Raw genomic sequence first — 230,686 nt, 5'->3', positions numbered from 1 at the left:
TTAACCATTGAGAGTTACCAGCTTGGATCACTTGGGTGTAGACCGAAACAACGAAAAACATCGTCTTAGGGTTGAGTGCATTAGTTAAAAAACCCATTTTAAATGCGGAAAATGAAGAGGGTATTGATGCCGGATTAAGGTCATCGCTGGCGTTAATTGCTGTTTTGTTTGTTAAGGATTTAAAACCAATATACACCAAGTAAGCGACGCCAAGGAATTTGACTGCCATAAATAATGTAGGAGAACTCATAATGATTAGAGTCACGCCAAAAATGGTATACAACACATGAACTTGCACTCCAGCAGCAATACCAAGAGCACTAAGTAAACCCGTTTTGGTGCCGTAGGAGTAGCTATTTCTGGTGACCATAGCGAAGTCGGGACCAGGGCTAATAACCGCCAAAATAGTGATGGTGGCAACGGCGATAATTTCATTCATAGTGAGATCCTAATGGTAATAAAAACTGACTTAATTTCTGGATGGAAAATAGATTTGATTAACTTGAAGTGTTGATTATCAATAGATTGTAAATAGAGGAAAAGCGATTTATTCTCAATGAAACCTGTCAGTTTTCGTTACCTATTTAATTGTGAAGCTACTCATTTTATAAGCCCCTTAATTTTATGAAGACATTAATTCTATGAAACTGCCTCCATTAACATCGTTACGGTTTTTTGATGTTGCTGCACGCTATGAAAGTATTATTAAAGCCGCGCAAGAGCTGCATGTAACGCACAGTGCCATTAGCCGCCAGATAAAATTACTTGAGGAGCATCTTGGGGTTTTACTGTTTGAACGACGTAACCGAGCTATCTTTTTAACAGAAGAAGGTAAATTGTTATTTCAAACGACGACGCATTTATTCCAACAACTTTCTGATACCGTCGAAATAATTACTCAGCGTCCTCATAACCGAGTTGTTAGTTTATCGTGTGAGCCGACCATCGCTATGAAATGGTTGATCCCTCGTTTAACCAGTTTTTATCAGCAATATCCTGAAATTACCGTGCATTTAATTGCCGCTGGTGGTCCTATTGATTTTAATAAGGCGGGAGTTGATCTTGCTCTTCGCCGTAATGATTTCACGTGGGATGACAATATTTATGCGAAGAAAATATGCGCGGAATGGATGGGTATCATCAAGAAAAATGATAGCCAGCCTTATCATGAGATGAACTTGCTTGTACCGGCCTCACGGCCAAATGTTTGGCGTACATGGCAAACCCGTAGTGGCATTAATTTACAACATAATAAACAAATTAATTTCGAACATTTCTACCTGTGTTTGCAGGCTGCATTAGCAGGACAGGGTGTTGCTATCGCATCGTTCCTAATGGTTGCTGATGAAATGAACACACAACAATTAATGGCTCCAGAAGGTTTTATTGAAGATGGTTCGGCATATTACTTGCTTTCACCTAAAGAAATAAAAGCAGACACCCCAGCAGCTATTTTTATGGAATGGTTGGAAACAAACGTGAATCAAAGCCTATTGTTGACTCAGCAATCGGCATAAAATTTGTATAATTTTAAGGGTTTGGTTATTTAATCACCGAACCTACTTGCGTAGTGAAGTTTTTATGCCCTAACTATTTCGCTGCGTGCTATATTTCCCAGAATCGTTTTTGATGTCTTTATGTTGGAGTAAATAATGAGCAAAATTCGGGTTGGTGTCATTTTTGGTGGTAAATCCACTGAGCATGAAGTTTCGTTGCAATCAGCTAAAAATATTATTAATGGATTAGATCGTAGTAAGTTTGATGTTTGTCTCATCGGTATCAATAAAGAAGGGCAATGGCATGAGTATGATGAAGCGAACTTCCTGTTACATGGCGATGATCCCGCTCATATCGCGTTAAATACTCCAAAGCGCAGCATTGCCGTTGTTCCGGGCAAACAAAGTGAACAATTCATTTCTCTAGAAGATGCTAAACCTCTCCCGCAAATTGATGTTATTTTCCCAATTGTCCACGGTAATTTAGGTGAAGATGGCTCTTTACAAGGTTTACTGCGTATGGTGAATCTGCCGTTTGTTGGACCGGGTGTTCTAGGCTCATCAGCTTGCATGGATAAAGATGTCACCAAACGCCTTTTAAGGGATGCAGGGCTGCACATTGCACCATTTATTACGCTGCTGAAAAGCGGTCGTGGTGAAATAAGCTATGCTGCAACGGTTGAGAAACTGGGCTTACCATTATTTATTAAACCAGCTAACCAAGGTTCATCGGTTGGGATCAGTAAAGTTAATAATGAAAGCGAGTTTAACGCGGCATTAGATTTTGCATTCTTATTCGACGTAAAAGTGCTGATTGAAAGCGCAGTAAAAGGGCGTGAAATCGAGTGTGCTGTTCTTGGAAATGAACATCCATTAGCTAGCCCATGCGGTGAAATCGTACTGCATGACAGCTTCTATGCATATCACACTAAATACATTGATGAAAATGGCGCGTCTGTTGTTGCTCCAGCGGATTTAGAGCAAGATGTGAGTGAAAAGATCCGTACAATTGCGCTTGAAGCTTATCAAGCTTTAAACTGCAGCGGTATGTCTCGTGTTGATGTATTTTTAACTGAAAAAAATGATGTTGTGATTAATGAAATCAACACATTACCGGGGTTCACTAATATCAGTATGTACCCGAAACTGTGGCAACAAGGCGGTATGACTTATCAAGAATTGATCAGTCGTTTAATTGAACTTGGGATTGAAAAATTCCAGCAAACAGCCGCATTAAAAACAGCCTGTGATGACATTTAATCTCTGATATTTCTCGAAAACTTTGCCGATAGCAGGCTGCTATCGGCAATATCACGCTAAAGCTAACGCATTAATTCACAACGTTTTTATTACACCAAACATAATTGATGTAACGGAATAACGGCTCAAATCCAAATTTTTTATATAAATCAAAGCCTGCTTCTGAAGCATCTAAGAAGCAATGTTCGACTCGTTGTTGACGACAAAATGCGAGAGCATAATCAATAAGCTGAGAAGCATAACCTTTACCCTGAAACTTAGGTTCAGTACCGATATCGTCGAAACGCGCCAATTCGCCTTCAATGGTGACCGTCATGGATGTTGCGGGCTCTCCATTGACCAATAAGACGAAATGGAACTGTGGTGCGCCTTGCTGCAGGGCATCTTCATGGTAGCGAACATACTCTTGGATCACCGTATCGTGTTCTTCTGAAAGATAGAACGCAGAAACTAATGGTTTAGCCCAAAGGGATAAATCATGGTTTGCGAGCACGATATCTACCTGATTATCAGGCAAATCAACTTCTTTTTGCTGCGACAAAGTTAGCGCCATGGCTGTCGTGACGCTGTCACGTTTATAGTTAAGTGCTTCAATATCTTTGACGACTTTTGGCAGCATCTCTTCGGGGATCACCAAAGTGTGGTTCTTTTTCTGCGATACGAACAGGTTGTATGCTTGCATAAAAGCATGATGAGTAGAGTCGGGTTGCAGATAGATAAAATTGAACGCCGGGGAATTTAATGGCGTTAAATAACAAATTGTATGTTGTGCAATCTGGATACTGTGCTCACAAATCGAAGTCCAAAACGTCTTTTCGATCGATTGGTAATGTCGTAAATAGTAGAGCGGTATATTCATTAGTCAGTTACCTGATACAAAATGTGTTAGTCAAAATGGAGCAAATAACAAATCTAACCCCATGTAAAATTTTGTTAATTTATTGGCAGTAAAGCCTTTGTGATCTATCTATTGATAATAACTAAACCTTTAAAATCAGCAACCGTTGCGGCAGTTGTCATCTTATCTTTGGCCTTAGCTCTCACTCTTATGCAACGTTTTCAGTGTCATTAATCAATATCTATAAAGTAAATTTAAAGATGAATTAAGGCGTTTCGTGCGATATGCAGATAGATTGTCATTTAATGCTATCTTACATTGCACATTTACTCTATAAAATGTCATGTAAATTTATAAAAAGCTTTGTAACTCAATGAGATTATCTTATGAAATTCTCCATTATGATAGTAGAAATAAAGAGATCGTACCTGCATAAATATGCTAAATAGAGTGACGTAAATAAGATAAATAGAGTTGTAAACGTTATATTTTTCAATGTATTGTTTTTGAAAAATAAAAGATGACTGAGGTTATGTTTAGGTAATGCAAAAATTTATATTAGCCGCCCTGTGTTTAGTGAGTTATTCAGTGTTTGCCGAATCAGCTGAAAATCCTTTTGATAGACAAATACTGAAACACGATGGCAAAGAGACTCATTATTACCTGCTTAAAAGTGACTCTAACCCCTCTAAAGAATTATTGGTATTAATCCAAGGCTCCGACTGCAAAAGTGTCGTTAATAACCAAAATATGATTAAGAATTTTAGGGGAGTATTACCTAATAGTGATGTGCTTTTAGTAGAAAAAACAGGCTTAACACCTGATGTGGGGCTAGATGATCCAAATGCCTTAGAAGAGGATTGCCCTGTAGAATATATGAAGAGCGACTCTTATTTTGAAAGAGTGGATAACTATATTGCTGTGCTGAACCAGTTGAAAAATCAGTATCAGCATATTGTTATATTGGGTGGTAGTGAAGGGGCGATAGTGACGAATATTATTGCGTCTAAAGTTGATTTTATTGATGCTGCTATTTCGCTAAATGGTGGCGGACAATTTTTTATTAATGATGTGATTTACAGCATTAATAAAAGTTTACCTGCTGAAGAAGCGCAAGGTGCAATAGAAGGGTTTAACCAGTTTGCAGATGCGGTTTTGCATGATCATTTAGACGATGACCAGTTTCCCAGTAATCACGGACAAAATTGGTGGTATGAAGCCTTAACGATAGATAATAAAAAATTACTTCAAGGTGTTCGTAAACCCCATTTAGTGATCCAAACGCTCACCGATATTAATGTGGACGTGGAAGGTTCACAAAAAATGATGAGTGAGGTTAATAACCCAAATATTACGTATAAAACATATTCCACATTAGACCATTATTTTAAAGATGGTCAGGACAATAATCAGACAGCCGTGGTTATTGCTGATATTCAGGATTGGTATACAAACTTAAATATTAAAAGATAGGTTGGGTAGATACCCAGCTAAAGAATTCTTAGTTGGGTATTTAGGGATTCTATTCTGAAATGTAGCTGTGATATTTAAAAATCGGTTTAAAGCCTAGTTTTTGATAAACCGACAAACCATCGCTAGACGCTTCCAAATAACACTGCTTGATTTTATGTTGAAGACAAACCTCTAAGGCATGTTTAATCAATGCCGTGGCAAATCCTAGTCTCTGGAATTCAATATCTGTACCAATATCATCTAAGCGCGCAACGTCATTGTGTAGCGTGAGTGTTAGTGATGATACAGGGGTCTGCTGATTAAATAAGACAAAATGCATGATATTAGTTTGCTTGTCTAACGCACGCTGGTGATAGCGAATATATTCATCAATGATGGATTCATCATTATCACAATCAAGTTCATTGACTACAGGAAACGCAGTAATAAGCGGTTTCGACCAGTCAGAGAGATTATGATTGCTAAGCTTTATGTGATAGCCATCTGGTAACTGATTTCCCGTTTTGAGTTCATTTCCCGTAAGGTCAAAGACCATCGCTGTTGATTCACCATCATCAATAAGATCATGTTGTTGTATACAATTTGAAAACTTGGGTAATTCATCGGTGTGAACAACTAAAATATAGGGTTTTGATTGTTGTTGAAACAATGTATTTGCCGCTTCAAAGCCAGCAATAGTTGCTCCTGAATGCAAGTAAATATAATTAAATGCGGGAGTTTTTAGCTCAGTAAAATAGGCAAACGTATTTGGCTCTACATGATGAGTCCTTAGGCAAATAGCAGACCAAAAAATATCTTCTAATGAGTAAAAACATGCTTCGTTGTGAGTCATTTCATGGTGTCCTAATAAATTAACTGAACGTTTCTAGTCTATTGAGGAAATTGAGATTGCTGCCACCATGGTACATGGGATAGCATTTATTTAATTAAGAGAAGATTAAGGAATATCTGTGAATAATATCCCCGAAACCATCACGTTCTTTGAGCGTTTATTACCGCTAGTTGTTTCCGGTGAAAAAGTGATCACCATTCGTGATGAAAGCGAGAGTCACTACGTACCAGGCTCGGTTGTCAAAGTACATGCTTTAGAAACAGGCAAGTACTATACCGACATTGAAATACTTTCTGTTGAACCACTAAACTACGATGATATTTCCGAATATCACGCAACTCAAGAAGCGATGACATTAGAGACGTTGAAAGCCTTAATTCGTGAAATTTACCCCACTGAAAACTGCCTGTATGTTATTCATTATCGATTAACAACCGCAAGCGCTTAAATCACGATAATTGTTTTTTCACTAGTTTGATAAATGCTTTTGTGGCTGGAGACGCATCACTGTAATTATTAACAGCGAAGGCAATATCTCGAGTTACGCGGGGAATTAATGGTTTTACGACGATATTGTTAATATTTTCGGGGATTGCGAGTTGAGCCACAATCGATACGGCTTCATTTCGTGCAACCAATGAAAAAGTGCTAAGAAGCTGGCGAGTTCTAAATTGAATTTTAGGTGTCAGCTTTTGTGCAGAAAATAGTCCCATCACAATTTTACCTGAGCCGGCTTGAGTTAAGTTGAAAGGGTACTCACACAATTGTTTTAGTGTAACCCCGTTGTACTGAGTCAATGGATGGTTTAGCGGCAAAATAGCCACATATTGGTCGTGCTTTATGGGATAAGTATCAAATCGTTCGTCTGGCAAGACCACAACACCAATATCTATGCGCTTTTCTTGTAACCATTGAGCCACGCTCTCATCGTCGCCCTCATCAACAATAATTTCAATGCTCGGGTATTGCTGACGAAAGACCTTTAATAATGGGGGCAGAATACCTGTTGAAGAGCCGGGGCCGAAAGATCCTATCCGTAAAACACCTTTCTTTAATCCATTGGATGCTAGCGCTTCTTGCCGCATTGCTTCTTGAAGGCTCAGTATATGTTGGGCGCGATTTAACAGCGTATTACCAATTTCGGTCATAGTGACTTGATTTTGTTCCCGCGTAAATAGACTGACATTGAAATCTTTTTCGAGAGATTTAATGGCATGTGAAACCGCAGATTGGGAAATACTCAACGACATTGCCGCTAAGGTAAAACTTTTTAGCTCAGCAACACGGGTAAATATTTCCAGTTGGCTTAGTGTCATGAGTAAATACTCATTTGATTATGATCTTGGATAACAAATACCTTATCCGTATCGAATGATTGAGTCAATAAAGCGCACAATATCTGATCTGGATGGGGAATATCGCGATGGAATTAAAAATAACAAAAAGGCAAATTCAACAAAAGTCAGTCAATATTGTTGTTCTGAAAATGATTTGTGTCTCGATTTTATGGGGGGGAACGTTCATTGCTGGTAGGGTGTTACAAACCGATATATCACCATTATTTTCAGCGACGGTTCGCTTTATTTTTGCGAGTGTTTCATTGGTTATTTTGCTGAGCTGCACTCGTATTGGTTGGGTTAGAGTGAATTCGCGTCAGTTTTTTCAAATTCTAATATTGGGATGTAGTGGCGTATTTGTCTATCAGGTATTTTTCTTCTATGGATTACAACTTATTCCGGCATCACGAGCAGCATTATTAGTTGCAATAAACCCCGCAATGATTGCGTTAATTTCCTACCTATTATGGCGCGAAAAAATCACGAAAATTAAAGGAGTGGGGATTAGTTGCTGTGTATTAGGCGCCATCATATTACTCTCAGGGAAGAATTCAGATGCGAGTGACTTTTTAATAAACCAAGGGGATCTTGCCATATTGGGCTGCGTGGTGAGTTGGGGTATTTATACTGTGTCGGGTAAAAATGTGATCCGTGAAATTGGCGCTATACATACGGTTGCTTATGCTGTGCTATTAGGAACCGCATTATTGGTTATCGCGTCAAGTATCACGGGGCAATTAACACTTAGCGCGATTACATATTTAACAAATATCGATGTTATGAGCCTGTTATACCTTGGTGTATTAGGCTCTGCATTAGCTTATATTTGGTATTACCAAGGTGTTGACCTGTTAGGTGCAGCTGGGGCTGGTTCATTTATTGCACTTAATCCGTTGACGGCGGTAATAATAGGAACGTTGTTTTTAAATGAAGAAATTACATTCTCTGCGCTATTAGGTGGAGTGGTGATTATCTTCGGGTTATGGCTAACCAATAAACCTCGAGTATAAAATAGGCGCTCTATGGAAATAATTGACTCCATAGAGCGATATTCATTATTTAATGGTTTTGTTGATTTCTGAATAAGCGAACAGGGCTTGAGCTCCGCCAGTATGGACAAATAATACCGGTGTTTTTTCAGTGGAGTTGTCTAAATAATCAATTAAACCTGCCATCGCTTTTCCCGTATAAACTGGGTCAAGAAGGATCCCTTCTTTTTGAGCTAATAGCGCTATTGCATCTAAACCACCGCGGTTTGGCATGCCATACATTGGTGCGAAAAAATCATCCCAAAGTGTAATGTCAGGCGTTTTTTTAATTTGCAGTAATTCTGCTAATTCATTTTGCAGTTTTTCAACTTTTGGTGCCTGATCTTGCTGTTTACGAGAAACGGTGACCCCAATGAGTTGTGAAGTAGGGAGTAATTCTTGTAAGCCAATTGCTAAACCTGCGTGAGTCCCAGCACTACCGGAAGCTACAATCACTTTATCGAACTCAATATTGGCCGGTTTTTGTTGGGCAATTTCAATCGCACATTGAACATAACCTAATGCGCCCAGACCGTTGGAACCGCCGACAGGGACGATATAAGCATCTTGCAAGTCTAACGATTTAATTAACTCAGCCATTTGTGCTTGTGGATCGGTTAATTCGTCACACATGACGCATTGAGTACCAAATAAATCGGTGAGGAGTTTATTGCCATTATGCAGGAAATTGCTGTCTTCACTTTGAATAGGATTTTCTAATAGAGCGACACATTTTAGTCCGTACATTGCCGCTACCGCAGCAGTTTGACGAACATGGTTTGATTGAATCGCGCCCGCTGTCACGATAATCTTTGCATTTTGGGCTAAGGCATCCGCCATTAAAAATTCAAGTTTACGTAGCTTATTTCCGCCCATTGCTAACGGCGTCATATCATCGCGTTTAATGTAGATTTCTCGACCATATAAACGCGATAAATTATCGAGTCGATTCAATGGGGTCGATGCTTTAAGCAAGTCAACTTTTGCGAATTGAGTTAATTTTTGTTGAAGAGACATCTAAATTCCCCTGTATTAATTGGTAAAGCCTAAATAGAGATAAATGGCAAGTACGAAGCTTGCTGTTACTAATGCATAAGGCATTTGAGTACGGATATGTTCAATATGATCACAATCAGTGGCCATAGAGGCAACAATGGCATCTGCAGAAATAGGTGAGGTCATGTCACCGAAAATAGATCCTGAAATGGCTGCGCCAATCATATATTCAATTGGCATACCGACGGATAACCCTAATTGGACACCAATCGGGATCATAATGGCAAAGGTTCCCCATGAAGTCCCCGTAGCCAGCGACATAATGGCGCTAATGATAAAGATAAAGCCGATGGAGAATCCAGGCGCCATAATGCCTTGGGTAACCTCAGCAATATAGGCACCAGTATTCAGTTCAGAAGATACATTTCCCATTAGGAAAGCTAAAATCATAATTGAGCTGATTTTTAACATGCTGGCATAGCCAATAAATAGCTCTTTAAAGAAGCTATCAATATTTAATAGCCTTCTTCCGATGAACCAACAAAAAGAAACTGCGGTACCGAACATAACGCCCCAATAAACGGACGTTGAGCCGCTCCCTTTGCTGAAATCACCATCACCTGTGATATATAAGGCCACAGGAACCATTAATACAGTCGAAAGAATTGGGATGAAAAAGTTCAAGGCTGAATGGGCATTTGGATGCTCAATAATTTCTTCTTCTTCATTTTTACGTGAAGATTCAGCTAATTTTCCTGCCATGAAATTTTCTTGATACTTCATTTCGGCTTTTTTCATTGGTCCCCACGAAATATTGGTGAACACATAGAATAAAATGGTGGCCAATGATAGCCATGCCATTAAGTTGTAGCCGATAGATTTAATTAAAATATCGAAGGGTTCACCCGAAATAAGACCTTGGGAAATTTGCACACCAATGAGACCCATAATCACCGCACCCCAACCATTTATAATGGCGGATGAACAAACGGAAACACAGGCTGTTTGAATAAGATAGGACATCTTTTCTGGGGCAACGCCATATTGTCTGGCTAAATTCTTAGTGGATGCTCCCGCAACTAGTTGGTTAATGGAACTTTCAATAAAAATTAAGGCCGTGATGACAATGGCGAGTAATTGCGTCGCGGTTCTGTTCTTAATTAATTTTGTTTTATTTGTCAGTAACTGAACTAATGCACGAACGCCACCTGTGACGACCACTAGGCGCATGATCCCACCAATCATGACCATAAAGACGATGGTGCGAGTATTGCCAGCAGAAGAAAATGTATCGATGATGCCATCCACCGTTCCGCGAATACCGAGTAATACATTGTGATCATTAATGACGGTAAAACCGACTAAAATACCGAGCATTAATGAAAGCATCACCTGTCGAGTGAGAATAGCCAAAAGGATAGTGACAATCGGCGTAATAATTGTCCAAATACCATAGTCGTGCATGTGTTTACCTTGGATATTTTTATTGTATGACGTGTAGTTTGTAAGTATCAGGAAATCATAGCATTGATGGGAGTGGGCTGTCGGATATTTTCATTGTATTGCAGTAGATTGTTACAAAATCCATGCTGAAAGTCAGATAAACTGCAAGATTATGGTATTGAAGGGTACGCTATCTTTTGGAGATAGCGTAATAAGGGAAATTAAATTTGAGATTGCCACTGCTGATAAGTGATACGACTAATTTCTTCTGTCTTTGTCTCGCCAATAAGCTCAATAAATTGTGGGCCTAATGTCGCATAATATTGAAAGCCACATTTTTCTTGAGCAATTTTAGATTGTTGATTGCCTTGGAAATAACCGCACCATAAATTATCCAGTTTGAGATTTTTAAATCCATGTCGCATGATTTCTCGGATAGCTTCAGGAATAAACCCTTTTCCCCAAAATGGTACGCCTATCCAATAACTCACTTCAGCATCGTTATCCCCAATTGGAAAATTACTCTCTTTTCCGATAGATAAACCAATCAAGCCAATGGCTTTATTGTCCTCTTTTAATGCAACGGCAAATACACCATCACGCATGAAAATGGATTGAATAATTTTCGCACTTTCTTCGACGCTTTGGTGAGGTGGCCAGCCTGCAATAGGGCCGATGCGTTCGTCTTTTGCATAATGATAAAGGTCTGCCGCATCAGCAATATTCCAAGGGCGTAAAATCAGCCTTTGTGTATATAAAATCATGTTATTTTCTCTTAATTGCCTTGATAGTCATGCTACTTATTTTAGGTATTTATTTGCTTCAGGTAAGGGTAAAATCTAGGGAGTTTAGGTACTTTTGAAAACTAATATTTTGAAAATAGATATTATTGAAAATAACTGTGTAGAACCGGTCAATAAAACGAGTGATGTGGGTGAAGCGAAGGTGGATTAAGTCATGAAAGAGCTGCAGCAGCATCAATTTGTATGGGAAGGGGTAGTCAGCATTGGTTCGACGACACTGGAAGGATTGCAAAATACAGTATTGTCTCCAGACTATGTGACGCTATGTATTTGTAGGCAAGGGGTTGGGATTTTCAATATTAATTTTAAGCGCTATGCCTTACGCAAAAATGAACTCTTTGTTTTGTATGATGACACTTTTGTTATGTTACAGAAGCGTTCTCGGAATTTTATTGTAGATTACATCCATATTGATAAGACGTTTGCCACAGATATTGCATTTGTTTTACCTAATTCATTGTTTGCCTATTTTAATTTTCAACCACGTTTATCGATGTCACTGGTACAATCCATACTATTTTCACATTGGTATCAGCTATTTTTATATTACCAACAAGAACGTGCGGAGTATGGGAAATTGCAATTACGCCAACATTTACAAAATCTATTTTTAGAAATTGCTAATCAAGTCAATCATGCACAATCCCATTTTTCAGATGAACGTAGCCGTAAATCACAATTATGTTGGCAATTTTGGGCATTAATAACCCAACATTGTAAACAGCAAAGAGAGGTTAAGTTCTATGCGAATCAACTTGCGATTACACCGTTTTATTTATCGCAAATTGTGAAAGACTTCTTCAACGATCCGCCCAAGGCACTGATTGATAGACAAGTGGTTTTAGAAATTAAAGCCCTGCTAGAGAGAGGAACGTTCACCATTCAAGGTATTGCTGATGAATTAAATTTTGAAGACACCTCGTATTTATGCCGCTATTTTAAGCGGCATACTGGTGCGACATTAAGTGAGTTTAGAAAAAGAGTGAATAAGCATTAACTCGGGTCGATTTTTGTCGAATGTTTTTTAATAAAATCAATAAAGCAGCGTAGTCTTGGCGAAATAGCTTGATTGCGATAATAGACAGCATTAATCGGCTGTTTCATTGTTATCGTTTTTTGTTCGAGCACCTTCACGAGTCCGCCATTGGCAAAAGCATCTAAGCTTACAAAATCGGAAGAAGAGAGAATGCCAGTTCCTTGCAGTGCTAAATGATGGAGTACTTCACCACTGGCGCAGGCGATATGAGGGGTAATTTTGAGTAAGCTGCCATCGGCGTTTTCGAGTGGCCAATAATTTAATGACTCTGGCGTTGTGAAACCGAGCAAACAATGCTTATGGAGATCTTCTATCGTTTCCGGTATTCCATATTTTTCTAAGTAAGCGGGGCTAGCAACTAGCCTTTTCTGGGTATAACCCAATAGGGTTGCACTGAGTGAAGAATCCTTTAACGTGCCAATTCTAAACGCGACATCCGTTTTTTTCTCTAACAGGTTTGTCACACCTTCATAGTTATTTATTTCTAACTCAACTTGGGGATATCGCTCATAAAATAGAGGGATCAGCGGAGCGATGACATGGGTTAAAAATGGGGTTGAAGCATCAATGCGTAGCTTGCCTGATGGAATCGATTGGCGAGCAGATAGCAAATCTTCGGCTTCTTGCGCTAGTCGGACTATTTCTCGCGCTTTTTGCAAAAATGCGGCACCTTCATCACTGAGTTTGATGGCGCGAGTGGTTCGGTAAAGTAGCGTGGTTTTGACTTTCTCTTCTAAACGCAATAATGCGCGGCTAACGGTGGATATCGTCATACATTGCTGATCGGCTGCTGCTGTAATAGAGCCGTAATCGACTACGCTGATAAATGTTTGGAGCTCTTCTAATGTGATTTTCATTATTGCATTTCCCGCAAAAGTTATTCTCACCATAATGGGTTTTTCAACCGCTTTCAATATGGAAGAATTGCCGCCGGTCAATTGAGATTGGTTTATAAGGCATAAAAATGAGAATAAACACAGCATTGCTCGCGTTATCCGTTGGAGCATTCGCCATTGGTATTACCGAATTTTCTCCGATGGGAATGCTTCCCTATATCGCTGAAAATCTTCATGAAAGCATTCCTTCTGTCGGTGCGATTGTGGTGATTTATGCGCTGGGAGTAATGATTGGAGCACCGATCATGACGCTATTATTAGTGAGCAAGCGCCCAAAGGTTGCGTTGGTTTTTTTAATGGCGATTTTCACGGTGGGGAATTTATTATCGGGTTTAGCTCCCAACTTGGTGACACTGTCACTTTCAAGGTTGATTACTAGCCTAAATCATGGAGCATTTTTTGGTTTAGGTGCCATTGTGGCGGCTAGTGTGGTACCTGCTGGTAAACAAGCGAGTGCGATTGCGGCAATGTTTATGGGGCTGACCATTGCGGGTATTGGTGGCGTTCCATTAGTCACTAAAATAACGCAATTAATCGGCTGGCGTGAGGCATTCTATTTAATTTCGGGTATTGGATTGCTCACGATCGCCAGTTTAATTTTTGCTATTCCTGCGCGTTTACAAGGTAGCCAAGTTAACGTTAAAAATGAATTGCGTATTTTAAGACGCCCATTAGTGATGTTAGGTATGCTATCGACGGTACTCGGAGCAAGTGCAATGTTTACCTTGTATACGTTTATAACACCAATGTTGATGAATTTCATTCAGGCATCGGACCAGACAATTGCAATGATGTTAATGGTCATTGGTGTTGGTTTTAGTATCGGTAATTATCTTGGTGGTTATTTTGCGGATAAGAACTTATATCCAACGTTATTAACTTTGTTTGTATTATCGGCAATAAGCATGGTGATATTCCCAATAATTGCGACAAATATCGCTGGGGCTACCGTGGGTTTATTATTCTGGAGTATTGTTAGTTTTGCACTTGTTCCACCCATTCAAATTTTAGTGATGAATGCGGCTGTTGGCGCACAAGCGCTAGCATCTTCCGTGAATATTGGCGCATTTAATTTGGGAAATGCCATTGGGGCGGCTGTTGGTGCGGCGATTTTATCCCATGGTTACAGCTACACGACGATGAGTTTTATGGGAGCATTATTGGCGATAGTCGGGTTTATAGTGATTTTGCTGATCGTACGTCGGAAAAATAGCGAAACACAAACGCAGGACGTAATGTGTAGTGCGAATTAAAAAGCAAGGTTTGGAGTGTTCGACATATAATAACCAGAGATACTGATCACGGTGAAATCAGTAAAGGGTTAAATATATGTCGACGAAAAATCAATGGGTCACAGATGAGCAGCGCTGGAATGCGCTGAAACTACGAGATAAAACCGCAGATGGTTATTTTGTGTATGGTGTGAAAACATCGAAACTTTATAACCATCCATCCGCTGCGGGACGATTACCGAAGAGAGATAATGTGCTGTTTTTTGATAATGAACAGCAAGCGATAGCGCAGGGATTTCATTCGGGAAAACGTCGTCGTCATGAAATGTCACAGCAAGCTCAGTTTTATCAAGAAAAAATTGAACTTGCTTGTCGGTATATTGAGCAAAATACCCAGAAATATACATTGGCTGAGTTAGCTGATTATGTCGGAATAAGCCCGTTTCATTTTCATCGATTATTTAAATTACAAACTGGGTTAACGCCTAAAGCCTATCGCGATGCTTATCTTCATCAAAAAGTACAAACGCAATTGCAGGAAAATGAGCGGATCACTGATGCCATTTATGATGCGGGTTTTCATTCGAACAGTCGTTTTTATGAAATAGCTAATTCGCGATTGGGGATGACGCCGACAGCATGGAAATCAGGTGGTGAAGGGAGCCAAATCTATTTTGCTCTGGCTGTTTGCTCGCTAGGAAATGTACTGGTTGCACAAAGTCCGATAGGCATTTGTGCGATTTTATTCGGCGATGACCCTGAGCAATTGCTAAATAACTTACAAGATAAATTTCCCCATGCTCAGTTGATTGGTGGAAATAAAGCATTCGACCAAGTGGTTTCTAAAGTTATTGGGTTTATTGAAGCTCCAGAAATAGGTTTTGATCTTCCTTTGGATATTCGAGGAACTGCATTTCAGCAACGAGTGTGGCAAATATTAAGAAACATTCCTGTTGGGGAAACGGTGAGCTATCGTGAAATTGCAGAAAAGATGGGTGCACCTAAATCGTTTAGAGCAGTGGCGAATGCATGTGGTGCGAACATGCTAGCGGTGGCGATCCCATGCCATCGAGTGGTGAGAACGGATGGTGGGTTATCGGGATATCGCTGGGGGATCGATCGCAAGCGCGCATTATTGCTAAAAGAATTGGTGAAAAAATAATAAAGCCTGTGTTGAAAAAGAATAAAGCTGCGCCAAGATTGCTATTGTCGCAGCAATTTTTAATATAAAAAGCATATATATTCTCTAATTAGATAGTTTGTTTTGAAATTAAATTATATTTTGCTATTTATTATAGTATGCAGTTTCTGTTTTATACCCTTCAAAAATTAATTTAATTAAAATCGTTTTGGTTTTTTTAAATAAACCCTTAGATTTTTTGGTTTTTATATTTTTCATGTTTTTTCCTTATAAATAATGACGTTACCCACCGAAAGATGAAAGTGATTGGTTGGGCTAATATAAATTTTGGGTATGGTTTGCCCTTTATGTTTTTTTCATATTCCATAAATGAAATCCTATTGCTGTATTTTGTTTATTTAGCTTCGCATGAGAAATTGACTTAAAAAAGTGACAGATTGGTTTTTTTGTAAAATACAGATCATCTCGGAGAAATCTGTATTACATTACAGATACGGGATTCGATTTTAAGGAAATGAGTGCGATGCTCTATAAACAAATAGCTCAAATGCTGCAGAGCAAAATCCATCGAGGGGAGTTTCTTGGTGGGGAGAAAATGCCGTCGGTACGTGATATTAGTCGCTGCCATGATGTGAGCATCACCACGGTTCAACTGGCTTATCGTGAACTGGAACGGTGTCAGCTCATTTATGCAGTACCGAAATCGGGTTATTTTGTGATCCCTGAAAAGGCCACAGCACCATTGCCTAAAGTGGCTAACTATATTCAAAAGCCTGTTCATATTGATAAATGGAACCCGACGATGGACTTCCTGCGTGTTGAAGAGCGTGCAGGAGTCACATCATTATCGTGTGCGGTACCTAATATTGCAGATAAAACCTTAGAACCGCTATGGCAAGAAATGAATATGGTGGCGCGACGTCGTAATCCGCTAACACTTGAGTATGATAGCTTACAAGGGTTAGCAGCACTCAGGGAGCAAATCTATCATGTGTCCGATTATCGTCAGTCATTTACCCCCGATGATATCGTGACAACTACCAGTGCCCATCAATCACTTTCTATTGCAATTCAAGCATGTACACAAGCTAATGATGTGGTTGCTGTTGAATCACCGACGTTTCCCGGATTATTGCAAACGCTTTATGGGCTGGGCCGTAAAATCATCGAAATTCCAGTTGATCCCCAAACAGGGATTAACTTGGATAGGTTAGAAGAAGCTTTCCAATGTTGGCAGGTCAAAGCGGTGGTGGTCACGCCGACGTGCAATAACCCGATGGGCAGTATTATGCCGGAAAAGAATAAGCAAAGGTTGCTCGAGATGACTAATCGATATCAAGGTACCGTTATCGAGAATGATTGCCTAGCACCTCTTGCTTATGCCTATCCGCGACCGTCAACGATCCAATCTCTGGATACCGAAGGTCATGTGATTCTGTGCAGTTCATTTTCTAAAACCGTTGCACCGGGCACACGGACGGGGTGGATCATCCCCGGTAAATACAAAGAGAAAGTTATGCACTTAAAATACTTATCGCATTGTTCTGGCGAAGTTTTTATGCAGCAAGTGATGAGTAATTTCTTAAAAGAAGGGCACTATTTTTTGCATTTACGCCGAATGCGTCAGCAATATCGTGAATTACAGTGCCAATATCGAGAATTAGTTGAAACACATTTTCCTGCTAATACTCGAATTTCTCGCCCTCAAGGTGGATTTTCATTATGGGTCGAGCATCCTGCCACAGATACGTCGAAATTGATGGAGATTTTGCATCGCAATAAAGTGACGGTATTGACGGGGGCCCACTTTGCTACAGGCGATTGTTACCCAAACCATCTGCGTATTAACTATGCTTTAGAACTGATCCCAAGACGGCGCAACGCGATAAAAATTCTCGGGGAAACTTTAAAAATGAGCATGCTGAAATAGGGCGGAAATAGAAAAAAGAAACCCGCTAATAATAGCTATTAGCGGGTAATTAAACATAAGGAATATTATTTATACAGCAAACTACGTTTACCGCAGTTTATATTGCCAATGCGAGAGTTTGTTTATTTTTAATTCGCATGCCGTTGAGCATACTTAACCATGCCAGCACTGTCACCACCATTAAGATAATAAAGATAAAATACGGAGGAAGTTCAGTCAGAACGAAACCCGTCATCATAGGGTTAAATGCCCCGCCAAGTAATCCTAGCGCCTGAGCAGAAAAATAGCTGGATTTCATGCCTTCAGGGGCAATGCTATCAATTAGCATATACTCCCCCGGTGCGTAAATGAGTTCGCCCAAAGTGAAGATAAATGAGCCTAGCGCCCATAAATAGAGGTTATCTCCAGATCCCATAAAGACAGCTAATCCCCCTAAAAAGAATATGCTACCAATGGTCATTAAGCGTCTTAAGTTATCCGGCGTAATACGTTTGCCTACCGTATATTGCAAAGTGACAACGACGACGGCGTTGACGGGTAAAATCACACCAATTACCGCTTGTGCAAAATCACTGTTGGCTACAGTGATCACATATTGGGAGATCCACGTGGTAAAAGAGCCAAATACGAGTGAACCAAGAAAAGTGGAGAGAATAAACCAAGCCAATGCACGGTCGTGGAGCATTGCTTTGGGGTTCCACACTCGAGGTTGACCATCAACATGGTTTGCAGGTTTGGTGCTTTGAACAAACCGCTGAATAAAAAAGATTGGAGCGGCTGCGGAGACCGCCGCCAGCCAAAATGGCAAATTAATGCTGTACATTAATAACCATGTGCCCATTGGTGGCCCGACCGTCCAACCGATATTAATAAAGGTGTAGTTGAGCGAAAATACTTTAGTCTTTAAGGAAAATGACAAAGTATCTGCAAAATAGCCTTTTAAAACAGTTGAAAAAACAGAATAAGAGCAGTTAATTAGTGAGAAAAATATAATCACCAATAGTGCATTGTTCATGAGCGGAATGGCGATAAATCCACAAATAAACGCTATCACCGCAATAAGCATGCAGCGTTTTTTGTCGACTTTATCCGCCAGCATGCCAAATCCCATACTGAACAACACGCCGACCGTTAAGGCGATAGTCATAGCAACACCGACGATATCGATCGCCATATGGTATTGGCGTGTCAGATAGATCGCCATAAATGGTAATGTGGCGCCGCGCCCGATGGTTAATAGCAGCGAAGACGCGAGCAGGGCAGTATTCGAGATATTGGATTTAGAAAACATGGCTCACGACCTAGGAGTACATTGTTGTTATAAAAATGATTGTTATAAAAACGATTGTTATAAAAATGTTTTATGTGATTTTGTTATATAAAATACATAAAATTACGGCACCAAGAAACGGGTTATTAGGGCGGGAAATCAAAACAATATTTTGATCATGCTATTGTGCCATTGCCAACCAATTATCTGGCTAAAGATAGCGACGGCACAGATAGTAGAGTTATCTGCTATCAGCTTAACTGCATAAAAAATCAATTAATTATTGACTCATCATCCGATTTAATCGGCATATAAACCAAGAGTCGGTTGCCTTTCTCAATATCAAAAGTTAGCGAGGTATAATCATATTGCTGAGCGCGACCTTGATAAATAATATCTCGGACTCCAGTACACGGTTGGTAAATCTCATGGCGATGCCATAAATCATAGAATGTCGATGATTCCGTACTTAACGTTTCAATGAGTTTTTTAATATTAGGATCGTGTTTGGTGCGTGCATAATCTCGGCGGAAACTGGCTAATAGTTGCTGTGCGACCTGTGACCAGTTTGCAAATCGCTCTTGATAACGCGGATCCATAAACAATAAATACAAAAAATTACGGTAGTAAGGTTCGGCTTGTGAGAAATGGAAATGTTCGTCTGCTTGTGAGTTATAGGCCAATACATCCCAGTGCAGATTGAGCACATAGCATAAATAGTGACTCGGAAAATCTGCAATTAATCGTGAAATTGCAGGAGGAACCGTATGCTCAGTATTCGCTGAAACGCTAGGTTCACGGTTTTGAGTAAGCAGATATAAATGTTGGCGTTCTGCGCTATTCAAACGTAATGCCTGAGAAAGACTGTCTAAAAATTGATTAGAAACGCCAATTTCACGTCCTTGTTCTAGCCACGTATACCAAGTTAGCCCAACTCCCGCTAATGCAGCGACTTCTTCTCGACGTAATCCTGGAGTACGGCGGCGCGTCGAGCAGGGTAAACCTACCTGTTCTGGCGATACGCTTTCACGTTTGTTTTTTAAAAAATTGGCGAGTTCAGGACGAGTTCGTTGTCTATTTTTCATAGCCTAATACTTTTAGTAATAGTATAAGTGGTTAAATTGTAACAGGATAATAGGTTGATTATAGTCCTCATTTATTCATCTGTCTTGGTTAATGAGTGTACTATGAATCAACAACAAAGAGCGGCATTAGGTGTTTTATTATTGGCCGGGTTTGTCACCATATTTGACCTGTTTGTGGTGAATGTCGCCATCGTGAGTATCGAGAAATCGTTAAATGCTAATTTGACAGAATTAACGCTAATTATTGTCGGCTATGAGCTGGCTTTTGGTTTATTGCTGATTACGGGGGGACGACTGGGGGATATTTTTGGTAAGCGAACGCTATATCGGGTTGGAATGTTTTGGTTTGTATTTTCATCATTATTATGTGCGATTGCGCCGACTGCTTTATTACTCGTTGCAGCACGTCTCATTCAAGGATTATCTGCCGCGCTACTTTTCCCGCAGGTGTATTCCAGCATTCGGATTAACTTTACAGAATACCAAGCTAAAAAAGCGTTTGGTTATTTAGGCATGACATTAGGTTTAGCTGCAATTGCTGGGCAGGCATTAGGTGGCTGGTTAATTACGCTTGATCTTTTTGGGTTAGGATGGCGAACCATTTTTCTGGTTAACTTACCGATTGGTATTATTGCATTAGGGTTTTCCCGCTATTTACTCGAAGGGGACAAACTGCAAGTTAATCTTGATTGGCTAGGTGTGTTGTTATCCAGTGTTGGCATTGGTTGTGGATTGTTGCCGTTTTTAATGCTGCCAGTATGGGGCTGGAATATGATGAGTAGCGGGTTATTCGCAGTGGGTTGTTTGGTTTTAGGCGGTTTTGCTTATTACGAGATTGAGCGAGAAAAACGCCAATTAACACCTTTATTCAGTATGCGAATTTTGCTCAATTTACCTTTTGTTATTGGGCTAATGGTGGTCATGAGCGTGTACGCAACATCATCGGCATTTCCTCTGTTACTCTCTATTCTGCTACAAAATGGGTTTGGATTAACGCCGTTTGTTGCAGGGTTGGTGTTTGTTCCTTCCAGCATTGGATTCGTTGTATCGTCTTTTTTGACACCCAAATGGGTTTATCGTTGGGGAGATAAGACCCTGTTATGGGGAGCTATTCTGTATGGGGCAAGCTATCTTTTGTTAATCGTCGCGTTAAGTGGTGGCCAATTTGGTGCCGGAATTTGGGCGTTATCACCCATTTTATGTGCGATTGGTTTTACTCAAGGCATGATTATGACGCCAATGCTTAATTTAGTCCTTTCCAAAGTGTCTCACAGAGAAACGGGAATGGCTTCAGGTTTGACGGCGACACTCCAGCAAATAGGTGCAGCGGTTGGTGCTACGGTCGCTTCGGTGATCTTGCAGTATGGATTGATTCATTTCGAAGATGGAAATTCTCTGGAAACTTTACGTCAAGCAACATGTTTAAGCTTGAGTTTCAATGTATTAATGGCGATATGCGCGGCGTTGTTGCTGAAGTGGTTGGTTGCGAAAGTGAACTTCAAACCCTGTTCGAATCATTAAAAAGAGCGCAAGGGAATGCGCTCTTTTGATAATACACGGGCGTTATAATGAAGCGAGATAAATTCGGCGGCTCACTTCAGGGGTAATATCACGATGTTCTCCGAGTGTCACCATGCTATGTGCCACAAGGCTTTCGACTAAAGGCTCTACGATTTCTTGGTTGAGCTGATAATCTTTAAAGCGTGTTTTCACTTGCATTGATTCGAAAAAGTCTCTTGTTAATTCAATGGCTTTGAGTGCTTTTTCTTTTTCGCTGCCTTCACGGATATCCCAGACACGTTCCGCATACTGCGCCATTTTCGCTTGTTTCTGAGGCAGTTTTTCTTCCATTAAGGAAGGCAGGATGATAGCTAAGGTTTGGGCATGATCTAAACCGTAGAGAACGGTGATTTCATGACCTAACATGTGGGTTGCCCAGTCTTGCGGTACGCCAACACCAATTAAACCATTTAACGCTAATGTTGCTGTCCACATTAAATTGGCGCGAACATCGTAATTGGTTGGATTTGCTAAGGCTTTCGGACCAATATCGATCAAAGTTCTCAATAGACCTTCAGCAAATGCGTCTTGAACATTGGCATTCACAGGGTAGGTGAGGTATTGCTCGATAACGTGTACAAACGCATCCACAACCCCATTACTGATTTGGCGAGGTGGTAATGAGTAGGTTTTAACGGGGTCTAAAATAGAAAATTGTGGGAAAACTTTGTCACTCATAAAGGCTAATTTAGCGTGTAATTCCTCACGGGTGATCACAGAGCCTTTGTTCATTTCAGAGCCAGTAGCAGGGAGGGTTAATACCGTACCAAAAGGTAATGCGTGTTCAATAGTGGCGCCACCGCTGGTCACTACTTCCCATTTATCGCCAGCGTAATTGACTGCTGCAGCGATAAATTTAGTGCCATCAATGACGGATCCACCGCCAACGGCCAGTAAAAAATCATAACCTTCGCGTTCAATCTGCGCGACAGCTTTGATTAAGGTTTCATAGCGAGGGTTGGCTTCAATCCCACCAAAATAGCCAATTTGGCGATTTTTCAATGCGCTAGCAACTTCATTGAGGGTGCCATTCTTGCGAGCACTTTCACCGCCAAATAGCACAAGGACTTTTGCATTCGCGGGAACCAATCGGTCCAATTCACTTATTTTACCTTCACCAAAAACAATGCGCGTTGGGTTGTAAAACTCAAAATTATTCATATACAAACCTTTGGTTGGGAATGGTAGGGGATGTCTTTTGGCATCGGTTAGGGTTCAAAACGTTGAGATCACACTAGTATACACTCGAAACTATTCAAAGGATGATCAAAAAGTTTGATTGGGACTTGGTTTATTTATCGCTGTATTTTCAATTTACTATCTTAGGCGGTACCGTGATTGTGGGGAAAGACAAAAGGATAGAATTAAATAATAATTCGACGCATTTAATGCGTGCCGACGTATAATATGACTCATTTAGTGTAATTAGGGTTTCAGCTGCATATGACAGAAATAAATAAGAACACACTCTCTTCGGAGTTGACGAAAGAAAAATTAATCAATGAAGGCATCAAACAGTTTGCTCTTTATGGTATTAATGGCGTAAGAACTCGTCAACTGGCTGAAAGTGCGGGAGTAAATCAATCTGCCATCCCTTATCATATGGGAGGTAAGATGGGTGTCTATGCAGCTGTTATCCATAAAATCGCGGCAGATCTTGCCCAAATGAGCAATGTGAGCGTATTTGATGTGCAGTTTGAGCAGTTAAAATCACGGGCAAACCATGAGGTAGCCGAGGTTGAATCATTACTCCGGTTATTAATAAAAGGGCTGGGATTAGCGTTGTTGTCGCCGGGGCATGAATATTATTCCATATTAATCCTAAGAGAGCAGTTGGAGCCTACCGAAAACGCCGAGATTATTTTTAAAGAGTTTATTGAGCCTTTTCATTCTCGATTAACGTCACTTGTTCAATTTATTACGAATGAAGATCGGGCGACGGCGATTATTTCTGCACATGCTTTAATTGGGCAAGTTTTGGGATTCGTGATTGCGAAAAAATCACTATTAAAACGATTGAATCAAGAAAATATTGATAAAGATTTATTGGATAAAATCCTAGAGCAAGTGAGTGTATTTGCGTGTAATGCCATCATATCTCGTTAATTTTTAATTTATGTCATGTTAATTTTAAACCGTTGCATTAAGATGATAGAAAGCGATTAAGCTTAATCATCAAAGGTAAACGAATAGATTATGCGGCGGTTCATTCAATTAGATCTTCCTCCAGAACCTGTTATTAATGAAAAGTGTGTCCATAAGCGCTTGAAAAATAGTGTTTGTGACAACTGTGCGAGCAGTTGTCCAGTGGGTGCGATTTCTTTTGGTTTTATGGATGCGAAAATTGATAATGAACTGTGTTATCAATGCGGTAACTGCCTGTTTACCTGTCCAGTCGATGCCATTGAGAATATTCAGCCTCATGAACGAACCTACCAAAATGGTTTTTTGGTTATCAGCCATGATGAACCTCTCGCCAGCTCTGAAGAACTGATTGTTTGGCATCGCCAATATGCTATTCGAGGTATGCAAATTCCTGAACCGCTGGTGGACAAATGGTTGCCAGCCTTAGCCGCATTAAATTTAAAATTGGAAGCATTACAAGAGCCTATTTGGAGTTTGACCATCACCAAACCTGCGGAAGTGGACAATGGGCGTCGTAGAATGCTTTTTCGTCAAAAATTAGATAGTCAGCCATTAGACAGTGACAAGGTCAAAACGGGATTGAATGCCAGAAAACAGTTTTATCCTGAAGATAGCTGGTTCCATATTGCATTAGATACGGCGAGCTGTATTTTATGTGGTGCGTGCGCAAAAGTGTGCGATGAGCAGGCGATAGAGCTTGAAGACCATCAATTTAGTTTAGACGATAAGCGTTGTACCGGCTGTATGAGTTGCCAAGTGGTCTGTTTCCCAAAATCAATTCAAGTTCATCCTCATGTTGCAAAAAATAGCGAACCACAGAATTTCCATTATTTCGATGGAACATGCCAAAAATGCCAATTACCTTTTTCGGCATGGACTGCGGAAGAAACTCTGTGTCCAATTTGCGCACAACATAAACAGCAAGGCTGGTTATAAATGAGTGTGCCGCAAACAAAAGCTGAACTGCTTTTAACTATTGATAAAAACTTTAGTAAATTAATTAGTTACCTCAACTCAATCCCGCCAAAAATGACCTCAGATAACTCAATGGATGGACATGCCAAAGGAACGGAAATGAGTGTTCGTGACCTCGTTTCGTATCTGATCGGATGGAATGCACTTGTTGTAAAGTGGATCACTTCTGATGCTAAAGGCCAGCCTGTCGATTTTCCAGAAACTGGCTATAAGTGGAATCAGCTTGGTCTTCTTGCTCAAAAGTTTTACTCAGATTACCGTGAGTTAAGTTATGAATTGTTAGTGGTTGAACTTCAAGCTGTAAAAAATGAAGTTGTGAAGCTTATTGATGAGCGTACCGATGATGTTTTATATGGAAGATCATGGTACACAAAATGGACGATGGGGCGAATGATCTCATTCAACACATCTTCGCCGTATGCCAACGCTAATGGAAGATTAAGAAAGTGGGCAAAAAATAATAATATCAGTTTAAAGTAAGAATCAGAGTGAAATTATATGGACGAAAAATCGCTCTATGCCTAAATTGTTAACCTGACTACTTTTAATGTATAAAATAAGCGCCTTTATTCAGGCGCGTATTTACAAACTTAACGTTATTAATTCACTTCACTCTCTCGCATATTCTCAATAATCATTTCAGCAATTTGAGGGTTTAATGCGGCTGGCGTATCGTGCCCCATACCTTCAATCACTTCTAATTTTGCTGTTTCAATATTATCAAAAATATCCTGACCTGAAGTGACGGGGAATAATGGGTCAATAGAACCGTGGATCACCAGCGTTGGGGCAGTGATGGCACCGAGGAGAGGTCTTAGATCACCCGTTACTGCAACGGCAGCTAACTGACGTTTAGTACCTTCAGGGGAGTAATTACGCTGGAATGCTTGTGTAATATAGTCACGGCAATTTTCTTCATCGAACGGCACGCACGTTGAACCAATACGACGGTAAAATGCGAGTTGCCCAGCAACGTATCCGTCAAAATCTTGTTTAGGATCTACGCTAGGAGACATTAGCATTTTCATGACATCCGGCTCGCTTTGCGGCAATTGAGGATTGCCAGTTGATGACATAATTGGGCAAAGCGAAAGAGTGCGGTTCGGAACTTTTGATGCAACCACTTGCGCTATCATTCCTCCCATCGAACGCCCTACAATATGGGCTTTCTCAATGGATAAGCTATCTAGCAAGGCGATAATATCATCGGCCATTTCAAATAAGGTGTAGGGAACATCGACATGCTCGCCGTTTTGTAAGCGCTCAGCCATTTCTCCGATATTTAGTGGCGGGTAATTATCTAAATGTGGCGATAAACCCGCATCACGGTTATCGGGACGAATAATATAAAAACCTGCATCGGCAATTTGTTGGCAAAATTCTGATGTCCAACTAATGTTATGTCCACCTAACCCTGCAATAAGTACGACTGCAGGGTGTTCTGGCTGACCAAAGGTATCGTAATACAGTGTTAATGGTGCTGTTTTTGTCATTTTATTTCCCTATTTTTGGCGATAGCTATTTATGCAATAACTCAGCAAGAAAGGCTAGCGCTAAAAAAAACAATCGTTACCAATTTAAACGCCATTTACTTTAGTTATTAATAATAAATCGACTTTGTTAGAGAACTTAGAGAGCTTTTTTCTGGTAATAATTGATCCCTAACAGCGCAAGCGCAGCCACAAATGACAATACCGCGACATGTAAATTGCCCATTAATCCATACAGAGAGACGAAAACACCACCAAGCGCAGAGCCTAAGGCGATTCCGCTATTAAAAAAGGCAATATACAAGGAGCTTGTGGCTTCAATATTGTGGGCGCTGTAACGCATCATCCAAGTCATTAAAGCGACAGATACGCCACCATAAGCAATTCCCCAAAGTACCATAGTGGACAATACCATCCATACACTCATTGGAAAGAATATAAATTATTACCCGTCTCTGGGCGCATGACATTGAATGACACACAGGCAATTTTAGATGCCAGTATTGAAGACGAGGGAATTTGCCAATTAGGGGCTTTCTTAGTGGGAAATGCTATTCAGCAAGGGCGACTGATACCGATATTGAGTGAATTTTCTCGTCAAGAATCCTCGATTTGTGCGTTATATCCGACAAAACGTTATTTGCCGCTCAAAGTGAGCTACTTCTTAACGTTGATCGAGGAATGCTGGCAAGGAAAAGCGATTTGGGACATTTAACTGTCTTTCTTGGCATATAAATAGACCGAAGCCCGAGAAACCCCAAGGTGTTGCGCGATGGTATCCATGGATTTTTTAATATCAAGAAGGCCTTCTTTACGTAAAATTTCGATTAAAGCAACGCGGTCATCCGCCTTCAAGGTACGCGGAGTGGCGGCGATAGAAGCGGCGTATTGATCGATGCGAGTACGGATTGCTTCGCTGCCATTAGGTTCCAGATGCTCTTTAATGGGGCTGCATCCCACTTCTGTAAATTGTGACAGCATGCTTTGCATACTGCGAAACTGGGTCATATCTAAATTGAGGCACAATGCGGCAACATATTGCCCAGTTTCATCTTTGATACCGATGGATGTACTTTTGGCTGGGCGTCCATCTGGAAATTGATTGGCATAATTGGAGATGATATTGGGGAAATCGGCAGATTCAATACGGGCGAGACCCAATTCGGTTGTTGGTTGACCTTCTTTGCGCCCAGAGAGGTTGTTATGAATCGAAATAATCGAATGCTCAGGGTTTTTCAGATCATGGACCACCACTTCACAGAAAGGGGCAAATGTTTCACTTAGCCCTTGTGCTATGGCTTCAATTTGTGCCAATAAACTGTTTTCTTGTGGTTTTGCCATAACTCTACCCCTTCATCTATTTTGGATATCTCTTTAAATATTAAACTATTTTTTTCAATTCTAATAGAGAAGGGGCATAAATTGCTTAAGCTAACATTAATTCTGCGAAGCGCTTAATGTCCACATTTCCGCCACTGATAATAATCCCAACGAGTTTGCCGCGCAGCTGTTCTTTCATTTTCAAGGCGGCAGCGAAAGAGAGGCAACCGGTCGGCTCCACAATCATTTTCATGCGTTCAGCATAGAACTTCATGCGATCGACTAATTGCGCATCGGTCACGGTTAAAATGTCATCCACATTCTGTTTGATCAGCTCAAATGTGTAGTTCCCAACATGTTGAGTTTGAGCGCCATCCGCGATAGTTTTCGGAGTTTCAATATGCACGATTTTCCCACTACGGAAAGATTGTTGCGCATCATTGCCCGCTTCAGGTTCCACACCGTAGATTTTGCAGTTTGGTGATAAAGCTCGTGCTGCCAACGCACAACCAGACAGTAATCCACCACCGCCGAGACAAACAAATAGGGCATCAAGCTCGCCAACTTCCTCGAACAGCTCTTTCGCGGCAGTACCTTGACCCGCAATAATGTCCACATGGTCGTAAGGTGGGATGATGGTCAATCCCTCTTTTTCAGCCAACTCGCGACAAAGTTGCTCTCTATCTTGGGTATAGCGGTCAAATCTAATCACTTTAGCGCCGTAGCCTTCAGTTGCGGCAACTTTAACTTCTGGAGAGTCAATTGGCATCAAAATAGTGGCAGGAATATTCAAGATTTGCGCCGCCAGCGCGATACCTTGCGCATGGTTTCCTGAAGAAAATGCGATAACGCCCGCTTTCTTTTGCGCAGGAGTGAGCTGAGAAAGGGCGTTTAAAGCACCGCGAAATTTAAATGCGCCCATACGTTGGAAATTTTCACATTTAAAGAATAACTCAGCGCCAAACTCATTGTTGACCGTCGTAGAGGTCATCACTGGGGTTTTGTGAGCAATACCTGCAATGCGCTGTGCTGCGGCTTCGACATCTTGATAAGTCGGTAACGTTAATTCAGACATGATATACCCCATTATTAAATGGCTTGTTGGTAATAAATTGATTTTTATTGAATTTTTATAACGACGCGTTTGCCGCTACAGCGGTCGCTTCAATTTCTATCCCCGCACCAAAGTGCAGTTCACTGACACCCGCAACGGCACGAGCTGGGCGAAACTCACCAATCCAGTTTGCATAAATTTGATTAAAAAACGGCCAGTTGTCCATATCCGCGATATACACTCGAACTTGAACCAACTGCTGCCGACCGACACCACTGGCAGATAAGCAAGCCTCTAAATTGGCTAATACAAGTTCAGCTTGCTCAGCAAAGGGGGAGTCCGCATGGACATTTCCTTGGCTATCTGTAGGTAATTGCCCCGATACAAACACGAAACCATTCGCCGTGACGGTGTGGGAATAGTGCCCTCTTGGTGGAACCAATTGGGGAGCATTAGTGTAAATGATATTGGTAGAAACGGTATTTTGGCTCATTGATTTTCCTCATTCGGAAATTTAACTTATACAATTAGTCTAATGTTGGACTATGTGTTTAGTCAATGGCTTTTTTGCTGTTTAAATGAACTAAAAATTTTCGTCAAATTGCCGATGATATCTGTGCAGATCAGTCTAAAAATGAGAAAAATTGTTATAGACGGCATTTTGCTCACGACTTTATACATTGCTGGTCAATCTTCCATAATTAGGGGGATTTGGCGCAAGAATTGGGAAAATAGCGGGGGAATATTTAAATTATTGGTATTTAATTCCAGATGAATAATTAAGCAGTAAAGTTAAATAATCAGGAATAAGAATAATCAAATTGAGATGAATAACTAAAAATGATAAGAAGTTGTTATATAACTACATTTAGGAAATTAACATGGCTAAAATTACCTTTGACCTTCTGGCTATTTATGGCGAAAAAGGGGACACCGCAGGATTACAATATTTACAAGAATCCCTGCTTCCTTTCGCTGCATTTGAAGAAAGCTTACCCAAATCGCTCTTTGATTATGTGATGGAGAGTAAATCCCCTGAAATTCTTATGAAACTGGGGCAGTTGGACAAAGAAAAAGCCACAATTTTGTTAGACAAACCGGGAACGGTGGATTGGTGGTGGGGAAGCCACAGTTTTGATGCCGGCTCGTATAGCAAAGTGATCCGCCAAGGTAAAAATGCTCGCCATAAACTGTATTCCAAAGTGGGTGATGATATTACGCCAGCGCAGATCGCGCGTTTTGCAAAAGTGGTCGCGGCGGCTTGCCAAGAGGTGAATATCAAAATTCTGACGCCAGAATTGCCGTCTTGGATGCTGTATTTACTGTGTGATGCGTTTGTAACCACCTTTGAAAATTCACGCCATGCTAAATATGAACACCGTAAACACTGGAACTACGATCTGCTCAGTCAGTTAGTGGAAAATGAAGCCGAACAACCGGGTAACACCGTGCTATACGGTATTTTTGATAGACAAAACCTGTCTGATTATCACTACGAAAATATGGCGTTATTATTCGCTATCCCAGGTTTAAAAGAATACTTAATTGCTGAGCAAGATTTTATTCGCCAAAGCCTGCTGAGCAATTTATCCGCCAGTGGTCAGATCCAATTGATCGATATCCTGAGAAAAGACGAGGCGCTGTATAGCGTGTTTGCCGATATTTTAGTGCTATTGGCAACCAGTTCACTGAAAACCGTGCGCTCAGCGGCTGAGCCAGTAATGTCTATTCTGCCGGAAGAGGCGGTTAAAACCCACTTAACCAAAGTACTGCTTGAAGGAACGCCAAAACAGCGTACGCAAGCGGCGGATCTGTTTGCCCGTATTGGTAAAGATAGAGATATTCTTGAAGCAGCATTGAAAGTGGAAACCAACAAAACTGTCCTCAAGAGTATTGAAAGTGCGATTTCTCGTTTTGATGTGATGGATTGTGCGAGCGAAGTGGAAGCGGTAGAAATTCCAGACGTTATCCCAATGGAAGATACGCCATTGCCAGCAAGCGCCGTCGATATTTTGGTCTCTAACTTCCGTGAAATGCTGCAAAAAGCCAAAGAAAATGCTGAGCGTGAACTGGAAGAAAATAAACAAGAAAAGCATAAATACACGTGGTCACAACGCCATTACAAAGAGTTCAGTCAACACAGTGAAGACGAGTGTGCTGGCTTATTAGCTAAATTAAACTCGGGCGTTGGGGTGATCACCGATCATGAATACAATGTCATCAAGCACAAAGAGCGCATTAATAATTTACCGGAATTCACGCTATTCCACGCGTTGCGTTTGCTGAGTCATAACCGTTCTGATGTTGAGCATTTTTCTCACTATCAACTCACTCGTGAAGTTCCCGTTCGCATCCTGTCGCAGCTCGATTTACGTCAATTAGAAAAAGGGCTTGAGCAGTGCCATTTTAAAAATGCGAGCCGCTTAATTGCTGACTTATGCCTGCGTTCATACAGTGATGGATTAGGGCTATTTAGAGCGCCGGAACAAATTTGGCCGTTCTTTATGCAGTACCCTGATTTCTTAAGTGAAGCGCTGGGTCTTATCCCACAGCACCAAGGGCATCGTTATTATCAAGAGTATGATGCGTCTAACGCGGTAACCATTTTAGGTAAATACCCGACCATTCCAGCACGATTCATTCCTCGCATTATGGAGTTGGCGCTGGGTGAAAACAAAACCCACCGTTTAAGCGCTCAAAAATTGCTGGAAACCTTACCAAGCATTCACGTCAATGCGGCAGAAGGATTGGACTCTGGTAAACAAGAGATCCGCGTGACTGCCATCGAATGGTTAGCTCGCTTAAAACATCCAGATTCCCTAAAACCGCTGTACGCGTTGCTGAAAAAAGAGAAACGTGAAGTGGTAAGAGCCGCATTATTAACGGCATTAGAGCAATTTGGCGAAGATATTTCCGGTTACTTAGCTCCGAAAGTTCTGCTGGCAGAAGCGCAAAAAGGCTTAAAAGCCAAAGCACCGGCGAGTATGGCATGGTTTGATCTGGACGCTATTCCAGCCATGACCTGGCAAGATAATAAAAAGGTGGACGCGGACATCATCCGCTGGTGGATCATTCTGGCGGTGAAGTTAAAAATGCCAGCGGGTAATGGGCTATTACAGCGATATATCAGCTTATTATCATTAGACAGCCAGCGTAAGTTAGGTAGCTTTATTCTGAACAGTTTTATTAGCCAAGATGTGGCGGGACCGTCACTGGAAGCGGCGATGGCGGAAGCGGAAAGAGACGCTCCATCACGCTTGAAAAACTACCAAGATTGGGTAAAACGCTGGCCTGAATACTATGCCAAGTATGAAAACTTCACCCTTGAGCAGACCATCAACGAGATCAAAAACGAAGTATTAGGTCGTTATTTAGGCTCGGCTATCAGTGAAAAAGGGATGCTTGCGCTGATTTGTGGTGTGGAGGGACATGTTGCCGTAACCATGCTGCGTAACTATATGCGAGACCATTACCAGCGTCGCGCTCAAATTGAAGCGATGATTGACGCGATTGCCGTCAGTAACGACCCGCTGATCATCCAGCTTTTATTATCACTATCGCGTCGTTATCGTACCGCATCGGTCCAAGAAAAAGCTCGCGGATTAGTCTCTGACATTGCGCAGCGTAACGGTTGGAGCGCGGATGAACTGGCAGACAGAACCATCCCAACTGCAGGTATGGACGAAACTGGCACCTTAGTACTGGAATATGGCGATCGCACATTTACGGCTAAACTCGATGCCCAACAAAAACTGGTGTTATTTAACCCAGAAGGCAAAGAGATCAAAGCACTGCCAGCGGCACGCAAAACTGATAATGAAGAGCTGATTAAAGAGTCGAAAAAACTCCTGACATCCAGCAAAAAAGAGCTTAAGCAAGTTATTGAATTACAGACTGCGCGTCTGTATGAAGCGATGTGTGCAGAGCGTCTGTGGAGTACGGCAGATTGGCAGGAATACATTCAAAATCACCCAGTGATGCGTGGTTTAATTGAGCGACTGGTTTGGTTAGAAGTGAAAGATGGCCAAGTGATCAACCAATTCCGCCCATCCGATGATGGTTGCTTATTGAACCTCGATGATGATGAAGTCGAATTAAGCGCAGACTCCAGCATCAAGTTGGGTCATGCGGCGTTACTGTCTGATGCAGAGCGTAAAGCGTGGATTGCCCACTTTAAAGATTACAAAGTTAAATTCCTATTCTCGCAGATGGATCACACCATTCCAGATCTGGCGTTAACGCTCACGGAAATCGAAGATAGAAAAGGCTGGCTAACGGATACCTTCACCTTACGCGGCGTGTTAACCAAAATGGGGTATCAGCGCGGTCAAGCGGAAGATGGCGGAAGCTTCTGCCACTACTTCAAATATTTCTCCAGCCTAGATTGCTACGTATACATGGAATTCAGTGGTAGTTATGTCCCAGAAGAAAATATCCCTGCGGTACTGTATTCCTTGAGTTTCGACCAAGCACAAAAAAGTTCGTGGGATAGAGGCTATGTGGAACTGAAAAACGTGCCGCCGATCCTGTTAGCCGAAAGCTATGCTGACTACCTGAAAGTCGCGGATGCCTGTAGCGGTTTTGACCCTGAATGGGAAAAGAAAACCCCGTGGTAATCATTGATTAATCGACGCATAAATTTAGGAAACCAACATGGCTAAGGCGAAAAAAGTAACAGAAGGCGTTCTGCGTGAAAGCGCAGAAGTGCGCTTTGCGGATGAATTAGAGCGATTAACCCAAGCGGATAAAGCCAACCCAAAACCACAAGGTTGGCTACGTTCCCCGCGGGCGGTTCGTCAATTTATTCTTGGGGATGAAGCACTGCAAATTACCCCCAAGTTTTTTGGTGACGATGCGCTAGTAGATCGCGCCATTGTGACCTTACTGGGTAAACAAGGGTTAATGCTGGTAGGGGAGCCGGGTACGGCAAAATCCATGCTGTCCGAGTTATTAGCGGCGGCGATCAGCGGTGACTCCGGTTTAACCATTCAAGGCACGGCGGGTACCACGGAAGATCATATTAAATATTCGTGGAACTACGCGCTGTTACTGGCGGAAGGTCCAACTGAGAAAGCATTAGTGAGTTCACCGCTCTACCAAGGAATGCAACAAGGCAAAATTGTGCGTTTTGAAGAGATCACTCGCTGCCCACCTGAAATTCAGGACGTGCTGGTCAGTATGATGTCTGAGAAGCAAATGATGATCCCTGAAATGAAAGATAATGCGCGGATCAGCGCCAAATCAGGCTTTAACTTGATTGGTACTGCCAACTTACGTGACCGCGGTGTGCATGAAATGTCATCGGCACTTAAGCGTCGATTTAATTTCGAAACCGTCAAACCTATCCAAGATCCGGCATTTGAAATTGAACTGATCAACAAACAATTGACCGTTGAACTTGGCGAGCTGGATGGCAAAGTGACAGTCCCAACAGATGTGATCGAATTATTAGTCACGACGTTCCAAGAATTACGTTCAGGCAATACCAAAGATGGTGGGAGTATTAAAACCCCAGATGCGGTGATGTCTACGGCGGAAGCGGTTAACATCGCTTATGCCTGTGCATTGGAAGCGCATTATTTAGGGGATGGCACGCTGAGCGCAGGCGCGGTCGCGCGCCAGTTGATTGGTGTGGTACTCAAAGATAATGCGGATGATATCAAACGGATGCGTTATTACATTGATAACGTTGCCCGCGAACGTGCGAAACAGAGCGAAGCATGGAAAGCCTTTTTCGATGCATCCCGTGAATTCTGGCAATAATATCCGTCGTCGCAGTGTGGTGGTAAATACATCACCACACTGTCCCTATGAGAGACATCATCGGTGAGTTTATCAAACATCACATTGCCAGAACGGCTACAGCAGGCACTTGAACAATGGAAAACACTGGGGGAGCAACAGCTCTATTTTGCCCCCGTTCGTCACCACAGTCCCGCCTGTGCTTATAGCGTATTGAGCTTAATTGAGCAGGTTAAGCCTGATTACGTGCTGATAGAAGGTCCCGACAGTTTTAACCCATTAATCGCGGGTTTATTGGATAAAGAGACTCGGCCACCAGTGGCGATTATGGGGCAAACTACCCTGAAAAGTGCGCCCACTGAACAAGATGAAAGTGACGCTGTCACGAGGTCGGCTTATTTCCCATTTTGTGAATATTCCCCTGAGTGGCAAGCGTTACACGTAGGGCAGCAGCATCAAGCTCAACTGCGTTTTATTGACTTGCCATGGACAGCGCAGGTGGAACTTGACTTAGAAGGCGAGAATCAGCATCAAAGCTTGCAACGGGAACGTTATCTTGCCCATAGCTTATTTATTGCTCAGTTGGCGAAAAAGTGTGGGTGCCGTGATCACGATGAGCTGTGGGAACATCTGTTTGAGTTGCGCCCATTAACCTCGGTTGCCAATTGGGTTGATTTCTTCCGTGATACCTTTATTTGGTGTGCCTTAGCACGATTGGATTATGAGCCGGAAGTGCTTGCTTCTGAAGGATCAATTCAGCGTGAAGCCCATATGCAGGCGCATATTCAAGCGATTAAATCCGCAGAGCCAAACGCGAAAATTGTGGTCGTGACGGGCGGTTTTCATACCTTGGCACTGCTTGAAGGGCTTGGGGATGCGGCGGCGCAGCAATTTAAACTCTCTTCCGAGCAACAAAAGCAATTTACGGCTCAGCAAAAGTTGGCAGAACGCGACAGCGCTTGGCTTATCCGTTATAGCTTTGACCGGCTCGATGCATTAAATGGTTACGCCTCCGGCATGCCTTCTCCCGCATTTTATCAAAAAGTGTGGGAAGGGTTGTTGGCGCAGCGAGCGGATCAGGCAGCGCAAAAAGTGGCAGCGACGGCTGCATATCGAAATCAGCTCGGTATTCAGTTTTTGGCTTACGTGGCTGAAGTATTACGAGCAAAGCAATTTGATGCAGCGCCGGGATTCTTATCCGTCAAACTCGCCGCAGAACAGAGCTTGAGACTTGCCGCATTTCGTGGGCACACGGGGGCGGGTCGCTATGATTTATTAGATGGGCTGCAAAGTGCGTTTATCAAAGGCAGCTTAGATGAAAGCCAAGATGAGCTGTGGCAGCAAATCAAAACCTGTTTTTCTGGCTTTACCTTGGGGCAGATCCCCAAAGGCACCATCACACCGCCATTGGTGTCTGAAACCTATTCATTGGCGAAAGGCTTTCGCTTTAAATTGGATGATACGTTAGCCAAAGTTAGCCGCTTAGATGTGTACCGTAATAAGCAACATCGCTTACGTAGCCGTTTTCTGCATCTTTTGAGTTTCTTAGAGATCCACTTCGCCAAACCGCTTTCTGGACCTAATTTTCTTTCAGGCAACCAGATGGATTTACTGTTTGAAGAGTGGCAATACGCGTGGACGCCGAATGTGGAAGGGGAGCTAATCGCACTTTCTGAAAAAGGCACCCAATTAAAAGCCATTGCGCTGAATAAAATTTTGGCAATGGAAAAACAGCTTGAAGAGCAAGGTATCAGCCGTTCAAGCCAAAGCGCGGTGACGTTGCTGATGCAGGCAGCGTTGATTGGACTTCACCAACGCATTCCAACGCTGTTTACCTTGTTAGACCGTTATATTCAGCACGATAGCCAGTTTGAATCATTAGTGGCCTGTGGCCATAAGCTGGTGCATCTATGGCGCGGGCGTAGCTTTTTTGATCTTGAAGAAGAAACGGGCATCAAACAGCGGATTGATAAAGTACTCTCTCAGGCTTTTTTCTGCTTAGATCAGGTGGCTCAAGGGGATGAACAGCAGCAAGAACACTATTTTAATGCGCTGCTGTCTTGCCGTGAATTAATCACCTTTATGCCGGAAATTAGCCGCGATACGGATTATTCCGCAGAATTTTATGCACAATTGAGTCGGTTGGATGGGCGCCTTAATCACGCGCCGCTGATTAAAGGGGCGGTTGATGCTATTCGTTATCTTGGTGGCAAAATTGATGAATCGGTACTGACCCAGGAAATTCAGCGAACCTTCAGTTTAGGTAGTGACCCGGAACTGGCTATCGGCTACTTCATTGGCATTATGCGTACTGCACCGGAATTGGTTGTGCGTTTACCCCTATTAATAGAGTTACTCAATGAACTGTTGGGTGAGTGGGATGATGGACGTTTCTTGCAAGTATTGCCGGATCTGCGCTTTGCGTTTAGCCAATTAACCCCGAAACAGAATGCGCAAATGGCGCGGGTGGTCGCGCAAAAATTATCGATGGATACCCAAGATTTAACCCTCCATCAGACACAATTCAATCAGCAACAATTACTCCAAGCCATGGAACTCGAACAAAAAATTCAGCATCAGATTGAAAATCAAGGGTTAACGGAGTGGTTTTCACTGCAAAATGAGGGGCTATCTCATGGATAAGCAGCCAGAAGACGCGCAACTAACCGAAGAGCAGCTTCAATTAGCGAAACGCTGGCGTCTTATTTTAGGTCAATATGCAGATGGCGCACTGGGACAAGCGGTACTAAATGGCGATGAGCTCAGAATCGAGCGGTCATTGGATTTTTTATATCGTCGTGAATATCAACGTCGCGGTTTACGCCAAGAAGGCGGGCGTCATGGATCGCTAGATGCGTCCCAACTGACAGCGGTTAACTGGCTGAACCAAGCCCGTAAATTGTTCCCAAACAGCACCTTTGAGCGAATGCAGTCGCAGGCATTAGAGCGTTATGAAATTAGTAGCTTATTAAAAAGCCCGCAAGCCTTGAATGCAATGGAGCCCACCAAAGCCTTAGCCAAATCGTTATTAAGTTTGCGCGGTAAAATGAGTGAGGAGACGCGGGATGCGGTGAAGAATATTATTCGCAAAGTGGTGGATGATATTTTAAGCCAGATGCGTAATCAGTTTCGCCAAGCGCTAACGGGACGTCGTAACCGTTTTAAGCGATCGCTACTCCCCAATAGTCGTAATTTTGATTGGCGAGCTACCATTGCTGCTAATTTAAAGAATTATGATCAACAAAATCAGCGCTTAGTGATTAAAACTCCGTATTTTAACTCCCGCCAGCAACAGCACTTGCCGTGGGATGTGATTTTGTGCGTCGACCAAAGTGGCTCGATGGCGAGTTCGATTATGTATGCGGCGGTGTGCGCCAGTATTTTAGCGGCATTACCGACGGTGCGTGTCTCTTTGGTGGTGTTTGATACTCAGGTGGTCGATCTCAGCCATTTAGCCCACGATCCGGTAGAAGTACTAATGACCGTGCAGCTCGGCGGGGGAACTGATATTGCGAAAGCGATGCATTATTGTGAGAGCTTGATCCGTAACCCGAAACGCACGGTGATTTCCTTGATCAGCGACTTTGAAGAAGGCGGGGCGTTGAATAATTTGCTCAATTGCACGGAGCGCTTGAATAGCCAGCAAGTGAAATTGTTGGGATTAGCTGCTTTAGATGATGATGCATTGCCAGTTTATGATACGGAGATTGCCCAGAAGCTGGCGGATCGCGGTATGAGTGTGGCGGCGTTAACCCCAGAGCATTTTGCTCACTGGCTGGCTGAGGTGATGCAATGAGTTGGAAAACCGTTTATTTACATTATGATGACGACGCATTAGCTGTATTTGCCAACGTCGGATTGGTGCGCCGAGCTCGTAAGGATCTGGAAAGTGGTAAAGTTTCTCCGGTTTGTTTAGCGGATGGAACTTTTACCAGCGATGGCCAGAACGTCACATTAGATCCTCAAGGGGTTCAAAAAGCCAGCTGCGACTGTTCGGCTTCGGTTTGCTGCAAACATATTCTGGCGGCGGTACTTTGGGTACAAACAAACAGCGATGAACAATCGATTGATTCTACAGAAGATAGTTCGGAGTCTGTCGATATTGAACCACTATTACCTGAGCTGTTGGTATTCGATGTTCCCACATTAATCAAGCAAAACAGTAAGCCCGATTGCCGCTTGGCGGTGAAGATCTTACAGGATTGGCAAGATCACACCGTGATCTTAGACGACCAAGCTAACCAACTGAAAATCACGATCCCTCAGTACGACGAGCCAATTATCTATATTCGGGGTAATGGTTTTCAAGGGATGCTGTCGTCACTACCTGAGAAGCAGCAAAAAGCCCTACATTTGGCCGCGATCGCTAAGGTCTTTCTTCAGCATAATCAGCCGTGGAATTGGCCTGACGATCTGATGCCTAACCGCGAGGCCACGCTAGCATTGAGCGACGATGAGCAAGCGGTGATTGCGACTATCCAGCGTTTTATTCACGATATGCTGCGTCAGGGGCTTTCTCATATAAGCCAAAGCAGCGCCGCGCAGTTGCATTTATTGAATATGTCAGCGCGTGCGGAAGGTTTGCCTCGCTTAGCCAATTATTTAAAGCGTTTAAGCTATCAAGTGAAATTATTAGCCCAGCGCCATTTCACGATGGATGAAGGGCAGGTTTTGCGGTTTATCGCACAGATCAGTGGCTATCTTTACCAATTAACGCACTCCAGCGACGATAAAATTGCACAATTGCGCGCCTTTGGTCGTCGCCAATATGACAGTAAAACGGACATTCTTTCTTTGATCCCTATTCATGCCGAGTGGTGGCAAACTCAAAGTGGCGCCATCGGGGGAACATTTAGTTTTTGGGATAACCAAGAGAAAAAAGTGGTGCAGTGTAGTCAAGCGCGGGCCAATACCCTCGACCCGAATTTCACCCGTCACACTGTCTGGCAAACGCTAGCGATTTGGAAACAAACGGCAGATAGCCTGATGCGCAGTGGTTTTGAATTGCACAATCCACGCTTATCCGATGAGGGTAAACTTGCGGCTAGCGGCGATAGTTATGCCGTCAGTAGCAGTGCAGTTAGCCAAGCACCGCACATTTCATTCGATGATTACCAAGCATTGAAAAGTGAGCTGGGGTTTGATGATTGGAAATCGGCAACGGCCTATTTCAATGCGCTCACCGATGATACTCAGTTTGAACCGGTTGTTCTGCATATCGACAGCTACGAACCGCTGCATTGGAATGAAATCGAGCAGTGTGTCAGTTGGGCTGTGCTGGATGGAAACCAAAATCGGGCATTTTTGCGATTAGACTGGCAAGGTACGGAAAATCACAAAATTGAAGAGTTGCGTTTTATCACTCAGAAAGGTTGGGAAATTAGTGTGGTATCCGTTCAAGTCAGCGTGTCTCAGCAGCAATTACAGCTAACTCCGAAAACCCTCTGGTTGAAAAAAGAGCAGGGTATTGAGCTGTTCTACCTTGATTTTGAATCGGTACCTCGTAAAAAACAGTCATCCAAGTTTATGACGACGATTGCTGAATATATGGCGAAAAAGCAGCAAGACCGCACAGCATTTGCGCCAGTGCCAACACTGGCACAGCAGATTACCCGTCCAATCTTGGCGGTATTGGAAACACAAAGCTGCACAGGGCGCGCACAGTTATCAGCGAGTCAAATTGACGAGTTAAACTTTGTGGTCAGGACATTGCAGGATTTGGGGATGTTATGGTTTGCTAAGCAACTGGCGCACTATTTAAAACGGGAAAATCAAACCGCCGAAAATTTATTGCGCTTGGTATACCTTTGCGACCAATTTGAGCGTTCGCAAAAATTGATGCCTTTTGAGTTGAATAGCTAATTTAGCTCGTAAAAATAGAACGGGGAAAAGGAGTTCCCCTCTAAAAGTTTCATGATTCTAAATGAGTTAGAAACGTCCGTAGTAGCTGATTCAGCGCTTGTTGCTCTTCATTCGACAATGACGCCACCAAACGGGATTGGTTTTCAGTATGGGCGGCGACCACTTGGTTAATTAAATCCAACCCTTCCGTTGTTAAACTCACCAAAAAACCACGGCCATCATCAGGATTGACATGACGCGCGACATAACCGGCTTTCTCGAGCTGATCGATGCGGTTGGTCATCGTGCCAGATGTCACCATCAAGGTCGCTAGCATATCGCTGGGTGATAGTGTGTAAGGGGAACCTGCACGGCGCAAAGTGGCGAGCACGTCAAAACTTGATCGGTTTAGACCAAATTGGGCAAATACCTTCTCCATTTCACGGGTCAGGTGATGGGCAACGTTGCCTAAGCGACCAATCAGCCCCATGGCGCTGATATCAAGGTCGGGGCGTTCACGTTCCCACTGTTGAGTGATTTTATCGATTCTATCCATAGGCAAATCATACAATAATCTATCTTGACGTCAAGGTAGTTTGAATTTATCTTGACCTCAAGATAAATCAACGTGAGCGTATTCATGAATAGATATTGGGTTCTGTTTTTAACGGCATTAGCACCGATAGTTTGGGGAAGCACCTACTTGGTGACAACGGAAATGCTGCCTGCGGGTATGCCTCTGACGTTAGCGATGCTCCGCGCCTTGCCGGCGGGTTTGCTGTTGTTGCTATTTTTACGCAAATTGCCTCAGGGGATTTGGTGGGGACGAGTACTGATTCTTGGCATTTTAAATTTTTCGCTATTTTGGTGGTTGTTGTTTATCTCCGCATACCGTTTACCGGGTGGCGTGGCGGCAACGGTGGGAGCGATTCAACCGCTGATTGTGTTATTTCTTAGCCGTTGGCTATTAAGCAGCCCGCTATCGAGTATTTCGATATTTGCCGCACTGAGCGGTATTTTCGGGGTGGCTATTTTATTATTGACGCCAAGTGCTGCGTTAGATTTAACGGGGATTATTGCGGGCTTAGCTGGGGCATTTTCTATGGCTGCAGGAACGGTACTGAGCCGTCGTTGGCAGCCTCCAGTCTCAGCATTGACCTTTACCTCGTGGCAATTAACCGCAGGTGGGTTAGTCTTACTGCCTTTCGCCCTATTACTTGAACCTACGTTACCTTCCTTGAGTTTGTTAAATATCGCGGGTCTGAGTTATTTAACTTTGATCGGTGGCGCACTGACTTATGCATTATGGTTTCGTGGTCTCGCTATCTTAGGACCCAGCTCAGTAGCATCGCTGGGATTCTTAAGCCCGATGAGCGCTGTTATCCTCGGGTGGCTGTGGCTAGACCAGCAACTCAGTCCATTACAGTTACTCGGTATGTTGGTGATTTTACTCAGTGTTTGGGGTAGCCAAAAAGCAGAGCGTCAATTGGCCTTGAAAAGGCAGCAACAAGCCGTTTAAATATCAAGGGCACTTCTAGGTGCCCATTTTTAATGCGTGGTGACTATATGTGTGGTGACAATGTTATTTCCTGATGAAGAGAATACGATTGAGATTGCGCCTGATGCTTATCTCCTTAAAGGCTTTTTGCTTGGGCAAGGAGAGCCGTTATTAGCTGCATTATTTGAGGTGATTGCTCAAGCGCCTTTGCGTCATATGGAAACCCCAGGCGGGTACGCCATGTCTGTGGCAATGACCAATTGCGGTGATTGGGGCTGGGTTACGGATAATAAAGGTTATCGCTATTCTGCCGTCGACCCGATGACTCAGCGGCCATGGCCCATGATGCCCGCTCTATTTAAACAGCTGTCGGAGAATGCCGCTGAAAAAGTGGGTTTCTCTCATTTCGATCCCGATGCTTGCCTTGTTAACCGCTATGGTGTCGGGGCTAAAATGTCGTTACATCAAGATAAAGATGAAGCAGATTTCTCCCAACCGATTGTTTCTTTTTCATTAGGATTGCCCACTATCTTTGATTTTGGAGGAAAGACGCGAGAGTCTCCACGTCAAGCTGTTCCATTGGAGCATGGCGATGTTCTGGTATGGGGCGGGCGTTCGCGGCTCAATTATCACGGTGTACGACAAATCAAATCAGGCGTTCATCCTCAACTTGGGGCTTACCGCTTCAATCTGACCTTTCGTCGCTCGCAACCTAAGAAGTGACTCGTTTCTGCAAGCTAAAAAATATCATTGAACATTGAATGATATGCGAATATAACTGTTGGCTTGTTTTTAACTTAACGGTAGGTTGCCAATGTACAGCTTTATTAATGATTATAATGAAATAGCGCACCCAGCAGTGATGGAAGAACTCAATAGCTTAGTGGGTAAGCGTTTTGAAGGGTATGGTACCGACACGTTATGTGCCAGTGTGGCTGAGCAAGTGAAACAGCGCATTGGACGCCCAGATGCAGATATTCATTTCTTTAATGGTGGAACGATCACCAATTTAACCACCATCTCCCATGTTTTAAGACCTCATCAGGCGGCTATCGCGGTAGATTCAGGGCATATTGCGGTACATGAGACGGGGGCAATTGAAGCCACTGGGCATAAAGTTTTTACCGTTCCTTCAGCGTCGGGTAAATTAACGCCAGCACTGATTGAGCAAGTTTTGGCGCATCATACCGATGAACACTGTGTACAGCCAAAATTGGTGTATATCAGTAACTCGACAGAGATTGGTACGGTATACCGTAAAGATGAGCTGGTTGCGCTGCGTAAAGTGTGTGATGAGCATGGTTTATGGCTGTTTATGGATGGCGCGCGTTTAGCCTCCGGTTTAATGTCCCATGCGAGCGACGTAACGATTGAAGATATCGCTCAGTTGACGGATATTTTTTATATCGGTGGCACTAAGATTGGCGCATTGACCGGTGAAATCCTGGTGATTTTAAACCCAAGCTTGAAGTCTGATTTCCGCTTTAGCATCAAGCAAAAAGGGGGGTTACAGGCGAAAGGTTGGTTATTAGCGGCTCAATTTAAAGCGCTGTTTAAAGATGACCTTTATTTCAAATTGGGTAAGCATCTCAATGAGATGGCGATGCACTTAGCGGCATTCTTTACTCAGCAAGGTTTTGAGTTCTTAGCGCCTGTTGAATCAAACCAAGTGTTTGTGGTGCTACCTGATGATTTAGCGAAGAAATTGCTGGAGCATTATGTTTTAAGCAGTATGCCAGCGCCGGAAGTGGGTAAAACCTGTGTGCGTCTGTGTACTTCATGGTCCACAAGCGAACAAGATGTCGAGAAATTTATTCGCGTATTTAAATCACTGCGTTAATCTCAAGTCAATAACGGTAAGCCCATATAGCGGGCTTACTTTTGTTATTATTCTGCTGGTTTTTTTAATCCGTTCAGAAGTATATCGATACTGGCAATACTCTGTTTTAGCCGCGTTTCACTCTTATCTTGTGCTATCCAATACGCTGCTTCGGACAAGCCGCCATTGAGTAATGCTGCGAGGGCGCGAGGCTCTACGTTGGCAATGGTTTTATCCTCCACCAGTTTGGTGATGATCTTTTCAATGGCATCCGCACACTGTAAGTTAGATTTCGCGATAGCTTCCCCTAACACCGCTTTAGCATCCCGTAAAATTACTTGCTGATATTCAGGCTCGAGCGCCATTTCTAAATAGGCATGACAGCGGCGTTGAAAGCTTGACCACAGGTCATCGCTGTTGTCCGTGATTGTCTGTAAACGTTGGTTCATTTCAGCATCTATTTGTTCGACAACCGCCAAGAATAATCCCTGTTTGTCTCCAAAATGGTGATATAGCGCGCCGCGAGTCAGTTCAACACTGGCCGTTAAATCATCCATTGATGTTTCTGCATAGCCTAAACGGCAGAAGAAATCTCGTGCCGTCGTCAGTAATAGGGCGCGAGTTTGTTCCATTTGGGCTTGTGTTCGTCTTGCCATAAAACCTCTTACATACATCGCGTATGATTATTTACATTCATCTCGTATCAATATATCATTTTTATACATACATACCGTATATATATTGAATTTTTATTATGGAGATACTGCATGCTGAGCCGTTACCAACAACTTTTCCACGCTTCAGGAAGCTTCCAATTTGCTTTGGCAGGGCTTTTGGCTCGCTTAGCGTTACCCATGATGGGGATTGGGATTATTACCATGCTGTCAATGTTGCAAGGAAGCTATGCACTGGCAGGTGGCGTTTCAGCTACTTTTGTGCTGACTTACGCCTTATTATCGCCGCAAATTTCTCGCCAAGTGGATAGCCATGGTCAGTTTCGCGTATTGCCGTTAGTGACTTTTATTAGTGTTCTGGGTATGGGGCTAATAGTGGCGTCTACGTGGTTAGGGCTTTCTTATATTTGGCTATTTTTAGGGGCATTTCTGTCGGGCTTTATGCCGAGCATGTCCGCTATGATCCGTGCAAGATGGACGCAGATCTACAAAGGGGATCCGCTGCTGCAAACGGCTTATTCATTGGAAACTGTCTTCGATGATTTGACGTTTATTGCGGGGCCTCCGCTATCCGTCGGGCTGACTGTGACACTGTTCCCACAAGCGGGAATCATGATTGCGGGTATTTTATTATTATTGGGCGTTTTACTGTTAGTTTCTCAACGTAAAACGGAACCTACCTTAATCGATAATCACCAGATGATGAGCAAAAAGACGTCTATTTTGTGTCTACCTAGCTTGCAGTTGCTGATTATTCTCATGATTTCGTTGGGCGTAATTGTGGGAACGGTGGATATTTTGAGTGTGACGTTGGCGCAGATGCAAGGGCAACCTGCGATGGCGAGTTTAGTGTTATCTCTGTATGCCATTGGTTCTTGTGTGATGGGGGTGGTATTTGGAGGAATGCGTATATCAATGCCTTTGCCGCGTATGTTGCTAATCAGCGGGGTTCTGACATTGCTATCGATTATTCCTTTGCTTTGGGTGACGGGCATTTGGTCGCTGGCGATTGTGATGTTTATTTCAGGATTATTTTTTGCGCCAACGATGATTATCGGTATGTCGCTGGTGGAGAATATTGTTCCCGATCACCGTTTAACGGAAGGGATGACATGGCTGCTGGCGGGACTGAATATTGGAGTGGCATTTGGTGCGATGCTTTCAGGTAAAATGGTGGATGAACTCGGAATATATGCAGGATATTGGGTTGCTATTGTTGGCGGTATTTTGGTGGTGCTGTGTTCGCTACTGAGCTATGGAATATTGATGCGCCAAGAAACGTCAGTTTGTTCCTCCTAAGGGATTGATGACATGCTATGATGTGCAGCAATTCATTCCTAGAAATAAAATCGATAGGTTAACGTCAATATGGTGATTTGGGTGGATGCGGATGCGTGTCCGAAAGTGATTAAAGAAGTGTTATATCGCGCGGCCGATAGAGAAAAAGTGCAAATTACATTTGTGGCGAACCAGCGTTTGTCGGTTCCTCCTTCTTTATTTTTAAAGACACTGCAAGTTCCTGCAGGGTTTGATGTCGCAGATAATGAAATTGTTTTACGTGCACAGGCCGGTGATTTAGTGATTACAGCTGATATACCATTGGCGGCGGAAGTGATGGAAAAGGGCGCGGTGGCATTGAACCCTCGAGGTGAACGTTACAGTGAAGCTACGATCCGTGAACGTCTGACCATTAGAGACTTTATGGATACGATGCGAGCTAGTGGCGTGCAAACCGGTGGGCCCGCTAGCTTAAATCAACGAGATCGCCAGCAATTTGCTAATGAGTTAGATAAGTGGTTGCTGCAACGTCGAAAATCATTGGGATAGTTTTTTAGTTCGTTCACATACGGTGGATTTTCAATAACCTGACGTAGGTTGCATCCCGAAGGGTTATCCCTGTCTATAATAAAAAAATCCTCCGATAATGTGAGACACCATGATGGATCCACTACACAGTATTCTGATCACCTTGTTTTTGTTTGTTTTGACCTTTTTTAACCCCGGTGCCAACCTATTTACGGTAGTTCAAACGACATTAAGTTCAGGTAAAAAAGCCGGATTAACTTGTGGTTATGGGGTTGTTCTGGGGGATGCGATTTATTCAGGGTTAGGGCTATTTGGGCTGGTGGCATTAATGACGCAGTTTGAATCGCTATTTTCCCTGATTAAGATTCTAGGTGGATTATATTTATTGTATTACGCGATCAGTGTCTTTCGAAATAAAACGCAACTGTCTCTTGCTACCGAAAAAAATACAGAAAATTTCCCAACAGGTGTTTATTTTCGTCGAGGGTTAATTGCTGACTTATCTAACCCTCAAACTGTTCTATTTTTCATGAGTATTTTCTCTACTACTATTTCACCTTCGACACCATTGTGGACTAAGCTTTTGATTTGGTTAGGAATTGTGGTGGCTTCTTTAGTTTGGCGTATTATCTTATGCCAGACATTTTCACTCTCTTCTGTAAGACGAACGTATTCCCGTATCCATAAAGTGATAGGCAAAGTGGTCGGATTGATTTTAGGCGGGTTAGCTTCTAAATTAATTTACCAAGGTATTACTGAGATTGCCTTTAAAAAATAAGCTTCACTGAAAGGATCATAAATGGGAATAACTGCATTGTATTTAGCTGCTGTGTTGACATGGATTGTTGCGCTATTGCATTTTGCGTGTCTGGTTTGGGGCGCTGCTGGATTTAAGTGGCTCGGAGCAGGGGAACGGATCGTTAAACAATCTCAAGAAGGGCACTGGTACCCACCATTTACGGCGATTTTTGTCGGAACGGTATTAACCATTTGGGGGTTGTACGCATTCAGTGCAGCTCAAGGTTCTTTTTCTTTACCCTTGACTCAACCCATTCTAATTGCCATTGCTGCTGTATTTTTAATTAGAGCAGCAATATTTCCACTGATCAAAAGCCGCTTTAAAGGTAATAGCGACCTATTTTGGTATGTCAGTTCTGGGTGTTGTTTGATATTAGGTTCACTGTTTTTAGTGGGCGCACTGTTACGCTAAACAGGAAGTACGTTAAACAGGCTTGGAAATGGTTAATAAGGTGACAGTGTCACCTTATTAATATTGAAGAACACGCGTAGCATTATTGAGCGGTGGATTTTACCCACTCAGTGACTTCTTCAAATGTCCCTTTGAAAACAATTCGATCCTGTTTTTTGCTCAACTGATAGCGGTACATCGGATCATAATATTCATGAAGTAGTGGTGTAAGCCATGAGAAATGAACGTCTGTTTTTTCCGTTTTACGTTGAGCAATCAGCGCATCATCAAGTAGTTTAGTTAGCTCAATCGCTCGCTGGGAACCTAAACGTTTACGGATGGCATGTAGACCATGGTGCAGGTATTCGCTGTAGGCATTCCAACCTTGTTCTTCACCAAATACGGTAAGAAAATCGTGGGTCATTCGGTCAAAATATTCCTCTTTTAACCTTTCCATTCGGCGCTCAATGGGGTCTTCAACCACTGCAATTGTTGCTGCTTCCATTGCTTGGCGTAGTGAATCAGGAAGGCTGTTCACCCCAATGGCACGTCCTTCATCCTCAAGTACCCACCGGTTGTGATTGGGGGCTTTTTTTAACATAGAAACCGCTAAATGGTTTTCAAATGTAGCCTGTGAAAATTGGGCTTCTAAAGTACGACCAAAGGAAGAGCCTCGATGATGAGCAATACCTTCTAGGTCAATACTATCTTCAAGCCTTTGAACTAATAGCGTTTTGCCATTCCCGGTGCAACCACCAATTAATATGACTGGACGCTGAGCTAATTCGTCAATTGCATCAATAGTCGTTTGGCGTAAGTTTTTATAGCCACCATTGATAAGTGGGTACTCAATGCCCGCTTCTTTTAACCATTGTTGGGCTATATGGGAGCGCATTCCGCCGCGAGCGCAGCAAAGATAACCTTCTGGATGTTGTTGACACGCTGTTTTCCACGCATTAATTCGATTTTCACGTAATTCACCAGAGACTAATTGATGACCCAACTCAACTGCTTTATCGGAACCTTTTTGTTTATAACAGGTTCCAACGGCGGTGCGTTCATCGTCATTCATTAAGGGTAAATTGAGTGCCGATGGCATGGCACCTTGTTGAAATTCAACGGGGGCACGAACATCAATGATTGGGGTGTCAGAAGCAAGGATCTGGCGAATTTCGGGTGTGGAGAGCGCTAATTCCATAATAAATAAAATGATTCATATCAATTCGGATTTCGATAAAGGCTACTATACTCCTAAATAGGGATGATGGCACCTTATCTGGGACGAAAAGAGAACGGAGTGCTATATTGGAAGTCGTCTTTCAACTTTCGAAGGAGTAATGACATGAAAACCCTAACACTGCAAGAGATGACTGAAACGCAAAGAATGCGGGTGAGGCAACGACTGGCTCAAGAGCGTAAAAGTTTAGGGCGCGAGTTGACCAATTCAGAAGAAAGCAAAGTCAAAAAATTGATCATTACCGAAATCTCGGCTGAAGTTGAAAAAGAAGCCAAAGCCTTAAGAACCCAGAAGAAAAAAGAGCGCGTAACTGGAAGCAATGTGACTTACAACTGGTCATCTAATAACCATACTCGCGGTTATCGCTAGCAAGTTTTTTGTCGTAAATTCAACATCAACACCGCAAAGCACCTATTAAGTAGGTGCTTTTTTTATGTCATGAAAAAACACAGTGTTTTGATTATTACAAGCGTATACTGATTATTAGCATTCTTATAATTGCAATTTAAATAATATCAGTGAGCTGTAATAGGAGTCTGGTCATGACAGAAGAACACGAACCGTTTGGCACTTTACTTGGCTACGCCCCCGGTGGTGTTGCAATTTACTCTTCCAATTACAGTTCCATTCCCGATTTAGGTGAACGGGACGATATCTCGTTTCGCAGTTATATCAATAATGAATATATGGGATATAAATGGCAATGCGTTGAATTCGCTCGCCGTTTTCTCTATCTCAATTATGGCGTGGTATTCACCGATGTTGGCATGGCATATGAGATTTTTTCATTACGTTTCTTACGTCATGTAGTGGATGACGGTATCTTGCCATTGCGCGCGTATCAAAATGGCAGCCAAATGAAACCCACTGCAGGAAGTTTACTGATTTGGGCGGAAGGTGGTGAATTTGAGCATACTGGGCATGTTGCTGTGATCACTCATGTGCTTGAGAATAAAGTGCGAATTGTGGAACAAAATGTTTTACACCATAAACTTCCTGCCGGACAGCAGTGGACCCGAGAACTCCCACTAAGCGTCGATAATGGAAGTTATACATTGTCTGATACATTCACCGATACGACGATCCTCGGTTGGATGATACAAACGGATAATAACCAGTATGCTTATAAAGAACCTGAAATTAATCCACAATTAATGGAGCTGCACGCGGCTCAGTTGGGTAGCCAAATCAACTTCAATCAAAGCTGGTTAGATGAATCTAACCCGATTGAATTAGCTTATATAAAGGCTAACCATGGGCATAAATTGAATGCCAATCCCCATGAATATTTCACGATTTCCAGTACTGCCGAAAATCAACTAATGCAGGCAACAAATGAAGTTCATCTGATGTATTTGCATGCGACTGAAAAAGTCCTCAAAGATGACAACTTACTGAAACTTTTCAATATCCCCGAAATTCTCTGGCCACGTTTGCGTTTATCATGGCAAAACCGCCGTCATGATATGGTGACGGGTCGCCTTGATTTTTGTATGGACCATCGTGGATTGAAAGTTTATGAATACAATGCGGATTCAGCTTCTTGCCATAGTGAAACCGGGTTAATTATTGATAAATGGTCAAAAGTAGGCGATATCACCGCGGGCTGGAATCCTGGTGAACGACTGCAAGAGTTACTTACGGATACATGGAAACACACTACTGCAAAACCGTTTATTCACATCATGCAAGATAAAGATAGTGAAGAGGATTATCACGCGCTATTTATGGCTCAATCCATCACGGCCGCAGGTTTTGAATGCAAAATCATCCATGGTTTGGATGAGTTGGTTTGGAATGAAACGGGCCAAGTGGTGGATGGTGAAGGGCGAGTGCTTCAATGTGTATGGAAAACATGGGCATGGGAAACCGCTCTGGAGCAGTTACGCCAAGAGAGCGAAAGTGACCTTTCTGGTCTACCTATCTTAACCGGTCACCCTCATCATAATGATGTCCGGCTGATTGATGTGCTGTTGCGTCCAGAAATTCGTGTTTTTGAACCGTTATGGACGGTGATCCCTGGAAATAAATCAATCCTGCCGATTCTATGGTCACTGTTCCCGCATCATCCATATTTATTGGATACGGATTTTGAAATTAACGATGAGCTACGCCAAACAGGGTATGCCGTGAAGCCTATCGCAGGGCGTTGTGGTAATAATATTGGGCTGGTTGATCATCAAGACGATATTCTGGATGAAACTTGTGGGCAATTTGCCCATCAAGAGAATGTTTATCAGCAATTATGGTGTTTACCGAAAGTGGCAGAACGTTATATTCAGGTCTGCACATTCACTGTAGGAGGGCATTATGGTGGTGCATGTTTACGTTCTGATCCTTCTTTAGTTATTAAGAAGGACAGCGACATAGAACCGCTTTGGGTGCTTGAAGACGATGACTATCTGAAGCAAAACTAATAAGAATAAAAGCAAAAAAATGGCGCTATCTTTAATACTGAAGATAGCGCCACTTTCGAGATATAGATTAGAACTGGTACACTAAACCCAGACCTAAGACATTATCAGTATTGATGTTGTGATCACGAGTGAACTCATTTTTATTCAATAAGTTAATTTTGTAATCAACGACAGCGGACATGTTGTTGTTGAACTCATAAGCTGCGCCAACAGCCAGGTATTTTACTAAATCTTTGCTGCCATATTCGCCAAGATCTTTCCCTTTAGATTGGTTATAACCAATTGAAGGGGTTAAACCGAAATCTAAGGTATAAGTCGCAACAACTTCTAAGTTTTCTGTTTTATTAGCAACGGCTTCAGCATCATCTTCTCCGTAGCGAGTTGCATTCAGTGCTTGACCATACATAGCTGCGATGTAAAGGTCTTCCCACTCAAATTTACCCCCGACGTTCCACACTTGCGCGCGTTCGCCTTTTGCTCCAATAGCACCATCACGCTGGCTTGGTGTACGACTTGAGTTTGCATAGCTTCCCCCTAAGGTGACGCCGTAACCTAATTCATAAGCGGTTGATAAACCATAACCATCACCGTTATTTTTTAGTGCATCTTCACCAGAGGATTTATTCTGATCGCCATTTTTGCCTTGGTATTGCAAGGCAAAGCTTAAGCCATCAACATAGCCGAACATGTTATTGTTACGATAAGTCAACAAGTTACGGTTGCGTCCCATCATGAAATTATCTTCTTGATCCATGGTATCCGCGCCCCAAAGTGGGAGAACATCAGTCCATGCATTGACATCGTAGTTCACACCATAATTGCGACCGTAATCCAAAGAACCAAAATCAGCGAATTTTAAACCAGCATAAGCTAAACGGTTTTGGTTTTCATGGTCACTTTCTGATTTGTTGGTTGGAGTTTCCCATTCAAAACGGCCATAACCTGTGAGTTGGTCGTTGATTTGAGTATCACCACGGAATCCTAAACGAACGCGTGAATCATCACCATCTTCACCACTTTTTGAGTCGGCGATATAGTGGCGAACATCAACTTGTCCATAGACATCAAACTTGTTGCCGTCTTTGTTATAAACTTCTGCCGCGTTAGCTACGCCTGCGACTGCCAGAGTTGTGATAAGTGTTGCTAATTTACTGTATTTCATATAAAAACCCTTTAAACCACGTATAAAACAGTTGATTTTGTGTATGCATAGGAAATCAACCGCGCTTATTATCAACGGAAGGTATCAATTCAGGCAATATATAATTAAATGAGAATCATTCAATAAGTCGATTCTACTGAACTAAATATAACTACTCGCAAATTATTTCGTAAAACCGCTATTTGGGGAGTGCGGATGGAGGAAGGGGATTTCAGGATTATCGTATAGTGAACTGGAACGGCAACATTTAGAATGTGATGCATACCAGATGGTCATAGAAGGATAATAATTGATGCCATGGACGTTTTCTCATCCTGCTGTTGTTTTTCCTATTAAGCATTCTTTCTTGGGAAAATGGCTAAGTTTACCTGCGATGATCCTTGGGAGTTTGAGCCCAGATTTATTATATTCGTTTGGATTGTATCGATTAGCTTCAGAAGCTCATCATATTGTGGGATGGCTATCTATTGGGTTACCTCTTTGCTTTATTATTTATGTCATTATTCTGAAGCTGGCTTCGCCATTATCAACCGTTATACCTTTTGTGATTAAAAAAACACAGGCCTGGTCTATCCTCAGTATTTGTATTCTCGCTATATCTTTCTTTATTGGCGCATTAACGCACATTGTTTGGGACTCTTTTACGCACGATACAGGCACAATGGTGCGAGAATGGTCATTCTTACAATTAAATTTATCCATGACCGATAAACAAGAAATTGCGATTTATAAAGTGTTGCAACACGCGGGATCATTATTAGGTTTGCTGTATTTAAGTTATCAATATTGGCGATATTATCGAAAGCAGACAAAAGTACAGCAAAACATTGATAACCAAAAACTCAAAAAGATAATAGGGATTGGGACTGCTTCCTTACTATTCGCACTGCCGATTGCCTATTACCTCACACCCAAATTACCCAATTTTCACTTTAACCGCTTCGTTTATTTAGAACTTACCATGACGGTGCCATTTTTCTTTGGTGGTTTAGTTATTTATGGGATATGGGTAAATTTCCATCAGTACGGTAAACAGTCTTAAATATCACCATTAATTCACACTTATCTGAAATTAATTATTGATTTGTTCCATAATAGAAGCCAATGAAAACTCAACTAAAGGAATACAAGGGTGAAGATTAAAAATATCATATTTACGGTTTTTTTAGTGATTGGGATCCTATTTCTGCTTGGTACCGCATTCTCGCTCTATTCCAGCATGAATATGACAAAAAATGGGGTAGAAACAACAGGGATTGTGACTGATCTGGATGTCAGTGTTTCAGAGGATAAATCAAAAAGCTATTTCCCGATTATTGAATTTACGACGCAAGATAATCAAAAAATTGAATTTCGCTCTTCCATGGGTAGCAGTAGCTATCGTGGCAGCATAGGGCAATCTATTGATGTGTTGTATGATCCAACTAACCCCCATGATGCGGTGATTAATTCTTTCTTTGGAATTTACGCGTTAAGTATTTTTTGTGGTATTTTCGGCGTTGTATTTACATTAATTGGCGGTGTTCCGTTTGCTTTTGGTATGGTAGGTAAAAAGAAAAATACGCGCTTATTACGTGAAGGTACACCAATCCAAGTAAAAATTACTGGGGTTGAAGAAAATACGATGATCCAGATAAACAAGCAGTCGCCATACCAAATTTTGGCGGATGTGCATGATAAAAGCACGAATACAATCAAGCGTTATAAGAGTGAAAATATTTATTTTGACCCATCGCCATATATTGATAGAGAAACAGTCACAATTTACCTCGATAAGAATAATGCCAATAAATATTATATGGATATAAGCTTCCTACCAAAAATGAAATAGTGAAGGTTAGCCGCCTCGATGAATTTAGGTTCGAGGCGGTTATTTTTACACTAAGATTTAGCCAATTCGGGTGTTTCACTCATACTACGACGAAGCAATAGCATCACGGAAAAAATAGCCAGGCCCACAATAAATCCAATCATATTGGTCACTTGCCAGCCGACAAAATAAAAGGCGACTCCCGCTAATAAGCTGCCAATAGCACCAAAACCAAAAATAAGAAAATCGGTCATTCCCTGTATTTTACCTCGTTCATGATCGCGGTATGTTCGCGGTAATAAGTGTGTGGTGCCAATTAAAATACAATTCCAGGCAAGTCCTACTAGTGTCATTGATATTAAAAAGTGCGTATAACTGGCCCCCGTTAAATTTAATAAATTCGCCACCATCAGGCAGGCTATTCCCAACCACAAGAAAGGTTTTACGCCAAAGCGACTGATCAAATGTCCTGTAAAAAAGGAAGGGGCAAACATACCTAAAATATGGCATTGGAAAACAAAGGCGATGGAAGTGAATGTAAAGTCTTGAGCTTTCATTGCCAATGGAAATGCGCCGACCATGTAAACGACCAAGGCATAACTTATTGCGCTAACGAAAGCGATTAAAATAAGTAATGGTTGAGAGTAGAGTTTTGAATATGAACGCGCTTGTGGAACATCTGCAGAAAATGTCGTTTTACGCTGAGTTGTTAACGGGATCATTAATAAAAGTATAAATGCCAAAATATAAATGATCGTCAGTGCCGCGAAGGTGCCCATAAATGGATATTGGGCAATAAGTGTGCGTGTTGACATCGCTAATGTAGGCCCTACTAATACCGCGACAATACCACCACTCATGACTAATCCGATGGCTTTTGCACGCAGAGCAATTGGCGCTTCTTCTAAAGCGGCGAAGCGATATTGTTGAGCTGTACCAATCGCGATACCTGTAAAAAAAGTTCCCAGAGAAAATAGCCAAAAACTTTGAGTGTAAATACCTGAAATAGCGAAAATTGCGCCCATTAATCCACCAATATTTCCCAACATAAAGCCAGCTCGACGGCCAAATCGCATCATGAAATGCGCCATGGGAATGGAGGCTAAAATCAAGCCAATATATTGTGACAATAGAGGGATGGTTGCATAGGCTGAGTCATCCGCTAATTGCGAACCAATCAGCACAGCAACAGAAAGAACGAGGGCATTACCCGTTGTAAATAATGCGAGAGCGGCGGCGAGCCAAAAAACTGAGCGAGGCATAATCATTCCTTATTGTTCATAAAAATCAACAATAGTAGAGGGAGAAAACGAATATGCCGGATGATACAACTTCAAGTTAACTTTAAGTCAAGCGAGGTTTTTGGCCAATTTTGCGATATTTTGTTTTAAGCTGGTAGAGAGAATTTTTTGGAACTTAGGGCACTGTAAATGGTTATCTGCTGAGCACTGTTCGATATGCTGTAACCCTTGTTTAAGCTTTTGGAGTTCTTGGATTTTCTGATCAATTTCATCTATTTTTTCTCGCAAAATAGGGCGTTCAATTCCATTTTCTGGCAGGCGATTTAGCATGTTTGCTATTTCATCCAGTGAAAATTGAGCCTGTTTAGCAAGAATAATAAGGGAAAGATGAGTAAGAACTTCAGGGGCATACAACCGAGTTAAACCTTTTCGGCCAATCGGTTGAATCAAACCTTTGCTTTCATAGAAGCGAATAGTTGCAGAGGTAAGGCCGGTTAATTCAGCAACGCGAGTAATAGTGAGCGTTTTCATGATGATTGACCTTGAAATGAGTATCCTATAGCTAATGGAGATAAATTCGGACTTGGAATTACTTTGATAAATGTACACCAAAATAGTCAATGACGAGACAGATGATTGCGTTGTCTGTGCTTCTTCCTTTAAAAATATCGATTCAGTGGTTATTATCGTTTCATAAAAATGAATTATTATTAAATAATAATACTGATTATCAGGATGATTAAATGCCGAAAAGACCGCTCACCTTTGATTCTGACGCTTTACGTTCCTTTGTTACAGGGATTGAATTAGGCAGCTTTGCATTAGCGGCTGCGCGGTTAGGGCGTTCTACATCTTCCATTAGCGCTCAATTGAAAAAACTTGAACAACAAGCTGGCACTGATTTAGTTCAAAAATCAGGTCGAAATTTAGTGCTAACACCGCGCGGGGAAATCATGTTTAGCTATGCACGCCGGTTGTTAGAGTTAAATGATGAAGCGAGTTCTGCTTTAGCTGCATGTGGCCTTCAAGGGGAAGTGCGGGTCGGTTTTCAAGAGGATTTTGGTGAAGTACTTTTGCCGCCGGTGCTGAGCCAATTTTCTCGCGCGCATCCTGATGTGCAAATATCAGCAACAGTCACGCAAAACCCACCGCTTATTCGGTCAATATTAGAGAATAAACTGGATCTCGTGCTTTGTTGGCATGGTAATGATGAAACGGCATTTTGTGAGTCTTTAGGTCAATTATCCCTACGTTGGATTGGCTCCCCGAAGTTCGATCTTTCGTATTATCTGAACAATAATATACCGTTACCGCTATTGGTCTTTGATGCGCCATGCCTTATGCGCATGAAAGCCATTATGGCTTTAGATAAAGCAGGTATTCCATGGAGAATTGCCTTCACTAGCGGAAGTTTAAGTGGAATATGGGCGGCTGCCGCGGCGGGTTTAGGTATTACATTAAGAACTGAAATTGGCGTACCTTCATCGTTACAACTCTATGATTTATTTGAGTTACCAGACGTTGGGTATATGGGCGTTAACTTGCATCGAGCTGAAGAAAAAATGTCTGAAGCGGTAGCATCGTTGTATCACACGATTACCGAATTTGTTGCGGATAAAATCATCGCGTGATGAAGATTAGCTTCTGTATGAAGATAGTTTTTATATAAAGACAGATTTCCATCACGCGAAAGGATTGGCACATTAAATTTGTATAAAACTGAATTCACCACCACGAATAAATTGCACATTGAATAAGCCATTTTCAATGCATGCTTTCATTAACGGAACATATTTTTTGACATGTTCTTGTGCTAAATGAATATCCAGAACGTCTTGGTTTTCCCAGCGCTCAATCGTGATAAATGTTTCTCCATCAATAAAGGATTCATATTGAAGGCAGCCAGTTTCTTTATGTGAATATTCATACTGTAAAATGTCTGCAATACGCCTAAGTTCATCTTTTTTATCAGCTAAAATAGTCGCTTTTACGATAGCGGTAATCATATCTAAACCTTAATTATTTTGTTTATCTTGGGATAGACGACAATATAAATAATCAAGCTCATTTTAAAAATCAGATAATTTTTGATACAGGATCCTGAATATCAGGATGATTGATAGAGCAAAAGTTAGAGATCTCAGAAAGATGACAATACTGAAAATAGCTGCTAAATTATCTATTCATTCATCTATTCATTTATTTATTCATTAAGCGGCTAATACCATGACCAATCGCTCTGAGATGATACGTCAGTTACTCCGTAACGGACCAACAACAGCAAGGCAAATAACTGATATAATGAATATTAGTCAGCCAACTTTGTCTCGAGCGCTAAAAGTATTAGGTGACGATATTGTCCGAATTGGTGCTGCATCCTCTATTCAATATGCATTGCGTGATACGTTTCGAGGGTTTAATTCTGCTCCTATTTATCGCATCACAGAAGAAGGAACATTACGACCTCTAGGTCAGTTGATTCCTGTTTATCCAGATGGATTTGTTATGGAGCAGGTTGATGGAGTATGCCTTCATAGTGATGGCTTACCATGGTGGCTATTTGATATGCGCCCACAAGGATACCTTGGTCGAGCTTATGCATCCGCCTATTCAACGCAACTTGGAATATCGCCAAACCCAGATCGCTGGTCAGACTCCGATATTATAAGAGCCTTGCTCGCTCATGGGCATGATGCAGTAGGAAACTTATTAATTGGGGAACAGGCAAGAAACCAATTTCTGGAAATGCAGGCACCAACTCCTGTTGATCGAGCCGCGGTGTATCCAACATTAGCGCGAGCGGTTAGCTCGGGTGAGGCTCCTGGTTCATCCGCAGGCGGTGAGCAACCAAAATTTTGTACTTACACTGAACGAGGTCATGTCATCGTAAAATTTACGGCTCTTGATGATAACCCTGTAAGTGAACGTTGGCGTGATCTGCTACAAGCTGAACATCTAGCATTAAAAGTGCTGGGAGTAGAAACAGAGGTGTTTGATTTTGAAGGTCAACGCTTCCTTGAAATTCCTCGATTCGATCGCATTGGTTTACTCGGCCGTCGAGGGCTTTTTTCTTTACAAGCTCTGGATGCAGAATTTGTAGGGCGGGCAAGGGAGCCTTGGCCTGTGTTGGTTAATGAATTAGTTAAGCAAAAACATGTACATCCCGATGCTATCACCAGTACAGCACGGCTTTGGGCATTTGGTATGCTTATCGGTAATACCGATATGCATCATGGTAATCTATCGTTTATTAGTAGCCATGGCCGTCCATACCATCTTGCACCAGCTTACGATATCCTACCTATGGGGTTTGCGCCTAAGTCGGGTGGTGAAATCGTCAATACTCTTAGGTCAGTAACACTACTTGAGGGGATCAGTAGAAAAACTTGGCGGGAAGCGTTGGAATTAGCTGAGACGTTTTTTACTTTAGCCAATGATTGCGACTGTTTTTCTGAAAACTTTGCTTTATGCTTACAAACGTTACGCGGTCACATCGATGAGGCCAGTTCGCGGATATCAAGACTTGCTGATGAGCTATGATGCTAAAACTTAGCCTAAGTATGGGTTATAAACATTTTCGGAGCGATTATGCGTTTTGATATGGTTGATTTACGGTTATTTGTAAATACCCACAAAGCTGGGAGTATTACAGCAGGGGCCAATTTATCTAATTTAAGTTTGCAATCAGCCAGTGAACGTATTCGAGGTATGGAAAATGAGCTTGGTGTTTTATTATTGACGCGCTCTTCGTCGGGGATCAAACTGACAAATGCAGGGTTGGCATTATTAAATCATGCGAATCAGGTGCTATTGCAAATCGACCATATGCGCAGTGAATTGCGACAATACAGCCAAGGTCTACGAGGGTATATTGATTTATTATGCAATTCTTCAGCACAAGCTGGTTTTCTTCCAAAAAAATTAGCGGACTATCTGCAAAAATACGCGAATATTAGCGTTGGGATCCGTGAAATGCCGAGTGAAAAAATCATCAGTAGCCTCAATAATCAAATGGCAAACTTAGGGATTGTTGCAAATCCGTCGTCATTATATGACTTGGAATTTAAGTTCTTGTGTGATGACCACTTGGTTGTTTTCGCGCCATTATCTAAATCTAACGATTTAAATGATCAAAACATCTTTTCACTCAGCCAAATTGACCATCATGATTTTATTGGGCTTTCTCAAGGCAATGCTTTGCAGGATTATATTGACCATCATGCACAAAACTTGGGGACTACATTAAATTATCGTATGCGTTTAGCAACAATGGATGCGGTGATGCAATTAGTGAGTGAAGGGCTTGGCTATGCCATTTTACCGAGACAAGTAATATCTCGGTTTATCGGAATATATCCAGGAAATATCGTCCCTTTATCTGATGAATGGGCAAAGCGCAAATTGTATATTTGCGCCCGAAGATTTGATGAATTACCGAGTTATATGGATGAGTTTGTTAAGTTTTTACTTGAATAACATATAAACGCCCAATGCGATTAATCCAAAGAAAAAACAGCGTCTAAATATTTTTTCACTAATCAAATTTCTACAATATTGACCTGCGTACATACCAATAATTGCTGGAATAAGTGCAATTGAAGAGGTGTAATAATCTATAGTCTCACTACTATTTTCCCTTATTAATAAGATGGCTAACGCAATTGTTGACGCGGTAAACGCGAGACCTAATGTTTGTATTAATTCATTTTTATTAAGATTTAATGATTGTAAATAAGGAACGGCAGGGATAACAAAAACCCCCGTGGCTGCGGTAATAACCCCAGTGATATAACCAATTAGTGGGGATAGCCATCGTTCATTTTTACTCGATATTGACGATTTAGGGAGGAACATGGCCACCAGTCCATAAATGATTAATATCAGACCCAGTGCAGGAAATACCCATTCTGATGCTGAGCTCAATTTTGGTAATGGGCTATAAACAGTGCCAATAAAAATCGCGATAATAAATAAGTAAAATCGTCGAGCTAAGTTTAAAAACTTACCACCAATCATAAGCTGCCATATATTGGTGACGAAAGATGGAATAATCAGAATACTTGCTGCAACAGCAGGTTCCATGACCGTTGTTAACAAACCCATAGATAGTGTTGGTAAGCCTAGTCCAATAACGCCTTTAACAAATCCCGCAAAAAAAAAGATCACTAAAATTAATGCCATATAGGGTTCACTTTTGAATTGATGAGTATTGCTTAAAGGGTAATAAATTAAATAACAATAACCTATACGGATTATTTTTAGGGGAGCTAAGGAAAATACAGAGCAAGGCTTTCAGCAAATTATGGCTATTATTGCGCTCAATGTTTGTCATTTCGATGGTTATCGAAGTGATATTAATACGAGATTGATAACCTATTTAACGGTTAACAAGGAGACATAAAATGATCGCAGTGATATTTGAAGCACGTATTGCACCGAATAAACAGGGACGTTATTTATCTTTAGCAGAAAAATTAAAGCCGTTACTGAGCGATATTGAAGGGTTTATTTCAATCGAGCGTTTTCAAAGCTTATCGAACGAGGGCAAGATATTGTCACTGTCATGGTGGGAAAGCGAATCGGCAGTTTTGCAATGGAAACAAAATATTTTGCACATGGATGCTCAACAAGAAGGCCGCGAAACGATTTTTGATTTCTACAAAATCAGTATTGTTAATATGGTTCGAGAATATGCGTTTGAAAAGGATAAATAATAATGTTTGATATTCATGTGGTTTTAGACGGCAAACCAGGGCAATTGGCGCTGTTAGGAAAAACATTAGGTAATAACCATGTCGGTTTGGAAGGTGGCGGAGTATTTACCGTCGATGGGAAAAGCCATGCACATTTTCTTGTTAAGGATGGGATAAAAGCGAAAACTGTTTTAGAATCGATGGGATTATCTGTCGAAATTAACAAACCGATTATTCGTAAATTAAGACAGGAAAAGCCGGGGGAGCTAGGGGAAATAGCACAAATATTAGCGGATCATGATGTGAATATTTTAGTGCAATATAGCGACCATGCTAATCAGTTAATACTGATTACCGATAAAGTGGATATTGCTGAGTTAATCACGCGTCCTTGGGTGGTAGAGAATTTTTTGAATGACCATAAAAACACCAACAATGACTGATACCTCCACATTAGAATTATCTATAGCCGCGATTGGAGCGGCTATTTCTGATAGTTCTAGGGTAAAAATACTGTGCGCTTTAATGGATGGAAGGGCGTGGACAGCAACGGAGCTAGGCGTAGTTGCGGAAATTTCAGCATCAACAGCGAGCAGTCACTTAACAAAGTTATTGGACAACCAACTGATCACGGTTATTTCCCAAGGAAAATATCGCTATTTTCGAATTGCGAATGAAAGCGTTGCCAATATGATTGAAAGTATCATGGGATTATCTGCAAGCAATGCCTCTCAAGCCAAAATAATGACACCGCCGAACTTAAGAAAATCTCGAACTTGTTATAACCACTTGGCCGGTGAAGTGGCTGTTCATATTTATGATGCACTTAGGCAGCAAAACTGGCTCATTGAGAATGGAACCGAGATTACGTTATTAGGTATTGAGAGCTTTAGAAAAATGGGGCTCGATTTTAATTTCAAGCATTCAACAAAGGTTTGTTGCCCATGTTTAGATTGGAGTGAGCGACGTTTTCATTTAGGCGGGCAAGTTGGTGCGGCTTTTCTTGTGCATGCCGAAAAGCAAGGCTGGCTGTTCAGGCATGCGGGTTATAGAGAAGTGACTATCAGTGAAAAAGGGCGTAGGGCGTTTGCGAAATACTTTGGTATTAATCATTAAGATATATTTCGACCCGTTCTTTTCCTTTGCCGATATTCACTCTTTTTAACCAAATGGTACCAATTTCAGCTGTGGATCTGACGTGTGTGCCGCCACAGGGAACTTTAGAAAACCCTTCAATTTTCCAGTACCTACGCTCATTAATTTCATCATCAAACCCAGTCTGAATTTGATGATCCTCAAGATATAAGTTTTTCTATCAGCTACTAAAAAATATCATCATTTGTGAACTATACGAAAGGAAATATAATTTTTAATAAAAATAAGGCCCTACATAAATTAAATTTCAACTTATGCTGAAATAAACTCATTATATAAATATCGACTATCAAAGGTTTACTATGACTTTACGATTTAAAATATTCGCCGCATTGGTTTTAAGCATGCCTATTGTGTCCTCTGCATTTGCTTTGACTTTACAGGAACAAGTTAAACAATACGAAAAAGAGGGTTGGAAGGTTGGTTTGTCAATTCTATTTTCAAATGATAAAGCGATTTCAATCAATGGGGAACAACGTTTCCCGTTAGATAGTACTGTAAAATCAATTGCTTGTGCTAACGCCCTGGCAAAGGTTGATGCAAAGAAACTTTTATTAAGTCATTCGATGATAGTGACGGAAGAAAATATTGTGACATATTCACCCGTTGCTAAAGATTATATGAATAAGTCATTTACGCTTGAACAAGCTTGTAAAGCTGCCAATGAATACAGTGATAATACGGCCGCTAATTTTGCTATTTTCTCGGGCGGGGGGCCAGAAGCTCTGACGGCATTTATGAGAGCAATAGGAGATACGGTGACTCGTTCTGACCGATATGAGCCAGAATTGACTGTCAATCCCGAAGGTGATCTGCGAGATACAACGACTCCTGATGCAATGAGCAAGAGTATCAAGAAAATTTTGACTGGCGAAGTTCTCAGCAATTCATCTAAAGAGCAATTAAAAGAATGGATGGTCAATAATAAAGTTGCTGACAATATGCTTAGAGCGTCTCTTCCTAAAGGATGGAAAATTGCCGATAGGTCAGGTGCAAGTGAGTATGGCGTTAGAGGAATAACATCGATGGTCTGGTCAGATAATCATGAGCCTGTATTTATCAGCATTTATGTAAGAAAAGCGGATACTTCTTTGGATGAACGCTCAGAAGTGATTCGTGTTCTAGGTTCTCATATATTTGACGAATACCTTACTCACTAATAAGCAATAAAAGGCAGGGGTTCTATGAAAGAACCCCGATATTATTTACTTCGCGGCTTTAAGCAGCGCATCCCAGTCATCCGGTGGATGACCTTTTTTCAGCATTTTACCGAATACTTTATAGGCGTCCGTTTTACTGCCGTAAGTGCGCAGTGTGCTGTCATCATTAACCCATGCCAGAACAATGATTTTTTGGCTGAAATTATATCGGAAGAATAATCGGTACCGGCCATTACCAAATTTGGCTCTGGACCAGTTCGTGTATTTCTCACTGATGGCATTACCAGGCCTGAATTCCGGGGTGCGGGGATCACTTGTGATGTTCGCTATTGATCTCAGCAGATGAGCTAAAATCTTTGTGTCAGCTTTTTTCTGATAAGTATCCGGAAGCTTTACTTTTAGGTCTTTAACGCTTTGTACTAATTCATCATATTGTTCTTTGAAACACGGGTGGGCGTAGATTGCCCACCCGTTCAGGCATTCAGGAAAATCCATATTATTTATTCTTCGTCGATGATGTCATCGTCAAGGTTGACGTCCATATCAGCAACCAGTTCGAAACCACGGGACATATCGAGGTGTTGAACAGTCTGAGGATTATTTGTCATATCCTGCGCCAGAAAGTTGAGGAATGATGCCATAACCGGATCTTCCTTTTCATTCTGATGGCGTGATATCAGCACATCACCGGTGCTGAGCAATTTGTAATGGATACGGTCGCCGCCATGCAGGTGAAGTGCATCCCTGATGGGAGCGGGAATAGTGGTCTGATGGCGCTCTGTTAATTTAGAGTCTGCTTCAAGCGCAATATCTTCAGTACAGACGTAAGCAAGCATAAATTGCCTCCCTTTTTATGTACAACTTACAGTCTGATTATACGATTTTTTCAAAACAATGCAAATGCATTGCAATGCAACTGCATTGTGAAATGACATATCCAGTAAAATCACAGTTCTTTACATTGCTACGGCGGCGCCCAGAGATATTAGTATTCAGCGTTATGTAAGAACACTCAACGAAAAAATTTATGACACTTTCTATTCACTATCATTGAAAGGGTCCATCTCATGAAGTTATTGGTTATTGTGTCCCATTAATTCAATTTAACATAATATGCATTATGCGAACCTAAGTGTGAAATGAAGGAATCCAGCGTTTTGGCTGGTTAATCGTGTTGGTTCGTTTATCGCTTAAACTGCCTTTTATCTATGACCAATTAAGCTTTTAGCTGTCGCTTCATGTTCGCCAGTTAAAGTTCCATGAGATTTAAAATGTGAGCTTGGGGATCATACTGGCGTTGTTAACTTTGACGATTGAACTTCCTTACCCATTTTGTCATCGGTACTTTTAAATGACAGATCACCTCAATGCATTATGAATAAGTTAAGATTTTATTTAATAGCAAATGAAGCATCCAAAATACTAAAGCACAGACTACTCTCAAAAGTTATCACCCTACGTTTGACGCCAAACAAAAATATAGCGGTACATTACTTCTATAATGACTGGCTTATTTACTCATATAGATGTGGTCACATGGCTAACAAACTGAATCTTAACTGGCCTGAATTTTTAGAAAAATACTGGCAGAAAAAACCCGTTGTATTGAAAAATGCATTTCCTGATTTTGTCGATCCTATCACTCCAGATGAACTGGCCGGTTTGGCGATGGAACCGGAAGTCGACAGCCGCCTAGTCAGTTTTATTGATAACAAATGGGAAGCGAGCCATGGCCCGTTTGAGGACTACAGCGAATTAGGCGAAAAAGGATGGTCGCTGCTAGTGCAAGCCGTCAACCATTGGCATATGCCTGCCGCTGAACTGGTGAAACCGTTCCGCGTACTGCCTGAATGGCGTCTTGATGACTTGATGATCTCCTATTCGGTGCCTGGCGGTGGTGTTGGGCCACACATTGATAACTATGATGTTTTCATCATCCAAGGAATGGGACGCCGCCGCTGGCGAGTCGGTGACGCCCTTCCCATGCGTCAGTTTTGCGCACATCCAGCATTATTGCATGTCGACCCGTTTGAGCCGATTATTGATGTAGAAATGGCGCCGGGCGATATTCTGTATATTCCGCCGGGATTCCCTCACGATGGTTTCACCTTCGAAGATACCATGAACTATTCTGTCGGATTTCGTGGCCCGACTGGGCGCGATTTGCTGAGTAGTTTTGCAGACTATGCGCTGGAACAGGATTTGGGCGGAATAAATTATGGCGATCCTGACCTGAAAGTCAGTAAAAATGCAGGAACCATGGAACCTCATGAGGTTGAACGCCTACGAGCAATGATGATTGAAATGGTCAACAAGCCCGGTGATTTTGAACAGTGGTTAGGCCGTTTTGCAACCACCCCTCGCCATGAGCTGGATATTGCCCCTGCAGAACCGCCGTATCAGCCGGAAGAAGTACTGAGCACTTTGAATGCCGGTGAAAAATTGATACGACTAAGTGGGTTGCGTGTTATGCGCATCGGAGATTATTTTTTGTGAATTCAGATGGTTGGGATACCTCAGAAATAAAGGGTGCCGACGCATTATGCCAGCTTACGGAAGTCGGAATGAATGAGCTCGGTGAAGCATTGGAGAACCCAATTTTTGTCGCTGAGTTGACCGAATTTATCAATCAGGGATATTGGTATTTCAAAGAGTAAATAACATCAGCCTAGCAAGATAAAACACCTGCAAACGGGTGTTTTATCTCAGCGTTCCTTGCTTTCAAACTATCTTCGACTTATCGCCAATTTTGCGGCAAACAATAGAAACAACAATCCGGTCATGCGATCCATACATTTAACCACCGCTGGCTTTTTCAAAATTCCAGAAGCATATCGAGTAGCAGCAATGAGTGTTAATGACCACAGCGTGCCAATCACTACGTGGATCGTAACCAGAAGAAATGTCCAGCCTATGGGAGAATGCCCGGTTGGGATAAATTGCGGTAAAAATGAAACATAGAAGATGCCCATTTTGGGGTTAAGCACATTACCCAACATCCCTCTTAGGAACCAATTGCTTGCAGGATTTTTTACTTCTTGACTCAAGCTAAATTGTTGTCGTGGTCGTAGTAACAATTGAATGCCTAACCAGAAAAGATAGGCAGCCCCGCACCATTTCAGCAATGTATAAGCAAGTTCAGAAACCGCTAATAAAGCCCCCAAACCAAAGGCCACTAATGCGCCCCAGATAAAACAGCCAACATCAATGCCTAACGCTGCATGGAAGGCTTTTCGGCCACCTTCAACGGCCGCGGTACGGAGAATGAGTGCGGTATCAAGACCCGGAGTTAAGGTGAGAAGTGTTGCTGCGAGAGTGTAAGCAAGTAGAGAATCTGTAACGGACATGCGCTATCTCCGAAAGAGCTAAGACTACTGAAATATTTACACAGTTGCAACAGTCATGGCGATCAGTGATGAAATCTTATCTTTCATTACGATTCATTACTCGTCATAAACTCAATAAACTTTCTTGTTTTCAACGGAATATAACGGGCATAGGGATAAATTAAAATAAACGGACGCGTTGTTCCTGCGTACTCTTGAAGAACTTCTACTAACTCACCGCGTTGCAATTCTTGCTCGACAGTAAATCGATATACCTGCATAAGGCCAGCCCCATTTTTCACTAATGTCAGGGTGGCCAAAAAATCCTGCTGGCATAACAAACGCCCTGTCGTCTCTACTTTTACAACATTCCCTTGTGAACGAAATGTCCACGGTATTTTTCTACCGCTACTGGGTAAGGAATACTGAATACATTCATGATGCATGAGGTCAGAAAGAGCATGGGGTGTGGAATGCTGCTGCAAATATGAAGGTGCCGCCACAATGATGAGTTCAGCATCCTCAAGGCGACGGGCAATTAATCCTGAATCATGTAACTCACTTCCTCTGATAGCAACATCATAGTTATCCTCTGAAAAATCAATATTTTCATTACTGACCTCCAGATTTATTTTCAACTGAGGATACAGAGAACAGAACTGATTTAATCGAGGGAGTAATCGATAATGCGCATAGAGTGTTGGAACACTAATCCGAAGTATCCCTACTGGAACCTGATGTTCCCCAGAGATTTTGTTTTCGGCCTCAATGAGCTGATTCAGCGCATTTCTGCAATCCAAATAATATTGTTGCCCCGTGTCGGTTGTTCGCATACTGCGTGTCGTTCTAACAAATAATCGGGTTTGCAATCTTTTTTCAAGTCGGCCAACAGAACGACTGACAGCCGCTGGTGTAACGCCAGCTGCATTAGCCGCCGCTGTAAAACTACCGGTTTCTACGGTAAGGCAGAACAATTCGATACTGCCCATTTGCATATCATCAAAATAGCGTTGCATAGCCACCTGAAAGATTAGTTACATAATGTATAAACTATAATAACACTGCGGTTATTTTTCAATTTTAAGTAATGAATTATTGTTATGGGCAACATCAATACAACAACGCCAACTTCTGTAATCAGTCGATGGCACGACAGAGAACAATAAAATGCCCTATATCAATATCAAAGTGACAGATGAAGGTGTCACCGACGATCAAAAAAAACGCCTCATTGAAGGTGCAACCACCCTGCTCAATCAGGTTCTTGGCAAGCCGAGATCGTCTGTTTTTGTCGTAATTGATGAAATCAAAACCGATAACTGGGGAGTTGGCGGGGAGACCGTAACCGATCTTAGAAAAACGAAAATTCACGATAAGTTGGAGATAAAAGTATGAAAGCTGCAGTCATTCATCAATTTGGTGGCCCTGAAGAAATAAAATATGAAGAGTTAAAAATGCCTCAACCGGGTCCAGGCGAAGTACTCGTTAAAACACTGGCAATTGGCACTAACCGACTTGACCACTATGTACGTTTAGGTGAAATTTCACCCGATATTACCTTTCCCCATGTTTTAGGTTCTGATGCAGTTGGCCAAGTTATAAATTGGGGTAAGGACGTCACTGGATTTAATGTCGGTGACCGCGTTATCTCAATGCCTGGTTATCCATTGGATCCGTCAGAAGTACATGTTCGCCCAGTGACAGTCGCCAGTAGTTACGCTATTCCTGGGGTTCACACTCAAGGGACCTATGCGGAATATATTGTCGTACCTGCGCAGTGGCTACTGATTGATAATACGGATTTACCCGTTGAGCAAATTGCTGCACTTCCGGTGCCACTACTTATTGCTATTCGTTCTGTTGAAATTGTTGGTGAAGTTAAAGCCGGTGATACCGTTCTGGTGCAGGCGGGTGCGTCAAGTACAGGGATGATGAGTATTCAAGTGGCGAAAGCACTCGGTGCTCGCGTGGTCACAACGGTACAGAATTCAAACTCTGTTGAAACAGTTAAAGAATTTGGCGCCGATTTTATTATTAACACCTCTGAACAGGACTTTGTTTCCGCCATCCATGAATGGACCGAAGGGAAAGGCGTTGACGTTGCAATTGATAACTTAGGTGGCGACATTCTTCAAAAAACAATCAATGTAGTGCAGCCAGAAGGCATTATTGTCTCAATGGGCTTTATGGCAGGTACGCAAGCGACAATCGATGTGCGTAACTTTTTCTTCACTCAAAAACAGCTGCGAGGAACATTGGTTGGCGATATAGAAGATTTTTCAAGATGGCTTCCTGCTATTAAAAAAGGGTTAATCAGACCATTGATTGACAGTACGATGCCGTTATCTCAGGCTGCTAATGCTCATGAGCGAATTGCAAACAACCAGGCACGTGGCGCGATTATACTTATCCCTTGATATTATTCCGCCTCAGCCACCGACCTCTATAATAGCCGGTGGCTTGTGTGCATTGAAATTCTTCTCTATCCTCAGAAATCAAAACATCTTTTTTTAAAAGTTAATTAAAAAATCAGCCAACCATTCTGATTATTCTTTATGAATAGAATCTTACTTTAAGCTTATTCTGTTATCTCAACTGATTAAATTCCAATATGATTAAAAACTATCAAGAAAACTAATTTATCCAGCTAATGGAGTATCAATATGTTTGTCACTCGCAAATTCACCAAAGGAATTTTATTTGTATCGGCGTTAGCGTCATGGCAAGCATTTGCTGAATCAGCACCGCTTTTGCACCCTCTTAAGCTCAATCAAGCCACGATCTTTTTACGCGGTGCTGAGTTAACGAATAGCGCCACTGTTAATTTACCGCAAGGCGAAAGTAAACTGGTTTTTACCAATGTTGCTGACCACCTTGATCAAAAAAGCCTTTCTATTAGCTTAGATAATGAAGATGTTTTGATCCGCTCAATTGACGTGCAAACCGTCACGGTGGAACCTGTCTACACGGGTGAAGTGGCAAATTTAAAAACACAAATAGATGCGATAACCAAACAAATTTCAGAGCTTAATATCAAGATAAAAGTGGGTGATGACCAACTCGCTTTACTGAAAGATCAGCGTTTTTTTGGTGAAACAACAACATTATCCCTTGAGCAGTCCGCATCTAAATTGGAGTTTATTCGCAAGCAAATGTCTGCGATATTGAGTGAAAACTTAGCGTATCAGCAGCAGATTGATGAATTGACAGAGAAACAAGCATTATTGCAGGCAAAATTTGAAGGAATTCTTCCCGATAATATTGGTGAGCAGACGCAAATTGTGTTGACGGTTGATACACCCAAAAATTTGAGCACTAACATGCAAATCTCGTATGTCACCCCCGATGCCGGTTGGTCTCCAAGTTATGATATTCGAGCTAAAGATATTGATAAACCAGTCAATATTACCTATAAAGCTGACGTCATTCAAAATACAGGCTTGGACTGGGATAAAGTTAAACTCACCCTTTCCTCTGCCAATCCAACACGCAATATCACCCCGCCATTTTTAGCACCATGGCTATTGTCAGTTTACGATCAATATAATCAAGGCTATATGAGCGAAAAAATGTCCGCGACCATGGATATGGAAGTAGCAGCACCTGCGCCAGTAGCGGAACTCTCTACAGTAAAAAAACGCAGCCCGGGTATGGCAAACTATGTGTCAACCAATACCAATGGCGTGAATCTCAGCTACAACATCGAATTACCTTTTAGCTTAGCCTCTACCCCTAAAGCAAAATCTATTACCATTAAGCAAGCGGATATTGACGCAAAATATCGTTATACATCAACACCAAAAATGGCTGAAGAAGTCTATTTGCAAGCACAAATTGATGACTGGGATACACTGAATTTACTGAATGGCCCTGCAAATATTTACTTTATGAACAGTTATGTCGGTGATTTTTACGTAAATTCAGGGCAATTAACTGAGACTCTCGATATTCCATTCGGTGTGGATGATAACATTCAAATTTCTCGTGTGAATAATGCGGCTATGCGTAAAAAACCGTCTTTTATGGGCTCCACAGTTGAGCAAAAAGAAAGCTTCTTAATTAAGGTACGTAATACGCGTAAAAATGACATTAAACTATCTGTTTACGACCAACTCCCGACGAGCAGAGATACCGATATTAAAGTGCTCAACCCTGAATATAAGGGCGGAAAATTGGATGAAACAGAGAATAAGATTGAATGGGATTTAACGCTTAAACCTCAAGAAATGGTCGAGTTGCCGTTAAGTTATACGCTGAAATACCCTAAAAATAAGCAGATTAATGGATTATAACTCGCTAAATAAGTTAATTATTTTATCGGTGTAAAAGAACTAAATAGGGGCTTGGAAGCCCCTTAATAATAAGGTTAGAATGATTCAAAACAAACAACGATAACAACCTGAGGTACCTAATGATTATTCTAGTAACCGGCGCAACATCAGGATTTGGTGAAGCTATTGCTCGCAAATTTATTCAACATAATTTCACTGTGATTGGGACAGGACGCAGAACTGAAAGATTAAATGCATTACATCAAGAATTGGGTGATAAATTTTATCCACTAACTCTGGATGTACAAGACCGAAAAGCCATTCAACACGCTGTCGCCAATTTGCCTTCCCACTTAAAAAACATCGATCTTTTAGTCAATAATGCGGGGCTTGCTTTAGGATTAGAGCCCGCATTTGATGCAAATCCGGATGACTGGGAAACCATGATCAACACAAATACCAAAGGCTTAGTCAATATGACTTATGAAGTGCTGCAAGGTATGGTGGAGAAAAATCACGGGCACATTATCAATATTGGTTCAACAGCTGCATCTTGGCCATATAAAGGCGGCAACGTTTACGGCGCAACCAAGGCGTTTGTGAAACAATTTTCCTTAGGATTACGTGCAGATTTAGTGGGCAAAAAAATCCGTGTGACCGATATTGAGCCTGGGTTAGTCGGTGGAACTGAGTTTTCAAATGTCCGTTTCAAAGGTGATGATGAAAAAGTCACAAATACCTATAAAGGCGCGGATGCCCTTACTGCTGAAGATATTGCGGAAACAGTTTATTGGGTGGCAACACTTCCGGCTCATATGAACGTTAATACACTGGAATTAATGCCAGTGTGCCAAACATTTGCTGGATTAACCGTACATAAACAATAATAAATTTTCGTACTATTCTATAAAGACGGCATTATTGTTTATTAGTTATACTCTGGCTATAGATCGAGTATTGAAACGAAAGGAAATTACATGAGCACGTCACAAAAATTTATCAAAAATGGTCTGGCTGCAATCTGCTTCTGCCTCCCTTTGATGTGGGTTAATGCGGCGCAAGCAGCTAATACATCATGCGCTGCGGGTAGCACTTGTGTTTCTGTCGGTAATGGTAGTAATGACCCGTTGAATAAAGAACAGGCGCGACAAGATAAAGAACAGTGGGATGAGACTAAAATGCTGCGTTCTAAAGTTAACCGCCGCACCGAAAAAGAGTTTGATAAGATTGATGCCGCATTTGATGCGAAAGATAAATGTGAGAAAAGTTTGAATCTTAATGCGTATTGGGAGCCAAATACTCAACGTTGCCTTGATGTTAACTCAGGCCGTCCAATTATCAATCCATAGTTGAAAATAGAATATCTCGGTAAAATAAAGGGCGCTATTTGCGCCCTTTTGCTTAGATATTAATTTAAAATTTATATAAAGATTAAAATGCAGGAACCGAAACAAACTCTTGCAGTTTTTCACCATTTAAATAATGTCCCAATTCTTTTTCTTCAGGACGCAATAAATAAGGAATTTCACCCAGTAATGGCGCATTAATATGTTGTTGCATACGCTGAATAATTTGAGCGTAATGTGCCAAGCCTGGGTTGATTCTATTGGCTAACCAACCGACTAACGGTAAACCATCCGCTCGAATAGCTTCAGCTGTCAATAATGCATGATTGACACACCCATGCTGAATGCCGACAACTAAGATCACGCCAACAGATTGTTTTTTCAGCCAATCGGCATAAAAAGTATTATCATCAAGAAGATAACGCCATCCGCCATTACCTTCGATAACGACTATGTCGCTTTGCTCATGAAGGTGGTCTAACCCTTTGTTGATTTTATTAAAATCGATACTGTTTTCATGGCTGTAATTATCGCCAAGTCTGACAGGGTTAACTTCATCATACGAGACAAGGTCTTGCGAAACACGGTGAATAAGAAGTGCATCCTTATTGCGCTTCCCTTCAGGTGTATCGATACATTGATCTGCAATAGGTTTGTACCCTACTGCTTTAATGCCTTGATTATTAAGTGCTTGTAATATTGCTAGTGTCGATACCGTCTTCCCGACATCTGTATCTGTCCCGGTAATAAATAGATTGTTCATGGTTGTTCTATCCTGAAGTGACAGACTAAGGTCAGCAAAATGCTATAAAAATGATATGAATTCAGTTTATGGGAATGGGGAAATGATAAGTTTGCGTTAGCTCAATTTTGTGTAAGATAGTGTGAAGTTTATCAAATTGTATTAGCCTTGCAGTAATTGCAACAACAGTGAGCCATCATAAAGTGCATTCTGAATTAATGCCGTTTCACTTTCTCTAATTGAAATTATTGATTTATCAAGCATTAATTTATTACTGTAAAGAGGGTTCCCATATAAAGAGATAAAATATTGTAGACGAGTAAGCCAGTAATTTTGCCCATCCGTTAAAGCCGAATTAACTAAAATCAATTCAGTTCCAAATAAATTAATCATCATTGCTAATGGATAAGCAAGGCGCTTGGCTGTTATATCGAGTAACAAAATACATAATGGATCATTTTCTATTGCGCCTCGACTAATTGTATTAATATCGACGCTCTCTTTATGCAAGATGGATGCGGGATAATCTGCAAGTAATTCCCTTGCTTGCTGAATAATTGCAGGAATAGCTATCTTAGTTTCTAAGCAGCCCTTTCCTCCACAATAGCAAGATTGTGGTCTTTCTGAATCAGTTTGAGTATGCGCAAATAATATAGGCTGATGTGTTATTGAATCCAAAGAATAACCGTGATTCAGCACCGCGACATTAACCACATCTTGAATTTGTAGATAAATAATATTTTTTTGTGGACGAGACTCTGAATATTTGAGGTGGTCGCCGATAGCCAGGGCATTAACAGTTGGGTGAAGATAGACGGGCAGACCTGTTTTTTCTGTTAGCAATTCACCAATATCCAGTTGGTGAACATGGTAGTCAGGCAACCTATGAATAACCCCGGAATAAGAGTCTAAGAGACCATCTAATAAGATACTGATCGCCGTGACTCTTTCTAAGTGAGATGCGTTTTCTTCGAAAAACAGACCAATCAGTTCCGACAACCGATCACTAAATTGTTGATTGCCTTTTACATCAAAAGGATAGCTTTTTTCTGTGAGGGTTTTAGCATTAATTTCTTTTAACGAAATGATGGCGTGTTGTTGTTCAATTCGAATGGCTAAAAATTGCCAACCTTCACTTTCAATGACTAACCCAACAGCTGGACGCCCTCTTAACCCTAATACTGGAAATTCACGTTCTTGTATCAAGTGAGCATCCATCAGTTCACGGGTAATTTTGGTGATACTCGCTGGGGCCAATTGAGACTGTTTTGATAACGCAATACGGGAAATAGGACCATGCTGTGCAATAATTCGGTACACAAGCCCAGTATTTAATTGCTTTATTTGGTCGGTATTCCCCGTTTGGTTTATCATCTTAACACTCAGAAATCGTTATAAATTATGATTGATTATGCCTGATACAAATGAAAATGCGGCTACATTTACATATAAAACGTGATACAAATCTCGTTAATCATTTCAAATTCTACGCCTTATATACCCACAATATTGTGCAGCAGTAACTCAGTCAGTTTTTTGGCTGCAGCAGGTGGCGTTCGTCGCGTATTGTAGACTAACCAAACCTCTGAAGTAGCTTGAATATTCGCGAGTTTTAGATATCTCACGCCGTCAATCTTCATTCGTGTAAAGGATTCAGTGATGATAGAAATTCCCATTCCAGCAGACACTAAGCCTAGAATGGTCATAGCTTCCCCCGCTTCTTGGGAAATAGTAGGAACCACCCCTTCAGAGGCTAATAATTGGTTAATCTCATCATACAGCGCCGTACCCACTTCCCGCTCAAAGAAAACTAACGGGTAAGCCGCAAGCTGCTTAATATCGACCCCACTTTCTTCGAAAGCCAGTAAAGGATGCCCTTCATAAACAGCAACCATGAAAGGCTCTCTGAATAATAATTGATAGTCCAATTGTTCAGGCAATATTGTATTGCGCATGATGCCAATGTCTATGCGTCCAGTCACTAAAGGCGGGATTTGCTGCTTCGTATTCATTTGATGCATATGAATGGAAACATCAGGGTATGCTTCTCGGTATTGGCGCAGGCTCATAGTGACTTTATGCATAAATGGCGTTGTGGACGTAAAGCCAATAGACAGTTCGCCAAGCTCCCCTTTTTCCATCCGAGCCGCTTTGGTCGCTGCCGCATCGACCTGTCCTAAAATTTGGTAGGCTTCTTTGAGAAACATGGCACCGGCTGGCGTTAAGGCGACATTGCGGTTATTGCGCTCTAATAATTTGGCATTTACCATCTCTTCAAGAGCTTGGATCTGCTGGCTTAATGGTGGCTGAGACATGTGCAAGCGCTCAGCCGCACGTCCAAAATGTAGCTCTTCGGCAACAGCAATAAAATAACGTAGGTGGCGTAATTCGATGTTCATCTGATTGATATTTTAAATGTATCATTATGTATTATTAATATATTAGACAAAAAAATAGAAAGTTTCTATTCTTTGATCGAAATCAAGTCCGTCTAGTCGTCAAGGAATTTACATGGAACAGCAGTCAAATAGCCTCTCAACGAGCCAATCTCTCCAAGGAAAACAAACCAAAACCTTGACCAATGCAGCCCCGAAAAAACACTATATTCAACGGGATGATGCGCTGTATCTGCGTGTAACGCTGTCATTTTTTACTGTGGGTTTTGCAACATTTGCGTTGCTGTACTTTGTACAACCTATTCTGCCAATGTTGTCCGCGGACTTTAATATTTCCCCGGCGACTGCCAGTTTATCACTCTCCTTAAGTACGGGATTAATGGCATTAGGGTTATTGATCACCGGCCCTATTTCCGATGCAATTGGTCGTAAAAATGTGATGGTCATTTCCCTGACGTGTGCTGCACTCTTTACGTTAATGAGTTCAATAATGGAAAGCTGGCAAGGGATTTTGATCGCTCGCGCATTAGTGGGGTTATCGCTTAGTGGTGTAGCGGCCGTCGCCATGACCTATTTGAGCGAAGAAATACATCCGAGCTATGTTGCACTGTCGATGGGTTTATATATCAGTGGTAACTCTATCGGAGGAATGAGTGGACGCTTAATGACTGGGGTAATTGCCGACTTTTATTCATGGCGAGTCGCGGTTGTTATTTTAGGCTCATTGGCGTTGTTGGCGGCGATTGGATTCTGGCGTTTATTACCACCATCCCAACACTTTCGTGCAAGCTCTCTGAAACCTAAAAACCTTTGGGTTAACTTACATTTACATCTACGTGATACGGGTTTGCCCTGGTTATTTGTTGAGGGCTTTATCTTGATGGGCGGTTTCGTCACCATGTATAACTACATTGGATATCGCTTACTTGAATCACCTTATAATTTTAGTCAGTCTGTCGTGGGATTCTTATCTGTTATTTATTTAACAGGAACTTACAGTGCGACGAAAACAGGGAGCTTGACCCAGAAACATGGTTTTGGGCGAATTTTAATTGCAGCCATTGCGATGATGTTAATCGGCGTAATTTTGACGTTACACAGTAATATTTGGGTCATTTTATTAGGCATGACAGTATTGACCACCGGATTCTTCGCCGGGCATTCCGTTGCAAGTAGCTGGGTGGGACGTCGCGCTAAACGGGCAAGAGGACAAGCATCGTCCCTCTATTTGTTTAGCTATTATGCGGGTTCCAGTATAGCCGGTACATTGGGCGGTTTTTTCTGGTCGGCATATGGCTGGAATGGCGTCGCGTTATTTATTGCGGCGCTTCTACTGGCCGGCGTAGGTATCGCATATAAGTTAAAAACCAAATGTTAGTGACTTATAAATTACCGAATAATCCAATAAGTTAACTGCTGCTAAAGGTTAGAATTCACATCCTCATCATGGTTAATAGAAAATATATAAATTAATCAATGATGAGGATCTTCAATGAAAAAATTATTATTATTTCCTTTATTACTCTGCTATAGCTACTTTGCCCTGCCTCATGGCTATATCGAATATCCCGCAAGCCGAGCCTACCTGTGTAAATTACAAACCAATAAAAACTGTGGCGCTGTCCAGTATGAACCTCAATCGGTTGAAGGATTGAAAGGTTTTCCTCGAAAAGGGCCGATTGACGGCAAAATTGCCAGTGCAGGTATTGCGGCTTTTTCGCCTCTCGATGTTCAGCAACCTTTTCGTTGGACTCGCATGTTTATAGAAGCTCCCGATTTTGATTTTTTCTGGCGCTTAACGGCTATTCATAAAACAACGAAATGGGAATATTTTATTACGCGGAAAGATTGGAACCCAAGTGAGCCATTAACTCGAGCGCAATTTGAATTAACACCATTTTGCAAATACGAAAAAGTAGAGACACCGGCGAGTTTAGTGCAACACAATTGCAGGCTCCCTCAAAATTATCAAGGTTATCATGTTGTTTTAAGTGTTTGGACCATAGATGACACGGCCAATGCATTTTATCAAGTTATTGATATAGAAGTAGATTATAAGAAATAACAGCAAGAAAATTCCATGATGGGATAGTATAATACCCTACTTCGCTATCCCTTAATTTCCTGATTAAGCTAGTTGATAAACACGGATGTTAATGCTACTTTTGTTTTATAAAGCAGAGAATGTTGTAACTAAATATAGAGTTGAATACATCAAATGTCCAAACAACAGTTAATTAGCTCATTTAATCGATTAGAGTCGAATATTAGTCTGTTATGCCAATTGCTTCAGGCGCAAAAAGATATCCATGCGGCTGTATTTAGTTTACCGGAAACCCTTAAAGGGGATGAAAACAATGAAGTCAATTCTATCTTTGTAGATAAACATACGGGACACGATGCAATCACCCAAACAGTAGAGCTATTTAAGCTTTTGTTTATTCATAAAAAATCGGAATTAGTTAGCAATAAAACCGCGATACGTTTGCCTGGCGCGATTTGTTTAGCTCCCTCTTATACCGAATATAAACAATTTCAGCAGTTAATTTCTGATATCAACCAATTAAAAATAGACATAAAGCAGATAGTGACCCATGTTGATGAGGCTCATCGTTTTGAATTTATAAGAGAAAGCTTGCATGGGCTACTTACGCTGAATACCTATAGAACCTTCACCTCTGTTGTCGACCCCGATACCATTCGTTTTGGGTGGGCAAATAAGAAAGTGATCAATAAAGTGACTCAAGAAGAGATGCTCAACCGTTTACAAGCCAGTTTAGAAAGCGGAAGAACACCGGCTCATTTACAGCGCGAACATTGGCAGTTACAGTTAGAAACTGAGATCCAGTTAGTTCGCTCCCTTCCCCATGATTGCATTCTAAAAACACAGCGTCCGGTAAAAGTTCAACCTATCGCCCGAGTTTGGGACAAAGAAACGCAGAAACAGACTCAATATCCTTGTGCCACGCCGATATTGGTTTTTGCTGTTGATAAAGCATTGAGTGACATAAAACTGGGGGAGCTGGCGGATTATCATCAAGACAGTATCGCACTGCGTAATCGCCCAAAAGCTAAGCCAGTTGAATTACTGATACCACGCTTAAATCTGTATATAGAGCGATAAAAAAGCCCCTGCTCTATTTCTAGTTTAGGGGCCGAAAACCTTATCTTAGATAAAGATAATTACGATTTCATGCTGCCAACCATATCTTCTGGACGAACCCATTCATCAAATTGAGCTTCAGTTAAGTAGTTCAATTTCAGAGCAGATTCTTTCAGGGTCAGGCCTTCTTTATGCGCTTTTTTCGCGATTTCAGCTGCTTTGTCGTAGCCGATATGGGTATTTAGCGCAGTCACCAGCATCAGAGATTCGTGCAGTAATTTCTCGATACGCTCACGGTTTGGTTCGATACCTTCCGCACAGTGTTCGTTGAAGCTACGCATACCATCAGCTAATAAACGGATAGATTGTAAGAAATTATCGATAACCATTGGACGGAATACGTTCAATTCAAAGTTACCAGAAGCACCACCAATGTTAACTGCAACATCGTTACCCATAACTTGAGCACACAGCATGGTTAATGCTTCGCACTGTGTTGGGTTAACTTTGCCTGGCATGATTGAGCTGCCTGGTTCGTTTTCAGGAATCGAAATTTCGCCGATACCACAACGAGGGCCCGATGCTAACCATCTAACATCGTTAGCAATTTTCATTAAAGAAGCTGCTAAGCCTTTTAATGCACCGTGTGCGTGAACTAATGCATCACAAGTTGCTAATGCTTCAAATTTGTTCGGTGACGTCACAAACGGTTGGCCAGTTAATTCGGCGATTTTTTTCGCAACACGAACCGCATATTCAGGGTGAGTATTCAGCCCTGTACCAACAGCCGTACCACCTAATGCAAGCTCACAAACATGTGGCACTGCATTTTCAATATGTTTTTCATTATGGGCTAACATCGCCGCCCAGCCTGAAATTTCCTGACCCAATGTTAATGGCGTTGCATCTTGTAAATGCGTACGACCGATCTTAACAATGTCTTTGAATTCTTTTGCTTTCGCATCGAGGGTTTTATGCAGAACTTTCAGTTCTGGCAGCAAATGCTCACGCATCGCGACAACGGCCGCTACGTGCATTGCTGTTGGGAAGACGTCGTTAGAGCTTTGGCTCTTGTTAACATCGTCATTTGGGTGGATCAGACGGTCGTTACCGCGCTGTCCGCCGAGGATTTCGCTACCACGGTTAGCAAGTACCTCATTCATGTTCATGTTACTTTGAGTACCAGAACCAGTTTGCCAGATAGCGAGAGGGAATTCTGTTGGATGCTTGCCAGCAAGGACTTCGTCTGCCGCAGCGATAATCGCATCACCGCGATCTTTTGGCAGTAAACCTAAATCCATGTTCACGCTTGCGGCCGCTTTTTTAGTAACGGCTAATGCGTGGATCAGAGCAACAGGCATTTTCTCTACAGAGATACGGAAATGTTCTAAAGAACGCTGCGTTTGCGCGCCCCACAAGTGGTCAGCAGGTACTTCAATTGGTCCCATTGAGTCTTTTTCAATGCGAGTGGCTGCCATTACTAGCTCCTTAGGTACATATTCAGAATAATTAATTTTAGAATCATCTGCTTGCAGGTAAGCAAATAACCGAGCAGTATAATGCCACAAATTGAATTTCAATTATGAGACTTGGTCGAGCTTATTGTGCTGTAGTAAAAAGGAAATTAGTTGATTTTTGCAAAAAGAGAGATTTGATATGCTAAAAATGATTAACCAAATCCAACACTATGATTGGGGAAGTAAAACGGCCCTCAATGAACTGTATGGTTATCCTAATCCGGATAATTTACCTATGGCTGAACTTTGGATGGGCGCTCACCCCAAAGCCAGTTCTGAGGTCATATCCCCCTTAACACATCAGAAAATCTCGTTAAACGCATTCATTAACGAAAACCCAGAGAAAATACTGAGTAAACATATTGCCGAGCACTTTGGCCGCCTGCCTTATTTATTTAAAGTACTGTGTGCTGCGCAACCGCTATCTGTTCAGGTTCATCCTAATAAACATGATGCAGAAATAGGATTCGCTAAAGAAAATGCACAAGGGATCCCGTTAGATTCCCCTATCCGTAATTATAAAGATGATAATCATAAACCAGAGCTGATTTATGCTTTAACGTCTTTTAAAGCAATGAATGCATTTCGTCCTATAGATGAAATTGTCGAATTATTCAGCTTTATTGCAGCCGCTCACCCTGAAATTCAACTATTTGTCCAAACACCAAGTGAAGAACGACTTAAAAAACTATTTGCACAGATTCTTAATCTGACAGGCGAGCAAAAAGATCTTGCTATAGGGGTATTAAAAGCCGCACTGAATAGCAAACAAGGAGAGCCTTGGAATTCAATTAAACAAATGGTGAACTTATATCCAGACGATAATGGTTTATTTACACCTTTAATGCTAAATATCGTTGAATTACAACCAGGTGACGCCATGTTTTTAGCCGCTAGAACCCCTCACGCCTATTTAGAAGGTGTTGGGTTAGAAGTAATGGCTAATTCAGATAACGTCTTACGAGCGGGATTGACCAGTAAACATATCGATGTTCAAGAATTGGTTGATAATATTGATTTTAAATCAATTAAAGCTGAGGATTTGTTCAATATCCCCGAAAAATCTGGAAATGTCTGGAAATATAAGATCCCAGTAGAAGATTTTTCATTTAATATATATTCTATTGACTGCTCGGGGGTATCCATAACTAACCATGTTGCTTCAATTTTGTTCTGTATTGAAGGTAAGTTAGTATTGCGATCAGGTAATCAAGAAATAAACATGAATTCTGGTGAATCTGTTTTCTTACCTGCTTATGAAGATAACATTTCTATTAAAGGAAATGGTCAATTAGCCCGAGTATTTAATTTTTAGGTCGTATTCTGTATTTAGCCGTTGGTACACACAGCCAAACGGGTAATAAAAACTTATATTATTTTTACATAAGTACGTTTTGTACGTACTGAAAGGATGGATGTTGATAATGAAAAAGTCATTAGTTGCGGTAGGTGTTATCGTTGCTCTGGGCGCAGTATGGACTGGCGCATCATGGTACACAGGTTCAAAAGTTGAAGCTGAACTGAATAAAGTGATTACGAATTCCAATGCGTTTATCACCGCTAACGATCCAAGTGCTGATGTTGTCTTTAAATTAGAGAACTACAAACGTGGTGTGTTCTCTTCTCAAGCTGACATCGTCATTACTTCAACCACTTCTGCTGACGAAAACATCGTCTTTAAAGCGGATATCTCACACGGTCCGCTGCCATTATCTCAAGTGGCTAAATTCAACCTGATGCCAAAATTGGGTGCAGTAAATGTTGAATTAGCGAACACTAAAGTGACTAAAGAGCTGTTTGAAGCGACTAAAGGCAAGCCATTCATGCATGGTTCTGCAGTTATCGGCTACAGCAAAAACGTGGATTCTAGCATTGAGCTGATCCCTCTCGAATACACAAAAGATGACGGTAAGTTCTCTTTCAGTGGTGCTAAATTTGATATCGCAACCGGTTCTGACTTAAGCACCGTTGATGCATCTTTAGTGACTGATAGCTTAGTCATTAGCAGCACCAAGGAAGAAGGCTCTATCACTATGAAAGGCCTGAAGCTGGTTTCTAACGTAACGAAATCTCAGCACGGCTTCTATACTGGTACTCAATCTTTCGTGATCGCAGATACTGATGTTAGCATCCCTGAAACTAAGTTCTCGTTCAAAAACCTAGACGTTTCAAGTGATACTTCTATCAACGGTGATGATGTTAAAGGTAACATTTCTTACAAAATCAGCGATGTGAAAGCGTTAGAGCAAAACTTAGGTTCTGGTGAGCTGACTGTTGCTATCGAAAAATTAGATGCGAAAGCATTAGGCAAGTTTGTTGAACAATACAACCAAGCACTGGCTGATGGCTTAGCAACAGGCAACCCAGGTGAAGTTAGCGAAAAAATCGCAATGCAGATGATGACCACCACTCTGCCAGAGCTGATGAAGAGCAAGCCTGTATTCACTATGAGCCCGTTCTACTGGAAAAACGATGCTGGTCAAAGTTCTATCGACCTGAGCATCACATTCAACAAGTGGAATCAAGACGAAATCACTGCGTTAGCGATGCAAAACAAAGTGGATGAAGCGTTCAAGCAACTGATCACTTCTTTTGACTTCAGCATGAAACTGAACAAGCCAATGATCATTGAGTCAATGACTCAAGCGATGATCTTAGATGGCGGCGTAGCAGTATCAGCAGAAGATAAGAAAGCGGTTCAAGAACAAGTTTCTGAAGAGTTCGCAGGCGTTCAACAAATGCTGACAGCAGATATGTTCTCTAACCCGTTCGAAGAAATGTTCATGACTGATGAACAACGCGCAGAAAAAGCAAAAGAGAAAAAACACCCTTGGATGATCGACAGCGAAAACGATTTAACCATGACTGTTAAATTCTCTGGTAACGACCTGACCTTCAACGACGACAAATATACCTTAGCTGAATTCTTAACTAAGATGAAAATGATGCCGGGCGCAGAAGATGAAATGGGTTACGAAGAAGAAGCTCAACCAGCTGATGGTGCAGAAGTTGCAGAACCTGCAATTGAAGCAGAACAACCAGCAGAAGCGCCAGCCGCACAGTAATTGATTCTTAAGATAATTTTTCCTTAAGATAAATCAAGTAAACGCCAGTCACACAGACTGGCGTTTTTCTTTTTATCACCCTCTTTTTCATTGATTTTTACTCAATTACAGACAAAATGGAGGCAATATATCTATAAGGATCATTTATTGTGATAAACAAACAACTCCCACTCACGGATTTACATCGCCACCTTGATGGCAATATTCGCCCTGAAACCATTCTTTCCCTTGCACAACAACATCATATTCAGCTTCCAGCCGATGAAATTGAAGCATTACGCCCTCACGTTCAAATTATGGGACAAGAAGCCGATTTAGTGGGCTTTTTGACTAAACTGGACTGGGGTGTTGCTGTCCTCGCGGATTTAGATGCTTGTAAGCGCGTCGCATTTGAAAACGTGGAAGATGCGTTCAACGCAGGCATCGATTATGCTGAATTGCGTTTCTCCCCTTACTATATGGCCATGAAGCACCAGCTTCCTGTTGAGGGTGTTGTCGGCGCAGTGATTGATGGTATTGACGCTGGTTGTCGCCAATATGATATCCAAGTCAATCTGATTGGTATTTTAAGCCGTACATTTGGACAGCAAGCTTGTGCTATTGAATTAGACGGCCTTCTCGCTCATCGAGATAAACTGTGCGCTCTCGATTTAGCGGGTGATGAGTTAGGATTCCCAGGCGCCCTATTTGAAGAGCATTTTACCAAAGCACGTAATACTGGACTCAATATTACCGTTCATGCTGGTGAAGCCGCGGGCGCAGCCAGTATTTGGCATGCGATCAAGCATTTAGGCGCTCAACGTATTGGTCATGGCGTAAAAGCCATTGAAGATCCTGAACTGATTGAGTTTTTAGCCAAGAATAATATTGGGATTGAAAGCTGTTTAACTTCAAACATTCAAACCAGCACCGTTCCTTCACTAGCTCAGCACCCATTGAAAGCATTTTTATCCCACGGTGTATTAGCATCCATTAATACCGATGACCCTGCTGTTCAAGGTATTGAGCTGCCATACGAATATAATGTGGCTGCACCGCAAGCGGGCCTAACACAGTCTGAAATTGAGCAGGCTCAACGTAATGGTTTAACCATGGCATTCCTTTCCGACAGCGAAAAAGCTGCATTAATGCGTAAAGCAGCCAGCCGATAATCCCCGTTATAACCGCCTATAACCAATCCTAGGGCAGAACGCTTCTCTGCCCTTGTTAACCTTTCGATATTTCAAGTTTTCTCTGTTGCTAACTTATTTATAGTAATAAACCCATTAGTATGTTGTAACTAAACTAATGTATTGATAAAGGCAGCTATCGCTGCCTCATCATGCTAATTATTGTTTTTCTAATCGTTTGGCATATTTCTGGGCTATCACCGCACACACCATTAATTGAATTTGATGGAAAATCATTAATGGCAGCAAAATAATCCCCACTGTTGCCGCTGGGAATAAAACGTTCGCCATCGGCACGCCGTTCGCTAAACTCTTTTTCGAGCCACAGAACAAAATGGTAATTTCATCTTCCTTGCTAAATCCAAGAAGGCGCGCAGACATCACGTTAATCACCATTACCACCACTAACACCACGCAAGAAACTAATGTAATGATAAACAATGAATAAGCATCGATAGTTTGCCAGATCCCCTCCACTACCGCTTCACTGAACGCCACGTAAACCACCAGAAGAATCGATGAGCGGTCAGTGGTATTCACCAATCGTTTATGGCGATTAATCCAGTTAGCAATTAACGGACGACACAAATGGCCAACAATAAACGGCACCATTAATTGCAACATAATAGAGCCAATTGCGTTCAGAGTGTCCATGGCTTGGCTACCATCGGTATCCATGAGTACTCCCACCAAAACAGGTGAGAGGAAAACCCCTAAAATACTGGATGCCGAAGCACTACAAATCGCAGCAGCAACGTTGCCCCCTGCTACCGAGGTAAATGCAATCGCTGACTGCACGGTTGCTGGCAACGCACATAAATAAAGGAATCCCATGTATACCGTCGGTGACATCCAATGAGGCACCATGAAACGTAACGCAATACCAATAATGGGAAAGAGAATAAAAGTACTGGCAAATACCAGTAAATGAAGCCGCCAGTGCCCCATCCCTGCAACAATAGATTCTCTGGATAATTTAGCGCCATGCATAAAAAACAGTAGCGCGATTGCCGCTGTGGTCAAGTGCTGAAAAACGGTTTTAACTTCCCCTTCACATGGGAAAATACTGGCGATAACAACCACGCCAATCATGATCAACAGAAAAGAGTCTATTTTGAGTTTTGCTAATAAATTCATTCGATTTTCCACAAATAAAAAGCCAGGTTTCACTCTGGCTTTATCTTCAACGTTGAACCTTAGAAAATATTTTCGATGGTACGTTTTTCTTTTGCTGATTGGATACCTGCCTCAATCAGTTTCATAATATCGATAGCTTCACTTGGCGTCACAGGATTTGGCTTACCGAGGCGGATAGCATCATAAATGGCTTCATAATAGCCGCCATAGTTGCCTTTTTCATTGTTCCACGGCTTCGTCACCATTTCATCGCCTTGTGACAGGGTCACAATACCATGGTTCGGATCTTCCCCCCAATGCTCTCCTTGCGGAATCGCGCCGCTTTTTAACGCATCTTCTTGAGTATCCAGACCATATTTCACGTAACTGCCCTTCATTCCATGAATGGTATAGATTGGCATTGGCGCAGCGGCAAGTGTCGTTGAGTGTAGAACCACTTTTTTATCTGCGTAATCCAGCATTGCATGGAAATAATCCACCGCTTCCGCCCCCGGACGAATAATACCGAGATCCACCGTAATCGCTTTTGGCTTGCCAAAATATTGCAGGACTTGGTCAATAACGTGCGGCCCTAAATCGTACCAAATTCCTGCCCCTGGAATATTGGCTTCGCGCCAGCGTTGTCTAACCACGGGACGAAAACGGTCAAAATGAGATTCATAATATTTAATCTCACCTAAACAACCATCTTGCAGGATTTTTTTCACGGTACGATAACCCGAGTCCCAGCGGCGATTATGGTAAACCGACAACAATTTGCCTGCTTTTTCAGCTCGTTGTTGAAGGTCTTCGGCTTCTTTGACATCGAGTGTAAAGGGTTTATCGACCACCACATGCTTACCCGCTGCTAGCGCTTTACAGGCTAATGGGTAGTGAGTGTCATTAGGGGTTGGGATCACCACCAGTTCAATTTCAGCATCTGCGAACAACTCTTCTGGTGTGCCCACTACCTTAACATTAGGATGGTCGGCATGAACTTTGCTCGCATCGCTACTGGAGATTGTGGTTAGTTCAAACTCCTCTAACATGGCTAAAAATGGGGCATGGAAAGTTTTGCTGGCATAACCGTACCCGACAATCCCAACTTTAATTGGCTTGGACATGTTGACCTCACATTAGTGGCATATTTTGCTATTTTAAAAAAGTACCATCAGAATGAATCAATTAGCAAATAAATCTATGATAGGATTATTATTTATCTGTATTATTTAGTGATAACGGAACCTTTATTTATGACTTCTGTTTATAACGCAGACCGCATTACTGGCTGGCTATTAGTCCCTGCTAGCTATTTACTGCTGACATTATTTGCTGCTTGCAGCATGACCGTGATGTACTGCATTAAGTTTTATGAGATTGTAACCACCGTTGAAAGCTGGAGTAGTTTCATTACTCCTCAGTGGTATTTGTCATTCGCTATCAGCCTAGCTATGTCACTATTTAGCGTACATGTAGCGCAATTGATGTTTAAACGCTCTCGCTACTTCCCCCGTCGTTTTACTATCTGGCTATTAGCATTAATGTTAATCGGGCTAAAAACCTTCGCCTTTTCCCCGATCGATGACCAGACAGCCTTACAAATCCTTGCGTGGCCACTCTTAGGCGCTGCTTTTTTCGTCCCATATATGAAAGTTTCTAAACGTGTGAAAATGACTTTCACACAAGATCGATAAGCATCACAAAAATAGCTTTGATATCATAGCCTCCGTTAAACTGACTGCGGTCAGTTTTTGGGCTTTTTTCTCTCTTCAGGCTATGAAATGACCGACTATCTTCTACTTTTTATTGGGACAGTGTTAGTCAACAACTTTGTCCTCGTTAAATTCTTGGGATTATGCCCATTTATGGGCGTATCAAAAAAACTAGAAACTGCCATTGGGATGGGGTTTGCGACAACGTTCGTTATGACCCTCGCCTCTATTTGTTCGTGGCTAATCGATACGTTGATCTTAATCCCACTAGATTTAGTCTATTTGCGCACACTGAGCTTTATCCTTGTGATTGCTGTCGTTGTGCAATTTACCGAAATGGTTGTGAGAAAAACCAGCCCAACGTTATACCGCTTATTGGGGATCTTTTTACCGCTGATCACCACTAACTGCGCAGTTCTTGGGGTGGCTTTATTAAACATCAATCAATCCCATAATTTCTTGCAATCTGCGGTCTATGGCTTTAGCGCCGCCGTCGGATTCTCTTTTGTGATGGTGCTTTTCGCTGCGATCCGCGAGCGTTTGGCTGTCGCAAATGTCCCAGCGCCTTTTAAAGGTTCGTCAATTGGCCTGATCACGGCAGGGTTAATGTCCCTTGCATTTATGGGCTTTAGTGGTTTGGTGAAATTCTAATGATGTCTTTGTGGATTGCGATTGGCATATTAGCCGTTTTCGGGCTGATTTTTGGTCTGATCTTAGGCTATGCCTCATTACGTTTTAAAGTTGAAGAAGACCCGATTGTTGAAAAACTGGATGCGATTTTACCGCAAAGCCAGTGTGGTCAATGCAGTTATCCGGGGTGCCGTCCCTACGCAGAAGCCGTTGCCAATAACGGTGAGATGATTAACAAATGCGCCCCTGGCGGCGAGCAAGTGATGCTCAAAATAGCCGAATTGATGAACGTGGACCCTCAACCGATTGATGGCGATGAAGAGGCGCAAAACCCCGTTCGCAAAGTAGCGGTCATCGATGAAGAAAACTGCATTGGTTGCACCAAATGTATTCAAGCTTGCCCAGTGGATGCCATTGTGGGCGCCACTCGCGCTATGCATACCGTGATTGAAGATTTGTGTACAGGCTGTGACCTGTGTGTAGCCCCTTGCCCTACGGATTGTATTGAAATGGTACCGGTTAAAACCACAACCGCTAACTGGAAATGGGATTTAAACACCATTCCTGTTAAAAACATTACGGATGCACCTCTTTCTTCAGCTAAAGAGGGTTCCCATGCTTAATTTATTTAAGTGGTTGAAAAAAGATAATGTTTGGGACTTCGATGGCGGCATTCATCCGCCAGAGATGAAATTGCAATCTAGCCAAACGCCTATGCGAGTCGCTTCCGTCCCTGATGAATTGATTATTCCGCTGCAACAGCATTTAGGGCCTGAAGGTGAACTGATTGTTAAAGTTGGTGATACTGTACTTAAAGGGCAGCCGCTCACCAAAGGTACGGGTCGCACAGTCCCCGTCCACGCCTCAACATCGGGAACCATTGTTGCCATTGAGCCGATGGTTACCGCTCACCCTTCTGGGTTGAAAGAGCTGTGCGTCAAAATTAAATCTGATGGTTTAGATACTTGGGCACCTTTGCAGCCCGAGCCTAATTTCCAACAACTTTCACGCGCCGATTTACTCAATAAGATTGAGCAATCAGGGATCGCAGGTTTAGGGGGCGCAGGTTTCCCAACGGCCTCTAAACTAGCAGGCGGTAAAGACGCCATTAAAACATTGATTATCAATGCTGCTGAGTGTGAGCCCTACATCACCGCAGATGACCGCTTAATGCAAGAGCATTCCCAAGAGGTCATTGAAGGTTGCCGCGTTTTACAACATTTACTCAATCCAGACCAAGTGCTGATTGGTATTGAAGATAATAAACCCGAAGCTATTAAGGCATTAAAACGTGCGCTGACGCCTACAGATTCGCAGATTTTTGTGCGCGTGATCCCAACCAAATATCCATCGGGTGGCGCAAAACAGCTCACAAAAATCTTAACCGGAAAAGAAGTCCCTTCTGGCGCACGTTCTTCCCAAATTGGCGTGCTAATGCAGAACGTCGGTACCGTCGTTGCTATTAAACGCGCGGTGATTGATGGTCAACCACTGATTGAGCGTGTCGTGACAGTGACGGGCGAAGCAATTAAACAACCTGGTAACTTCTGGGCGCGTTTAGGCACTCCAGTTAAGCATCTGCTTCAACAATCCGGTTTTGAACCGGAAAATGAGCAAATGGTGATTATGGGAGGCCCATTGATGGGCTTTACACTGCCGGATCTGAATGTGCCGGTGGTGAAAATCTGTAACTGTTTATTGGTTCCTACCCAAGAAGAAATGGGTGAAAAGCCCGTCGAAGAAGCCTGTATTCGTTGCGGTTTATGTGTTGATGCCTGCCCTGCGGGATTACTGCCCCAGCAATTATATTGGTTCAGTAAAGGCAACGAACACGAAAAAGCGCAAAAACATAACCTCTTCGACTGTATTGAGTGTGGCGCTTGCGCTTATGTTTGCCCAAGTAATATTCCGTTGGTGCAATATTATCGCCAAGAAAAAGCCGAGATTCGCGAGATAGACCAAGAAGAACGTCGTTCTGCGGAAGCAAAACTGCGCTTTGAAGCCAAACAGCAGCGAATGGAACGCGAAAAACTTGCCCGTGAAGAGCGCCATAAAAAAGCAGCGGTTCAAGTGGATACTGCGGATAAAGATGCGGTTAATGCGGCGCTGGCTCGTGTTAAAGCGAAGAAAGCATCAACCTCTGAACCAATAAAAATTATTTCGGGCGAATTGCCGGATAATAGTGCCGTTATTGCAGCAAGAGAAGCGCGTAAAGCCCAAGCTCGTGCTAAACAGGCGCAAAAAGTTGCAGAGCAAACCCAATCTGACACCCCAGTAATTGCAGACGGCGCAGAGGGAGATGACCCGCGCAAAGCCGCCGTGGCTGCCGCAATTGCTCGTGCAAAAGCCAAGAAAGCAGCTGAGCAACAAACTTCAGAACCTGTAGTTGAAGCTTCGGTTGAATCTGCTGAAGAAGTCGATCCGCGTAAAGCTGCCGTTGCTGCGGCGATTGCCCGTGCGAAAGCCAAGAAAGCGGCTGCGCAACAGACTTCAGAGCCTGTTGTTGAAGCTCCAGTTGAATCTGCTGAAGAAGTTGATCCGCGTAAAGCTGCCGTTGCTGCTGCCATTGCCCGTGCGAAAGCCAAGAAAGCGGCTGCGCAACAGACTTCAGAGCCTGTTGTTGAAACTCCGGTTGAATCTGCTGAAGAAGTTGATCCGCGTAAAGCTGCCGTTGCTGCTGCCATTGCCCATGCGAAAGCCAAGAAAGCGGCTGCGCAACAGACTTCAGAGCCTGTTGTTGAAACTCCGGTTGAATCCGCAGAGGAAGTCGACCCACGCAAAGCTGCCGTTGCTGCGGCGATTGCCCGTGCGAAAGCGAAGAAAGCCGCTGCACAACAAGCTTCAGAGCCTGTTGTTGAAACTCCGGTTGAATCCGCAGAGGAAGTCGACCCACGCAAAGCTGCCGTTGCTGCTGCCATTGCCCGAGTTAAGGCAAAGAAAGCCGCTGCCCAGCGATCTACAGAACTGCAATCAAATGAACAAACCACTACAGAGTAAGTGATAAACAGATGAAATTTAGACCGCTTGATAGCAAAGCACGCCGTTTAAAAATTGCTAGCGCCCCATTTACTCATGATAACCAAAGCACCAGCCAGGTCATGTTTTGGGTTCTGCTTGCCGCTATCCCCGGCATTGCAGTGCAAACCTATTTTTTTGGTGTTGGAACCTTATACCAAATCGCCATTGCGATGGCCACGGCCGCAGTAACGGAAGCTATCTCCATCCGCTTACGCCAGCAGCCAGTGTTACCTGTTTTGAAAGATAATTCCGCGATTGTTACCGCGTTATTACTGGGTGTGAGCTTACCGCCATTATCACCTTGGTGGCTGATTGTATTGGGCACTGTATTTGCCATTATTATTGCTAAGCAATGCTACGGCGGCTTGGGGCAGAACCCATTTAACCCTGCCATGGTCGGTTATGTAGTGTTGCTGATTTCATTCCCAGTGCAAATGACTAACTGGTTGCCACCTCAAGAATTGCAACAGCTGCATATTTCTGGCTTTGATAGCTTGATGGTGATCTTTAGCGGGCATACCTCGACAGGGATAACTCTGGATCAATTACGTACCGGTATTGATGGTATGAGCCAAGCGACTCCGTTAGATAGCTTTAAAACGGGCTTACTCACTCATTCAATTTCCGATGTACTACAGCAACCAATCCTGCAAGGTTCTTTAGCTGGTATCGGTTGGCAATGGGTGAACCTTGCCTATCTAGCAGGCGGATTAATTATGTTAAGTCGTCGCATTATTAGCTGGCATATTCCCGTAGCATTTATTGGTACCTTAGCCCTGCTCGCTGTGGTTAGCTGGTTAATTGACGATAGCCGCTATTCTCCACCATTAATCCAATTATTGTCAGGGGCGACTATGTTAGGTGCATTCTTTATTGCAACCGACCCAGTCACTGCATCAACAACACCAAAAGGACGAATTATTTTTGGTGTGTTAATCGGCTTCTTAGTGTGGGTGATCCGCGTTTATGGCGGGTATCCTGATGCTGTGGCCTTTGCTGTCTTACTTGCCAATATCACCGTACCGTTAATCGACCACTATACGCAACCTCGCGCGTATGGACATAAGTAAGGAGCCAGCATGTTAAATACAATGCGCCGTCATGGCACAATCTTGGCTCTGTTCGCGGCGGGTACAACTGCACTGAGCGCTGCTGTATATACGCTAACGAAAGATATCATTGCCGAGCAAGCCGCCATTGTGCAGAAAAAATTGCTCGACCAAGTGGTACCTGAATCCTTATATGACAATGAGCTCGCCAAAGAGTGCTATCTGGTCACCAATGAAGCTATACTGGGAAATAAACTCCCTAGACACCTGTATATAGCCCGTAAGGATGGTCAACCTGTTGCTGCCGCTTTAGAAAGCACGGCTCCCGATGGTTATTCCGGCGCGATCCACTTGTTAGTCGGTGCGGATTTTAAAGGCAATGTTTTGGGTGTACGAGTCACTGAACACCATGAAACACCGGGGCTTGGGGATAAAATCGAAACCCGTATTTCTGATTGGATCACCCATTTTACGGGCAAAAAGTTAGAATCTGCACAAGACCCTCATTGGGCTGTGAAAAAAGATGGTGGTGATTTTGACCAATTTACAGGCGCCACGATCACGCCTCGTGCGGTCGTCAATGCCACAAAACGTACCGCTGCATTTATCCAAACGGTACCGGAAGAATTAGCGAATTACCCAATTTGTGGGGATGAATAATGAGTAGCGAAACTAAAGAATTATTTGCACAAGGGTTATGGAAAAATAACTCTGCATTAGTACAACTACTGGGTTTATGCCCATTATTAGCGGTATCATCAACCGCGACTAACGCATTAGGTTTGGGGCTAGCAACGACCCTCGTTCTCGTCTGCACTAACGTAGCGGTATCCGCATTTCGTCGCTGGGTTCCTGCTGAAATCCGTATTCCTATTTACGTGATGATTATTGCCTCTGTTGTAAGTGCCGTACAAATGCTGATCAACGCCTATGCGTTTGGTTTGTATGAATCGCTGGGGATCTTTATTCCGCTGATTGTCACAAACTGTATCGTCATTGGACGCGCTGAAGCTTATGCTTCTCGCAACCCCGTTCCTTTATCTGCCGTCGATGGTTTGGCGATGGGATTAGGAGCAACAGCCGCACTGTTTGTACTCGGCGCTATGCGTGAAATTCTTGGTAACGGCACTTTGTTCGATGGCGCGGATCTACTGTTAGGTTCATGGGCAAAATCGTTACGTGTGGAAGTCTTACACCTTGACTCACCTTTTTTACTCGCTATGCTGCCACCGGGCGCGTTTATTGGCTTAGCCTTAATGCTAGCCGGTAAATACCTTATCGATGAAAAAATGAAAAAGCGCACAGCGCTAAAATCAGGTCAACAACCAGCTCGTGAATACCAAAAAGAACAAGGTTGTGGCACTCATATTTCTTAAATTTGAAGCTTTGTGAGCAATGAATAAAACTAAACGAATCGAAATTCTCACTCGCCTGCGCGATAACAATCCTCATCCTACAACGGAGCTAGAATTTAGCTCCCCTTTTGAATTACTAATTTCGGTGCTGCTGTCTGCACAAGCCACCGATGTCAGCGTCAACAAAGCGACGGCAAAACTTTATCCAGTCGCCAATACGCCAGAGCAGATGGTCGCCCTCGGCGTTGATGGCATCAAAGAGTATATTAAAACCATTGGGTTATTTAATACTAAAGCCGAAAGCGTCTATAAAACCTGTCAGATTCTGATTGAAAAACATCATAGCCAAGTCCCTGAAAACCGCGAGGCATTAGAAGCCTTGCCGGGTGTTGGGCGTAAAACGGCAAACGTTGTACTCAATACCGCATTTGGCTGGCCGACCATTGCCGTCGATACCCATATCTTCCGCGTGTGTAATCGCACCAAGTTTGCTCCCGGCAAAGATGTTGTAGAAGTCGAAGAAAAACTATTAAAAGTGGTTCCTGCTGAATTTAAAGTCGACTGCCACCACTGGTTTATTCTCCATGGTCGTTACACATGTATCGCCCGCAAACCACGCTGTGGATCTTGCATCATTGAAGATCTTTGCGAGTTTAAAGATAAAATTTACCCTGAAAATTAATCAACTTAGCCCAAGATGCGAATTTCCACACAGTTATAAAGTCATTCGCATTTTTTTCTTGCTCTAAGACTTTGTCTTACGCAACAATAGAGCCAAACTCAACATCAAATAAACGGTAAGTATGTTTCAAGACAACCCATTATTAGCGCAACTCAAACAAACGTTGCACGCCAAAACACCTCGCGTCGAAGGTCTGGTGAAAAGCACTGAAAAAGGCTTTGGCTTTTTAGAAGTCGATGGACAAAAAAGCTATTTCATTCCACCTCCGCAAATGAAAAAAGTGATGCACGGGGATAGAATTTCTGCTGCTGTTCATACGGATAAAGACCGTGAATTTGCTGAGCCTGAAGAGCTTATCGAGCCATTCCTTAACCGTTTTGTTGGTAAAATTCAGAAGAAAGATAACGACAATCGCCTGTTCGTTATTCCCGATCATCCACTGCTAAAAGATGCCATTTCTTGTCGCCCAATCAATGGTATCACTCATGAATTTAAGCAAGGTGACTGGGTTGTCGCAGAAATGCGTCGCCATCCATTAAAAGGCGACAAAGGTTTCTACGCAGAAATTACAGAATATATTACCTTCGGTGATGACCATTTCGCACCGTGGTGGGTAACGTTACGCCGTCACCAATTAGATCGCGCTGAACCTGCTATGGTGGAAAGTGAGCGTGATGATGAAGGCTTAGAGCGTATTGATTTAACTGACCTTCACTTTGTCACCATCGACAGTGCAAGCACTGAAGATATGGATGATGCGCTGTATATCGAAAAAACCGCCGAAGGCAACCTGAAACTGTATATCGCGATTGCCGACCCAACCAGTTATATCAAAGAAGGCAGTGAGTTAGATAAACTGGCATTAGCCCGTTCATTCACTAACTACCTTCCAGGCTTCAACATTCCAATGTTGCCTCGCCAGCTGTCTGATGATTTATGTTCACTGCGTCCAAATGCTCGTCGCCCTGCTCTGGTTTGCGTTACGCAGATCCTGCAAGACGGTGCCATTGATAGCAATATTGAGTTCTTCAGTGCGTGGGTTGAATCGAAAACTAAGTTAGTTTATGACGAAGTTTCTGATTGGTTAGAAGAAACGGGTTCTTGGAAACCACAGTCTGACGCCGACACTCAGCAAATCCTGCTATTAAAAGAGATGGCAGATAAGCGCTTACAATGGCGCCATGATAATGCCTTAGTCTTCAAAGACAGACCGGATTACCGCTTTGTTTTAGACGAAAATGGCAACGTGGTGAATATCGTCTCAGAAAGCCGTCGTACCGCAAACCGCATTGTTGAAGAAGCGATGATCACCGCTAACTTATGTGCGGCTAACGTACTGAAAAACAAATTAGGTTTCGGTGTATTTAACGTCCATATGGGCTTTGAACCGCTGCAAATCGAACAAGTGGTTCAGACCTTGAAAGATAATGGCATCGAAGCAAAAGGTGAAGAGCTATTAACCCTTGAAGGTTTCCGTCAATTACGCCGCCTCTTGGATTCACAGCCGACTCAATTCTTAGACAGTCGTATTCGTCGTTTTCAAACCTTTGCGGAAGTCAAAGCGGATCCGGGCCCTCACTTTGGTTTAGGTTTTGATGCATATGCCACATGGACATCGCCAATTCGTAAATACACCGATATCGTCAACCACCGTTTGCTGAAATCGATTATTGCGGGTGCTCCAACGCCAGAAAAACCAAGCGAAGAGTTATCCCTTAAGCTGGCAGAACGCCGCCGTGCTAACCGTATGGCTGAGCGTGATGTGGGTGATTGGCTATATTCCCGCTACCTAAAACCGTTTGAAGGTACTGACACCAAGTTCCCTGCGGAAATTATCGATATTACTCGCGGTGGTGTGCGTGTGCGTTTAGTGGATAATGGCGCCGTTGCCTTTATTCCTGCACCATTCCTGCATAGTGTTCGTGATGAAATTCAGTGCAGCCAAGAGACTGGTAGCGTGCTGATTAAAGGCGAAAAAGCCTATCAATTAAACGATATTATTGATGTTAATATCGCTGAAGTGCGTATGGAAACCCGTAATATCGTGGCTCGCCCAGCCGCGTAGTCATTCTCCATTTCGTATTAAAAAGACCATCACTCAAATGATGGTCTTTTTTATATGGTCAAAATACATTCAATATGAATGAGTTAGCATTTAATGTTAAACATCTAACGTTTCTTGACATTTCTTTCTGATTATTCCGATCCGCCTATTCTTTTTTCATGATATTTTAATTCGGCTATATGCTGATACGTAATTATCATTATAAAAAATAAGTTGGAGTAAACATCATGAAACGCATCCTCTCTTTTGTCATTATCGCAACGGTGGCACTGGGTCTCAGTGCTTGTTCAAATATGTCAAAACAGAATAAAAACACAGCGATTGGAGCGACTGTCGGTGCTGTTGGAGGCGCAATATTAACGGATGGAAGCGCACTGGGCACAGTAGGTGGCGCGGCTATCGGCGGGATTATTGGACATCAAGTGAAGAAGTAAATTTAACACACGCTTTAATGACAAATGGGGGAATAATTTCCCCCATTTTTATTAGGATGGTTATTTCTTAAATACTACTAATCAACCACCTGCCAATTTAACTTGAAAACCTTTGGCTTCCAATAATTGCTTCAGCAAGTCACGCTTATCGCCTTGGATCTCGATATCACCGTCTTTTACTGCACCGCCACAACCACATTTTTTCTTCAATTCAGCGGCTAGTTTTGCCAGTTCAGCATCATCCAGATCTAAGCCTGTCACAACACAAACACCCTTGCCTTTACGACCAGATGTTTCACGACGAATACGCACGATACCATCGCCTTTCGGGCGCTCGGCTTTCGGTTTTTCTTCCTCAATGCGGCCAATATCCGTGCTATAGACTAGACGGCTGTTAGCGTCACTCATGCGATATCCTTAATGGACTGGTTAATTTGTTGTAAGGTCAGCGCTGGGTCTTCACTACGGGTGATCGGACGCCCAATTACCATATAATCGACACCCGCTTCAATCGCTTGTTGTGGGGTCATAATACGACGCTGGTCACCCACTTCACTGCCTACAGGACGAATACCAGGAGTCACTAACTTAAACTCTTGCCCGCATACTGCTTTTAGCGCTTTTGCTTCGTGTGCTGAGCACACGACACCATCAAGACCACACTGCTTAGTTAACAGCGCTAAACGCTCGGCATGCTCTGCCGGCGTTAAGTTAATACCAACACCCGCTAAATCTGATGCATCCATACTGGTTAATACAGTGACAGCTGTTAATAAAGGAGCGTCTTTACCGTAGCTTTCAAGAGCTTGGCGTGCCGCTTCCATCATTCGTGCACCACCGCTAGCATGAACGTTGACCATCCAAACGCCCATTTCTGCCGCTGCAGAAACAGCGCGAGCAACCGTATTTGGAATATCATGGAATTTAAGATCCAGAAAAACATCAAAACCACGGTCATGGAGTGACTTAACAAATTGAGGACCATTAAATGTGAACATTTCTTTGCCCACTTTTAATCGGCAGTCGCGCGGGTCAATCCTATCAACAAATGCGAGTGCGGCATCCGCAGTTTCATAGTCTAGAGCCACAATGATAGGCGAGTCAGTGTTTACGCGAACGAGGTTCTCAGTTGAGGAGATCATTTCATAGCCTTTATTGAGTATTGTCAGAAATTAAAAGTGACACTGTCACTGACCATCCAGCCCGCGAATTGGCTTGATGGTGTCCCAAGAGCGACAAGATGGACAGTGCCAATAGAGCGAACGGGAGGTAAAACCACATTTGTGGCAACGGTAATCCGGCTTAGTACGAATTTGCTCACCCACCATTTTACGTAGCAAAATCAAGCTCTCTTTGGCTCGGCCTTCTTCTGCCTCCGCCAGATGGTAATCCATCAAACGGTAGAATAAACGCATGGTTGGATGACGCTGAATTTGGTCATTGATATAGCTAGCAGCCGCTTCGTGATTCTGCTTTTCAACGATAATATCGGCGAGATAAAGCTCAGCAATGGCGCCTGTATTTCCATCAACACATTGACGTAAATAGGTTTCCCAGCCTTCCGCCAGCCCAGTGTGTCGATAACATTCATACAGCATTGGCAGCGTTTCAGACACCAGTTCTCTATCTTGATGATAAACCTGTACTAAGGCAGAAATCGCTTTATCATAATTGCCTTGCTCGATAAAAATACGCCCTTTCATAATCGAAACGCGTGCGCAGTTTTTATCCGCTTGCTCGCCTTTGTTTAATAGGCTTAAGGCTTCGTCGATATCATCACTCGCCAATTCTTGAGTCGCTAATTCACAGTAGAAATGGGCGATTTGTTCCCGTAGCTCTTCCGCGCCTAATTTCACCAGCTTGGTTGCCGTTTCAATGGCTTTGCCCCAATCACTGGTTAACTGATAAATCGATAACAAAGATTGCAGTGCACTCTGTTTAAAATCCACTTCATCGGTTAATTGCTGGAACATGTTTTCGGCGCGGTCATACACACCCGCGGTCATATAATCACGACCAAGTTGTTGAGTGGCTAATAAACGTTGTTCAAAAGAGAGCGCCGCACTTTCCACCAGCGACTGGTGAATTCGAATCGCGCGTTCAACCTCGCCACGAGAACGGAATAAGTTACCTAGCGTTAGGTGAGCTTCAAAGGCGGAGCTGTCTTCCGTTTTGAGCATTTCGAGGAATAAATCAACGGCTTTATCTTGTTGATTAGATAATAGGAAGTTCACGCCTGTCACGTAATCACGGGACAAGCGATTTGCATGCTGCTGCTTATCTTGCTGAGCACTTCTGCGCCCCATGTACCAGCCGTAGGCAGCGGCAACAGGTAGCAACAGAAAAAGCAACTCGAACATTGAGGATTATTCCTTGTTCTGAGCTGTCACTAATTCGGTTGAGTCAGAAATAGTTTTCTCTCCAGCACCCAATTGTGATTCTAAACGTCTAATTTTACGACGTGCATTTTTAAGGCTAACAATGGTGCGCAAATAGAACACCGCACACACCAGCCACCCCAGCACAAAACCGACACCAAACAAGGTTGCAAGTAAGGAAGATAAAGAAAAATCCCCTTTTGCAATCAGGTAGTTAAATGTAATAACCTGATCATTGCTTGAACCTAGCGTAATCGACACAATAAAAACGGCGACCGCTAGTAATAAAATCAGAAAGTATTTCACATTTTTTCCCGTTATCAGTTCTTATCGTTCCAAAACATATCGCTGATAAGGTAGCATTTTCAGCGCATTCAGACAAAGCAAATTATTCGCCTGCCAAGTGTATTCGCACTAAAAACCGCCCTTTTTCATCATGATAATCCGATTAGCGTTAAATTCATTTCTCTAAGAATCGAGATTGATATATCCAGTAACCTAACAGTGCGAAAAGCCCACTAATCAGCGTGGAGGCAATAATATCAATTGGCCAATGCATCCCGAGTAGCATCCGACTTAAGCCGATCCCCTGTGCCCAACATAATATAACGAGACCCAAGGCATATTGACGTTGTTGCCAAAACAGCACCATTAACAGCAATGCCCATCCCGCCGCAAAGAACATGTGACCAGATGGAAAAGAATAGCCCGTTTCCGCCTGCCAATGTTTACGCTGCCATTTAGGGATCAGCGAGTTCGACTTCACGGTATTTTTAATTAAATCCGCTCGCTCCCCGCGTTTTAAATCATAAAACTCCTGATGGGAAATTTGATACGTTTTCTCCAGCCATACCACATAAGGACGCGGTTCTTGGAAGGTGCTTTTCATGAAGGATTTCACCCCTTGCGCACCGAGAATACATAACGTGATAACCACCAGCAACTTCAGCCATTGATTCCGCTTATGACGAAAAACGATTAACGTTAAAAGAGTTAAAAATACAAACGTCACATAGCTATAGGGCAATCCTGCGCTATCCGTCAGCCAAAGTAACCATTTCATCGAGGGCTGATGCTCAGGAGACCACTGCCAGCCTGTGGCTATCATAACTATCGGCGGTAATAACAAAAAAATGACACTTATTGCGATAAGGTAGGCACTCTTTCTCATCTAGAATATTCCTTACGTTTTAATTATTTCCTAATTAACAATTTTTACATGGCCTGCAAATATCTCTGTTATAGTAGTATAGCGTCGGCTGTGTGCAAAGAATGCCGGACTCTATATGCAAACGTCATATAGCATCGATATATTTAACTTTAGTGACTATATGGTTTTGATGGCTATATAGCTTTAGTACCATATCGATTTACGTGTTTAATTCAGCAAGAGTTACTTTAACTAATGAAAGAAAATATGCAGCTAAAACGTATTGCCGAAGCCAAACTACCTACCCCTTTCGGTGAATTCCTAATGGTAGGCTTTGAAGAAATCGCAACAGGTCGTGACCATGTCGCACTGATTTTTGGTGATATTACAGGCGCAACGCCAGTACTCAGTCGTATTCATTCCGAATGCTTAACCGGCGATGCATTATTTAGTTTACGTTGTGACTGTGGTTTTCAATTAGAAGCTGCGCTCAAGCAAATTAGTAAAGAGAAGCGCGGAGTGCTCCTATATCACCGCCAAGAAGGTCGTAATATTGGGTTACTGAACAAAATCCGTGCTTATGCATTGCAAGACCAAGGATTAGATACCGTTGAAGCTAACCTAAAATTAGGGTTTAAAGCCGACGAACGTGATTTTACCCTGTGTTCTGATATGTATAAATTATTAGGCATTAATGAAGTTCGCTTACTGACTAATAACCCGAAAAAAATTGATATTATGCGTGAAGCAGGTATCAACGTTGTTGAACGTGTGCCGTTAATTGTTGGACGAAATCCTAGCAATGAACATTATTTAGATGTGAAAGCACAAAAAATGGGTCATATGTTATTTAAGCACCAATAATTACCCTTCTCAATCAGGAAGAGCATCCCTTGCTCTTCCTATTATTCTTGCCTTAATTCCCATTTTCATCATAACAATCGAATCCATAACATTTGACGAGTGATATATTCACATTCTTTTTATAAGGTTTATACTGTTCGCAACTTAATCCCATTCATTATTAAATACATCGAAAAATAAGAGTTGAACATTCCCACATAATAATCCGAATGGGAAATGTCTATTTTTCGTCTACCAAGGAGATAGTGTGAATAACCTGCATTCCATCCAGCGCATGAGAAGACTGCGTAAAAGTGAACAATTCCGCGACCTATTCCAAGAAACCCACCTCTCCATCAATGACTTGTGTTTGCCTATTTTCGTCGAAGAAGGCTTAGATGATTACGCACCGATTGCGAGTATGCCAGGCGTTGTGCGTATTCCAGAAAAACGCTTAGCCTATGAAATTGAGCGTATTGCAAAAGCGGGCATTAAGTCGGTCATGACCTTCGGTGTGTCTCATCACTTAGATGAAAATGGTAGCGATGCATGGCAAGACAATGGTCTGGTAGCACGTATGTCTCGTATCTGTAAAGAGACCGTCCCAGAAATGATTGTGATGTCAGATACCTGTTTCTGCGAATACACATCTCACGGTCACTGCGGTGTGATGCACGGTGACGTGGTTGATAACGACCAAACTATCCATAATTTAGGTCTGCAAGCCGTTGCTGCTGCACGTGCGGGTGCTGACTTTATCGCTCCTTCAGCTGCAATGGATGGGCAAGTTGCCGCAATTCGCCATGCACTTGATGAAGCCGGATTTACCGATACGGCGATTATGTCTTACTCCACGAAGTTCGCTTCCGCGCTGTATGGCCCATTCCGTGATGCAGCAGGTTCATGTTTAAAAGGTGACCGTAAAACTTACCAAATGAACCCAATGAACCGCCGTGAAGCGTTGCACGAATCACTAATTGATATGCAAGAAGGCGCAGATGCGCTGATGGTCAAACCGGCGGGTGCATATTTAGATATTATCCGTGACCTACGTGAATGCACCCAATTACCGATTGGGGCTTATCAAGTCAGTGGTGAATACGCCATGATCAAATTTGCCGCGCAAGCAGGCGCCATTGATGAAACTCGCGTCACATTAGAAAGCCTAGGGGCCATTAAACGCGCGGGAGCCGATTTAATCTTTACTTATTTCGCCCTGCAATTAGCTGAAAATAAGATCCTGTAATCTCTCTTTAAGATAACAAAACGCCAATACTGGATATAAATACAGTATTGGCGTTTTTGTTCATTTCCGCTTATTTATTCAACGATATGAGCGTTAACTCGCCTTTTTTTGTTGAAATTCTAGCTGCTCGGATAGACGGTCTGCATACATTTGAGCTGTTTCTGGGGTCAGTAGCCCTGCAATCAGAAGATCTTTTTTACCATTTGCAAGGTTAGCAACGACGCCCCACGTTTCGATATCCATGGCTTCACAATCAAGTTCGTGATCAGTGACAGGCAAAATATCAAAGAAATCTTTTAGAGGTGCAATAGAAATTGCGGTGTACTCGGCATTCAAGCCTAATGGGAACTCTTTATCTGCATATAATCTTAAATCATGGACTTCGGTTTCTGGGGTTCTCATTACAACCGAATAGAGATTCGGAATATGTTCTAAAATGTCACGAACTTCGTCATTCGCACCCGCACAATGTGAAGTGCTTAATAGAATGTCCGCCGCCCATAATGCACCCTTGAAAAAATCAGTTTCATTGATATTTGCCATATTGATTTCCTTTACGCTATTTTCGATAAATGCGGTCACTTCATTCCATCAAACTACTGAGCTTTTTCTGAATACTGACTATCACAATAACTGAGAAACTGGCTAAAAAACTTGAGAAATAACAATATTAAGCGTTAATAAAGAAAAAACGCCCACAAGAGCTTTGAATATACTCAAAATTCTGCAGGCGCCATAAACATAGATTAATTGAGCATTTGGCGGATCACATAATGCAAGATCCCACCGTGTCGGTAATATTCCATTTCAGTTGCCGTATCGATGCGGCAACGAGTATTCACCTCTTTCACTTTACCATCACCATATGTAATTTTGACGGTGATATTTTGACTTGGTGTCAGAGACTGCAAACCGGCAACATCAATACGCTCATCACCTTTTAAACCAAGGGTTTTGCGGGTTTCGCCACCTGTAAATTCTAATGGAATCACCCCCATACCAATTAAGTTAGAACGGTGAATACGTTCATAGGATTCAGCGATCACCACACGAACACCCAATAAATTAGTGCCTTTTGCTGCCCAGTCGCGGCTAGAGCCTGAACCATATTCTTTACCTGCAATAATGGCTAACGGGCGTTTTTGTTGCTGATACAGCATCGCCGCATCAAAGATAGCCATCTGTTTGCCTGTTGGAATATGTAAGGTATAGCCACCTTCTACACCCGGCACCATTTCATTACGAATACGAATATTGGCAAACGTGCCACGCATCATGACTTCATGGTTACCACGACGAGAACCGTAAGAGTTAAAATCCGCAACCGCCACACCGTGCTCTTGGAGATAACGCCCCGCTGGACTTTCCTTTTTAATATTCCCTGCCGGAGAAATATGGTCAGTCGTCACAGAATCTCCGAGAATAGCGAGAATGTTTGCCCCGTGAATATCAGCGACAGGCTTAGGTTGCGCAGGCATGTTTTCAAAGAATGGTGGATGGCGAATATAGGTTGAATCCCCTTGCCAATGGTAGGTTGACGAGCTTTCAACATCCAACGCACGCCAAGCTTCATCCCCTTCAAAAACCGCGTTATATTCCTTATGGAACATATCGGTTTTGACTTTCTCAACCGCGCTGGCAATTTCCGCGCTGGATGGCCAGATATCTTTCAAGTAGACAGGCTGCCCCTGTTTATCCACACCTAAAGGGTCGGTTTTTAAATTAACGTGCATATTGCCCGCTAGTGCATAGGCAACGACGAGTGGCGGTGATGCCAGCCAGTTGGTTTTTACCAACGGATGAATGCGCCCTTCGAAGTTACGGTTACCTGAAAGCACAGCTCCAACCGTCAGATCAGATTGCTTAATCGCCTCTTCAATTGGTGCAGGTAACGGACCGGAGTTACCAATACAGGTCGTACAACCATACCCCACAAGATTAAAGCCCAGTTGATCAAGATAAGGGGTTAATCCCGCTAGCGCGAGGTAATCAGTCACGACCTTCGAACCCGGCGCAAGGGAAGACTTAACCCATGGCTGACGAGAAAGCCCTTTTTCTATCGCTTTTTTTGCCAGTAACCCTGCCGCCATTAATACGCTAGGGTTAGAGGTGTTGGTACAGGATGTGATAGCAGCGATCACTACCGCACCATCGGTAAGGTCGAATTCCTGCCCTTGAAAATTCACGCGAGGATGCGCATGTTTGTCTTGCTTATTCAGTTCTAAATCCACAGCACCTTGGAATGCTTTCGGAACTTGGCTCAGTTCAACGCGGTCTTGTGGACGTTTAGGCCCCGCAAGGCTCGATTCGACCGTCCCCATATCCAGTGCTAAGGTACTGGTAAAAATCGGTTCATCCCCTGGATGGCGCCATAAACCTTGTTGCTTGCTGTACGCTTCCACCAGCGCGATTTCATCATCTTCACGCCCTGTCAGTTTCATATACGCAAGGGTAATTTCATCTATAGGGAAGAAGCCGCAGGTTGCCCCATATTCTGGTGACATATTGGCAATGGTCGCGCGATCGGCTAATGGCAGGTCGGCTAATCCATCCCCATAGAATTCAACAAATTTACCCACCACACCATGCTTACGTAGCATCTGAGTAACGGTTAATACCAAGTCTGTCGCGGTGATCCCTTCTGCTAATTTACCGGTTAACTTGAAGCCCACCACATCGGGGATCAGCATGGAAACAGGTTGCCCCAGCATCGCGGCTTCTGCTTCAATTCCGCCAACGCCCCAGCCTAATACCCCAAGGCCGTTGATCATGGTGGTGTGAGAGTCAGTTCCAACCAAAGTATCGGGATAAGCAACTAATTTTCCGTCGACCTCTTCATGCCAAATCGCTTTACCGAGGTATTCAAGGTTAACTTGGTGGCAAATCCCCGTTCCCGGCGGTACCACCCTAAAGCGGTTAAACGCTTTTTGTCCCCAACGTAAAAATAGGTAGCGTTCGTGGTTACGCTTCATTTCGATTTCGACGTTGTCATCAAACGCTTGGGAATTACCAAACTCATCGACCATTACTGAGTGGTCAATAACTAAATCGACGGGAGATAACGGGTTAACTTGATTAACGTTACCACCAAGGGATTTGACAGCTTCACGCATGGCCGCAAGGTCGACAACCGCGGGAACACCGGTAAAGTCTTGCATCAGCACCCGCGCAGGACGATAAGCAATTTCTCTATCTGCATGGGCGTTTTTTTGCCAATCGATAATGGCTTGGAGATCGGCGTCTACGACGGATTTACCGTCGATATGACGCAGTAGGTTTTCGAGTAGAACTTTGAGGGATTTAGGAAGTCTCGCCCCGCTGCCTAATTGTTTCTCTGCAAGGGCAAGACTGAAGTAATTATACTGTTTGTTACCGACATTCAGTGTTGCTGCACTGTTTGTTTTTAAACTCAACGACATAACTCCTCCTTGGCGTTTTTATCACCTTATTTTTTTACGCAGTATTATTAATCATAGTCCTCATAATCATTTCCTCTATAGATTTTGTGCCAATTAAAGAATAGGAAGCTCAATTTCTTTGAAAAATTCTTCGATATCTTCGTTGTTACGCAAGGCAATGGCTTTATCCACCACATCACGCGTGAGATGCGGGGCAAAACGCCAAATAAAATCATACATATAGCTGCGCAGGAAACTGGTACGCTTAAAACCGATTTTCGTGGTGCTGTAACTAAACTTATCGCGCATATCGATAACCACGAGATCTTTATCCACCTCAGGATCCACCGCCATGCTGGCGATAATGCCAATCCCTAAACCGAGCTTCACATAGGTCTTGATCACATCCGCATCTGTGGCAGTGAAAATAATTTTGGGTTCTAAGCCCACTTTTTGAAATGCGACATCCAGCTCTGAACGCCCAGTAAACCCGTGGGTGTACGTCACAATTTGGTATTCTGCAATATCTTCAATCGTAACGTTCTTTTTCTCGGTCAGAGGGTGCCCTTTAGGGACAATCACACAACGGTTCCAGTGGTAGCATGGCAACATAATAAGGTCGCTGTACAGATGGAGCGCTTCTGTCGCGATAGCGAAATCACTATTCCCTTTGCAAACTTCTTCCGCGATTTGGGTTGGCGAGCCTTGCTGCATATGCAAGGAAACATGAGGATAACGTTCAATAAAGGTTTTAATCACCGGTGGTAAGGCATAACGGGCTTGGGTATGCGTCGTGGCGATTTTTAAACTACCGCGATCAGGAATGGTATGTTCACCGGCGACAGAACGGATGGCCTCAATTTTGGAGAGCACTTCACGGGAAATGCGTACCACTTCCTCGCCGGCTGGAGTCACGTGAGTCAGATGCTTACCACTACGCGCAAAAATTTGAATGCCTAGCTCATCTTCCAACATTCTGACTTGTTTACTGATCCCCGGTTGGGAAGTAAATAACCCTTCTGCTGTCGATGAAACATTCAGGTCGTGATTCACCACTTCAACAATATATCGCAGTTGCTGTAACTTCATACTCGCTCCACCTCTTACAGGAAATCATTTCTGCTATAGCTAAAAAACATTACATATAACAAAAAGTAATATTGTTTAATTTATATATAATCAATATAACATCAAACTAATGAGAATAAACAGTATGATGATATTATTTCATCTTGCTGTGAAAAAAAGACGGCACCCAAGTAAGGTATTGCAAAGTCAGATTATTTTTTTCTTCGACTATGCTTGAATAATTAGCATACGAATTTTATTTCCATTTTTGCGGTGAGCATCCTATTTAGACTACAGAGAGGTTATCTAGATGCGTATAAAAGTTTTAGCCCTGATGGTCGGTTTATCAACCCTATCCTTTGCGCCTCACTTATTAGCAAAAGAGCTATCTTACGGCCAGCAAAAAATCGTGTTATCTGACACCATCGTACCGGGTAATGATTTTTACCAGTACGTTAACCATGATTGGATTAATAAAGCGAAAATCCCAACGGGCATGCCACGAATTAACTCTTTCGTGGATTTGTATTTAAGTACCGAAAAGCAAACTCAATCGATTATCGATGAATTAAAGCAAGCCCCAGAGAGCAGCTTGGATCATAATCAGAAAAATATTCGTAACTTATATTTGAGTTATTTAGATGAGGCCAGCATTGAAAAGGCGGGTTTAACGCCAATCAAATCCGACTTAGCGGCCATTGCTAAAGCCAAAGATCATAATGATATTAGCCGTCTGATGACGCTGCCGGGTTATACCTCCGTGCTCTCTTATTGGGTGGATTTGGACGCCAAGGCGCCAGATACGTATATTCTGTATCTTGGTCAAGGTGGGCTGGGGTTACCTAATCGTAATTACTACCTTGACGATACCCCGCAAATGAAAGAGATCCGCAAAAACTACATTGCGTATATTGCGACTATCTTGAAATTAGCCGGCGAAAAAGACGTTAAGAAAAAAGCGCAGCAGATCTTCGACCTTGAAAAATCCATTGCTGAAGTACATTGGAGCCCAGAAGCTCGCCGTGACACCATCAAAAATTATCACCCTATGACCCTCGCTGAAATGAAGAAATTTACCGATGGTTTTGCGTGGGATAGCTTTATTCAGCACTGGAAGTTAACCGATCAGCAACTGGCGAAAGTGGTGGTTGAGAATGATACGGCGGTAGAAAAAACGGCGCAGATTTTTGCCAAAACCCCGGTTTCAGTCTTGAAAGATTATCTAACGTTCCAGTACGTGAACGACCATGCCAGTTATCTGAACAAAACCTTATCTGATGCACGCTTTGATTTTTATTCGAAAAAACTCAATGGCGTTGAAAAACAGCGGACTCGTCAAGAACGTGCACTTCAAACGGTCAATTCCCTGCAAGGTGAGCCTCTCGGACAGATTTATGTAGAGAAATATTTCAATCCACAATCTAAAGAAAAAATCCAAGATTTAGTCAGTTATGTGCGCGGTACCTTTAATGCACGCCTGAAAGATAATGATTGGATGGATGAACCTACCCGCCAAGAAGCGCTGAAAAAATTAGAGCAGTTTACGGTTAAAGTCGGCTACCCTGATAAATGGAATGATTTTAGTAGCGTTAATTTGAAACCAAATACGTTGATGGATAACTATAAGCAAATGGAAGCGTGGTCATACAACGATGCCATGAGCAAAATTGGTCAACCTGTCCGCAAATGGGAATGGGGTATGACACCGCAAACCATCAATGCGTATTTCAATCCAGTGCAAAATGAAATTGTGTTCCCTGCGGCTATTTTACAAGCACCATTCTTCGACCCAAATGTGGATCCTGCTTATAACTACGGTGCCATCGGGGCAGTAATCGGTCATGAAATGGGCCACGGTTTTGATGACCAAGGCAGCTTATATGATGGCACAGGCCAGTTACGCAATTGGTGGAGCGACAGCGCCAAAGAGCATTTTAAAGAGAAAACGGCCAAGTTGGTGGACCAATATAATGGCTTTGCCGTTGATGGCCAGAAAGTGAATGGCGAGTTAACCCTCGGAGAGAATATCGGTGATTTAGGTGGCTTAAACATCGCGCTAAGCGCCTATAAGCAATTTGCTAAAGAGAACTACCCAAATGGCGAGCCTCCGATTATTGATGGTATGACTGGCTTGCAGCGTTTCTTTATTTCCTGGGCCAGAACCTGGCAGGAGTTGTCGAATAAGGAATCTGAGCGCAACAAGATCCTCACTGATCCACACAGTCCAAATCAGTTCCGCGCTAATGGTGTTGTCCGTAATATCGATGATTGGTACACCACCTTCGGCGTTGATAAGGATAATGCCCTATACCTCGAGCCGGAGAAACGAATTAAGATTTGGTGATTGGTTGAGTCGGTAAGATAATGTTGAAAAGCCTCTTGGATAAGAGGCTTTTTCTATTTAAGTCTTTTTATGACCGATAACATTGCCATTCATTCTAAATAATTCGTATTAGAACAAGGCGGCTAACACGGATATCTCCGGGAGCATACAAAAGTATGTGAGCCGAGTAGCCAAGTGACGCCAACGCAGTTATCACGCGAATTATACTCCAGAAACTTCCTTCTAAATAATTCGTGCTGTAGCAAGGCGGCAAATGAGCTAATCCCTAGGAACATACACAAGTATGTGACTAGGGTTAGTGAGTGTAGCCAACACAGCTACGGTGCGAATTATGACGAAGGAATGATGCCGCAAGCCATCCTAGCCCCACCACCGCCTAAAACCTCTGGATGATCGGAATAATTATCCCCACCCGCATGCACCATCAGTGCGCGGTTTTGGACATCTTTCAAGGATTTTAATTTTGGCGCTAACACGCTGTAGGTAGCATTACCTTGGCTATCAACCACTAAGCCCGGTAAATCTCCGAGGTGGCCTGTTTTGTCATAAGGTCCTTTGTGAACCCCGGTTTTGGCTGGATCTAAATGTCCGCCCGCTTTTAATGCTGGTACGGTTTTACCGTCTTTTTCACCCGGTTCGCAACTTGGGTTTTCATGTACATGGAAACCATGCACGCCACCCGCTTGCAAGCCTGAGAGTTTAGGCGTGAAGAGTAATCCGTATTCAGTTTCAGAAATCACCACTTCACCAATAGCTTTACCCTCACCTTTGGCTGTCGCTTCTTTCAACTCTACCGTGGTTTGTGCCGCATACGCTGCGCTAGTTGTGAATAGTGCCGCTAATAAACATAATTTGAACTTCATATTGCCTCCAGTCATTCACTGTGATTATTATCCTTAAGCTAAACGTTAGCATAATAAATGAATGAAAATGGGCGATTACTGCTTTTGTTATGTGAGAGCTATCGAATTATGAACAAAAAAAAGAGCCCAGAGGGCTCTTCTATATGATTTCAGATTTGGCTTTGGCTTTGGCTTTGGCTTTGGCTTTGGCTTTGGCTTTGGCTTTTATTTTGAACTTCGTTACAGAATTCCAAACTATTATTCTAAATAGTTCGCGTTAGAACAAGGCGGCTAGCGCGGATATCTCGGGGAGCATACATGAGTATGTGACCCGAGTAGCCAAGTGACGCCAACGCCGTTATCACGCGAAATATGACGAATAATTACTCTTTGGGTTTCCATTGCCCATCCACATAAAACGCACTCCACCCCGTCGCCTTGCCATCTTTCTCGGACGAAACATATTGCTGTTTTGTCTTGCGGCTAAAACGAACTACTGTTGGGTTGCCTTCTTCGTCTTGTGCTGGTGCTTCCGCTAAGTACGCCAGTTTTTCCGGTAGTCTGTCTTTAAATCGTTGCAGTTCTGCGACTAATGGCGCACGTGTTTCCCTTGATTTCGGGAAGGTGTTTGCAGCGAGGAATACGCCAGCTGCACCATCTCGTAACACAAAATAAGCATCCGATTTTTCACACGGTAATTCAGGTAACGGTACTGGGTCTTCTTTCGGTGGTGCAATTTCACCGCTTTTTAAGATCTTGCGGGTATTTTTACACTCTTCGTTGGTGCAACCCATGTATTTCCCAAAACGTCCCATTTTCAGGTGCATTTCAGAACCACATTTATCACACTCAATCACCGGACCATCGTAACCTTTGATGCGGAACTCGCCTTCTTCGATTTCATAGCCTTCACATGCTGGGTTGTTACCACACACATGCAATTTACGACCATTATCAATCAGGTAGCTGTCCATCGCAGTGCCACATTTTGGACAACGACGTTTTGCTCTTAAGGCGTTAGTTTCTGCATCGTCGCCTTCGAGGATGTTTAATACTTCATCTTCAGGGATAAGATTGATGGTTTTCTTGCAGCGCTCTTTTGGTGGCAATGCATAGCCAGAGCAGCCTAAGAATACCCCTGTGGATGCGGTACGAATTCCCATATGACGTTCACAGTCAGGACAGATAATCGAAGTGATCACCATTGGGTTGGTACGCATGCCGCCTTCTTCTGGATCTTTTTCTGCGACATCAAGCTGCTTGCTGAAGTCAGAGAAAAATTCATCCAACACCGCTTTCCACTCTGCTTCATGATTCGCAACGTGATCCAGCTGGTTTTCCATGCGAGCGGTAAAGTCGTAGTTCATCAGGTCGTTGAAGTTTTCTTCTAAACGGTCTGTAACGATTTCACCCATTTTTTCCGCATAGAAACGGCGGTTTTCCACTTTTACGTAGCCACGATCTTGGATCGTTGAAATGATTGCCGCATACGTCGATGGGCGACCAATACCACGTTTTTCTAATTCTTTAACCAAAGAAGCTTCACTAAAACGCGCTGGTGGCTTAGTAAAGTGCTGGCTTGGTAGTAATTCCAGCAATGATAATTCAGCACCCACTTGAATCGCAGGTAATGTTTTATCTTCGTCATTTTTACGTAGTGCTGGCATGACTCTTGTCCAACCATCAAAACGTAACGTACGGCCTTTGGCTTTTAATTCGAAATCTCCCGCTTTCACCGTTAATGTGGTGGAGTCGTATTTTGCTGGGGTCATTTGACATGCAACAAATTGATTCCAAATTAACTGGTAGAGGCGCTTCGCATCATTTTCCATGTCTTTCAGTGAATCAGGTAATACATCAACACTGGATGGGCGGATAGCTTCGTGCGCTTCTTGGGAGTTATCTTTACTGGTGTAAACGTTGGCGTCTTTTGGCAAATACTGAGCGCCAAAGTTATCGGAAATATAACCACGTACCATGTTCACTGCATCTTGGCTCAAGTTCGTTGAGTCCGTACGCATATAAGTGATGTAACCCGCTTCATATAAGCGCTGAGCCATCATCATAGTTTTCTTCACACCAAAGCTTAAGCGAGTGCTCGCCGCTTGTTGGAGTGTCGACGTGATAAACGGTGCACTTGGTTTACTGGACGTTGGTTTATCTTCACGATCAATTACTTGATAACGTGCTTTTTCCAGTAATTTAACCGCTGCTTCCGTTTGGACTTTATTAACAGGTTTAAAGGCTTTCCCCGCTTGGGAAGTCACTTCTAAACGTAAGTTAACGGCGTTTTTATCCGCTAAATCCGCATGGAGCTCCCAATATTCTTCAGGAACAAACGCTTTAATTTCACGTTCACGCTCAACAATAAGTCTTACTGCGACGGACTGTACGCGTCCAGCAGATAATCCGCGCGCCACTTTTTTCCATAATAATGGAGAGACCATATACCCAACAACACGGTCCATAAAGCGACGAGCTTGCTGAGCATTAACACGGTCGATATTCAATTCGCCCGGACTTTCAAATGCTTGAGTAATTGCATTTTTAGTGATTTCGTTAAACACCACTCGGCTAAAACGAGAATCATCACCACCGATCACTTCGCGTAAATGCCACGCAATAGCTTCCCCTTCACGGTCAAGGTCCGTCGCGAGGTAGACGTGGTCAGCATCTTCGGCTAACGCTTTTAATTCAGAAACCACTTTTTCCTTACCCGGCAGAATTTGATAATTCGCCTTCCAACCATGATAAGGGTCGATCCCCATGCGTTTAACTAACGCTTCTTGCGGATCCTTTTTAACTTTCTTTGTTTTGTCGGTCTTTGCTTTATCGGTAGATGAGCCTGTACTCTTTGGTGAGCCGGATTGTGAACCAGAGCCGCTTTTCGGCAGATCACGAATGTGGCCAACGCTGCTTTTTACAACGTAGCCACTGCCAAGATACTTATTGATCGTTTTGGCTTTTGCCGGGGACTCCACTATAACAAGAGCTTTACCCATATTTACCTTTACCTACTATCAACGAAGGCGCATTTTTCTATTCAAATGCGCAAAATGAGAATCTCTTTTTTATATTGCGACAGAATCACAATATATCAATATTTTTTCGCACAATAATTTGTAACGAAACGAATTTTATCCATCAGTCACATTATTTTGTAAAGCATACAAATTGCTCTAGTTGACTGATTTTAACCACATAATGCAGTTTAGCCGCATTGAAAAACACACACTGTACCTGATAAAATGCTAGAAGCAACCAATTATTTTTTCAAGAGAGGCATTCTATGAACAATGAGATTCAAACTATTTCAAAGCAAGAACTGCTTGAAAAAGCCAACGAAATCATCAAAAACCACGATGAGTACCTTGATGGCATGTTCGTGGATAATGTCGAGCAACATCGCGATGTTTTAGTTTTCAAAGGCGAATTCTTCCTTGATGAAAACGGGATCCCATCCCTAAAAAGTCCAGCAGCTTTTAATATGTATAAGCATTTGGCGCACCTATTTTCTGATAAGTACCGACTGCAAGAATCAGAATAGTCATAAAAAAATACCGGCTTTTATAGCCGGTATTTTTAAGGGTAGTTCAACATAAATATTGTGTCATGAATATTCAGTGAACATTATGGCTTTTTTATAAAAGCGGCTTTTGCCCACGCTGCCACCAGCGTAATAATAGCTTATCCGCACTCTCTGCAGCGCTACTGGTAAAGCGCTCTACCATTTTCTTGCTCATCACAAAACGGATGCTGATAATTTCTTTGGTTTCGATTGCATTGATGATCAAATCATCACTAACACCAATTTGGTCAACGAGCCCTTTCTCTAGCGCTTGCGTTCCATACCAATATTCGCCTGTTGCCACCGCTGCAATATCAAGAGATGGACGATTTTGATGAACAAAGTCTTTAAACAGTTCGTGAGTTGAATTCAGATCTTCAACAAATTTCTTACGCCCCTGCTCTGTATTTTCGCCAAGCATCGTCAGAGTACGTTTATATTCCCCTGCTGTGTGCAGTTCCACATCCACATCGTGTTTTTTCAATAATCGGTGAATATTTGGAACCTGAGCGACAACACCAATAGAGCCTATAATAGAAAACGGTGCCGCAACGATTTTATTCGCGATACACGCCATCATATAGCCACCACTTGCCGCAACTTTATCAACTGCAATTGTTAGCGGGATATTTTTTTCTTTCAATCGCATCAACTGAGAAGCTGCTAAGCCATAGCCATGGACTAAACCACCTGGGCTTTCTAAACGTAGTAAAACTTCATCTTGTTGATCCGCAACTGCCAGAATTGCACTGATTTCTTCACGTAAAGAGCTAACTTCACGAGCATCCATACTGCCTTTAAAGTCTAAGACATATAAGCAAGGCTTTTTGACGGCTGTTTGCCCCATTTTCGCCCCGGATTTCTCATTTTTAGACTTGGCTTTTTCCTGCTTTTTAAATGCCTTTGACCACGCTTTTTGCTCAGAATCATTCATTTTGATCTGCTGCATTTGACGTTGGCGTTCACGGTAACTTTCACCTAGGTCAATAATTTTTAACGCGCCTTTACTTCCTTGACGTCTCATACCTACGCCAAATACAAATACTGCAATCACAGCAATGGCAACCACAATGGTGACCACTTTTGCTAAAAACAGTCCGTACAAAGAGAAATACTCCACAAGTTGATCCTTCTAATATTTAACGCTAATAAAAAAATGATCGCATGATTGTTCATAAACAACCAGTAAAAAAACTGTTATCAATAACCACAGACATGAAACAAATGTGGTAAATTGCCCTCCCGTGCAATCTACGCGATGATAACCTTCAACGCGACTCATGACGATAGGAAAAATTATGCTTCATTATCAGCCTAGACAAGATCTTTTAAATGGTAAAACTATCTTAATTACTGGCGCTACCGACGGGATTGGTCAAGAAGCAGCATTAACGTATGCACGCTTTGGCGCCTCTGTCATTTTATTAGGCCGTAACCCGCAAAAATTAGACGCGGTTAAACAGCAAATTATTGACTCTACCGGCGCATCCGTAGAAACCTATGTGATTGATTTACTGACTGCAACTGACGAAACTTGCCAAGTTATCGCTGACGATGTTGCCAAACAACACCCTTATTTAGATGGTGTATTACATAGCGCTGGCTTGCTAGGAAATATCGCACCAATCAGCGAGCAACCTACTCGACTCTGGCATGACGTCATGCAAGTTAACGTCAATGCGGGCTTTATGCTCACACAAGCATTACTTCCTTTACTAGAAAAAGCTCCTCGCGCATCGTTGATTTTCACCAGTTCAAGTGTCGGTAAACAAGGGCGCGCTAATTGGGGCGTTTATGCCGTTTCAAAATTTGCAACTGAGGGTTTAATGCAAGTCTTAGCCGATGAGTACCAAGGCACTGGATTACGCATTAACTGCATTAACCCTGGACGCACCCGTACCGCTATGCGTGCAGGCGCTGCACCCGGTGAAGATCCAATGACCTTAAAAACACCTGCCGATATTATGCCGACTTATCTATACTTAATGGGTGATGATAGCGCCGAGCAAACAGGAACCAGCGTGGACGCTCAGCCCAATTTAAAACCGATTAAAGCTTAAAATCGACTGAAACGGAGCAAACCATGAGCCAAGACCGACACGAAGAACGCCAACAACGTTTAAAGCAAAAAGTGGATGAGCGAATTGAAGCCGCCCAGTTGGAGCGCGGGATCCTGATTGTCTTCACTGGCAATGGAAAAGGAAAAACGACGGCAGCATTTGGCACCGCTTGTCGCGCTGTCGGTCATGGCAAAAAAGTGGCAGTTGTCCAGTTTATTAAAGGGGGTTGGGACAATGGCGAACGCAATCTTTTAGAGCCTCACGGCGTCCCCTTTTATGTGATGTCCACAGGGTTTACTTGGGAAACGCAAAACAAGCAGACTGACACACAAGCTTGCCTTGAAACTTGGCAGCATGCAGTGGAATTATTGCAAGACCCTCAATATGACTTGGTGATCCTAGACGAGCTAACCTACATGGTCAGTTACCATTATCTTCCTCTTGCTGAAGTAATGAATGCACTAAGTTGCCGCCCTGAAAATCAATCCGTCATTATTACGGGTCGAGGATGCCACCGTGATCTATTAGATTTTGCCGATACGGTGACAGAAATGCGCCCTGTTAAACATGCCTTTGATGCGGGGATCAAAGCGCAAAAAGGGATTGATTGGTAGCCACTGGCAACATACTCGTTAGCTGCCACAGGCTATTTCGGTGCTACATCCAGTTTTAAAACCCCAGCACTAAAAATAGCGGCGGTTTGCGACAAGAATTGCAAATATTTTTGTCGCTCTTCAAGACAATTATCCCCAGTTTCCCATTGGCTATAGAGCTCCGCCATATTCGATACGGCTACATGATATTGATTATAAAAGTTCTGTTTTTTTTCTGGGTCAGAGGATGCTCGGTAATCTTGAATCAGTGTGTTCACTTTCATCGCGTACTGCTGGATTTGCTGATCTTCAAAAACAGGGAGTGTGACAAGATAGTCAAATGTTAAACTCACCGTATTGTTTTGTACGGGTTCATTTTGACGCACAACCAGTTGCGTCATTTGCTTATCATCCGAAGAAATCGCCGTAATTAATTCTGAATAAGAGAAACACTTTGTTTTTATTTTACTAACTGTCGTTAGCGAATTTAATTCATCAGGGATCCGTGTTCCGATCGGGTAATCACAGTTGAATACGTTATTATCAATAATGAAATCATCACTACTCTCAACTCTCCCTTTTACTCGATAATCACCCACAGTTAATTCCTGTATGGTTTTATTATGAATAGAGGGAATTCCATTATTACCGTATACAAAGCCATAAGAATAATAAAGATGCTTTTGGGGATTTAATATCCCCCCTTTATTACCAGGGTAAACCATAAAATAAATGTGCTGGCCTTCTCCGGTTGTCATGGAATGTAAGCCTTGCTTTAAATACAAGCTACCCACTGACGCTTTCGGGATCACCATCAGTTTATTATCAATAAAAAAAGAATAATTTTCCGACGAGTCATTACTAAAAAAGAAGCGCCCACTCTCTGAAGTATGTGGTTGATAAACATCACAACTTGTTATGCCAAAACTCAATAGTGCTGCATATTTCGCCGACTTTGCACATAACATAAACATTAAAACCTTTTATTGTTTCATTATGATAAAAATAGATTAGATGGACGAGTTGTACAATATAAAAGCCTCATAATGTGACAGATACCTTATAAACTCTTGATTGGCGTATTTTAAGTTTTAAATATCAAAATAACAAAGAAGTAAAAGTAATAAGTGGAATAACCCAGCCTGTTTTTACTTTATCGCTTTCTAGTCAAAAAAAGACAACTAATAAATAATAATTTAAGATTAGGATAGTTTATTTATATTATCGGAAATGATTGTTTGATTTTAAGTCAATTTTTCCATAACAAACCAATTGCTAGATAAATGAAAATTGAATGAATTAATAATTGAAGTGTTCAAAAAGAGTAGCAGATTATTTCGCTATTCTATTTAACTGAAACAAAAATAAAAAAGGCTATGGCAAATACCATAACCTTTATTTTAAAGCATTCGAATAACGTTAAAACGATTAGATTCGAGTGCGGCGCTTAGCCGTTGGGCGTGAAGTTTGGCGTTTCGCTGCTGGGCGAGATACCACTTGAGTGTGACGTTTCACCGCACGGCGAATTTGGTTAGCTTTGATGCGGCGCTGATCGCGCTCAACAGACACTTTACTTTCTGTTTCAACATCCAGTTCAACTAACTCTCTTAAATAGTTAGTTTGCTCTAAACCTAATTCAGTCCAACCACCACGTGGTAAACCTTTTGGTAAATCAATATCTCCGTAACGAACACGGATCAGGCGGCTCACTTGCACACCAACAGATTCCCATAGACGACGAACTTCACGGTTACGACCTTCAGTTAAGGTGACGTTATACCATTGGTTCATTCCTTCACCACCGCGATACGACACAGTTTTAAAGGATGCCGGACCATCTTCTAATTGCACGCCAGTGGTTAACTGACGAATTTTTGCATCCGTGATTTCACCAAATACACGTACTGCGTATTCGCGTTCCACTTCACGGCTTGGGTGCATTAAGCGGTTAGCTAATTCACCATCGGTTGTAAATAACAATAAACCACTGGTGTTCACATCTAGACGCCCTACAGCAATCCAACGAGCCCCAGTCAGTTTTGGTAAACGGTTAAATACCGTTGGGCGACCTTCAGGATCATGGCGCGTGCACAATTCCCCTTCCGGTTTGTAGTACGCCATCACGCGGCAAATTTCTTTTTCTGGCTCTTTTATCGCTAAGACTCGACCATCAAGACGAATTTTTGTGGAGGCTTTGACTTCAACACGGTCACCCAATGTTGCCATTTTGCCATCAACACTAATGCGGCCTTCTTTCAATAGACCTTCGATTTCTCGGCGGGAGCCATGCCCTGAACGGGCAAGAATTTTTTGTAACTTTTCAGTTTGTTGCGGTTTAGAACTCATGAGATCCTCAGCTGTCGCCTTCACAGGCGTCAAATAGCTTTTTGCACGATTAAAACACGTCTCACTCAATTAACAAGTCTTGCGTCATCGGCAAAAAGTGATGAATTTGAAAACCTGCGCATTATACACAGGTTTATTGTGATCCCCTATGACTAATCGTCTTTCCTGAAAGAATGCACCTTCAAGGCAGACTGGCTTATTCAAATGGGGTTGGGTCGCCAGTTCCGACACGGGCGACAACTGGTGTGTCGTCGGTAAAATCAATTACCGTGGTTGGTTTTTGCCCGATGTAACCACCGTGGATCACTAAATCCACTTGTTTATCCAGTAAGTCGCGGATCTCTTCTGGATCAGATTGGGTAAAATCATCTCCCGGTAAAATCAAGCTAGTGGACATTAATGGCTCACCCACCGCTTCTAACAGGTCGCGGGCAATAGGGTTTGATGGTACGCGTAACCCAATGGTTTTACGCTTTTCGTTCATCAAGCGACGAGGCACTTCTTTGGTGGCTTTTAAAATAAAGGTGTAATTACCCGGTGTATTGTTTTTGATTAAACGAAATACGGTGTTATCCACATGGGCATAATTAGAGATTTCGGATAGATCACGGCACATCAAGGTAAAGTTATGGTTCGCATCCAATTTCCGGATACGGCAAATACGTTCTAGGGCATTTTTATCTTCTAAACGACAACCAATGGCATAACCTGAATCTGTCGGGTAGACGACAACACCGCCTTTATTCAGGATCTCAACGCTTTGGCTTATCAGCCTTGCCTGAGGGTTGTCCGGATGGATATAAAAAAACTGGCTCATAGTGACCTCTATAGTTGAGTATCGACAGCATCATCCGGTGAACGACCTAAAAATGGCACTATCTATTCTTACAAAACAAAACGGTCACAATAATATCTTTATCAAATAATATTGTGACTCAACAAAATAATTTATATACAGACTATTTTACACCCAAACCGTGATCCATCAACGAATTAGGTAATATTCTTACAAACTAGGGGGTTTTAGCTGCCCGTCAATTCACTTTATCCCTCATTCACTTTATCCCAGAGGGTCCAAACGGCTTGGTCATCATCAGGGAGCCATAAATTCCGCCCTAACTCAATCCACGAACAAGGGCGATGGAAGTCTGATCCAACAGAGGTTTTCAAGTTTGCCTCTTGTGCCAACTCTCCTAAAAATCGCTTCTCATTCGCCGGCTGCTGGCAATGAGAAATTTCCATCGCATCCCCTTGGCAAGCTTTAAAGTGATCGATCAGGCGTCTTAACCATTTATTCGATAATTGATATTTTGATGGATGCGCCAGAACCGCGACACCGCCAGATTGATGAATGGCATCCACGGCTTCTTGAATGCTGCACCACTGCGCAGGCACATAGCCGGTTTTTCCTTTCGCCAGATAGCGCTTAAACACATTATTGATGGTTTTCTCTTTGCCAATTTTGACAATATACTGCGCAAAATGCGCACGTGTGACCTGTCCGCCACCTGAAATCGCTTGGGCATTTTCCCACGCATCCTCAATCCCCGCCTTTTGCAAGCGACGACCTATCTCAATCCCGCGTTCTAGACGGCGTTGTGATTGCTGCGTGAGTAACGTTTCCATTGCTGGATGACTCGGTGAAAAATTCAAACCAACAATATGAATTTCAATATTTTCCCACAAGGTGGATATTTCAACCCCGTTAACTAATGTTAATGGACGTGAATTATCAGCAAGATACGCTTTGGCAGCAATTAAGCCATCACAAGTATCATGATCCGTAATTGATAAAATATTCACACCCATTGCTATCGCACGTTCGACTAACTCAGCGGGAGGCAATTCTCCATCTGATGCATTCGTATGGCTATGTAAGTCATAGCGAGTCATTATTGGCGTCGAATCTTGCGACATAGTGTTACCTTCTCCCTTTCGACTTAACGAAAATTAAAAATAAATACAAACTGCTATTGACACAAATCACGCGATCTAGTTTACTAGTACGCAAGATTGCTTGTATTCAAAAGAATTAGTATTCAAAAGCATTTAAAACTTAATTTGTTTATCCAGTGAGGCATGTATGACTATTTTCAATTTATCAAATCGTTGGTGGCGCGACTTCCCAAATTGGGCGGAAGCCGCACGCGCATAAATTGTTAATGCCTCAGTGCCGAACCCGCCCTCAACCAGCGGGTTTTTTTACGTCTAAAATTAGCTTAAGGCAGCAAAATGAACAAACAAAACACCACATTAGCACATTTTAATCATCTGGATAGCCCAATTAACTATCAACCGGATCCAACGTTGTTATTTAATCACCTGTGCCAGAATAAAGCCGCTACCATGCTGTTAGAGTCGGCTGAAGTCAACAACAAAGCCAATCTACAAAGCCTGTTAATCATCGATAGCGCATTACGCATCCGTGCATTTGGTCAACGGGTTGAAATTGAAGCCTTAACTGAAAATGGCCAGGCCCTATTACCTTTAATTAATGCACAATTAGCCGAGAAAGCGATTTCTCGCGATTTAACCACAAACCATCTGACCGTCATCTTTGCTCAACCAGAAAGCCAATTAGATGAAGATAGCCGCTTAAAAAGCGCATCATGTTTGGATGTATTACGCGCATTGCCTGCACTGGCGCAAGCCCACTTCCCGAAACCAGAAATCCTGTTTATGGGCGGATTATTTGCCTATGACTTAGTGGCAAATTTTGAAGCATTACCAGAAGTCGCAGCCACAAACCAATGCCCAGATTTCTGCTTTTTTGTCGCTGAACACTATTTAGTGATCGACCATCAGAACCAAGCTGCGCGCTTAAAAAGCCTGTTATTTACCGCAGACACCCACATCGTCGAACAAGTAAAACAACGCCACAGCGACATTATCGTTGCGTGCCGCCCTTACTTACCCGCATTACCTCTGGGTGAACAAGACAACTTCAGCGTCACTACCAATAAAAACGATGAAGAATATGGGCGTGTAGTTAATACATTAAAAGAAGCCATCTACCGCGGTGATATTTTCCAAGTCGTCCCATCACGCAAATTCAGTATGCCATGTGCACAACCGTTGATTGCCTATCAAAAACTTAAGGCGCAAAACCCAAGCCCGTACATGTTCTATATGCAAGACAACGATTTCACCCTGTTCGGTGCTTCACCTGAGAGCGCGCTGAAATACAGCAAACAAACTCGCGTGGTGGAAATCTACCCAATTGCAGGTACCCGCCCTCGTGGACGCAATGCGCAAGGAAATATCGACTTAGATTTAGACAGCCGTATTGAATTAGCCATGCGTACCGATGAAAAAGAGCTGGCCGAACACATTATGTTAGTGGACTTAGCCCGTAATGATTTAGCACGAATTTGCGAAGCAGGTAGCCGCTATGTTGCCAACCTGACCAAAGTTGACCGCTACTCTTTTGTCATGCACTTAGTTTCCCACGTTGTTGGCACTTTACGCAGCGATTTAGATGTTTTCCATGCTTATCAAGCCTGTATGAATATGGGGACATTAACCGGCGCGCCGAAAGTTAAAGCGATGCAACTGATCGCAGAATGTGAAAAAGAGCGCAGAGGCTCCTATGGCGGCGCAGTGGGTTACTTTAATGGTAAAGGCGACTTTGATACTTGCATCGTTATTCGTTCCGCGTATGTCGAAAACGGCATTGCCACCGTTCAAGCTGGCGGAGGCGTTGTCCTCGACTCGTCTCCACAAGGTGAAGCCGACGAAACTCGTAATAAAGCCCGTGCGGTGATCCGCGCCATTGCCCAAGCCCACCAAGTTGAGGAGTTATTTTAATGGCTAATATCTTACTACTCGATAATGTCGACTCCTTCACCTACAACTTGGTCGACCAATTACGCGCTGGTGGTCATCACGTGGTGATCTACCGCAACACCGTTAATGCGGCACATGTTTTATCTGTATTGAATCAGCTCGATGATGCGATTTTAGTCCTTTCACCGGGCCCTGGAAAACCCAGTGACGCGGGCTGTATGCCGGAAGTACTTAAATCAGTAATAGGCACCATTCCTGTCATTGGCATCTGCTTAGGGCATCAAGCCATTGTTGAAGCTTATGGCGGAACAGTCTCCCCTGCGGGTGAAATTTTACACGGCAAAGCATCAATGGCGACCCACGATGAACAAGCCATGTTTACCGGCTTAGAAAACCCTATTTCAGTGGCTCGCTATCACTCTTTAGTGGGTAGCCAAATCCCTGAATCATTAACTATTTGCGCACAATCCAATGGCATGGTCATGGCGGTGCGCAATGATGAACAGCGAGTGTGTGGATTCCAGTTTCACCCCGAATCCATCTTAACCACCCAAGGAAAATTGTTGTTAGAAAATACGGTGGCATGGGCGCTTTCTTCCCCCAACAAAACAACATCACATTCGCACTAATGGGACACAGAGAGCCAATCATGCAAAACATTTACGATAAATTATTTAAGGCGCAAGCGTTAACTCAACAAGAGAGCCAATATTTATTTAACGCGATTATTCAAGGTGAACTCACTGAACCCCAACTTGCTGCCGTCTTGATCAGCATGAAAATGCGTGGCGAACAACCACAAGAAATTGCCGGTGCTGCATTGGCATGCTTAGAAAACGCCCAACCTTTCCCACGCCCTGACTATCAATTCAGTGATATTGTCGGCACAGGGGGAGACGGCGCCAACAGTATTAATATTTCCACCGCCAGCGCATTTGTGGCGGCAGAATGTGGGATCAAAGTCGCGAAACACGGCAACCGCAGCGTTTCCAGTCGTTCAGGTTCATCGGATCTACTCGCCGCCTTTGGCATTGCTTTAGATTTAAGCGCTCAAAGTGCCCGTGATGCGTTAGACGAATTAGGCTTATGTTTCTTATTTGCGCCGCAATATCACAGTGGATTCCGCCATGCCGCGCCGGTACGTAGCCAATTAAAAACCCGTACTTTATTTAATGTTCTGGGCCCATTAATTAACCCAGCTCGCCCACCGTTAGCTTTAGTGGGCGTCTATCAAGATTCATTGGTTGAACCGGTAGCAAAAACCATGCAAATGCTTGGGTTTACCCGCGCTGCTGTGGTACATAGTGGAGGGATGGATGAAGTTTCACTTCATGCACCAACCCATGTCGCCGAGTTAAAAAATGGTGAGGTTCAGCAATATACTCTGACAGCTGAAGATTTTGGCTTAGCGCCTTATCAGCTGAAAGATTTGGAAGGCGGTACCCCAGATGAAAACCGTTTTCTACTGACACAATTATTACAAGGTCATGGTCAAGCTGCTCATGAAGCTGCTGTCGCCGCAAATGTCGCCATGTTATTACGTATTAATGGCTACGAAGATTTAAAAGAAAACAGCGAACACGCACTCAATATTATTCGTAGCGGTAAAGCATTTGACCGCGTTCTGGCACTAGCTGCAAGGGAGCACTAAGATGAAAGGCACTGTATTACAAAAGATTGTGGATGATAAATTTGCCTATTTAATAGAGCGCAAACAGCGTCAACCGCTGGCAAGTTTTCAATCTGAAGTGCAACCTGCTCAACGAAATTTCTACTCAGCCTTACAAGCAAAGCGCCCTGTATTTATTTTAGAGTGCAAAAAAGCGTCTCCATCCAAGGGGCTTATCCGTGAAGATTTCGATCCTGCAGTGATTGCGGGCATGTATGCCCCTTATGCTTCTGCAATTTCAGTTTTGACTGACGAAAAATATTTTCAAGGCAAAATGGATTATTTGACCATCGTCAGCAATACCGTGAAACAACCCGTTCTGTGCAAAGATTTCATCGTTGACCCTTATCAGATATACCTTGCTCGCTATTACCAAGCGGATGCCATTTTATTAATGCTGTCCGTATTAAATGATGAACAATACCTTGCCCTTGCCGATGTTGCACACCAACTGAATATGGGCGTACTCACCGAAGTGAGCAACGACGAAGAGCTGGAACGTGCGATAACATTGAAAGCCAAGGTGGTTGGGATCAACAACCGCGATCTGCGCGATATGTCTATCGATTTAAATCGTACACGTCATCTCGCTCCGCGTTTACCGGCTGGAACCGTGGTGATCAGCGAGTCAGGTATTCTTCAACATCAACATATTCAAAGCCTTGCAGATGTCGCGAACGGCTTCTTAATTGGTAGTGCCCTGATGGAGCAAGCGGACTTACCTCAAGCACTGCGTAACCTGCTGATTGGTGAGCATAAAGTGTGTGGATTAACCCGTGAACAAGATGCTAAAGCCGCATTTGCTGCAGGCGCTAACTTTGGTGGACTGATTTTTGCTGAAAAATCCCCCCGTAAAGTGACACTGTCACAGGCAAGGCAAATTATTCATGCTGCACCACTTAAATTTGTGGGCGTTTTCCGTAATCAATCCGCAGATTTTGTGGCGCATATTGCCCAACAATTGGCGTTGCATGCGGTTCAGCTACACGGTGATGAAGATAATACCTACATGGCACAATTACGTGAAATGTTGCCAACTCACTGCCATATTTGGAAAGCGCTGAATATGGCTGATAGCCAAATCGTCGATTATGACCCTGCGTTAATTGATTTACTGCTATTAGATAACGGCGCGGGTGGTACAGGAAAAACCTTTGATTGGTCATCAATACCAACAAATAGTGGCCACAAACTGATGGTGGCTGGCGGACTTAGCCCTGAAAACTGCCAACAAGCCGCCCAACTCGTCTGCAATGGGCTTGATTTTAACTCTGGCATTGAAGTCGAACCGGGTATTAAATCCGAACAAAAATTAAACCAAGTCTTTGATGCATTGAAATCAGCCCGTATGGCGATTTAGCACAAAGCCATATCAATCATACTGAACATATAAACTTAAAATGGATAATAAATAATGAGCAAATTAGACCCCTATTTCGGTGAGTTTGGTGGGCAATATGTCCCAGAAATTTTGATCCCAGCATTGAACCAGCTAGAAGATGCCTTTATTGACGCACAAAATGACCCTGCGTTCCTAACCGAATTCCATGACCTACTTAAAAACTATGCGGGTCGTCCAACTGCATTAACTCTGTGCCGCAACCTGACAGCAGGAACCAAAACTAAACTTTATTTAAAGCGCGAAGATTTACTTCACGGTGGCGCGCACAAAACCAACCAGGTGTTGGGTCAAGCATTACTCGCCAAACGTATGGGTAAAAATGAAATTATCGCTGAAACGGGCGCGGGTCAGCACGGTGTTGCTACCGCCCTTGCTTGCGCCTTATTAAATATGAAGTGCCGTATCTACATGGGTGCAAAGGACGTTGAACGCCAATCTCCGAACGTGTTTCGCATGAAGCTCATGGGCGCCGAAGTGATCCCTGTACATAGCGGCTCTGCAACCCTAAAAGATGCTTGTAATGAAGCGCTAAGAGACTGGTCTGGCAGTTATGAAACCGCACACTATTTATTAGGCACGGCGGCGGGTCCTCACCCATATCCGACCATTGTGCGTGAATTTCAGCGCATGATCGGTGATGAAGCCAAACAGCAAATTTTAGATAAAGAAGGTCGCCTACCGGATGCGGTGATCGCCTGTATCGGCGGCGGTTCCAATGCTATCGGTATGTTCGCGTCATTTATTCCTGAAGAAAGCGTCGGATTAATTGGTGTTGAGCCTGCCGGTCACGGTATTGAATCAGGGCAACACGGAGCACCGTTAAAACATGGCCGTGTTGGAATTTATTTCGGCATGAAATCCCCAATGATGCAAACCTCTGAAGGGCAGATTGAAGAATCTTACTCCATCTCAGCAGGGTTAGATTTCCCATCAGTGGGGCCTCAACATGCACACTTAAACAGTATTGGTCGTGCGGAATATGTTTCGATTACCGATGATGAAGCGCTAAACGCCTTTAAATTACTGTCACGCAAAGAAGGGATTATTCCTGCATTAGAGTCATCTCATGCACTGGCTTACGCCCTCAAAATGGCAGAACAAAATCCAAACAAAGAGCAGTTGTTAATTGTCAATTTATCCGGTCGTGGTGATAAAGACATTTTTACGGTACATGATATTTTGACCAGCAAAGGGGAAATCTAATGACGCGTTATACTCAACTTTTTCAGCGTTTAAACCAACAAAATCAAGGCGCTTTTGTTCCCTTTGTCACGTTAGGCGACCCTGATGCTGAGCTTTCTTTAAAAATTGTCGATGCGTTAATTGCCGGTGGTGCAGATGCCTTAGAGATAGGCATCCCCTTCTCTGACCCTTTAGCGGATGGCCCGACAATTCAAAATGCCAATTTACGTGCCTTTAAAAGCGATATCACACCGACGTTATGCTTTGAATTATTAGCGCGTATTCGAGCCAAACACCCTGATATGCCGATAGGCTTATTGGTGTATGCTAACTTAGTTTTCACCAATGGGATCGACCATTTTTATCAGCGTTGCCAACAGGCTGGCGTAGATTCCGTTTTAGTTGCCGATGTACCAATGCGTGAATCAAAGCCATTTCGTGAATCAGCCATCGCCCACGGCATCGCCCCTATCTTTATTTGTCCACCAAATGGGGATGACGCACTGCTAAAAGAGATTGGAGAACATAGCCAAGGTTATACGTATTTACTCTCTCGAGCTGGTGTCACTGGCACAGAGCAGCGAGCGCAAATGCCATTAACCCATTTAGTGAGCAAATTAACCCAATATGGCGCAGCGCCAGCGCTTCAAGGATTTGGTATTTCAGAGCCAGCTCAAGTGACTGAAGCCATTCGTAATGGCGCTGCGGGGGCAATATCGGGGTCTGCTGTGGTAAAAATCATTGAAAATAACCTACAGCAACCACAAGAGATGCTCAGTAAATTAACGGAGTTTGTGGCAAATATGAAAGCCGCCACGCAGAAATAGTCGCCTTAATTTATTTTCTTCATTGTGTCAGAAAGCCATCCATATTTTGATGGCTTTTTTATTTCAAATAGCCGTTAATGTATTCAATTGCTTTTGTCAAATTTCTACTTCGAGGATAATATTTAAAATATATTAGGTAAAGTCACTCAGTCTAATTTAGTTTAAATATCTATCTTGGTATTTAATTATAGAATTAAATTTCCACTCTGATTATTGGTCTTTCTTAAAATTGTGAACTCAATGTTAAATAAAATATACATAATTTAACATTGAGTTCTCTACTCATTATATTCTTTATTCTCTAAAAACGAAAAATCCGGGAATATATTCCCGGATTTCTTTACTGCTTTCTAATCCATTAGCGAGCAAGAATAAACTTGCTTAAGTCCTTAAAAAATTAGAAGCGGTAACCCACGCCAAACATAAATACAAATGGGTCTAAACGAGTATCAACTTTAACGCGGTCTTCACCTGCTTTGAATTTAACGTCAGTGTCAATATTCATCCACCAAACAGAGGCGTTTAACATCCAGTTTTCATCAAGCATGTAGTCCATACCTGCTTGCGCTGCAAAGCCCCAAGAGCTTGACAGGTCTAGGTCAGACAGACCAGCTTCTTTACCAGTGCTATTAAATTTCTCATCAAAGAAGAAGGTATAGTTCAGACCTGCACCTAAATAAGGACGCAGTTTATCTTCTTTACCGCCGAAGTAATATTGAGCCATCAGAGTTGGTGGTAAGTGTTTAACTGTTGCAATATTACCTGTTGGACCAGTACCAACTTTATGCTCAAACGGAGTCGCTGCTAATAATTCCACACCAATATTATCGGTGATCATATAACCGAAAGTTAAACCTAATTGGGTATTATTATTTGCATCAAAATGACCTAAATTTGCATTGCCTAATTTAACGTCATCGCCACCAACATTTGGTCTTACCGTAGCCGTACCTGCACGGAATAAAAAGTCGCCAGCTTCATGAGCAAATGAAGCCGCTGGAGCTAAAGTTGCAGCAGCCAATACAAGCGCAGTGAGTTTTTTCATTGTCAATCCCATTCCTATGTTTATTATTTAGCAAAATATAGCCTATTCTTAAATTTAATATTCAAATCAAGATCACATCTTTTGCTAATTTATATATTTCGTAATAAAGCTGAGTTTATTATTCCATTACTGGTTTTTTCTATTTTGATTTGAATCAATTTTCATGAAATAACTATTAAAATAAGAAATGATTTTATATTAATGGCTAATTAAACTGCGATTTAAATATATATTTAAAATACACCTTTAGGATTATTCTTTATTAATAGAGATGCACTCATTTATTGAGTAGCGCACCTATTTAGGCTAACTCCCAGACTTTTCTTATCTTTCTCTACCTATACGTCCGATACTCAGTTACAATCATCGTCAAATTTTTATTCCGTTTGTAGATAGGAGCAGTTACATGTCCATTTCGGCCAACTCACTCTTTCGTGACAGCATCAACTTTTTTAAAAACCAGTTGAATGGCCTCTTCACCATTGTGTTAATCGCCACCGCAATCAGCGTGATTGTCTACGCAATGTTAATTCCTAATGAACGGATGATTGGCGTGTTACTTGAAGCGCAGAACCAGCTACTTGAAGCGGGTAATGCTGGGTTACAAAATTGGGTACTGAACTTACCTGAAGACGAGAAAAACAGCATTCTGCGTGTGTCTATGGGCTTGATTTTATCCGTAGCATTGGGAAGTTTGGTACTGATGTGCGGCGTGCTTTCTTATATCGCCAATTTATCTCGCGGTGAAGCCGTGAACGGGACTCAAGCATTGGTTTCATCATTACCTAAAGCCCCTGCGATGTTCCTGCTGCTGATTATCTGTTCCTTATTAATTCAGCTGGGTATCACCTTGATGGTACTTCCTGGTCTGATTTTGGCGATTGGCTTTTCTCTAGCTCCTGCCATTTTAATGAATGAAAAAGTGAATCCATTTAATGCCATGGGCAGAAGCTGGAAGCTGGCGTTTGCCAATTGGCGTATCGCTGCCCCAATGATTTTAATTTGGATGGCAACGCAAATGTTAGTGAGTATGCTGTTAAGCAGCCTGCAACTGAATCATATTGTGGTCAATGGTATTTCATTCCTGATCAACAACATGATTGCCGCTTTTGCCTTAATTTACTTTTTCCGTTTATATATGCTGAGTAGCAAAAACGCATAACGCATTACGCATAAATAGAAACAGATTTAATGATCTAAAAAGGGCATCTCTTCAAAGTGACGCCCTTTTGTTTTTCATTCTATCGAAACCATTACTCTGACAATTTATTATCAACGATTCCTTCCTCACTCTCCTTGCGTTCTTCAACACTTTTTTGCTGAATATGCTGTTTACTCTGGATCAAGCGGATAGCGAAATAGATATCTGGCACTACCAGTAAATCATCATCAGAACGACTAATTTTATTTTGTGATAACCAACGGTTTAGGGATGTTCTTCGCCCAGCCAACACCAGCGTTACCCCTTTCGCTTTTAATGACGTCACGAGCTCATTAAGTGCAGAGAAAACGCTCACGTCGTTATGGGTGAAGCTAACGGCAGCGTCCACAATGACCCACGCCGGACGTTTACGCTGGCTATCGATATGCTTATTTAAACGATCTTTAAAATAGTTAACATTGAAATAGGTCAACGGTGAGTTAAAGCGATAAATCAGCACCCCTTCAACCGCCTGAATATCATTATCAGGGTTCATAGAGTGCAACATGCCCTGTTCATCGACCCCTAATAATTGATCTGTTGGGCGGAATATCACCCGCAAAAATTGCAGCAAACCTAACAACACGGCAAAACCCACGCCGCTGATCAAGCCGACCACTAGCACTGCGCATAAAGTAAAAACGCATAAGAAAAAGGCTTGTCGGTTACGTTTACGCATAGAATAAATGCTGCGAAAGCTAATCAGTGAAAACGTGGATACTACCAGCACCATCCCTAATGCAGGCATCGGAATATAACCCAACAAATCCATCGAAAACAGCAACACCACCAAAATAGTAAGCGCGGCAATGACCGATACCATCTGCGTTTTACCGCCCATCATATCGTTTACAGCAGTTCGGCTACTGGCCGCACTCACCGCAAATCCTTGAGATAATGCAGACGCGATATTCGCCATGCCTAAGGCGCGCAACTCTTGGTCTGCATCCACGGTATAACCATTTTTGCTGGCAAAGCTTCGCGCCGTCATCATAAAGCTCACAAAGCTGATGACTGCCAAGTTTAAGGATGGCGTCACCAAGTCCCGCAATAAGCCGGGATTAAAATCCGGTGCCGCTATAGAGGGTAATCCATTACCCAGATTACCGACGGTACTAATGCCATATTGCTCAAGATTGAAAACAATGCTGGCGCTGGTTGCCAAGACCATCGCAATTAACAATGAAGGCCATTTACTGCGTACCCGTTTGATGACCATCGTCACCGTTAGCGTTAATACCGCCACCGTTAATGTCGGAATATGGGTTTCCGATAGCGCGAGCGGTAGCGCTACTAAACGCTCGATAAACCCAGAAGGCAGGGAATCAATACCAAAAATTTTGCCTAACTGGCTGACAATAATGGTCAGTGCGACCCCATTTAATAACCCTTGTAAAATCGGTCCGGATAAGAAATCGGCAAACATCCCCAGACGAAAACGTGCCGCAATCAGGCACCATATTCCCGTCATTAAGCTCATCACAATAATTAATTGCCAACGGGTGTTTTCATCCCCCATCGCCAAGGGCGCAACGGCAGCGGCGATCACCGCACAGGTTGCCGCATCCGGCCCAATGATTAATTGTTTAGAGGTTCCAAACAATGCATACATCAACATCGGTAAAATACAGGCATATAGCCCGACAATGGCATTGATCCCCATGAGTTCAGCATAAGCAATTGCCACAGGCAGCGCCACGGCGGCGACCGACAGCCCCGCTTTCACATCCGGTCCCAAGTTCGCCAACTGATATTGGCTAAAGGTTTGTAAACCGGGCATCAGATTAAATAATCGCGCCTTTATCATGGAAAAATCTCTAAAAATTAATCAGTTAATTTCTTGTGTAGACTATTTATATCCGAACTATTAAAGTTTATCTAGGACTAAGTCAAATAAGGGTAAAATAGTGCAAATTTGATTGGTTTACAGGCTTAATTCTTGGTAAAAGAGAGCAAACTTTTAACAATCTGCGCAAAATCAGTTAAACTACGCCACTACGTTTAAGTTGACTCTGTTTGAATTGACTCTATTTAAGCTGATTATGTTCACGTTAAGGATCTGAATCCACCGTTATGAAACAACTTATTGATTTTATTCCTTTGGTTATCTTTTTTCTCTTTTATAAGCAATACGATATTTATGTTGCTAGCCAATCATTACTGATAACCACCCCGATTTCCTTATTGGTCACTTACTTTATTTATAAAAAAGTGGAAAGAGTGGCAAAAATCACCTGTGCGATTGTGATGGTATTTGCAGGGTTAACGGTGTTATTTCATAGCGCTGACTTTATCAAATGGAAAGTCACCATTATTTATGCTCTTTTTGGTATTGCTCTGTTTGCGAGCCAATGGTTTACAGAAAAACCACTCATTCAAAGAATGCTGGGTAGCAACCAAGAAATTAAATTAGCAGACAGCTATTGGTTAAAATTAAATACCGCTTGGGGTATTTTCTTTATTGCTTGCGCTGTTATTAATATTTACGTGGCTTATTGGATGGCTGAGAGTGTCTGGGTCAATTTTAAAGTGTTTGGACTGACGGCTGGCACCTTAATTTTCACAATCCTTAGCGTGGTATATATTTTCAAACACATGACTAAAGAGCCTCAGGCAGAAAAGCCAGAAGAGTAATTTATTTCTTCGAATTATTATGATGATAAATAAGCTGCGCACTTTCGCAGCTTTTTTATGCCTATCACAGTGATTTGTTACAATTATCTGTGACTGGATGTACTCTAGCGGTTTACTATACTTATGTTTGTTTGCTATAAATGAGCAACAAAATCATAGTGTTTAATTCCTTTTAATAAAGAGTTTGATATGCAATTACCTAACGGTGAACTCGTTTTACGTACTTTGGCAATGCCTTCAGATACCAATGCGAATGGCGATATTTTTGGTGGCTGGCTAATGTCTCAAATGGATATTGGCGGCGCGATTTTAGCAAAAGAAATTGCTCTGGGTCGCGTAGTAACAGTGGCAGTCAATGGCATTAAATTTCAAAAACCAGTTGCTGTTGGTGATGTTGTTTGTTGTTATGCTCGCTGCTTAAAAACAGGGAAAAGTTCCGTCACTATCAATATTGAAGTGTGGGTGAAAAAAGTGGCAACCCACCCTGTAGGTCAGCGTTATCAAGCTACTGACGCAGTATTTACTTATGTGGCGGTCAATGATGACAATACGCCTCGTGCATTACCTGAAGATAAACAACATTTCGAATTAGAAAGTTCACAGCCTCAAGCTTAATTATTCAGATACAGTAAGGGCGCTTCATAAGCGCCCTTTTTTGATCCCGATATTTCCTAGCATTTAAGCTTGGCTTACTGTGCCATCCACTTTGAAGTAAATTTCAGTGGTATAGCCTTTCGCTGGCAGCTTTTCATATTTCCAACGGTTCATTGCACGCTTCACGTCTCGCTCAAACATCCCTTTCGGTGACGCTTCGACAAACTCAATATTCTGCACTCGCCCATCTTCATCGATGTCATAGCGTACTTTCACATAACCATTTTTTCCTAGACGACGAGCGCGGTCTGGGTATTCAGGCGCTTGTTTACTTAATGCTTTTGGACCACGTTGCCCCGTAGATTGGTTAGATGCTGTTGCATTATTTTTGACGTTAGTATCAGTTCCGCGCGTGTTGGTGACTTCTTTTGGCGTAGTATCTGTATTTGTGGATGGTGTTTTGTTCATCGCCAGTTGTTTCTCAACGGGTTTAACTGGCTCTTGAACTTTTTTCGGTTCTTTTTTAGGTTCTTTCTTCGGTTCAGGTTTCTTTTTTACTTCTGGTTTTTTCTGCGGTAAGACTATCGCCGGTTCAACAATAGGCTCGGGTTCAATGATAGGTTCAGGTTCAACGACCGGCTCTGGCTCTGCCTGTGTTTCGGCTGGTGTAGTGGCGGCTGGTTCAGCAAAGGAAAGCATTGCTATCGAGATTGGCTCCTCAGGTTGAGGAAATTTCGGTTGATTAAAAATCCACGCCATAGCCAAGCCCGCATGAATTGATAATGAAACAGCAATGATCACTAACAGTCTGATACCACGCATATGCAATTTTTACCCTACACCGTTTACTTATTGAATATGGCTAATAGTTTAAATGCAAATAGCAATCATATTCAATAAGGTTTAGCGAACAAAGTTAAAAATGTGAGTATAAACGTGAATACCCTTACTCAATCCACTGTGTAAATAACAGGGAATGACGACGTTTATAGATGTCCATTTTGCGGAGCGAATAAATGTGCATATTGCGGCGAGAGTGTCTTTCTAACCAACGGCGACGGCGGCGAACGACTTGTCTTAGCATTCTCCAGCGACCCACTTCTTGCCTACTGCGTCTCATCTTTTTAATCCTTATCAGGTGTGTGTTCGTAACAGCGAAATATTATATGCCTTTACTCACGAGAACCAAGAGGAAGTTATCAAGGAAAAAACAAAATCATCACGCAAAAAATGGAGTTGAACCAATTAATTTATCATTAATTGCACTTTTATCTATTTAACTCAGTTTTTATTCAGAACTTTTACTAAATTCTGGTATGTTTATTCTTAGTCTATATTTAATAAGACATATTTTCTTTTTTCGACTCTTTTTCTCTCTGTCAGTGAGGCTTGTTATCCATTATGGCAACCGTCTACACCTTAATGAGTTGGTTACTATTTTTTCTGTATTGGTTAATTGTGGCTGGGGTTACTGTTCGTATCCTCGTCACACGTCGCCCCGTCACCTCAGCGATGACATGGTTGCTGATCATTTATATCCTGCCACTGGTGGGGATCATCGCGTATGCTGCATTTGGTGAACTTCATTTAGGTCGACGTCGTATCGATAAAGCCCATCAAATGTGGCCATCAGTTGCTACTTGGCTGGAAAATCTACGCCTCTCCAAACACATTTTTGCTAATGATAACAGCCCCGTTGCGGAGCCATTATTCCAACTGTGTGAGAAACGCCAAGGTATTGCAGGCGTCAAAGGCAACCGCATTCAATTACTGACCACCAGCGAAGACTCACTAAAAGCCATTGCCAATGATATTAATAATGCTAAGAACTCTATCGAAATGGTGTTCTATATTTGGCAACCAGGTGGGCTAGTCGATGAAGTCACTGAAGCCCTTCTCAATGCGGCAAAACGTGGTGTTAAATGCCGTATTATGGTGGACTCCGCAGGAAGCTGGCATTTTTTCCGCAGTGATTATCCCGATAAAATGCGTGCCGCAGGGATTGAGTTTGTCGAATCTCTAAAAGTCAACCTTATGCGTTTTTTCCTGCGCCGTATGGATTTACGCCAGCATCGTAAAATCGTTGTCATTGATAACTATATCTCCTACACCGGCAGTATGAACATGGTGGATCCGCGCTACTTTAAACAAGATGCGGGTGTCGGTGAATGGGTAGATATTTTAGTTCGTATGGAAGGCCCAGTGAGCACCACATTAGGGATTGTCTACGCCTTTGACTGGGAAATGGAAACAGGACAACGCATTTTACCGCCGCCACCAGATAGCAATATCATGCCGTTCGAGCAAGATAACGGACATACTACCCAAATGATTGCTTCAGGCCCGGGTTTCCCTGAAGAACTTATCCAGCAATCATTAATGACGGCTATGTTCTCCGCTCGTAAGCAGCTGATCATGACCACCCCATACTTTGTACCAAGTGATGATTTGCTGCATGCAATCTGTACCGCAGCGATGCGCGGCGTTGATGTCAGTATCATCATGCCTCGCCATAATGACTCTTTCTTAGTTCGTTGGGCAAGCCGCTCTTTCTATACAGAATTATTGGAAGCTGGCGTGAAAATTTACCAGTTTGAAGATGGGTTGCTGCATACTAAGAGTGTCTGTGTTGATGGGGAATTAAGCTTAGTCGGTTCAGTAAACTTAGATATGCGCAGTTTATGGCTGAACTTTGAAATTACAGTCGTGATTGACGATAAAAGTTTTGGTAGCGATCTGACGCTGGTTCAGTATGATTATATGGCTCGCTCCACACGCTTAGATATTGAAGAATGGGAACAACGCCCGTTCTGGAACCGTGTGATTGAGCGCCTGTGCTACTTCTTTAGCCCATTATTGTAATTATAATAACTATCATCACCATTGCTTAACTGTTAGGAAAACGTCATGAGCCAGAACCCAAGTATTAACCTAATCGATGAAGATGAAATCATTGAAATTGCCTATGACCTTTTCCTTGAAGGTGCGATGGAGAACTTAGAGCCTGCCGACCAAGTGATTTTCGCTTTGCAGTTCGAAGAGTGTGGCGCGGCTGAAATTGTGCCATTCAGTCAAGATTGGCATATTCTCGCCACTCAAGGATTACCTTTAGCGCAAATGAGTGAAGTGGTGATCGGACTTGCTAAAAGCCCAGAGGATGAGATTGACGATATCTTTGCACGAATTCTTATCAGCCGGAACCCTAAGCACCCTTTCCAACATATCGAATGGAAACAGTAAGTAGAAATAAAAGATGGGGGAAATATTCCCTCATCTTTTATTAAACTTTATTCTGCTAAATCCAACGGCAAATGATGCTTCTTAATATAGAGACGCAGATTATTGCGAATATAATCACTCTTATCTAATGGGTATTTTTCCCACGCCGCCACAATATACGGTTCCACCCCATCCGCAAATTCAGGTGAACGCGCGACAGCTTGGATCGCGGTTAATGCAACTTCACTCTTATCCGCAATCATATATTCAAAGTAATTAGCGACCTTTTGGCTAAAATTGACATCATGGGAAGCCGCATACAACGCACTGACGGCAATCTGACTATCAGCATGATTAAATAAGTGTTGGAAATCTTCCACTTTGATCGCTTGCAATTCCTTGAGGATATATCCCGCAAAGCTCACCGTATCTGCATGTTCGCACTGTGCTAATTTGGCTAAAATAGCCGATTGAAACTTCGCTAAATCCGCTTTTTGATACCAATAAATCAGCTGCAATCCACGATTAATTTGCGCAATATTTTGGCTCTCAAGCGTTTGGGCTAAATAGTCCGATGAAGCAGCAACGGAATATTTTGCTAATACTTCCAGTGCCTTCACATGGTAAACGTTGAGTATTTCGTTATCTAATATACGAGCGAGTTGCTCAATGCCCTTTTCCGATAATGACGGTAACTTTTTCAGTCCTTCTAGCGCCACCAGCTTCGTTTTTTCATTATCTTCATGATGAAATAGGTTGAATAACGTAGTTTCATCACCGCCCATCCGATGTCCAAACCAACCAGTATCATATTGCTGAATAATTTCATCTAGCCAGCGTTCATACCAATCCAAGAAATGACTTTCATAAGCAAACTGATACGGTGTTGGCGAGTCACACCATTCGTGGGTATAAACCAGTCGCCCGGCATGTTTGCCCGTCACCACCAGCAGGATGTCATACGTACAGCCGCAAGTGCCAAGGTAAAACAGCCCTTGGTGAAGCAAACTTTCCCGTGAGTCGTACTCTTCATCACTACAATCTTCCGCTAAGTGACTGAGTGTTTGCCACTCTTCATTGCTCATGGTTGGGCTAAGCACGCAAGGTAATGCCACCGCATCATAACGATTTTCACTGTCTTCAAAGCGCTCTATACCGTAGTAAGGGCCTGCACCGCCATTACCCAATTGCGTCATAAATTGCACATATTCTTGGGGTAATTGCACACCAGTACGTCGCTGCCACTGTGCTATCTGTGCCATATCCAAAGGTGGATTGAGCTGATAATGGTGGCTGTCCGCTCCGAACAACGCTTCATCGCTGTCCATTTGCTTAGCAAGGGGGAGTTTTTGTTGAATACGTTGGATTTGGTCATCTGCATAGCGCTGGTTGATGGCTATCCATGTTTGATGGATCTGCTGCAAGTGGTCACTCATTAATGGTTACTGCCCTATAAGTTTTAATTATTTATTTTTAATATTATCGTCTTTAATATCATTGCCTTTAATATCATAGCTAACTGATTATTTTAAGTAGCAATTAGGTTTGAATTTTCTGAAAACTGTTCCCCATAAAAAAGCTCCACTTTATGAATGATAAAGGGAGCCTTAATACAACAATAAAACGCAAATCTTATCGATTACAGTGGGTCAATTTTCAAACAAGACACTGCATGCTTGAAACTTCCTTCTAGTAATGGGCGGGTTTTAGCGCATTCAGCATCCGCACTTGGGCAGCGGGTTCTGAATACACAACCTGAAGGCGGGTTAATTGGTGATGGCAATTCCCCCTCAAGCAGCTCAATTTGCTTATTTTTTTCCTTATCTGGATCCGGTACTGGCACCGCAGACATCAATGCGCGCGTATAAGGGTGCAGCGGGTTGTTATACACTTCGTCGTAAGTTCCCAGCTCCACCGCATGTCCTAAATACATGACGAGTACGCGGTCTGAAATGTGTTTGACCACCGCGAGATCGTGGGCAATAAAGATTAAAGAAAGCTTCATTTCCCGCTGAAGTTCTTGCAGTAAGTTCACCACTTGCGCTTGAATGGAGACGTCCAGCGCAGACACTGGCTCATCACAAATCACCAATTTCGGCTCTAAAATCAGCGCCCGTGCAATCCCAATGCGTTGACATTGGCCACCAGAGAATTCATGAGGATAGCGGTTGATCAGATTGGGTAGTAACCCGACTCGCATCATCATTTTTTTCACTTTTTCAGTGATTTCTTTTTGTGGCATCTTCGGATGATAAGTTTTTAGTGGCTCCGCGATAATATCTCCAATCGTCATCCGTGGGTTTAAGGATGCCAGTGGATCTTGGAAAATCATTTGAATATCGCTACGCACATTACGCCACTGTTTGTCGTTCATGGTGAGCAAGTTTTGCCCTAGCCACGTCACCGTGCCACTGGTAGATTTCACCAAACCAATTAATGCACGTGCAAATGTGGATTTACCGCAGCCAGATTCCCCCACCACACCCAAGGTTTCCCCTTCGTATAAACGTAGTGTCACCCCATCGACGGCTTTTAAACTTTTATCCGGCTGCCAGAACCATTGTTGTTTATCTCTGATGGAAAAATGCACTTTTAAGTCATTGACTTCCAGCAGCACCTGCCTATTTTCTTGGCTCATACTAATTCCTCCACAGGCTTAAAGCAGGCACGTAAACGTGATTGTGCAAAACTGGCTAATTGAGGTTCTTGCTCTACACAGTGCTGGTTTGCATATTGGCAACGCGGTGAGAACGGACACCCTTTTGGTAAGCGTAATAAGTTTGGCGGGTTGCCTGGGATCGTGGCTAAGTTATCGTCATCACCATCTAAGCGCGGCACTGCCGCTAATAAACCCAGCGAATATGGATGAGATGGCTGATAGAAAATATCTCGTGCGCTGCCATACTCCATCGTGCGCCCCGCATACATTACGAGTACCTTGTCACACACACCAGCGACAACCCCTAAGTCGTGGGTAATTAAGATGATCGCGGTATCAAATTCCTGCTTCAGTTCATTCAGCAAGGTCATGATCTGCGCTTGTACCGTGACGTCCAAGGCGGTTGTCGGTTCATCGGCGATCAGCAATTTTGGTTGGCACAGTAGCGCCATCGCAATCATCACACGCTGGCGCATCCCACCAGAAAACTCATGCGGATACATATTCATGCGTTTACGAGCTTCTGGCATTTTTACCGCATCCAACATACGTACGGATTCTTCAAAGGCCTCTTTCTTACTCATCCCTTTGTGCAGCATCAACACTTCAGATAACTGCGTACCAATTTTCAGGTATGGGTTGAGGGAGGTCATGGGGTCTTGGAAAATCATGGAGATCTCTTCCGCGCGCATGCGGTTAAGCTCTTTCTCCTTGAGGTTTAAAATCTCACGGCCATTAAACATGGCGGAGCCACCTACTCGGCCATTTTTTGCCAGCAATCCCATCAAGGCAAAAGCGGTTTGGGATTTCCCCGAGCCGGATTCCCCCACAATTCCCAGAGTTTCCCCAGCACTCAATTCAAAATTGAGTTTATTCACCGCCGTCACATCCCCATCTTGGGTAGCAAATGTGACGTTTAAATCTTGCACCGATAATAAAGGGCTTTTGCGTGTTGAATGTTCCATAAATTAGCCCCTTAGCGATCTTTCGGGTCGAGGGCATCACGTAAGCCATCGCCGATAAAGTTAAAACAGAACAACGTGATAACTAAGAACCCAGCGGGGATCAGCAGTAACCACGGCGTGACTTCCATAGAGTTAGCGCCATCACTGAGTAAAGCACCCCAGCTACTGAGTGGCTCTTGCGTTCCTAAGCCAAGGAAGCTTAAGAATGACTCAAACAGGATCATACTTGGGACTAATAATGATGCGTAAACCACGACCACACCCAGTACGTTCGGTACGATATGACGCAGGATAATGTGGCGGGTGCTAACACCGCAGACTAACGCCGCTTCAATAAACTCTTTGCGTTTTAACCCTAATGTTTGCCCACGCACGATACGCGCCATATCCAGCCATGACACCATCCCAATGGCCACGAAGATCAATAGGATATTGGTACCGAATAACGTCACTAACAAAATAACGAAGAACATAAATGGGAAGGAGTTTAAAATCTCCAGTAAGCGCATCATGATGGAGTCGACTTTACCACCCACATAACCTGCCAGTGAGCCATATAAGGTGCCGACCACCACCGCGACTAATGCCGCCGCTACGCCGACCATTAACGAAATTCGTCCACCAATTGCCACGCGCACAAGTAGATCACGCCCTGAAGCATCGGTTCCAAAATAGTGTCCCGTCGCCCAATCAGGTGGCGTCGACATCATTTCCCAGTCGGTATCATCATATAAAAACGGCGATAACATCGGGGCAAAAATCACAAACAGCGTGATAAAAAATAGCACGCATAGGCTAACAATTGCCGCACGGTTATGCATAAAGCGTCGTCTTGCATCTTGCCAAAGACTGCGCCCTTCAATATCTAATTGCTCAGAAAAATTTTCCAGAGCTTCACTATTTTTGTTGTTTAATAACATAGTGTTTCTCCGGTTCTAGTAACGAATTTTCGGGTCGATGACGGCATACAGCACATCGACAATAGCATTAAAGGCAATGGTCAATACCCCAACTAAAATCGTTAAGCTGAGCACTAACGAGTAATCACGGTTCAGTGCGCCATTGACGAACAACTGCCCAATTCCCGGTAAGCCGAAAATGGTTTCAATCACCATTGAGCCCGTGATGATCCCCACAAATGCAGGCCCCATATAAGAGAGCACTGGCAGTAATGCAGGTTTTAACGCATGGCGGAAAATAATGGTACGCAGCGGTAATCCTTTTGCTCGTGCAGTACGAATAAAGTTTGAGTGCATGATCTCAATCATCGAGCCACGGGTAATACGCGAAATACTGGCGATATACGCCAAAGAGAGCGCCACCATCGGCAAAATCATGTGCGTGACATTACCACCATCCCAGCCTCCACCGGGGAGCCATTTCAAGTGAATGGCAAAAATTAGCACCAAAAGTGGTGCCACAACAAAGCTTGGGATGACAACCCCCGTCATGGCGAATCCCATGACTGTAAAGTCCCATTTGGTATTTTGATTTAATGCGGCAATCACCCCCGCAGTAACACCAAATAACACCGCAACCACAAAGGCTGTGGCGCCTAATTTTGCAGACACAGGAAAGGCTTTCGCAACTAAGTCGTTGACACTGTAGTCTTTATATTTGAAAGAAGGACCGAAATCCCCTTGAGAAAGTTGGAATAAGTAGTTGAAATACTGCTTATACATAGGGTCATTAAGGTGATACTTCGCCTCAATGTTGGCCATAACTTCGGGTGGAAGTTTACGTTCGCCGGTAAACGGGCTACCCGGCGCGAGTCTCATCATGAAAAATGAGATGGTGATAAGAATCAGTAAAGTCGGAATTGCTTCAAGCAAACGACGCAAAATAAATTTAAACATTGCCCTTTCCTACTTCTATTGCCATTTAGGTAATATTGCCATTAGGCTTATAGCTGGCTCACAAGGAGCCAGCCTGTTGTGATTAGTGCTTGATGATATACAGATCTTTAGTATGTAAGTTATCTAATGGATCTTTACCCGTATATCCACCCACGTATGGCTTCACTAAGCGGGTGTTCACATAGTAGTAGAGAGGCACGATACCAGAGTCTTTATCTAACAGTTTTTCAGCTTGTTGGTACAACTCAGCACGCTCTTCATCCGTTTTCACCTGAAGTGTTTTCTTCATGATGGCATCGAAATCTTTGTTTTTATAATGCACGGTATTGTTACTGCTATAAGAAAGCAGCATGTTTAAGAAGGATGACGGTTCGTTATAATCCGCACACCAGCCCGCACGCGCTACGTCATAGTTACCTTGGTGACGGCTATCTAAGAAAGTTTTCCACTCTTGGTTTTCCAGTTTCACATCAGCGCCAATGTTTTTCTTCCACATGGATGATGCGGCTATCGCGATACGTTTATGTAAATCTGACGTGTTATACAGTAAGTTGAATTTCAATGGATTTGATTTGTTGTAACCCGCTTCTTCCAGCAGCTGTTTGGCTTTTTCGTTACGCTGCTCTTGAGTCATGTTCGCATACCAGTCTGGTTTTTCTGTTTTCATGCCACTGGTAAACGGTGGTGTGAAGCCATAAGCAGGAATATCACCTTGCGCTTTCACTTTGTAAGTAATGACATCTCTGTCCATTGAAAGCTTTAACGCTTCACGAACACGCGGGTCATTAAACGGCGGTTTTTCATTATTAATTTCGTAATAATAGATACAGAGATACGGGTTTACACGCAGCTCTTTTGGCATGTTTTCTTGCAGTGACTTGAATTGTTCGATTGGTAAATTGCTATAGGTCATATCAATTTCACCACTGCGGTAACGGTTAACATCAGTGACTTCAGAGGAGATAGGCAGGAAAGTCACTTGGTCAATCACGGTGTTCGCGTTATCCCAATAGGTTGGACTACGTTCTAAAACAATACGTTCGTTAACTGTCCAATCTTTTAATTTATAGGCGCCATTACCCACAAAATTGGCTGGTTGAGTCCACTTAGCACCATATTTTTCGATTGTTTTTTTATTCACTGGTGACATCGAGGAGTGTGCCAATAATTTGGGAATATAAGGGACGGCTTCACTCAAGCTAATCACTAAAGTTTTATCATCCAGCGCTTTAATGCCCAGCTCTTCTGGTTTTTTCTTACCGGCAATAACATCATCAATATTTTTGATATGTGCATACTGCAAATAACTCGCGTATGGGGATGCGGTATCAGGATCTGCGAGTCTGCGCCAGCTATAAACAAAGTCTTCCGCCGTGACAGGGTCACCATTTGACCATTTGGCGCCATCGCGAATTTTAAATGTCCACTCGGTGAAATCTTTATTTTCCCAGCTTGTAGCAGAGCCCGGTAAAATTTCACCATCAGGACCGACAATCGTAATCCCTTCAAAAAGGTCTCTTGCTAAAGCCGACTCTGGAACACCTTCAATTTTATGCGGGTCAAGGGATTGAGGTTCAGAACCATTATTGCGAACCATATTTTGTTTTTCAGCCAGTTCGACACCTGCTGGCACCACTGCACCATAACTTGTCGCCATCGTCCCTGCCATTAACCCAGCAGCAACGCTTAAAGCAACAAATGTCTTATTCAGTAATTTGCTCATTATTTTGGTTACTCCCATACTATTGTTTTGGTTGTGTTGTTGATGCATCTGCCTACTGAGTCAGTAAGCAGTTATTTTGTTTATTACAAAATTATTAATTAGTAGAATTAATATATAACCGCTTAATATCCATGTGATCAAGAGGGTCTTCACCTTTAAATCCTCCGATTGTGGGCTTGATCATCCTTGCACTCACACGGTAATAAACGGGAACTAGCGCAGAGTCCTTATCCAGCAAGGTTTCTGCCTGTTGGTAAATCTGTTGACGAGCTTGGTCATTCGGTGCAGTTAAAGCCTCTAAAAGGAGTTGGTCATAAGCTTTATTTTTATAGGCAGCGGTATTGTTGCTGTTTTCTGACAGTAATGAATTCAAGAATGCAGACGGTTCATTGTAATCGGCGCACCATGTTGCTCTTGCAACCTGATAATTCCCTTCATGGCGATTTTGCAGTGTGGTTTTCCACTCTTGGTTTTGCAGCGTTACCTCTGCGCCAATATTTTTCTGCCACATGGATGCGGCCACAATTGCCTGCTGTTTATTTTGGTCTGAGGTGTTATATAGCAAGGTAAACTTAAGCGGATTTTTGGCGCTATATCCTGCCTCCGCAAGCAACGCTTTCGCACGTTGATAACGCTGTTCTGGCGTGAGCTTTGCCCATTCAGGCTCTGCAAAATTACCATTATGGATAAACGTTGGTGTAAAACCGTAAGCTACCGTCTGTCCTTGATCGATAATTTTATTGGTGATGGTTTCTCTGTCTAAACCTAATTTAATGGCTTCGCGTACCCGAGGGTCAGTGAATGGGGCTTTTTGGTTATTAATTTCATAATAAAACGTACACAGAAACGGACGTACATACAGTTCGTTCGGCTTTTCCGCTTTCATCTTTTTGAACAGTGTTGGGGGAATAGCCGAATTACTAATATCAATTTCTCCACTGCGATAACGGTTGTTATCACTGACTTCAGAGGTAATGGCTAAAAAAGTCGCTTGATCGATCTGCGTTTTTGCGTCATTCCAATATAGCGGATTACGCTTGATGATAATTCGCTCGTTGACCGTCCACTCATCCAACACATAGGCACCATTGCCCACAAAAGATCCCGGTTGAGTCCACTTATCACCATATTTTTCAATAGCTTTACGGTTAACTGGTTTCATTGATGTATGGGAAAGCATATCGATAAAATACGGGACTGGATGGCTTAGGGTGACTTGCAAATGTTTGTCATCAAGGGCTTTGACACCCAACGATTCTTTGGGTTTTTGACCTTTTAAAATAGCGTCTGCATTTTCAATATAAGCATTTTGTAAATAACTGGAATAAGGCGAACCGGTTTTAGGATCCGCTAAACGCTGCCAACTATATACAAAATCCTCTGCAACAACGGGGGTGCCATCGCTCCACTTGGCATCATCTCGCAAGGTAAATGTCCATGTGGTGTAGTTCTCATTCTGCCAGCTCGTTGCCATCCCAGGCACGGCCACTCCATTAATATCGTCGTAAACCAGCCCTTCCAATAAATTTAAAATAATATTGCCTTCAGGCACCCCTTCGACCTTATGAGGATCGAGTGAAGTGACTTCTGAACCGTTATTGACCACTATTTTATTTATGGAAGTTTTATTTGATGAAGATTTATCGGGGATTGATGAGGCTTGAGCTGAAATTGCTAATGAGAAAATGAGACAGGAAAGTAAACTGTGCTTAGTAGTAAGTTTCATCGTTGCGCCTTCTCCATTTCATAGTTACGGTTTTACAGTTAACGTTTCAACGTATGTTGAACGACGTTTGGCACGCCTCCACATTGTTGACTTACTGCTGCTCTAGTCACTGTTTCCTAAGTTGTTTTCTAATTTAACCGCCAAAAGCTTTCCTTAAAGGTGCAATTTTGCTCAGAAAGCTTATAAAAAAAAGTTATAAAAAATTACATTTAGTTAACATTTCAAGTTAGAGAGTCTATTTAAAAGGGGTAACACACTTTCTCAACCTTTAAATACTCAAATAAAAACAACTAGATAATAAAAAACCTTAAATAACTCTTAAAATCTTTATCAACAATAATCCAAACATATCATTAACAATCTCTGATGAGAATAGTGAATAAATTTACGCAGCTCACATTTCCTTACTTTTTATGCCTAATTTTGCAAAAAGTGCGACACATAATCACATTTCAAATTTATCGCGTAGTGGAATTATTTTGGTTGTAAAGGACAGCTTGGTTGCACAGAACACGCCAAAATAATTGAGTGAGTATTTTGAACTCGAAAGGAATAATGGAATGACGGGAAAAGCGGATGAGAATAGCCGTCTCGTAAGACGGCTAAATAATGCTCAAACTATAAAAGACCTGGAAATATGGCTTTAACACCGGTTACAGCGATTTCGATGCCTAATGACATAAGTAGCAGGCCCATGATACGGGTGACAACGTTGATGCCCGTTTGCCCTAAGTAACGAACCAGTAAAGATGCAGAACGGAACAACAGCCAACAGCAAAAAGCGAACAAAATACTGGTTAACGCTAAACCAATAAAGTTCTGCCAGCCAGTCCAACGTGATGACCAGACAATACACGAACTGATTGCCCCGGGACCCGCCATTAACGGAAGCGCTAACGGCACCACCCCAATACTATCTCGCACTGCGGTTTCTGTTTTTTCTTGTTTGTTCTGTTTGTCCTCACCAATTTTACCGCTGATCATCGATAACGCGATGGTGACAATCAGAATTCCCCCCGCAATACGGAATGAGTCAATTGAAATACCAAACAGCTGTAATATCGAGTCCCCCACCAACAGTGATGTGCAGAGAATAATTGCGACTGATGAGTTGGCTATCGTATTAGTTCTATTGCGGCTCGCAACGGTTTGATAGTTTGTCATACTAATAAACACAGGCAGGATACCAACCGGGTTTACTAACGCAAATAGACCAATAAAAAATTTAATATAGCCTGATAAATCAAGTAATGTTGCGCTCACCCATTAATACCCTCATAAAATTCTTAAACAAGAAACGCTTACCTGAACTAATTTTATCACTGAAATCGCTAAAATCCTTAGTTAAAGAACAATTTTGTGCATCTTAATAGAATTATTTATTGCAGCTTATCTTAATGACTAAAAAAGGATGATTTATTCACCTCTTTTTAGCGATAAATTAATCATTTTTTTGCAAATCAAGGAATCCCGTAAAAACGGCATGCTGAATGGAGTCAGCTTGCATATTTTGTGATTTAGATCACTTTATTAAATTCCCTTTTTGTTAATCTAGTCTCAACTGATAAACGCAGTGATCAATCAGTTAATTTTTACTTTTTGAGCTATTTATCTGAGATTTATAAGCCAATTAGCAGGGTGAAAAGCATTATTATTAAGTTTATCTATACTGTTGTTTTAGGTACTTATTTAGAATGGCCACTTTGGACGCTCTAGCCACAACAGCTTTTTTTAGATGCTTTGCTCATTGGCTTAAAAATTTTAACTTTATCAGGAGTAATCTATATGTCCGTAACAAACGTTACTGAACTCAATGAACTTGTTGCTCGTGTCAAAAAAGCTCAACGTGAATTTGCCAGCTTCTCTCAAGAGAAAGTTGATCGTATTTTCCGCGCCGCTGCCCTTGCTGCTGCTGATGCACGAATTCCATTAGCAAAACTCGCGGTTGAAGAGTCAGGCATGGGAATTGTTGAAGATAAAGTGATTAAAAACCACTTCGCTTCTGAGTATATCTACAACGCCTATAAAGATGAAAAAACCTGTGGTGTTCTATCTGAAGACCCAACTTTTGGTACCATCACCATTGCTGAGCCGATTGGTATTATCTGCGGTATCGTTCCAACTACTAACCCAACCTCTACCGCAATTTTTAAATCATTAATTAGTTTAAAAACCCGTAACGCAATTATTTTCTCTCCACACCCACGCGCTAAAATTGCGACCAACCGTGCAGCTGAAATTGTATTGAATGCGGCCATTGAAGCTGGCGCACCGAAAGATATTATTGGCTGGATTGACTCCCCTTCTGTTGAGCTATCCAATGCCCTGATGCACCACCCTGACATTAACCTGATCTTAGCGACAGGTGGCCCAGGCATGGTGAAAGCAGCTTACAGTTCCGGTAAACCTGCGATTGGTGTTGGTGCGGGTAACACGCCAGTTGTTATCGATGAAACTGCAGACATCAAACGTGCTGTTGCCTCTATCTTAATGTCAAAAACGTTTGATAACGGCGTGATTTGCGCATCTGAACAATCTGTTGTGGTAGTTGATGCGGTTTATGACCAAGTCCGTGAGCGTTTCTCTACCCACGGTGGCTACCTGCTGCAAGGTAAAGAGCTCAAAGCGGTACAAAATATTATTTTGAAAGATGGCAACTTAAATGCGGCTATCGTGGGTCAACCTGCATTTAAAATTGCAGAAATGGCTGGGGTTGTTGTTCCTGAAACGACTAAGATTTTAATCGGTGAAGTCAAACTTGTTGATGAGTCAGAACCATTCGCTCATGAAAAACTGTCCCCACTCTTAGCGATGTATCGCGCTAAAAACTTTGAAGATGCGGTAGAGAAAGCTGAACAGTTAGTGGAAATGGGGGGTATCGGTCACACATCTTGTCTCTATACTGACCAAGATAACCAGCATGACCGTGTCAGCTATTTTGGCGAAAAAATGAAAACGGCGCGTATTTTGATTAATACCCCTGCGTCTCAAGGCGGTATCGGTGACCTGTATAACTTTAAACTGGCGCCATCTTTAACCTTGGGTTGTGGTTCTTGGGGTGGTAACTCTATCTCTGAAAACGTAGGACCAAAACATTTAATCAATAAGAAAACCGTGGCAAAAAGAGCTGAAAATATGTTGTGGCATAAACTTCCTAGTTCAATCTATTTCCGCCGTGGATGTCTTCCAATCGCTTTAGAAGAGATAGCCACTGATGGTGCAAAACGCGTCTTTATCGTGACCGATAGCTACTTATTTAATAATGGCTATGTTGATGAAATTGTCGATGTTCTGAAAAAACACCATATTGAGACCGATGTTTTCTTTGAAGTTGAAGCTGATCCAACATTATCCGTTGTGCGTAAAGGTGCTGCGCAAATGCAAGCCTTCCAACCGGATGTAATCATTGCCTTAGGTGGTGGTTCCCCAATGGATGCCGCGAAAATCATGTGGGTGATGTACGAACATCCAGAAACACACTTTGAAGAATTAGCGTTACGTTTTATGGATATCCGTAAACGTATCCATAAGTTCCCGAAAATGGGTGTGAAAGCAAAACTGGTCGCTATCACCACCACTTCAGGTACAGGTTCAGAAGTGACACCATTTGCCGTTGTGACTGATGATAAAACAGGTCAAAAATACCCATTAGCGGACTACGCATTAACACCAAACATGGCGATTGTTGATGCTAACCTTGTGATGAATATGCCTAAATCCTTAACTGCGTTTGGTGGTTTGGATGCAGTGACTCACGCATTAGAATCTTATGTTTCTGTTCTGGCAAATGAGTTCTCTGATGGTCAAGCACTCAAAGCACTGACCCTGTTAAAAGATTATCTGCCAGCAAGCTACCATGAAGGGGCAAAAAACCCAGTAGCAAGAGAGCGCGTTCATAATGCGGCAACATTAGCGGGTATTGCTTTTGCTAACGCCTTCTTAGGGGTTTGTCACTCAATGGCACACAAACTAGGATCGGAATTCCATATTCCACACGGTTTAGCTAACGCCCTGTTGATTTGTAACGTAATTCGTTTCAACGCAAATGATAACCCAACTAAGCAAACAGCATTCAGCCAATATGACCGCCCTCAAGCACGTCGCCAATATGCTGAAATTGCAGACCACTTAGGGTTAACTAAAGCAGGCGACCGCACTGGTGCGAAAATTGAACGCTTACTGGCTTGGTTAGAAGAAATGAAAGCTGATTTAGGCATTCCTAAGTCTATCCGTGAAGCTGGCGTTGCAGAAGCAGACTTCTTAGCTCACTTAGATAAACTGTCTGAAGATGCATTTGATGACCAATGTACTGGCGCTAACCCACGTTATCCGCTGATTTCTGAAATTAAACAACTGTTACTGGATTCTTACTACGGTCGTGAATTTACTGAACAAAGTGCAGAGCCAGCGGCACCAAAAGCTGAAAAGAAAAGTAGCAAAAAATAGTTAATATACTGATGGCTTAGCCATTAATAGATAAAAAAGGCTTCAAAAGATTTAGGGTCTCCCTAACGCTTTTGGAGCCTTTCTCGTTATTGTACCATCATAAACCGATGAGAATATGTCAAAATATTTCCTCGTCAAAAGAGTAAATTATTGATTTGAAATATATTCACCTCACCATCACTCTTATGCGGTGTAAATTACTAACACTTTCACCCTGATTTGATACACAGTTCACATTTATCCCCTTCATTACCTCTTGTATTCTTATTTCATCGAAGCAAGGCGGGCAGTTAATTATCTTGCATTAATTCATTTTCATTAATGGCTCTCACTCACTGATTTTTATAAATACAAGAGTCACCACATTTAAACTTATTAAGAGAATAATTATGTCATTATTAAATAAAGCTACACCAGCAATCTTATTAGCCTCTGTTTTAGCAACACCAGCCGCATTTGCGGAAGAAAATACACCACAGGGTAATCACGGGGCCACGGTCACTTTTGAAGCCCACGTTCGTGCTGCTAGCTGTAACGTCTCTTCTACCACTGAAGGCGGCATGGTTAATTGGGGCGTATTTACCTCTCAAAGTGTGAAAGATATTGAGAAAAATACAGCGATTGGCGAAACCAAAAACTTTAATTTAGTACTAACCGAGTGCTCTCAACCTCAAGAGGATGACAGTACCGTATTAGTTCATGCATCGGGTTCAGCATCACAATACAACCCAAATTTATTTGCAAACTCCGCTGCTAAATCCCTAGCGGTAGAATTAAAAGCCATCAGTGAAAATAGTGGAAAAGTCAGTGTATTACCAAATAAAGAATCAACTGTCGCGCTGGCAAATAATCTTTCAACGAGTGGCTTTGCTAATATTCCGATGGAAGCACGCTTAATAAAAATCAATGATACAAATGAAGGTGATAGCTTAAAAGTCCCTGTCACATTTACTGTTTCTTATAATTAATTCCCCATATCAAAATACAATCAATAAGTGTACATTATGGGCAGAGGTCGTTGTTTGTTTCTCTATTGGGACTCTGCTCATTAAGGTAACTCGATGAAACTACGTATTAGCAACCTATCTAGTCTATTTTGCAGCTTATTATTTGTTTTTTCTGCCAATGCTACCGCCAAAGGCGTCAGCTTAGATGCAACTCGTATTGTGTATGTGCAAGGCGAGAAAAGCGTCGCAATATCGGTTGTTAATAGTGAAGCAAAAACCACTTATTTAACTCGTGCATTTATTACCACTGACAATAATGACCGTAATACGCCATTTGAAGTGACGCCCCCTGTATTTAAAGTTGCCCCAAATAGTCAACAAGAAGTCAGAATTTTAGCAAAAAATAATACACTCCCCATAGATCGGGAATCACTGTTTTTATTTCATGCAATGATGATTGCAGGTCAATCTGAAAAAGTCGATGGGGATGGTTTAAATATCGGTTATGACCATGTCATTAAACTATTCTATCGCCCAAAAAATCTGCCATTGACGTCTGATGACGCCCAAAAAAAATTAAAATTTACGGTTAAAGGTTCCCAATTAATCGCAACCAACGATACACCTTATTACATTAACCTAGCGCAAGTTAAAATTAATCAGCAGCGTCTTGATGTAAGTTTAGAAAAGAAAAATACCACCATCCCCCCATTTTCGTCATTGAGTTACCCTATTTCACCTGGCATGAACAAAGGTGCCATTATTTGGCGCACCATTACTGACTTAGGGGGTACCCATGAATTCAATGCGCAACTTCCTTAACGTTACCATTTGTTTTCTCAGCGCATTCTCTTTTTGCCCGACTGCACTTGCTCAATCAAACCAAGATGCAAGTGTCGACTTAGTGGTAAAAGGTCATGTATCTAAAGGCAGTTGCTCTTTTTCTTTTTCCAATAAAACGGTGACATTTTCGCAGCCTATTATTGCGCGAAATATACAACAAGATCTTAATGGTGATGCTGCGACAGAGCCTTTCTCTCTTGAATATGTTTGCCAAGATTATAATGGCGAAGAGCTACCTGATTTACAGGTTTCATTGGCTGCAGATAGTCAGTCATCTATTACGAATGGCAAGCTAGCACCGAAAGAAAACATCACTCATGCTGCATTTTCATTGCGCCAATGTAATAGCGTGAAAGGAAATTGCCAATCCATTGATTTTACAGGAGACACCTCAACCATTGCATTTCCTGTCACTAATGGCGATAACGAAAAACATTTCGAGGCAAAAGTGGTGAAATTAGATAATACGCCAGTTAGCGCAGGAAAACTTAGCGCGGCTGTGGTGTTCACGTTTTTGCAACCATGATCGTGTGTAGATATGACCGTTGCTAAATATGAGAAGAAAGCCATGAAATTATTATTCAGCACTGCATTATTATCTCTTTTATCCAATCTAGGATGGAGTGCGAATAACGCTGAATTCGATTTTAATGTCAAAGTTATCGAACAAATGTGTCGAATTTCAATTGAGGGCACTTCCCTGAATGAAGTGGATTTTGGCAATATTACTGTTTCAAATATTGAGACCAATCAAGTCCAACCTATTCCAATTACAGTTACGCTCTCTGATTGCACCACCAATAATTTTCACAATGCTGTCGTCAAAATATCCCCAAAAAACTATATTGACCCGATTACCTTTATTGATGAGCCAAGAAAAAATTTTGGTGTCAGTTTTTCTGAAAGTAATAACGTTGCAGCTTCTGCAAATTTTAGCGATTTTATTGAAAAAGGCAGTAATGCTTGGCAAAACATCAGCCAGGATCAACTGCATAAAACTCTTTATACTTATATTCGGTGTCCGTCTGGAAAAACTTGTGATCCGCAAATTGGCCCTTTCCAATCGACAATTACTTTTTCCTTTATCGTGGATTAAATAAGCTGATATGAAAAAACTGGCTGGCGTTACCTACATAATTTTATTCATGATGAGCTTTCTTGCTTACAGCGCTGGCTTGCGTTTAGAACAAACGCGATTAATCTTAAATAGTACCAAACCCAATGCGACATTTACCGTTGTAAATGATGATTTGAATCCCTATTTAATTCAAACCGCCGTAACTGAACAATTTGAAGGTGCCAAATCCCCTTATTTTGTGGTGACGCCGCCGCTATTCAGATTAGATGCAAACAGTAAATTTAGCGCTCGTATATTATTAAAAAATAAAAGCGAACTACCAACAGATAGAGAATCTCTGTTCTTTTTAAATACACGGGCTATTCCAGCGGAAAAGCATCCTAATGAACAGACAAATGACGCTAAACTCACATTTGTGACAAATATCGTGATTAAAGTCTTTTATCGCCCGAGTCAACTGACCGTACCTAATAACGCTGTATTCCAGCAAGTAAGCCTAAAGCAACAGGGAAAACAGTGGATGCTAAATAACCCTACACCGTATTATCTGACGGTGGTGAATCTTAAATATAACCAGCAAAGCTACAAGAAAAGCCTGATCCTCCCGCCATTTAGTGATACGGAAATAGCTGATTTACAAGGTCATATTTCCCAAGCCCGTTGGCAGATGATTAATGATTTTGGTGGTCTTTCAGACGTTATTATTTATCCACCAGCTAAGAATAAATAAGGCAATAAATTCCATGAGACTGATGCGCTTTTCTCTGTTTTTGTTTTTATTGACGATGTTAGGATTTCCCGTAATCACACAAGCTATTGATGATAGTTTGAAATTCTCATTGCAGCGGCTCACATATATTGCTGGCGATAACAGCGTGTCGATGAGTTTGCGTAACACTAGTCAATCGCCGTATCTTATTCAAGCTAATATGTTGTGGCTTGATGAATCCACGGGCTTGAATACTCTTGATAAATCAGAAAAAATTCCGTTTACCGTGACGCCGCCATTATACAAATTATCTAGCGATGAGTATTACAGCTGGCGAGTGTTATTTACTGGGAAAACACCCAGTTTGCCCACAGATCGGGAAAGTGTATTTTTACTCCAATTAAAAGCCATTCCCTCTACAGAGCCACAGCATGATGAATCAATGCAATTTACGGTGACGCGTTCTCTGCTATTTAAAGTTTATTATCGTCCAGCCAATTTAAAGGGAATGACATTAGAACAAGTGTCCAATCAATTATCCTTTCGACGCGAAAACAATTATCTTGTTGTGAAAAACAACAGTCCTATTTATGCGACTTTCGATAATCTTTCAATCAATGGCATTCCCGCAGATAGCGACATACTATTTATGTCAGTCGCTCCTTATTCTGAACAGCGTTACCCTTTTAAGCAGTTAATCGCTGGAACCATTAGTTGGGCGTTAATGGATGAATATCTCCTACCCACAAAACAAAAAAATAGCCTCGTGCAATAACTAAAATAGTCTAAAAATACACACAACAGGCAGGCAGCAGCACGTGATAAAGTTACCGAGTTTTAAAATAAGTCTGTTATCTTCTTTGATTTTGTTTCCGTTTATTGGATACAGCGAAGATTACTTTGACCCTAATTTATTGGATGAGCACCTAGGATTAGATCCTGCACAGGTAGATCTCAGTCAATTCTCCCAAGAAAATTCCTTACCTCTGGGTCAATATACCTTGTGGGTGACAGTCAATCAGGAACCTCAAGGTGAATACTCCCTGAATTTTGTGAAGAATGACAATAACCAAGTTGTTCCTGAGCTATCCATAAAACAATTAGCTACATTCGGAATTGATGTAGATAAAATAAAATCGCTGCGTGATCTTCCCCCTGACACATTAATTACCGACCTTCCTCATTATATTGATGATGCCAAAGTGACTGTAGATCTTTCCAAGCTACGAGTGAATATTAGCGCTCCTCAAATCGCGATGAATAACCAGGTTGCCGGGTATATTCCCAAAGAATTATTGGATGACGGTATCCCTGCATTTACCACTAACTATATGATTTCGGGTAACCGCTCTAATAATAAGCTCTCTACGGGTAAGCAATCTTCCGATAATTTATTTATTAATTTAAACGGCGGATTAAATGCTGGTGCATGGCGGCTCAGAACAAATATGTCTTATGCCTACAACCGCTATTCCGGTATGGGCAATAACCGCACAAAATCCAGTACCGATTTTGCGAACACCGCAGTATCTCGCCATCTTTATGATATGGGTTCTGACCTTTTAATTGGTGAAAGTAGCACCCGCGGCGAACTGTTTGATTCGATCCCTTTTAAAGGGGTTCAATTAGCATCCAACGACCAAATGTTACCCAGTAGTTTACGCAGTTTTGCACCCAATGTGACGGGAATTGCTCAATCCAATGCCCAGATTACAATCCGGCAAAATGGCTATGTGGTTTATCAAAATTATGTACCGCCGGGCCCATTTAGTATTGACGATCTGGCTATCGGAAGTAACTCTGGCGCATTAGATGTCACCATCAAGGAAGAGGACGGAACAGAGAGAACATTCACCGTTGCCTTTGCCTCCCTGCCTATTATGCAGCGCCCTGGTGGATGGAAATATGAATTAACCGCGGGTCGTTACAATGGCGGGGTCACGGTCGGATCGAAAGAAGCCGACTTTGTCTTAGCTAACGCTATTTATGGACTTCCTTATGACATTACTCTGTATGGGGGCGGTATTGGCGCACAAGATTATTGGTCTGGCATTGCAGGTTTAGGGCTTTCAATGGGAAATCTTGGCGCTATTTCTACTGATGTGACTCACGCACAAGCGACTCTAGATAATCTTCCAACCCAGAAGGGTCAAGCTTACCGAGTGCGTTACGCTAAGAATTTCGTAACAACCAATACTTCAGTCGATATCTCAGGCACTCACTATTCATCACAAGATTATTACACCTTTAATAATTTCAATAACCATAATTATCGATATATTGATGATATCGCGCCATGGACAGGACTTCCTGAAAAACGTCAATATTCAATCTCAGTTTCACAACCACTCAATAATTTCGGTTCACTCTATTTTTCAGGAAGCCGTTATGAGTATTGGGATAATCAGCAAAATATTACCCAAGTTTCCGCAGGTTACAATAATAGTTATAAAGGTATTTCCTACGGGGTTAACTACAGTATTGACCGGACTAAAAATAGCGTTCAATGGCCTGAAAACCGTCAAATAAGCTTTAATGTCAGTGTGCCTTTTAGCCTTTTCTCAAATGACCCTATGCTAACTAATATGAGTAGTACCTATTCGATTAGCCATGATAATAACGGTCGAACAACCCAGCAAGCAGGCCTAAATGGTAATTTATTAAATTCAAAACTCACTTATGGTATTTCACAGAGTTGGGGTAATCAGAATCAACGAAACTCGGGGAGCCTCTACACCAACTATGCTGGTAATAGAGGGACAGTTTCCGCCGGTTATAGCTATTCTCAAAATTATAATGCATTTAATGGTAGCTTAAATGGTGGTGCCATTATTTATTCTGGTGGATTATTACTTGGTAAAACCATGGGAAATAGTATGGCTATCATTGAAGCCGAAGGCGCTGAAGGTACGCGCTTAACAATTGCGAATACGCAAATAAACGCCCAAGGTCAGGCTATTTATCCCTATTTATCTGACTACAGTAAAAATACCGTTGGCTTAGATGTAAATACCTTACCTGAAAATGTCACCTTAAAGCAGACATCGAAAAATGTTTACCCAACCTCTGGTGCTATCGTCAAAGTTAAATTTGATACTCGAATGGGTTATCAGGCACTTATCAATTTAATTCATCACAATGGTGTCGTTCCATTTGGTGCTGTTGCGACATTATTGGATGATAATCAAGATGATGAAAATACGGGATTGGTCGGTGATGATGGTCAACTGTATATGAGTGGGCTGCCCAATCAAGGGACATTACGCATTCAATGGGGAGCCAGTAAACCACAATCCTGTTTGGCACATTTTACGGGTTTAGATGTGATAACCCCGACGGAAGACCATCCTATTCGGGGTATATCAGCAATATGTGTGAGTGAATAACCCCACCACGACTAGCTTTTAATAAAGAAAGCGAGATCCGCTTTTCCTTGATATTCGCCACCTTTCACCTCTGGGGTTCGGCATAATGCCCATGTCACGTTAAGTAATATGGGTTTTTGAGTATTCTTAATACCTAAATCGACCTCTTCGCCATTAAAACTCATTAATTGTGAATTTTTATCATCATTACAGTTTAATTTCAGCGATTTACCCAACTCACTCACGCCGCCTAATACCCACGGTAGTTTTCCAACTTTCATCCCTTCATCAACGGGTTTTAATAAAAGTTTTTTCGGGTTGCTTGGGTCGAAATCGGTCTCTTTCGCTTTAGCCACCATACGAATGGTATCTTGCTTCGTTCCATTACAGCTAAGAGTAATTGATGAGTTGTACTGCGCTTCCATATCATCCACAAAAGTATGCTGGATATGATTATTGGTTACAGCAGTGACTTCACAAAATCGTAAAATAGTTAAATCTGCTTCAATGTTCAATAAAATGGTATCTCTTGCTTCAAGATCAAACCCACCCGTCATTAAGTAAAAGGGTTTAGTGCTATTAAATGCAATTTTTCCTGAAACCAAATCTTGGCTTAAATAAATAGTTTGTGGTTGATTAACTGAGAATCTCAATTGTTTACGCCCTTTCGAGGGAATATCACGGTAATTATCTTGAGGGTAAAGACAAACACCATTAACTCGTACTTGTGGAATTTCTATCAACTTGCTACTAAAGTTTCGCGTAAAAAATGTCCCAGCATAAACGGGTTCTAAATTTGTTCCGTGATCCATTATATTGATTTGATAATCAATATTCGGAATCAAATACCCATCAACCTCACCAGAATCACGGTTAGTGAGTGGCACGCCATTTAAATGATAGAAATAGGGAATTTGGTGCAACCCTGACATATCACATGAATTCTTAGCTTGGCTGAACCCGACTATGGGAATGGTAAAATTCCAGGATTTTTTCACTGTGTTTGAATAAACGGGAGTTACATCCAGAAAAACATCGCCCGTCAGCGTTGCTGGTATTTCTCTTGGCACTCGCTCAGCGATGGTAAGATCAACAACACCTTGTAATTTCAATGTTGCTGTTTTTGCTAACGCTGTGGACGTATTCCACAGTAAAGAAAACAATAATAAAAGCGTGCCATTTTTAAATGCTGAAATACTAAATTTCATTACACCCTACCGTTTCGAGCAGATTTGCATTTTTTGATTATATGATAATGTACCAAAGTGTGAAATTAAACTGCCATAAAAAGAAAGCCCCATGTTAAAAATATGAGGCTTATCAAATCTTATTCAATCCGTTTTTATTCTATGAGCGCTGAAAACTTATCTTCCATGCATCCTTTTTAAGAACTAGCAAACTGAGTATTTCATTAATTCATTTACTTTATTTGACAAAAATATCTTAATAATCTGATATTCCTATTTGTAACTATACGACCCTTTAATCTTAATTAATGCTTATTTGAAGTTAAACGGTATTTTTTCAATTGCACCACTATTCATTAATTGAGCTTGCTTAATGGCTTCAGAGTAATGCTTTCGGCAAACAGAGATATACTTTTCATTCCCACCAATATCCACTTGAGCCCCTTCATATACAGGGATGCCATCACCACCAATCCGTAAAACTTTATTTGCCTTACGTCCACAGTAACAAACGGTTTTTAACTCAACTAACTTATCTGCCCATGCTAATAAATACTGACTTCCAGCAAACAATTCTCCAGAAAAATCCGTTCGTAAACCATAACAGAGTACCGGAATGTCTAAATTATCGACAACATCACATAATTGCTCTACTTGCTGTTTTGTCAGAAATTGGCATTCATCAATAAGTACGCAATGTACTTTTTGTGCATCATTCTCGTTCTTGATAATTTCTGCCATATTCGTTATAGGCGAAAATAATAACGCATCCGCAGATAAACCTATCCGCGAAGATACCTTACCCTGACTGAAGCGGTTATCGATTTCAGCGGTAAAAATCAACGTACGCATCCCACGTTCGTGATAGTTATAAGAAGATTGTAATAATGAAGTCGATTTACCCGCGTTCATCGCAGAATAATAAAAATATAGCTGTGCCATTGGGCGGTTCCCTAAAAAATAATATTCGCAAATACTTTAGCATAAAGGCTTTTTAAGATTAACTTAAACCTATGTAGATAACTAAGTGTATGAATTTCCATCTATCACTATGTTAAATTAGTTCCTTTAGATCACACATCATCTGTGTTGTAGACAATTAATCTCAAACTGATATTAACTTTATCTGGTATAGCCATTGGCACATATTGCCAAATTGATTCTGTCAAAAAAAGAAAATTTACGTTAAAACATCCATTGATACATCGACAAACAAAAGGTAATGGTTATCACTAGGCTATTAATATAAAATTTAGTGGCATTTTCTAATTACCTTTTTTCATTAGTACCGTTATTGATAATAGAGCAATTTATAGCAACGAAAATTTTTATAATTCTTTTGTAAAAAAATTGCATTCGTTAAAGATAACTTTTAAACTACCAAAGTAATTTAGCTATTGCAGAATTTAAAATAGCACTCTATTATTACTGTACACATGCCAACATATAAAATTGAGACCAGGAAAATGAGCGAATCATTAAAAGCATTAAATAACATCCGTACGCTTCGTGCTCAAGCACGAGAAGTTACTTTAGAATCTTTAGAAGAAATGCTGGAAAAATTAACTGTCGTTGTTGATGAACGTCGTGAAGAAGAAAGCCAAGCTCGCGCTGAAGTCGAAGAACGTAATCGCAAACTGGAAAAAGTTCGCGAAATGATTTTAGAGCAAGGCGTAGATTTAAATGACCTTCTGCAAACTATGGATTCTGGTAAAAGCACCAGCACTCGCGCTAAGCGCGCTGCTCGCCCAGCAAAATATAAATATGTTGATGAGAACGGCGAAACTAAAACTTGGACAGGCCAAGGTCGTACTCCAGCAGTAATTAAAGTTGCAATCGAAGAACAAGGCAAATCTTTAGACGATTTCTTAATCTAATATTGATACCCCTTCAAATTCTAAACACCCTTTTTATAAGGGTGTTTTTATTTATAGCAGCCTTATTAATATCCACTTATCATCCCCTATGCTCCATTCCCTTCACCTATTTTTAATCAAAAAGAATGATACAAAATAAAATATACGTTAAAGTAAAGTTACGTAATTTAATCCAGTGATATTCTTTAAGTTCCCTCTAAGCACCCTACACTAATTATTTTACGCGCCATGCGGGTTATATTGATTTATATTATATAACTGACATTTAATGACACTTAAAATCTGAGTACTCCCTTTTACATATTCCCATATAAAGCATCTATAAAAAAAGCCAACCATAAAGGTTAGCTTTTATCTGTACAACAAAGATTAGTAATTTAATTAGATTTCGATGATGAATCTAAATTAGCCGCTAACTCTTTAATCCACACGGAAAAATCATTTCCTAGCGTATCGTGTTGCATGCCATATTCGACAAAGGCTTTCATGTAACCTAATTTATTTCCGCAGTCATGACTTTTACCACATAAGTGGTATGCTTCAACGGGTTCCTTATTTTCCATCATTAATGCGATTGCATCCGTTAATTGGATTTCATCGCCAGCACCCGGTGCTGTTTTCGCTAATGCATCCCAAATTTTTTCGGATAATACATAGCGTCCTACGATAGATAAATTGGATGGCGCTTCATCACGTTTCGGTTTTTCAACCATACGAGAAATAGGTTTACTATCACCTGGGTGTAAAGTCACACCGTTGCAATCCACAATTCCGTAGTTAGAAACATCTTCTTCTGGTACTGGCTCAACTAAAATTTGGCTAGCCCCAGTAGTTTCGTAGTGTTCTAACATCTCTTTAAGGTTGAATTTCGTTAAATCGGTGCTGTAGCGGTCTAAAATAACATCTGGAAGGATCACGGCAAAAGGCTCATCACCGACTAATGGCTTAGCACACAGAATGGCGTGACCTAAGCCTTTAGCAATGCCTTGGCGTGTTTGCATGATAGTCACATGACTTGGGCAAATGGATTTAACTTCATCCAATAATTGGCGCTTAACTCGCGCCTCTAAAATGGCTTCAAGTTCAAAACTGGTATCAAAGTGGTTTTCAATAGAATTTTTAGATGAATGTGTCACTAGTACAATTTCATTAATCCCTGCGGCAATACACTCATTAACCACATACTGGATTAAAGGCTTATCAACAACCGGTAACATCTCTTTAGGAATGGCTTTCGTCGCTGGAAGCATACGTGTTCCTAAACCTGCTACTGGGATTACCGCTTTACGCACCTTGCGTTTGATCATCTCGAGAACTCCAAAAATTTAATAAGCACCGTTTATATCTTCAATAAACTATACTGGCGCGTTTTTAGTGCGCGCTAGTATATCAGGATTCATTATTGAATAAATAGAGATAGGCTCGTTTAGGATAAATAGAACCTATATTCATTAAATAAGTGCATTATTTTTGAGCATCGGGATTAAACATTAACTTAATTTTCTGATTAGAATTATGAATAAGACACTTCCAATTCTCGCCTTGAAAATCTAATCGATTTGAATGATATGTTTTTAGCGTACCTAATGGGACATTGCGCGCAAGATGATAATGATGGTGCTCCGTTGTAATATTGGCTTCCAGCCCTGCGCTCGCCAAAATCACACTTTTAGATTTGGTATTAAAGTAACCAAGTAACAATGGGAACTGACCAGAAAAGCCAGAGTCTTCCAGTAAGTGATTTATTTGATTAATAATATTATCAATTTGCGGTAACTTTTTATCTCGGTTGTTCACCGCACTCTTTAACAAATCATTAAACACAACACGAATTAAAAAGGCCGCCATCACACCTTCTTGCGGGGAGCGTTCTATATCAATGCAATAAAATCCAATTTGATCTTCCGATATTGCAGCGATGTCCAACAACAGTCCAAAACGATTCGCTTCGTTTAATTGCCTATAGTTTATCTTATAGCCATTTATAACCTGCGCCACGGGAGGCTGTAATTGTTTCAAAATAGCTAACATATCCAACTTGTCATTACTCAAAATGTTCGAAATATTTTGGATTTCATTTTCAATGAGTGTTTCAGAGTCATACTGTTCTGGATACAGGGCCGCATGAATCGTCACTTTCACTTCATCAAGGTTTTTTATTGGCTTTAATAACGCATCTTTCGCCCCAAGACGAAACATTCTATCTAATTGCGTGAAGTCTGTGGTTGCCGAAATAACAATCACAGGTACATTAATATTGCGCTCCACCAGCTCCGCCATAAATGATTCTCCATTCATGACAGGCATATTGAGGTCACAAAGAATGACATCGGGAGTCACCTTTTTTTGCGTGATCAGGTCAAGTGCAAGCGCACCGTTATCCGCGATGTAGACTTCTGTTTCTAAACTTTCGAGGTATTCACGAAGAATAGTACAAAAAATTTTTTCATCTTCAACTATGAGTATTTTTCTATTTTTCATATCATACCTACCACGACAACCCTGGTTTCATAAGTAATATATTCTGACGACAATAGTCATATTATAAAATCATTAACGACTATATTTTTAAGTATAGTTATTTTATCGAGAAAAGAATGAGCCAATCTTTAAAAAATAATTGTAGCTGTGGTCATCCTCTGCCGTTTGACCAATGCTGCTCTCCGCTGTTGCTTGGGCAGGCTATTGCTGAAACCCCAGAGCAATTAATGCGTTCACGATACAGCGCTTATGTCCATCACAATGCGGATTACCTCATCAAAACATGGCATCCAGATTGCCAAGCACAAGAGTGGCGAGAGGCTATATTAGATAGTTTTGAACAAACTGAATGGCTGGGCCTGCGTGTCATTAGTTCTTCTCATGCTAAAAATCCTGACGAAGCTTATGTCGAATTTTCGGCTTGCTTTATTGATGAAAAAGCTGATCATAAACAGCTTATTCACGAACGTTCCCGTTTTCTTCGCATTGATACACAGTGGTATTACATTGACGGAATAACACCAAAAGTTGGGCGCAATGATGATTGCCCATGCGGCTCAGGAAAAAAATTTAAGAAGTGCTGCGATAGTTATTAATTCTCTGTTTATCAATTCGTATATTCATTGCACAAATTACGATGAGCCTAAATTATTAGGCTTTAGTCAGTTAAGGATTAGACAGTTCCATGCAACACAAAAATGTACAGAAAAAAATTCTCAGAACCATTTGTCCAGATGCAAAAGGATTGATCGCTAAAATCACCAACATTTGCTACAAACACCAGCTGAACATTATCCAAAATAATGAGTTTGTTGATCACCGTACTGGTCGTTTCTTCATGAGAACGGAACTGGAAGGGATTTTTAACGATGAAACTTTACTGGCTGATTTAGATGATGCATTGCCGGAAGGATCTAAGCGTGAATTAAACACTGCAGGGCGTCGCCGCATTGTTATTATGGTCACAAAAGAGGCGCACTGCCTTGGTGATCTTCTGATGAAAAGTGCTTACGATGGGTTAGATGTCGATATTGCTGCCGTTATCGGCAACCACGATACTTTGAAAAACTTGGTCGAGCAGTTTGGTATTCCATTCCACCATATTAGCCATGAAGGGTTAACCCGCGAACAGCACGATGAAAAGCTCACTGCGCAGATTGATCAATATCAGCCTGATTACGTTGTCCTTGCGAAATATATGCGAGTGTTAACCCCTGCTTTCGTTCAGCATTACCCTAATCAAATTATTAATATTCACCATTCATTCTTACCTGCATTCATTGGCGCACGTCCTTATCACCAAGCCTATGAGCGTGGAGTTAAGATCATTGGAGCAACCGCTCACTTTGTGAATGATAATTTGGATGAGGGCCCAATCATCACGCAAAACGTTATCAATGTGGACCACACATTTACTGCGGATGATATGATGCGTGCAGGTCGAGACGTTGAAAAGAACGTACTGAGCCACGCTTTATATTGGGTATTGGCACAGCGCGTCTTTGTTTATGGAAATCGAACAATTATTTTATAACATAGCGCATCAGTTATTAATTGTAGTAATTTGTTGATTTATCACGCATTGAGATTAAAAAATCAGCATTCAGACATTTTTTTTCAATTAATACTTTACAGGGGCGCGTCATTTGATATGATGCCGCCCGCTGTGAACGATTACAGCAATTCAAAATCTGGTGGGATACCCAAGCGGCCAAAGGGAGCAGACTGTAAATCTGCCGTCACAGACTTCGAAGGTTCGAATCCTTCTCCCACCACCATCTAAGCAGTCTCTTTTCCCAGTTTATCAACTACTCCAATAAATCGATTTAACACACTTGAATGTGATTTTGATTTATAAATATAACAGTCACTTTTATCCAAAATTCCATTTAATGAGACATAGATCAGTGACCTATCAATCAGCTCATCCTCAGGATAGTGATCTATAATCCCGATAAAATCACCGTCTTGAATGAAACTCTGGCAACACCCAATATTGTCCATCTGTCGTATACTGGATTTACTCTCTGCGGTTTCAACTTTAGCCAGCAAGTCACTCATTAGTGAGCTTTTATAAAATGAAGGGTCACATAGCCAAGTACTTTGCTGTAGCAATACGACAACATCATGATTAAATTTTTCATATAACTCTTTTCTGCAATAAATACCTAACGGAGCATTCTCTATTTTTTTTTGTAATGAAAATCTTTCACTGACGACTAATTCAGAACTTAAAATTAAAGTATTCCCATCATAATCGACAATTTCATCTACCTCATCATAGTTAAATCTTAATATATTAACCTGTACATTATTTTTGTGTGCTGCTTGATATAAATTAATTAGATGATTTTCTTTTCCCCAGTCATAATAAATATTGGCTTCATTGACGATATAACCAGAAAAATGTTTTTTCGTTATTTCTTTCTCCTGCAAGTAGAGATCTCTAAGATCATTATAAAGTTCTTGGCCGTCCTTAGTTAATGTCATTCCAAATTTTTCTCGTTTAAAAAGCCGTTTACCCAAACTCGTTTCAAAGTCTTTTATGGATTTTGCGATGGGGGGTGTCGTGCGGTTCATCACCCTTGCAGCCTTGCTTAGCGAGCCATTTTCAACAACTGCCATAAACGCCTCTAATTTTCTTGAAAAGAACATATCTATGACCCCATTCTATTTATTGAAATGTAAACCAACATGATTATTTTAAATAACAGCATATTGATTAACCCATAATCTTCCACATCAAATAAAAATTTAAATAAATTTTTTCATTTGATGGTTAACAATATTTCATAAAAGTATTTTTATAATTTCCAACATGGCAAAGCAATATATTATATTGTTTCATTTGATTATTTTTTATTGCCCCACCATTAAATCACATTAAAATATAAATAACCAACTGACTTTAAATGAACCTTTTAGTAGTTAATTATAAAACTAACAAACATTTTTTAATTAACAGTCATAGATATATTATTATTAAAAATTAAAGTTCCCTAATAAATTATGGGCAATTATATAAACAAAAAATATTTAATAGTTACACTATTGTTAGCATCTGATAGAATCCCTCAGTCATGTTCAAAGCAATGGGTGATAAGTAACCATGAAATTTATTTCGTTCAACATTAATGGTCTAAGAGCACGTCCTCATCAACTGGAAGCGATTATTGAGAAGCATCAACCTGAAGTCATTGGGTTACAAGAGACAAAAGTCCACGATGATATGTTCCCTTACGAGGAAGTCAGTAAATTAGGCTACCATGTTTATTTTCACGGTCAAAAAGCCCACTATGGCGTAGCATTACTCCTGAAAAATGAACCACTTGCCGTTAGAAAAGGGTTTCCAACGGATGATGATGAAGCTCAGCGCCGCATCATCATGGCTGATATTCAAACCAGCGAAGGAATTTTGACCGTCGTTAATGGCTACTTCCCTCAAGGGGAAAGCCGTGACCACCCGACCAAATTCCCAGCAAAAGAAAAATTCTATCGTGATCTGCAAGATTACGTAACATCAACGCAAACCGCGGATTCCCAATTGCTGATTATGGGTGACATGAACATCAGCCATACGGATTTAGACATCGGCATTGGTGAAGTTAACCGTAAGCGTTGGTTGAAAACCGGAAAATGCTCATTCTTACCTGAAGAGCGTGAATGGCTGGATAAACTACTGAGTTGGGGACTTGTTGATACCTATCGTGAACAGCATCCAGATACCACCGATTGCTACTCATGGTTTGATTATCGCTCCAAAGGCTTTGACGATAACCGAGGTCTGCGTATTGACCTTCTGCTCGCCTCAAAGAAACTCGCCAGCCGTTGTAGCGCAACAGGTATTGATTACGACATCCGTGGCATGGAAAAACCGTCTGACCACGCACCTGTTTGGGCCGAGTTTGACCTTACTAAGTAATCCCAAGCCTCTCTTTATAGGGCATAATCATATGCCCTATGCTTTCCCCTAGATCCCTTCCTACATTCGTCCTTGGTGCACACTAAATTCAATCAATGAATTGAATAACTGTTGCTGGCCTGTTGGCAATACAGGTTGTAGCGTCGCGTCTCTTTTTTGTTTATCAAACAGCGATTCAATTAACCATCCCACCAAATACAGTGCAGATAAACAACCACCTGCCGTTGCTACATGACCATCGCACACTAAAGGTTGATTTACTGGCTCCACTGACAATGTCTTCAGCACAGCCATCGCTTCAGGATGTGTAGATGCTTGACGTTTAGGCAACAACCCTAACACATTGAGAATAAATGCCCCAGCACAAATAGAACCAATATATTGACGAGATGAGTCCAAGTTAATAGAGGGTAAAAAACTCGAATCAGCTAAAGCTAGTGGAACCCCCTCTTTGCCGCTACAGAACAAAACAGCATCCGCTTGGCTTGCCTCACACAAAGCACCCTGTGGAGTAATTTCTAATCCATGGGCAGAGCGTAATGTTGATGCATTTCCCAAAATACGTACGCGCCAATCCTGTCGATTACGCCCCAAAATATCCCACATAAGAAACAGATCGATGTCCGTAAACTGGTCAAATGCAATAATGGCGATTTCTTTCATGATTTGTACCTTTATTATTCCCCAGAAAATAATTAGGCTTTAAAGATAACAATCACCCTACCACCATACACAGTCTGTATTGAGCAAGAAAATAGAATGAAGAAATTAACCCGTGAAAGCTGGATTAAGATGGGATTTGACGTGCTAGACAGTGAAGGGTACACGCAATTTTCTATCGAGCGCATCGCCCGCAAATTGAATGTCACGCGCGGCTCTTTTTACCACCATTTTAAAGGGCGAGAGGCATTTATACGTGCTCTACTAACCTGCTGGGAAACCGAATATACCGAGAATATGCTCAACTATGCCAGTAAAGGCGAAAGCCTTGATGATATTTTGAGTCACTATTTAGATATCGCCGCCAATAAGAAACCCGACCGGGAAATCGCAATCCGTGCATGGGCACTCAGCGATAAAATCGTGGCAGAATATCAGCAACGCGTAGATGATACTCGCTTGGCTTTTGTGGTAAACAAACTAAAAAACCGTTTTATTCCTGACAGTTATGCCCAAACGCTAGGGAATCTCATTCACCTGTGTTTGATTGGCGGACAAATGAGCGGCCAGCGCCACCAACCTCAAGAATTCAACCAATTACTGCTTAGTGCGCTCAAGTTTAGAAATCCACTGCACCTATTCTGACGGTGAGGATTTTTTCCCTTTACTCGAACTTGCTTTTTTCGCGCCCTTCTTTGCCCCTTTGTTATTGGCAACAGGTGGCAACTCACGAAACGCACGCAAGTTTGTATATTGACGAGCTTGCTGAATTAAGTTGATTAACGTCTGGCTTAACGGCTGCATAAAATCATCATAGCGAGTCTGTTTTTCACTGATCTGCGTTAGCCTTGATTCCCAGTGAGCCGTCATATCGGGCAAGGTCGCCATATCCGGTAAAACGTGGATCAGCGCTCGCCCAGCAGGTGAGGCGTGAATATAACGCCCTTTTTTAAACAGAAATTGACGTTTAAACAGCAAATCGATGATCCCCGCTCGCGTCGCTTCGGTGCCTAAACCATCCGTTTCACGCAATACTTTTTTTAATGCTTTATCCTGCACAAAACGGGCGATCCCCGTCATGGCCGAAAGTAACGTTGCATCGGTAAATGGACGTGGTGGCTGAGTTTGCCGTTCGACCACTTCACCTTTTTCACACAAAAGATCATCGCCTTTTTTCACGATAGGCAATGGCATACCGTCGTTTTCCGCGTCACGCTCTTTCCCGCCTAACACGACGCGCCAGCCCGCTTCTGCAAGAAAACGCGCTTTAGCGTTAAATTTGCCATTCTCAATGTCTAAATCGATGGTGCATTTACGGTAAACCGCATCCGCCATAAATTGGATAATGTACTGACGAGCAATTAACTGGTACACATTGCTTTCATTTTCAGTTAAACGCACAGCGGCTGTTTTAGCCGTCGGAATGATGGCGTGGTGGGCATCTACTTTCTTATCATCCCAACAACGGTTTTTCTTATCCAGTTCAGGTAATTCAAATTCAGTTAATGCGGGTTGGTGTACCGCAATCGCATTTAATACCGCATGACGCCCTGCAAAATGCTCATCCGGCAAATACCGGCTATCCGAACGCGGGTAAGTGATAAGCTTATGGGTTTCATACAGTTTCTGGCAAATATCCAGCACCTCTTGAGCACTTAAACCGTATTTTTTGGCAGCTTCAATTTGCAAAGCGGATAATGAAAACGGCAATGGTGCAATCTCAGTTTCCTGTTTATCTTGGTATTGCGTGACAATTGCCGGTTTGCCTTCAATGCGAGAAACCACATGTTCCGCTAATGGGCGATGAATTAAACGCCCTTCTTCATCTTGAAAATCGATGCAAGATTCACTTGGCTGCCAAATTGCGACAAAGCGCTCATCCTTTGGCGTGACAATGTGCGCTTTAACTTCAAAAAAGTCTTTGGGTACAAAGTGTTCTATCTCTTCGTCGCGCCTAACGACCAGCCCTAATACCGGAGTTTGTACGCGCCCAACAGAGAGAACCCCTTGGTAACCACCTCGCTGTCCTAATAAGGTATAGGCGCGAGTCATGTTGATTCCATACAGCCAATCTGCACGAGCGCGGGCTAATGCAGAAACACATAATGGAATAAATTCACGGTTTTCACGTAAACGATCAATCGCTCTCTCAACAGCTTGAGGGTTCAAGTCGTTGATTAAACAGCGCTTCACGCTTTTACGTTTTTCGGGATCAAGCTTGAAGTAATCCAGCACCTCATCCACCAGCAGCTGCCCCTCTCTATCGGGGTCTCCTGCGTGGACAACGACGCTGGCTTGTTTAAGTAGCGTGTCGATAGTGTTTAATTGTTTGGTTACTGCGGAACGAGGCTTCAATTGCCACTTCTCAGGAATGATCGGCAAATCTTGCAAATTCCAACGGGCATAACGCGGATCATACGCATCCGGTTCAGCCTGTTCTAAAAGATGCCCAATGCACCACGTGACCATCTGGTCATCGCCACATTGAATAAAACCATCCCCTTTACGATGAGGTTTTGGCAGTACATCCGCAATGGCCCGTGCAAGACTGGGCTTTTCCGCAATAAACAAACGCATAGATTAGTCGATCACTTCAATTAAAGGCACACCGCTTTGTGCAGGTAATAAGGTACCGACAGACTGTAACAAAACACCTTGCTGCTGTGCAATCTCTTTAATTTTAGCGACTTCCGATGGTTTAATCGCGATGAGAAGCCCGCCTGACGTTTGTGGGTCACACAATAATTGGCGCTGCATATCGCTCATTGGTCCAATTAAATGACCGTAGCTATCAAAGTTGCGCTGAGTTCCACCCGGCACACAACCCGCTTCAATGTATTTTTCCACATCAGCAAGTTTTGGCACTTTGCTAAAGGAAATCTGAGCACGAACACCGGAGCCTTCACAGATCTCACTTAAATGACCAAGCAAACCAAAGCCCGTTACGTCCGTCATCGCCGTCACGCCGTCTAAAGGTGCAACAACCGCACCGAACTTGTTCATTTGGCACATAGTTTCAGCAGCCAGGTGCGCATGTTCTGGTGCTAACACGCCTTTTTTCTCAGCCGTGGTTAGCACACCAATACCCAACGGTTTGGTTAGGAACAGTTCGCAATCTGCACTCGCAGCACTGTTTTTCTTCACATAATCTGTGTTCACGACCCCAGTCACCGCTAAACCAAAGATAGGTTCTGGTGAGTCGATAGAGTGACCGCCTGCCAGTGAAATTCCTGCATCCGCACAAGCAGCACGTCCGCCTTCAATCACTTCGCGAGCCACTTCTGGTGGCAATTTAGCAATCGGCCAGCCAAGGATCGCAATCGCCATAATTGGCTTACCGCCCATCGCAAAAATATCGCTGATAGCGTTCGTTGCAGCAATACGTCCGAATTCAAATGGGTTATCCACGATAGGCATAAAGAAGTCAGTTGTACTGATAATGCCGATGCCATTACCTAAATCATAAACTGCGGCATCATCTTTGGTTTCATTGCCCACTAATAAGTGAGGATCATGAAATTTAGCTTGTTCCGTATGTAAGATTTGCTCTAACACTTTTGGTGCGATTTTGCATCCGCAACCAGCACCATGGCTATATTGGGTCAGTCTAATTTTTTCTGTCATTGTCTGTCTCTTTAGAAATTCGCTATCTATTTAAAAATAGGACACAAAGCCTGTCATATCAGGTTGTTGAGCTTTTGCAGGTGCTTTTAATTCTGGGGTGCCTATATAAAGGAAACCGACAATATGGTCATTTTCTTCACAACCTAAACCGTCACGCACGATAGCGTCTTCCGTCCATGAACCTGAACGCCAAATACCGCCAAAACCTTGTGCTAATGCGGCCATTTGCATCGCTTGTACGGTGCAGCTTGCGGCAACAATTTGTTCCCACTGTGGCACTTTGGGATGATCTTTCACTTTCGCAATCACGGTAATGATGAGCGGCGCACGAAATGGTGCATTACGCGCTTTTTCTTCAACTTCCGCGCCTAACTTGCCTTCTACAGCCGCTTTTTCAAGCAGTTGGCTGAAGCGAGCGATACCATCTCCTTGCATGACAACAAAGTGCCATGGCTTCAATGCCCCGTGGTCTGGCGCTCTCATTCCTGCGGCAAGAATATTGTCGAGTTGTTCGCCTTGCGGCGCTGGAGTGGTTAAGCGTGAAGCTGAACGGCGGTTCAACAAAAGGGTTAATGCATCCATATTGATCTCCGATTAAGAGTAAGCTGATGTAGTGCTCAGCAAAATAGAAATACCATCGGGCTATTGTACAACGCTCACAATGGTTTTGTTATGAATAATCCTGTATTACATTATTTGGTATCTGTCATCGTTTGATACTGTATAGGATTAAATCTATTGATTAATCTATCTATTAATCATCTGTCAAATAGATGATATTCTAAATCATTCGCGCGTCATCTTATGCCGCCAACTTGATTGATATCCTCACACTGGAGAAAAAATGCGACAACTCTGGGATATTTTCGCCACCGTCTTTAAGTTTAGCTGGCGAGTCATTAATTTCATTCGACAATTTGTTTTCAACGCAATTTTCTTCGTGTTGCTATTTTTAGTGATCGGCGGTTATTCTCTCTTGCAATCCGACAGCGAGCCAGAAAAAAACTATTTTGGTGCACTGGTTGTTGATCTACAAGGGGTTGTTGTCGACCAGGTCTCTTCCCCGGATCCTTTCGGACGCATGAGCCGCGAATTGCTGGGTACCTCGAACAACTTAATGCAGGAAAACTCGCTATTCGATATCGTCGATACCATTCGTACAGCCGCTGACGATGACCGCATTACAGGTCTAATACTACGTTTAGATAATCTGGTTGGTGCCGATCAACCCTCCATGGCATACATCGGTAAAGCGATTGAAGAGTTTAAAGCCTCTGGAAAATCAGTCTATGCAATGGGCGATAGCTATACACAAGCTCAATATTATTTAGCGAGCTTCGCGGATGAAATTTATCTCGCCCCCCATGGCGCCGTCGGTATTTACGGTTTCTCAACGGATACCCTGTATTACAAATCTTTATTAGAAAAACTCAAGGTAAGCACCCATATTTTCCGCGTTGGTACCTACAAATCTGCAGTTGAACCAATGATGCGCGATAATATGTCACCTGAAGCCCGTGAGGCTAACCTGCTCTGGTTAAATACCTTATGGGATAATTATTTAGGATCTATCGCGGAGAATCGCCAATCTAAAGCTGAACAAATCTTCCCGGGAGCAGATAAGCTCATTGCACAACTTCGCGCCGCCAAGGGTGATACTGCGCAGTATGCTTTGCAGCAAAAATTAGTGGATAAGATTTACACTCGTGAGCAAGCCGAAAATGTGTTCTCTAATCAGTTTGGTTGGAATAAAGAAGATAAAACATTCAATGGCATTAGCATCTATGATTACTCCACTAAAATTGCCGATACCAGCAACAGCGACGGTAATATTGCGGTTATTGTCGTTCAAGGTGCCATCATGGATGGTCCACAAACTCCCGGTATTGCTGGTGGCGAAACCCTAGCAGCTCAAATCCGTGATGCGCGCTTAAATGAAAACATTAAAGCCATCGTATTACGTGTTAATAGCCCAGGGGGAAGTGTCAGTGCTTCTGACCTGATCCGCAGTGAATTAGCCGCTGCGCGTACCGCGAAGAAACCGGTCGTCGTATCCATGGGTGGCATGGCCGCATCAGGCGGTTACTGGATCTCAACGCCAGCTGACTACATCATTGCTAGCCCAAGCACTTTAACCGGCTCTATCGGTATTTTCGGTGTGATCAATACCTTTGAAAGCTCATTAGAATCTATCGGCGTTTATACTGACGGTGTTTCGACGTCCCCATTAGCAGGCGTTTCTGTCACTAAAGGGATTAGCCCACAATTTTCCGATATGATGCAAATCACCATCGAAAATGGCTACCAAACCTTTATTGGCTTAGTCGCTCAATCTCGCCATAAAACACCGGAAGAAATCGATAAGATTGCCCAAGGTCGCGTGTGGATTGGTAAGGATGCGCTAAAAATTGGTTTAGTCGATGAACTCGGTGATTTCGATGATGCCGTCGCAAAAGCCGCCGAATTAGCGAAAGTAAAATCTGTCGAGCTGGATTGGATGCAACCTGAACTGTCCTTTATGGATCAGTTGATCCTTGAATTGACTAGCAACGTTCAAGTCATGATGCCTGATGCATTGCAAACATTCCTACCACCAGCGGTCGCTACTGATATTCGCCGCCAAGCTCAGTTCTTCTTAAAAATGAACGATCCACAAAATCGTTACGCATTTTGCTTAAACTGCGCAGAAATTAACTAATTATTCATTTTCACCCATGGCTCCCCTCTCAAGGCAACCTTAGAGGGGGCTGCCATTCGCGGTGGATGACGCTGGCGTAAACTGAAGTTTCCATCACAACAATCTGCAATATCTTGTTTTATCCATAGATTATCTCCAGTAAATAAGCCAAAATCCTTATAATCCAAATTATTCACACACAGAATTTCTTATTCATACAGAACTTTATCTGTCATCGTTAGGTAACAAAATGCAGAAGAAATCGATTTATGTCGTTTATACGGGTGGCACCATCGGCATGCGCCATTCTCCTCAAGGCTATATTCCTGTTTCTGGTCACCTACAGGCACAATTAGCCCAAATGCCTGAGTTTCATCGCCCTGAAATGCCAACATTTACGATCCGTGAACACCAGCCTTTAATCGACTCTTCTGACATTACACCGGAAGATTGGCAAAATATTGCCGATGACATCAGTGAAAATTACGATAAATATGATGGTTTTGTGATCCTGCATGGCACTGACACCATGGCATTTACGGCTTCTGCACTCTCCTTTATGTTTGAAAACTTGAAGAAGCCGATTATTGTGACAGGGTCACAGATTCCACTGGAAGCCCTACGTTCCGATGGGCAAACCAACCTGCTTAATGCACTCTATTTAGCGGCAAACTACCCGATCAATGAAGTGGGGTTATTCTTCAATAATAAACTGTATCGCGGTAACCGCACTGTGAAAGCTCATGCGGATGGTTTTGAAGCTTTCACCTCGCCAAACTGTTCCCCACTGATGGAAGCCGGTATTCATATCCGTACATTCAATGCCTGCCCAGCACCGATTGGCGTTGGCGAATTAAAAACCCATCGCATTACCCCGCAGCCTATTGGAGTTGTCACGCTCTACCCGGGGTTATCGATTGAAATCGTACGAAATATTCTTCAGCAACCGGTTAAAGCGCTAATCTTGCGCTCTTACGGTGTAGGAAATGCCCCTCAGCAACCGGAACTTCTGCGTATTCTTCGTGAAGCAACTTCTCGCGGCATTATTGTCGTCAACCTTACCCAATGTATTTCTGGGCGGGTAAATATGGAAGGTTACGCCACCGGACACGCATTAGCAGAATCTGGAGTGATCAGTGGTTTTGATATGACTTTTGAAGCCGCATTGAGTAAATTACATTACTTACTAAGCCAAGATTATACCTCTGAGCTTATTCGAGAATTAATGCAAAATAATCTACGTGGTGAATTAAGCTACGCCGATGAATAAGCCATAACCTACTGAGAAGAATGATGAAATCAGCATTACTGTTAGTCGACTTACAAAATGATTTTTGTACTGGTGGTGCTCTCGCTGTAAAACAAAGCGAACAGGTTATTAAAACCGCAAACCACGTTATTAAGCAATGCCAAAAACAGGGTATTACGGTGATCGCCAGCCAAGATTGGCATCCAGAAAACCACCTCAGTTTTGCCGTCAATTCTAACCAGCCTGTTGGCACCCTTGGCGAACTGAATGGATTGCCACAGGTTTGGTGGCCGGTTCACTGTGTACAAGGCTCCCATGGTGCTGATTTCCATCCAGAGCTTCATCGCCAAGCTATTCAAAAGGTATTTACTAAAGGTGAAAATCCGCAGGTAGATAGCTACAGTGCCTTTTTTGATAATGACCGAGTCAGTCAAACTGAACTTCATGTGTGGCTTCAGCAGCAACAAATCAGCCATTTAATGATTATGGGCATTGCGACCGACTATTGTGTGAAGTTTACTGTACTGGACGCGCTGAGACTGGGATACCGCGTCGATGTGCTAACGGATGGGTGTCGCGGCGTTAATTTAGCCCCTGAAGATAGCCTGAAGGCTTTAGCAGAAATGCAGAATGCGGGTGCTAAGTTAGTAACATTGCCACTCTAGCGTTCCATCACCCTACTAATGAGTTTCAAATTTTGGCCCTGCTAATTTGCAGGGCTAACTATCTTATTCGTCGTTTTCTTGCGGTTTCAATGTCGCAAGCCTATCTCCTTGAAAAAGCGCTTTTAATTCTTGCTTACTCTTCATGGTAATTTGGCCGTCTGTACCGACCGTCATATGCTCCGCATCATGGTTATGGCGAGATTGCCATAACATCACCATCTGCAAGGTATTTTCTTTTTGTTCTGGCGTTAATGCCACGCCATCCGGCCATTTACCTAACTCCACTGCCGTCACTAAACGCTGGTAAATTTCTGGGGTCATGACAGACAGCAATTGGTCTATTTGTTGTGCATCCATTTCTACGCTCACGTTATGCCTCATCACATCAAGTTAGTGGCAATCAAGATAATTATTTTTTATGGTTTTATGAATATATGGCATTTTGAATAATCAGCCGAGTCGTTATTGCTGAACATATTTTCATACTTCAGCAAGCTTCAGCACGCTATCCTGCGGTCTTTTCACCCGTTTGGTCATCTGTAAAACTTAGCGATGCTGAATTTATGCAGTAACGCTGTCCGGTTGGTTGTGGACCATCAGGAAATACATGTCCAAGATGCGCATTGCAATTACCACAGCGCACTTCTATACGGTGCATTCCATGAGAGAGATCTTCGATAAATTTTATCAAACTTTCATCAATTGGTTGAAAGAAACTCGGCCATCCGCAGCCCGCATCAAATTTGGTCTCAGAAAGGAATAAAGGAGTTCCACAACAGAGACATTCATACACGCCATCTTTACGGTTATGCAATAATTGGCCACTAAATGGGGGCTCAGTGCCAGCCTCTTGTGTAACATACAGCTGGACTTGGTTAAGCTTTGATAAATCAACAGCTTGCTTATCTTTATTCGACATCGATTACCTACTCTTTTTCAAAAAGATGCGTATTAAAGCGATTTCGCACCCATTTCAAGCAACAAAAACTTAACAACGCTCAGTGGAAAACTATTCTAGACTATTAAGGTTAGAACTTTACGGTTTGATTTGTGATGAGCCTCACATATATCACTGATGGATGGTTTCATTATGCTGAACAATCCCGATAATACGTGCGGCTGTATTTGCTGCTGAAGTGACTGACAAATATGCAGATAGTGGTATCAGAATTGATTTTTTTCAATAATTGACACGATTCCGCTTGACGGCTGGCAAGGTTTTGGTAACTTTAAGTACATCTTAATTCACGAAATAAAATAGCTGGTGGAAATACTATGACTATCAAAGTAGGTATTAATGGTTTTGGTCGTATCGGCCGTATCGTTTTCCGTGCTGCACAAGAGCGTTCTGACATCGAAATCGTTGCTATCAACGACCTGCTCGATGCAGAGTACATGGCATACATGTTGAAATACGACTCAACTCACGGTCGTTTCAACGGTACTGTTGAAGTTAAAGATGGTCACTTAGTTGTTAACGGTAAAAAAATCCGTGTTACAGCAGAGAAAGATCCTGCAAACCTGAAATGGAACGAAGTCGGTGTTGATGTTGTTGCTGAAGCAACTGGTATCTTCCTGACTGACGAGACTGCTCGTAAACACATCCAAGCAGGCGCGAAGAAAGTTGTGTTAACTGGTCCTTCTAAAGATGACACTCCAATGTTCGTTATGGGCGTTAACCACAAAGCTTACGCAGGTCAAGAAATCGTTTCTAACGCATCTTGCACAACTAACTGCTTAGCTCCACTGGCTAAAGTTATCAACGACAAATTTGGTATCGTTGAAGGTCTGATGACCACTGTTCACGCAACCACAGCAACACAAAAAACTGTTGATGGTCCATCTCACAAAGACTGGCGTGGTGGTCGTGGTGCTTCTCAAAACATCATCCCATCTTCAACTGGTGCTGCTAAAGCTGTAGGTAAAGTTATTCCTGAGCTGAACGGTAAACTGACTGGTATGTCTTTCCGTGTTCCAACTCCTAACGTTTCTGTTGTTGACCTGACTGCACGTCTGGCAAAACCAGCAACTTACGCACAAATCTGTGACGCTATCAAAGAAGCAGCAGAAGGCGAGCTGAAAGGCGTTCTGGGTTACACTGAAGACGACGTTGTATCTACCGATTTCAACGGCGAAAAACTGACTTCAGTATTCGATGCTAAAGCAGGTATCGCTCTGAACGACAACTTTGTGAAACTGGTTTCTTGGTATGACAACGAAACTGGTTACTCTAACAAAGTTCTAGACCTGATTGCTCACATCTCTAAATAAGAGCTGTTAAGCAACCAGTGTGACTGAGCCGCCTCTTGGCGGCTCTTTTGTATCTTTCATACATTCAAAATTAAAGCCCAGCTCAATATACTCCAAGCTGCGTCCCCCGCTTCATTCAATGCCACTTGCAGTATCGTGAGTTTGTTATATTGTTATTTCTAGTTACTGCCCTATTTATAGGCGCTGTTCTATTTATAGTCGCTGATTTAGGTCGTGATGATGGACCAACAACCACAGGCGCAAGACAATGCATGATAAAATTTTTGCTTTACCTGTTATCAAACAAATTTCTCCTTACATTACCCAACGTCAACTTGACGATTTACCGCTGATCGTCATTTCCCACCCAAAAGTGCGAGGTGCCGTGAGCCTACAAGGTGCCCACTTAATTGACTGGCAACCCGCAGGTCAAAAACCCTGCCTTTGGTTAAGTCCAGAAAGTGCGTTTAAAGAAGGGGTTGCCATTCGTGGCGGTATTCCTATTTGCTGGCCATGGTTTGGACCTGTAAATAGCCCTAGTCACGGATTTGCCCGTATTTTACCTTGGCAATTTACGGCTCATAATGAACATGATTGTGGTGTCATTCTCACCTTTACCCTGACAGACAACGAATACACCCGCAAACTCTGGCCTCATGAGTTCACGCTGATCCTACGTATGAAGCTCGGGGAAACTTGCGAACTTGAATTAGAAAGCTACGGTGACTTCGAGGCCACCGCTGCACTACACAGCTATTTCAATATCAGTGATATCCAGAAAGCCACCGTTTATGGACTTGGTGGGCATTACATCGATAAAGTCGCCGATAGAGAAGCCTATATTTCAGAACCGCTAAAATTTAATAAGCACACTGACCGCATATATACCGAGCCAGAAGAATACAGTTTATTGCGTGATGATGGCTGGAATCGCACTATTGAGCTGCATCACTATCATCATAGTGACGTGGTGTGCTGGAACCCTTGGGCGGAGTTATCGTGCAGCATGCAGGATATGCCTAATAATGGTTACAAACAGATGGTTTGTGTGGAAACGGCTCGCATTCATATGCCAATGAAATCTGAAGCGCAAAGCCCTTCTCGCCTTTCTCTCGTGATGGTATGCCGCGAAAATAAACCGCAGCCACAGCAAGAATAACCACGCGTAAAATAATCGTAAGAATAAATGCAAAAATAAAACCCCAAAACAGCCTAGCCATTTTGGGGTTTTTCATTCTATTCCAACGTATAAATTAGAAGGTGTAAGTTACACCGCTCCACATAATCGCTGAATAGGATTTATTGACCATTGGGCTGTCTTTTACTTCACTAGACAGTTTATCAACACGACCCAGTGCAAACAGCGACCAGCTGTCTGTCATGCGATAATTAGCTGATAACTCCACATACGGTGTCCAGCTTGAATTTGGTTCATAACGTTTTAATCCACTATTTGCAGATTCTTTGGATGTCACACCGAATTCATAACGGTTCAGTTTCGCACTATCCCATTTGATACCGACACCTGGGGTTAAAGACCAGCTATCGCCTTTAAATGCGTATAGGTAAGCGGCTTCCGCGCGCATCCCTTCACTTTCCCACAACATGTCGAGAGAGCCATTGAAACGCAATGTACCCCAGTCTGCATTATGACGGTAAGTAAAGCCGCCCATTACGGTATCGCGGCGGCGATCCAGCTTACGCATGTCGGCATTATCATTATCTTTTGGCTTAAAGAAATGTGGGTAGTAATAAGCATCTAAAGACAACTGGTCAACTTTATCATTCCACAGGTAGTAACCTACAGCTAAAGTGCGGAAGTAAAAATTTTCACTTTCATAATTTACAACGGGAACTGGCGTAATATAGTCGCTCGTTTTGATGCCTTTATAAGGTGTTGATTGCGCTAATACAGAGCCACCAACAGACCAAGTTCCAGCAAACGCAGCAGTTGAAGCCGCACTTAACGCAATGGCAAGTGTGGTCATTTTGATTATTTTAGACATTTTAAATTAAACCCAAATTATTCAGATGAAGTTAACAATAAACAATGAATAACGTGGGAAATTTCACCCACGTTAATGAGATGGTTCACATTTAAAGCTAAATTACTTTGATTGTCTATCTTTCTCAATCAAGAATATAAGCCAAGTGAATGAATGATGTACTTTTTTATTAAAAATCAATAGGTACGCGACGTGCTAGTGCACATAATAATTCGTAACCGATTGTGCCTGCCGCCTGTGCCACATCATCAACAGGTAAATTTTCACCCCACAGCTCCACTTTAGAACCAATAGTGGCTTCTGGGCAATCACTAATATCAATCGTGAGCATATCCATAGAAACTGCCCCCAACAGTGCACAACGCTGTCCCTGACACCATACTGGTGTTCCTGTTGGCGCATGACGAGGGTATCCATCGCCATAACCACAGGCAACCGTCGCGATACGCATTGGTTTTTCTGCCGTGAATTTGCTGCCGTAGCCAATGGATTGACCTGCTTCAATATCATGGACCGCAATAATTTCCGATTGCAGCGTCATCGCCGCTTTTAAACCATATTCAGCAATATCGCCCCATTTGCCGCTCGGAGATGCACCATACAGCACAATTCCAGCCCGAACCCAATCATAATGGGTATTTTTATGCCATAAAACCGCCCCCGAATTCGCAATGCAGGTCGGCAGTGATAACTGAGCAAATTGTTGAATTTTTGCTAACGGCGCTTGTGTTCCCTCAACCAAATCTGAATTGGCAAAATGACTCATTAGCGTCACGTTCGCGATATTTTTCATCTGGCTCAGTTGAGAGACAATATCCGCATACTCATCCACCGAGAAACCTAAGCGATTCATTCCACTATTAAGCTTAATGTACACAGAAATAGGTTTGCTCAGTGAGGCTTGCTCAATGGCGGCTAGCTGCCAGCGACTGTGTACGCTGGTTGTTAACTGATACTGGTCAATAACTGTTAAATCATCAGCTTGGAAGAACCCTTCCAATAATAGAATTGGCCCCTTCCACCCTTCATTTCGCAATAAAATGGCTTCATGGAGATCTAAAACGGCAAACCCATCAGAGTCTTTTAATCCACGCCAAATTCGTTTAATACCATGGCCATAACCATCCGCTTTCATCACTGACCAGATCTTCGCTTGACCGATGTTCTGACGGATCACTGCTAAATTATGTTCTAAATTATGTTGATGAATGACAGCACGAATTGGGCGTGGCATTGCGATTCCTTATTATTGATTTTTTACGTCGCTCAATTAACGCGCAGGCGATAAGTGACCCGTACTTATTAATTTCGTATTAAAACCATCGGTATATCTGAATACCGATAAATCATCCGCAGCGATGTCCGGCGTATTCCCTGAAATTAAATCAGCTAACAATTTGCCAGAGCCGCAAGCCATTGTCCAACCTAAGGTTCCATGCCCCGTATTCAAATACAAGTTGCTGAATTCTGTCGGCCCAACTATCGGGGTTCCGTCTGGCGTCATTGGACGTAATCCTGTCCAAAACTGTGCTTGATTAATATCGCCGCCGCCTTGATAGAGATCTTGCACCACCATTTTTAGGGTTTCACAGCGTTTTTTCAGTACATCAAGATTAAAACCAACCACTTCTGCCATTCCCCCAACGCGAATACGTTGGTCAAACCGTGTTACAGCTATTTTGTAGGTTTCATCCAACACAGTCGAAACTGGCGCTCGAGATTCATCGATGATTGGCATCGTCAATGAGTAACCTTTCAGAGGATAAACAGGAATCTTCACCAATTGCTGCAACATCTGAGTGGAATATGACCCCATGGCAACGACATATTGATCCGCCAGCAAAATCTCACCATCGACCTTAATACCGCTGATGCGCTTGCCATCCGTTAAAATTTGCTCCACATGGCAGCCAAAGCGGAATGTAACTCCAACTTGCTCTGCCATTTTCGCCAGTTTTTTGGTGAACTGCTGGCAATCCCCTGTTTCATCATTTGGTAAGCGTAAACCACCTGTCAGCTTATGTTTTACAAAAGCCAATGCAGGCTCAGCTGTAATGAGCTGATCTGAGGTCAGTAATTCGTATGGCACACCTTCTTGCTGCAAAACCGCGATATCATTGGCCGCATTATCAAACTGTTTTGCCGTTCTAAACAACTGTAACGTACCGCCTTGACGACCTTCATAGCCAATGCCGGTATCTGCTCTAAGTTGGCGAATGCAATCACGGCTATATTCTGCGATCCGCACCATGCGGCTTTTATTCATGGTGTAGTGCTGCATGTCGCAGTTTTTCAACATTTGCCACATCCAACGTAATTGGAACAGACTACCATCGGGTTTGATCGCTAAAGGGGCATGTTTTTCAAACATCCATTTTACGGCTTTAAGAGGGATCCCCGGCGCACCCCATGGGGTTGCATATCCCGGAGAAATTTGCCCTGCATTACCTGCGCTGGTTTCTTCAGCCACATCAAGCTGCCTATCAATGACGCAAACTTCATGCCCTTCTTGTGCTAGATACCACGCAGTGGTAACACCAATAACGCCAGCACCTAAAACGAGAACTTTCATAGAACCCCTCAAGAGAACAAAATGGAATTACTGTTAGCATAATATTCTAGTTTTTATTTTCCAATACAGTTAATTAACATTTTTAACAAAAAAGTTAAATCCTCTATCAAATTTAGGTTCTCTTAAATCCAGTGAAATTTTATTCTACCCATCAAAAAGAGAATAAATCAATTTAATATATATAAATCAACTTATTAAAAATAAACTCCCAAAATTAACTCTGATTAAATAATGAGTTAAACAGAGTTTTATATTCATTCATCAAAAGATTATTCCATTTCAATATTTAGAAGCTAAATATCGAATAACTCACCACGCTAGATAATAACATTGATAAATTCAAATTAAGTAGATGATTACACTAATCAATCAATCGGAAACAAAAAAAGCCAGTGCAAGGCACTGGCTTTTTGTTTGAAAATGGCAGTGTTAAATATTATTCGCGAGGTCAGATGGCATATTACTTTGCATATTGTGCCAGATCACGCCGCTATCTTTACCGTAGTTTCTGACGCAATCCATAATACGGTCATAGGCTTGCTCACGGCATAAATTGCTCAGCTGTTGGTAAAAACTTAACGCTAAACGACGGGCTTCAGGATTAGAGAAATAATAACGCCCAACTCGCGTGTATAGCCCTCGTAATCCATTAATAATCAAACCATAGATTGGGTTACCGGACGCAAAGGCCAGTCCACGGAAAATGTTGTAATCCAAATCACTAAATGCATCTGAGTTATCTTCAACTTTATCTTTACCCGATAACACTTCTAATGAGGCTTCTGGATCATTACGAAATGCGGTACGAATAAAAATAGCCGCAATATTAGTACGTACTGCCAATAAATTATCAATTAGCTGAGGTACACGGTCGTGATCGAGTTTCGCCAACGTTTCCAGAATGTTTAATCCTGACGTTTCCCAGTAGTTATTGACCTTGGTTGGCTTACCATGTTGAATGGTTAACCACCCATCACGGGCTAAACGCTGTAAAACTTCACGTAATGTCGTACGGGTTACGCCGATTAATTCAGATAGCTCACGCTCCGCGGGTAAGATAGATCCTGGAGGAAAACGATTGTTCCAAATACTCTCAATAATGTACTCTTCCGCAAAACCTGCCGGACTTTGAGCTTTAATAACCATATTTTTATTATTCCAAACATTTTTAGACGGACTACGCGGAAGCATACCAGATTGTCACAATCTGAGATAGTTAGCTTTCCAATAAACCGCAGGTGAATCGTAAAAACCCCATATAATTAATGGATTATCTATTAGCAAATAAGCTTAAATTCTATAAAAGATAAGAGTAGTATGTAACGCGCTGTCACACAACACCAGTTAAAGAGGATTAAAAATCATAATGGATTTTAGTTTAAGAAGAGCATTTTTGAAGAATTTTTTGGGAAATTCTCCAGATTGGTACAAACTTGCTATCATTTTGTTCTTAATAATAAACCCAATTGTTTTCTACTTTGTTAACCCATTTATCGCCGGTTGGTTACTCGTCATTGAATTCATTTTCACTTTGGCGATGGCACTGAAATGCTACCCATTACAACCTGGCGGGTTATTAGCCATTGAAGCCGTGCTAATTGGTATGACTTCCCCTGCACAGATTTCTCATGAAATCAGTAATAACCTTGAAGTGGTTCTGTTACTGATCTTTATGGTGGCTGGCATCTACTTTATGAAGCAACTTCTGTTATTTGTGTTTACAAAGCTGTTAATAAACGTCCGTTCTAAACGAATTTTAGCGTTGTCATTTTGCTTAGCAAGTGCGTTTTTATCCGCTTTTTTAGATGCTTTAACCGTCATTGCTGTGGTCATTAGCGTTTCTATTGGCTTCTACTCAATTTACCACCAATATGCCTCTAGCCAGCCAAGCAATACGGATCTACAAAACGATTCCTTCATTGATACGGTTGAAAAAAAGCAGACATTGGAACAGTTCCGTGCATTCTTACGTAGCTTAATGATGCATGCAGGTATCGGTACTGCCCTTGGCGGCGTAATGACTATGGTGGGTGAACCACAAAACCTGATCATCGCGAAACATGTTGAGTGGGATTTTATTACCTTCTATCTGCGGATGGCGCCAGTCACTATCCCTGTTTTCTTATGTGGGCTCGTGGTCTGTTTCCTCGTTGAAAAGTTCAAAGTATTTGGCTACGGGGCTGAATTGCCAGACACCGTGCGCCAAGTATTGACCGAACACGACAAAAAAATGAGTGCTAAGCGCAGCAAGAAAGAGCAAGCACAGCTTATCGTCCAAGGCCTTATCGGTATTTGGTTAATTCTCGCGTTGGCATTTCACCTTGCTGAAGTGGGTCTGATTGGTCTGTCCGTAATCATTCTTGCCACGACATTCTGTGGGATCACTGAAGAACACGCGCTCGGAAAAGCCTTTGAAGAAGCCTTGCCGTTTACTGCCCTACTGACGGTCTTTTTCAGTGTTGTCGCCGTGATCATTGACCAACAGCTATTTACGCCATTTATTCAGTATGTGCTGCAATCCTCTGAATCATCGCAGCTATCCCTGTTCTATCTGTTTAACGGGTTGCTCTCTGCGGTATCAGATAACGTGTTTGTCGGCACCGTGTACATTACCGAAGCGCTGAAAGCCGCGAATGCGGGTTTAATTTCAGCTGAGCAGTACCAACACTTAGCGGTCGCAATTAACACCGGAACAAACTTGCCGTCGGTTGCAACGCCAAATGGACAAGCCGCCTTCTTATTCCTGTTAACCTCTGCACTGTCTCCGCTGATTCGTCTGTCTTACGGTCGAATGGTGTGGATGGCATTACCATTTACGGTTGTGATGACCATCGTTGGTCTGCTAGGTGTTGAGCTCTGGCTTATCCCATTAACTGATTGGATGGAAAGCTTAGGGTTAATTTCTATTCCACGTTGATCAATATTGATTAATCACATTCAGGATTTAAAGCCGCATATTTATGCGGCTGAGGTTGATGACAAAGAGGGATAAAAGCGTGGTTTTTCCCTCTTTGTGTTATCAGGCGAAAATCAATAAATTGATTTTCCTCGTCAATATTACAACCCAAAAGAGCCATTTCCAAACCTGATGGGCTTGGAAATGGTCTGAGCCGCATATTTATGCGGCTTTTTTTGTAATAAAACGTAAAAACTAAGCTAATCTTATTCTAATCTGATTTTGCTGCTTTTTTTATCACCCAGATAGAGGCAAAATAAGCCGATTATTAATGAAGGGAATTTATTATGTTCAGATTTTTTAATTACTGTTCTCAAGGACGGTCAGCTTGGCTGCTTATGGCATTCACTGCTTTTATGCTTGAATGTGCTGCTCTGTATTTCCAACATATTATGAAACTGCAACCTTGTGTAATGTGTATCTATGAGCGCGTTGCATTGATGGGAATTATTGCGGCAGGTTTAATCGGAGCGATTGCACCGAAAAGCACCGTCGTTAAAGTGATTGCGATTGTGGTTTGGCTGTATGCGGGTTGGCGTGGATTAGACCTTTCATGGGAACATACCATGCTGCAACTTTACCCGTCTCCGTTTGCATCCTGTGATTTCTTTGTCAATTTCCCAGACTGGTTACCGCTGCAAGAATGGGTACCGTCTGTGTTTGAAGCGACAGGGGATTGTGCGGTTAGACAGTGGGCATTCTTAGGGTTAGACATGCCGCAGTGGTTAGTTGGTATTTTTGCAGCTTACATCTTAGTTGGCATCATCGTTGCGATCAGCCTCTTCTTCCCAAGTAAAAAATAACCTTTCTTTTTTCGCCCATCAACTGTGCTTGATGGGCGATTCAAATCATTAGCTCACCAAAATACTTAGATACAGGCCCCACTACGAATTGCCGAAACGGCACAACGACGCCCATTTGCAAACTGGCAAACTGGGGTCTTTTCACCATTGAGTTCTAAATTCAGTGAAGGTAACCCACCCGCTGAAGTACATGCTTCTTGCGCACCTGGGCCCAAATTCACCACTTGTTGAGCATATTGAGAACCGGACGTTTCTGCTCTTGTCATCTTACTGTTATCAGGGCTACTGCACGCTGAAAGTAAAATGGATAACACGGTAGCTGAGCCCATTGCCACGACTGTTTTTAACAGCGCCTGACTTTTCCTTTTCATTCTCTTTCTCCGATAGTATCAGCGCTGTTTCGAGTCCCACTATATTTTGAATCTCATTAATGGGTGCCGCTTTTAGAAAACAGGTTGATGACCAATACACCAATGATAATTAATAGCATACCAATAATTGCGGGTAAATCGAGTTTTTGGTTATAAATATAGATAGCCGCCACAGAAACCAACACAATTCCCAATCCTGACCAAATGGCATACGCGATACCCAACGGCATTACCTTCACAACTTGGGAAAGCCCCCAAAAAGAGACTGCATAGCCAATAATAACCACTAAAGAGGGCCAAAAACGGCTAAAACCATCCGACGCTTTTAACGTTGTTGTCGCAATCACTTCCGCAATAATGGACATTAATAAGAAGCCCAATCCTTTCATTGTTCACCTTTCTCTGTTTTTAGCCTAAAATTTGGCAAAAATTTAACACACAAAAAAGCACCGCACTAACCTTTAATTAGCACAGTGCCAAATGAATAAATCTAGCTTAATGATTCGCAGCGGTTGGCTGTTTTTCTACAAAAGCTGAGCGATAACGGGTATAGATAAACACGCACCAAGCAAGTGCTAAAAGGCTGATAATCGCCCCCACATACCCAATATTGGTCATTCCCATATGGGTAATCACTTGGTTCCCTAATAATGCCCCAGCCCCAATGCCAATATTAAATAATCCAGAGAAAATCGACATCGCGACATCGGTCGCATCTGGAGCCAAGTCCAACACTTTCACTTGGATCCCGAGGCTAATACACATAATCGCCATACCCCAGAATATGCAGGTACCAATCAACGTCCAAACATCACCACTTAATGGCATAAATAACACTAAACAAAGTGTCAGTAAGGCCATCGATACCGGTAAGAATGAGAGTGTAAAGCGGCTACTGTAGCGGCTAAACAAGACGCTACCAAAAATGCCAGCTCCACCAAAAATTAATAATAAGAGTGTGGCAAAATTTTGACTCTGTAAGGCAATATCGCGTACAAACGGTTCAATATAACTATACGCGGTAAAATGAGCCGTAATGACGACGGTGATTAACACAAAGACACCCATCAATGCGGGGCGTTTAAACAGAACTGGTAGGCTTTTTAACGAACCGGAATGTTCGCTCGGTAAACGAGGTAAGAATCGCAATAACGCAATCAAGGTTAATAACGCCAGTACGCCGATACATAAAAATGTCACTCGCCAGCCCATCCATTGCCCAATCACTCGCCCTAACGGTAATCCTAACACGGTCGCCAGTGCCGTTCCCGTGGCGAGCAAGCCCAAAGCTTGCGCTTTTTTACCCGCAGGCGCGACGCGGATCGCCAATGATGCCGTTATCGACCAGAAAACTGCATGAGATAACGCAATACCGATACGCGCGATAATCAGCACTTCAAAGCTCCACGCAATCCCGCATAGAATATGGCTGAGAATAAAGACAACAAACAAAATTCCCAGTAATTTTCGCCGCTCAAATTTCCCCGTCATCAGCATTAATGGCAGCGACATCACCGCGACAACCCACGCATAAATGGTGATCATCAGCCCTGTATGGGCAACGGTCATATCAAAACTTTCAGCAATATCACTCAATAATGCGACAGGAACAAATTCGGTGGTATTAAAGACAAAAGCCGCAACGGAAAGCGCCAATACACGGATCCACGCAGTGCTTCGAGAAACCTGGGACATGGTTTACGACATCCTGTTGATGATAATTAAGGCCAATAACAGCCTTCAGTACATTTTTGTGAATAATATCACATTCGCCATTCATCTTTAAAGGATTGAAAATTATCATGTTCACACTATTTTTTCACAGAGAAACGGTCACTCCCCTTTAATTTTCATATCAGTTTGAAAAGCGACAGAATCATTTCTTCTATGCTACAATCTGCAAATTACTTTTTATTCTTACAGGAATTCCTAAATGAAAACCCATTTTCCAACTGAGCCAGACGTAAACGCATTAGCAGACGAAGTAACTTGTTTAAAAAATCTTGTTACTCATATGCTTAAAGCTATCGGTCAGGCTGATGCGGGTAAAATTCTAATCAAAATGCAACGCGAAGTCGCTTCAATGGAAGATGAGAAGCAAGCTGAGACTTACAAAAACATTTTAGAACAAATCAAGACTGGTTATCGTCAATAAGAGCTTTAGCGATAAATGCGATTCTAAGCGCTAACTAAAAACGGCGAACTAAAGTGCACAAAAACCTAAGTTTCGTTCACTAGGATCCTTTATCTTTGATCTCGAATTAAACCATTCTTTATTCATTTAGCTCCCCCTTCAGATCCCTATGAAGGGGGCTTTTTTTTGCCTAAAATCCTACCTTTCACTCACTTAAAAAACAAAGAACGCCACTCTTTCGAGTAGCGCTTTGATAAATCCCCTGTCTGTCTAAATAACGTAATAAACAGACTTAAATCGGACCTAAATTCGTCATGACAGCGTAAACAATCGAGATAATCGAAATAATGACCCAAGTTAATACCAGCGGCCAGATAAACTTCAGCCACTTGGTGTATGGGATTTTCGACGTCGCTAACACTGCCATCAGGATACCTGATGTTGGGTTAATACAGTTCACGACACCCTCGCCCATTAATACCGTTTGAACGGTAGTTTGACGGGTGATTTCTAACAGGTCGCCCATTGGGGTGAAAATAGGCACTAAAACTGCCGCTTCACCGGAACCTGAAGAAATAAAGAAGTGCATAATAGCAGCGGTACCGAACATTGAAATCGCAGATAATGTTTTCGGTAATCCATCCATCAGAGAAATAATCGAATTCACGATGGTGTCTAAGATCATTCCATCCGCTAATACAATCGCAATCGCACGCGCCATACCAACGATAAATGCCCCGCCAACCATGCCAGCACAGCCTTTCAGGAAGCCGGTTGCAATATCATTCGGTGACATTCTGTTCAGTACGCCTACCCCCACACCTAAGATGATAAACATGGCCATCATCTCTTTCTCGCCCCAGCTCCACTCAATGGCACCAAAAATAAAGCCAATTAAACAGAATGCGGCATAGGATAATGTAATGACGTGGCGTAAAGAGATTTTTGAGGTCTCAAATTGGCTGTCATCAATCTGTACTTCTGGGCGCACCATCCCTTGGCGACGGCTTTTCTTCGCGTACAGAGTTAAGAAGATAATCCCTGCAATCACAAAGCTAATATAAACCACAGTACGGAAGCCAAATGCCGATAGCAGTGGAACGTCAGCCAAACCTTGAGATAACCCGACAGTCATCGGTGCCATTACCGAAGCGTTAAAGCCGGAGTATGCCGCAACATAGACGATCGCTGCGCCAAACTTGTCATCCATTCCGACAGACTTCGCCACCAATAAACCTATTGGCACGAATGCAATTATCGAGTTCACCACAATTCCAGTGGTACCCAAAATGGAGAACACCACAAAGAAGATAGTGATCAACAAAAAGTCATTGAGCTTTTTACTGCGTGAAATATTGCTCAGAACTTTGTTGATTGCACCCGTCGTTTCAAGCAAATGCAACGCGCCCCCAGTAAAGATAATCAGGAAAATGATCGGAGCCGCTTTAACTAGCCCGTCAGCGATCGACGTGAAAACCTGCCCTGGTAAAACGCCATGCTGTTCAGGTAAACGCTCATAACTCCCCGGAATGGTATAGGAACTCTTGACTTGGGTTTCCACGCCATCTTTGATAGTCGTGATCACTTTCGTTTCAGAGGCATATTGCCCAGCCGGAACGATCCAAGTCGCAACCGCTGCCGCTACTAAGATGAAAAAGAGCAATACATACGGGTTTATCCCATCAGAACGCTTTTTTTGTGGTGGTGGTGTTGTTGATGCTTTTGATGTTGATATGGATGTTGCCATAGATTTATCCTGTTGGATTATTATTTGTTTTGTTAGCCATAATTACTGCGTAATGCGTTTTAACACATTGAAAAATAACTGAGCGCGCTCAGTTAAAGAGGGAATTTCAAGATACTCTTTGTCACTATGTTGATAGCCGCCAATTGGGCCTAAACCGTCTACCGTTGGTGTCCCCACACCCGCGGTAAATGAAGCATCTGAGCCACCACCTGTAGAAACGTCTTCCAGAGTGATTGCCAGTTTGTCGGCTTCTTGTTTGATGATGTCGATAAGCGCGGCACTTTCTGACGTTTTTGCCATTGGTGGACGGTTGATCCCGCCTGTCAGTGAAAGCTGAATGCCTTCTAGAACAGGCTGGCTGCACACTTCACGTACTTTCTTGTCGATTTCAATACCTTGCTGCTCAGAAGAGATCCGCACATCAATTTCTGCACGCGCATTTGGCGCGACGGTATTAACGGATGTTCCACCTGTGATCAGACCCACGTTCACCGAAAGCCCTTTATCGTGCTGAGAAAGCGCATGTAAGCTTTGGATTTTAAAAGCAAGTTCTTGGATAGCGCTGATCCCAGCTTCAGGAGCAATACCTGAGTGAGAGGCTTTACCTTGAATAGTCAGAACATAGGTTCCCACACCGCGACGGGCGCTAACAATGGCACCATTCGCACGTGCTGGCTCCATCACTAACGCATAGCGTTTGCCTTTTGCACATTGCTCGATGACCGGACGTGACGAAATAGAACCAATCTCTTCATCGCAGTTCAGCAACACTTCAATTTTTTTGTAACGCTCATCGCTGGAGGCATAAAGCTGTTTGATCACCTGATACACCATGACATGGCTGCCTTTCATATCGATAACACCAGGACCATAGGCTCTATCACCCTCAATACTAAATGGTCTTTCTGATACGGTACCTTTTGGAAATACGGTATCCAAATGCAGCAAAATCAAAATTTCAGGCGTGGTCGATGGGTGGAAAATACGATAATTATTGCCCAATTTTTCATTTGGGATTATTTCCACCTCAAAACCCATTGATTGGTAACGTTCACACCAAAATGCCGCGTGATTATCCACCCCCTCTTTATCGTATGAACCGGATTCTGTATTAACCACTTGCTTTAATAAGTCCAGCATTTCTGCTTTGTGTGTTAAAAATTCATTGTGCATGTTGAGTTCCTATTATTTATTATTTTATGGCGAGATATTTCAATGAGAAAATTGACTCCCGCACGATAAGACTTTTATTCCAAACAAAATGAAATGTTTATTACCTATAGACAATAATATTGTCGAATATTCCATTTGACGCGTAAAAACACGCCATTACCTATGCAGATTTAATGCATATACAACAGTGGCGAGTAATTGAGGGGTTTAACCCAAGATGGAACAACCCTATGATAATCCGACATTTAGCTTGATTGAAAAGGATACTTTCGCACCATAGCATAATAGATAAATAAATTACAAATAATTATTAATGCATAACTATGCGTTATTTTTTGAATCTTTAAAAAAGTAATAGTTACAGATAGGAATTATAAAAATAGTCAGAATCAATATATTAATTATGGTGAATAATTTTCAAAAATTAATGACATGCTATTAATTTTAGTTAACCATAAATATGTAGCATTACACGCGGTCTTTATTTTTTTATTTACATTATTTAACGCTAATAAAGCGTATTCATCGTTTAACTTTATTTAAATTAAAATAACCACAAAGGAGTATTTAGTCTATTTGTTCAACATTTATAAGATAAATAAACATCAGCGTCTAAAAAACATACGGGATTTTTAAACTGAGAGTTTAATGTCATTCAATTTAGGTGCGATTTTCTTTCAGTATGTTTATTTAGCTCTCTTCAGCATAAAATGCGATACGCCTTTCTTCTACTAGCGTACCACTTTGCTGGCACTATTCGCTGGAATAGTTAGATAAAATGATAAATCGAATACGGTGGGGATAGAGGTAGGATGAGCAAATAAAAAAGGGAAACATGACGTTTCCCTTTCATTTTATCGCATTAACATCGTAGGCTATTTCAGATATTGGCCTGAGCGTAATGCTTCAATACGTTTATCTAATGGTGGGTGAGATAAAAACAGTTCGCTAAATGCTTTACCACGGCCATTGATACAAAATGCCATCAAGCGCCCTTCTTCTTGCGGCTCATAGCTTGTTTTCAGGCGTTGCAGTGCAGCAATCATTTTCTCTCTACCGACTAATTTGGCAGAGCCTGCATCCGCGTGGAACTCACGGTAACGAGAGAACCACATCGTAATGATGCTCGCTAAAATACCAAACACGATTTCTAATACCATCGAAACGGCAAAATAAACCATTGGGTTACCATTGCTGCTTTCACTTTCATTGTCATTGTTGTTTGACATAAAGCCAGCCGCAACTTGCGCCAAAATACGTGAAATAAAGATAACGAAGGTATTCACAACACCTTGCAATAAGGTCATGGTAACCATATCACCGTTAGCGACATGGCTGATTTCATGAGCAATAACGGCTTCAGCTTCATCACGGCTCATGTTTTCCAATAAACCCGTACTTACCGCAACCAAAGAAGCATCACGGCGTGCACCCGTTGCAAATGCGTTGATATCCGGTGCATGGTAAATTGCCACTTGTGGCATTTTGATACCCACTTGCTGGGATTGACGGCTAACAGTGTTAACTAACCACTGTTCCATCTCATTACGTGGATGTTCGATAACTTCACCACCAACGGACTTCAGCGCCATCCATTTGGACATGAGCAGCGACACAAACGCGCCACCAAAACCAAACAATGCCGCCATGATCAGCAGACCTTGAGCACTACTTCCACGTATCCCGGTTAAACTTAAAATAATCCCGAACACAAACATAACAGCTAAGTTTGTGAGCAAGAATAAAGCAATTCTCATCATTTTTTATAGGTTCCTTGGTCAAAACAAACATCACGACAAATTTACTTCATAAATAAGGTTTTTTCACACCATTTCAAGTCCATTAACAGGAAAAAGTCATAAAATAACATATCTTTACACACAGCAATAAAAAATGCCGTTTTAATAAACGGCATTTAAATGATAACGATAAGGCACTACGAGAAACTGATCAGCTCACTTTACCTTTAGTTGGCTTGCCTTTAGAAACTTTTGCGGTTGTTTTTGCTGCAGCTTTAGCTTTATCGGCTTTCACTTTATCCGCTTTTGCTTTGTCTGCTTTATCTTTTGCTGCTTTGGTTTTGTCTTTCTCTACCGCTTTAGCTTTGTCGGCTTTTTCCTTCACCGCTTTAGAGGTTTCCTTCTCTTTAGCCTTGGCTTTATCTGCTTTTTCTTTCACTGCTTTTGCAGATTCTTTGTCGGCAGTTTTAGCTTTATCTGCTTTCTCTTTTACAGCTTTAGAGGTTTCTTTATCAGCAGCTTTGGCTTTATCTGCTTTCTCTTTTACAGCTTTAGAGGTCTCTTTCTCTGTTGCTTTTGCCTTATCTTTCACAGCTTTCGATGTTTCCTTCTCAGCTGCTTTAGCCTTATCAGTTGCTTTTGATGCTTTATCTTTTGCAGTTTTACTCATGTTGTCACCTGTCTCTTTGATAGAATCTACCGCTGATGGTTTGCTGGACTGCTTTGCCACACCCGCCCCAATACCCGCACCAATACCTGCATTTTTATTGATTGAGTTTTTTAGTTCATTTGTACAGACTTGCTCCGAACGACTGGTTGTTCCGTCATTACAGATAAATTGCCCGCCATCACAACGAGCAATTCCACCTTTAGCGCCTGAACAAGGGTAGTTACTTGCATTCGCAGAACCCATTGACGACATCATGACCGCCATGACAGTTAATAAACCTACAGATAATTTACGCATTGTTTTGCCTCATTAATAAGGGATATTACTAACTGAAGTGTAGGATACTTTTGAAAAAGCGAAAGAAAACCCAATAATTTTTTAAATAAAAATTTAAGTTTAGTTGAATTTAAGTCTGTAGATAAAATACCAAATAAAATAAATCACCTTAAAATCAATTAATTATGGTATTTTTAGATATAAAAAAGCCAGCTTGCGCTGGCTCTAGAAAATACTTTTTATTTTTACTGCTTGGCACCAGAAAGCATCTTAGTGTTTTGATTCGAAAGGTCTATTGCCATTTTCACCGTTTCATCTAAATACGGATCTGGCGCTTCGTAATCTTTCGGTAAATCATCAATCGACTTCAATAATGGCTTGCCAAGTTTCGCATTGCGCTCATTAATGCGTTTCAGTTTGGTCGCATCAATTTCATCATCTTCTTTCTGACGCTGAGCATAGTTCAGAGAAATCAGATTCTTAGTCGCTTTCAATGACTTGTAACGCGCAATATCTTCATCGATATATTTGAATTCAGGATCAACACTGATACGGGCTAAATGCTTGGTTTTAATCGGAGATAAATCAGCGTTAATGTCCCCAGATTTAGTGTAATTCGCAGCCGGGATGCTATCCCAAGGCAATGCGTTATCTTCAAAGCTTTCGCCTGTTTCTGCTGGATCTTGCCCTGTTGGCATAACCACATCTGGCGTCACACCTTCACGCTGAGTACTTCCACCATTTACACGATAGAACTTCTGGATAGTGTATTGCACTGAACCTAATGATGGCCATTCTGGTTTAAGCATTTGGTCATAAACACGGCTTAAACTTCTGTGTTGCTGTACCGTTCCTTTACCAAAAGTCGGTTCACCGACAATTAAAGCGCGACCATAATCTTGCATTGCTGCAGCAAAAATTTCTGATGCGGAAGCACTAAAGCGATCAACCAGAACCACTAATGGACCTTTGTAATAGATAACATCATCGTCATCCGCATCTTGGCGAACTTGACCATTGTTATCACGAACTTGAACAACCGGCCCTTTGTTAATAAACAGCCCAGATAACGCGACCGCTTCTGTTAATGCCCCACCGCCATTACCGCGCAGGTCAATAACAAGAGCCGAAACATTCTCTTTCGCCATTTTTTGTAGTTCAGTTTTGACATCATTGGTCAAACCAACATAGAAACCTGGAATATCTAATACACCGACTTTCTCTTTACCTTGCTGTTTGATAGACAGTTTTACCGCTCTATCTTCCAGTCGGATCTGTTCGCGAACAATTGTCACAATACGTGGCTTAGCACCTTTCGTATCTGAAACAACTTCTAAACGAACTTGGCTACCTTTTGGCCCTTTGATTAACGCGACGACGTCATCTAAACGCCAACCCACGACATCAACTATAGGTTTACCAACTTGACCAACACCAATGATTTTGTCGCCGACTTTTAGTTCTTTGCTTTTAGCCGCAGGACCACCCGCAACTAAAGAATTAATTGTCGTATTATCATCATCTTGTTGTAATACAGCACCAATCCCTTCAAGGGATAAACTCATTTCCGAGTTAAATTGCTCTGTGCTACGAGGTGATAAATAACTGGTATGTGGGTCAATTTCGCGAGCAAACGCATTCATGATTAATTGGAATACGTCTTCGCTTTGTGCCTGAGATAAGCGTTTCAATGCAAAATTGTAACGCTTAGTCAGTTTGTCTTTGATCTCTTTGTCATCTTTGCCCGTTAATTTCAAACTCAACCAATCATAGCGGACTTTTTGATCCCATAAACGGTCTAGTTCTTCTTTATCTTTCGGCCAAGGTGCTTTAGTTCGATCAACTTCAATAGAATCCGTCGCGTTTAAATCAATCGGTTGATCTAAACGCGCGAGTGCATATTTGAAACGTTCAAAACGACGTTGCTGAGAAAGGTTATACAGGTCATAGAACTTATCTAACTTGCCATCTTCAAGCCATTCACCCGTTTTTGCTTTATCTTTTGCATACTGGTCAACATCGGATTGAAGTAAAACATTATGCCCGTAATCAATCATATTGAGATAACGGTCAAATATTTTCCCAGAAAACTCTTTGTCTAAATCGAATTGGCGATAGTGAGAACGCGTAAAACGCGATGTCACCCGCTCACTCACGGTACCGTGCTGTGTATTCTGCTTTAAAAGAGGTAACTGAGCAGCAGTGACCGGAGTCACTGCCTGAGTATTAGCTATTGCGGTGCCGAAAGTCGCGAGACTCACAACAAATGCAACTTTGAGTAATTTGTTCATGACCTGAGTGACCTCCGTATCAGAACTTTAAATGTTCCGCGCGCACAATCATTGCCAGACCAGATGGCAATTGAACCCTAACACCATCTTTGGCAATTTCCAGCACAGAGGCATCCATCATACTGCTACCCACTTTCACTTTCAGAGTCTGACCGACTTTCAGTGTGTTGATATCAGTAACTGATTTCAAATTCTCTTCAGCTGGGTTGCTACGAGGTTTTTTCGGAGCTGTATTTTGTGGGCGTTCTTTTTTGTCTGATGGACGGCGACGAGATGTGCTCTCTTTGTTCGCATCATTTTGACGAGGTGCTTTGTCGCTAGGCTTTTTCGCAGCAGGACGCTTTTGCGTTTTTTGTTGCTCTGCGCGTTGCGCTTGGACTCTCGCTTTCGCTTCAGCTAATTGTTGACGCGCATGGGCGATGTGCTCTGCATCTAATTCACCGCAGTCATCTCCATTTAAGTCAACACGTTTTGCGCCTTCTTTAACACCGTAAAGGTAACGCCAGCTAGAGGTATACATGCGTAACGCAGAACGTAATTGCGTTTTGCTAATACCATCTTCTTCGGTCAAGTTCCCTACGATATCTTGAAAAATTCCGACTTTAAGCGGACGTGCTTCGCCTTCAGCGATAAAACAGCGTGGAAAACGCTCTGCCAAAAATGCGATAACTTCTTTACTACTATTCAACTTAGGTTGATTTTCCATGAAATTTCCTGATAACAACGATTTTGCCAACCTCACGGGCATGAACAAGCGGACATTATAATCGTGTTGCTGACAATTGCCACGTTCCTATTGATTTTACATACCAATAATTAATAATATTTTGGTATAGAACACATTGCCAAGTGCTGGCATAACTGGTCTATAAGGTATTGAAGCCCTTTTTCATCTTCTTCATCGAATTGACCGATATTTGGGCTATCGATGTCTAAAACCCCAATTATCTTGCCATTTACACTCAGAGGGAAGACGATTTCCGAGTTACTTGCCGCATCACATGCGATGTGACCTGGGAAAGCATGCACATCTTCCACACGCTGAACTCGCGCTTCGGAAAATGCAGCACCACAGACGCCTTTATTGAACGGGATCCGTACACAAGCGACTTTGCCTTGGAAGGGTCCGAGAACCAGCTCCTTTCCATCACTCAAGTAAAAACCAACCCAGTTGATACCGGATAAACGTTCAAATAATAACGCACTGCTATTTGCCAAACTGGCAATTAAATCATACTCTCCAGCGAGAAGTGCAGATAAACTATCTGAAAGTTCGAGATAATACTTCTTTTTATCCATATTTATTTTCAGTTATACATAAACAAGTAAAAAATATTAGTAAGCGTAGACCGTAGGTTAGCAAGTTGTCACTTTTACGTAAATTTTTTTACACTAGATTACAAGCAAATTAATTCATACAATGAATATATATGACCCACATTAATCATACTGCCATGAATTTGCAACGTTGTTGCCATTGTAACCAAAAAATAGTGACTCCGCCTTTTCGACCACGGCAAGTCATTGTTTGCCCAAGATGTTCTAGTCAATTAAATGATGGGCGTTCATGGTCACTCCGTCGTCTTGCTCTATTATCTATCACTTTACTGCTTCTTGCGCCCATCGCTTTTTGGCAGCCATTGATTTCTATTCATCTATTTGGCACCCAAATCAATGCTAATGTGCTTGATGGTATCCGCTTAATTAGCGAGCAAGGTGACCCTTTTACCGCCAGCATTGTGGCTTTTTGTGCGATAGCAGCACCGCTACTTTTGCCTATTTCGATTTTATCTTTGGTATTAGCGCGTTACCTGTCCATCAACATGCGTCCCATTTTACTGATGATGAAGCATCTCAAAGAGTGGGTCATGCTGGATGTCTATCTTGTCGGTTTGGGTATCGCCGCGATTAAAATGCAAGATTACGCGACGGTTTCTGTCGGGCACGGGTTGATTGCGTTTAGCACAATGTCTGTGATTAGTATTATTATTTTAATCCATATTAATCTCGATGAACTGTGGCGACGGCTTTATCCTTTAGAGGAAAATGCAGATGCTCCTCATGCAGAAACCTGCCTAGCCTGCCATTTTACTGGCGAACCCAATAAGAAAGGCAAGTGCCAGCGCTGCCACCGTCCACTTCACCATCGCGAACCTTTAAGCTTACAAAAAACATGGGCCGCACTGATTGCCGCCATGGTGTTGTTGATCCCTGCTAACCTACTGCCCATTTCGACGTTTTATTTAAATGGGCGACGCTTAGAAGACACGATTTACTCCGGTGTTGTTTCCTTAATTGACTCAGGAAACTGGCCGATTGCCATTATCGTTTTTATTGCCAGTATTTTGGTGCCCTTCGTGAAGATTATCATCATGATACTGTTACTATTTTCAATTCAACTTAAAAGCCATACAGACCCAGTGTTACGGATGAAATTGCTGAAATTCGTTTCATGGATTGGGCGTTGGTCGATGTTAGATTTATTCGTCATCGCCTTGATGATGACCTTAGTTAACCGCGATATGCTAATGTCATTTACGATGGGACCTGCGGCTTTATATTTTGGTACCGCTGTTATTTTAACTATCCTTGCTGTTGAGTGGTTGGACAGTCGATTAATTTGGGATTCTTATGGAAAATCAAAACCATCAAAGTGAAACTTCAGATGAAGTTTCGGAGGTTATCAGCCGTAAAAGGACGACAATTTCGCCCTTTTGGCTGCTTCCCATCATCGCGATCATGATCGCAGGCTGGCTGCTATTCCAACAATGGGTAGAGCGTGGCACGCAAATTACTATTCAATTTTCATCCGCCTCTGGCGTTGTTGCAGGTCGAACGCCAATTCGCTACCAAGGTGTGGATGTCGGCATGGTACAAACCGTCTCTATCAGTGATGATATGAAAAGCGTCATTGTTACCGCCAATGTGAATAAAGACATGCGCTCTGCACTCACTTCAGGAACGCGTTTTTGGCTGGTAACACCTAAAGCCTCTCTAGCCGGCGTATCAGGCTTAGATGCTCTGGTAGGTGGGAACTATATTGGTATGCAACCAAGCACTGGCTCGCCAAAATCCCAATTTGTGGCGCTCGATACGCCACCACAGCGAAACTTAAATGAAGGTGAATTACTGATTTACCTCACCGCGAAAGATTTAGGTGCATTAAACGAAAACTCCCCCGTTTATTACCGTAAAGTTCCGGTCGGTTATATTTCTGATTACTCCTTATTACCTGAAAATAAAGGTGTCTCCATCGCGGTTATTATTAAAAAGCGCTACGTTAATCTCGTCCGGTCAGATAGCCAATTTTGGAATATCTCCGGTATTGAAGGTGGATTCGACCTGAATACCGGCGCCAGCATCAAGATGGAAAGCCTGTCAGCAGTGATCAATGGCGCTGTCGCATTTGATTCCCCAGAAAATAGCCTGCCAGCACAAACAGGGCAACAATATGAATTGCAGCCGAGTAAAGAGGATGTCAAACCGCTTGATCAGCAAGGCAATATAGACTTGCAACTGACCCTCACCGCATTGGATACCTTTGGGGTAAATGTGGGGCAACCTGTTGTCTATCGCGGAATAAAAATCGGTGAAGTGTTGCAACGTCACTTAACGGATGACAATGTTCAGTTCCAAATTGCCGTGTTTAATGAATTTAAACATTTGGTTAAACAGGACAGTAAATTTGTCGCCAATAGCCGTGTCGATGTGCAGTTAGGTATGAGCGGATTACAATTCCAAGGCGCAACGCCGCAAGAGTGGCTAGAAGGCGGCCTACATATCATTCCGGGGAAAGGTAAAGATACATTACCAGACTCATTCCCGTTATATCGTACCGATGAAAATGCCAAGGCGGGTATTTTAGGTTCCGCACCGCCGACCACCATTACGCTAAACACCAATACCCTTCCCGACATTCAACAAGGTTCAGTGGTGTTATATCGCCAATTTGAAGTCGGTAAAATTGTGTCGATTAAACCAAACAATGACGGCTTTGCAGTGAATGTGTATATCTCAGGGCAATACCGTAACTTATTGACCCCACAAAGCGTATTCTGGGCTGAAGGTGGTGCTAAAGTTCAGTTAAATGCTGGAGGTTTAACGGTTCAAGCTTCCCCACTCAGCCGTGCGTTTAGTGGTGCGATTAGTTTTGATAATATTCAAACTGGCTCATTAGATACTTCACGCCAACATACACTTTACCCATCAGAAACTGCGGCAAAAGCGATTGGTAGTGCGGTAACGTTGACAACCTTTGATGCGTCTAAGCTATCCGAAGGCATGCCTATTCGTTATTTAGGTATTAACATCGGGCAAATCGAATCACTGAAGCTGTCTGCGGATAATCGTGAAGTGAAAGCGAAAGCAATTTTGTATCCTGAATATGTGGAGAATTTCACCAAAATTGGCAGCCGTTTTGCCATTGTCACCCCTGAGCTTTCTCCATCGGGGGTTAACAACCTCGATACACTGATCCAACCGTATATCAGTGCAGAGCCAGGACGCAGTAATAAGAGCCGTTTCCAATTTGAATTGCAAACTGCCAACATCACAGATTCCCGTTATCTCGATGGTCTCACCATTATCCTTGATGCTAGTGAGGCAGGTTCTATTCAGGTAGGAACGCCAATTCTGTTTAGAGGATTAGAGATCGGAACCGTCACCGGGCTTTATTTGGGAGAGCTTTCCGATCGCGTTTATGTTGCAACGCGTATAGGTAAAGAATACCAATATCTGATCCGTGATAATACCCAGTTCTGGTTATCTTCAGGCTACAACCTCGCCTTTGGTTTAACAGGCGGCGTAGTGAAAAGCGGGACATTCAAGCAGTTTGTTCGTGGTGGAATTTCGCTGGCAACCCCGCCAACAGTGCCATTGGCACCTAAAGCCAAGCCGGATCAGCATTTCATTCTGAAATTAGAGCCACCAGCGGACTGGTTAGACTGGGGAACCCCTATCCCCAAAAAATAATCCCTAACAAGGCGTCATGTTTCACAGCATGACGCCTTTTTTATTATCCACTACTGAAAATATATTTTGGAAATGAATTCCATTTATACTATGCTTAATTTCGTTGGGCTGATTTTTTATTGTAAAAATAAAGAGTAAAGAGGAAATGTTATGAGCATAGTTAAATTGAAAATCTCTTCCTATGAAATCAATGATGCCGTTATGGCTGATAAGCGTAGTGATACTGTGAGTATTCCTTGCGATTCCGATTCTGAATTTTGTATGCAATTGGATGGTTGGGATGAACACACGAGTATCCCTGCGACACTGGACGAAAAACCGGTTCTGCTCTATCGCCAGCGTTATGATAAAGAAAATCATCATTGGCTCATGAGAATTGCTTGATGAAGATGGTGATATTCAATAGAACGGTCAGATGGGAAATAATACAAAAAAAAGAGGCCTGGTAGATTCCGATTACCGGGCCTTGGGAAATGGCTCTGGCAGAGCCGTGCGCTAAAATTGCCATTGAGACGTAACAAAGTACTCCCTAATACTAGCGTTCAGCTTACGTTCTTACCACTTAAATTAGCAATTATTTTACATATTTTTAACACAATTTATTGCTTAATTTTCCAAGATTGAACTATTTGCATGATAAGTTAAACCTATCTAAGCAATCAGTAAAACCTTTCAATTGCCATCTCCTTGATCTTTCTAGCTAAAGGCTAACAACACCTTACTTATTGCCACACAATTTCTCTGCGGCTTGCTTCAGCGGCAATACTCGCTCTTCAACTGATTTAGTGGTCTCAATAGGCGCTAATAACACATCAATTGGTTGTGCTTGGATCTCTTTCTTTTCCATTTGTGCCGTTGCAATATCATTCAATGGATGCTGCATTAACGTAGACGGGTTAATGACCACCAATGCGCCGTTAGCACGACACTCTAACATTACTTCTTCACGCTTTAGCGGCCAATCATCACCAAACTGTTTTTTACTGACGCTCGCCAATGGCGCAGCCATCGCCGTACTGAATGTTCCACCCAGTACTAACGCACAAATTATGAATTTAAATTTCATTTAAAATGACCTTGTCAAACAGGGGTTATACAAAGATATGAGCCATTATACAGGTTGATAAGTAGCAAAAATAGCCACTGCAAGGATAGCAATAGTACCGAGTAGTAATTCTGCCCAACTATTTATAATCAAATAATTGATCCGCCCCTGCTGTTGAAGACGCGGCACGACCCAATAACGATTCGTTAATGCCAATAGCACCATCAACCCAACCAACACAATTTTTAGCCATAACCAAGATTGGTATTCAGATAGTGTTGCGATAAATGGCCATCCGGGCAATAAAATCAGGCTATTAATAATTCCCGTTATTAGCACGCAAACCACAGCAACATGCCCTAGCTGCGAGTAACGCTTCATCGATACGACAACTTGCGTTTCTAGCCCTGCTTTTAGCTTATCGTTACTACGTAAAAACTGAATGCAAATAAGGAAAGGCCACAACCCCCCGAACCAATACGCACAACTGATTAGATGAATAAACTGATTAGTTTGATGAGCAATGCCCAGCCACCCTTCATGCATCGCCGCATGACCAATGAAAGCGTGTAGCCCCAGAATAATGACGGAGAAACCAAGAATGAGGTAAAGTTTTAGGGTGATCGGGCGTATAAATAGAACGGCAAACAAACCAACCGTACTGAGGATTTCCCAGCGCCAGATTTGGCCAAAGGTAGTGCCCAGCACACCTTGCCAAATATCCATATTCAGCGCATCTTCCCAACCATCACCCATTAAACCAGATTGTGCAATCATCCAGCAAAATGTAGTGATAATCGTGATAACTGCACTAAAGATAATGCTTTTCTTTAGTACATTTTGGAGTAGTTCGCGAAATTGCCCATTGGAAACTATCACCGCAAACATTGACATTCCACACATCAACATTGCGGCGATAAAGTGAGCAAATCGCGTTAAGGTATAAAATGCTTCCAGTGACATATTATTTCACAGTGAAGCTATAGTTCCCTTTGGTTTTGTGTCCATCAACAGAGACTACGCTCCATTGAACATCATATTTACCTGCTGCTAATTTGCTTTCAACAGGAATAATGACTTTAGTGTTATTGCTAGGATCTAACGCGGCTTTGCCCGTCTTAATCTCTTGCTTGTTCGCATCCGTTACATTGACTTTAGTGAAGTTAACTTCAATGCCTTCAGAAAAGTTTAGCGTGATAGCTTCTGGTGCCTGCTCTAACGCAGCGCCCTCTGCAGGTAATTGATCTTTTAGATGCGCATGAGCAAATGCTTGTTGGAATGACATACCTAAGAACAGTACAGCGACCGCGCTTAATTTACGCCAAGAAGATTTTACTTGGTTGATTGGCATAGTAACCTCTTAATTTGCAGGTGAATTTAGATATATTGCCAATCATTATACGGAAAATAATACGATACGCAGCGATAAAATCAGATTTTATCATTCAGCTTGTGAGGCTTGGCACAAAATGCGAATAAAACTCACTCGCAAAAATAGAACAAGCGCCATTCATCTCTGAATTGGCACTTGATAAGTAACACGATAATCGAGCAATTTAAAAGAATGATTAAACGTGCGCAGCCGCCGCTAAACCTTTCAGATCTTTATCCAGCAGGAATAGTGATTTACCAGACTCACCCACCATGCCCAGTTTATCCAGTACCGATTTGAACAGTTTCTCTTCTTCATGCTGCTCTGCAACATACCATTGCAGGAAGTTGAATGTTGAGTAATCTTGGGTTGTCATGGCTAAATGCGCGAGTTTATTGATTTCTGAAGTAATTAATTGCTCATGTTCGTACGTTTTATTGAACACATCAGCGATAGAATCAAAATTTTCTGGTGGTGCAGCAATCGCACCTAAGCGTGGTAATGCCCCTGTATCGCTAAGGTAATTAAATAAACGCTGCATATGCTCCATTTCTTCTTGTGAGTGAGCTTTCAAAAATGCAGCTGCACCTTCAAAACCTTTATCACTACACCAAGCACTCATTTGCAAATACAGATTAGCGGAGAAAAACTCAAGATTCAGTTGTTTATTTAACGCTTCAATCATGTCAGCTTTTAACATATCTTTACCTTAATGATGATGATTTTATGAAGTTATATCCCACAGTAACATAATAAATGCATTCAGAAAACATTCTTCCTATAAAAATTAATTTATTGATTAACAATGATTTTTTGTAAAAATAACACGAATCAGTCGCATTAGCTTTTATTTGTCATAATAATCCTAATTGCTTACTATTATCATGTTTGAATTTAATTTTATTCGCTAACCATCTCACTATTTCATCAAGATTTTTTGAACTTCAATTGCTACAATTCATGCTGATGTTGTTAACTGTTAGGATTTGAAATGAGCCACAATCTTGCCACCCTCCCAAAAGAAGAGATGGACAAAATTAACGTTGACCTGCTGGCTTCCGGCGTTGCTTTCAAGGAACGTTATAATATCCCCATTATTCCTGAAGCCGTCGAACGCGAACAGCCAGAACATTTACGGGATTATTTTCGTGAAAGGCTGGTTCACTATCGCCAGTTATCGATGAATTTCGCTCGTATGCCCTACGAGCCAAGAAATCGCTAAGAATCGAATTTTAGACACAAAAAAAGGAGAGTTACACTCTCCTTTTTCATTCTATAAAACCACAGATTATTTGCTGGTGTTATAGGTGATGGTATTGTTTTTACAATCCACAGCGACACGGTAATGCAGATCGGATTTCGACCCTCTGACCACTAAAGGCAGCGAGTAGCCATCTTCCGTTTTCGTCACTTCACTGTCGTTGATCCATGCAACCGCTTTTTTACCCACGGCCGCTTTTTCATCTGCCCAACGTGGTAATCGGTTATTCATAAAATCATTTTTAACCTGCGCCGCAATTTGTGGCTCAGTCAGATTACCACAGCTCACAAATGCAGCTGCTTTACCTTCTTCCTTGTTAGCACTGAATGCAAACGAACTTAATACAAGCGCACAACTGCCTAAAACCATTGCTATTTTTTTATTAACATTCATACCATCCTCCGGCATCTACGAGATGTAGATGAAATTGAGATCCATTTTACTCACCAAAACTGCAGCATCATTAACAACACGCACATAGGCTGCCGTTGTCTATCTAGTGTAGTTGTAAAAATAAAACCTATGAGCAAAATGACTTAACTGATATGAATTTATCAGAAATATATTTAAATGTTAATAGGATGTTTATTAATTATTAATTTTCATCATCAAATCGAGCAACAATTTGCTCTTTACCTTGATGGTTTTCCCTGATTTCTTGAGCGACCAGCGCAATGGCTTCTCCGCTGCTCATGCCTTCTGCCATCAGTTGGTGAATGCGTTCAACCGCTTCTTGTTGCTCTGCGTGGGACAGTGCTGGCATACCTGAAAACATAATCAACCTCTTTAAATTGCAGACTTATTTAATACGTTAAGATTTTCAGCAAATTTTAACAGCTCTTCCCTTAATAAGGTAAGATTATATGGTAATCTGACATTATTCACTTGTGGAACCTGATTTTAATTGATTGATATGGCTATTAATAAAATACAACTCCCTTACAGCCCCAATGCGGCATTAGATTATTTTGCACCGTTATCGCACCAACCCTGGGCTATGCTGCTTCATTCTGGTCAAGCTGAACACTCTCATAACCGTTACGATATCATCGTTGCTGACCCCGCTGTCACACTATTAACTCGTGGCTTGCAAACTGAAACTCAAGCGCAAAATCAGCCTGCTCAATTTTCAGAAAAAGATCCCTTTGCCCTGTTACAGCAATATATGGATCAATATCAAATCACCGAATTTTCTGATGAAACTCTGCCATTCCAAGGTGGTGCAATGGGAATTTGGAGCTATGACTTAGGTCGCCGTATCGAAAAACTCCCTGAACTTGCCACCACTGAACTGCAATTTCCAGATATGGCAGTAGGCATCTATTTATGGGCTCTTATTGTTGATCACCATGAACAACGTGTGACCTTATTCAGCCATCAAGATGTCGAGCAGCGCCTAACTTGGTTACAAGCACAAAAAGCCTCTCGTAAAAGTGCCTTCTCACTGACGTCCCCATGGCATGCCAACATGACGGAAGCGCAATACCATGAAAATATTGCCCGCATCCATCAATATTTACGGGAGGGGGATTGCTACCAAATCAACCTTGCTCAGCGCTTTAAAGCCAAATATAAGGGCAATGAGTGGGATGCATTTTTAACGCTGAATGAAAGCAACCGCGCCCCATTCTCCTCGTTTATTCGCTTACCTGATAATGCGGTTATCAGCGTTTCTCCTGAACGCTTTATTTTATTAGAGAAAGGTGAAATTCAAACTCGCCCAATTAAAGGTACACTCCCTCGCTTAGACTCTCCGGAGGAAGACCAACTTCAAGCAGAAAAATTAGCCAATTCACCGAAAGATCGTGCTGAAAACCTGATGATTGTGGATTTACTGCGTAATGATATTGGACGTGTGGCAAAACCAGGTACAGTACGGGTTCCTGAGCTCTTTAAAGTGGAACAATTTCCCGCAGTTCATCACCTCGTTAGCACTATCACCGCCACATTAGACAGCCAATACCAAGCTACCGACTTACTGCGTGCCTGTTTCCCTGGCGGTTCCATTACGGGCGCCCCGAAAATTCGTGCAATGCAGATCATTGAGGAATTAGAACCCAATCGTCGACATGGATATTGTGGCGCAATCGGCTATATTAGTTTCTGTGGCAATATGGATACGAACATCACAATCCGTACGCTGATAACTGACAAAAAACAGATTTATTGCTGGGCAGGCGGTGGTATTGTTGCCGATAGCCAAGCCGATAAAGAGTACCAAGAGACCTTTGACAAATTACGCCTGATTTTGCCAAAACTAGGAAAACTCGATAGCGATGACCGAGCTGAATAGCTTTATTAACCGTTTTCAATTTACACTCCCGCTTTCTCGTCAACCCGCCACATCGGCGGGTAAAGCGGCTGCAGTGCTATTGCCAATTATCAATAAATCCAATCCGACATTATTGCTCACACAACGATCACCGCTATTACGTTCTCATGCTGGTCAAGTGGCATTCCCGGGCGGCTCTCGCGATCCTGAAGATACAAACTTAATTGCGACCGCATTGCGGGAAGCCTATGAAGAAGTCGCCATTCCACCAGAGAAAGTACAGGTCTTAGGGCAACTTGCACCTATCTCCAGCATTGGGGGTTATCAAGTCACCCCGATTGTCGGTCTTGTACCCGATAATATTCGCTATCAGGCGAACCCAAGCGAAGTTTCCTCTATTTTTGAAATTCCCCTGTTTGATGCATTATCCCTGCAAAAACATAAATATGTGGATATCAACCGCTCGGGTCGCGAAAAACGAGTCTTTTTTTACTGGTATAACAATCACTTAGTTTGGGGGCTCACAGCATCCATTCTTCATCAACTCGCCCTACAACTGGATTAGCTTTCATAGTCAATAATCCTTTTATTCAATCATTTTTCCACTCTCCAAAATACAATTAGTGCTATTTATAACCAATCCACCTTATGTAACTACCTTATTTCAAAAAATACTTTAAACTTACTGGTTAACACTACGAAATAACAGTAAAGTAGCGCCCTTTAAAATAAATCACTATATCTTCATCTTTTGTTTAAGGAGTCCTGCGTGATAAGCGTTTTCGACATGTTTAAAGTGGGCATTGGCCCTTCAAGCTCTCATACCGTCGGTCCGATGAAAGCTGGGAAAGAATTTGTCGATGATTTGGTCAATAAGCAATTATTGCCATCCGTCACCCGTGTCGCAGTAGACGTTTATGGCTCTTTATCCCTAACAGGTAAAGGTCACCATACCGATATCGCCATTATTATGGGTTTAGCAGGCAACCTCCCTGCTACCGTTGACATTGAATCAATCCCATCCTTTATCAAGAATGTGGAGGAGACAGAAAAGCTGCTATTAGCCAATGGCACTCATACTGTTGATTTCCCTCGTGATGGTGGCATGAATTTCCGTCAAGATAACTTACCGTTACATGAAAACGGGATGACTATCCACGCCTTTGCTGGCGACAAGGAAATTTACACTAAAACTTATTATTCCATCGGCGGTGGTTTCATTGTCGATGAAGAACATTTTGGCCAAACCTCTTCAGACAGCAAACCTGTTTCTTATCCATTTAACTCCGCGAGTGAGTTACTCTTAAAATGTAAAGAGTCTGGCTTATCGATTTCTAGCCTGATGATGAAGAACGAGCTGGATTTGCATCCTCGTGAAGAAATTGACGCTTACTTTGCAGATGTATGGAAAACCATGCAAGCCTGTATTGAACGCGGTCTTAACACTGAAGGTGTCCTTCCAGGTCCATTGCGTGTTCCTCGTCGAGCACCAGCACTGAATCGCTTAGTGACCTCTGCGAGTAAACTGTCTAATGACCCGATGAACGTGGTTGATTTAATCAACATGTATGCATTGGCTGTTAACGAAGAAAACGCAGCGGGTGGTCGTGTTGTTACTGCACCAACTAACGGTGCTTGTGGTATCGTTCCAGCTGTTTTAGCGTACTACAACCATTGCGTTGAACCCGTCACGCCAGAACTTTACTTGCGCTATTTCTTAGCATCTGGAGCCGTAGGCATTCTATACAAAATGAATGCGTCTATCTCTGGCGCAGAAGTGGGTTGCCAAGGCGAAGTCGGCGTTGCCTGCTCAATGGCGGCAGCAGGTTTAGCAGAATTATTTGGCGCAAGCCCAGAGCAAGTCTGCATTGCTGCTGAAATTGGTATGGAGCACAACTTAGGTCTAACCTGCGACCCTGTTGCTGGACAAGTTCAAGTACCTTGTATTGAGCGTAACGCAATCGCCTCTGTTAAAGCTATCAATGCCGCACGCATGGCTTTACGCAGAACCAGCGAGCCTCGTGTGTCTCTCGATAAAGTTATCGAAACCATGTACGAAACGGGTAAAGACATGAATGCTAAATACCGCGAAACATCTCGTGGTGGATTAGCTATCAAAGTCCAGTGTGACTAATCCGTAATCTATATTCCCTCTTCACTATTTAAGTGGTGAAGAGGGAGTTTTACCCCCACTCTTTCTACGCTTATTTAATTTTTTTAATTAAGTCTGCTAAGCTTCACTACTTTCATCAGAATCGCTTTTTTCTTCTTTTTGCTTTTCTCGTTTCAGCTTTCGATTTTTATCGTCTATGATCGTTTTATTCCTTCAATTCTCTCACCCTACTTTCTATTTTTTGAATCACTATTTTGATTCTGTTATTCCTTTAAATTCTATCGCTCACTCCTGTTTTCGCTCACTTTTTGCTCTTCCTGACGAATTTCTTATTAAATAAACCCATTTTTTGTTACCGATAACAGAGTATTGCTCTGTTATCTTTTAATAAACAATGACAATACTCCGGATAAATTAATACATTTAGAGTTATAGGTTTATTTATCAGTAATATTTGGATCTGTTTTTATTTTTCTGACGCGAAACAAGTTTTTTGGATTAATCCTAGTGATATGATCAGGCTGACCATTCAGCTAATAATTGCACTTAACTAATTATTAGCTAGCCACTTAGTTTGAATTTATTCAGCTACTATTTAAGGTGCAGGGGAAACACATAGAGAAGGAGTCCAGTTTCTAACTTCTATTCTATCGTCGATGATGTTTCGATTTATCTGTTAAGAGGGAAAAATAGTGAGTATAGCTATTATGATTGGTACCCACGGAGTTGCTGCCGAACAGCTACTCCGAACCACCGAGATGTTAATAGGCGAGCAAGAAAACGTCTCGTTTATTGACTTTGTCCCTGGGGAAAATGCTGACACCCTATTTGAAAAATACACACAAAAGCTGACTTCGCTTGATACCTCAGCGGGTGTGCTATTTCTTGTTGATACATGGGGAGGTAGTCCATTTAATGCAGCTACACGCATTGCCAATGAGCATGACAATTACGAAATCATTACAGGCGTAAATGTCCCAATGCTCGTCGAGACCTTTATGTGCCGCGATGACAACCCATCCATGGATGAGCTAATCACCGTCGCACTCGAAACCGGTCGCGGTGGCATCCGTCCATTCAAGTTTAAAGAAGTTGTTGCAGAAACTCCTGCGCCCGCAGCAGTCAGTGCACCTGCTCCTCAACCTGTTATTGCAGGTCCGGGCGAACACATGATTATTGCTTTGGCGCGTGTTGATGACCGATTGATCCATGGTCAGGTGGCGACTCGCTGGACAAAAGAAATGCGTGTGAAACGTATTATCGTTGTCAGTGATGAAGTGTCTAAAGACACCGTTCGTTCTACCTTACTGAAACAAGTTGCTCCTCCTGGTGTTACCGCCCACGTTGTTGATGTAGACAAATGTGTCCGTGTTTACAACAACCCAAAATATTCCGGCGAGCGCGTAATGCTGTTATTCACTAATCCAACCGATGTACAGCGCATTGTTGAGCAAGGCGTTGAGATTGACTCGGTCAATATTGGTGGAATGGCCTATACCGAAGGTAAAACCATGGTCACCAATGCCGTATCAATTAATCAAAAAGATATCGATGCATTCAATTATCTGAATGACAAAAATATTGAGTTAGAAGTTCGTAAAGTCGCTTCAGACAGTAAAGTCCACATGATGGATTTAATTAATAAACTCAAAAAATAATGTTTTATAAATTCGTTCTTATTGAACCGTTACTCAAAAACAGACTTAGAAACTTGTTGGTTACAGGAGATTAAACAATGGAACTTACCGTTGTTCAAATAGTAATGGTCTTCGTTGTGGCTTGTATCGCCGGTATGGGATCGATCCTCGATGAATTCCAGTTCCACCGCCCTCTCATTGCCTGTACGCTTATTGGTATTGTTCTGGGTGATATGAAAACCGGTATTATTATCGGTGGTACGCTGGAAATGATCGCGTTAGGTTGGATGAACATCGGTGCGGCCGTTGCACCCGATGCTGCATTAGCCTCCATCATTTCAACCATTCTGGTTATTGCAGGTGGTCAAAGCATTGGTGCGGGTATCGCGCTGGCTATCCCACTGGCAGCAGCCGGACAAGTACTGACCATTATCGTTCGTACTATCACCGTTGCATTCCAACACGCTGCTGACCGTGCTGCGGTCTCCGGCAATTTAACCTCCCTGAGCATCATCCACATTTCTGCGTTATTACTGCAGGCAATGCGTATCGCAATCCCTGCGCTGATCGTCGCAATTTCAGTGGGAACTTCAGAAGTCCAGCACTTACTGAACTCTATCCCTGAAGTCGTTACCAATGGTCTGAACATTGCAGGTGGTATGATTGTTGTGGTCGGTTATGCGATGGTTATCAACATGATGCGCGCTGGCTACCTGATGCCGTTCTTCTATTTAGGCTTCGTAACTGCGGCCTTTACTAACTTCAACCTTGTTGCACTTGGTGTGATTGGTGTTGTGATGGCAATTCTGTACATCCAACTGAGCCCGAAATACAACAAATCCCAAGTTGTTGTCAGCCAATCAAACAGTAACAACAATCTTGATAACGAATTAGACTAGAAGGAACGTGAAAATGGTTGAACAAACTCAATCTACTGAAAAACGGCTGACAAAAAGCGATATTCGTGGGGTTTTCTTGCGTTCTAACTTATTCCAAGGTTCTTGGAACTTCGAACGTATGCAGGCTCTGGGTTTCTGTTTCTCAATGGTTCCCGTGATCCGTCGCTTATACCCTGAAAACAATGATGACCGTAAACAAGCGATTAAACGTCACTTAGAGTTCTTCAATACCCACCCTTACGTTGCAGCGCCTATTTTGGGTGTAACGATGGCGATGGAAGAAGAACGTGCTAATGGCGCGGACATCGACGACGGTGCAATCAACGGTATCAAAGTCGGTCTGATGGGACCATTAGCCGGTGTGGGTGACCCAATTTTCTGGGGAACCGTGCGTCCAGTCTTTGCTGCACTGGGTGCAGGTATCGCGATGACAGGTAGCTTGTTAGGCCCTGTACTCTTCTTCGTTCTGTTTAACCTTGTACGTCTGTTAACTCGCTATTACGGCGTGGCTTATGGCTACAAGAAAGGGATTGATATCGTTCAAGATATGGGCGGTGGATTCCTGCAAAAACTGACCGAGGGGGCTTCAATTCTAGGTCTGTTTGTAATGGGGGCGTTAGTTAATAAATGGACTCACGTCAACATTCCACTCGAAGTTTCGCGGATCAAAAACCAAACAACTGGCGTTGAAGATATCACTACTGTTCAGATGATCCTCGACCAATTAATGCCGGGCTTGGTTCCACTGTTACTGACCTTCGCCTGTATGTGGCTATTACGCCGTAAAGTGAACGCTTTATGGATCATTATCGGCTTCTTCGGTTTAGGTATTCTGGGTGCTTGGTTGAATTTCTTAGCGCCATAATTCCTGTTAAATATCAAAAAAGGGAGGTTGCAGCCTCCCTTTTTTACTTTTAAGCTTGGTAGCTCGTCCACTTAGTCATGGGTACTCAAATGACCTTAAATGATGCCGTTTTAGCCATTATCATTTTGATCATGCTTGTATACGCAATCTATGATGAATTTATTCAAGGAATTCTGAAAGGCAAAACTCTACTAAAAGTTAACTTAAAACGTAAACATCGAGTTGATGCCATCATTTTTATTGTGCTCTCTTGTATTGTCATTTATACAAATATTGTTCGACATGGTAATTTATTAACCACTTATTTATTAATGATTACTATTTTTATGGCTATTTATTTAGCTTTCATTCGTCGGCCAAAAGTATTTTTTAAACAAACCGGTTTTTATTTCGCCAATACTTTTATTTTATATGAGCGAATTAAGACAATGAATTTATCTGAAGATGGTATTTTAATGATTGGATTAGAGCAAAAGAAAATCCATGTTCAAGTTAACCATCTTGATGATTTACAAAAGATTTATGATTTCTTCATTAATCATAAATAACTACTTTATATATTGGTATAAATATTAAGGTTAATTAAATGTTTAATTAACCTTAACTTTGTTAATATCGAAAATGAAAATTATTCTCATTTAAAATGATATATTTATTAATAATTAATATTTTGCCTTTATTAAAATCTATGTTATCTTTCGTCCCACGTCATTGGGGAGTAGCCTGTTCTGGAATGTATTCTTTCCAGAAAATCCGTGTCAACATACTCGTTTGTTTTTAAACGTGGTGCGGATGCCATTTATTGGTTGGCAAGACCATAGACACATAAATACGCCTTTTGGTTGGGGGTAATTTATGTGTATATGGAAACACCCAACCGAGATTATTGTTATGAGCTTTTACGCAACTCTCATCCTCGCCCTCGCACTCTCTATGGATGCTTTCGCTGTCGCTATTTGTAAAGGTGCAGTGCTCCATAAACCCCGTTTTCGTGAAATTCTCCGCACTGGTTTTATCTTTGGTTTTATCGAAGCTATCACGCCGATCATTGGCTGGGGTATTGGTATTTTAGCCAGCCAGTATGTTATCCGTTGGGATCACTGGATTGCGTTTGCCCTACTGTTCATTCTTGGTGGTCGTATGATCTGGCAAAGTCTGACAACCAAAGATGAAGATTGTTGCGCTAAACCATCAAGTCACAGTGCAGGAAATTTAGTGTTATCTGCCATTGCCACCAGCCTTGACGCTATGGCAATTGGTTTAGGCCTGGCTTTCCTACAAGTGGATATCGTCCATACGGCCATGACTATTGGCTTAACCACAATGATAATGGCGACATTTGGCATGATGATTGGCCGTTACGTAGGCCCATTATTAGGAAAAAAAGCAGAGATTTTAGGCGGGCTGGTGCTTATTGCGATTGGGTTTAATATCCTCTTTGAGCATCTCGAATTATTTATGTACGCACCATAATCTTCCCGTTCCCCCTGACCCATTCAGGGGGAATAGTTAAGATATGATACTAGTTTTATACTTGATATTGATAAACTCGGATCAGAAAATCAGCGGTATAACCCTTCACTTCAGCCTGCTTTAATTGCTGTTTCACCTCTTCAGAAGCTCGCCATGCGAACGGCGTCATCTCTAACAATGCGAACGCCTCTTCTCCTGCGAGATCCATCGCATAATTTAAGCGAGTTTCATCAATCAACTTAAAGTCAGGAAGATCTTCGTCTTTTGCTGGGTGTAATTTTACTTCATCATATATCAGAGCTTTTAATTCTTGCAGATGTTCTGCTGCCGGCGTTACTGTAATTAAAATCCCCGCAGGTGTTAATACTCGGCTTAATTCTTGCGCTTTACAGGGGGCATAAATACGAATAATTCCACTCAAATTCGAATCCGCAAATGGTAAACGATGGCTTGAAGCAACACAGAAATTGACGGATTTATAGCGCTTAGCAGCAAAACGGATCGCCACTTTCGACACATCCAATCCATATACACTAACAGATTTAGATGCAGCCTCTAATGACTGAGCAAAATGGTCAGTGTAATACCCTTCTCCACATCCGATATCGAGTATATTTTCGCTGTTTTCAGGCAGGTATTGAGCGAGTTTTTCAGCAACCTTATCACGCATTGGCTGATAATGCCCTGCATCTAAAAACTGACGACGGGAGGTCATCATTTCTAGGCTATCACCTGGATCTTTAGAACGCTTATGCTGTACAGGGAGCAAATTAACATAACCCTCTTTGGCGCAATCAAACTGGTGATTTGCTTCACAACGATAGCTATTGTTAATTAAATTGAGGGGTTTAAAACACAGAGGGCATTGATAATTCATATGGTTACACTGATTTAAAAATAATGCGCAGTATACCATATAAGCTGTCAAGCAGCGCCATGGAATTATACCCCATGGCACCGTGACGTAATCTAGAGGAGTATAGCGAACTTATTTACCTGCTTTAGCCGCTTCAGGTGCTTTGACTTCACCTGACTGTTTCACTTCACTCTTTTTAACTTCTTTTTTACCATGCTCTGCTTTAGCAACTTCGTGCGTTTTCACACCATGGTTTGCATGTTCAGTTTTCGCAGTGGTATTTGCTAATGCAGCACCAGAAACAGCTAATGACAGAACAGTCGCGATTGCTAATAATTTTTTCATTTTGGACGCCTTATTTAAATTCAAACTAACGAGTCATTGGTATAAAACTTATATTTTGGTGTAGCTAAAAATTTAAATGGCTTTTTCGGCACTTTTATCTTTAGTTGCACTCACTTTTTTCTCAGTTTTCACTTTTGCGTGATGAGCTTTCGCTGAGTGATGAGCGGCAGCAATTGGCGCTACTGGCTCAGTTTTGGTTGTTGTATTTGCTAATGCAGCACCAGAAACAGCTAATGACAATACGGTTGCGATTGCTAATAACTTTTTCATACTAAGTACCTTAAAATTAATTTATTAAGCAAGGATGTTCTTGCCACACTAATAAATCATATCTGCAGATCATTTCGCAATAGGAGAATATTAAAGATTCTTAAATTTTTTATAGGTTATTTTAATGAATAAATATTTTAATTTTGTTGATATTTTATTTACTTTAAAAGGTTAATTTTTAATCTTTTTTTGACTTACCGTAAAATTAATTTATTTATAAATATCAATTAGATAAATTAAAAATAACTTTGATGTTAACTTTTTGATTTTAAAGATCATCTTCATTCCAATTTATTTGATATCTATTTTTTCTTCATTTTTCTTTTAAAAATTCACTTTTTATCTTGCCAATTTAATAAAGTTTCTTTTTTTTAAGATGCACTAACTTTTATTTTTATCTAAAGAGAAATTTTTCTGCTTACTTCAAGTAAAAAAGCCATTCAAATTTGAATGGCTTTTGACGTTACGATATTCGATTTGAAAATTAAAAATGAGCAAACTCAGGAATAGGTTTACGTCCATGAGCCTCTAAAAAATCTAAAACACGGCGTGGTGTGGTATTCAAAATTCGGGACTCTGGAAAATCAATGGATTTCAACATCTCAACCACTTCATCAAAACGCCCTAAATAACTGACATGATGTGAATCTGAACCTAACGCAACCCAACCACCTGCCTCTTTCACCGCTTTTGCTATTTCTATGCAGTTTTTCTTACTACCTGCTCTTGAATGCAAGAAAGAGGAGTTATTCATCTCTAGTGCTACGTTGCACTCTTTAGCTGCTTGGGCAACGGCTTTAATATCAATAGGATATTTGGGATTACCAGGATGAGTAATAACTTGCACCTTTCCGCTACGAATAGTGGCGATCATCGCTTCCGTATTGTCTTCTAAACTTTGCGGTTCTAAAACTGGCTCATGAAATCCGGCTAAAATAATATCTAGGTGACGAGCTATCTTTTCATTGCAGTCCGTCTCACCCTGCTTATTCTTAATGTTTGCTTCGATTCCATATAACAAACCAACGCCATTAACAATGCGCGGCAATATCGGCATATTGCCAAAATGCCATTCATGTGGCGCATCTTGCATTTCAGGGCCATGATCGGTAATGGCAAATAGTTTCATTCCTCGAGTGGCAGCTTCCGCAAAGTATTCATTAACAGTACTAAATGCATGGGTGCTGGCGATGGTGTGCGCATGTAAATCAACTTGATACATAAAATATCCTTCTAATTCTTCTATTTGCCTTCTGACATTATTCAGATTGAAAAGGTTATCCCAAGCTAACATATCGCCATCAAGGATTCGATAACAATTCTGTTAAACCGCACTTATCGGATCTCTATTGTAGATTGCAGTTTATCTGATTCCCATTACACCAATAAAAAAACCCGCTTCATTTGAAGCGGGCTTCTATTAAAATGATATGGTTTAGTTCACTAAAATACGCTTATTGGTTGCGCCCCATAATATGGACATTTCAGTAAACAGCGCACCGCTAATATCTTCAACTTCTTCAGCGGTTATTTCCCCTTTCCCTTGCTTACCAAAGAAAACAACCTCATCCCCTGGCTGTACATTTTTAATATCAGTGACATCGACCATTACCGTGTTCATGGATGTTTTCCCAAGAACGGGGGCGCGCTGCCCATTAATTAAAACATGCCCTGCATTACTGAATACACGGCGGTAGCCATCCGCATAACCGACAGGGATGTTGGCTAATACAGAATCACGCTTCAACGTATACGTTCTGTCATAACCGACAGTGTTCCCTTTCGGGTAATGATTGACCGCCGCAATATTCGATTTAAACGTCATCACGCGCTTGTAATCTTTAGTGGCAACCGTATCACCATAAAAAATACCACCAACACGCACCATATCCAACCACGATTCTGGCACTGTTAATGTTGCATAAGTATTCGCAACGTGCAGAGTAACATCTTCACGTTTTAATCCTGTCACATTCAGAACTTGTTGAGACTCTTTTTTAAATTTGGCCAAATCTTTTCGGATTTGCGCCTCATCTTCTTCAGGATAATGAGACATAATCCCGACGATTTTTAAATTAGGTAGCTGTGAGATCAACTTAGCTTGCTGTAATCCTTCCGCGTTACTGACTTCCAAGCCATTTCGTGACATTCCCGCCGAGTTCAATGCAAGATGAATCGGAATAACTTTGCCCTGCTTCGCCGCTACAGCATTTAAGCGCTGCGCCATCTCCAAGTTACCAATCAACTCTTCTACATTGAATTCAGTTGCTTGAGCCATTTCTTTTTCCGTGGCGTTACGCACACGCATTAAACGACCTTTAAAGCCTAAATCACGAACTTGCTTCAATTCTGTATTACTGGTGAGCCCTATACACTGGACATTATTTTCAATCATTACTGGGGTGACTAACGTCAGGTCATGCCCATATGCATCCCCTTTTAAAACAGCGCACATGCCCGCTTTATCACCCAATAATGCTTGCACTTTCTTGATGTTATAATCCAACGCACTGTGAGAAATTTCTATCCACGCATTGTTAACAAGCACAGGTTGAATTTGTGCTGATTGGGCTTCTATGATGTTAGTTTTCGCAGGTTGCTGACATGCAGTCGCCACCAGCAGAGGAAGAAGAGCAAGATATTTCAGACGAAATGCCACGTTGTTATCCTTAGCCATGGATCAGTGAGTTTCCCCTCACCTTTATTATTATGATTACGGGGAGTGAACATATACCTTGTATGTATATAGGCTATTGATAATAACAATCTGAATTAATTGAACAAGCAATAATTGCCAGAATTTGAATAAAAAATCATTTTTAGTGAATTTATAGTAATCCCTGCACTACCCATCTTTTCCTGAAGGATGACTTACCGGAATACAAGTACCTCTAAACTATCCTAATAATGTTTTTTACGAGGCTGCTCTCATAATCACTTTTTCTGCTTTAAATTACCTTGTTCGAGGTATGTTTTTCTTTTTGGATAATATTATTCTGGGTGCGTTTGTGTTTATGTGCTTGTGTTTTAATCATCAGCTTTGTTGGCTGTTCCGTTATCTCGTTTTTAACGCACGTTATTTTAACTAATAAATAAGGGAAACTATGAATTGGATAATTCAAAAGATAATGAATCCTCTTACGGGAGGCGTTGGCTCAGCGTTAGCACTCAATGGTGTGATATCACTTATCGTTCCATCATTGATTTTAACGACCACCAATATTTATATTCTATCGGCTATCCTCAGCCTTATTTTTATCTATATCTCGATAAAATATGATTGAGTTTTTTCACCCACAAACCACACAAGCACTCAGTATATTTTACTTTACGCTTATTCTTGGTTATTTAGTGATTCTCCTTATTTGGGAGCATTTTGATAAGTTTGCCGAGGATTTTTCGTTAATTCGTTTACCTCAAAAGGTGGCAATTATCTACACCGCCGCCACCTTCGCGAGTAATTTATTCTTAATCGTGATTATGTTTAACTTAGATAACCCACTCAAGAATGATAGCGTTATGATTTTGCCATTGAGCCTCGCAGGGCTAACGGGTCTATGCTATTCGTTAGGGGCTATTGTTCCGAGGAAGAAAATTTATCACACTTAAAGTCCAATATTATGAACTTTAAGTGTGATAAATCATTATAACGTCCTTAATTTTGGACTTAATTCATGGTGATTTGACTATTAGAATATAAAGTCCTATATTTGGTACATTATTATGCATTTTTGCATATTAAGTCCATATTAGAGGACTCTATGAATAGAAAAAAATCACCATTGGCCTATGCAGAGCAAATCGGCGAACGGCTAAAACAAGCAAGACTTAATCAAAATTTAACCCAAACAGAGTTGGCCCAATTTGTGGGTGTTTCACGCAAAACGATCATGGCCGCTGAAAAAGGTCATACTCAGCTAGAAATGTTTATTGCCATTATGATGGCGCTAAACCTAACTGAGCAATTAGACCTATTTTTACCTCCGCAACCAATATCCCCTATTCAACTGATGAAATTACAAGGTAAAAAGCGACAACGCGCATCTGGCCAACGTGCTGACCATACTGATACTAAAGAGGAAGAATTAGAATGGTAATTTCGTGGATCCCTTTTCCTGATGGCGGTGGCGTTCTTAATAGTGCTATCGATCGTGCATCTAAACGCCCGCTTAATGATTTCCGCAATAGAAAAATTGATGAAAAGAATGCTGAAATGAAGAATGGCGTTAATCTAAAAAATCTAAATAAAAAGCTTTAACTTATTGCGTATAATGCACTCACCAAAAACGAACAGACACAACTAAGCCACTGGCTCAATTTAGCCCTTCATACTTTATCGTTCCCATCATTCCGTATCTGATCCTTGCTTTTATATGAGAAAGATTTGAGACCTGTTAAAGAGTCTTCGAAAGATTTATCCACTCACAAAAATCAGTTCTTACTGGGATATTCCAGTTCTCCACTGCTCCGCCGCTGAGTTGCCTCAACCCCAAAGCCTCTGAACCAGAAGCCACTTCAATTAGTTCAGGAATTACATTCCATAACTGCTCTACAAGACCAGAATCAGGTACTGCGCCTGTATGTACAAGGGCATTTCTTTTTCGCCGTGCACGATCAAGCACCGTGTAACAATCGTTACTAAAAATATCTGACAGGTACAGAAGTTCATGCTTTGTAGAAATGGGGCTTTGTTTTTTCTGTCTCTCCCCTCTCAAGTGGGCTTTTTCAACTGAGCTAGAAAATCTGTTCCTTTCCTTCCGATATAGCTCTTTCCATATATGCTCCGTGAGTTGCTCCACAGTTATCCAAAGATTGTTTAGCGCATCGCTATTATTCCGATACACCATTGCAGTGTAGCCATTCAATAGAAAAATTGGAGAAAAGGAATTGACCGATTTAATGACACATTGTCCCTGTTCAAATGCTTTGCGCATTTCATCCACGGTAAGAACTCTTGGGTCCATCAAAGGCCTCAAGCGATCTATCGGAGCTGCCCAGTTCAATCTAAGGCTTGTGTGAATAGATGGAGTGTATGCAAAGAGACTGATCTTATTCAGCAACGCTCCGATAACCAGTTCTTCGGCACGAAGAACCTCAACATGTACTCCCCCCAAAAGAAGGCTACAAAGTATCTCATTCAACTTGATTAGCCCATCAACTCGGCTAGGAAAGTCACTAGACTGGGGAATCGCTATGGCTCCATCATAACTAACAAGAGCTGGAATTCCACTGGAATTCCCAAGAGGTAGTGAAGTTACCACCTCCGCAAGTTTACTTCCCTCATAAGAATTTAAGTTGATTTGCCTAGCGTAAAGTTCAAGCCAGAATCAGTAGTCCGATAAATCGCGCTATATGGCTGCATATGAGCTATCCATGCAGGGTTATATGAGGGAATACTCGATATTGGCGGTGTATAACCAACTGGGGCATCCTGTTGTTTGATCCAATTACATTGATACCAGACATGATATTCATCGGGCTTCGGTTTAACTATTATCGAGAGGGTTTTAGGAAGATTTCTGTTTTCTGCCATGAAAGGGGTAAAATCATCCTCAAGCTCATAGATCTGCCCCGTTTCAGTATCTTGGTATTCTTTCATATCATTCTCATTCCAACACTAAAAACAAAAAGGCACCAGTAAGTAACTGATGCCTTTAACATTAATGATTTCTAAAAATCGCTATCGATTATCGCTAAATCATTCCCACTCAATGGTCGCTGGTGGCTTGCCGCTGATGTCATAAACTACGCGGGAAATGCCATTCACTTCATTGATAATGCGGTTAGACACACGGCCTAAGAAGTCATATGGCAAGTGAGCCCAATGAGCAGTCATAAAGTCGATGGTTTCAACTGCACGCAGAGAAACAACCCAGTCATACTTACGGCCATCGCCCATTACGCCAACAGAGCGCACTGGTAAGAATACGGTGAATGCTTGGCTAACTTTATTGTACAGATCCGCTTTGTGCAGCTCTTCGATAAAGATAGCATCTGCGCGACGCAGCAAGTCACAATACTCTTTCTTCACTTCACCCAGAACACGAACACCTAAACCTGGACCCGGGAATGGGTGGCGGTACAGCATATCGTATGGCAGGCCTAACTCCAGACCAATCTTACGCACTTCGTCTTTGAACAGCTCTTTCAAAGGTTCAACCAGACCCAGTTTCATATCTTCCGGTAAGCCACCCACGTTATGGTGAGATTTAATAACGTGCGCTTTACCTGTTGCTGATGCCGCAGATTCGATAATATCTGGGTAAATTGTTCCTTGCGCTAACCATTTGATATTTGGCAGCTTAGAAGATTCTTCATCGAACACTTCGATAAATACGTGACCGATTTTCTTACGCTTCGCTTCTGGATCTGAAATACCTGCCAGTGCGTTCATAAAGCGGTCTTCTGCTTTTGCGTGGATGATGTTCAGGTCAAATTTACCTTGGAACATTTCCATGACTTGATCAGCTTCATTTAAACGCAGTAAGCCGTTATCAACGAATACGCAAGTCAGGCGTTTACCAATCGCACGGTTTAATAACAGCGCAGTGACAGAAGAATCCACACCGCCAGACAGAGCTAACAGAACATGGTCATCACCGATTTGTTCTTTCAGGCGAGCAACGGTATCTTCGATAATCGCAGCTGATGTCCACAACGCTTCACATTGGCACAGATCCAATACGAAACGTTTTAAAATATTTAAACCTTGATGAGTGTGGGTCACTTCTGGGTGGAACTGAACACCATAGAAACGTTTCTCAACATCAGCCATGATGGCATATGGGCAGCTTGGCGTGCTTGCAATCGTTTTGAAGCTAGATGGAATAGCAGTTACTTTGTCGCCATGGCTCATCCACACATCTAAAACTGGCTTGCCATCTTCGTTCAGCGCATCTTGGATGTCGCGGAACAGGTCGCAATCTTCCAGAATTTCAACGTTCGCATAACCAAACTCACGTTCGCCAGACACTTCAACCGCGCCACCTAATTGCATGGACATAGTTTGCATGCCGTAGCAGATACCTAAAACAGGCACGCCCGCATTAAATACATACTCTGGTGCACGTGGGCTATCAGCTTCTGTTGTACTTTCTGGACCACCAGACAAGATAATCCCGTTAGGATTAAACTCTCTGATTTGCTCTTCGGTCACATCCCACGCCCACAGTTCACAGTAGACGCCAATTTCACGGATACGACGTGCAATCAGCTGAGTATACTGAGAGCCGAAATCAAGAATAAGAATGCGATGCTTATGGATATTTGTAGTCATTTGAGGAGAATTCCAGCAATTCAAGTCAAAATAAAAGGTGGTGACGCCATCAGTATGTGCGCCACCCTGAAACTTTTCGATTACTGTTTTAAAGGATAATAGCGCTTCGAAATGGCCGTTATTATCCTAAACAATAATTACTGTCCTAAACGATAGTTAGGAGACTCTTTAGTGATAGTCACATCATGAACGTGACTTTCTTGAATACCCGCACCACTGATACGCACAAATTCAGCTTTCGTTCTCAGCATATCAATAGTACCGCAGCCTGTCAGACCCATACATGAGCGTAAACCACCCATTTGTTGGTGAATGATCTCTTTTAAGCGACCTTTGTAAGCCACGCGACCTTCGATACCTTCTGGAACCAGTTTGTCTGCTGCGTTATCAGATTGGAAATAACGGTCTGAAGAACCTTTAGACATTGCGCCCAGAGAACCCATTCCACGGTACGCTTTATAGGTACGGCCTTGGAACAGGATAGTTTCACCAGGAGATTCTTCGGTACCTGCAAACATGGAACCGACCATCACACACGCAGCGCCAGCCGCGATAGCTTTAGAAATATCACCAGAGAAACGGATACCACCATCTGCAATAACAGGAATGCCAGTGCCTTCTAATGCGCCCGCTGCTTCAGCGATTGCCGTGATTTGAGGTACACCCACGCCAGTAACAATACGAGTCGTACAAATTGAACCTGGGCCGATACCCACTTTCACTGCGCTAACACCAGCGTCTGCTAACGCTTTTGCGCCTTCTGCTGTTGCAACGTTACCACCAATGATTTGTAAATCAGGGTATTTTTGGCGAGTTTCACGAATACGCTGTAAAACCCCTTCAGAATGACCGTGTGATGAGTCAATAAGCAGAACGTCAACGCCTGCTGCAACCAATGCATCAACACGTTCTTCGTTACCTGCGCCAGCACCAACAGCCGCACCTACACGCAGACGGCCTTGCTCGTCTTTACATGCGTTTGGTTTACGTTCTGCTTTTTGGAAATCTTTAACGGTGATCATACCTAACAGATGGAAGTTATCATCGATAACTAAAGCTTTCTCAACACGTTGCTCATGCATTTTTTGTAAAACGACTTCGCGTGCTTCGCCTTCTTTCACGGTCACTAAACGCTCTTTTGGCGTCATCACCGCAGTCACTGGTTGGTCTAAATCCGTTACGAAACGGACGTCACGACCTGTAATGATACCCACTAAAGAATTATCTTTAGAGACAACAGGATAACCTGCGAAACCATTGCGTTCAGCCATTTCTTGCACTTCACGAATTGTGGTTTCTGGGGTAACAGTGACAGGATCAGTCACCACGCCGCTTTCATGTTTTTTCACACGACGGACTTCTTCAGCTTGACGCTCAATGGACATGTTTTTATGGATAAATCCAATACCACCTTCTTGAGCTAGTGCGATAGCCAGATCAGATTCGGTGACAGTATCCATCGCTGCGGAGAGCATAGGAATGTTCAGGCGGATTTTTGCGGTCAGTTGAGTGGACAGATCTGCCGTGTTTGGCAGTACAGTTGAGTGTGCAGGGACGAGTAAAACATCGTCGAAAGTTAGTGCTTCTTTTTTAATGCGTAACATAGGCAATATCCCACCAGGCAGCGTTATGAAAGGTATAAAATATTGCCGCGGCATTATACACACCGTAATCGGTTGCTTCCAGCACTTTTTTCAAAAAAAACTTGATAAGTCCGTCGGCTACGTTAGTATCAGTCAATTAAGTCATTGTTTTAAAATTTGATCTAGCTCACATGTCGACTCAACAAAATAGCGCAATTTACTCAGTCAGCAAGCTCAACCAAACGGTAAGAGAACTTCTTGATACCCAAATGGGACGAATTTGGTTAACGGCCGAAATTTCCAATTTTTCGCAGCCAAGTTCGGGACATTGGTACCTGACACTCAAAGATGATCGTGCCCAAGTTCGCGCGGCGATGTTCCGTGGGCAAAATACTCGCGTCACCTTCCGTCCACAAAATGGGCAGCAGGTGTTAGTCCGTGCCACTGTCACACTGTATGAGCCGCGTGGAGACTATCAGCTAATCATCGAAAGCATGCAACCCGCTGGTGAAGGTCTACTGCAACAGCGCTTCGAGCTACTCAAACAAACCCTTAATGCCCAAGGGTTATTTGATGTTATTCACAAGCAAGCCTTGCCATCTCCAGCAAAACGCGTGGGGATTATTACCTCTGCAACCGGTGCTGCCCTGCATGATATTTTAAATATCCTACATCGCCGTGACCCATCCCTACCCGTGGTTATCTACCCGACAGCTGTTCAAGGGGATTTAGCGCCTGCGCAAATCGCCAGAGCCATCGAACTCGCAAACCTACGTAATGAATGCGACGTTCTCATTGTGGGGCGTGGTGGCGGTTCACTGGAAGATTTATGGGCATTCAATGAAGAGATCGTGGCACGTGCCATTTTTGCTAGCCGATTACCGATCATTAGCGCCGTTGGGCATGAAACGGATGTGACCATCGCCGATTATGTTGCCGATGTACGTGCACCTACGCCATCCGCAGCCGCGGAGCTTGTCAGTCGCAATCAAACCGAAATGCTGCGCCAATTGAAATCAGGGCAACAGCACCTAGAGATGGCGATGGATTATTATTTGGCGGCACAGCAGCAACGTTTCGCACGTCTTCAGCACCGTTTACAACAGCAACACCCGCAATTACGCCTTGCTCGGCAACAAAATCAGCTTTCAGCCTTACGCCAAAAACTGACCAATGCCATCAGCCGCCAGCTACAATCGGCCACCTTTAAATTCGATAAAAACCAACGCCGCTTGATGCAAAATGACCTGCGCCCTCAATTACAACGCCAACAGCGCCAATTGCAGCAAACGCAGTATCATTTACAAAATATGCTGACTCAGTTAGTGAATAACTACCGCCAGCGTTTTGCTGTTGCCTGTTCCAAAATGGAGGCTGTTAGCCCGCTTGCTACCCTCGCCCGAGGTTTCAGTATCAGCGAAACCGCTGAAGGCGCTGTATTGAAAAAAACCAGCCAAGTGAAATTAGGCCAACAGCTCAAAACTCGCTTAAATGATGGTTGGGTTGAAAGCCAAGTGACCAATATTCAGAAGGTTCGAGCGAAAAGATCAACCAAATAGCTGTTTTTTCAAATATTCCGCACCATCTCGAATGGCGTTATCCGCCGTTGGCATGATGCGGGAGTAATGTAAAAAGGCATGCAGTGTCCCCGGATACATTCGGTATTCACAAGGTATTTTATGCGATTGAAACGTTTGAAATAATGTCACGCTATCATCAAGTAACGGATCATATTCCGCACTCGCAATAAAACAAGGTGGAATGTCTCGCGTAAGGTCATTATTAAACAAGCAATAGTAAGGCTCTTCACGGCTTCCTTGTTCGCCTAAGTAAGCATTGTCATACTCTTGGAGATCTTCTCGTCTTAACCCATCCCATTCACCGCCATACAAACGGCGACTGCTGGAATCTTGTAAACCATACAATCCATACCACAGTAAAACTGCACAAACATCACCACAGTAGATTTGTTTATCCCGTAACCATAATACGGTAGCAAGGGATAACATCGCTCCAGCAGAGTCCCCCGCAAACCCAATGCGGTGCATATTCAACGAATATTTTTCAGCGTGTTGAGAATAAAACTGGCATACCGCTACCGCTTCCTCAATCGCTTGAGGATAACGAGCTTCAGGGGAAAGCGAATAATCAACACCTATCACAGTACAGCCTGAATACAATGCTAATAAACGCATAATTCGGTCATGGGTATCGAGGTTACCGAGGATAAACCCGCCACCATGCAAATAAAACAGTGTAGCAGGCGTATGTTCAATAGGATGATACACTCTCGTGACAACGTCACATTTAGCAGTTTTAACCGTCATGTCTTCAACACGAAAAAGCTCCGGTGCATTGGCATTCCAATAACGACGATCTTCATTATAAGCAAGGCGCTGAGCTGCATAACTTCCGTCGGTTGGCTCCACCGATGTCTGTTGCTCATAGTATTGAATTACTTTTTGCATCTCTGGCGAAATTAAATCAAGCACATTGATTTTATTGGTTGTTTTCATTGCAATCTCCACATTCTTATTCATTGATTGTAATGAATCCAAAGGGACAAACTGAGAGTGGCGTAGCCAATATTGAAAGCGTTTAGATAATAAGCCTATCAATCTTCCTTAGTGAGTAAGGCTAAAAATACTAAACGCTTTCCGTTAACTATCTATTGGTCAGAAGCGCACTTGACCGCCAATCATATAACTGCGCCCTCTTCCCGTTTCATTATTTCTGCCACGTTCTTCCATCACTGCGCCAGAGTTTGCACGGTTTAACACGTCGGTGTAGTTTTCATTAGTGAGGTTATTAATCGCCATCATTAACTTGAAGTGTTTATTGATTTCATAGTCTGCGTACAGGTCAACGATAGTTGGCTGTTTTTCATACTTCTCCGTCATCGCATCCCCGTTCATGTCACCGTCAGGAATTGGGCTAATACGTTTAGATGGCCCCGTCCATGTCACTGTCGAGCCTACGGTCAGTTTTTCATCAAACAGGCGAACACCCGAATCTAAAGTCACATAATATTCAGGTAATTGGGTAAAGTCCCCTGCACTAAATACCGATGTACTGTTGATTGATACCGGTTGTTTGCCAGACTCTTTGGTGTAAGAAACCATGGAGTAAAATACCCCAGCATCGTAGTTAGCTTGCAACTCGTAGCCGCGCAAATTAACATCCCGAGGATCGTTCACATACATATCTGCACGTTGGAAAATATCTGGATTTTCTTTATCCCACACATCGTCGTTAATTAAGCACCAATCAAATTCTTCTTGAGAAGTTGCACGACATAGCATGAAGGATTTACTGGTAATGTAGTCCTTGATATGAGTGTGGAACCACAGCGCTTTCAGATTAAACTGGTCTCCTTCCACCACTAAATCTGGCTTAAAGCTATTAAAACCAATTTGCCAAGTTTGTGCTTTTTCCCCTTTTAGGAATGGGTTCATACTCTGACCGCCATTTTGAGAGAAAAAGGCTTCTTGAGAGTTCGGCACACGCATTGAATGCGCATAACTCACAAATGGCTGAAATTCAGGAATAATTTGTGCAGAAACTAACACTCCGGGGTTAATACCACTTTCTCGCAGATTTAACGTACTCGCTTCTTGAGGGAAGCATTTCTCGGTTTCATCACAAGCGGGTTTATATCCTTGAACGCGATAATTTAAATAATTGAGGTCGAATGTAGCAGTATAAATATCGTACTGCGCCTCAAATTGCGTATACAAGCTCGTAATATCTTGTGTACCACTCGGCGAGAATGGGTTGTAAGTAATTGTGTTTGGATCTTCTACCGGTTTTGTGATTTTTTGGTATTTAGTCTTCATTAATTTCGAACCAACCTGCCACTTAAAATCAGTGTCGCCATAAGAAAAACGGCTGGTATTGGAAATATTAATACTGTCAGATTTGTTTTCTGATTCTGCGTCTTTTAATGCACCGCCAATTGGCTCTCCTTGGAATTTTTGAGTATTAAATCCATGGCTCGCCAGCACTTCCACATCAATCAATTCATTGATTGGCGTGTATTTATATTTAAGGTAATAATCTTCGCTGTTAATCTTACGGCTAGTTAATTTGTTTTGTAAAAATCGGCCGCTGAATTCGACTTCATGACTATCATTCGGTTTATATTTTAATTTAGTTAATTGAGATTGCGGTTTTTGTTTGAATGTCGGGTCGGTTGCAAATTCATCCGTATCAAATCCATCACCATTTTTATAACTGCCTGGGATATTGTGCCCACTCACAGCAATTAAGCCGCCAAAATAACCGTCACCCTCATTTAATAACGTTTTTCCCGCAACCGAAACCATGCCGTTATAGCCGAGTCCATTATCTCCCCAGCTCCCTTTGCTACGTACTCCCCACAAATTATCTTTGAAAATCACATCATCAATAGATAAGGTCCGAAAGTTGGCGCTTCCCGCTAAGGCGTTAACACTGTTACTACCATTCAATTGCCCCTTTTCTACCTCAACTTCCACAATAAAGTTAGGGTCAATAAGTGAACCAAAGTCATTACTCGGCTGCATGCCATGGGTGAATTTACTCGGCGATATTCCGTAATAGCTCTGTGTGACACCATCCACCATCATGTTTACGCGCCCAAAGCCACTCAGCCCGCGAATATTCACGTTGATGGTGCCTTGGCTCGCGTCCATTTGGGTATAGGTTCCGGGCATCGAACGGATAATTTTATCCATGGATTGTAATTTATTTTCGGTACCGACTGCGCTATAGGCCCCCGGTTTTTCCAAGGCTTTGACCAACGGCGTTTGTTTTTGTGCGCCCGACACTTTTAATTGGCTAAAATTAACCACATCATCTTTCTGCTTATTTGTCTGCTGTGTATTTTCAGACAAAGCGAAGCCGTGGAAGCTTGCGGAAATAGTCCCAGCTACCATGATTATTATTTTATTATTCATTAAACCATTCCTGTAAACGTACTGATAAAACAGCCGCTCACATTGCAAACGCAGAATAAATATGTTTTCTGCGAATAGGATTAGTTGCAAGTTTTTATAACTTCACAACTAATCCTTGGTAACCTTATTTTGGTTACTTATTATGGGTAACGCTATTTTAAATCTGGAAAATATTTCGCTTTATTTTCTAACATCAGAATAAAGCTATATTCTCTGGCAATATCATCCAAGGCATTAAAACGACCGGACTTTCCACCGTGTCCGGCATTCATATTGGTTTCTAATAACAATAAAGAATTGCCTTGTTTCAGATCACGCAGTTTTGCCACCCATTTTGCCGGTTCCCAATATTGTACTTGGGAATCATGTAACCCCGTGGTGACCAAAATATGCGGATAATGCTGAGCTTTGATATTGTCATACGGGCTATAAGCTTTAATACGCCAGTAATCTTCCTCATTTTCAGGATTGCCCCACTCATCGTATTCACCGGTGGTCAGCGGAATAGATGGGTCTAGCATCGTCGTTACGACATCCACGAATGGTACCGCAGAGACCACGCCTTCATACAAATCAGGTGCCATATTGACGACAGCACCCATCAGCAAGCCGCCAGCGCTACCGCCCATGGCATAGACATGGCCTTTTTCCCCATAGCCTTGTGCCAATAACGCGTTAGTCGCATCAATGAAGTCCGTAAAGGTATTCATTTTATGGACCGTTTTACCCTGAATATACCAATTCTTTCCTAAGTCCCCACCGCCACGAATATGGGCAATAGCATACACAAATCCACGGTCAAGCAAGGATAAGCGAGAAGAACTGAATGACGGGTCGATACCATATCCATATGCACCGTAGCCGTAGACCAGAAGTGGGTTTTTACCTTGTTTGAAACTATCTTTACGGTAAACCAATGAAACCGGTACTTTCACCCCATCTTGGGCAGTGATCCAAATACGTTCGCTTTGATAATTCGCTTTATTGAAATCCTTCACTTCCTCTTGTTTTAATAGCTGTTTCTCTTGAGTCAGCATATTAATTTCATACACCGAGGATGGTGTTGTCATGGAGGAGTAGCCGTAGCGTAATTTATCAGTATCTGGCTCTGGGTTGTTCCCAATCCACGCCATATAAGCTGGGTCATCAAAGCTCACAGAATGTTCTTTGTGGGTTAACCAACTAATTTGACGAATATTCACTAAGCCGTTTTGACGTTCTTCAATCACCAACCAGTTATTAAACAATGCAAAATCTTCAAGGTCTATATCATCGCGAGGTGCGATAAAACTCACCCATGGTGCCGTGGCATTATCCGCAATATACAGCCCAAATAATGGATGCTGATGATTAGAACGAATATAGAATTTACCGTTGAAATGATCAGGGTAATATTCCACACCCGTTTTGCGAGGTTGTAGTACTACCGCATCACGTTCCGGTTGGTTCGCATCCAGAAGGCGATATTCTGACGTTTCGGTGCTAGTGATCCCAATCAGAATATAATCTTTAGAGGTGGATTTCGCTAAACTGACATAGTAAGTATCATCTTTCTCTTCATACACCAATTTATCAGTGGATTGCGCCGTTCCATATTGGTGTTTAACCACTTGATAAGGCAACAGTGTTTGTTTGTCTTTATTAACATAAAACAGTGTGCGATTATCATTTGCCCATACAATATTGCCGGAGGTGTTAGTTAGGACATTCTCTTGCCACTTTGCATCATCAACTTTGCGGAACGAAACCGCATAATCATTACGACCTTGGCGGTCTTCAGCAATCGCGATCGTGGTGTTATCTGGGGAAATGGCTAACGCCCCCATTCGGTAATATTCAGTGCCTTCCGCGCGTTGGTTACCATCAACCAAAACTGTCCATTCGCCATCACTATGAATAGGGCGTCTTTCATAAATGGAGTAGTTTTTACCGGCGACAACGCGAGAACGGTATGTATAGCCATTGTAATTGTATGGTACCGATTCATCATCTTGCTTTACGCGAGATAATAATTCGTCGTAAATTTCCTGTTTTAATGGCTCACCCAATTCAAGCTGCTGCGTGGTATAGGTATTTTCTTGATTCAGATATTCAAGGACCTCTGGGGCTTCACGGTTATCGTCTCTTAACCAATAATAGTTATCGACGCGCTGATCCCCATGGATAGTCATAGTGTGGGGCTGTTTTTTCGCTATTGGTGCTAGCATTTTGTCCTCCGCAGCACTGCTGGCCGCATATAACCCAAGTAGTGTAACCACGCAATAAGTGGTGATTCTATTACGCATGGTTTTATTATGTATGGTTTTATGACGCATGGTGAGTCCAATCTATTTATCATTAAGAGTAAAATCAATAGGTAACCTAACCGTTATCCGTCCATTCTTGAGAA

The 230,686-nt window shown here is 42.2% G+C and carries 189 protein-coding genes, 1 tRNA gene, 29 pseudogenes, 1 riboswitch and 1 other annotated feature (2 of these 221 running past the window's edge); of the genes and pseudogenes, 112 read left to right on the top strand and 107 right to left on the bottom strand.

Going from position 1 to position 230,686, the window contains the following annotated elements; translation table 11 throughout:
• Nucleotides 1-439: pseudogene (locus GKR74_RS12535) on the bottom strand (LysE family translocator) (its annotated part extends 179 nt beyond the left edge of the window); the annotation flags it as partial.
• Nucleotides 440-641: 202 nt separating this feature from the next.
• Here GKR74_RS12535 and GKR74_RS12530 point away from each other — a divergent pair.
• Nucleotides 642-1,517, top strand: a complete 876-nt coding sequence (locus tag GKR74_RS12530) for a LysR substrate-binding domain-containing protein (RefSeq protein ID WP_154603831.1) — start codon at nucleotides 642-644, stop codon at nucleotides 1,515-1,517.
• Nucleotides 1,518-1,652: 135 nt separating this feature from the next.
• Nucleotides 1,653-2,756 (top strand): D-alanine--D-alanine ligase, encoded by a 1,104-nt coding sequence (ddlA, locus tag GKR74_RS12525; RefSeq protein WP_154603830.1) that lies wholly within the window; start codon nucleotides 1,653-1,655, stop codon nucleotides 2,754-2,756.
• 70 nt (nucleotides 2,757-2,826) lie between these two features.
• Here the strand turns inward: ddlA and GKR74_RS12520 are convergent, their stop codons facing one another.
• Nucleotides 2,827-3,615 (bottom strand): GNAT family N-acetyltransferase, encoded by a 789-nt coding sequence (locus GKR74_RS12520; protein WP_154603829.1) that lies wholly within the window; start codon nucleotides 3,613-3,615, stop codon nucleotides 2,827-2,829.
• A 522-nt stretch (nucleotides 3,616-4,137) separates the two neighbouring features.
• On the opposite strand from GKR74_RS12520, the gene GKR74_RS12515 reads away from it, so the two are divergent.
• Nucleotides 4,138-5,067, top strand: a complete 930-nt coding sequence (locus tag GKR74_RS12515) for an acyl-CoA thioester hydrolase/BAAT C-terminal domain-containing protein (RefSeq protein ID WP_154603828.1) — start codon at nucleotides 4,138-4,140, stop codon at nucleotides 5,065-5,067.
• Between the two features lie 49 nt (nucleotides 5,068-5,116).
• Here GKR74_RS12515 and GKR74_RS12510 read toward each other — a convergent pair whose 3' ends face one another.
• Nucleotides 5,117-5,899, bottom strand: coding sequence for a GNAT family N-acetyltransferase (locus GKR74_RS12510; RefSeq protein WP_154603827.1), 783 nt, complete (start codon nucleotides 5,897-5,899; stop codon nucleotides 5,117-5,119).
• Between the two features lie 118 nt (nucleotides 5,900-6,017).
• Between GKR74_RS12510 and yqfB the strand changes: the two genes are divergently transcribed.
• A complete protein-coding gene (gene yqfB, locus GKR74_RS12505; RefSeq protein WP_181477151.1) occupies nucleotides 6,018-6,347 on the top strand; it encodes a N(4)-acetylcytidine aminohydrolase in 330 nt (109 codons plus the stop codon).
• Here yqfB and GKR74_RS12500 read toward each other — a convergent pair.
• Nucleotides 6,313-7,215: pseudogene (locus GKR74_RS12500) on the bottom strand (LysR family transcriptional regulator). The gene yqfB and the pseudogene GKR74_RS12500 sit on opposite strands and share 35 nt — an antisense overlap.
• A 107-nt stretch (nucleotides 7,216-7,322) precedes the next feature.
• Between GKR74_RS12500 and GKR74_RS12495 the strand changes: the two are divergent.
• Entirely contained in the window at nucleotides 7,323-8,246 is a 924-nt protein-coding gene (locus GKR74_RS12495; RefSeq protein ID WP_154603825.1) for a DMT family transporter, read from the top strand.
• Between the two features lie 45 nt (nucleotides 8,247-8,291).
• Here the strand turns inward: GKR74_RS12495 and GKR74_RS12490 are convergent, their stop codons facing one another.
• The 3 genes from GKR74_RS12490 to GKR74_RS12480 all read right to left on the bottom strand — a co-directional run bounded on the left by GKR74_RS12490 (nucleotide 8,292) and on the right by GKR74_RS12480 (nucleotide 11,467).
• Nucleotides 8,292-9,281 carry a D-cysteine desulfhydrase gene (locus GKR74_RS12490; protein ID WP_154603824.1) on the bottom strand — a complete coding sequence of 330 codons (990 nt, stop codon included), beginning with the start codon at nucleotides 9,279-9,281 and terminating at the stop codon, nucleotides 8,292-8,294.
• Nucleotides 9,282-9,296: 15 nt separating this feature from the next.
• Nucleotides 9,297-10,724, bottom strand: coding sequence for a Na+/H+ antiporter NhaC family protein (locus GKR74_RS12485; protein WP_154603823.1), 1,428 nt, complete (start codon nucleotides 10,722-10,724; stop codon nucleotides 9,297-9,299).
• Between the two features lie 200 nt (nucleotides 10,725-10,924).
• Nucleotides 10,925-11,467 (bottom strand): GNAT family N-acetyltransferase, encoded by a 543-nt coding sequence (locus tag GKR74_RS12480; protein ID WP_154603822.1) that lies wholly within the window; start codon nucleotides 11,465-11,467, stop codon nucleotides 10,925-10,927.
• Nucleotides 11,468-11,660: 193 nt separating this feature from the next.
• Between GKR74_RS12480 and GKR74_RS12475 the strand changes: the two genes are divergently transcribed.
• Entirely contained in the window at nucleotides 11,661-12,503 is an 843-nt protein-coding gene (locus GKR74_RS12475; protein WP_154603821.1) for an AraC family transcriptional regulator, read from the top strand.
• Here GKR74_RS12475 and GKR74_RS12470 read toward each other — a convergent pair.
• Nucleotides 12,500-13,399 (bottom strand): LysR substrate-binding domain-containing protein, encoded by a 900-nt coding sequence (locus tag GKR74_RS12470; RefSeq protein ID WP_195848769.1) that lies wholly within the window; start codon nucleotides 13,397-13,399, stop codon nucleotides 12,500-12,502. The genes GKR74_RS12475 and GKR74_RS12470 overlap by 4 nt on opposite strands.
• Nucleotides 13,400-13,506: 107 nt before the next feature.
• Between GKR74_RS12470 and GKR74_RS12465 the strand changes: the two genes are divergently transcribed.
• From GKR74_RS12465 to GKR74_RS12455, 3 genes are all read left to right on the top strand, one after another.
• Nucleotides 13,507-14,691 (top strand): MFS transporter, encoded by a 1,185-nt coding sequence (locus GKR74_RS12465; RefSeq protein WP_154603819.1) that lies wholly within the window; start codon nucleotides 13,507-13,509, stop codon nucleotides 14,689-14,691.
• A 76-nt stretch (nucleotides 14,692-14,767) separates the two neighbouring features.
• A complete protein-coding gene (ada, locus tag GKR74_RS12460; RefSeq protein ID WP_154603818.1) occupies nucleotides 14,768-15,832 on the top strand; it encodes a bifunctional DNA-binding transcriptional regulator/O6-methylguanine-DNA methyltransferase Ada in 1,065 nt (354 codons plus the stop codon).
• 502 nt (nucleotides 15,833-16,334) lie between these two features.
• Nucleotides 16,335-17,741, top strand: a complete 1,407-nt coding sequence (locus tag GKR74_RS12455) for an aminotransferase-like domain-containing protein (protein WP_230089154.1) — start codon at nucleotides 16,335-16,337, stop codon at nucleotides 17,739-17,741.
• A 97-nt stretch (nucleotides 17,742-17,838) separates the two neighbouring features.
• On the opposite strand, the gene ydeE is transcribed toward GKR74_RS12455, so the two are convergent.
• On the bottom strand, nucleotides 17,839-19,032 hold the full coding sequence (gene ydeE / locus GKR74_RS12450; protein ID WP_154603816.1) for an efflux MFS transporter YdeE: 1,194 nt from the start codon (nucleotides 19,030-19,032) through the stop codon (nucleotides 17,839-17,841).
• A gap of 227 nt (nucleotides 19,033-19,259) precedes the next feature.
• A pseudogene (locus tag GKR74_RS12445) lies at nucleotides 19,260-20,096 on the bottom strand (helix-turn-helix transcriptional regulator).
• Nucleotides 20,097-20,198: 102 nt separating this feature from the next.
• On the opposite strand from GKR74_RS12445, the gene GKR74_RS12440 reads away from it, so the two are divergent.
• Nucleotides 20,199-21,617, top strand: coding sequence for an MFS transporter (locus tag GKR74_RS12440; RefSeq protein ID WP_154603814.1), 1,419 nt, complete (start codon nucleotides 20,199-20,201; stop codon nucleotides 21,615-21,617).
• 42 nt (nucleotides 21,618-21,659) lie between these two features.
• Here GKR74_RS12440 and GKR74_RS12435 read toward each other — a convergent pair whose 3' ends face one another.
• Complete coding sequence (locus tag GKR74_RS12435; protein ID WP_154603813.1) at nucleotides 21,660-22,817, bottom strand: iron-containing alcohol dehydrogenase; 1,158 nt, start codon at nucleotides 22,815-22,817, stop codon at nucleotides 21,660-21,662.
• A 282-nt stretch (nucleotides 22,818-23,099) separates the two neighbouring features.
• On the opposite strand from GKR74_RS12435, the gene GKR74_RS12425 reads away from it, so the two are divergent.
• The 3 genes from GKR74_RS12425 to GKR74_RS12415 all read left to right on the top strand — a co-directional run bounded on the left by GKR74_RS12425 (nucleotide 23,100) and on the right by GKR74_RS12415 (nucleotide 25,256).
• Nucleotides 23,100-23,762 carry a CerR family C-terminal domain-containing protein gene (locus tag GKR74_RS12425; RefSeq protein ID WP_154603811.1) on the top strand — a complete coding sequence of 221 codons (663 nt, stop codon included), beginning with the start codon at nucleotides 23,100-23,102 and terminating at the stop codon, nucleotides 23,760-23,762.
• Nucleotides 23,763-23,852: 90 nt separating this feature from the next.
• A complete protein-coding gene (locus GKR74_RS12420) occupies nucleotides 23,853-24,737 on the top strand; it encodes a 4Fe-4S binding protein (RefSeq protein WP_154603810.1) in 885 nt (294 codons plus the stop codon).
• Nucleotides 24,738-25,256 carry a ClbS/DfsB family four-helix bundle protein gene (locus GKR74_RS12415; protein WP_154603809.1) on the top strand — a complete coding sequence of 173 codons (519 nt, stop codon included), beginning with the start codon at nucleotides 24,738-24,740 and terminating at the stop codon, nucleotides 25,254-25,256. It begins immediately after the preceding gene.
• Between the two features lie 119 nt (nucleotides 25,257-25,375).
• Here the strand turns inward: GKR74_RS12415 and GKR74_RS12410 are convergent, their stop codons facing one another.
• On the bottom strand, nucleotides 25,376-26,269 hold the full coding sequence (locus GKR74_RS12410; RefSeq protein WP_154603808.1) for an alpha/beta fold hydrolase: 894 nt from the start codon (nucleotides 26,267-26,269) through the stop codon (nucleotides 25,376-25,378).
• Nucleotides 26,270-26,405: 136 nt separating this feature from the next.
• Complete coding sequence (locus GKR74_RS12405; protein WP_154603807.1) at nucleotides 26,406-26,681, bottom strand: MFS transporter; 276 nt, start codon at nucleotides 26,679-26,681, stop codon at nucleotides 26,406-26,408.
• Between GKR74_RS12405 and GKR74_RS12400 the strand changes: the two genes are divergently transcribed.
• Nucleotides 26,643-26,981 carry a LysR substrate-binding domain-containing protein gene (locus tag GKR74_RS12400; RefSeq protein WP_336431351.1) on the top strand — a complete coding sequence of 113 codons (339 nt, stop codon included), beginning with the start codon at nucleotides 26,643-26,645 and terminating at the stop codon, nucleotides 26,979-26,981. The genes GKR74_RS12405 and GKR74_RS12400 overlap by 39 nt on opposite strands.
• Here the strand turns inward: GKR74_RS12400 and GKR74_RS12395 are convergent.
• From GKR74_RS12395 to GKR74_RS12385, 3 genes are all read right to left on the bottom strand, one after another.
• On the bottom strand, nucleotides 26,978-27,607 hold the full coding sequence (locus tag GKR74_RS12395; protein ID WP_154603805.1) for a helix-turn-helix transcriptional regulator: 630 nt from the start codon (nucleotides 27,605-27,607) through the stop codon (nucleotides 26,978-26,980). The two genes, GKR74_RS12400 and GKR74_RS12395, sit on opposite strands and share 4 nt — an antisense overlap.
• Nucleotides 27,608-27,692: 85 nt before the next feature.
• Nucleotides 27,693-28,661 carry a threo-3-hydroxy-L-aspartate ammonia-lyase gene (locus GKR74_RS12390; protein ID WP_154603804.1) on the bottom strand — a complete coding sequence of 323 codons (969 nt, stop codon included), beginning with the start codon at nucleotides 28,659-28,661 and terminating at the stop codon, nucleotides 27,693-27,695.
• A gap of 55 nt (nucleotides 28,662-28,716) precedes the next feature.
• Nucleotides 28,717-29,133 carry a RidA family protein gene (locus GKR74_RS12385; RefSeq protein ID WP_154603803.1) on the bottom strand — a complete coding sequence of 139 codons (417 nt, stop codon included), beginning with the start codon at nucleotides 29,131-29,133 and terminating at the stop codon, nucleotides 28,717-28,719.
• A 388-nt stretch (nucleotides 29,134-29,521) separates the two neighbouring features.
• On the opposite strand from GKR74_RS12385, the gene GKR74_RS12380 reads away from it, so the two are divergent.
• The 5 genes and pseudogenes from GKR74_RS12380 (at nucleotide 29,522) to GKR74_RS12360 (ending at nucleotide 40,244) form a co-directional block, all read left to right on the top strand.
• Nucleotides 29,522-33,256, top strand: a complete 3,735-nt coding sequence (locus GKR74_RS12380) for a DUF4132 domain-containing protein (RefSeq protein WP_154603802.1) — start codon at nucleotides 29,522-29,524, stop codon at nucleotides 33,254-33,256.
• A 37-nt stretch (nucleotides 33,257-33,293) separates the two neighbouring features.
• Nucleotides 33,294-34,403 (top strand): ATP-binding protein, encoded by a 1,110-nt coding sequence (locus tag GKR74_RS12375; protein ID WP_154603801.1) that lies wholly within the window; start codon nucleotides 33,294-33,296, stop codon nucleotides 34,401-34,403.
• Nucleotides 34,404-34,466: 63 nt separating this feature from the next.
• Nucleotides 34,467-37,025: a DUF5682 family protein gene (locus tag GKR74_RS12370; protein ID WP_336431328.1), complete on the top strand. Its 2,559-nt coding sequence runs from the start codon at nucleotides 34,467-34,469 to the stop codon at nucleotides 37,023-37,025.
• Nucleotides 37,018-38,175, top strand: a pseudogene (locus GKR74_RS12365) (VWA domain-containing protein); the annotation flags it as partial. The gene GKR74_RS12370 and the pseudogene GKR74_RS12365, both read left to right, overlap by 8 nt.
• Nucleotides 38,175-40,244 (top strand): SWIM zinc finger family protein, encoded by a 2,070-nt coding sequence (locus GKR74_RS12360; RefSeq protein WP_154603799.1) that lies wholly within the window; start codon nucleotides 38,175-38,177, stop codon nucleotides 40,242-40,244. The pseudogene GKR74_RS12365 and the gene GKR74_RS12360, both read left to right, overlap by 1 nt.
• A 40-nt stretch (nucleotides 40,245-40,284) precedes the next feature.
• Here GKR74_RS12360 and GKR74_RS12355 read toward each other — a convergent pair.
• A pseudogene (locus GKR74_RS12355) lies at nucleotides 40,285-40,779 on the bottom strand (MarR family winged helix-turn-helix transcriptional regulator).
• An 84-nt stretch (nucleotides 40,780-40,863) separates the two neighbouring features.
• Between GKR74_RS12355 and GKR74_RS12350 the strand changes: the two are divergent.
• From GKR74_RS12350 to GKR74_RS12340, 3 genes and pseudogenes are all read left to right on the top strand, one after another.
• Nucleotides 40,864-41,742 carry an EamA family transporter gene (locus GKR74_RS12350; protein WP_154603797.1) on the top strand — a complete coding sequence of 293 codons (879 nt, stop codon included), beginning with the start codon at nucleotides 40,864-40,866 and terminating at the stop codon, nucleotides 41,740-41,742.
• Nucleotides 41,743-41,802: 60 nt separating this feature from the next.
• A pseudogene (gene alkB, locus GKR74_RS12345) lies at nucleotides 41,803-42,462 on the top strand (DNA oxidative demethylase AlkB).
• A gap of 73 nt (nucleotides 42,463-42,535) precedes the next feature.
• Complete coding sequence (locus GKR74_RS12340) at nucleotides 42,536-43,561, top strand: threonine aldolase family protein (protein ID WP_154603796.1); 1,026 nt, start codon at nucleotides 42,536-42,538, stop codon at nucleotides 43,559-43,561.
• Between the two features lie 47 nt (nucleotides 43,562-43,608).
• On the opposite strand, the gene GKR74_RS12335 is transcribed toward GKR74_RS12340, so the two are convergent.
• Nucleotides 43,609-44,196: a TetR/AcrR family transcriptional regulator gene (locus GKR74_RS12335; protein ID WP_154603795.1), complete on the bottom strand. Its 588-nt coding sequence runs from the start codon at nucleotides 44,194-44,196 to the stop codon at nucleotides 43,609-43,611.
• 111 nt (nucleotides 44,197-44,307) lie between these two features.
• Here GKR74_RS12335 and GKR74_RS12330 point away from each other — a divergent pair, with 111 nt between their 5' ends.
• From GKR74_RS12330 to GKR74_RS12315, 4 genes are all read left to right on the top strand, one after another.
• Complete coding sequence (locus tag GKR74_RS12330; protein WP_154603794.1) at nucleotides 44,308-45,513, top strand: MFS transporter; 1,206 nt, start codon at nucleotides 44,308-44,310, stop codon at nucleotides 45,511-45,513.
• A gap of 69 nt (nucleotides 45,514-45,582) precedes the next feature.
• Nucleotides 45,583-46,041: a YaiI/YqxD family protein gene (locus GKR74_RS12325; RefSeq protein ID WP_154603793.1), complete on the top strand. Its 459-nt coding sequence runs from the start codon at nucleotides 45,583-45,585 to the stop codon at nucleotides 46,039-46,041.
• Nucleotides 46,042-46,150: 109 nt separating this feature from the next.
• The gene (locus GKR74_RS12320; RefSeq protein ID WP_154603792.1) at nucleotides 46,151-46,798 is read left to right on the top strand and encodes a homoserine/threonine efflux transporter; all 648 of its coding nucleotides are present in this window, start codon (nucleotides 46,151-46,153) and stop codon (nucleotides 46,796-46,798) included.
• Nucleotides 46,799-46,819: 21 nt separating this feature from the next.
• Nucleotides 46,820-47,230, top strand: coding sequence for a hypothetical protein (locus GKR74_RS12315; RefSeq protein WP_154603791.1), 411 nt, complete (start codon nucleotides 46,820-46,822; stop codon nucleotides 47,228-47,230).
• Between the two features lie 82 nt (nucleotides 47,231-47,312).
• On the opposite strand, the gene mnmH is transcribed toward GKR74_RS12315, so the two are convergent.
• Nucleotides 47,313-48,407, bottom strand: a complete 1,095-nt coding sequence (gene mnmH / locus GKR74_RS12310) for a tRNA 2-selenouridine(34) synthase MnmH (RefSeq protein WP_154603790.1) — start codon at nucleotides 48,405-48,407, stop codon at nucleotides 47,313-47,315.
• Nucleotides 48,408-48,551: 144 nt separating this feature from the next.
• Between mnmH and GKR74_RS12305 the strand changes: the two genes are divergently transcribed.
• Together GKR74_RS12305 and gss are read left to right on the top strand one after the other, a co-directional pair.
• The gene (locus tag GKR74_RS12305) at nucleotides 48,552-48,815 is read left to right on the top strand and encodes a DUF3811 domain-containing protein (RefSeq protein ID WP_036947975.1); all 264 of its coding nucleotides are present in this window, start codon (nucleotides 48,552-48,554) and stop codon (nucleotides 48,813-48,815) included.
• A gap of 173 nt (nucleotides 48,816-48,988) precedes the next feature.
• Nucleotides 48,989-50,863: a bifunctional glutathionylspermidine amidase/synthase gene (gss, locus tag GKR74_RS12300; protein ID WP_154603789.1), complete on the top strand. Its 1,875-nt coding sequence runs from the start codon at nucleotides 48,989-48,991 to the stop codon at nucleotides 50,861-50,863.
• Between the two features lie 67 nt (nucleotides 50,864-50,930).
• Here the strand turns inward: gss and GKR74_RS12295 are convergent, their stop codons facing one another.
• Nucleotides 50,931-52,025: a porin gene (locus GKR74_RS12295; RefSeq protein WP_154603788.1), complete on the bottom strand. Its 1,095-nt coding sequence runs from the start codon at nucleotides 52,023-52,025 to the stop codon at nucleotides 50,931-50,933.
• Nucleotides 52,026-52,317: 292 nt separating this feature from the next.
• Between GKR74_RS12295 and GKR74_RS12290 the strand changes: the two genes are divergently transcribed.
• Nucleotides 52,318-53,067 carry a DUF4184 family protein gene (locus GKR74_RS12290; protein WP_154603787.1) on the top strand — a complete coding sequence of 250 codons (750 nt, stop codon included), beginning with the start codon at nucleotides 52,318-52,320 and terminating at the stop codon, nucleotides 53,065-53,067.
• 90 nt (nucleotides 53,068-53,157) lie between these two features.
• Nucleotides 53,158-53,856: a DUF3592 domain-containing protein gene (locus GKR74_RS12285; protein ID WP_154603786.1), complete on the top strand. Its 699-nt coding sequence runs from the start codon at nucleotides 53,158-53,160 to the stop codon at nucleotides 53,854-53,856.
• A 50-nt stretch (nucleotides 53,857-53,906) separates the two neighbouring features.
• Here GKR74_RS12285 and GKR74_RS12280 read toward each other — a convergent pair whose 3' ends face one another.
• Both GKR74_RS12280 and GKR74_RS12275 read right to left on the bottom strand, forming a co-directional pair.
• Nucleotides 53,907-55,097, bottom strand: a complete 1,191-nt coding sequence (locus GKR74_RS12280; RefSeq protein ID WP_154603785.1) for an MFS transporter — start codon at nucleotides 55,095-55,097, stop codon at nucleotides 53,907-53,909.
• A 90-nt stretch (nucleotides 55,098-55,187) separates the two neighbouring features.
• Nucleotides 55,188-55,607 (bottom strand): annotated as a pseudogene (locus GKR74_RS12275) (MerR family transcriptional regulator); the annotation flags it as partial.
• Nucleotides 55,608-55,819: 212 nt separating this feature from the next.
• Here GKR74_RS12275 and GKR74_RS12270 point away from each other — a divergent pair.
• Nucleotides 55,820-56,683 (top strand): annotated as a pseudogene (locus GKR74_RS12270) (LysR substrate-binding domain-containing protein); the annotation flags it as partial.
• A gap of 96 nt (nucleotides 56,684-56,779) precedes the next feature.
• On the opposite strand, the gene GKR74_RS12265 reads toward GKR74_RS12270, so the two are convergent.
• Nucleotides 56,780-57,082: a putative quinol monooxygenase gene (locus GKR74_RS12265; RefSeq protein ID WP_154603782.1), complete on the bottom strand. Its 303-nt coding sequence runs from the start codon at nucleotides 57,080-57,082 to the stop codon at nucleotides 56,780-56,782.
• A 220-nt stretch (nucleotides 57,083-57,302) separates the two neighbouring features.
• Between GKR74_RS12265 and yjjJ the strand changes: the two are divergent.
• Nucleotides 57,303-58,601 (top strand): annotated as a pseudogene (gene yjjJ / locus GKR74_RS12260) (type II toxin-antitoxin system HipA family toxin YjjJ); the annotation flags it as partial.
• Nucleotides 58,602-58,664: 63 nt separating this feature from the next.
• Nucleotides 58,665-59,552: a LysR substrate-binding domain-containing protein gene (locus GKR74_RS12255; protein ID WP_154603780.1), complete on the top strand. Its 888-nt coding sequence runs from the start codon at nucleotides 58,665-58,667 to the stop codon at nucleotides 59,550-59,552.
• Here the strand turns inward: GKR74_RS12255 and GKR74_RS12250 are convergent.
• The gene (locus GKR74_RS12250; RefSeq protein ID WP_154603779.1) at nucleotides 59,541-60,257 is read right to left on the bottom strand and encodes a sulfite exporter TauE/SafE family protein; all 717 of its coding nucleotides are present in this window, start codon (nucleotides 60,255-60,257) and stop codon (nucleotides 59,541-59,543) included. The genes GKR74_RS12255 and GKR74_RS12250 overlap by 12 nt on opposite strands.
• A gap of 221 nt (nucleotides 60,258-60,478) precedes the next feature.
• Between GKR74_RS12250 and GKR74_RS12245 the strand changes: the two genes are divergently transcribed.
• The 3 genes and pseudogenes from GKR74_RS12245 (at nucleotide 60,479) to GKR74_RS12235 (ending at nucleotide 61,885) form a co-directional block, all read left to right on the top strand.
• Nucleotides 60,479-60,790 (top strand): antibiotic biosynthesis monooxygenase family protein, encoded by a 312-nt coding sequence (locus GKR74_RS12245; RefSeq protein WP_154603778.1) that lies wholly within the window; start codon nucleotides 60,479-60,481, stop codon nucleotides 60,788-60,790.
• 2 nt (nucleotides 60,791-60,792) lie between these two features.
• A pseudogene (locus tag GKR74_RS12240) lies at nucleotides 60,793-61,173 on the top strand (amino acid-binding protein); the annotation flags it as partial.
• A 10-nt stretch (nucleotides 61,174-61,183) separates the two neighbouring features.
• Nucleotides 61,184-61,885 carry an ArsR/SmtB family transcription factor gene (locus GKR74_RS12235; protein ID WP_230089152.1) on the top strand — a complete coding sequence of 234 codons (702 nt, stop codon included), beginning with the start codon at nucleotides 61,184-61,186 and terminating at the stop codon, nucleotides 61,883-61,885.
• On the opposite strand, the gene GKR74_RS18300 is transcribed toward GKR74_RS12235, so the two are convergent.
• On the bottom strand, nucleotides 61,875-62,006 hold the full coding sequence (locus GKR74_RS18300; RefSeq protein ID WP_442959347.1) for a hypothetical protein: 132 nt from the start codon (nucleotides 62,004-62,006) through the stop codon (nucleotides 61,875-61,877). The genes GKR74_RS12235 and GKR74_RS18300 overlap by 11 nt on opposite strands.
• A 220-nt stretch (nucleotides 62,007-62,226) precedes the next feature.
• Here GKR74_RS18300 and bla point away from each other — a divergent pair, with 220 nt between their 5' ends.
• Nucleotides 62,227-63,084, top strand: a complete 858-nt coding sequence (bla, locus tag GKR74_RS12225) for a class A beta-lactamase (RefSeq protein ID WP_154603776.1) — start codon at nucleotides 62,227-62,229, stop codon at nucleotides 63,082-63,084.
• Between the two features lie 45 nt (nucleotides 63,085-63,129).
• Here bla and GKR74_RS12220 read toward each other — a convergent pair whose 3' ends face one another.
• The gene (locus GKR74_RS12220) at nucleotides 63,130-63,579 is read right to left on the bottom strand and encodes a type II toxin-antitoxin system YhaV family toxin (RefSeq protein WP_154603775.1); all 450 of its coding nucleotides are present in this window, start codon (nucleotides 63,577-63,579) and stop codon (nucleotides 63,130-63,132) included.
• Between the two features lie 5 nt (nucleotides 63,580-63,584).
• A complete protein-coding gene (locus GKR74_RS12215) occupies nucleotides 63,585-63,920 on the bottom strand; it encodes a type II toxin-antitoxin system PrlF family antitoxin (RefSeq protein ID WP_154603774.1) in 336 nt (111 codons plus the stop codon).
• A gap of 700 nt (nucleotides 63,921-64,620) precedes the next feature.
• Here GKR74_RS12215 and GKR74_RS12210 point away from each other — a divergent pair.
• Nucleotides 64,621-65,741 (top strand): annotated as a pseudogene (locus GKR74_RS12210) (ribosomal protein uL16 3-hydroxylase).
• Between the two features lie 69 nt (nucleotides 65,742-65,810).
• Here the strand turns inward: GKR74_RS12210 and GKR74_RS12205 are convergent.
• Together GKR74_RS12205 and GKR74_RS12200 are read right to left on the bottom strand one after the other, a co-directional pair.
• The gene (locus tag GKR74_RS12205) at nucleotides 65,811-66,431 is read right to left on the bottom strand and encodes a LysE family translocator (protein ID WP_154603773.1); all 621 of its coding nucleotides are present in this window, start codon (nucleotides 66,429-66,431) and stop codon (nucleotides 65,811-65,813) included.
• An 86-nt stretch (nucleotides 66,432-66,517) separates the two neighbouring features.
• Nucleotides 66,518-67,426: a LysR family transcriptional regulator gene (locus GKR74_RS12200; protein ID WP_154603772.1), complete on the bottom strand. Its 909-nt coding sequence runs from the start codon at nucleotides 67,424-67,426 to the stop codon at nucleotides 66,518-66,520.
• 151 nt (nucleotides 67,427-67,577) lie between these two features.
• On the opposite strand from GKR74_RS12200, the pseudogene GKR74_RS12195 reads away from it, so the two are divergent.
• From GKR74_RS12195 to GKR74_RS12175, 5 genes and pseudogenes are all read left to right on the top strand, one after another.
• A pseudogene (locus GKR74_RS12195) lies at nucleotides 67,578-67,769 on the top strand (tautomerase family protein); the annotation flags it as partial.
• Between the two features lie 32 nt (nucleotides 67,770-67,801).
• Nucleotides 67,802-68,935: pseudogene (locus GKR74_RS12190) on the top strand (quinone oxidoreductase family protein).
• Between the two features lie 138 nt (nucleotides 68,936-69,073).
• Complete coding sequence (locus GKR74_RS12185) at nucleotides 69,074-70,702, top strand: mucoidy inhibitor MuiA family protein (protein WP_154603769.1); 1,629 nt, start codon at nucleotides 69,074-69,076, stop codon at nucleotides 70,700-70,702.
• Nucleotides 70,703-70,821: 119 nt separating this feature from the next.
• Nucleotides 70,822-71,568, top strand: a complete 747-nt coding sequence (ydfG, locus tag GKR74_RS12180; protein WP_154603768.1) for a bifunctional NADP-dependent 3-hydroxy acid dehydrogenase/3-hydroxypropionate dehydrogenase YdfG — start codon at nucleotides 70,822-70,824, stop codon at nucleotides 71,566-71,568.
• 90 nt (nucleotides 71,569-71,658) lie between these two features.
• Complete coding sequence (locus tag GKR74_RS12175) at nucleotides 71,659-72,030, top strand: DUF1283 family protein (RefSeq protein WP_006659792.1); 372 nt, start codon at nucleotides 71,659-71,661, stop codon at nucleotides 72,028-72,030.
• An 82-nt stretch (nucleotides 72,031-72,112) separates the two neighbouring features.
• Here GKR74_RS12175 and bioD read toward each other — a convergent pair whose 3' ends face one another.
• The 3 genes from bioD to GKR74_RS12160 form a co-directional block, all read right to left on the bottom strand.
• On the bottom strand, nucleotides 72,113-72,790 hold the full coding sequence (bioD, locus tag GKR74_RS12170; protein WP_154603767.1) for a dethiobiotin synthase: 678 nt from the start codon (nucleotides 72,788-72,790) through the stop codon (nucleotides 72,113-72,115).
• 141 nt (nucleotides 72,791-72,931) lie between these two features.
• Nucleotides 72,932-74,143, bottom strand: a complete 1,212-nt coding sequence (locus GKR74_RS12165; protein WP_154603766.1) for an ROK family protein — start codon at nucleotides 74,141-74,143, stop codon at nucleotides 72,932-72,934.
• A gap of 119 nt (nucleotides 74,144-74,262) precedes the next feature.
• Entirely contained in the window at nucleotides 74,263-75,168 is a 906-nt protein-coding gene (locus GKR74_RS12160; RefSeq protein ID WP_036947913.1) for a LysR family transcriptional regulator, read from the bottom strand.
• Nucleotides 75,169-75,280: 112 nt separating this feature from the next.
• Between GKR74_RS12160 and GKR74_RS12155 the strand changes: the two genes are divergently transcribed.
• From GKR74_RS12155 to tus, 3 genes are all read left to right on the top strand, one after another.
• A complete protein-coding gene (locus tag GKR74_RS12155; protein WP_154603765.1) occupies nucleotides 75,281-76,543 on the top strand; it encodes an MFS transporter in 1,263 nt (420 codons plus the stop codon).
• Between the two features lie 114 nt (nucleotides 76,544-76,657).
• The gene (locus GKR74_RS12150; RefSeq protein WP_154603764.1) at nucleotides 76,658-77,230 is read left to right on the top strand and encodes a lytic polysaccharide monooxygenase; all 573 of its coding nucleotides are present in this window, start codon (nucleotides 76,658-76,660) and stop codon (nucleotides 77,228-77,230) included.
• A 153-nt stretch (nucleotides 77,231-77,383) separates the two neighbouring features.
• Nucleotides 77,384-78,289, top strand: a complete 906-nt coding sequence (tus, locus tag GKR74_RS12145; protein ID WP_154603763.1) for a DNA replication terminus site-binding protein — start codon at nucleotides 77,384-77,386, stop codon at nucleotides 78,287-78,289.
• A gap of 59 nt (nucleotides 78,290-78,348) precedes the next feature.
• On the opposite strand, the gene fumC is transcribed toward tus, so the two are convergent.
• Entirely contained in the window at nucleotides 78,349-79,746 is a 1,398-nt protein-coding gene (fumC, locus tag GKR74_RS12140) for a class II fumarate hydratase (RefSeq protein WP_036947899.1), read from the bottom strand.
• 178 nt (nucleotides 79,747-79,924) lie between these two features.
• Here fumC and manA point away from each other — a divergent pair, with 178 nt between their 5' ends.
• The 3 genes from manA (at nucleotide 79,925) to add (ending at nucleotide 84,001) form a co-directional block, all read left to right on the top strand.
• Nucleotides 79,925-81,100: a mannose-6-phosphate isomerase gene (gene manA / locus GKR74_RS12135; RefSeq protein ID WP_154604406.1), complete on the top strand. Its 1,176-nt coding sequence runs from the start codon at nucleotides 79,925-79,927 to the stop codon at nucleotides 81,098-81,100.
• Between the two features lie 109 nt (nucleotides 81,101-81,209).
• Entirely contained in the window at nucleotides 81,210-82,850 is a 1,641-nt protein-coding gene (locus GKR74_RS12130; protein ID WP_154603762.1) for a YdgA family protein, read from the top strand.
• A gap of 149 nt (nucleotides 82,851-82,999) precedes the next feature.
• A complete protein-coding gene (gene add, locus GKR74_RS12125; RefSeq protein WP_336431327.1) occupies nucleotides 83,000-84,001 on the top strand; it encodes an adenosine deaminase in 1,002 nt (333 codons plus the stop codon).
• Between the two features lie 177 nt (nucleotides 84,002-84,178).
• On the opposite strand, the gene GKR74_RS12120 is transcribed toward add, so the two are convergent.
• Both GKR74_RS12120 and GKR74_RS12115 read right to left on the bottom strand, forming a co-directional pair.
• On the bottom strand, nucleotides 84,179-85,156 hold the full coding sequence (locus GKR74_RS12120; RefSeq protein WP_154599237.1) for a bile acid:sodium symporter family protein: 978 nt from the start codon (nucleotides 85,154-85,156) through the stop codon (nucleotides 84,179-84,181).
• Nucleotides 85,157-85,215: 59 nt separating this feature from the next.
• The gene (locus GKR74_RS12115) at nucleotides 85,216-86,259 is read right to left on the bottom strand and encodes an oxidoreductase (protein ID WP_154603761.1); all 1,044 of its coding nucleotides are present in this window, start codon (nucleotides 86,257-86,259) and stop codon (nucleotides 85,216-85,218) included.
• Between the two features lie 129 nt (nucleotides 86,260-86,388).
• Here GKR74_RS12115 and GKR74_RS12110 point away from each other — a divergent pair, with 129 nt between their 5' ends.
• The 10 genes from GKR74_RS12110 (at nucleotide 86,389) to osmB (ending at nucleotide 96,080) form a co-directional block, all read left to right on the top strand.
• Complete coding sequence (locus GKR74_RS12110; RefSeq protein WP_154603760.1) at nucleotides 86,389-86,829, top strand: DUF2569 domain-containing protein; 441 nt, start codon at nucleotides 86,389-86,391, stop codon at nucleotides 86,827-86,829.
• An 87-nt stretch (nucleotides 86,830-86,916) separates the two neighbouring features.
• The gene (gene rsxA, locus GKR74_RS12105) at nucleotides 86,917-87,498 is read left to right on the top strand and encodes an electron transport complex subunit RsxA (RefSeq protein WP_154603759.1); all 582 of its coding nucleotides are present in this window, start codon (nucleotides 86,917-86,919) and stop codon (nucleotides 87,496-87,498) included.
• A complete protein-coding gene (gene rsxB / locus GKR74_RS12100; RefSeq protein WP_154603758.1) occupies nucleotides 87,498-88,100 on the top strand; it encodes an electron transport complex subunit RsxB in 603 nt (200 codons plus the stop codon). Before rsxA ends, rsxB begins: the two co-directional genes overlap by 1 nt.
• Nucleotides 88,093-90,474, top strand: a complete 2,382-nt coding sequence (gene rsxC, locus GKR74_RS12095; RefSeq protein WP_154603757.1) for an electron transport complex subunit RsxC — start codon at nucleotides 88,093-88,095, stop codon at nucleotides 90,472-90,474. The genes rsxB and rsxC overlap by 8 nt, the downstream gene beginning before the upstream one ends.
• An 11-nt stretch (nucleotides 90,475-90,485) precedes the next feature.
• Nucleotides 90,486-91,565 (top strand): electron transport complex subunit RsxD, encoded by a 1,080-nt coding sequence (rsxD, locus tag GKR74_RS12090; protein ID WP_154603756.1) that lies wholly within the window; start codon nucleotides 90,486-90,488, stop codon nucleotides 91,563-91,565.
• Nucleotides 91,566-91,574: 9 nt separating this feature from the next.
• On the top strand, nucleotides 91,575-92,204 hold the full coding sequence (rsxG, locus tag GKR74_RS12085) for an electron transport complex subunit RsxG (protein WP_036956566.1): 630 nt from the start codon (nucleotides 91,575-91,577) through the stop codon (nucleotides 92,202-92,204).
• Nucleotides 92,204-92,920: an electron transport complex subunit E gene (locus GKR74_RS12080; RefSeq protein ID WP_154603755.1), complete on the top strand. Its 717-nt coding sequence runs from the start codon at nucleotides 92,204-92,206 to the stop codon at nucleotides 92,918-92,920. The genes rsxG and GKR74_RS12080 overlap by 1 nt, the downstream gene beginning before the upstream one ends.
• A gap of 19 nt (nucleotides 92,921-92,939) precedes the next feature.
• Complete coding sequence (nth, locus tag GKR74_RS12075; protein ID WP_036956562.1) at nucleotides 92,940-93,581, top strand: endonuclease III; 642 nt, start codon at nucleotides 92,940-92,942, stop codon at nucleotides 93,579-93,581.
• A 121-nt stretch (nucleotides 93,582-93,702) separates the two neighbouring features.
• Nucleotides 93,703-95,646: an exoribonuclease II gene (locus tag GKR74_RS12070; RefSeq protein WP_154603754.1), complete on the top strand. Its 1,944-nt coding sequence runs from the start codon at nucleotides 93,703-93,705 to the stop codon at nucleotides 95,644-95,646.
• Between the two features lie 227 nt (nucleotides 95,647-95,873).
• Nucleotides 95,874-96,080, top strand: coding sequence for an osmotically-inducible lipoprotein OsmB (gene osmB, locus GKR74_RS12065; protein WP_006659769.1), 207 nt, complete (start codon nucleotides 95,874-95,876; stop codon nucleotides 96,078-96,080).
• Nucleotides 96,081-96,140: 60 nt separating this feature from the next.
• On the opposite strand, the pseudogene yciH reads toward osmB, so the two are convergent.
• From yciH to GKR74_RS12040, 5 genes and pseudogenes are all read right to left on the bottom strand, one after another.
• A pseudogene (gene yciH, locus GKR74_RS12060) lies at nucleotides 96,141-96,488 on the bottom strand (stress response translation initiation inhibitor YciH).
• Nucleotides 96,464-97,222 (bottom strand): annotated as a pseudogene (gene pyrF / locus GKR74_RS12055) (orotidine-5'-phosphate decarboxylase). The pseudogenes yciH and pyrF overlap by 25 nt, the downstream one beginning before the upstream one ends.
• 30 nt (nucleotides 97,223-97,252) lie before the next feature.
• Nucleotides 97,253-98,440, bottom strand: a pseudogene (lapB, locus tag GKR74_RS12050) (lipopolysaccharide assembly protein LapB).
• 6 nt (nucleotides 98,441-98,446) lie between these two features.
• Entirely contained in the window at nucleotides 98,447-98,764 is a 318-nt protein-coding gene (locus GKR74_RS12045) for a LapA family protein (RefSeq protein WP_006659765.1), read from the bottom strand.
• Between the two features lie 148 nt (nucleotides 98,765-98,912).
• Nucleotides 98,913-99,566, bottom strand: a pseudogene (locus GKR74_RS12040) (phosphatase PAP2 family protein).
• A 309-nt stretch (nucleotides 99,567-99,875) separates the two neighbouring features.
• Here GKR74_RS12040 and ribA point away from each other — a divergent pair.
• Both ribA and hemB read left to right on the top strand, forming a co-directional pair.
• Nucleotides 99,876-100,472, top strand: a complete 597-nt coding sequence (gene ribA / locus GKR74_RS12035; protein WP_154604405.1) for a GTP cyclohydrolase II — start codon at nucleotides 99,876-99,878, stop codon at nucleotides 100,470-100,472.
• A gap of 247 nt (nucleotides 100,473-100,719) precedes the next feature.
• On the top strand, nucleotides 100,720-101,697 hold the full coding sequence (gene hemB / locus GKR74_RS12030; RefSeq protein ID WP_132495992.1) for a porphobilinogen synthase: 978 nt from the start codon (nucleotides 100,720-100,722) through the stop codon (nucleotides 101,695-101,697).
• Between the two features lie 93 nt (nucleotides 101,698-101,790).
• Here hemB and GKR74_RS12025 read toward each other — a convergent pair whose 3' ends face one another.
• The 3 genes from GKR74_RS12025 to cysB all read right to left on the bottom strand — a co-directional run bounded on the left by GKR74_RS12025 (nucleotide 101,791) and on the right by cysB (nucleotide 106,184).
• Entirely contained in the window at nucleotides 101,791-102,240 is a 450-nt protein-coding gene (locus GKR74_RS12025; RefSeq protein ID WP_154603750.1) for a hypothetical protein, read from the bottom strand.
• Nucleotides 102,241-102,443: 203 nt separating this feature from the next.
• Nucleotides 102,444-105,116 (bottom strand): aconitate hydratase AcnA, encoded by a 2,673-nt coding sequence (gene acnA, locus GKR74_RS12020; protein ID WP_154603749.1) that lies wholly within the window; start codon nucleotides 105,114-105,116, stop codon nucleotides 102,444-102,446.
• A 93-nt stretch (nucleotides 105,117-105,209) separates the two neighbouring features.
• Nucleotides 105,210-106,184, bottom strand: a complete 975-nt coding sequence (cysB, locus tag GKR74_RS12015) for an HTH-type transcriptional regulator CysB (RefSeq protein WP_154603748.1) — start codon at nucleotides 106,182-106,184, stop codon at nucleotides 105,210-105,212.
• 289 nt (nucleotides 106,185-106,473) lie between these two features.
• Here cysB and GKR74_RS12010 point away from each other — a divergent pair.
• Nucleotides 106,474-108,528, top strand: a pseudogene (locus tag GKR74_RS12010) (M13 family metallopeptidase).
• A gap of 308 nt (nucleotides 108,529-108,836) precedes the next feature.
• Here GKR74_RS12010 and sodC read toward each other — a convergent pair.
• Together sodC and topA are read right to left on the bottom strand one after the other, a co-directional pair.
• The gene (gene sodC / locus GKR74_RS12005; RefSeq protein WP_154603746.1) at nucleotides 108,837-109,370 is read right to left on the bottom strand and encodes a superoxide dismutase family protein; all 534 of its coding nucleotides are present in this window, start codon (nucleotides 109,368-109,370) and stop codon (nucleotides 108,837-108,839) included.
• Nucleotides 109,371-109,732: 362 nt separating this feature from the next.
• Nucleotides 109,733-112,351, bottom strand: coding sequence for a type I DNA topoisomerase (topA, locus tag GKR74_RS12000; protein ID WP_154603745.1), 2,619 nt, complete (start codon nucleotides 112,349-112,351; stop codon nucleotides 109,733-109,735).
• A 287-nt stretch (nucleotides 112,352-112,638) separates the two neighbouring features.
• Between topA and GKR74_RS11995 the strand changes: the two genes are divergently transcribed.
• A complete protein-coding gene (locus tag GKR74_RS11995; RefSeq protein WP_154603744.1) occupies nucleotides 112,639-112,896 on the top strand; it encodes a DUF2498 family protein in 258 nt (85 codons plus the stop codon).
• A 94-nt stretch (nucleotides 112,897-112,990) separates the two neighbouring features.
• Here the strand turns inward: GKR74_RS11995 and sohB are convergent, their stop codons facing one another.
• Nucleotides 112,991-114,037: a protease SohB gene (sohB, locus tag GKR74_RS11990; RefSeq protein ID WP_336431326.1), complete on the bottom strand. Its 1,047-nt coding sequence runs from the start codon at nucleotides 114,035-114,037 to the stop codon at nucleotides 112,991-112,993.
• Nucleotides 114,038-114,215: 178 nt separating this feature from the next.
• On the opposite strand from sohB, the gene GKR74_RS11985 reads away from it, so the two are divergent.
• Entirely contained in the window at nucleotides 114,216-114,977 is a 762-nt protein-coding gene (locus GKR74_RS11985) for a YciK family oxidoreductase (protein ID WP_154603743.1), read from the top strand.
• Nucleotides 114,978-115,000: 23 nt separating this feature from the next.
• Nucleotides 115,001-115,591: a cob(I)yrinic acid a,c-diamide adenosyltransferase gene (cobO, locus tag GKR74_RS11980; RefSeq protein WP_154603742.1), complete on the top strand. Its 591-nt coding sequence runs from the start codon at nucleotides 115,001-115,003 to the stop codon at nucleotides 115,589-115,591.
• Nucleotides 115,592-115,623: 32 nt separating this feature from the next.
• Here the strand turns inward: cobO and GKR74_RS11975 are convergent, their stop codons facing one another.
• The 4 genes from GKR74_RS11975 to rnm form a co-directional block, all read right to left on the bottom strand.
• Complete coding sequence (locus GKR74_RS11975; protein WP_230089151.1) at nucleotides 115,624-116,328, bottom strand: hypothetical protein; 705 nt, start codon at nucleotides 116,326-116,328, stop codon at nucleotides 115,624-115,626.
• 670 nt (nucleotides 116,329-116,998) lie between these two features.
• Nucleotides 116,999-117,916, bottom strand: a complete 918-nt coding sequence (gene rluB / locus GKR74_RS11970; RefSeq protein ID WP_154603741.1) for a 23S rRNA pseudouridine(2605) synthase RluB — start codon at nucleotides 117,914-117,916, stop codon at nucleotides 116,999-117,001.
• A gap of 196 nt (nucleotides 117,917-118,112) precedes the next feature.
• Entirely contained in the window at nucleotides 118,113-118,733 is a 621-nt protein-coding gene (locus GKR74_RS11965; RefSeq protein ID WP_036956539.1) for an L-threonylcarbamoyladenylate synthase, read from the bottom strand.
• A 227-nt stretch (nucleotides 118,734-118,960) separates the two neighbouring features.
• Nucleotides 118,961-119,833: an RNase RNM gene (gene rnm, locus GKR74_RS11960; RefSeq protein WP_154603740.1), complete on the bottom strand. Its 873-nt coding sequence runs from the start codon at nucleotides 119,831-119,833 to the stop codon at nucleotides 118,961-118,963.
• A 187-nt stretch (nucleotides 119,834-120,020) separates the two neighbouring features.
• Nucleotides 120,021-120,122, top strand: a sequence feature (Trp leader region).
• 26 nt (nucleotides 120,123-120,148) lie between these two features.
• On the opposite strand from rnm, the gene GKR74_RS11955 reads away from it, so the two are divergent.
• From GKR74_RS11955 to trpA, 5 genes and pseudogenes are all read left to right on the top strand, one after another.
• Entirely contained in the window at nucleotides 120,149-121,723 is a 1,575-nt protein-coding gene (locus tag GKR74_RS11955) for an anthranilate synthase component 1 (protein ID WP_154603739.1), read from the top strand.
• A pseudogene (gene trpD / locus GKR74_RS17995) lies at nucleotides 121,723-123,353 on the top strand (bifunctional anthranilate synthase glutamate amidotransferase component TrpG/anthranilate phosphoribosyltransferase TrpD). The gene GKR74_RS11955 and the pseudogene trpD overlap by 1 nt, the downstream one beginning before the upstream one ends.
• 1 nt (nucleotide 123,354) lies before the next feature.
• Complete coding sequence (gene trpCF / locus GKR74_RS11940) at nucleotides 123,355-124,731, top strand: bifunctional indole-3-glycerol-phosphate synthase TrpC/phosphoribosylanthranilate isomerase TrpF (protein WP_154603736.1); 1,377 nt, start codon at nucleotides 123,355-123,357, stop codon at nucleotides 124,729-124,731.
• Nucleotides 124,732-124,785: 54 nt separating this feature from the next.
• Nucleotides 124,786-125,976 (top strand): tryptophan synthase subunit beta, encoded by a 1,191-nt coding sequence (trpB, locus tag GKR74_RS11935; RefSeq protein WP_154603735.1) that lies wholly within the window; start codon nucleotides 124,786-124,788, stop codon nucleotides 125,974-125,976.
• Nucleotides 125,976-126,782, top strand: a complete 807-nt coding sequence (trpA, locus tag GKR74_RS11930; protein ID WP_154603734.1) for a tryptophan synthase subunit alpha — start codon at nucleotides 125,976-125,978, stop codon at nucleotides 126,780-126,782. The genes trpB and trpA overlap by 1 nt, the downstream gene beginning before the upstream one ends.
• Nucleotides 126,783-127,179: 397 nt before the next feature.
• Here trpA and ompW read toward each other — a convergent pair whose 3' ends face one another.
• Entirely contained in the window at nucleotides 127,180-127,827 is a 648-nt protein-coding gene (gene ompW, locus GKR74_RS11925) for an outer membrane protein OmpW (protein ID WP_036956531.1), read from the bottom strand.
• 406 nt (nucleotides 127,828-128,233) lie between these two features.
• Here ompW and GKR74_RS11920 point away from each other — a divergent pair, with 406 nt between their 5' ends.
• Nucleotides 128,234-128,989, top strand: coding sequence for a YciC family protein (locus tag GKR74_RS11920; RefSeq protein ID WP_154603733.1), 756 nt, complete (start codon nucleotides 128,234-128,236; stop codon nucleotides 128,987-128,989).
• Between the two features lie 91 nt (nucleotides 128,990-129,080).
• Here GKR74_RS11920 and GKR74_RS11915 read toward each other — a convergent pair whose 3' ends face one another.
• Complete coding sequence (locus GKR74_RS11915; RefSeq protein ID WP_154603732.1) at nucleotides 129,081-130,835, bottom strand: SulP family inorganic anion transporter; 1,755 nt, start codon at nucleotides 130,833-130,835, stop codon at nucleotides 129,081-129,083.
• 266 nt (nucleotides 130,836-131,101) lie between these two features.
• On the opposite strand from GKR74_RS11915, the gene GKR74_RS11910 reads away from it, so the two are divergent.
• Nucleotides 131,102-131,662, top strand: coding sequence for a septation protein A (locus tag GKR74_RS11910; RefSeq protein WP_154603731.1), 561 nt, complete (start codon nucleotides 131,102-131,104; stop codon nucleotides 131,660-131,662).
• A gap of 189 nt (nucleotides 131,663-131,851) precedes the next feature.
• Nucleotides 131,852-132,277 carry an acyl-CoA thioester hydrolase YciA gene (gene yciA / locus GKR74_RS11905; protein ID WP_006658727.1) on the top strand — a complete coding sequence of 142 codons (426 nt, stop codon included), beginning with the start codon at nucleotides 131,852-131,854 and terminating at the stop codon, nucleotides 132,275-132,277.
• A gap of 63 nt (nucleotides 132,278-132,340) precedes the next feature.
• Here yciA and GKR74_RS11900 read toward each other — a convergent pair whose 3' ends face one another.
• Entirely contained in the window at nucleotides 132,341-133,078 is a 738-nt protein-coding gene (locus GKR74_RS11900; protein ID WP_154603730.1) for a TonB family protein, read from the bottom strand.
• A 124-nt stretch (nucleotides 133,079-133,202) separates the two neighbouring features.
• On the bottom strand, nucleotides 133,203-133,376 hold the full coding sequence (locus GKR74_RS11895) for a YciY family protein (protein WP_132496008.1): 174 nt from the start codon (nucleotides 133,374-133,376) through the stop codon (nucleotides 133,203-133,205).
• A gap of 281 nt (nucleotides 133,377-133,657) precedes the next feature.
• On the opposite strand from GKR74_RS11895, the gene cls reads away from it, so the two are divergent.
• Both cls and GKR74_RS11885 read left to right on the top strand, forming a co-directional pair.
• On the top strand, nucleotides 133,658-135,118 hold the full coding sequence (cls, locus tag GKR74_RS11890; RefSeq protein WP_036956524.1) for a cardiolipin synthase: 1,461 nt from the start codon (nucleotides 133,658-133,660) through the stop codon (nucleotides 135,116-135,118).
• A gap of 45 nt (nucleotides 135,119-135,163) precedes the next feature.
• Nucleotides 135,164-135,496 (top strand): HI1450 family dsDNA-mimic protein, encoded by a 333-nt coding sequence (locus GKR74_RS11885; protein ID WP_154603729.1) that lies wholly within the window; start codon nucleotides 135,164-135,166, stop codon nucleotides 135,494-135,496.
• A 47-nt stretch (nucleotides 135,497-135,543) separates the two neighbouring features.
• On the opposite strand, the gene GKR74_RS11880 is transcribed toward GKR74_RS11885, so the two are convergent.
• From GKR74_RS11880 to GKR74_RS11845, 8 genes and pseudogenes are all read right to left on the bottom strand, one after another.
• A complete protein-coding gene (locus GKR74_RS11880; RefSeq protein ID WP_154603728.1) occupies nucleotides 135,544-136,911 on the bottom strand; it encodes an SMI1/KNR4 family protein in 1,368 nt (455 codons plus the stop codon).
• A gap of 203 nt (nucleotides 136,912-137,114) precedes the next feature.
• The gene (oppF, locus tag GKR74_RS11875; protein ID WP_154603727.1) at nucleotides 137,115-138,113 is read right to left on the bottom strand and encodes a murein tripeptide/oligopeptide ABC transporter ATP binding protein OppF; all 999 of its coding nucleotides are present in this window, start codon (nucleotides 138,111-138,113) and stop codon (nucleotides 137,115-137,117) included.
• Nucleotides 138,068-139,099: pseudogene (locus GKR74_RS11870) on the bottom strand (ABC transporter ATP-binding protein). Before GKR74_RS11870 ends, oppF begins: the two are co-directional and overlap by 46 nt.
• 11 nt (nucleotides 139,100-139,110) lie before the next feature.
• Complete coding sequence (gene oppC, locus GKR74_RS11865) at nucleotides 139,111-140,019, bottom strand: oligopeptide ABC transporter permease OppC (RefSeq protein WP_154603725.1); 909 nt, start codon at nucleotides 140,017-140,019, stop codon at nucleotides 139,111-139,113.
• Nucleotides 140,020-140,034: 15 nt separating this feature from the next.
• The gene (gene oppB, locus GKR74_RS11860; protein ID WP_154603724.1) at nucleotides 140,035-140,955 is read right to left on the bottom strand and encodes an oligopeptide ABC transporter permease OppB; all 921 of its coding nucleotides are present in this window, start codon (nucleotides 140,953-140,955) and stop codon (nucleotides 140,035-140,037) included.
• Between the two features lie 82 nt (nucleotides 140,956-141,037).
• On the bottom strand, nucleotides 141,038-142,678 hold the full coding sequence (gene oppA / locus GKR74_RS11855) for an oligopeptide ABC transporter substrate-binding protein OppA (RefSeq protein ID WP_108478074.1): 1,641 nt from the start codon (nucleotides 142,676-142,678) through the stop codon (nucleotides 141,038-141,040).
• Nucleotides 142,679-142,772: 94 nt separating this feature from the next.
• Nucleotides 142,773-144,404 (bottom strand): ABC transporter substrate-binding protein, encoded by a 1,632-nt coding sequence (locus GKR74_RS11850; protein ID WP_154603723.1) that lies wholly within the window; start codon nucleotides 144,402-144,404, stop codon nucleotides 142,773-142,775.
• 618 nt (nucleotides 144,405-145,022) lie between these two features.
• Nucleotides 145,023-145,667, bottom strand: coding sequence for a YchE family NAAT transporter (locus GKR74_RS11845; protein WP_036956506.1), 645 nt, complete (start codon nucleotides 145,665-145,667; stop codon nucleotides 145,023-145,025).
• 522 nt (nucleotides 145,668-146,189) lie between these two features.
• On the opposite strand from GKR74_RS11845, the gene adhE reads away from it, so the two are divergent.
• From adhE to GKR74_RS11805, 7 genes and pseudogenes are all read left to right on the top strand, one after another.
• Entirely contained in the window at nucleotides 146,190-148,850 is a 2,661-nt protein-coding gene (gene adhE, locus GKR74_RS11840; protein ID WP_154603722.1) for a bifunctional acetaldehyde-CoA/alcohol dehydrogenase, read from the top strand.
• A gap of 389 nt (nucleotides 148,851-149,239) precedes the next feature.
• The gene (locus GKR74_RS11835; protein ID WP_154603721.1) at nucleotides 149,240-149,818 is read left to right on the top strand and encodes a fimbrial protein; all 579 of its coding nucleotides are present in this window, start codon (nucleotides 149,240-149,242) and stop codon (nucleotides 149,816-149,818) included.
• 93 nt (nucleotides 149,819-149,911) lie between these two features.
• The gene (locus GKR74_RS11830; RefSeq protein WP_154603720.1) at nucleotides 149,912-150,619 is read left to right on the top strand and encodes a fimbrial biogenesis chaperone; all 708 of its coding nucleotides are present in this window, start codon (nucleotides 149,912-149,914) and stop codon (nucleotides 150,617-150,619) included.
• Nucleotides 150,594-151,736 (top strand): annotated as a pseudogene (locus tag GKR74_RS18100) (hypothetical protein). Before GKR74_RS11830 ends, GKR74_RS18100 begins: the two are co-directional and overlap by 26 nt.
• Before the next feature lie 10 nt (nucleotides 151,737-151,746).
• Complete coding sequence (locus GKR74_RS11815) at nucleotides 151,747-152,448, top strand: fimbrial biogenesis chaperone (protein WP_154603717.1); 702 nt, start codon at nucleotides 151,747-151,749, stop codon at nucleotides 152,446-152,448.
• Nucleotides 152,449-152,461: 13 nt separating this feature from the next.
• On the top strand, nucleotides 152,462-153,202 hold the full coding sequence (locus GKR74_RS11810; protein WP_181477209.1) for a fimbrial biogenesis chaperone: 741 nt from the start codon (nucleotides 152,462-152,464) through the stop codon (nucleotides 153,200-153,202).
• 43 nt (nucleotides 153,203-153,245) lie between these two features.
• The gene (locus GKR74_RS11805) at nucleotides 153,246-155,813 is read left to right on the top strand and encodes a fimbria/pilus outer membrane usher protein (RefSeq protein WP_336431325.1); all 2,568 of its coding nucleotides are present in this window, start codon (nucleotides 153,246-153,248) and stop codon (nucleotides 155,811-155,813) included.
• 11 nt (nucleotides 155,814-155,824) lie between these two features.
• On the opposite strand, the gene GKR74_RS11800 is transcribed toward GKR74_RS11805, so the two are convergent.
• On the bottom strand, nucleotides 155,825-157,000 hold the full coding sequence (locus GKR74_RS11800; RefSeq protein WP_154603715.1) for a hypothetical protein: 1,176 nt from the start codon (nucleotides 156,998-157,000) through the stop codon (nucleotides 155,825-155,827).
• 291 nt (nucleotides 157,001-157,291) lie between these two features.
• Nucleotides 157,292-157,921, bottom strand: coding sequence for a thymidine kinase (locus GKR74_RS11795; RefSeq protein ID WP_154603714.1), 630 nt, complete (start codon nucleotides 157,919-157,921; stop codon nucleotides 157,292-157,294).
• Between the two features lie 524 nt (nucleotides 157,922-158,445).
• On the opposite strand from GKR74_RS11795, the gene hns reads away from it, so the two are divergent.
• Nucleotides 158,446-158,856, top strand: coding sequence for a histone-like nucleoid-structuring protein H-NS (gene hns / locus GKR74_RS11790; RefSeq protein WP_006661675.1), 411 nt, complete (start codon nucleotides 158,446-158,448; stop codon nucleotides 158,854-158,856).
• Nucleotides 158,857-159,233: 377 nt separating this feature from the next.
• On the opposite strand, the gene galU is transcribed toward hns, so the two are convergent.
• Entirely contained in the window at nucleotides 159,234-160,163 is a 930-nt protein-coding gene (gene galU, locus GKR74_RS11785) for a UTP--glucose-1-phosphate uridylyltransferase GalU (RefSeq protein WP_154603713.1), read from the bottom strand.
• A 157-nt stretch (nucleotides 160,164-160,320) separates the two neighbouring features.
• A complete protein-coding gene (rssB, locus tag GKR74_RS11780; protein ID WP_154603712.1) occupies nucleotides 160,321-161,337 on the bottom strand; it encodes a two-component system response regulator RssB in 1,017 nt (338 codons plus the stop codon).
• A 116-nt stretch (nucleotides 161,338-161,453) separates the two neighbouring features.
• On the opposite strand from rssB, the gene GKR74_RS11775 reads away from it, so the two are divergent.
• The 3 genes from GKR74_RS11775 to GKR74_RS11765 all read left to right on the top strand — a co-directional run bounded on the left by GKR74_RS11775 (nucleotide 161,454) and on the right by GKR74_RS11765 (nucleotide 163,115).
• Nucleotides 161,454-161,933 (top strand): YchJ family protein, encoded by a 480-nt coding sequence (locus GKR74_RS11775; protein ID WP_154603711.1) that lies wholly within the window; start codon nucleotides 161,454-161,456, stop codon nucleotides 161,931-161,933.
• Nucleotides 161,934-162,022: 89 nt separating this feature from the next.
• Complete coding sequence (gene purU / locus GKR74_RS11770) at nucleotides 162,023-162,871, top strand: formyltetrahydrofolate deformylase (RefSeq protein ID WP_154603710.1); 849 nt, start codon at nucleotides 162,023-162,025, stop codon at nucleotides 162,869-162,871.
• Between the two features lie 159 nt (nucleotides 162,872-163,030).
• Nucleotides 163,031-163,115 (top strand) — tRNA-Tyr (locus GKR74_RS11765).
• A gap of 1 nt (nucleotide 163,116) precedes the next feature.
• On the opposite strand, the gene GKR74_RS11760 is transcribed toward GKR74_RS11765, so the two are convergent.
• A complete protein-coding gene (locus GKR74_RS11760) occupies nucleotides 163,117-163,992 on the bottom strand; it encodes a LysR family transcriptional regulator (RefSeq protein WP_154603709.1) in 876 nt (291 codons plus the stop codon).
• A 454-nt stretch (nucleotides 163,993-164,446) separates the two neighbouring features.
• Between GKR74_RS11760 and xthA the strand changes: the two genes are divergently transcribed.
• Complete coding sequence (gene xthA, locus GKR74_RS11755; protein WP_154603708.1) at nucleotides 164,447-165,259, top strand: exodeoxyribonuclease III; 813 nt, start codon at nucleotides 164,447-164,449, stop codon at nucleotides 165,257-165,259.
• A 60-nt stretch (nucleotides 165,260-165,319) separates the two neighbouring features.
• Here xthA and GKR74_RS11750 read toward each other — a convergent pair whose 3' ends face one another.
• The gene (locus GKR74_RS11750; RefSeq protein WP_154603707.1) at nucleotides 165,320-165,922 is read right to left on the bottom strand and encodes a DJ-1/PfpI family protein; all 603 of its coding nucleotides are present in this window, start codon (nucleotides 165,920-165,922) and stop codon (nucleotides 165,320-165,322) included.
• Between the two features lie 96 nt (nucleotides 165,923-166,018).
• Here GKR74_RS11750 and GKR74_RS18200 point away from each other — a divergent pair.
• A pseudogene (locus tag GKR74_RS18200) lies at nucleotides 166,019-166,171 on the top strand (TetR/AcrR family transcriptional regulator); the annotation flags it as partial.
• Between the two features lie 384 nt (nucleotides 166,172-166,555).
• Here GKR74_RS18200 and GKR74_RS11740 read toward each other — a convergent pair.
• The 3 genes from GKR74_RS11740 to GKR74_RS11730 are packed head-to-tail and all read right to left on the bottom strand — an operon-like array spanning nucleotide 166,556 to nucleotide 170,125.
• A complete protein-coding gene (locus GKR74_RS11740; protein WP_154603704.1) occupies nucleotides 166,556-168,496 on the bottom strand; it encodes a DNA topoisomerase III in 1,941 nt (646 codons plus the stop codon).
• Between the two features lie 3 nt (nucleotides 168,497-168,499).
• Nucleotides 168,500-169,543: a selenide, water dikinase SelD gene (gene selD, locus GKR74_RS11735; protein ID WP_154603703.1), complete on the bottom strand. Its 1,044-nt coding sequence runs from the start codon at nucleotides 169,541-169,543 to the stop codon at nucleotides 168,500-168,502.
• 30 nt (nucleotides 169,544-169,573) lie between these two features.
• Nucleotides 169,574-170,125 (bottom strand): NAD(P)H nitroreductase, encoded by a 552-nt coding sequence (locus GKR74_RS11730; RefSeq protein WP_154603702.1) that lies wholly within the window; start codon nucleotides 170,123-170,125, stop codon nucleotides 169,574-169,576.
• Between the two features lie 262 nt (nucleotides 170,126-170,387).
• Here GKR74_RS11730 and sppA point away from each other — a divergent pair, with 262 nt between their 5' ends.
• From sppA to pncA, 3 genes are all read left to right on the top strand, one after another.
• Entirely contained in the window at nucleotides 170,388-172,241 is a 1,854-nt protein-coding gene (gene sppA, locus GKR74_RS11725; RefSeq protein ID WP_154603700.1) for a signal peptide peptidase SppA, read from the top strand.
• A 229-nt stretch (nucleotides 172,242-172,470) separates the two neighbouring features.
• Nucleotides 172,471-173,490: an asparaginase gene (ansA, locus tag GKR74_RS11720; protein ID WP_154603699.1), complete on the top strand. Its 1,020-nt coding sequence runs from the start codon at nucleotides 172,471-172,473 to the stop codon at nucleotides 173,488-173,490.
• A gap of 23 nt (nucleotides 173,491-173,513) precedes the next feature.
• The gene (gene pncA, locus GKR74_RS11715; RefSeq protein WP_154604400.1) at nucleotides 173,514-174,134 is read left to right on the top strand and encodes a bifunctional nicotinamidase/pyrazinamidase; all 621 of its coding nucleotides are present in this window, start codon (nucleotides 173,514-173,516) and stop codon (nucleotides 174,132-174,134) included.
• 63 nt (nucleotides 174,135-174,197) lie between these two features.
• On the opposite strand, the gene GKR74_RS11710 is transcribed toward pncA, so the two are convergent.
• Nucleotides 174,198-174,491, bottom strand: a complete 294-nt coding sequence (locus GKR74_RS11710; protein WP_181478744.1) for a YeaC family protein — start codon at nucleotides 174,489-174,491, stop codon at nucleotides 174,198-174,200.
• Nucleotides 174,492-174,639: 148 nt separating this feature from the next.
• Nucleotides 174,640-175,053: a peptide-methionine (R)-S-oxide reductase MsrB gene (gene msrB, locus GKR74_RS11705; protein WP_154603696.1), complete on the bottom strand. Its 414-nt coding sequence runs from the start codon at nucleotides 175,051-175,053 to the stop codon at nucleotides 174,640-174,642.
• Nucleotides 175,054-175,409: 356 nt separating this feature from the next.
• On the opposite strand from msrB, the gene gapA reads away from it, so the two are divergent.
• The gene (gene gapA, locus GKR74_RS11700) at nucleotides 175,410-176,405 is read left to right on the top strand and encodes a glyceraldehyde-3-phosphate dehydrogenase (RefSeq protein WP_006658762.1); all 996 of its coding nucleotides are present in this window, start codon (nucleotides 175,410-175,412) and stop codon (nucleotides 176,403-176,405) included.
• A gap of 247 nt (nucleotides 176,406-176,652) precedes the next feature.
• On the top strand, nucleotides 176,653-177,543 hold the full coding sequence (locus GKR74_RS11695) for a D-hexose-6-phosphate mutarotase (protein ID WP_154603695.1): 891 nt from the start codon (nucleotides 176,653-176,655) through the stop codon (nucleotides 177,541-177,543).
• A 94-nt stretch (nucleotides 177,544-177,637) separates the two neighbouring features.
• On the opposite strand, the gene GKR74_RS11690 is transcribed toward GKR74_RS11695, so the two are convergent.
• The 4 genes from GKR74_RS11690 to fadR all read right to left on the bottom strand — a co-directional run bounded on the left by GKR74_RS11690 (nucleotide 177,638) and on the right by fadR (nucleotide 182,108).
• Complete coding sequence (locus tag GKR74_RS11690) at nucleotides 177,638-178,390, bottom strand: MipA/OmpV family protein (RefSeq protein WP_154603694.1); 753 nt, start codon at nucleotides 178,388-178,390, stop codon at nucleotides 177,638-177,640.
• A gap of 169 nt (nucleotides 178,391-178,559) precedes the next feature.
• Nucleotides 178,560-179,624, bottom strand: coding sequence for an alanine racemase (gene alr / locus GKR74_RS11685; RefSeq protein ID WP_154603693.1), 1,065 nt, complete (start codon nucleotides 179,622-179,624; stop codon nucleotides 178,560-178,562).
• A 36-nt stretch (nucleotides 179,625-179,660) separates the two neighbouring features.
• Nucleotides 179,661-180,962 carry a D-amino acid dehydrogenase gene (locus GKR74_RS11680; protein ID WP_154603692.1) on the bottom strand — a complete coding sequence of 434 codons (1,302 nt, stop codon included), beginning with the start codon at nucleotides 180,960-180,962 and terminating at the stop codon, nucleotides 179,661-179,663.
• 429 nt (nucleotides 180,963-181,391) lie between these two features.
• Nucleotides 181,392-182,108, bottom strand: coding sequence for a fatty acid metabolism transcriptional regulator FadR (gene fadR, locus GKR74_RS11675; protein WP_036956460.1), 717 nt, complete (start codon nucleotides 182,106-182,108; stop codon nucleotides 181,392-181,394).
• Between the two features lie 220 nt (nucleotides 182,109-182,328).
• Between fadR and nhaB the strand changes: the two are divergent.
• A pseudogene (nhaB, locus tag GKR74_RS11670) lies at nucleotides 182,329-183,873 on the top strand (sodium/proton antiporter NhaB); the annotation flags it as partial.
• A 16-nt stretch (nucleotides 183,874-183,889) separates the two neighbouring features.
• On the opposite strand, the gene GKR74_RS18195 reads toward nhaB, so the two are convergent.
• Entirely contained in the window at nucleotides 183,890-184,039 is a 150-nt protein-coding gene (locus GKR74_RS18195) for a hypothetical protein (RefSeq protein ID WP_195848767.1), read from the bottom strand.
• 166 nt (nucleotides 184,040-184,205) lie between these two features.
• Between GKR74_RS18195 and dsbB the strand changes: the two genes are divergently transcribed.
• The gene (gene dsbB / locus GKR74_RS11665) at nucleotides 184,206-184,721 is read left to right on the top strand and encodes a disulfide bond formation protein DsbB (RefSeq protein WP_036954894.1); all 516 of its coding nucleotides are present in this window, start codon (nucleotides 184,206-184,208) and stop codon (nucleotides 184,719-184,721) included.
• 65 nt (nucleotides 184,722-184,786) lie between these two features.
• Here the strand turns inward: dsbB and GKR74_RS11660 are convergent, their stop codons facing one another.
• From GKR74_RS11660 to GKR74_RS11650, 3 genes are all read right to left on the bottom strand, one after another.
• The gene (locus tag GKR74_RS11660) at nucleotides 184,787-185,092 is read right to left on the bottom strand and encodes a DUF333 domain-containing protein (RefSeq protein WP_154603691.1); all 306 of its coding nucleotides are present in this window, start codon (nucleotides 185,090-185,092) and stop codon (nucleotides 184,787-184,789) included.
• Nucleotides 185,093-185,148: 56 nt separating this feature from the next.
• Entirely contained in the window at nucleotides 185,149-185,481 is a 333-nt protein-coding gene (locus GKR74_RS11655; protein ID WP_154603690.1) for a DMT family transporter, read from the bottom strand.
• Nucleotides 185,482-185,587: 106 nt separating this feature from the next.
• A complete protein-coding gene (locus GKR74_RS11650; RefSeq protein ID WP_154603689.1) occupies nucleotides 185,588-186,787 on the bottom strand; it encodes a sugar transporter in 1,200 nt (399 codons plus the stop codon).
• A gap of 238 nt (nucleotides 186,788-187,025) precedes the next feature.
• Here GKR74_RS11650 and GKR74_RS11645 point away from each other — a divergent pair, with 238 nt between their 5' ends.
• Nucleotides 187,026-187,247: a DUF2594 family protein gene (locus GKR74_RS11645; protein ID WP_036954881.1), complete on the top strand. Its 222-nt coding sequence runs from the start codon at nucleotides 187,026-187,028 to the stop codon at nucleotides 187,245-187,247.
• A 271-nt stretch (nucleotides 187,248-187,518) separates the two neighbouring features.
• Here the strand turns inward: GKR74_RS11645 and GKR74_RS11640 are convergent, their stop codons facing one another.
• The 7 genes and pseudogenes from GKR74_RS11640 to GKR74_RS11610 form a co-directional block, all read right to left on the bottom strand.
• Complete coding sequence (locus tag GKR74_RS11640; protein WP_154603688.1) at nucleotides 187,519-188,973, bottom strand: YfcC family protein; 1,455 nt, start codon at nucleotides 188,971-188,973, stop codon at nucleotides 187,519-187,521.
• A 42-nt stretch (nucleotides 188,974-189,015) separates the two neighbouring features.
• On the bottom strand, nucleotides 189,016-190,146 hold the full coding sequence (locus GKR74_RS11635; protein ID WP_154603687.1) for a M20 family metallopeptidase: 1,131 nt from the start codon (nucleotides 190,144-190,146) through the stop codon (nucleotides 189,016-189,018).
• Between the two features lie 875 nt (nucleotides 190,147-191,021).
• Nucleotides 191,022-191,906 (bottom strand): protease HtpX, encoded by an 885-nt coding sequence (gene htpX, locus GKR74_RS11630; RefSeq protein WP_036954871.1) that lies wholly within the window; start codon nucleotides 191,904-191,906, stop codon nucleotides 191,022-191,024.
• A 190-nt stretch (nucleotides 191,907-192,096) separates the two neighbouring features.
• Nucleotides 192,097-192,852, bottom strand: coding sequence for a cell envelope biogenesis protein TolA (locus GKR74_RS11625; RefSeq protein WP_154603686.1), 756 nt, complete (start codon nucleotides 192,850-192,852; stop codon nucleotides 192,097-192,099).
• A 224-nt stretch (nucleotides 192,853-193,076) separates the two neighbouring features.
• On the bottom strand, nucleotides 193,077-195,122 hold the full coding sequence (prc, locus tag GKR74_RS11620; protein ID WP_154603685.1) for a carboxy terminal-processing peptidase: 2,046 nt from the start codon (nucleotides 195,120-195,122) through the stop codon (nucleotides 193,077-193,079).
• Nucleotides 195,058-195,828: pseudogene (gene proQ / locus GKR74_RS11615) on the bottom strand (RNA chaperone ProQ). The gene prc and the pseudogene proQ overlap by 65 nt, the downstream one beginning before the upstream one ends.
• Before the next feature lie 110 nt (nucleotides 195,829-195,938).
• A complete protein-coding gene (locus GKR74_RS11610; protein WP_154603683.1) occupies nucleotides 195,939-196,421 on the bottom strand; it encodes a GAF domain-containing protein in 483 nt (160 codons plus the stop codon).
• Between the two features lie 131 nt (nucleotides 196,422-196,552).
• Here GKR74_RS11610 and yebS point away from each other — a divergent pair.
• The 3 genes and pseudogenes from yebS (at nucleotide 196,553) to GKR74_RS11595 (ending at nucleotide 200,519) form a co-directional block, all read left to right on the top strand.
• Nucleotides 196,553-197,815 (top strand): annotated as a pseudogene (gene yebS / locus GKR74_RS11605) (membrane integrity lipid transport subunit YebS).
• The gene (locus tag GKR74_RS11600) at nucleotides 197,754-200,093 is read left to right on the top strand and encodes an MlaD family protein (protein WP_154603681.1); all 2,340 of its coding nucleotides are present in this window, start codon (nucleotides 197,754-197,756) and stop codon (nucleotides 200,091-200,093) included. Before yebS ends, GKR74_RS11600 begins: the two are co-directional and overlap by 62 nt.
• 150 nt (nucleotides 200,094-200,243) lie before the next feature.
• A pseudogene (locus tag GKR74_RS11595) lies at nucleotides 200,244-200,519 on the top strand (DUF1480 family protein).
• Between the two features lie 292 nt (nucleotides 200,520-200,811).
• Here GKR74_RS11595 and GKR74_RS11585 read toward each other — a convergent pair.
• The 4 genes from GKR74_RS11585 to ftnA form a co-directional block, all read right to left on the bottom strand.
• Nucleotides 200,812-201,159: a DUF2511 domain-containing protein gene (locus GKR74_RS11585; protein WP_154603680.1), complete on the bottom strand. Its 348-nt coding sequence runs from the start codon at nucleotides 201,157-201,159 to the stop codon at nucleotides 200,812-200,814.
• Nucleotides 201,160-201,204: 45 nt separating this feature from the next.
• Nucleotides 201,205-202,101, bottom strand: coding sequence for a copper homeostasis membrane protein CopD (copD, locus tag GKR74_RS11580; protein ID WP_154603679.1), 897 nt, complete (start codon nucleotides 202,099-202,101; stop codon nucleotides 201,205-201,207).
• A gap of 1 nt (nucleotide 202,102) precedes the next feature.
• On the bottom strand, nucleotides 202,103-202,489 hold the full coding sequence (gene copC, locus GKR74_RS11575) for a copper homeostasis periplasmic binding protein CopC (RefSeq protein ID WP_154603678.1): 387 nt from the start codon (nucleotides 202,487-202,489) through the stop codon (nucleotides 202,103-202,105).
• A gap of 217 nt (nucleotides 202,490-202,706) precedes the next feature.
• Nucleotides 202,707-203,210: a non-heme ferritin gene (gene ftnA, locus GKR74_RS11570; protein WP_006658792.1), complete on the bottom strand. Its 504-nt coding sequence runs from the start codon at nucleotides 203,208-203,210 to the stop codon at nucleotides 202,707-202,709.
• Nucleotides 203,211-203,501: 291 nt separating this feature from the next.
• Between ftnA and GKR74_RS11565 the strand changes: the two genes are divergently transcribed.
• Nucleotides 203,502-203,732 carry a DNA polymerase III subunit theta gene (locus tag GKR74_RS11565; protein ID WP_154603677.1) on the top strand — a complete coding sequence of 77 codons (231 nt, stop codon included), beginning with the start codon at nucleotides 203,502-203,504 and terminating at the stop codon, nucleotides 203,730-203,732.
• A gap of 66 nt (nucleotides 203,733-203,798) precedes the next feature.
• On the opposite strand, the gene yebF is transcribed toward GKR74_RS11565, so the two are convergent.
• Both yebF and GKR74_RS11555 read right to left on the bottom strand, forming a co-directional pair.
• The gene (gene yebF / locus GKR74_RS11560; protein WP_036954829.1) at nucleotides 203,799-204,164 is read right to left on the bottom strand and encodes a protein YebF; all 366 of its coding nucleotides are present in this window, start codon (nucleotides 204,162-204,164) and stop codon (nucleotides 203,799-203,801) included.
• 202 nt (nucleotides 204,165-204,366) lie between these two features.
• Entirely contained in the window at nucleotides 204,367-204,546 is a 180-nt protein-coding gene (locus tag GKR74_RS11555) for a YoaH family protein (RefSeq protein WP_036954826.1), read from the bottom strand.
• A gap of 138 nt (nucleotides 204,547-204,684) precedes the next feature.
• Here GKR74_RS11555 and pabB point away from each other — a divergent pair, with 138 nt between their 5' ends.
• The 8 genes from pabB to mntP all read left to right on the top strand — a co-directional run bounded on the left by pabB (nucleotide 204,685) and on the right by mntP (nucleotide 213,030).
• Nucleotides 204,685-206,064 (top strand): aminodeoxychorismate synthase component 1, encoded by a 1,380-nt coding sequence (gene pabB / locus GKR74_RS11550; RefSeq protein WP_154603676.1) that lies wholly within the window; start codon nucleotides 204,685-204,687, stop codon nucleotides 206,062-206,064.
• Nucleotides 206,048-206,608, top strand: a complete 561-nt coding sequence (locus GKR74_RS11545) for a CoA pyrophosphatase (protein ID WP_154603675.1) — start codon at nucleotides 206,048-206,050, stop codon at nucleotides 206,606-206,608. The genes pabB and GKR74_RS11545 overlap by 17 nt, the downstream gene beginning before the upstream one ends.
• Before the next feature lie 204 nt (nucleotides 206,609-206,812).
• Nucleotides 206,813-208,177, top strand: a complete 1,365-nt coding sequence (locus tag GKR74_RS11540; protein ID WP_181477219.1) for an L-serine ammonia-lyase — start codon at nucleotides 206,813-206,815, stop codon at nucleotides 208,175-208,177.
• Nucleotides 208,178-208,848: 671 nt separating this feature from the next.
• On the top strand, nucleotides 208,849-209,814 hold the full coding sequence (gene manX / locus GKR74_RS11535) for a PTS mannose transporter subunit IIAB (protein WP_336431324.1): 966 nt from the start codon (nucleotides 208,849-208,851) through the stop codon (nucleotides 209,812-209,814).
• 77 nt (nucleotides 209,815-209,891) lie between these two features.
• Complete coding sequence (locus GKR74_RS11530; protein WP_154603674.1) at nucleotides 209,892-210,692, top strand: PTS mannose/fructose/sorbose transporter subunit IIC; 801 nt, start codon at nucleotides 209,892-209,894, stop codon at nucleotides 210,690-210,692.
• A 13-nt stretch (nucleotides 210,693-210,705) separates the two neighbouring features.
• Nucleotides 210,706-211,557, top strand: coding sequence for a PTS mannose transporter subunit IID (locus GKR74_RS11525; RefSeq protein WP_036953376.1), 852 nt, complete (start codon nucleotides 210,706-210,708; stop codon nucleotides 211,555-211,557).
• Between the two features lie 89 nt (nucleotides 211,558-211,646).
• Nucleotides 211,647-212,105 carry a DUF986 family protein gene (locus tag GKR74_RS11520; protein ID WP_154603673.1) on the top strand — a complete coding sequence of 153 codons (459 nt, stop codon included), beginning with the start codon at nucleotides 211,647-211,649 and terminating at the stop codon, nucleotides 212,103-212,105.
• 153 nt (nucleotides 212,106-212,258) lie between these two features.
• Nucleotides 212,259-212,442: riboswitch (yybP-ykoY riboswitch) on the top strand.
• A 6-nt stretch (nucleotides 212,443-212,448) separates the two neighbouring features.
• The gene (mntP, locus tag GKR74_RS11515) at nucleotides 212,449-213,030 is read left to right on the top strand and encodes a manganese efflux pump MntP (protein WP_154604397.1); all 582 of its coding nucleotides are present in this window, start codon (nucleotides 212,449-212,451) and stop codon (nucleotides 213,028-213,030) included.
• Nucleotides 213,031-213,085: 55 nt separating this feature from the next.
• On the opposite strand, the gene rlmA is transcribed toward mntP, so the two are convergent.
• The 5 genes from rlmA to alr (GKR74_RS11490) all read right to left on the bottom strand — a co-directional run bounded on the left by rlmA (nucleotide 213,086) and on the right by alr (GKR74_RS11490) (nucleotide 217,160).
• Nucleotides 213,086-213,907 (bottom strand): 23S rRNA (guanine(745)-N(1))-methyltransferase, encoded by an 822-nt coding sequence (gene rlmA / locus GKR74_RS11510; RefSeq protein WP_154603672.1) that lies wholly within the window; start codon nucleotides 213,905-213,907, stop codon nucleotides 213,086-213,088.
• 111 nt (nucleotides 213,908-214,018) lie between these two features.
• Nucleotides 214,019-214,231 (bottom strand): acid-shock protein, encoded by a 213-nt coding sequence (locus GKR74_RS11505; RefSeq protein WP_154603671.1) that lies wholly within the window; start codon nucleotides 214,229-214,231, stop codon nucleotides 214,019-214,021.
• A 72-nt stretch (nucleotides 214,232-214,303) separates the two neighbouring features.
• On the bottom strand, nucleotides 214,304-214,501 hold the full coding sequence (locus GKR74_RS11500; RefSeq protein ID WP_006658806.1) for a hypothetical protein: 198 nt from the start codon (nucleotides 214,499-214,501) through the stop codon (nucleotides 214,304-214,306).
• Nucleotides 214,502-214,985: 484 nt separating this feature from the next.
• Nucleotides 214,986-215,723 carry a phosphatase gene (locus GKR74_RS11495; protein WP_154604396.1) on the bottom strand — a complete coding sequence of 246 codons (738 nt, stop codon included), beginning with the start codon at nucleotides 215,721-215,723 and terminating at the stop codon, nucleotides 214,986-214,988.
• A 213-nt stretch (nucleotides 215,724-215,936) separates the two neighbouring features.
• The gene (alr, locus tag GKR74_RS11490) at nucleotides 215,937-217,160 is read right to left on the bottom strand and encodes an alanine racemase (RefSeq protein ID WP_336431350.1); all 1,224 of its coding nucleotides are present in this window, start codon (nucleotides 217,158-217,160) and stop codon (nucleotides 215,937-215,939) included.
• Between the two features lie 617 nt (nucleotides 217,161-217,777).
• Between alr (GKR74_RS11490) and GKR74_RS11485 the strand changes: the two genes are divergently transcribed.
• From GKR74_RS11485 to GKR74_RS11475, 3 genes are all read left to right on the top strand, one after another.
• Nucleotides 217,778-218,110: a hypothetical protein gene (locus tag GKR74_RS11485; RefSeq protein ID WP_154603669.1), complete on the top strand. Its 333-nt coding sequence runs from the start codon at nucleotides 217,778-217,780 to the stop codon at nucleotides 218,108-218,110.
• 152 nt (nucleotides 218,111-218,262) lie between these two features.
• The gene (locus tag GKR74_RS11480; protein ID WP_154603668.1) at nucleotides 218,263-218,598 is read left to right on the top strand and encodes a helix-turn-helix transcriptional regulator; all 336 of its coding nucleotides are present in this window, start codon (nucleotides 218,263-218,265) and stop codon (nucleotides 218,596-218,598) included.
• Nucleotides 218,592-218,759 (top strand): hypothetical protein, encoded by a 168-nt coding sequence (locus GKR74_RS11475; protein WP_154603667.1) that lies wholly within the window; start codon nucleotides 218,592-218,594, stop codon nucleotides 218,757-218,759. Before GKR74_RS11480 ends, GKR74_RS11475 begins: the two co-directional genes overlap by 7 nt.
• Before the next feature lie 136 nt (nucleotides 218,760-218,895).
• Here GKR74_RS11475 and GKR74_RS11470 read toward each other — a convergent pair whose 3' ends face one another.
• The 4 genes and pseudogenes from GKR74_RS11470 to guaB form a co-directional block, all read right to left on the bottom strand.
• On the bottom strand, nucleotides 218,896-219,444 hold the full coding sequence (locus GKR74_RS11470) for a hypothetical protein (RefSeq protein ID WP_154603666.1): 549 nt from the start codon (nucleotides 219,442-219,444) through the stop codon (nucleotides 218,896-218,898).
• Between the two features lie 347 nt (nucleotides 219,445-219,791).
• Nucleotides 219,792-220,100 (bottom strand): hypothetical protein, encoded by a 309-nt coding sequence (locus GKR74_RS11465; RefSeq protein WP_154603665.1) that lies wholly within the window; start codon nucleotides 220,098-220,100, stop codon nucleotides 219,792-219,794.
• Nucleotides 220,101-220,181: 81 nt separating this feature from the next.
• Nucleotides 220,182-221,777, bottom strand: a pseudogene (gene guaA, locus GKR74_RS11460) (glutamine-hydrolyzing GMP synthase).
• A 137-nt stretch (nucleotides 221,778-221,914) separates the two neighbouring features.
• Nucleotides 221,915-223,381: an IMP dehydrogenase gene (guaB, locus tag GKR74_RS11455; protein WP_036953269.1), complete on the bottom strand. Its 1,467-nt coding sequence runs from the start codon at nucleotides 223,379-223,381 to the stop codon at nucleotides 221,915-221,917.
• Nucleotides 223,382-223,551: 170 nt separating this feature from the next.
• Here guaB and xseA point away from each other — a divergent pair, with 170 nt between their 5' ends.
• On the top strand, nucleotides 223,552-224,919 hold the full coding sequence (xseA, locus tag GKR74_RS11445; RefSeq protein ID WP_154603663.1) for an exodeoxyribonuclease VII large subunit: 1,368 nt from the start codon (nucleotides 223,552-223,554) through the stop codon (nucleotides 224,917-224,919).
• Here the strand turns inward: xseA and aes are convergent.
• The 4 genes and pseudogenes from aes to GKR74_RS11425 all read right to left on the bottom strand — a co-directional run.
• A pseudogene (gene aes / locus GKR74_RS11440) lies at nucleotides 224,848-225,876 on the bottom strand (acetyl esterase). The gene xseA and the pseudogene aes overlap by 72 nt on opposite strands.
• A gap of 144 nt (nucleotides 225,877-226,020) precedes the next feature.
• A pseudogene (locus tag GKR74_RS11435) lies at nucleotides 226,021-228,297 on the bottom strand (TonB-dependent receptor domain-containing protein).
• A 152-nt stretch (nucleotides 228,298-228,449) separates the two neighbouring features.
• Nucleotides 228,450-230,582, bottom strand: a complete 2,133-nt coding sequence (locus GKR74_RS11430) for a S9 family peptidase (protein ID WP_154604395.1) — start codon at nucleotides 230,580-230,582, stop codon at nucleotides 228,450-228,452.
• 42 nt (nucleotides 230,583-230,624) lie between these two features.
• Nucleotides 230,625-230,686, bottom strand: the end of a protein-coding gene (locus tag GKR74_RS11425; protein WP_154603660.1) for an energy transducer TonB. The gene runs 742 nt beyond the window's last position; the window shows 62 of its 804 coding nt (coding positions 743-804); the start codon falls outside the window, past its right edge; the stop codon is at nucleotides 230,625-230,627.

The organism is Providencia sp. wls1914, assembly GCF_009706645.1.
Taxonomy (GTDB): Bacteria; Pseudomonadota; Gammaproteobacteria; order Enterobacterales; family Enterobacteriaceae; genus Providencia; species Providencia zhijiangensis.
Note: the sequence above shows the minus strand (reverse complement) of the source record. Positions and strands in the feature narration are given on the sequence as shown.

Bases quoted from the DNA above. Each gene is read 5' to 3' on its own strand.
- GKR74_RS12155 (WP_154603765.1), top strand. From the start codon at position 75,281: ATGGAACAGCAGTCAAATAGCCTCTCAACGAGCCAATCTCTCCAAGGA.
- GKR74_RS12435 (WP_154603813.1), bottom strand. From the start codon at position 22,817: ATGAATAATTTTGAGTTTTACAACCCAACGCGCATTGTTTTTGGTGAA.
- ddlA (WP_154603830.1), top strand. From the start codon at position 1,653: ATGAGCAAAATTCGGGTTGGTGTCATTTTTGGTGGTAAATCCACTGAG.
- GKR74_RS12315 (WP_154603791.1), top strand. From the start codon at position 46,820: ATGGGAATAACTGCATTGTATTTAGCTGCTGTGTTGACATGGATTGTT.
- GKR74_RS11625 (WP_154603686.1), bottom strand. From the start codon at position 192,852: ATGCGTAAATTATCTGTAGGTTTATTAACTGTCATGGCGGTCATGATG.
- rsxA (WP_154603759.1), top strand. From the start codon at position 86,917: ATGACCGACTATCTTCTACTTTTTATTGGGACAGTGTTAGTCAACAAC.
- cysB (WP_154603748.1), bottom strand. From the start codon at position 106,184: ATGAAGTTACAGCAACTGCGATATATTGTTGAAGTGGTGAATCACGAC.
- GKR74_RS12340 (WP_154603796.1), top strand. From the start codon at position 42,536: ATGTACAGCTTTATTAATGATTATAATGAAATAGCGCACCCAGCAGTG.
- GKR74_RS12425 (WP_154603811.1), top strand. From the start codon at position 23,100: ATGACAGAAATAAATAAGAACACACTCTCTTCGGAGTTGACGAAAGAA.
- rsxD (WP_154603756.1), top strand. From the start codon at position 90,486: ATGAAATTTAGACCGCTTGATAGCAAAGCACGCCGTTTAAAAATTGCT.
- GKR74_RS11740 (WP_154603704.1), bottom strand. From the start codon at position 168,496: ATGCGTTTGTTTATTGCGGAAAAGCCCAGTCTTGCACGGGCCATTGCG.
- htpX (WP_036954871.1), bottom strand. From the start codon at position 191,906: ATGATGAGAATTGCTTTATTCTTGCTCACAAACTTAGCTGTTATGTTT.
- GKR74_RS12385 (WP_154603803.1), bottom strand. From the start codon at position 29,133: ATGAGCCAAAATACCGTTTCTACCAATATCATTTACACTAATGCTCCC.
- rluB (WP_154603741.1), bottom strand. From the start codon at position 117,916: ATGAGTTCTAAACCGCAACAAACTGAAAAGTTACAAAAAATTCTTGCC.
- GKR74_RS12290 (WP_154603787.1), top strand. From the start codon at position 52,318: ATGCCATGGACGTTTTCTCATCCTGCTGTTGTTTTTCCTATTAAGCAT.
- GKR74_RS11710 (WP_181478744.1), bottom strand. From the start codon at position 174,491: ATGGATGCACAACAAATAGACCAATTGCTGTCTGTCATGACCCCAGAA.
- GKR74_RS12120 (WP_154599237.1), bottom strand. From the start codon at position 85,156: ATGAATTTATTAGCAAAACTCAAAATAGACTCTTTTCTGTTGATCATG.
- GKR74_RS11520 (WP_154603673.1), top strand. From the start codon at position 211,647: ATGACCTTAAATGATGCCGTTTTAGCCATTATCATTTTGATCATGCTT.
- topA (WP_154603745.1), bottom strand. From the start codon at position 112,351: ATGGGTAAAGCTCTTGTTATAGTGGAGTCCCCGGCAAAAGCCAAAACG.
- GKR74_RS11900 (WP_154603730.1), bottom strand. From the start codon at position 133,078: ATGCGTGGTATCAGACTGTTAGTGATCATTGCTGTTTCATTATCAATT.
- GKR74_RS12390 (WP_154603804.1), bottom strand. From the start codon at position 28,661: ATGTCTGAATTAACGTTACCGACTTATCAAGATGTCGAAGCCGCAGCA.
- GKR74_RS12440 (WP_154603814.1), top strand. From the start codon at position 20,199: ATGAATCAACAACAAAGAGCGGCATTAGGTGTTTTATTATTGGCCGGG.
- pncA (WP_154604400.1), top strand. From the start codon at position 173,514: ATGAAATCAGCATTACTGTTAGTCGACTTACAAAATGATTTTTGTACT.
- GKR74_RS12470 (WP_195848769.1), bottom strand. From the start codon at position 13,399: ATGAAAATCACATTAGAAGAGCTCCAAACATTTATCAGCGTAGTCGAT.
- GKR74_RS12200 (WP_154603772.1), bottom strand. From the start codon at position 67,426: ATGCAACGCTATTTTGATGATATGCAAATGGGCAGTATCGAATTGTTC.
- rsxG (WP_036956566.1), top strand. From the start codon at position 91,575: ATGTTAAATACAATGCGCCGTCATGGCACAATCTTGGCTCTGTTCGCG.
- GKR74_RS11610 (WP_154603683.1), bottom strand. From the start codon at position 196,421: ATGGATAAAAAGAAGTATTATCTCGAACTTTCAGATAGTTTATCTGCA.
- GKR74_RS12510 (WP_154603827.1), bottom strand. From the start codon at position 5,899: ATGACTCACAACGAAGCATGTTTTTACTCATTAGAAGATATTTTTTGG.
- GKR74_RS11660 (WP_154603691.1), bottom strand. From the start codon at position 185,092: ATGAAAAGGAAAAGTCAGGCGCTGTTAAAAACAGTCGTGGCAATGGGC.
- prc (WP_154603685.1), bottom strand. From the start codon at position 195,122: ATGAACAAATTACTCAAAGTTGCATTTGTTGTGAGTCTCGCGACTTTC.
- GKR74_RS11880 (WP_154603728.1), bottom strand. From the start codon at position 136,911: ATGAGTGACCACTTGCAGCAGATCCATCAAACATGGATAGCCATCAAC.
- GKR74_RS12295 (WP_154603788.1), bottom strand. From the start codon at position 52,025: ATGAAATACAGTAAATTAGCAACACTTATCACAACTCTGGCAGTCGCA.
- GKR74_RS12480 (WP_154603822.1), bottom strand. From the start codon at position 11,467: ATGATTTTATATACACAAAGGCTGATTTTACGCCCTTGGAATATTGCT.
- GKR74_RS11500 (WP_006658806.1), bottom strand. From the start codon at position 214,501: ATGAAAAAGTTATTAGCAATCGCAACCGTATTGTCATTAGCTGTTTCT.
- GKR74_RS12150 (WP_154603764.1), top strand. From the start codon at position 76,658: ATGAAAAAATTATTATTATTTCCTTTATTACTCTGCTATAGCTACTTT.
- hns (WP_006661675.1), top strand. From the start codon at position 158,446: ATGAGCGAATCATTAAAAGCATTAAATAACATCCGTACGCTTCGTGCT.
- yebF (WP_036954829.1), bottom strand. From the start codon at position 204,164: ATGAATGTTAATAAAAAAATAGCAATGGTTTTAGGCAGTTGTGCGCTT.
- GKR74_RS11760 (WP_154603709.1), bottom strand. From the start codon at position 163,992: ATGTTCTTTTCAAGAAAATTAGAGGCGTTTATGGCAGTTGTTGAAAAT.
- GKR74_RS11555 (WP_036954826.1), bottom strand. From the start codon at position 204,546: ATGTTTTCAGGTATGCCAGCACTGTCCCACGCAGAGCAACAAGAAGCG.
- GKR74_RS12395 (WP_154603805.1), bottom strand. From the start codon at position 27,607: ATGGCAAAACCACAAGAAAACAGTTTATTGGCACAAATTGAAGCCATA.
- dsbB (WP_036954894.1), top strand. From the start codon at position 184,206: ATGTTCAGATTTTTTAATTACTGTTCTCAAGGACGGTCAGCTTGGCTG.
- GKR74_RS11645 (WP_036954881.1), top strand. From the start codon at position 187,026: ATGAAAACCCATTTTCCAACTGAGCCAGACGTAAACGCATTAGCAGAC.
- cls (WP_036956524.1), top strand. From the start codon at position 133,658: ATGGCAACCGTCTACACCTTAATGAGTTGGTTACTATTTTTTCTGTAT.
- GKR74_RS12070 (WP_154603754.1), top strand. From the start codon at position 93,703: ATGTTTCAAGACAACCCATTATTAGCGCAACTCAAACAAACGTTGCAC.
- GKR74_RS12335 (WP_154603795.1), bottom strand. From the start codon at position 44,196: ATGGCAAGACGAACACAAGCCCAAATGGAACAAACTCGCGCCCTATTA.
- galU (WP_154603713.1), bottom strand. From the start codon at position 160,163: ATGATCAAACGCAAGGTGCGTAAAGCGGTAATCCCAGTAGCAGGTTTA.
- GKR74_RS11525 (WP_036953376.1), top strand. From the start codon at position 210,706: ATGGTTGAACAAACTCAATCTACTGAAAAACGGCTGACAAAAAGCGAT.
- GKR74_RS12485 (WP_154603823.1), bottom strand. From the start codon at position 10,724: ATGCACGACTATGGTATTTGGACAATTATTACGCCGATTGTCACTATC.
- GKR74_RS12265 (WP_154603782.1), bottom strand. From the start codon at position 57,082: ATGATTACCGCTATCGTAAAAGCGACTATTTTAGCTGATAAAAAAGAT.
- GKR74_RS11800 (WP_154603715.1), bottom strand. From the start codon at position 157,000: ATGAAATTTAGTATTTCAGCATTTAAAAATGGCACGCTTTTATTATTG.
- GKR74_RS11915 (WP_154603732.1), bottom strand. From the start codon at position 130,835: ATGATAAAGGCGCGATTATTTAATCTGATGCCCGGTTTACAAACCTTT.
- GKR74_RS11650 (WP_154603689.1), bottom strand. From the start codon at position 186,787: ATGTCCCAGGTTTCTCGAAGCACTGCGTGGATCCGTGTATTGGCGCTT.
- GKR74_RS11910 (WP_154603731.1), top strand. From the start codon at position 131,102: ATGAAACAACTTATTGATTTTATTCCTTTGGTTATCTTTTTTCTCTTT.
- ribA (WP_154604405.1), top strand. From the start codon at position 99,876: ATGCAGCTAAAACGTATTGCCGAAGCCAAACTACCTACCCCTTTCGGT.
- alr (WP_154603693.1), bottom strand. From the start codon at position 179,624: ATGCCACGCCCAATTCGTGCTGTCATTCATCAACATAATTTAGAACAT.
- GKR74_RS11430 (WP_154604395.1), bottom strand. From the start codon at position 230,582: ATGCGTAATAGAATCACCACTTATTGCGTGGTTACACTACTTGGGTTA.
- GKR74_RS12405 (WP_154603807.1), bottom strand. From the start codon at position 26,681: ATGGTATTGTCCACTATGGTACTTTGGGGAATTGCTTATGGTGGCGTA.
- GKR74_RS11635 (WP_154603687.1), bottom strand. From the start codon at position 190,146: ATGCACAATGAATTTTTAACACACAAAGCAGAAATGCTGGACTTATTA.
- GKR74_RS12175 (WP_006659792.1), top strand. From the start codon at position 71,659: ATGAGCACGTCACAAAAATTTATCAAAAATGGTCTGGCTGCAATCTGC.
- bla (WP_154603776.1), top strand. From the start codon at position 62,227: ATGACTTTACGATTTAAAATATTCGCCGCATTGGTTTTAAGCATGCCT.
- GKR74_RS11815 (WP_154603717.1), top strand. From the start codon at position 151,747: ATGAAAAAACTGGCTGGCGTTACCTACATAATTTTATTCATGATGAGC.
- fumC (WP_036947899.1), bottom strand. From the start codon at position 79,746: ATGGCAGCCACTCGCATTGAAAAAGACTCAATGGGACCAATTGAAGTA.
- GKR74_RS11775 (WP_154603711.1), top strand. From the start codon at position 161,454: ATGAGCCAATCTTTAAAAAATAATTGTAGCTGTGGTCATCCTCTGCCG.
- GKR74_RS11480 (WP_154603668.1), top strand. From the start codon at position 218,263: ATGAATAGAAAAAAATCACCATTGGCCTATGCAGAGCAAATCGGCGAA.
- bioD (WP_154603767.1), bottom strand. From the start codon at position 72,790: ATGAACAATCTATTTATTACCGGGACAGATACAGATGTCGGGAAGACG.
- GKR74_RS11885 (WP_154603729.1), top strand. From the start codon at position 135,164: ATGAGCCAGAACCCAAGTATTAACCTAATCGATGAAGATGAAATCATT.
- GKR74_RS12165 (WP_154603766.1), bottom strand. From the start codon at position 74,143: ATGATAAACCAAACGGGGAATACCGACCAAATAAAGCAATTAAATACT.
- GKR74_RS12410 (WP_154603808.1), bottom strand. From the start codon at position 26,269: ATGACAAAAACAGCACCATTAACACTGTATTACGATACCTTTGGTCAG.
- GKR74_RS12495 (WP_154603825.1), top strand. From the start codon at position 7,323: ATGGAATTAAAAATAACAAAAAGGCAAATTCAACAAAAGTCAGTCAAT.
- GKR74_RS12080 (WP_154603755.1), top strand. From the start codon at position 92,204: ATGAGTAGCGAAACTAAAGAATTATTTGCACAAGGGTTATGGAAAAAT.
- GKR74_RS11835 (WP_154603721.1), top strand. From the start codon at position 149,240: ATGTCATTATTAAATAAAGCTACACCAGCAATCTTATTAGCCTCTGTT.
- GKR74_RS12130 (WP_154603762.1), top strand. From the start codon at position 81,210: ATGAAAAAGTCATTAGTTGCGGTAGGTGTTATCGTTGCTCTGGGCGCA.
- GKR74_RS12185 (WP_154603769.1), top strand. From the start codon at position 69,074: ATGTTTGTCACTCGCAAATTCACCAAAGGAATTTTATTTGTATCGGCG.
- oppF (WP_154603727.1), bottom strand. From the start codon at position 138,113: ATGAGCCAAGAAAATAGGCAGGTGCTGCTGGAAGTCAATGACTTAAAA.
- ansA (WP_154603699.1), top strand. From the start codon at position 172,471: ATGCAGAAGAAATCGATTTATGTCGTTTATACGGGTGGCACCATCGGC.
- GKR74_RS12255 (WP_154603780.1), top strand. From the start codon at position 58,665: ATGCGTTTTGATATGGTTGATTTACGGTTATTTGTAAATACCCACAAA.
- GKR74_RS12280 (WP_154603785.1), bottom strand. From the start codon at position 55,097: ATGCCTCGCTCAGTTTTTTGGCTCGCCGCCGCTCTCGCATTATTTACA.
- GKR74_RS12025 (WP_154603750.1), bottom strand. From the start codon at position 102,240: ATGGCAAATATCAATGAAACTGATTTTTTCAAGGGTGCATTATGGGCG.
- yciA (WP_006658727.1), top strand. From the start codon at position 131,852: ATGCAATTACCTAACGGTGAACTCGTTTTACGTACTTTGGCAATGCCT.
- GKR74_RS11640 (WP_154603688.1), bottom strand. From the start codon at position 188,973: ATGGCAACATCCATATCAACATCAAAAGCATCAACAACACCACCACCA.
- sppA (WP_154603700.1), top strand. From the start codon at position 170,388: ATGCGACAACTCTGGGATATTTTCGCCACCGTCTTTAAGTTTAGCTGG.
- GKR74_RS12220 (WP_154603775.1), bottom strand. From the start codon at position 63,579: ATGGATTTTCCTGAATGCCTGAACGGGTGGGCAATCTACGCCCACCCG.
- oppB (WP_154603724.1), bottom strand. From the start codon at position 140,955: ATGTTTAAATTTATTTTGCGTCGTTTGCTTGAAGCAATTCCGACTTTA.
- GKR74_RS12475 (WP_154603821.1), top strand. From the start codon at position 11,661: ATGAAAGAGCTGCAGCAGCATCAATTTGTATGGGAAGGGGTAGTCAGC.
- msrB (WP_154603696.1), bottom strand. From the start codon at position 175,053: ATGTCGAATAAAGATAAGCAAGCTGTTGATTTATCAAAGCTTAACCAA.
- GKR74_RS12305 (WP_036947975.1), top strand. From the start codon at position 48,552: ATGAAAACCCTAACACTGCAAGAGATGACTGAAACGCAAAGAATGCGG.
- rlmA (WP_154603672.1), bottom strand. From the start codon at position 213,907: ATGAATTATCAATGCCCTCTGTGTTTTAAACCCCTCAATTTAATTAAC.
- GKR74_RS12515 (WP_154603828.1), top strand. From the start codon at position 4,138: ATGCAAAAATTTATATTAGCCGCCCTGTGTTTAGTGAGTTATTCAGTG.
- GKR74_RS12360 (WP_154603799.1), top strand. From the start codon at position 38,175: ATGAGTTGGAAAACCGTTTATTTACATTATGATGACGACGCATTAGCT.
- GKR74_RS12250 (WP_154603779.1), bottom strand. From the start codon at position 60,257: ATGGCATTAATTTTAGTGATCTTTTTTTTTGCGGGATTTGTTAAAGGC.
- GKR74_RS11920 (WP_154603733.1), top strand. From the start codon at position 128,234: ATGTCCATTTCGGCCAACTCACTCTTTCGTGACAGCATCAACTTTTTT.
- GKR74_RS11965 (WP_036956539.1), bottom strand. From the start codon at position 118,733: ATGAGCCAGTTTTTTTATATCCATCCGGACAACCCTCAGGCAAGGCTG.
- gapA (WP_006658762.1), top strand. From the start codon at position 175,410: ATGACTATCAAAGTAGGTATTAATGGTTTTGGTCGTATCGGCCGTATC.
- acnA (WP_154603749.1), bottom strand. From the start codon at position 105,116: ATGTCGTTGAGTTTAAAAACAAACAGTGCAGCAACACTGAATGTCGGT.
- osmB (WP_006659769.1), top strand. From the start codon at position 95,874: ATGAAACGCATCCTCTCTTTTGTCATTATCGCAACGGTGGCACTGGGT.
- GKR74_RS12110 (WP_154603760.1), top strand. From the start codon at position 86,389: ATGACTTCTGTTTATAACGCAGACCGCATTACTGGCTGGCTATTAGTC.
- ada (WP_154603818.1), top strand. From the start codon at position 14,768: ATGTCGACGAAAAATCAATGGGTCACAGATGAGCAGCGCTGGAATGCG.
- xthA (WP_154603708.1), top strand. From the start codon at position 164,447: ATGAAATTTATTTCGTTCAACATTAATGGTCTAAGAGCACGTCCTCAT.
- mntP (WP_154604397.1), top strand. From the start codon at position 212,449: ATGAGCTTTTACGCAACTCTCATCCTCGCCCTCGCACTCTCTATGGAT.
- GKR74_RS11600 (WP_154603681.1), top strand. From the start codon at position 197,754: ATGGAAAATCAAAACCATCAAAGTGAAACTTCAGATGAAGTTTCGGAG.
- GKR74_RS11475 (WP_154603667.1), top strand. From the start codon at position 218,592: ATGGTAATTTCGTGGATCCCTTTTCCTGATGGCGGTGGCGTTCTTAAT.
- GKR74_RS12490 (WP_154603824.1), bottom strand. From the start codon at position 9,281: ATGTCTCTTCAACAAAAATTAACTCAATTCGCAAAAGTTGACTTGCTT.
- copC (WP_154603678.1), bottom strand. From the start codon at position 202,489: ATGCCAATCAACCAAGTAAAATCTTCTTGGCGTAAATTAAGCGCGGTC.
- ftnA (WP_006658792.1), bottom strand. From the start codon at position 203,210: ATGTTAAAAGCTGACATGATTGAAGCGTTAAATAAACAACTGAATCTT.
- nth (WP_036956562.1), top strand. From the start codon at position 92,940: ATGAATAAAACTAAACGAATCGAAATTCTCACTCGCCTGCGCGATAAC.
- GKR74_RS11750 (WP_154603707.1), bottom strand. From the start codon at position 165,922: ATGAAAGAAATCGCCATTATTGCATTTGACCAGTTTACGGACATCGAT.
- fadR (WP_036956460.1), bottom strand. From the start codon at position 182,108: ATGGTTATTAAAGCTCAAAGTCCGGCAGGTTTTGCGGAAGAGTACATT.
- gss (WP_154603789.1), top strand. From the start codon at position 48,989: ATGACAGAAGAACACGAACCGTTTGGCACTTTACTTGGCTACGCCCCC.
- GKR74_RS12205 (WP_154603773.1), bottom strand. From the start codon at position 66,431: ATGTCCGTTACAGATTCTCTACTTGCTTACACTCTCGCAGCAACACTT.
- tus (WP_154603763.1), top strand. From the start codon at position 77,384: ATGTCCAAACAACAGTTAATTAGCTCATTTAATCGATTAGAGTCGAAT.
- adhE (WP_154603722.1), top strand. From the start codon at position 146,190: ATGTCCGTAACAAACGTTACTGAACTCAATGAACTTGTTGCTCGTGTC.
- GKR74_RS11795 (WP_154603714.1), bottom strand. From the start codon at position 157,921: ATGGCACAGCTATATTTTTATTATTCTGCGATGAACGCGGGTAAATCG.
- GKR74_RS12420 (WP_154603810.1), top strand. From the start codon at position 23,853: ATGCGGCGGTTCATTCAATTAGATCTTCCTCCAGAACCTGTTATTAAT.
- GKR74_RS11655 (WP_154603690.1), bottom strand. From the start codon at position 185,481: ATGAAAGGATTGGGCTTCTTATTAATGTCCATTATTGCGGAAGTGATT.
- GKR74_RS12380 (WP_154603802.1), top strand. From the start codon at position 29,522: ATGGCTAAAATTACCTTTGACCTTCTGGCTATTTATGGCGAAAAAGGG.
- GKR74_RS12215 (WP_154603774.1), bottom strand. From the start codon at position 63,920: ATGCTTGCTTACGTCTGTACTGAAGATATTGCGCTTGAAGCAGACTCT.
- cobO (WP_154603742.1), top strand. From the start codon at position 115,001: ATGAGCCAAGACCGACACGAAGAACGCCAACAACGTTTAAAGCAAAAA.
- GKR74_RS11695 (WP_154603695.1), top strand. From the start codon at position 176,653: ATGCATGATAAAATTTTTGCTTTACCTGTTATCAAACAAATTTCTCCT.
- rsxC (WP_154603757.1), top strand. From the start codon at position 88,093: ATGCTTAATTTATTTAAGTGGTTGAAAAAAGATAATGTTTGGGACTTC.
- purU (WP_154603710.1), top strand. From the start codon at position 162,023: ATGCAACACAAAAATGTACAGAAAAAAATTCTCAGAACCATTTGTCCA.
- GKR74_RS18195 (WP_195848767.1), bottom strand. From the start codon at position 184,039: ATGGCTCTTTTGGGTTGTAATATTGACGAGGAAAATCAATTTATTGAT.
- sodC (WP_154603746.1), bottom strand. From the start codon at position 109,370: ATGAAGTTCAAATTATGTTTATTAGCGGCACTATTCACAACTAGCGCA.
- GKR74_RS11530 (WP_154603674.1), top strand. From the start codon at position 209,892: ATGGAACTTACCGTTGTTCAAATAGTAATGGTCTTCGTTGTGGCTTGT.
- GKR74_RS11810 (WP_181477209.1), top strand. From the start codon at position 152,462: ATGAGACTGATGCGCTTTTCTCTGTTTTTGTTTTTATTGACGATGTTA.
- GKR74_RS11830 (WP_154603720.1), top strand. From the start codon at position 149,912: ATGAAACTACGTATTAGCAACCTATCTAGTCTATTTTGCAGCTTATTA.
- trpA (WP_154603734.1), top strand. From the start codon at position 125,976: ATGACGCGTTATACTCAACTTTTTCAGCGTTTAAACCAACAAAATCAA.
- GKR74_RS12415 (WP_154603809.1), top strand. From the start codon at position 24,738: ATGAGTGTGCCGCAAACAAAAGCTGAACTGCTTTTAACTATTGATAAA.
- trpB (WP_154603735.1), top strand. From the start codon at position 124,786: ATGAGCAAATTAGACCCCTATTTCGGTGAGTTTGGTGGGCAATATGTC.
- GKR74_RS12320 (WP_154603792.1), top strand. From the start codon at position 46,151: ATGATGGATCCACTACACAGTATTCTGATCACCTTGTTTTTGTTTGTT.
- oppA (WP_108478074.1), bottom strand. From the start codon at position 142,678: ATGAGCAAATTACTGAATAAGACATTTGTTGCTTTAAGCGTTGCTGCT.
- GKR74_RS12520 (WP_154603829.1), bottom strand. From the start codon at position 3,615: ATGAATATACCGCTCTACTATTTACGACATTACCAATCGATCGAAAAG.
- GKR74_RS11895 (WP_132496008.1), bottom strand. From the start codon at position 133,376: ATGAGACGCAGTAGGCAAGAAGTGGGTCGCTGGAGAATGCTAAGACAA.
- GKR74_RS11485 (WP_154603669.1), top strand. From the start codon at position 217,778: ATGATTGAGTTTTTTCACCCACAAACCACACAAGCACTCAGTATATTT.
- rsxB (WP_154603758.1), top strand. From the start codon at position 87,498: ATGATGTCTTTGTGGATTGCGATTGGCATATTAGCCGTTTTCGGGCTG.
- copD (WP_154603679.1), bottom strand. From the start codon at position 202,101: ATGTCACTGGAAGCATTTTATACCTTAACGCGATTTGCTCACTTTATC.
- rnm (WP_154603740.1), bottom strand. From the start codon at position 119,833: ATGTCGCAAGATTCGACGCCAATAATGACTCGCTATGACTTACATAGC.
- GKR74_RS12350 (WP_154603797.1), top strand. From the start codon at position 40,864: ATGAATAGATATTGGGTTCTGTTTTTAACGGCATTAGCACCGATAGTT.
- oppC (WP_154603725.1), bottom strand. From the start codon at position 140,019: ATGTTATTAAACAACAAAAATAGTGAAGCTCTGGAAAATTTTTCTGAG.
- GKR74_RS11585 (WP_154603680.1), bottom strand. From the start codon at position 201,159: ATGAAATTTAAATTCATAATTTGTGCGTTAGTACTGGGTGGAACATTC.
- mnmH (WP_154603790.1), bottom strand. From the start codon at position 48,407: ATGGAATTAGCGCTCTCCACACCCGAAATTCGCCAGATCCTTGCTTCT.
- GKR74_RS11730 (WP_154603702.1), bottom strand. From the start codon at position 170,125: ATGGATGCATTAACCCTTTTGTTGAACCGCCGTTCAGCTTCACGCTTA.
- GKR74_RS12530 (WP_154603831.1), top strand. From the start codon at position 642: ATGAAACTGCCTCCATTAACATCGTTACGGTTTTTTGATGTTGCTGCA.
- GKR74_RS12115 (WP_154603761.1), bottom strand. From the start codon at position 86,259: ATGTCCAAGCCAATTAAAGTTGGGATTGTCGGGTACGGTTATGCCAGC.
- guaB (WP_036953269.1), bottom strand. From the start codon at position 223,381: ATGTTACGCATTAAAAAAGAAGCACTAACTTTCGACGATGTTTTACTC.
- GKR74_RS12455 (WP_230089154.1), top strand. From the start codon at position 16,335: ATGCTCTATAAACAAATAGCTCAAATGCTGCAGAGCAAAATCCATCGA.
- GKR74_RS12325 (WP_154603793.1), top strand. From the start codon at position 45,583: ATGGTGATTTGGGTGGATGCGGATGCGTGTCCGAAAGTGATTAAAGAA.
- xseA (WP_154603663.1), top strand. From the start codon at position 223,552: ATGTCGACTCAACAAAATAGCGCAATTTACTCAGTCAGCAAGCTCAAC.
- GKR74_RS11690 (WP_154603694.1), bottom strand. From the start codon at position 178,390: ATGTCTAAAATAATCAAAATGACCACACTTGCCATTGCGTTAAGTGCG.
- GKR74_RS11975 (WP_230089151.1), bottom strand. From the start codon at position 116,328: ATGACAACCGGAGAAGGCCAGCACATTTATTTTATGGTTTACCCTGGT.
- GKR74_RS12465 (WP_154603819.1), top strand. From the start codon at position 13,507: ATGAGAATAAACACAGCATTGCTCGCGTTATCCGTTGGAGCATTCGCC.
- GKR74_RS11680 (WP_154603692.1), bottom strand. From the start codon at position 180,962: ATGAAAGTTCTCGTTTTAGGTGCTGGCGTTATTGGTGTTACCACTGCG.
- GKR74_RS11955 (WP_154603739.1), top strand. From the start codon at position 120,149: ATGAACAAACAAAACACCACATTAGCACATTTTAATCATCTGGATAGC.
- GKR74_RS11565 (WP_154603677.1), top strand. From the start codon at position 203,502: ATGAGCCACAATCTTGCCACCCTCCCAAAAGAAGAGATGGACAAAATT.
- ompW (WP_036956531.1), bottom strand. From the start codon at position 127,827: ATGAAAAAACTCACTGCGCTTGTATTGGCTGCTGCAACTTTAGCTCCA.
- GKR74_RS11545 (WP_154603675.1), top strand. From the start codon at position 206,048: ATGACCGAGCTGAATAGCTTTATTAACCGTTTTCAATTTACACTCCCG.
- pabB (WP_154603676.1), top strand. From the start codon at position 204,685: ATGGCTATTAATAAAATACAACTCCCTTACAGCCCCAATGCGGCATTA.
- GKR74_RS11995 (WP_154603744.1), top strand. From the start codon at position 112,639: ATGAACAATGAGATTCAAACTATTTCAAAGCAAGAACTGCTTGAAAAA.
- ydeE (WP_154603816.1), bottom strand. From the start codon at position 19,032: ATGTTTTCTAAATCCAATATCTCGAATACTGCCCTGCTCGCGTCTTCG.
- GKR74_RS11465 (WP_154603665.1), bottom strand. From the start codon at position 220,100: ATGAAAGAATACCAAGATACTGAAACGGGGCAGATCTATGAGCTTGAG.
- GKR74_RS11985 (WP_154603743.1), top strand. From the start codon at position 114,216: ATGCTTCATTATCAGCCTAGACAAGATCTTTTAAATGGTAAAACTATC.
- GKR74_RS12330 (WP_154603794.1), top strand. From the start codon at position 44,308: ATGCTGAGCCGTTACCAACAACTTTTCCACGCTTCAGGAAGCTTCCAA.
- manA (WP_154604406.1), top strand. From the start codon at position 79,925: ATGCTAAAAATGATTAACCAAATCCAACACTATGATTGGGGAAGTAAA.
- GKR74_RS12160 (WP_036947913.1), bottom strand. From the start codon at position 75,168: ATGAACATCGAATTACGCCACCTACGTTATTTTATTGCTGTTGCCGAA.
- rssB (WP_154603712.1), bottom strand. From the start codon at position 161,337: ATGAAAAATAGAAAAATACTCATAGTTGAAGATGAAAAAATTTTTTGT.
- GKR74_RS12235 (WP_230089152.1), top strand. From the start codon at position 61,184: ATGACCATAAAAACACCAACAATGACTGATACCTCCACATTAGAATTA.
- ydfG (WP_154603768.1), top strand. From the start codon at position 70,822: ATGATTATTCTAGTAACCGGCGCAACATCAGGATTTGGTGAAGCTATT.
- trpCF (WP_154603736.1), top strand. From the start codon at position 123,355: ATGAAAGGCACTGTATTACAAAAGATTGTGGATGATAAATTTGCCTAT.
- GKR74_RS11850 (WP_154603723.1), bottom strand. From the start codon at position 144,404: ATGAAACTTACTACTAAGCACAGTTTACTTTCCTGTCTCATTTTCTCA.
- GKR74_RS11505 (WP_154603671.1), bottom strand. From the start codon at position 214,231: ATGAAAAAATTATTAGCAATCGCGACTGTTCTGTCATTAGCTGTTTCT.
- selD (WP_154603703.1), bottom strand. From the start codon at position 169,543: ATGACAGAAAAAATTAGACTGACCCAATATAGCCATGGTGCTGGTTGC.
- GKR74_RS12245 (WP_154603778.1), top strand. From the start codon at position 60,479: ATGATCGCAGTGATATTTGAAGCACGTATTGCACCGAATAAACAGGGA.
- GKR74_RS11495 (WP_154604396.1), bottom strand. From the start codon at position 215,723: ATGTATCAAGTTGATTTACATGCGCACACCATCGCCAGCACCCATGCA.
- GKR74_RS12375 (WP_154603801.1), top strand. From the start codon at position 33,294: ATGGCTAAGGCGAAAAAAGTAACAGAAGGCGTTCTGCGTGAAAGCGCA.